The 229,708-nt window shown below is 60.5% G+C and carries 208 protein-coding genes, 2 tRNA genes and 10 pseudogenes (1 of these 220 only partly in view); 142 read left to right on the top strand and 78 right to left on the bottom strand.

The window, feature by feature from the left end:
• Positions 1-163 precede the first annotated feature (163 nt).
• The 3 genes from LU682_RS10890 (at position 164) to LU682_RS10880 (ending at position 3,757) form a co-directional block, all read left to right on the top strand.
• Complete coding sequence (locus LU682_RS10890) at positions 164-529, top strand: helix-turn-helix domain-containing protein (protein WP_139139553.1); 366 nt, start codon at positions 164-166, stop codon at positions 527-529.
• Positions 530-781: 252 nt separating this feature from the next.
• Positions 782-2,647, top strand: coding sequence for a DUF262 domain-containing protein (locus LU682_RS10885; protein ID WP_232857544.1), 1,866 nt, complete (start codon positions 782-784; stop codon positions 2,645-2,647).
• Between the two features lie 198 nt (positions 2,648-2,845).
• Positions 2,846-3,757 (top strand): AbiTii domain-containing protein, encoded by a 912-nt coding sequence (locus LU682_RS10880; protein ID WP_060489727.1) that lies wholly within the window; start codon positions 2,846-2,848, stop codon positions 3,755-3,757.
• Positions 3,758-3,820: 63 nt separating this feature from the next.
• Here the strand turns inward: LU682_RS10880 and LU682_RS10875 are convergent, their stop codons facing one another.
• The 3 genes and pseudogenes from LU682_RS10875 to LU682_RS10865 form a co-directional block, all read right to left on the bottom strand.
• Positions 3,821-4,615: a DNA adenine methylase gene (locus LU682_RS10875; RefSeq protein ID WP_060495177.1), complete on the bottom strand. Its 795-nt coding sequence runs from the start codon at positions 4,613-4,615 to the stop codon at positions 3,821-3,823.
• A 151-nt stretch (positions 4,616-4,766) separates the two neighbouring features.
• On the bottom strand, positions 4,767-5,321 hold the full coding sequence (locus LU682_RS10870; RefSeq protein WP_060489722.1) for a lysis system i-spanin subunit Rz: 555 nt from the start codon (positions 5,319-5,321) through the stop codon (positions 4,767-4,769).
• Positions 5,321-5,401, bottom strand: a pseudogene (locus LU682_RS10865) (glycoside hydrolase family 19 protein); the annotation flags it as partial. The pseudogene LU682_RS10865 and the gene LU682_RS10870, both read right to left, overlap by 1 nt.
• Positions 5,402-5,441: 40 nt before the next feature.
• On the opposite strand from LU682_RS10865, the gene LU682_RS10860 reads away from it, so the two are divergent.
• Positions 5,442-5,690, top strand: coding sequence for a site-specific integrase (locus LU682_RS10860; protein ID WP_060489720.1), 249 nt, complete (start codon positions 5,442-5,444; stop codon positions 5,688-5,690).
• A 100-nt stretch (positions 5,691-5,790) separates the two neighbouring features.
• Here LU682_RS10860 and LU682_RS10855 read toward each other — a convergent pair.
• A tRNA-Cys gene (locus LU682_RS10855) sits at positions 5,791-5,864 on the bottom strand.
• A gap of 154 nt (positions 5,865-6,018) precedes the next feature.
• A complete protein-coding gene (sohB, locus tag LU682_RS10850) occupies positions 6,019-7,038 on the bottom strand; it encodes a protease SohB (RefSeq protein WP_004577258.1) in 1,020 nt (339 codons plus the stop codon).
• A 197-nt stretch (positions 7,039-7,235) separates the two neighbouring features.
• Between sohB and LU682_RS10845 the strand changes: the two genes are divergently transcribed.
• From LU682_RS10845 to LU682_RS10830, 4 genes are all read left to right on the top strand, one after another.
• Complete coding sequence (locus LU682_RS10845; RefSeq protein ID WP_010954748.1) at positions 7,236-7,946, top strand: histidine phosphatase family protein; 711 nt, start codon at positions 7,236-7,238, stop codon at positions 7,944-7,946.
• A 56-nt stretch (positions 7,947-8,002) separates the two neighbouring features.
• Entirely contained in the window at positions 8,003-8,320 is a 318-nt protein-coding gene (locus LU682_RS10840; protein WP_003251077.1) for an SCP2 sterol-binding domain-containing protein, read from the top strand.
• A 183-nt stretch (positions 8,321-8,503) separates the two neighbouring features.
• Positions 8,504-9,571 carry a phosphotransferase family protein gene (locus tag LU682_RS10835; protein WP_010954749.1) on the top strand — a complete coding sequence of 356 codons (1,068 nt, stop codon included), beginning with the start codon at positions 8,504-8,506 and terminating at the stop codon, positions 9,569-9,571.
• Between the two features lie 36 nt (positions 9,572-9,607).
• Positions 9,608-10,375 (top strand): SDR family oxidoreductase, encoded by a 768-nt coding sequence (locus tag LU682_RS10830; RefSeq protein WP_232885749.1) that lies wholly within the window; start codon positions 9,608-9,610, stop codon positions 10,373-10,375.
• Here LU682_RS10830 and LU682_RS10825 read toward each other — a convergent pair whose 3' ends face one another.
• Both LU682_RS10825 and LU682_RS10820 read right to left on the bottom strand, forming a co-directional pair.
• Positions 10,376-11,197, bottom strand: coding sequence for a class I SAM-dependent methyltransferase (locus tag LU682_RS10825; RefSeq protein WP_003251085.1), 822 nt, complete (start codon positions 11,195-11,197; stop codon positions 10,376-10,378).
• Positions 11,198-11,366: 169 nt separating this feature from the next.
• On the bottom strand, positions 11,367-11,717 hold the full coding sequence (locus LU682_RS10820; RefSeq protein ID WP_012051882.1) for a hypothetical protein: 351 nt from the start codon (positions 11,715-11,717) through the stop codon (positions 11,367-11,369).
• A 117-nt stretch (positions 11,718-11,834) separates the two neighbouring features.
• On the opposite strand from LU682_RS10820, the gene LU682_RS10815 reads away from it, so the two are divergent.
• The 5 genes from LU682_RS10815 (at position 11,835) to LU682_RS10795 (ending at position 16,538) form a co-directional block, all read left to right on the top strand.
• Positions 11,835-12,125 carry an RcnB family protein gene (locus LU682_RS10815; protein ID WP_010954750.1) on the top strand — a complete coding sequence of 97 codons (291 nt, stop codon included), beginning with the start codon at positions 11,835-11,837 and terminating at the stop codon, positions 12,123-12,125.
• Positions 12,126-12,368: 243 nt separating this feature from the next.
• Positions 12,369-12,554, top strand: coding sequence for a hypothetical protein (locus LU682_RS10810; protein ID WP_004577263.1), 186 nt, complete (start codon positions 12,369-12,371; stop codon positions 12,552-12,554).
• A gap of 73 nt (positions 12,555-12,627) precedes the next feature.
• Positions 12,628-13,020 (top strand): glycine zipper domain-containing protein, encoded by a 393-nt coding sequence (locus LU682_RS10805; protein ID WP_010954752.1) that lies wholly within the window; start codon positions 12,628-12,630, stop codon positions 13,018-13,020.
• 126 nt (positions 13,021-13,146) lie between these two features.
• Entirely contained in the window at positions 13,147-14,976 is a 1,830-nt protein-coding gene (locus LU682_RS10800) for an SLC13 family permease (RefSeq protein WP_010954753.1), read from the top strand.
• 137 nt (positions 14,977-15,113) lie between these two features.
• On the top strand, positions 15,114-16,538 hold the full coding sequence (locus LU682_RS10795; RefSeq protein ID WP_049587745.1) for a GGDEF domain-containing protein: 1,425 nt from the start codon (positions 15,114-15,116) through the stop codon (positions 16,536-16,538).
• Between the two features lies 1 nt (position 16,539).
• Here the strand turns inward: LU682_RS10795 and LU682_RS10790 are convergent, their stop codons facing one another.
• Entirely contained in the window at positions 16,540-17,301 is a 762-nt protein-coding gene (locus tag LU682_RS10790; protein ID WP_010954755.1) for a sulfite exporter TauE/SafE family protein, read from the bottom strand.
• Between the two features lie 98 nt (positions 17,302-17,399).
• On the opposite strand from LU682_RS10790, the gene LU682_RS10785 reads away from it, so the two are divergent.
• Entirely contained in the window at positions 17,400-18,305 is a 906-nt protein-coding gene (locus LU682_RS10785) for a LysR family transcriptional regulator (RefSeq protein WP_049587744.1), read from the top strand.
• 312 nt (positions 18,306-18,617) lie between these two features.
• On the opposite strand, the gene LU682_RS10780 is transcribed toward LU682_RS10785, so the two are convergent.
• Entirely contained in the window at positions 18,618-18,893 is a 276-nt protein-coding gene (locus LU682_RS10780) for a hypothetical protein (protein WP_172835027.1), read from the bottom strand.
• Positions 18,894-19,153: 260 nt separating this feature from the next.
• Here LU682_RS10780 and LU682_RS10775 point away from each other — a divergent pair, with 260 nt between their 5' ends.
• The gene (locus LU682_RS10775) at positions 19,154-19,339 is read left to right on the top strand and encodes a hypothetical protein (protein ID WP_049587743.1); all 186 of its coding nucleotides are present in this window, start codon (positions 19,154-19,156) and stop codon (positions 19,337-19,339) included.
• A gap of 171 nt (positions 19,340-19,510) precedes the next feature.
• Here the strand turns inward: LU682_RS10775 and LU682_RS10770 are convergent, their stop codons facing one another.
• From LU682_RS10770 to nicC, 6 genes are all read right to left on the bottom strand, one after another.
• Positions 19,511-20,803, bottom strand: coding sequence for an OprD family porin (locus LU682_RS10770; protein ID WP_010954761.1), 1,293 nt, complete (start codon positions 20,801-20,803; stop codon positions 19,511-19,513).
• Between the two features lie 137 nt (positions 20,804-20,940).
• Positions 20,941-22,254, bottom strand: coding sequence for an MFS transporter (locus LU682_RS10765; protein ID WP_003251108.1), 1,314 nt, complete (start codon positions 22,252-22,254; stop codon positions 20,941-20,943).
• 208 nt (positions 22,255-22,462) lie between these two features.
• Positions 22,463-23,104: an N-carbamoylsarcosine amidohydrolase gene (locus LU682_RS10760; RefSeq protein ID WP_003251109.1), complete on the bottom strand. Its 642-nt coding sequence runs from the start codon at positions 23,102-23,104 to the stop codon at positions 22,463-22,465.
• A 15-nt stretch (positions 23,105-23,119) separates the two neighbouring features.
• Positions 23,120-23,872 (bottom strand): maleate isomerase, encoded by a 753-nt coding sequence (locus LU682_RS10755; RefSeq protein WP_003251112.1) that lies wholly within the window; start codon positions 23,870-23,872, stop codon positions 23,120-23,122.
• 13 nt (positions 23,873-23,885) lie between these two features.
• Positions 23,886-24,692 carry an N-formylmaleamate deformylase gene (nicD, locus tag LU682_RS10750; RefSeq protein WP_010954762.1) on the bottom strand — a complete coding sequence of 269 codons (807 nt, stop codon included), beginning with the start codon at positions 24,690-24,692 and terminating at the stop codon, positions 23,886-23,888.
• Positions 24,689-25,837: a 6-hydroxynicotinate 3-monooxygenase gene (gene nicC / locus LU682_RS10745; RefSeq protein WP_010954763.1), complete on the bottom strand. Its 1,149-nt coding sequence runs from the start codon at positions 25,835-25,837 to the stop codon at positions 24,689-24,691. The genes nicD and nicC overlap by 4 nt, the downstream gene beginning before the upstream one ends.
• 321 nt (positions 25,838-26,158) lie before the next feature.
• Here nicC and LU682_RS10740 point away from each other — a divergent pair, with 321 nt between their 5' ends.
• From LU682_RS10740 to LU682_RS10725, 4 genes are all read left to right on the top strand, one after another.
• Positions 26,159-27,211 carry a 2,5-dihydroxypyridine 5,6-dioxygenase gene (locus LU682_RS10740; protein WP_004577272.1) on the top strand — a complete coding sequence of 351 codons (1,053 nt, stop codon included), beginning with the start codon at positions 26,159-26,161 and terminating at the stop codon, positions 27,209-27,211.
• 70 nt (positions 27,212-27,281) lie between these two features.
• Complete coding sequence (locus LU682_RS10735) at positions 27,282-27,758, top strand: MarR family winged helix-turn-helix transcriptional regulator (protein WP_003251120.1); 477 nt, start codon at positions 27,282-27,284, stop codon at positions 27,756-27,758.
• 441 nt (positions 27,759-28,199) lie between these two features.
• Positions 28,200-28,673: a (2Fe-2S)-binding protein gene (locus LU682_RS10730; protein WP_010954764.1), complete on the top strand. Its 474-nt coding sequence runs from the start codon at positions 28,200-28,202 to the stop codon at positions 28,671-28,673.
• Entirely contained in the window at positions 28,670-32,233 is a 3,564-nt protein-coding gene (locus LU682_RS10725; RefSeq protein ID WP_010954765.1) for a molybdopterin cofactor-binding domain-containing protein, read from the top strand. Before LU682_RS10730 ends, LU682_RS10725 begins: the two co-directional genes overlap by 4 nt.
• Before the next feature lie 3 nt (positions 32,234-32,236).
• Here LU682_RS10725 and LU682_RS10720 read toward each other — a convergent pair whose 3' ends face one another.
• Both LU682_RS10720 and LU682_RS29965 read right to left on the bottom strand, forming a co-directional pair.
• On the bottom strand, positions 32,237-32,875 hold the full coding sequence (locus LU682_RS10720) for a TetR/AcrR family transcriptional regulator (RefSeq protein ID WP_010954766.1): 639 nt from the start codon (positions 32,873-32,875) through the stop codon (positions 32,237-32,239).
• Positions 32,876-33,079: 204 nt separating this feature from the next.
• Entirely contained in the window at positions 33,080-33,730 is a 651-nt protein-coding gene (locus LU682_RS29965; RefSeq protein WP_370688786.1) for a methyl-accepting chemotaxis protein, read from the bottom strand.
• Between the two features lie 1,905 nt (positions 33,731-35,635).
• On the opposite strand from LU682_RS29965, the gene LU682_RS10710 reads away from it, so the two are divergent.
• The 6 genes from LU682_RS10710 (at position 35,636) to LU682_RS10685 (ending at position 42,226) form a co-directional block, all read left to right on the top strand.
• Entirely contained in the window at positions 35,636-36,331 is a 696-nt protein-coding gene (locus LU682_RS10710) for a 3-oxoacid CoA-transferase subunit A (RefSeq protein ID WP_010954768.1), read from the top strand.
• Positions 36,332-36,339: 8 nt separating this feature from the next.
• A complete protein-coding gene (locus LU682_RS10705) occupies positions 36,340-36,981 on the top strand; it encodes a 3-oxoacid CoA-transferase subunit B (protein WP_003251131.1) in 642 nt (213 codons plus the stop codon).
• Between the two features lie 267 nt (positions 36,982-37,248).
• Complete coding sequence (locus LU682_RS10700) at positions 37,249-38,703, top strand: TrkH family potassium uptake protein (RefSeq protein WP_010954769.1); 1,455 nt, start codon at positions 37,249-37,251, stop codon at positions 38,701-38,703.
• A 104-nt stretch (positions 38,704-38,807) separates the two neighbouring features.
• Positions 38,808-39,758: a TAXI family TRAP transporter solute-binding subunit gene (locus LU682_RS10695; protein ID WP_010954770.1), complete on the top strand. Its 951-nt coding sequence runs from the start codon at positions 38,808-38,810 to the stop codon at positions 39,756-39,758.
• A gap of 27 nt (positions 39,759-39,785) precedes the next feature.
• Complete coding sequence (locus LU682_RS10690) at positions 39,786-41,813, top strand: TRAP transporter permease (RefSeq protein ID WP_010954771.1); 2,028 nt, start codon at positions 39,786-39,788, stop codon at positions 41,811-41,813.
• A complete protein-coding gene (locus tag LU682_RS10685; RefSeq protein WP_010954772.1) occupies positions 41,810-42,226 on the top strand; it encodes a DUF1850 domain-containing protein in 417 nt (138 codons plus the stop codon). Before LU682_RS10690 ends, LU682_RS10685 begins: the two co-directional genes overlap by 4 nt.
• A 27-nt stretch (positions 42,227-42,253) precedes the next feature.
• On the opposite strand, the gene LU682_RS10680 is transcribed toward LU682_RS10685, so the two are convergent.
• Positions 42,254-44,227 (bottom strand): BCCT family transporter, encoded by a 1,974-nt coding sequence (locus LU682_RS10680; RefSeq protein ID WP_010954773.1) that lies wholly within the window; start codon positions 44,225-44,227, stop codon positions 42,254-42,256.
• Between the two features lie 303 nt (positions 44,228-44,530).
• Between LU682_RS10680 and nhaA (LU682_RS10675) the strand changes: the two genes are divergently transcribed.
• Together nhaA (LU682_RS10675) and LU682_RS10670 are read left to right on the top strand one after the other, a co-directional pair.
• Positions 44,531-45,892 carry a Na+/H+ antiporter NhaA gene (nhaA, locus tag LU682_RS10675; protein ID WP_010954774.1) on the top strand — a complete coding sequence of 454 codons (1,362 nt, stop codon included), beginning with the start codon at positions 44,531-44,533 and terminating at the stop codon, positions 45,890-45,892.
• Between the two features lie 226 nt (positions 45,893-46,118).
• On the top strand, positions 46,119-47,390 hold the full coding sequence (locus LU682_RS10670) for a chloride channel protein (protein WP_110771825.1): 1,272 nt from the start codon (positions 46,119-46,121) through the stop codon (positions 47,388-47,390).
• Between the two features lie 101 nt (positions 47,391-47,491).
• Here the strand turns inward: LU682_RS10670 and LU682_RS10665 are convergent, their stop codons facing one another.
• Both LU682_RS10665 and LU682_RS10660 read right to left on the bottom strand, forming a co-directional pair.
• Complete coding sequence (locus LU682_RS10665) at positions 47,492-48,097, bottom strand: TetR/AcrR family transcriptional regulator (RefSeq protein ID WP_010954776.1); 606 nt, start codon at positions 48,095-48,097, stop codon at positions 47,492-47,494.
• Between the two features lie 156 nt (positions 48,098-48,253).
• Positions 48,254-49,462, bottom strand: a complete 1,209-nt coding sequence (locus LU682_RS10660; RefSeq protein WP_010954777.1) for an MFS transporter — start codon at positions 49,460-49,462, stop codon at positions 48,254-48,256.
• A 270-nt stretch (positions 49,463-49,732) separates the two neighbouring features.
• On the opposite strand from LU682_RS10660, the pseudogene LU682_RS10655 reads away from it, so the two are divergent.
• From LU682_RS10655 to LU682_RS10645, 3 genes and pseudogenes are all read left to right on the top strand, one after another.
• Positions 49,733-49,843: pseudogene (locus LU682_RS10655) on the top strand (transposase domain-containing protein); the annotation flags it as partial.
• A 428-nt stretch (positions 49,844-50,271) separates the two neighbouring features.
• On the top strand, positions 50,272-51,066 hold the full coding sequence (locus LU682_RS10650) for an OBAP family protein (RefSeq protein ID WP_049587738.1): 795 nt from the start codon (positions 50,272-50,274) through the stop codon (positions 51,064-51,066).
• 666 nt (positions 51,067-51,732) lie between these two features.
• Entirely contained in the window at positions 51,733-52,059 is a 327-nt protein-coding gene (locus LU682_RS10645) for a con-10 family general stress protein (RefSeq protein WP_010954779.1), read from the top strand.
• Positions 52,060-52,272: 213 nt separating this feature from the next.
• Here the strand turns inward: LU682_RS10645 and tnpC are convergent, their stop codons facing one another.
• From tnpC to tnpA, 3 genes are all read right to left on the bottom strand, one after another.
• A complete protein-coding gene (tnpC, locus tag LU682_RS10640; RefSeq protein ID WP_010954780.1) occupies positions 52,273-53,808 on the bottom strand; it encodes an IS66 family transposase in 1,536 nt (511 codons plus the stop codon).
• A 63-nt stretch (positions 53,809-53,871) separates the two neighbouring features.
• The gene (gene tnpB / locus LU682_RS10635; protein WP_004575513.1) at positions 53,872-54,207 is read right to left on the bottom strand and encodes an IS66 family insertion sequence element accessory protein TnpB; all 336 of its coding nucleotides are present in this window, start codon (positions 54,205-54,207) and stop codon (positions 53,872-53,874) included.
• The gene (gene tnpA / locus LU682_RS10630; protein ID WP_010954781.1) at positions 54,204-54,524 is read right to left on the bottom strand and encodes an IS66-like element accessory protein TnpA; all 321 of its coding nucleotides are present in this window, start codon (positions 54,522-54,524) and stop codon (positions 54,204-54,206) included. Before tnpA ends, tnpB (LU682_RS10635) begins: the two co-directional genes overlap by 4 nt.
• A 214-nt stretch (positions 54,525-54,738) precedes the next feature.
• Between tnpA and LU682_RS10625 the strand changes: the two genes are divergently transcribed.
• Positions 54,739-55,140: an NUDIX domain-containing protein gene (locus LU682_RS10625; protein ID WP_049587734.1), complete on the top strand. Its 402-nt coding sequence runs from the start codon at positions 54,739-54,741 to the stop codon at positions 55,138-55,140.
• Positions 55,141-55,145: 5 nt separating this feature from the next.
• Here the strand turns inward: LU682_RS10625 and LU682_RS10620 are convergent, their stop codons facing one another.
• Positions 55,146-56,264, bottom strand: coding sequence for a sensor histidine kinase (locus tag LU682_RS10620; protein WP_010954783.1), 1,119 nt, complete (start codon positions 56,262-56,264; stop codon positions 55,146-55,148).
• 198 nt (positions 56,265-56,462) lie between these two features.
• On the opposite strand from LU682_RS10620, the gene LU682_RS10615 reads away from it, so the two are divergent.
• The 6 genes from LU682_RS10615 to LU682_RS10590 all read left to right on the top strand — a co-directional run bounded on the left by LU682_RS10615 (position 56,463) and on the right by LU682_RS10590 (position 61,254).
• A complete protein-coding gene (locus LU682_RS10615) occupies positions 56,463-56,774 on the top strand; it encodes a response regulator (protein WP_232014126.1) in 312 nt (103 codons plus the stop codon).
• 148 nt (positions 56,775-56,922) lie between these two features.
• Positions 56,923-58,125, top strand: coding sequence for a zinc-dependent alcohol dehydrogenase (locus LU682_RS10610; protein ID WP_060489923.1), 1,203 nt, complete (start codon positions 56,923-56,925; stop codon positions 58,123-58,125).
• A 13-nt stretch (positions 58,126-58,138) separates the two neighbouring features.
• Positions 58,139-58,372: a PLD nuclease N-terminal domain-containing protein gene (locus LU682_RS10605; RefSeq protein WP_010954786.1), complete on the top strand. Its 234-nt coding sequence runs from the start codon at positions 58,139-58,141 to the stop codon at positions 58,370-58,372.
• A gap of 32 nt (positions 58,373-58,404) precedes the next feature.
• Entirely contained in the window at positions 58,405-59,730 is a 1,326-nt protein-coding gene (locus LU682_RS10600) for an SDR family oxidoreductase (RefSeq protein ID WP_010954787.1), read from the top strand.
• Positions 59,706-60,113 carry a hemerythrin domain-containing protein gene (locus LU682_RS10595; protein WP_332042918.1) on the top strand — a complete coding sequence of 136 codons (408 nt, stop codon included), beginning with the start codon at positions 59,706-59,708 and terminating at the stop codon, positions 60,111-60,113. The genes LU682_RS10600 and LU682_RS10595 overlap by 25 nt, the downstream gene beginning before the upstream one ends.
• A gap of 154 nt (positions 60,114-60,267) precedes the next feature.
• A complete protein-coding gene (locus LU682_RS10590; protein ID WP_232857091.1) occupies positions 60,268-61,254 on the top strand; it encodes a LysR family transcriptional regulator in 987 nt (328 codons plus the stop codon).
• A 19-nt stretch (positions 61,255-61,273) separates the two neighbouring features.
• On the opposite strand, the gene LU682_RS10585 is transcribed toward LU682_RS10590, so the two are convergent.
• On the bottom strand, positions 61,274-61,735 hold the full coding sequence (locus LU682_RS10585; RefSeq protein WP_010954790.1) for a RidA family protein: 462 nt from the start codon (positions 61,733-61,735) through the stop codon (positions 61,274-61,276).
• A 207-nt stretch (positions 61,736-61,942) separates the two neighbouring features.
• Between LU682_RS10585 and LU682_RS10580 the strand changes: the two genes are divergently transcribed.
• A complete protein-coding gene (locus LU682_RS10580; RefSeq protein ID WP_010954791.1) occupies positions 61,943-62,629 on the top strand; it encodes a hydrolase in 687 nt (228 codons plus the stop codon).
• Between the two features lie 590 nt (positions 62,630-63,219).
• Positions 63,220-64,467, top strand: a complete 1,248-nt coding sequence (locus LU682_RS10575) for a tyrosine-type recombinase/integrase (protein ID WP_024717430.1) — start codon at positions 63,220-63,222, stop codon at positions 64,465-64,467.
• A 372-nt stretch (positions 64,468-64,839) separates the two neighbouring features.
• Here LU682_RS10575 and LU682_RS10570 read toward each other — a convergent pair.
• Positions 64,840-65,955: pseudogene (locus LU682_RS10570) on the bottom strand (IS1182 family transposase); the annotation flags it as partial.
• 395 nt (positions 65,956-66,350) lie between these two features.
• Between LU682_RS10570 and LU682_RS10565 the strand changes: the two are divergent.
• Complete coding sequence (locus tag LU682_RS10565; protein ID WP_161775543.1) at positions 66,351-66,749, top strand: FCD domain-containing protein; 399 nt, start codon at positions 66,351-66,353, stop codon at positions 66,747-66,749.
• 144 nt (positions 66,750-66,893) lie between these two features.
• Here the strand turns inward: LU682_RS10565 and LU682_RS10560 are convergent, their stop codons facing one another.
• The 8 genes from LU682_RS10560 to LU682_RS10525 form a co-directional block, all read right to left on the bottom strand.
• A complete protein-coding gene (locus LU682_RS10560) occupies positions 66,894-68,186 on the bottom strand; it encodes an amidohydrolase (RefSeq protein WP_016488017.1) in 1,293 nt (430 codons plus the stop codon).
• Between the two features lie 500 nt (positions 68,187-68,686).
• Positions 68,687-69,919, bottom strand: coding sequence for a CynX/NimT family MFS transporter (locus tag LU682_RS10555; protein ID WP_016488018.1), 1,233 nt, complete (start codon positions 69,917-69,919; stop codon positions 68,687-68,689).
• Between the two features lie 80 nt (positions 69,920-69,999).
• On the bottom strand, positions 70,000-71,211 hold the full coding sequence (creA, locus tag LU682_RS10550) for a creatinase (protein ID WP_016488019.1): 1,212 nt from the start codon (positions 71,209-71,211) through the stop codon (positions 70,000-70,002).
• Between the two features lie 315 nt (positions 71,212-71,526).
• Positions 71,527-71,919 (bottom strand): type 1 glutamine amidotransferase family protein, encoded by a 393-nt coding sequence (locus LU682_RS10545; protein ID WP_016488020.1) that lies wholly within the window; start codon positions 71,917-71,919, stop codon positions 71,527-71,529.
• Positions 71,920-72,005: 86 nt separating this feature from the next.
• Positions 72,006-73,094: an ABC transporter ATP-binding protein gene (locus tag LU682_RS10540; protein ID WP_016488021.1), complete on the bottom strand. Its 1,089-nt coding sequence runs from the start codon at positions 73,092-73,094 to the stop codon at positions 72,006-72,008.
• A 28-nt stretch (positions 73,095-73,122) separates the two neighbouring features.
• Positions 73,123-73,932 (bottom strand): ABC transporter permease, encoded by an 810-nt coding sequence (locus LU682_RS10535; protein WP_016488022.1) that lies wholly within the window; start codon positions 73,930-73,932, stop codon positions 73,123-73,125.
• Entirely contained in the window at positions 73,929-74,846 is a 918-nt protein-coding gene (locus LU682_RS10530) for an ABC transporter permease (RefSeq protein WP_024717429.1), read from the bottom strand. The genes LU682_RS10535 and LU682_RS10530 overlap by 4 nt, the downstream gene beginning before the upstream one ends.
• A gap of 24 nt (positions 74,847-74,870) precedes the next feature.
• Positions 74,871-75,998 (bottom strand): polyamine ABC transporter substrate-binding protein, encoded by a 1,128-nt coding sequence (locus LU682_RS10525; protein WP_016488024.1) that lies wholly within the window; start codon positions 75,996-75,998, stop codon positions 74,871-74,873.
• A gap of 316 nt (positions 75,999-76,314) precedes the next feature.
• On the opposite strand from LU682_RS10525, the gene LU682_RS10520 reads away from it, so the two are divergent.
• From LU682_RS10520 to cahR, 3 genes are all read left to right on the top strand, one after another.
• Positions 76,315-77,097 (top strand): creatininase, encoded by a 783-nt coding sequence (locus tag LU682_RS10520; protein ID WP_016488025.1) that lies wholly within the window; start codon positions 76,315-76,317, stop codon positions 77,095-77,097.
• Between the two features lie 73 nt (positions 77,098-77,170).
• Positions 77,171-78,556: a GABA permease gene (gene gabP, locus LU682_RS10515; protein ID WP_232885732.1), complete on the top strand. Its 1,386-nt coding sequence runs from the start codon at positions 77,171-77,173 to the stop codon at positions 78,554-78,556.
• Positions 78,557-78,753: 197 nt separating this feature from the next.
• On the top strand, positions 78,754-79,773 hold the full coding sequence (gene cahR / locus LU682_RS10510; RefSeq protein ID WP_016488027.1) for a transcriptional regulator CahA: 1,020 nt from the start codon (positions 78,754-78,756) through the stop codon (positions 79,771-79,773).
• Positions 79,774-80,021: 248 nt separating this feature from the next.
• Here cahR and LU682_RS10505 read toward each other — a convergent pair whose 3' ends face one another.
• Positions 80,022-81,239, bottom strand: coding sequence for a PucR family transcriptional regulator (locus LU682_RS10505; RefSeq protein WP_016488028.1), 1,218 nt, complete (start codon positions 81,237-81,239; stop codon positions 80,022-80,024).
• Positions 81,240-81,828: 589 nt separating this feature from the next.
• Between LU682_RS10505 and LU682_RS10500 the strand changes: the two genes are divergently transcribed.
• Together LU682_RS10500 and LU682_RS10495 are read left to right on the top strand one after the other, a co-directional pair.
• Entirely contained in the window at positions 81,829-81,993 is a 165-nt protein-coding gene (locus LU682_RS10500; RefSeq protein WP_155500257.1) for a hypothetical protein, read from the top strand.
• A gap of 73 nt (positions 81,994-82,066) precedes the next feature.
• Positions 82,067-82,494 (top strand): annotated as a pseudogene (locus LU682_RS10495) (hypothetical protein); the annotation flags it as partial.
• A gap of 13 nt (positions 82,495-82,507) precedes the next feature.
• Here the strand turns inward: LU682_RS10495 and LU682_RS10490 are convergent.
• The gene (locus LU682_RS10490) at positions 82,508-84,187 is read right to left on the bottom strand and encodes an arylsulfatase (protein ID WP_016488032.1); all 1,680 of its coding nucleotides are present in this window, start codon (positions 84,185-84,187) and stop codon (positions 82,508-82,510) included.
• Between the two features lie 200 nt (positions 84,188-84,387).
• On the opposite strand from LU682_RS10490, the gene LU682_RS10485 reads away from it, so the two are divergent.
• Together LU682_RS10485 and LU682_RS10480 are read left to right on the top strand one after the other, a co-directional pair.
• Complete coding sequence (locus tag LU682_RS10485) at positions 84,388-86,724, top strand: tetratricopeptide repeat protein (RefSeq protein ID WP_024717426.1); 2,337 nt, start codon at positions 84,388-84,390, stop codon at positions 86,722-86,724.
• A gap of 71 nt (positions 86,725-86,795) precedes the next feature.
• Entirely contained in the window at positions 86,796-87,797 is a 1,002-nt protein-coding gene (locus LU682_RS10480; protein WP_016488034.1) for an AraC family transcriptional regulator, read from the top strand.
• A gap of 42 nt (positions 87,798-87,839) precedes the next feature.
• Here LU682_RS10480 and LU682_RS10475 read toward each other — a convergent pair whose 3' ends face one another.
• Together LU682_RS10475 and LU682_RS10470 are read right to left on the bottom strand one after the other, a co-directional pair.
• Positions 87,840-89,045 (bottom strand): OprD family porin, encoded by a 1,206-nt coding sequence (locus LU682_RS10475; protein ID WP_016488035.1) that lies wholly within the window; start codon positions 89,043-89,045, stop codon positions 87,840-87,842.
• 201 nt (positions 89,046-89,246) lie between these two features.
• On the bottom strand, positions 89,247-91,076 hold the full coding sequence (locus tag LU682_RS10470) for a sigma-54-dependent Fis family transcriptional regulator (protein ID WP_054888283.1): 1,830 nt from the start codon (positions 91,074-91,076) through the stop codon (positions 89,247-89,249).
• 330 nt (positions 91,077-91,406) lie between these two features.
• On the opposite strand from LU682_RS10470, the gene pchA reads away from it, so the two are divergent.
• From pchA to LU682_RS10445, 5 genes are read left to right on the top strand one after another with little or no spacing between them, the layout of a single operon-like run.
• A complete protein-coding gene (gene pchA, locus LU682_RS10465) occupies positions 91,407-92,885 on the top strand; it encodes a 4-hydroxybenzaldehyde dehydrogenase (RefSeq protein WP_016488037.1) in 1,479 nt (492 codons plus the stop codon).
• A 45-nt stretch (positions 92,886-92,930) separates the two neighbouring features.
• Entirely contained in the window at positions 92,931-93,281 is a 351-nt protein-coding gene (locus LU682_RS10460) for a c-type cytochrome (protein ID WP_016488038.1), read from the top strand.
• Positions 93,278-93,970 (top strand): hypothetical protein, encoded by a 693-nt coding sequence (locus LU682_RS10455; RefSeq protein ID WP_016488039.1) that lies wholly within the window; start codon positions 93,278-93,280, stop codon positions 93,968-93,970. The genes LU682_RS10460 and LU682_RS10455 overlap by 4 nt, the downstream gene beginning before the upstream one ends.
• Before the next feature lie 14 nt (positions 93,971-93,984).
• Positions 93,985-95,553: an FAD-binding oxidoreductase gene (locus LU682_RS10450; protein ID WP_054888282.1), complete on the top strand. Its 1,569-nt coding sequence runs from the start codon at positions 93,985-93,987 to the stop codon at positions 95,551-95,553.
• Between the two features lie 55 nt (positions 95,554-95,608).
• On the top strand, positions 95,609-95,980 hold the full coding sequence (locus tag LU682_RS10445) for a c-type cytochrome (RefSeq protein WP_016488041.1): 372 nt from the start codon (positions 95,609-95,611) through the stop codon (positions 95,978-95,980).
• A 52-nt stretch (positions 95,981-96,032) separates the two neighbouring features.
• Here the strand turns inward: LU682_RS10445 and betT are convergent, their stop codons facing one another.
• The 3 genes from betT to LU682_RS10430 all read right to left on the bottom strand — a co-directional run bounded on the left by betT (position 96,033) and on the right by LU682_RS10430 (position 99,971).
• Positions 96,033-98,288 (bottom strand): choline BCCT transporter BetT, encoded by a 2,256-nt coding sequence (betT, locus tag LU682_RS10440; RefSeq protein WP_016488042.1) that lies wholly within the window; start codon positions 98,286-98,288, stop codon positions 96,033-96,035.
• Between the two features lie 263 nt (positions 98,289-98,551).
• Positions 98,552-99,799 carry a lactonase family protein gene (locus LU682_RS10435; protein WP_102082247.1) on the bottom strand — a complete coding sequence of 416 codons (1,248 nt, stop codon included), beginning with the start codon at positions 99,797-99,799 and terminating at the stop codon, positions 98,552-98,554.
• A 16-nt stretch (positions 99,800-99,815) separates the two neighbouring features.
• Positions 99,816-99,971 (bottom strand): OprD family outer membrane porin, encoded by a 156-nt coding sequence (locus tag LU682_RS10430; RefSeq protein ID WP_232896274.1) that lies wholly within the window; start codon positions 99,969-99,971, stop codon positions 99,816-99,818.
• Between the two features lie 62 nt (positions 99,972-100,033).
• Here LU682_RS10430 and LU682_RS10425 point away from each other — a divergent pair.
• The 27 genes and pseudogenes from LU682_RS10425 to LU682_RS10295 form a co-directional block, all read left to right on the top strand.
• Positions 100,034-100,642 (top strand): annotated as a pseudogene (locus tag LU682_RS10425) (MFS transporter); the annotation flags it as partial.
• A complete protein-coding gene (locus LU682_RS10420) occupies positions 100,639-101,766 on the top strand; it encodes an HlyD family secretion protein (RefSeq protein ID WP_016488046.1) in 1,128 nt (375 codons plus the stop codon). The pseudogene LU682_RS10425 and the gene LU682_RS10420, both read left to right, overlap by 4 nt.
• A gap of 212 nt (positions 101,767-101,978) precedes the next feature.
• Positions 101,979-102,716 (top strand): hypothetical protein, encoded by a 738-nt coding sequence (locus tag LU682_RS10415; protein WP_016488047.1) that lies wholly within the window; start codon positions 101,979-101,981, stop codon positions 102,714-102,716.
• A 113-nt stretch (positions 102,717-102,829) separates the two neighbouring features.
• Positions 102,830-103,045 (top strand): AlpA family transcriptional regulator, encoded by a 216-nt coding sequence (locus tag LU682_RS10410; protein WP_016488048.1) that lies wholly within the window; start codon positions 102,830-102,832, stop codon positions 103,043-103,045.
• A 4-nt stretch (positions 103,046-103,049) separates the two neighbouring features.
• Complete coding sequence (locus LU682_RS10405; RefSeq protein WP_016488049.1) at positions 103,050-103,928, top strand: ParA family protein; 879 nt, start codon at positions 103,050-103,052, stop codon at positions 103,926-103,928.
• Positions 103,929-103,942: 14 nt separating this feature from the next.
• Complete coding sequence (locus tag LU682_RS10400; protein ID WP_016488050.1) at positions 103,943-105,481, top strand: ParB family protein; 1,539 nt, start codon at positions 103,943-103,945, stop codon at positions 105,479-105,481.
• A gap of 15 nt (positions 105,482-105,496) precedes the next feature.
• On the top strand, positions 105,497-106,048 hold the full coding sequence (locus LU682_RS10395) for a DUF2857 domain-containing protein (RefSeq protein ID WP_016488051.1): 552 nt from the start codon (positions 105,497-105,499) through the stop codon (positions 106,046-106,048).
• Complete coding sequence (locus tag LU682_RS10390; RefSeq protein ID WP_016488052.1) at positions 106,042-107,256, top strand: STY4528 family pathogenicity island replication protein; 1,215 nt, start codon at positions 106,042-106,044, stop codon at positions 107,254-107,256. The genes LU682_RS10395 and LU682_RS10390 overlap by 7 nt, the downstream gene beginning before the upstream one ends.
• 150 nt (positions 107,257-107,406) lie before the next feature.
• Complete coding sequence (locus LU682_RS10385; RefSeq protein WP_016488053.1) at positions 107,407-108,171, top strand: PFL_4669 family integrating conjugative element protein; 765 nt, start codon at positions 107,407-107,409, stop codon at positions 108,169-108,171.
• A complete protein-coding gene (locus LU682_RS10380) occupies positions 108,168-108,662 on the top strand; it encodes a DUF3158 family protein (protein ID WP_016488054.1) in 495 nt (164 codons plus the stop codon). Before LU682_RS10385 ends, LU682_RS10380 begins: the two co-directional genes overlap by 4 nt.
• Before the next feature lie 5 nt (positions 108,663-108,667).
• Positions 108,668-109,096: a single-stranded DNA-binding protein gene (locus tag LU682_RS10375; protein WP_016488055.1), complete on the top strand. Its 429-nt coding sequence runs from the start codon at positions 108,668-108,670 to the stop codon at positions 109,094-109,096.
• Positions 109,097-109,555: 459 nt separating this feature from the next.
• On the top strand, positions 109,556-109,900 hold the full coding sequence (locus LU682_RS10370) for a helix-turn-helix domain-containing protein (protein ID WP_024717424.1): 345 nt from the start codon (positions 109,556-109,558) through the stop codon (positions 109,898-109,900).
• 110 nt (positions 109,901-110,010) lie between these two features.
• Positions 110,011-111,978 carry a DNA topoisomerase III gene (locus LU682_RS10365; RefSeq protein WP_016488058.1) on the top strand — a complete coding sequence of 656 codons (1,968 nt, stop codon included), beginning with the start codon at positions 110,011-110,013 and terminating at the stop codon, positions 111,976-111,978.
• Positions 111,979-112,722: 744 nt separating this feature from the next.
• Positions 112,723-113,262, top strand: a complete 540-nt coding sequence (locus LU682_RS10360) for an STY4534 family ICE replication protein (RefSeq protein WP_016488059.1) — start codon at positions 112,723-112,725, stop codon at positions 113,260-113,262.
• Positions 113,263-113,329: 67 nt separating this feature from the next.
• A complete protein-coding gene (locus LU682_RS10355; protein WP_016488060.1) occupies positions 113,330-113,587 on the top strand; it encodes a hypothetical protein in 258 nt (85 codons plus the stop codon).
• A 62-nt stretch (positions 113,588-113,649) separates the two neighbouring features.
• Positions 113,650-114,143 (top strand): annotated as a pseudogene (locus tag LU682_RS10350) (JAB domain-containing protein).
• A gap of 60 nt (positions 114,144-114,203) precedes the next feature.
• Positions 114,204-114,920: a DUF5983 family protein gene (locus LU682_RS10345; protein ID WP_016488061.1), complete on the top strand. Its 717-nt coding sequence runs from the start codon at positions 114,204-114,206 to the stop codon at positions 114,918-114,920.
• Between the two features lie 259 nt (positions 114,921-115,179).
• Positions 115,180-115,569 carry a PFGI-1 class ICE element type IV pilus protein PilL2 gene (pilL2, locus tag LU682_RS10340; protein WP_102082271.1) on the top strand — a complete coding sequence of 130 codons (390 nt, stop codon included), beginning with the start codon at positions 115,180-115,182 and terminating at the stop codon, positions 115,567-115,569.
• The gene (locus tag LU682_RS10335; protein WP_016488063.1) at positions 115,566-116,234 is read left to right on the top strand and encodes a hypothetical protein; all 669 of its coding nucleotides are present in this window, start codon (positions 115,566-115,568) and stop codon (positions 116,232-116,234) included. Before pilL2 ends, LU682_RS10335 begins: the two co-directional genes overlap by 4 nt.
• Positions 116,235-116,244: 10 nt before the next feature.
• Positions 116,245-116,961 carry a TIGR03759 family integrating conjugative element protein gene (locus tag LU682_RS10330; RefSeq protein ID WP_016488064.1) on the top strand — a complete coding sequence of 239 codons (717 nt, stop codon included), beginning with the start codon at positions 116,245-116,247 and terminating at the stop codon, positions 116,959-116,961.
• Positions 116,943-117,497, top strand: a complete 555-nt coding sequence (locus tag LU682_RS10325; protein WP_016488065.1) for a lysozyme family protein — start codon at positions 116,943-116,945, stop codon at positions 117,495-117,497. The genes LU682_RS10330 and LU682_RS10325 overlap by 19 nt, the downstream gene beginning before the upstream one ends.
• The gene (locus tag LU682_RS10320; protein WP_230849746.1) at positions 117,494-117,955 is read left to right on the top strand and encodes an integrating conjugative element protein; all 462 of its coding nucleotides are present in this window, start codon (positions 117,494-117,496) and stop codon (positions 117,953-117,955) included. Before LU682_RS10325 ends, LU682_RS10320 begins: the two co-directional genes overlap by 4 nt.
• A 9-nt stretch (positions 117,956-117,964) precedes the next feature.
• Complete coding sequence (traD, locus tag LU682_RS10315) at positions 117,965-120,091, top strand: type IV conjugative transfer system coupling protein TraD (protein ID WP_016488067.1); 2,127 nt, start codon at positions 117,965-117,967, stop codon at positions 120,089-120,091.
• Between the two features lie 35 nt (positions 120,092-120,126).
• Positions 120,127-120,855 (top strand): TIGR03747 family integrating conjugative element membrane protein, encoded by a 729-nt coding sequence (locus tag LU682_RS10310; protein WP_232857099.1) that lies wholly within the window; start codon positions 120,127-120,129, stop codon positions 120,853-120,855.
• Positions 120,856-121,606: 751 nt separating this feature from the next.
• The gene (locus tag LU682_RS10305) at positions 121,607-122,110 is read left to right on the top strand and encodes a sigma-70 family RNA polymerase sigma factor (protein ID WP_232857108.1); all 504 of its coding nucleotides are present in this window, start codon (positions 121,607-121,609) and stop codon (positions 122,108-122,110) included.
• A gap of 13 nt (positions 122,111-122,123) precedes the next feature.
• The gene (locus LU682_RS10300; protein ID WP_016488070.1) at positions 122,124-123,092 is read left to right on the top strand and encodes a FecR domain-containing protein; all 969 of its coding nucleotides are present in this window, start codon (positions 122,124-122,126) and stop codon (positions 123,090-123,092) included.
• 84 nt (positions 123,093-123,176) lie between these two features.
• The gene (locus LU682_RS10295) at positions 123,177-125,630 is read left to right on the top strand and encodes a TonB-dependent siderophore receptor (protein WP_016488071.1); all 2,454 of its coding nucleotides are present in this window, start codon (positions 123,177-123,179) and stop codon (positions 125,628-125,630) included.
• Between the two features lie 247 nt (positions 125,631-125,877).
• Here LU682_RS10295 and LU682_RS10290 read toward each other — a convergent pair.
• Positions 125,878-127,155 (bottom strand): annotated as a pseudogene (locus LU682_RS10290) (DUF2254 domain-containing protein).
• Positions 127,156-127,231: 76 nt separating this feature from the next.
• Positions 127,232-128,344, bottom strand: coding sequence for a mechanosensitive ion channel family protein (locus tag LU682_RS10285; RefSeq protein ID WP_016488074.1), 1,113 nt, complete (start codon positions 128,342-128,344; stop codon positions 127,232-127,234).
• Between the two features lie 231 nt (positions 128,345-128,575).
• Between LU682_RS10285 and LU682_RS10280 the strand changes: the two genes are divergently transcribed.
• The 4 genes from LU682_RS10280 (at position 128,576) to LU682_RS10265 (ending at position 133,551) form a co-directional block, all read left to right on the top strand.
• Positions 128,576-130,030 (top strand): TrkH family potassium uptake protein, encoded by a 1,455-nt coding sequence (locus LU682_RS10280; RefSeq protein WP_016488075.1) that lies wholly within the window; start codon positions 128,576-128,578, stop codon positions 130,028-130,030.
• A gap of 100 nt (positions 130,031-130,130) precedes the next feature.
• Positions 130,131-131,081, top strand: coding sequence for a TAXI family TRAP transporter solute-binding subunit (locus LU682_RS10275; protein WP_016488076.1), 951 nt, complete (start codon positions 130,131-130,133; stop codon positions 131,079-131,081).
• A 29-nt stretch (positions 131,082-131,110) separates the two neighbouring features.
• Positions 131,111-133,138, top strand: coding sequence for a TRAP transporter permease (locus tag LU682_RS10270; RefSeq protein WP_016488077.1), 2,028 nt, complete (start codon positions 131,111-131,113; stop codon positions 133,136-133,138).
• Positions 133,135-133,551: a DUF1850 domain-containing protein gene (locus LU682_RS10265; protein ID WP_016488078.1), complete on the top strand. Its 417-nt coding sequence runs from the start codon at positions 133,135-133,137 to the stop codon at positions 133,549-133,551. The genes LU682_RS10270 and LU682_RS10265 overlap by 4 nt, the downstream gene beginning before the upstream one ends.
• 30 nt (positions 133,552-133,581) lie before the next feature.
• Here the strand turns inward: LU682_RS10265 and LU682_RS10260 are convergent, their stop codons facing one another.
• Positions 133,582-135,555 carry a BCCT family transporter gene (locus tag LU682_RS10260; RefSeq protein WP_016488079.1) on the bottom strand — a complete coding sequence of 658 codons (1,974 nt, stop codon included), beginning with the start codon at positions 135,553-135,555 and terminating at the stop codon, positions 133,582-133,584.
• A 297-nt stretch (positions 135,556-135,852) separates the two neighbouring features.
• Here LU682_RS10260 and nhaA (LU682_RS10255) point away from each other — a divergent pair, with 297 nt between their 5' ends.
• The 12 genes from nhaA (LU682_RS10255) to LU682_RS10200 all read left to right on the top strand — a co-directional run bounded on the left by nhaA (LU682_RS10255) (position 135,853) and on the right by LU682_RS10200 (position 146,958).
• Positions 135,853-137,214 carry a Na+/H+ antiporter NhaA gene (gene nhaA, locus LU682_RS10255; protein WP_024717420.1) on the top strand — a complete coding sequence of 454 codons (1,362 nt, stop codon included), beginning with the start codon at positions 135,853-135,855 and terminating at the stop codon, positions 137,212-137,214.
• A 131-nt stretch (positions 137,215-137,345) separates the two neighbouring features.
• Positions 137,346-138,704: a chloride channel protein gene (locus LU682_RS10250; protein WP_016488081.1), complete on the top strand. Its 1,359-nt coding sequence runs from the start codon at positions 137,346-137,348 to the stop codon at positions 138,702-138,704.
• A 196-nt stretch (positions 138,705-138,900) separates the two neighbouring features.
• On the top strand, positions 138,901-139,320 hold the full coding sequence (locus tag LU682_RS10245) for a helix-turn-helix domain-containing protein (RefSeq protein ID WP_016488082.1): 420 nt from the start codon (positions 138,901-138,903) through the stop codon (positions 139,318-139,320).
• 209 nt (positions 139,321-139,529) lie between these two features.
• Positions 139,530-139,865: an integrative conjugative element protein, RAQPRD family gene (locus tag LU682_RS10240; RefSeq protein ID WP_016488084.1), complete on the top strand. Its 336-nt coding sequence runs from the start codon at positions 139,530-139,532 to the stop codon at positions 139,863-139,865.
• On the top strand, positions 139,852-140,091 hold the full coding sequence (locus LU682_RS10235; protein ID WP_016488085.1) for a TIGR03758 family integrating conjugative element protein: 240 nt from the start codon (positions 139,852-139,854) through the stop codon (positions 140,089-140,091). Before LU682_RS10240 ends, LU682_RS10235 begins: the two co-directional genes overlap by 14 nt.
• 15 nt (positions 140,092-140,106) lie before the next feature.
• Positions 140,107-140,484 carry a TIGR03745 family integrating conjugative element membrane protein gene (locus LU682_RS10230; protein WP_016488086.1) on the top strand — a complete coding sequence of 126 codons (378 nt, stop codon included), beginning with the start codon at positions 140,107-140,109 and terminating at the stop codon, positions 140,482-140,484.
• A gap of 7 nt (positions 140,485-140,491) precedes the next feature.
• Entirely contained in the window at positions 140,492-140,893 is a 402-nt protein-coding gene (locus LU682_RS10225) for a TIGR03750 family conjugal transfer protein (RefSeq protein WP_016488087.1), read from the top strand.
• Positions 140,890-141,528 (top strand): PFL_4703 family integrating conjugative element protein, encoded by a 639-nt coding sequence (locus tag LU682_RS10220; RefSeq protein ID WP_016488088.1) that lies wholly within the window; start codon positions 140,890-140,892, stop codon positions 141,526-141,528. The genes LU682_RS10225 and LU682_RS10220 overlap by 4 nt, the downstream gene beginning before the upstream one ends.
• Complete coding sequence (locus LU682_RS10215; RefSeq protein ID WP_016488089.1) at positions 141,528-142,334, top strand: TIGR03749 family integrating conjugative element protein; 807 nt, start codon at positions 141,528-141,530, stop codon at positions 142,332-142,334. Before LU682_RS10220 ends, LU682_RS10215 begins: the two co-directional genes overlap by 1 nt.
• Positions 142,324-143,832 (top strand): TIGR03752 family integrating conjugative element protein, encoded by a 1,509-nt coding sequence (locus LU682_RS10210; RefSeq protein WP_016488090.1) that lies wholly within the window; start codon positions 142,324-142,326, stop codon positions 143,830-143,832. The genes LU682_RS10215 and LU682_RS10210 overlap by 11 nt, the downstream gene beginning before the upstream one ends.
• Positions 143,795-144,214 carry a TIGR03751 family conjugal transfer lipoprotein gene (locus tag LU682_RS10205; RefSeq protein ID WP_016488091.1) on the top strand — a complete coding sequence of 140 codons (420 nt, stop codon included), beginning with the start codon at positions 143,795-143,797 and terminating at the stop codon, positions 144,212-144,214. The genes LU682_RS10210 and LU682_RS10205 overlap by 38 nt, the downstream gene beginning before the upstream one ends.
• Complete coding sequence (locus LU682_RS10200) at positions 144,214-146,958, top strand: conjugative transfer ATPase (protein ID WP_016488092.1); 2,745 nt, start codon at positions 144,214-144,216, stop codon at positions 146,956-146,958. Before LU682_RS10205 ends, LU682_RS10200 begins: the two co-directional genes overlap by 1 nt.
• A 39-nt stretch (positions 146,959-146,997) precedes the next feature.
• Here the strand turns inward: LU682_RS10200 and LU682_RS10195 are convergent, their stop codons facing one another.
• Together LU682_RS10195 and LU682_RS10190 are read right to left on the bottom strand one after the other, a co-directional pair.
• Positions 146,998-147,300 carry a hypothetical protein gene (locus tag LU682_RS10195; protein WP_016488093.1) on the bottom strand — a complete coding sequence of 101 codons (303 nt, stop codon included), beginning with the start codon at positions 147,298-147,300 and terminating at the stop codon, positions 146,998-147,000.
• Between the two features lie 209 nt (positions 147,301-147,509).
• Positions 147,510-148,046, bottom strand: coding sequence for a chalcone isomerase family protein (locus LU682_RS10190; RefSeq protein WP_016488094.1), 537 nt, complete (start codon positions 148,044-148,046; stop codon positions 147,510-147,512).
• A gap of 317 nt (positions 148,047-148,363) precedes the next feature.
• Here LU682_RS10190 and LU682_RS10185 point away from each other — a divergent pair, with 317 nt between their 5' ends.
• From LU682_RS10185 to LU682_RS10170, 4 genes are read left to right on the top strand one after another with little or no spacing between them, the layout of a single operon-like run.
• Positions 148,364-149,263, top strand: a complete 900-nt coding sequence (locus tag LU682_RS10185) for a TIGR03756 family integrating conjugative element protein (protein WP_016488095.1) — start codon at positions 148,364-148,366, stop codon at positions 149,261-149,263.
• On the top strand, positions 149,263-150,618 hold the full coding sequence (locus tag LU682_RS10180; protein WP_016488096.1) for an integrating conjugative element protein: 1,356 nt from the start codon (positions 149,263-149,265) through the stop codon (positions 150,616-150,618). The genes LU682_RS10185 and LU682_RS10180 overlap by 1 nt, the downstream gene beginning before the upstream one ends.
• Positions 150,615-150,920, top strand: a complete 306-nt coding sequence (locus tag LU682_RS10175; RefSeq protein ID WP_016488097.1) for a hypothetical protein — start codon at positions 150,615-150,617, stop codon at positions 150,918-150,920. Before LU682_RS10180 ends, LU682_RS10175 begins: the two co-directional genes overlap by 4 nt.
• Positions 150,921-150,929: 9 nt before the next feature.
• Complete coding sequence (locus LU682_RS10170; protein WP_016488098.1) at positions 150,930-152,468, top strand: conjugal transfer protein TraG N-terminal domain-containing protein; 1,539 nt, start codon at positions 150,930-150,932, stop codon at positions 152,466-152,468.
• Between the two features lie 4 nt (positions 152,469-152,472).
• Here the strand turns inward: LU682_RS10170 and LU682_RS10165 are convergent, their stop codons facing one another.
• Positions 152,473-152,832 carry a hypothetical protein gene (locus tag LU682_RS10165; protein ID WP_016488099.1) on the bottom strand — a complete coding sequence of 120 codons (360 nt, stop codon included), beginning with the start codon at positions 152,830-152,832 and terminating at the stop codon, positions 152,473-152,475.
• Between the two features lie 438 nt (positions 152,833-153,270).
• On the opposite strand from LU682_RS10165, the gene LU682_RS10160 reads away from it, so the two are divergent.
• The 3 genes from LU682_RS10160 (at position 153,271) to LU682_RS10150 (ending at position 155,221) form a co-directional block, all read left to right on the top strand.
• Complete coding sequence (locus LU682_RS10160; RefSeq protein ID WP_200867647.1) at positions 153,271-153,573, top strand: DUF3085 domain-containing protein; 303 nt, start codon at positions 153,271-153,273, stop codon at positions 153,571-153,573.
• 115 nt (positions 153,574-153,688) lie between these two features.
• A complete protein-coding gene (locus LU682_RS10155) occupies positions 153,689-154,198 on the top strand; it encodes a hypothetical protein (RefSeq protein ID WP_139139547.1) in 510 nt (169 codons plus the stop codon).
• 84 nt (positions 154,199-154,282) lie between these two features.
• Complete coding sequence (locus LU682_RS10150) at positions 154,283-155,221, top strand: ArdC family protein (RefSeq protein ID WP_016488101.1); 939 nt, start codon at positions 154,283-154,285, stop codon at positions 155,219-155,221.
• Positions 155,222-155,307: 86 nt separating this feature from the next.
• On the opposite strand, the gene LU682_RS10145 is transcribed toward LU682_RS10150, so the two are convergent.
• From LU682_RS10145 to LU682_RS10135, 3 genes are all read right to left on the bottom strand, one after another.
• Positions 155,308-155,637, bottom strand: a complete 330-nt coding sequence (locus tag LU682_RS10145) for a histone-like nucleoid-structuring protein, MvaT/MvaU family (protein WP_016488102.1) — start codon at positions 155,635-155,637, stop codon at positions 155,308-155,310.
• Between the two features lie 139 nt (positions 155,638-155,776).
• Positions 155,777-156,757: an IS5 family transposase gene (locus tag LU682_RS10140; protein WP_232857675.1), complete on the bottom strand. Its 981-nt coding sequence runs from the start codon at positions 156,755-156,757 to the stop codon at positions 155,777-155,779.
• 178 nt (positions 156,758-156,935) lie between these two features.
• Positions 156,936-157,130, bottom strand: coding sequence for a DUF7740 domain-containing protein (locus tag LU682_RS10135; protein WP_016488103.1), 195 nt, complete (start codon positions 157,128-157,130; stop codon positions 156,936-156,938).
• A 222-nt stretch (positions 157,131-157,352) separates the two neighbouring features.
• Between LU682_RS10135 and mobH the strand changes: the two are divergent.
• The 4 genes and pseudogenes from mobH to LU682_RS10115 form a co-directional block, all read left to right on the top strand.
• Positions 157,353-158,345: pseudogene (gene mobH, locus LU682_RS10130) on the top strand (MobH family relaxase); the annotation flags it as partial.
• A 73-nt stretch (positions 158,346-158,418) separates the two neighbouring features.
• Positions 158,419-158,778, top strand: coding sequence for an IS66 family insertion sequence element accessory protein TnpB (gene tnpB / locus LU682_RS10125; RefSeq protein ID WP_009687920.1), 360 nt, complete (start codon positions 158,419-158,421; stop codon positions 158,776-158,778).
• Between the two features lie 18 nt (positions 158,779-158,796).
• Positions 158,797-160,329: an IS66-like element ISPpu15 family transposase gene (locus tag LU682_RS10120; protein WP_010951895.1), complete on the top strand. Its 1,533-nt coding sequence runs from the start codon at positions 158,797-158,799 to the stop codon at positions 160,327-160,329.
• 47 nt (positions 160,330-160,376) lie between these two features.
• Positions 160,377-161,120, top strand: a pseudogene (locus LU682_RS10115) (conjugal transfer nickase/helicase domain-containing protein); the annotation flags it as partial.
• A 209-nt stretch (positions 161,121-161,329) separates the two neighbouring features.
• Here LU682_RS10115 and LU682_RS10110 read toward each other — a convergent pair.
• The 5 genes from LU682_RS10110 to LU682_RS10090 form a co-directional block, all read right to left on the bottom strand.
• Positions 161,330-162,223 carry a DUF4435 domain-containing protein gene (locus tag LU682_RS10110; protein ID WP_139139546.1) on the bottom strand — a complete coding sequence of 298 codons (894 nt, stop codon included), beginning with the start codon at positions 162,221-162,223 and terminating at the stop codon, positions 161,330-161,332.
• Positions 162,220-163,482 carry an AAA family ATPase gene (locus tag LU682_RS10105; RefSeq protein WP_060477766.1) on the bottom strand — a complete coding sequence of 421 codons (1,263 nt, stop codon included), beginning with the start codon at positions 163,480-163,482 and terminating at the stop codon, positions 162,220-162,222. The genes LU682_RS10110 and LU682_RS10105 overlap by 4 nt, the downstream gene beginning before the upstream one ends.
• A gap of 621 nt (positions 163,483-164,103) precedes the next feature.
• Entirely contained in the window at positions 164,104-164,310 is a 207-nt protein-coding gene (locus LU682_RS10100; RefSeq protein WP_054892259.1) for a hypothetical protein, read from the bottom strand.
• Positions 164,311-164,323: 13 nt separating this feature from the next.
• Entirely contained in the window at positions 164,324-164,533 is a 210-nt protein-coding gene (locus tag LU682_RS10095; RefSeq protein WP_016488107.1) for a hypothetical protein, read from the bottom strand.
• 420 nt (positions 164,534-164,953) lie between these two features.
• Positions 164,954-165,041: transfer RNA gene (locus tag LU682_RS10090), tRNA-Ser, on the bottom strand.
• A gap of 133 nt (positions 165,042-165,174) precedes the next feature.
• On the opposite strand from LU682_RS10090, the gene LU682_RS10085 reads away from it, so the two are divergent.
• From LU682_RS10085 to LU682_RS10050, 8 genes are all read left to right on the top strand, one after another.
• Positions 165,175-165,846: a Bax inhibitor-1/YccA family protein gene (locus LU682_RS10085; protein WP_003251184.1), complete on the top strand. Its 672-nt coding sequence runs from the start codon at positions 165,175-165,177 to the stop codon at positions 165,844-165,846.
• Between the two features lie 163 nt (positions 165,847-166,009).
• Positions 166,010-167,389 (top strand): nucleobase:cation symporter-2 family protein, encoded by a 1,380-nt coding sequence (locus LU682_RS10080; protein WP_010954802.1) that lies wholly within the window; start codon positions 166,010-166,012, stop codon positions 167,387-167,389.
• A 97-nt stretch (positions 167,390-167,486) separates the two neighbouring features.
• On the top strand, positions 167,487-167,879 hold the full coding sequence (gene tusD / locus LU682_RS10075) for a sulfurtransferase complex subunit TusD (RefSeq protein ID WP_003251188.1): 393 nt from the start codon (positions 167,487-167,489) through the stop codon (positions 167,877-167,879).
• 1 nt (position 167,880) lies between these two features.
• Complete coding sequence (gene tusC, locus LU682_RS10070; RefSeq protein ID WP_010954803.1) at positions 167,881-168,240, top strand: sulfurtransferase complex subunit TusC; 360 nt, start codon at positions 167,881-167,883, stop codon at positions 168,238-168,240.
• Positions 168,240-168,536, top strand: a complete 297-nt coding sequence (gene tusB / locus LU682_RS10065; protein ID WP_003251193.1) for a sulfurtransferase complex subunit TusB — start codon at positions 168,240-168,242, stop codon at positions 168,534-168,536. Before tusC ends, tusB begins: the two co-directional genes overlap by 1 nt.
• Positions 168,533-168,868, top strand: a complete 336-nt coding sequence (locus tag LU682_RS10060) for a TusE/DsrC/DsvC family sulfur relay protein (protein WP_010954804.1) — start codon at positions 168,533-168,535, stop codon at positions 168,866-168,868. The genes tusB and LU682_RS10060 overlap by 4 nt, the downstream gene beginning before the upstream one ends.
• Entirely contained in the window at positions 168,865-169,866 is a 1,002-nt protein-coding gene (locus tag LU682_RS10055) for a glycosyl transferase family protein (RefSeq protein WP_010954805.1), read from the top strand. The genes LU682_RS10060 and LU682_RS10055 overlap by 4 nt, the downstream gene beginning before the upstream one ends.
• Before the next feature lie 94 nt (positions 169,867-169,960).
• Positions 169,961-170,920, top strand: a complete 960-nt coding sequence (locus LU682_RS10050; RefSeq protein WP_049587789.1) for a glutathione S-transferase family protein — start codon at positions 169,961-169,963, stop codon at positions 170,918-170,920.
• Positions 170,921-171,026: 106 nt separating this feature from the next.
• Here the strand turns inward: LU682_RS10050 and cysG are convergent, their stop codons facing one another.
• The 6 genes from cysG to LU682_RS10020 form a co-directional block, all read right to left on the bottom strand.
• Positions 171,027-172,418, bottom strand: a complete 1,392-nt coding sequence (cysG, locus tag LU682_RS10045; protein WP_010954807.1) for a siroheme synthase CysG — start codon at positions 172,416-172,418, stop codon at positions 171,027-171,029.
• Positions 172,419-173,699, bottom strand: coding sequence for a serine--tRNA ligase (gene serS, locus LU682_RS10040; protein ID WP_010954808.1), 1,281 nt, complete (start codon positions 173,697-173,699; stop codon positions 172,419-172,421).
• A gap of 30 nt (positions 173,700-173,729) precedes the next feature.
• On the bottom strand, positions 173,730-174,104 hold the full coding sequence (gene crcB, locus LU682_RS10035) for a fluoride efflux transporter CrcB (RefSeq protein ID WP_003251205.1): 375 nt from the start codon (positions 174,102-174,104) through the stop codon (positions 173,730-173,732).
• Positions 174,101-175,426 carry a replication-associated recombination protein A gene (locus tag LU682_RS10030; protein WP_010954809.1) on the bottom strand — a complete coding sequence of 442 codons (1,326 nt, stop codon included), beginning with the start codon at positions 175,424-175,426 and terminating at the stop codon, positions 174,101-174,103. The genes crcB and LU682_RS10030 overlap by 4 nt, the downstream gene beginning before the upstream one ends.
• A 12-nt stretch (positions 175,427-175,438) precedes the next feature.
• Positions 175,439-176,062, bottom strand: coding sequence for an outer membrane lipoprotein periplasmic chaperone LolA (gene lolA / locus LU682_RS10025; RefSeq protein ID WP_003251209.1), 624 nt, complete (start codon positions 176,060-176,062; stop codon positions 175,439-175,441).
• A 62-nt stretch (positions 176,063-176,124) separates the two neighbouring features.
• A complete protein-coding gene (locus tag LU682_RS10020) occupies positions 176,125-178,629 on the bottom strand; it encodes a DNA translocase FtsK (protein WP_010954811.1) in 2,505 nt (834 codons plus the stop codon).
• Between the two features lie 407 nt (positions 178,630-179,036).
• On the opposite strand from LU682_RS10020, the gene aat reads away from it, so the two are divergent.
• From aat to infA, 3 genes are all read left to right on the top strand, one after another.
• Complete coding sequence (aat, locus tag LU682_RS10015; protein ID WP_003251213.1) at positions 179,037-179,717, top strand: leucyl/phenylalanyl-tRNA--protein transferase; 681 nt, start codon at positions 179,037-179,039, stop codon at positions 179,715-179,717.
• A gap of 56 nt (positions 179,718-179,773) precedes the next feature.
• The gene (locus tag LU682_RS10010; RefSeq protein WP_003251215.1) at positions 179,774-180,481 is read left to right on the top strand and encodes an arginyltransferase; all 708 of its coding nucleotides are present in this window, start codon (positions 179,774-179,776) and stop codon (positions 180,479-180,481) included.
• A gap of 101 nt (positions 180,482-180,582) precedes the next feature.
• Positions 180,583-180,801 (top strand): translation initiation factor IF-1, encoded by a 219-nt coding sequence (gene infA / locus LU682_RS10005; RefSeq protein ID WP_002553999.1) that lies wholly within the window; start codon positions 180,583-180,585, stop codon positions 180,799-180,801.
• A gap of 85 nt (positions 180,802-180,886) precedes the next feature.
• Here infA and clpA read toward each other — a convergent pair whose 3' ends face one another.
• Complete coding sequence (clpA, locus tag LU682_RS10000) at positions 180,887-183,157, bottom strand: ATP-dependent Clp protease ATP-binding subunit ClpA (protein ID WP_010954812.1); 2,271 nt, start codon at positions 183,155-183,157, stop codon at positions 180,887-180,889.
• 30 nt (positions 183,158-183,187) lie between these two features.
• Positions 183,188-183,550 (bottom strand): ATP-dependent Clp protease adapter ClpS, encoded by a 363-nt coding sequence (clpS, locus tag LU682_RS09995; protein ID WP_003251220.1) that lies wholly within the window; start codon positions 183,548-183,550, stop codon positions 183,188-183,190.
• Between the two features lie 230 nt (positions 183,551-183,780).
• Between clpS and cspD the strand changes: the two genes are divergently transcribed.
• Positions 183,781-184,047, top strand: coding sequence for a cold shock domain-containing protein CspD (cspD, locus tag LU682_RS09990; RefSeq protein WP_010954813.1), 267 nt, complete (start codon positions 183,781-183,783; stop codon positions 184,045-184,047).
• A 71-nt stretch (positions 184,048-184,118) separates the two neighbouring features.
• Here cspD and icd read toward each other — a convergent pair whose 3' ends face one another.
• Positions 184,119-185,375: an NADP-dependent isocitrate dehydrogenase gene (gene icd / locus LU682_RS09985; protein ID WP_010954814.1), complete on the bottom strand. Its 1,257-nt coding sequence runs from the start codon at positions 185,373-185,375 to the stop codon at positions 184,119-184,121.
• 414 nt (positions 185,376-185,789) lie between these two features.
• Here icd and LU682_RS09980 point away from each other — a divergent pair, with 414 nt between their 5' ends.
• From LU682_RS09980 to LU682_RS29960, 14 genes and pseudogenes are all read left to right on the top strand, one after another.
• Positions 185,790-188,015 (top strand): NADP-dependent isocitrate dehydrogenase, encoded by a 2,226-nt coding sequence (locus LU682_RS09980; protein WP_010954815.1) that lies wholly within the window; start codon positions 185,790-185,792, stop codon positions 188,013-188,015.
• A 192-nt stretch (positions 188,016-188,207) separates the two neighbouring features.
• Positions 188,208-188,648, top strand: a complete 441-nt coding sequence (locus LU682_RS09975; protein ID WP_010954816.1) for an NUDIX hydrolase — start codon at positions 188,208-188,210, stop codon at positions 188,646-188,648.
• A 59-nt stretch (positions 188,649-188,707) separates the two neighbouring features.
• Positions 188,708-189,832, top strand: coding sequence for a tRNA 2-thiouridine(34) synthase MnmA (gene mnmA / locus LU682_RS09970; protein WP_010954817.1), 1,125 nt, complete (start codon positions 188,708-188,710; stop codon positions 189,830-189,832).
• Complete coding sequence (gene hflD, locus LU682_RS09965; RefSeq protein WP_010954818.1) at positions 189,829-190,455, top strand: high frequency lysogenization protein HflD; 627 nt, start codon at positions 189,829-189,831, stop codon at positions 190,453-190,455. Before mnmA ends, hflD begins: the two co-directional genes overlap by 4 nt.
• Before the next feature lie 137 nt (positions 190,456-190,592).
• The gene (gene purB, locus LU682_RS09960) at positions 190,593-191,963 is read left to right on the top strand and encodes an adenylosuccinate lyase (protein ID WP_010954819.1); all 1,371 of its coding nucleotides are present in this window, start codon (positions 190,593-190,595) and stop codon (positions 191,961-191,963) included.
• Positions 191,964-192,044: 81 nt separating this feature from the next.
• Positions 192,045-193,211, top strand: coding sequence for a ribosomal protein uL16 3-hydroxylase (locus LU682_RS09955; protein ID WP_014590368.1), 1,167 nt, complete (start codon positions 192,045-192,047; stop codon positions 193,209-193,211).
• Positions 193,204-193,632, top strand: a complete 429-nt coding sequence (locus LU682_RS09950) for a GNAT family N-acetyltransferase (RefSeq protein WP_003251237.1) — start codon at positions 193,204-193,206, stop codon at positions 193,630-193,632. The genes LU682_RS09955 and LU682_RS09950 overlap by 8 nt, the downstream gene beginning before the upstream one ends.
• Before the next feature lie 167 nt (positions 193,633-193,799).
• A complete protein-coding gene (locus LU682_RS09945; RefSeq protein WP_010954821.1) occupies positions 193,800-195,761 on the top strand; it encodes a DNA topoisomerase III in 1,962 nt (653 codons plus the stop codon).
• 145 nt (positions 195,762-195,906) lie between these two features.
• On the top strand, positions 195,907-197,196 hold the full coding sequence (locus tag LU682_RS09940) for an NAD(P)/FAD-dependent oxidoreductase (RefSeq protein ID WP_010954822.1): 1,290 nt from the start codon (positions 195,907-195,909) through the stop codon (positions 197,194-197,196).
• Between the two features lie 173 nt (positions 197,197-197,369).
• Complete coding sequence (locus tag LU682_RS09935; protein WP_010954823.1) at positions 197,370-198,200, top strand: alpha/beta fold hydrolase; 831 nt, start codon at positions 197,370-197,372, stop codon at positions 198,198-198,200.
• A 179-nt stretch (positions 198,201-198,379) separates the two neighbouring features.
• On the top strand, positions 198,380-199,111 hold the full coding sequence (locus LU682_RS29805; RefSeq protein WP_079732589.1) for an RHS repeat-associated core domain-containing protein: 732 nt from the start codon (positions 198,380-198,382) through the stop codon (positions 199,109-199,111).
• Between the two features lie 105 nt (positions 199,112-199,216).
• Entirely contained in the window at positions 199,217-199,996 is a 780-nt protein-coding gene (locus LU682_RS09925; protein WP_060489072.1) for a TSUP family transporter, read from the top strand.
• A gap of 110 nt (positions 199,997-200,106) precedes the next feature.
• Positions 200,107-200,880, top strand: a complete 774-nt coding sequence (locus LU682_RS09920) for an RHS repeat-associated core domain-containing protein (protein ID WP_010954825.1) — start codon at positions 200,107-200,109, stop codon at positions 200,878-200,880.
• A 3-nt stretch (positions 200,881-200,883) separates the two neighbouring features.
• Positions 200,884-201,015: pseudogene (locus LU682_RS29960) on the top strand (TSUP family transporter); the annotation flags it as partial.
• 27 nt (positions 201,016-201,042) lie between these two features.
• Here LU682_RS29960 and nudC read toward each other — a convergent pair.
• Entirely contained in the window at positions 201,043-201,873 is an 831-nt protein-coding gene (nudC, locus tag LU682_RS09915) for an NAD(+) diphosphatase (protein ID WP_232857341.1), read from the bottom strand.
• A gap of 36 nt (positions 201,874-201,909) precedes the next feature.
• On the bottom strand, positions 201,910-202,722 hold the full coding sequence (locus LU682_RS09910; RefSeq protein WP_020193699.1) for a crotonase/enoyl-CoA hydratase family protein: 813 nt from the start codon (positions 202,720-202,722) through the stop codon (positions 201,910-201,912).
• A 150-nt stretch (positions 202,723-202,872) separates the two neighbouring features.
• Between LU682_RS09910 and nhaB the strand changes: the two genes are divergently transcribed.
• The 3 genes from nhaB (at position 202,873) to LU682_RS09895 (ending at position 206,114) form a co-directional block, all read left to right on the top strand.
• Positions 202,873-204,375, top strand: coding sequence for a sodium/proton antiporter NhaB (gene nhaB / locus LU682_RS09905; RefSeq protein WP_010954829.1), 1,503 nt, complete (start codon positions 202,873-202,875; stop codon positions 204,373-204,375).
• Positions 204,376-204,521: 146 nt separating this feature from the next.
• Positions 204,522-205,067 (top strand): lipocalin family protein, encoded by a 546-nt coding sequence (locus LU682_RS09900; RefSeq protein WP_010954830.1) that lies wholly within the window; start codon positions 204,522-204,524, stop codon positions 205,065-205,067.
• An 87-nt stretch (positions 205,068-205,154) separates the two neighbouring features.
• Positions 205,155-206,114 carry a ribonuclease Z gene (locus LU682_RS09895; protein ID WP_010954831.1) on the top strand — a complete coding sequence of 320 codons (960 nt, stop codon included), beginning with the start codon at positions 205,155-205,157 and terminating at the stop codon, positions 206,112-206,114.
• On the opposite strand, the gene LU682_RS09890 is transcribed toward LU682_RS09895, so the two are convergent.
• Positions 206,111-207,394, bottom strand: coding sequence for a Zn-dependent hydrolase (locus tag LU682_RS09890; protein WP_010954832.1), 1,284 nt, complete (start codon positions 207,392-207,394; stop codon positions 206,111-206,113). The two genes, LU682_RS09895 and LU682_RS09890, sit on opposite strands and share 4 nt — an antisense overlap.
• Before the next feature lie 49 nt (positions 207,395-207,443).
• Positions 207,444-208,934 carry an NCS1 family nucleobase:cation symporter-1 gene (locus LU682_RS09885; protein WP_010954833.1) on the bottom strand — a complete coding sequence of 497 codons (1,491 nt, stop codon included), beginning with the start codon at positions 208,932-208,934 and terminating at the stop codon, positions 207,444-207,446.
• Positions 208,935-209,277: 343 nt separating this feature from the next.
• On the opposite strand from LU682_RS09885, the gene hydA reads away from it, so the two are divergent.
• From hydA to preA, 3 genes are all read left to right on the top strand, one after another.
• Positions 209,278-210,717 (top strand): dihydropyrimidinase, encoded by a 1,440-nt coding sequence (gene hydA / locus LU682_RS09880; protein ID WP_049588266.1) that lies wholly within the window; start codon positions 209,278-209,280, stop codon positions 210,715-210,717.
• Between the two features lie 135 nt (positions 210,718-210,852).
• Positions 210,853-212,220 (top strand): NAD(P)-dependent oxidoreductase, encoded by a 1,368-nt coding sequence (locus tag LU682_RS09875; protein ID WP_010954834.1) that lies wholly within the window; start codon positions 210,853-210,855, stop codon positions 212,218-212,220.
• Positions 212,221-213,495, top strand: coding sequence for an NAD-dependent dihydropyrimidine dehydrogenase subunit PreA (preA, locus tag LU682_RS09870; RefSeq protein ID WP_010954835.1), 1,275 nt, complete (start codon positions 212,221-212,223; stop codon positions 213,493-213,495). It abuts the gene before it with no gap.
• 180 nt (positions 213,496-213,675) lie between these two features.
• Here preA and LU682_RS09865 read toward each other — a convergent pair whose 3' ends face one another.
• The 5 genes from LU682_RS09865 to gnd form a co-directional block, all read right to left on the bottom strand.
• The gene (locus tag LU682_RS09865) at positions 213,676-214,296 is read right to left on the bottom strand and encodes a TetR/AcrR family transcriptional regulator (protein WP_012051805.1); all 621 of its coding nucleotides are present in this window, start codon (positions 214,294-214,296) and stop codon (positions 213,676-213,678) included.
• Positions 214,296-214,652 carry a VOC family protein gene (locus LU682_RS09860; RefSeq protein ID WP_003251273.1) on the bottom strand — a complete coding sequence of 119 codons (357 nt, stop codon included), beginning with the start codon at positions 214,650-214,652 and terminating at the stop codon, positions 214,296-214,298. Before LU682_RS09860 ends, LU682_RS09865 begins: the two co-directional genes overlap by 1 nt.
• A 66-nt stretch (positions 214,653-214,718) precedes the next feature.
• On the bottom strand, positions 214,719-216,515 hold the full coding sequence (locus LU682_RS09855; protein WP_049588264.1) for a glycoside hydrolase family 15 protein: 1,797 nt from the start codon (positions 216,513-216,515) through the stop codon (positions 214,719-214,721).
• 65 nt (positions 216,516-216,580) lie between these two features.
• Positions 216,581-218,086 (bottom strand): glucose-6-phosphate dehydrogenase, encoded by a 1,506-nt coding sequence (gene zwf / locus LU682_RS09850; protein WP_010954837.1) that lies wholly within the window; start codon positions 218,084-218,086, stop codon positions 216,581-216,583.
• A complete protein-coding gene (gene gnd, locus LU682_RS09845; protein WP_010954838.1) occupies positions 218,083-219,066 on the bottom strand; it encodes a phosphogluconate dehydrogenase (NAD(+)-dependent, decarboxylating) in 984 nt (327 codons plus the stop codon). Before gnd ends, zwf begins: the two co-directional genes overlap by 4 nt.
• 202 nt (positions 219,067-219,268) lie before the next feature.
• On the opposite strand from gnd, the gene LU682_RS09840 reads away from it, so the two are divergent.
• Entirely contained in the window at positions 219,269-219,436 is a 168-nt protein-coding gene (locus LU682_RS09840; protein WP_164721823.1) for a DUF6026 family protein, read from the top strand.
• Between the two features lie 42 nt (positions 219,437-219,478).
• Here the strand turns inward: LU682_RS09840 and LU682_RS09835 are convergent, their stop codons facing one another.
• The 5 genes from LU682_RS09835 to LU682_RS09815 are packed head-to-tail and all read right to left on the bottom strand — an operon-like array spanning position 219,479 to position 225,450.
• Complete coding sequence (locus LU682_RS09835) at positions 219,479-219,736, bottom strand: PAAR domain-containing protein (RefSeq protein WP_049588262.1); 258 nt, start codon at positions 219,734-219,736, stop codon at positions 219,479-219,481.
• 54 nt (positions 219,737-219,790) lie between these two features.
• Complete coding sequence (locus LU682_RS09830) at positions 219,791-220,753, bottom strand: PoNi-like cognate immunity protein (RefSeq protein WP_010954841.1); 963 nt, start codon at positions 220,751-220,753, stop codon at positions 219,791-219,793.
• Between the two features lie 15 nt (positions 220,754-220,768).
• Positions 220,769-221,725 carry a PoNi-like cognate immunity protein gene (locus tag LU682_RS09825; RefSeq protein ID WP_010954842.1) on the bottom strand — a complete coding sequence of 319 codons (957 nt, stop codon included), beginning with the start codon at positions 221,723-221,725 and terminating at the stop codon, positions 220,769-220,771.
• A 9-nt stretch (positions 221,726-221,734) separates the two neighbouring features.
• The gene (locus tag LU682_RS09820) at positions 221,735-223,138 is read right to left on the bottom strand and encodes a hypothetical protein (RefSeq protein WP_051122585.1); all 1,404 of its coding nucleotides are present in this window, start codon (positions 223,136-223,138) and stop codon (positions 221,735-221,737) included.
• Complete coding sequence (locus tag LU682_RS09815; RefSeq protein WP_010954844.1) at positions 223,135-225,450, bottom strand: type VI secretion system Vgr family protein; 2,316 nt, start codon at positions 225,448-225,450, stop codon at positions 223,135-223,137. The genes LU682_RS09820 and LU682_RS09815 overlap by 4 nt, the downstream gene beginning before the upstream one ends.
• 897 nt (positions 225,451-226,347) lie before the next feature.
• Here LU682_RS09815 and glgA point away from each other — a divergent pair.
• The 3 genes in view from glgA to malQ are tightly spaced (at most 14 nt apart) and all read left to right on the top strand, a layout consistent with a single transcriptional unit that may run on beyond the window.
• Positions 226,348-227,907: a glycogen synthase GlgA gene (gene glgA, locus LU682_RS09810; RefSeq protein WP_010954845.1), complete on the top strand. Its 1,560-nt coding sequence runs from the start codon at positions 226,348-226,350 to the stop codon at positions 227,905-227,907.
• Positions 227,908-227,921: 14 nt separating this feature from the next.
• Positions 227,922-229,664 carry a malto-oligosyltrehalose trehalohydrolase gene (gene treZ, locus LU682_RS09805; protein WP_010954846.1) on the top strand — a complete coding sequence of 581 codons (1,743 nt, stop codon included), beginning with the start codon at positions 227,922-227,924 and terminating at the stop codon, positions 229,662-229,664.
• A protein-coding gene (gene malQ / locus LU682_RS09800; protein ID WP_010954847.1) for a 4-alpha-glucanotransferase crosses the window boundary here: on the top strand, positions 229,661-229,708 show its 5' end (the start). 2,022 nt of this gene lie beyond the right edge of the window; only the first 48 of its 2,070 coding nucleotides appear in the window; the start codon lies at positions 229,661-229,663; its stop codon lies off the right edge, out of view. Before treZ ends, malQ begins: the two co-directional genes overlap by 4 nt.

Below are 229,708 nucleotides of genomic sequence, written 5' to 3'. Positions count from 1 at the left end.
CCGCTTTAGGCCCGAAAATACGGCCACCAACCTTGGTCATGAAGGCTCATTGCGGCCTCATCCGGCCCGGGTTCTGCCCTAAATTTGCCCTAAAACAAGCCTCCCTTTCCCAACCCATTAGCGCGCCTTATACTGTTCATTCATACAGCAAAAGGTGACTGTCATGACTTCTCACACTTCTACCCGGCAACCCCTTCGCCTCAATCTCGACGAGTACCAGATCGAAGTAGTCGAGTGGATCGTGGATCATCAGCCATTGAGTTTTGCTGCCATCCATTGCGGCCCAGCTCGCGCGCTGTTGGATTGGAGCATTGAGGATCTGAGCTCAGTGTCCGGCGTTTCTCCTCAGGCAATCCAACGGCTTGAGTCAGGGGGAAACCTCAATTCAATCAGCATGCAGGCAGTGGCATTTGCATTTGAGGTAGAGGGGCTATTGTTCTTCCCTGGCCATCCTCCACTCAGAGGCGAGAACTGTCGCGGATCGACGAAAAACCCTCGCAGTCGCTCCGACTACCACCTACTGGAATAGCTAGATATGCGCTCGCAATACAGTCTCTCTGCCGGAGAACTGGTCCCCCTACGTGATGGACTTCGCCAGCCTCGGCGGCCTGTCATTTTCCTCAATTTCAAAGGGTGATGCTTCAGCTCCCCCGAAGCTTCACCAGTATGCTTAAACTCGAGAAATCCGCGGCTCATTTGTTGTCTCAGGAGGGATGGCTGCCAGAAGACTTCACGTGCTAGCCTGATGGCTTCTAGCCACCAGCACAAGGATCGCCACCACATGGCATATGTGAATCCATCTACCCAGACGGTTAAAACCTGCTTCCAAAGCCATTATTCCCTGCCATATTTTCAACGAGAATACAAATGGGAAAGCCGTCACTTCACTGAACTTCTAAACGATATTCAGAGCACATTCCTGTTAGATTTCGACCCTACTCACGGCCGCCAAGAAGTAGGGAACTATTTACCATATTTCCTCGGTTCGATAATTACTTCAAAAGAAGCAAATGGCAAAAAGCCCCTAATTGACGGCCAGCAACGACTAACATCTACATTTCTACTTTTAGCTTATCTAGAGCGATATCGCATAGACAACGATGTTAAATCGGTGGCCGACATAGGGGTTTTACTGGGCAACGTCAATTACGGCACAAAAGACTACTCTATAGAGTTCTCTGAAAGCAGAAGACAAATATTTGACCTATATCTTGATGAAACGATAACAACAAGCGAAGCACTGGTTAAAGCAGAGGACATCCAAAAGCTTGATGACGGCGACAAAAAAATCATCGAAGCGCTCAGATCAACGGACGCCGTGCTAGATGATAAAGTCCAAGAAAATATTGCGTACTTTATCGACTATGTAAGAGAGCGCGTTCAATTAATTGATATCTCTGTCGAAAGTGAATCAGAGGCGCATCGAGTCTTCGTCACGATGAATGATCGCGGACTTCGGCTTGGCCCTATTGACTTACTGAAGGGGCTAATCCTTTCCAAAATCAGAGACACTAACGACAGTCATGCATGCCACAAAGCTTGGGTTGAGTCGATTCGAAAACTGAAAGACATTGATGCAGAAGAAGACTCTTCATTTTTCAAAAACTTCTTCCGCGCAAAGTGGGCCAACACTATTCGCGGCAAAAACAAGGGAGATGTAGCCGGAGACTTCGACATAATTGGCGATGAGTACCATCGCTGGTTTGAAGATAACACCAACCGAATAGGCTTACTCAACGCAGACGACTATACAAAATTCGCCAAAGAGTTCATCACAAAATTTATTGAGATACACGTCTTCATCCGAAAATGCGAAGATAGTTTCACACCGGAATTTGAGTGCTTATTCTATAACGCAAGCCGCCGCTTCAGCTCACAACCCATGATAATGTTGGCGGCTATCAATCCAGATGACACAACGGACGTCTGGCAAACAAAAATCAGCTTGATCTCAAAATACATAGACCTGATCTTAACCTCAAGAACAATTGAAGGAAAAACAAACAACTACGACAACCTGAAAGACATCGCCTTTACCCTAACAAAGGAAGTTAGAGACAAAAAACTTCCTGAATTATTAACTTACATTCAAGGTGAGTGGCAAAAATACCAAAACAGCATTGACAGACTTGATCAATTTACATACACCAAAAGCGATCGCTCCGATATGCTTTACATCCTTGCACGCATTGCAAGCCATTTAGAAGACGAGCTCACACTCACCAACAAAGTTGGCTTCCAAACATACTGGCAGCGCGATCGCGGTATGAAGACCTTCGATATTGAGCACCTATTAAAAGATGCTTATGACGTGACCTCACTTCCTGGAGACCATGGCTTCACTGATGCGAAGGACTACTCAGAATATCGCAATCGAATTGGTGCCCTCGCATTACTTCCGCGCTCCCGCAATCGATCCCTACAAGACAATTCTTACAAGAACAAATTGCACGCATATCATGCAGAAAATATCCTCACGCAGTCACTCTGTGAAGATTACTACAAGCACAACCCTGTACTGACTAAGTACTTGGCAGCAAAACCAAAAATCACCCTTTCAGGCATACCTGACTTCTCTAAAGACCATATCACCAAGCGAGCTGATGCGTACAAGGCAGTCGCATTCGAAATCTGGGAAAAGCCGTAACGATTTGCGTGACCCTAAATGATACTGTAATGCGGTCATGCCCAGACTGTGCGGCAACAGGGTAAGCAATAAGTCGCCCAAACCCAACAGCATCATGGCTTGGGCGGCTTTTAAATTTTGCCGGCTATATGTGCACGAACATAGGTTGGGATTGAGTCGCGAATCCAGACACCCCATAAAAATTGGAGGACGCAAAAAATGCAACTCATAGACGAAACTATAAATTTACTTTCCGACACAAACGTCCCACTCGCCGGAGCTTTTATCAAAGCCCAGATCATCGCTCACAAGTTAAAAGATCCAGAGTTTGCTAAGTGGGTGAAGAACGAGATCCAGGGATACGACAACATCGAGGAAGTCCCCAGCTACAGAACCACGCAAATAGTCCCATACGGAAATATCGAAAATTCTGCGCGACGCTACAGCAATATGAAACTCCCGACTTACGGAGTTCCAGAGCAATTTCGCGAAAAATTCCTCACTAGGAGGTTTGATCAAAGCATAGCCGTAATCGAGGGCTTTGTTAAAAACAAAACTGAACTTCAGGCAAACATTGACCAGCGGCTGTATGGCTTTCTAACCGCTGACTTCGACTCATCGTACACCATTGTCAACGCCTGGGGTATTTTTAACGCGGGCGTGTTCGATCAGATCGTAAACGAAGCAAGATCTAGACTCTTAGACTTTCTTTTAACCCTCTCAGATAACATACCCGAAAACTCCGCTCAAGACATCACCTCCCCAATACCAAAAATCGAAGGGCTTAACGCCATGTTCAAGGGTGCAGTATTTGGTGACGGCGCTCAAATAAGCCTTGCCATTGGCAAGCAAAACAGCTCCACCATCGGCAGCAACTCAATAATAAAGAATGACATAACTTCACTCCTGACTGAACTTCGAAAGCACAATGTTACAGATAGCGACTTAAATGAGCTTGAACAAGCCATCAAAACAGACGACTCCGAACATAATCGCGAGGGCTTTGGTAAAAAAGTACGCACTTGGTTAGGCAGCATGATCGCCAAAGCAGGCACACCTGCATGGGAGATCCCCTCCCAAGTAGCGGCCTCAGTGTTGACCACAGCGCTTACACAATACTACGGAGGTTGAGCAACGGTGAACGGGTGCTCGAATGGCGAACGGTTCTATATGGTCCAAACGCAAGAAGAGCTGTTAAAACAACCCTTCCAAAAATGAAGGCTCCCAGTTCATGATCACCAGCTCCCCCGTCACTTCGGCCTTGCCTTGCCGCTGGTTTGTATTGCTGTAACGGATATCCAGGCGCTCGAAGTGGAAGCCGTCGAAGGCGCGCCGGATGTCCGGGTGATCGTTAATACTGACCATCACCCTGCCCTTGCAGCACCGCATGAAGTCGGCCATGCGCTTGTACTCTTCGAACGGGAAGTCCACGCCATAGCCTGCAGTTTGCCAGTAAGGTGGGTCCATGTAGAAGAAAGTATGCGCTCGATCGTATCGCTCGGCACAGTCGAGCCAGGACAGGTTTTCGACGTAGGTACCGGCTAGACGCTGCCAGGCGGCGGACAGGTTCTCTTCAATGCGCAGCAGATTGATGGCCGGCCCCGTGGTGGCGGTACCGAACGTCTGCCCGGTGACCTTGCCGCCGAACGCATGCTGCTGCAGGTAGAAGAACCGCGCCGCACGCTGGATGTCGGTCAAGGTTTCAGGGCGCGTCATCTTCTGCCACTCAAAGATCTGCCGAGAGCTGAGCGCCCATTTGAACTGGCGCACGAACTCCTCCAGGTGGTTCTGTACAACGCGGTAGAGGGTGACCAGGTCACCGTTGAGATCGTTCAGCACCTCCACGGGGGCGGGCTGGGGACGCATGAAGAACAACGCGGCACCGCCGGCGAAGACTTCAACGTAGCACTCATGAGGGGGAAAGAGGGGGATCAAGCGGTCGGCCAGACGGCGTTTGCCACCCATCCAAGGAATAATTGGAGAGGTCATAGGTATGCAAGTCTTTACTGTATGGATGAACAGGTGTTAGGCTCGCCGCGCTTTGTGCACAAGGCAGAGGCTGCGGCTGGACTTGCAGGAAGGGTCTGCGGGTTCGGCGGGCCGGGCTGGATGTTGACGCATCTACCCGGCTCGCCTCTTTTCATTTGGTGACTTCGCGGACGTAGGCCTGGCAGGCCTGCAGTGCGATCAGTCCTCGGTCACCGTCGTCGGTGATGCCGACAATTCGTTGAGCATGCGCTGGGTCAAGTCCGGCGCGAACGGCTCCATGAACCACGCCTCCGGTGCCGGAGGCTTCTCGCACCCCACCGTCACAACCCGGGGCGGCAAAGACTCCGGCGTCGACAAGGACTGACAACCGCAAGTCAGCAGTAGCCAGCCTGTCACGCAGGCGATCTTGAATCTGTTGTGCATCGTTCATCTCCTTCCAGTGTTTTTTGCCCTGCTCCTGCAGGCGTTCCTCCAGGTCTTTTCGCTGAGTTTTCTGTTCTGCCAACTGCTCAAAGGCTGCAGCTGCAGCCTCCTCACGTTCACGACCATGAACCCGATCTCTGTCCGCCAACTGCTGGACATAACCTGCGGCCTGCTCAGCCAGCTGCTTTCCGTACTCGCTGGCCTGCCAGACCCAGGCCCCACGCCCGCCGGCATAGAGTCCGACCGCAGCTGCCAGAAGCGCGATACGCCAATTCAGCGGCATTACTGCAGCACCTCAAGCGCACGCTTATAGAGCGCCTGGCGATCTTTCAACCCATTCAGGCCACCATTGATACGGCGGGTGCGCAATTCGCGACTGATCACCAACGACTCAGGCCTACGCATGAGCTGGGAGATGCTGAGAAACCGATTCAGCGAAGCACGAGACAAGGCTGCACGCAAGCTCACCGCAGATGGAAATACCGACCTGGCTGCGAAGGTCAGGCAATTCCAGTTCCGTGACATTAGGCCGAAGGCAGCGTCGGAAATCGAGGACATCGGGCACGCCAGCAGGCTGCTGGGGCACTCCAAGGAAGAGATTACAAAGCGCGTTTACCGCCGCGTTGGCGAGGTCGTCAGCCCCACAAAATAGGGCAGGTTGCGGAACACATGCCAAAAGTTGCGGAACACTTCGTCTTTTTCTCGCACAAAGAAAAACCCCGCAGACGTTAATCTGCGGGGCTTTCGAATGGTGGAGGCCGAGGTCGGAATCGAACCGGCGTAGACGGATTTGCAATCCGGAGCATAACCACTTTGCTACTCGGCCTCAAAGGTCGGATCTAGCTGCTTGCGCTTTGCTATCTCCTTGAAACGCTGAACCTTTTTCAAAGTTTGCTGCGTTTCGATGGGCGCCATTATGTCTTCATTCTTTTAACCTTGCAACCCCCTGAACGAAAAAAAATTTCAACGGGTTCAAGGTGTTAGCGCAGGCGGCTGAGTTTACTCCACAAGCCTACCACCGCGTTCTCCACAGTACCGCTGGCGGCCATGCCAATACGCTCCTGCAGGCTCTTGCGTTCGGCATAGTGCAGGTGGAACAGGTTGGCGTTGCGCGCGCGCTCGCTCAGGTACTCGTCACTGGTCTGCAACTCGTCAACCAGCTTGCGATTCAAGGCGGCCACGCCCAGCCAGACTTCGCCAGTGGCCACTTCATCGATGTGCAACTGCGGACGATAGCGGGAGACGAAATCCTTGAACAACTGGTGAGTGATGTCCAAGTCTTCCTGGAACTTCTCCCGGCCCTTCTCGGTGTTTTCGCCAAAGACGGTCAGGGTGCGCTTGTACTCGCCAGCAGTCAGCACTTCGAAGTCGATGTCGTGCTTTTTCAGCAGGCGGTTGACGTTGGGCAACTGCGCCACCACGCCAATAGACCCCAGTACGGCGAATGGGGCACTGACGATCTTCTCGCCGATGCAGGCCATCATGTACCCACCGCTGGCAGCCACCTTGTCGATGCACACGGTCAACGGGATGCCCGCCTGGCGGATACGCGCCAGTTGCGACGCAGCCAAGCCGTAACTGTGCACCAGGCCACCGCCGCTTTCCAGGCGCAGTACCACTTCGTCACGCGCGGTAGCGAGCGTCAGCAGTGCGGTGATTTCGTTGCGCAGGCTTTCGGTGGCCGAGGCTTTGATGTCGCCATCAAAGTCCAGTACGAATACCCGGCTCTTGTCCTCGGCCTTGCCCTTCTTCTGCTGTTTTTCCGCCTTGGCCTGCTGCTTGCGCAGGGCCTTGAGCTGGGCCTTGTCGAGCAGGCCGGACTCCAGGCGCTCACGCAGGTCCTTGTAAAAATCGTTCAGTCGGGTGACCTGTAATTGCCCGCCCGATTTGCGCCGACCTTTGCCACGCAGACCAGCGATGGCCGACAGCACCACCAGGATGGCGATGACCAGGGTGGCGGTTTTGGCGAGAAAGCTTGCGTATTCGGCAAGAAACTCCACGTTGACTCCTTAAATGCCTGCGCCACTACGGCGCGTCACTGTTGCAAGCATACCGTTGCGTCTGTGGTGCTGCCAGCCGGTGTAAACGCTGGCAACATCTTTCAAACAACCTTTTCAAACGCTTGTATGTTTTTTCGTTGACAGCCCGTGAGCCGCATCCTAACCTCGCAGCAACCTCCAACAGGCCGGAACCTTTCGTGGGCAATCTCTACCTGATTCGACATGGCCAAGCCTCCTTCGGTGCCGATGACTACGACGTACTCTCGCCCGTGGGCGTGCGCCAGAGCCAGGCCCTGGGTGAACACCTGGCCCAGTTGGGCGTGCGGCTGGACCGCTGCGTGGCTGGCGACCTGCGCCGCCAGCAGGATACCGCACGGCTGGCGCTGCAGGCGCTGCACGCCAACGGCTGCCCGGTGCCGGCGGTTGAGACCGACGCCGCATTCAATGAGTTCGATGCCGACGGGGTGATCCGCGCCCTGTTGCCCGACCTGCTGCCGGAAGAGCCCGATGCCCTGCATGTGCTGCGCAATGCTGCGCAGCATCGCAGCGAGTTTCAGCGCCTGTTCGCGTTGATGGTGCAGCGCTGGCACGATGGCGAGCATGCCGATAATGGCCTGGAAACCTGGCATTCGTTTACGTCACGCGTACAAGGGGGCTTGCAACGCGTGCTGGACAGCGCCGGCAGCGGCGATCATGTTGCTATCTTCACCTCGGGTGGCACCATTGCCGCCCTGCTCCACCTGGTTACCGGTATTACCCCCAGCCAGGCGTTCGCGCTGAACTGGCAGATCATCAACACGTCGCTCAGCCAGCTGAAGTTTCGCGGCCGCGACGTGGCACTGGCCTCCTTCAACAGCCAGGCCCATGTGCAGCTGTTGAGGGCGCCGGAGCTTGTCACCTACCGATAAGCCCGGCTTGTTGTGTCCCTGCGGGGACGTGTAAATCACTCTATAAGGAATGCGCCATGACCTCCGTAGCTGATGCCGTCAAAAAGATGCAAGAGAAATTCAACCCATCCGCTGCCGCCGGCCTGGACCTGGTGTTCGGCTTCAACATCACCGACGAAGACAAGCACTACGCGCTGATCGTCAAGGACGGCACCTGCGACCTGCAGGAAGGCGAAAACCCGGATGCCAACTGCACCCTGGTGATGGACGCCGAAACCCTGAAGGGTATCGTAAGCGGCGAAACCGACGGCATGCAGGCCTTCATGGGTGGCAAGCTGCGGGTTGAAGGCGACATGATGCTGTCGATGAAACTCAGCGAGCTGTTCCCGTCCTGAGGGCTGGGAATACCGGATGATCGAAAAACCGAAGCCTGACGGCTTCGGTTTTTTTTGCCCTGCATTCGGTGCAGTGATCCACCAGCAACACCCTCACCTATTTGGCACATGGGACGATTGTTCCAACCCTGGCGGACCATTAGATTACCCAATAGTACTTGCTATCGAGAATAAGGAAGACGCATGACGCTCACCGACCAGTCCACCCAGGTACGCCCCGGCGAAGAACTCGACGCGGCCGTCATCGACCCTTACTTCAAAGCCAATATCCCCGGCCTGCACGGCCTGCCGAGCATCAGCCAGTTTCCTGGCGGCGCCTCCAACCTCACCTACCTGGTCAGCTACCCGGGCCGCGACTTCGTGCTGCGTCGACCACCCTTCGGTCAAAAGGCCAAATCGGCCCACGACATGGGTCGCGAGTACCGCATCCTCAACCAACTGAACAGCGGCTTCCCCTACTGCCCCAAGGCCTACGCACACTGCACCGACACCGGCCTGATCGGCGGCGAGTTCTATGTGATGGAACGGGTCAAGGGCATCATCCTGCGCTCGGACATCCCAGCCGAACTGAACCTGGACGCCAGCCGGACCGAAGCCCTGTGCAAAAGCTTCATCGACCGCCTGGTCGAGCTGCACCAGGTGGACTACACCGCCTGCGGCCTGGCCGACCTGGGCAAGCCGGAGGGCTACGTGCAGCGCCAGATCGAGGGCTGGACCAGCCGTTATGAAAAAGCCCTGACACCGGATGCGCCACGCTGGGAAACGGTAACCGCCTGGCTGCACGAAAAAATGCCGGCCGACCACCCGCGCCCAGGCATCGTGCACAACGACTACCGGTTCGACAACGTCATCCTGGACGCGGACAACCCCATGCGCATCATCGGTGTGCTGGACTGGGAAATGGCCACCCTGGGCGACCCACTCATGGACCTGGGCAACTGCCTAGCCTACTGGATCGAAGCCGGCGACCCGACGCCAGTGCAGTTGATGCGCCGCCAGCCGAGCAACGCGCCGGGCATGCTCAGCCGTCGCCAGTTCGTCGATTACTACGCCGAGCGCGCCGGCATCCGCCTGGACAACTTCGATTACTACTATTGCTATGGCCTGTTCCGCCTGGCAGGCATCGTTCAGCAGATCTACTACCGCTACTACCATGGCCAGACCCAGGACAAGCGTTTCGCCCAGTTCATTCACATGAACCGCTTGCTGGAACAAATGACCTTGCAGGTCATTTCCAAGTCCAGCCTCTGAGCACAGCCCACGACGACGGATAACAAGGAAAACAGCATGTCCAAGACCCACCTGTTCGACCTCGACGGCAAGATTGCCTTTGTTTCCGGCGCCAGCCGTGGCATCGGCGAGGCCATCGCCCACTTGCTCGCGCAGCAAGGGGCCCATGTGATCGTTTCCAGCCGCAAGCTTGACGGGTGCCAGCAGGTGGCCGACGCCATCATTGCCGCCGGCGGCAAGGCCACGGCTGTGGCCTGCCACATTGGTGAGCTGGAACAGATTCAGCAGGTGTTCGCCGGCATTCGCGAACAGTTCGGGCGACTGGACGTGCTGGTCAACAATGCAGCCACCAACCCGCAATTCTGCAATGTGCTGGACACCGACCCAGGGGCGTTCCAGAAGACCGTGGACGTGAACATCCGTGGTTACTTCTTCATGTCGGTGGAGGCTGGCAAGCTGATGCGCGAGAACGGCGGCGGCAGCATCATCAACGTGGCGTCGATCAACGGTGTTTCACCCGGGCTGTTCCAAGGCATCTACTCGGTGACCAAGGCGGCGGTCATCAACATGACCAAGGTGTTCGCCAAAGAGTGTGCACCCTTCGGTATTCGCTGCAACGCGCTACTGCCGGGGCTGACCGATACCAAGTTCGCTTCGGCATTGGTGAAGAACGAAGAGATCCTCAACGCCGCCTTGCAGCAGATCCCCCTCAAACGCGTGGCCGACCCCAAGGAAATGGCGGGTGCGGTGCTGTACCTGGCCAGCGATGCCTCCAGCTACACCACCGGCACCACGCTCAATGTCGACGGTGGCTTCCTGTCCTGATCAGGCTTTGACGGCGACCAAGGTGTAACTCAGGGGCAGGCGTGCAGGCTGCTCGCGCAGGCGATATTCGCCGTCTTCGCCCTTGACCATCTGCCCTGGCAGCGCCTCCCAGGGGATGCTCTGGTGCTCGACCAGCGCTGTCAGCTGCAGGCCGTGAGCCAGCAAGGCGGTGATCACTTCACCCAGGCCGTGGTTCCACTCGTGGGTTTCGGTGTGGGTCAGGCGTTGATCGGTTTCGACGTAGGTCTGGTCGGTGTGCCACACCGTCGGCGCTTCGTGCTCGAAATACGGATATTCGAGCTGCAGGCGGTCCTGATGATCTTCGTTGACAGCCATCAGCATCGGATGCCCGTCGCGCAGGAACAGTCGCCCGCCCGGTTTCAGCAGTGCCGCGACGGTGCGTGCCCATGGCTCGATGCGGGGCAGCCAGCAGAGCGCGCCAATACCGGTGTAGACCAGGTCGAACGTACCCGCCGGCAGTACCTTGTCGGCGGCATAGACGTCAGACTCGACATACTGGATGGGCAGCGCACATCGCTCGGCCAATGCCCGTGCTTCGGCCAGCGAAGCCTTGGAATAATCCAGGCCGCAAACCTTGGCGCCAAGGCGCGCCAGCGACAGGGTGTCGGTGCCGATGTGGCACTGCAAGTGGACCGTATCAAGCCCGTCGATGTCACCGAGCAATGGCAGGTCGAAGCGTACGGTTTCGGACAAGTGCCCGTGTTGCTGGACCAGGCGTTCGACCTCGTAGTCCTTCGAAGCGGCGTGCAATGGGGCACGCTCATCCCAGCTTATACGGTTGAGTTGCAGTGAACGGTCCATGGTGTCGTCCTTGCGTGGAAGCACCTTATGCTAGCCGCCACCGCGCGCGCTGCGACACAACTGCCTTGAAAAAAACTGTAAAGCCCGCGCGCCTCTGCTGTGGCAACAACTGCCTTGCTCAGTACCCTGAATGCACGGGCCCTTACAGGAGCGGCGATAGCGCCAGCCGTTACAGGCAGGTTGCAGCAGCCGCTCGGCGCTGCAGAGCCACGCCGTCGTTCTGCTTCGCGTAGTAATCCACACGCGTCCCGCCCGACTGCGGGTAAACGTCCACGAACGCTTCGGCCTCACGGGTAAACACGGTGAATCCGCCCTGCTTGCGCGGCTCCAGGTAGCCGCTGGCGTCATCACCGAAAACCTTCTCTTCCTGCCAGCTGAACTGGATGCACTGGGCAACCAGCTCTGGCGCCTTGTGCGAGTCGAGCTGCGCAGTCGGCTTGCCGCCACGCGCCGTTTCCATGGTCGCAGAAGCACAACCGGCCAGCATCAGCACCGCAGCCAACGGCAGAATCGCACGCATGTTCCATCCTCGGGGTCGCAAAAAAGAAGGCGACTCTAGCACTGGCAGGCATCCCGAGTGAATTGCCGCGCACTTGCCGCTGTCGCAGATAAAACATGCCATCACGAGGAACCCATCATGAAACTGCACTATCTGCTACTCGCCGCCCTGCCTTGCCTGCCCCTGAGCGTCAGCGCCGCCCCCTCGAGCGAAGAAAGCATCACAGCCCCCGAAACCCACAACCGTGAACTGAACGTCGGCGACAAGGCCCCGGACCAGTACAAACGCGATGACCAGGCCATCCAGGACTGGAAAGCCAAAGGCCTGCCCGAACCGGAAAAGGAAAGCCATTGGGTGCGCATGGGCAAGCATTATGTGCTGGTGCAGATCACCAATGGCGTGGTGCTGGCGATTCAACCAGCATCCTGATTCGACACGCCCCGGCCAAGGCGACCCATTGCACAGCACTTCGCCGCCGGCCAAGCATGGCCAGAACGTGTTGATACGCTTGGAACGATCAATGCCGGTCAGCGCCACAGCCCGTTCTTTCAGACGGACGCCTTGGCGCTGATCACTTGAAGCATAATTTTTTTGCCCGCCCGGGAAACCAAATCGATCGGTCCCAGTCTTAAAAGGTGCCCCGTAAACCTATGCGGATCAAGGACCTATATCGTGCTCACGCGTCTTGCAAGCCTTTCTCTGGTTGCTGTTGTCCTGCTGACCGCAGGTTGCCATAGCCATCGCTACCATGATGACGACGGCTGGCGTGACCGCGACCGTGACCATCGCCACCACCACCGCCATGACCGCGACGACGATGACGATCGGCAATACCGCGGTGACCGCTACTACCGCTGAAGCGTCCTTTCAGCCCTGACCTGCCGCCCGTTGCGCGGCGACTTATCCTGATGATTCCTTTGAGGTTCGTATCATGCGTCTGACTCTGCCTTCCCTTGCCCTCGGCCTGCTGCTATGCCAGGGCGCTTTCGCCGGTGACGGTACTGCCGCCATTGGCGGTGGCCTGGGGGGTGTCCTGGGCAACGTTGTTGGTCAACAGCTCGGCGGCAAGACCGGCGCAGCCATCGGTGCCGGCGTTGGCGGCGCAGCCGGCAGCGCTGTCGGTGCGCGCAAAGGCAACCGTACCGAAGCCGCCATCGGCGGTGGCCTGGGCTCGGCCGGCGGCTCGCTGCTGGGCGGCGCAGTAGGCGGCAAGACCGGTTCGACCGTGGGTGCCGGCCTGGGCGGCGCGGCCGGTGGTGCCCTCGGCAACCATCTGGGCGACAACAACCGCGGCAGCAAGAAGCACCACCGCCACCGTCACTGACCCCGTGACCGGAGGGCCGCATAGCGGCCCTTTTTGTTGCAGCACATCAACACCCCCTTCACTACAAGCTGGCACACTGACTGCTACTGTCTATCGTGCCCCCGTGTGAAGGAACACCCCCTCCCCATGAACCATGAGTTGCTCTGGGTCCTCGGCCTGCTGGCCATCGTGATCATCCTGTTCGTCATCAACCGCCCACGCATGGACGTGGTCGCGCTGCTGGTGATTCTCGCCCTGCCACTACTCGGCATCCTTACCGTGGAACAGGCCCTGGCCGGGTTCAGCGACCCCAACGTGGTGCTGATCGCCGCGCTGTTCGTGATTGGCGAAGGCCTGGTGCGCACCGGCATTGCCTATCGCATCGGCGAATGGATGAGCGAGCGGGCCGGCAATAGCGAAGCACGCCTGCTGGTACTGCTGATGGTGGCGGTGGCCGGGCTGGGATCGATAATGAGCTCCACCGGCGTGGTGGCCATTTTCATCCCGGTGGTGCTGAGCATCGCTGCGCGCCTGCAGCTGTCACCCAGCCGCCTGATGATGCCACTGGCTTTTGCCGGCCTCATCAGTGGCATGCTCAGCCTGGTCGCTACACCGCCCAACGTGGTGGTGCACAGCGAGCTGGTCCGCCATGGCGAAGCGGGGTTCAGCTTCTTCAGCTTTACCCCGTTCGGCCTGGTGGTGCTGGTACTGGGCATTGGCTACATGCTGCTGACCCGGCACTGGCTCAACGGTGAAGTGCGTAAGGACGGCCGGGTGGAAAGCCGCCGCACCTTGCTGGACCTGGTACTGGACTACAAGCTCAACGGCCGTGAACGACGCCTGCGCATCCGCCCTCAGTCGCCGCTGATCGGCCACAACCTTGGCGAACTGCAACTGCGCACCAGACACGGCGCCAACGTGATCGGTATCGAGCGCCAGCACAAGTTCACAACGCGCGTGATCGCGGCCGACTCGGGCACCGTGTTGCATCAGGGCGACGTGCTGCTGCTCGATCTGTTCGCCAAGCATGACGACCTGCGCAGCCTATGCCAAACCATGCACCTGGAGCCGCTGCACTTCAAGGCCGCGTACTTCATCGACCAGTCCCAGGATTTGGGAATGGCTGAGGTCTCGCTGCCGCCCGGCTCGCAGTTGATCGGCAAGAGTATTCTCGAACTGGCGTTTCGCACCCGCTATGGCCTCAACGTGGTCGGCCTGCGCCGCGATCAGGCCGCTATCGAAGAGCAACTGGTGGAAGAAAAGCTGCGCCTTGGCGACACGCTGCTGGTAGTCGGCCCGTGGAAGGCAGTACGCCAATTGCAAAGCAAGCCCAAAGATTTCCTGGTCCTGAGCTTGCCCGCCGAGATCGACCTGGTCGCACCAGCCCGCACTCGCGCGCCGCAAGCGTTGCTTAGCCTGGCGGTAATGGTCGGGCTAATGGTCAGCGGCGCCGTACCCAATGTCATTGCAGCGTTGATCGGCTGCTTGCTGATGGGCGCAGGCCGTTGCATCGACATGAACAGTGCCTACCGCGCCATCCACTGGCAAAGCCTGGTGCTGATCGTGGGCATGCTGCCCTTCGCCCAGGCGCTGCAGAAAACCGGCGGCATCGACCTGGCGGTGGGTGGGCTGGTGAACGTGCTGGGTGGTGCCGGCCCCAGCGCCATTCTTGCCTGCCTGTTCGCCGTCACCGCAGTGATCGGGCTGTTCATTTCCAACACCGCCACCGCGGTTCTGATGGCGCCGGTGGCTGTCAGCACTGCGGCGCAGCTGGGCATGTCGCCCTACCCGTTCGCCATGACCGTCGCACTGGCCGCGTCAGCGGCATTCATGACGCCGGTGTCATCACCGGTCAACACGCTGGTGCTTGGGCCCGGGCAATACCGCTTCGCTGACTTCGTCAAGATTGGCGTGCCGTTCACCGTGCTGGTGATGCTGGTTACCGTCGTGATGGTGCCGTGGTTCTTCGGGCTGTGAGGAAAGTGGCCAGAAATAGAGGCAATTTGACATTATCGCAACCAATCGCGGCAGATTGACATCAACCACCCTGAGCCAACACACTGCAGGTAATTGCCCCAGGTGCTCTATCGCGTTGTCCTGGATTTCGTTTCCGCTTGCCGGTCGAGTTCATGGTTTTTCCAGCCCAATCGCGCGTGTTGCCTTATGTCGTTGTAGTTGGCGTAACCTTCGCCCTTACCTTGGGCGGTATCCTGGCACGCCCGATCGAATCGCTGTCGCTGTTCTGGCCAGTCAATGCCGTACTGGCCGGCGTACTGCTGCGCTACCCCCGTCAAGCCACGTTTACGGGCTTTAGCCTGGTGTGGCTGGCCATGGTCGGGGCCGACCTGCTGTGTGGCAGCGCCTGGGTACCGGCTCTGTGGTTAAACCTGTGCAATCTTGGCGTGGTGGTCACCCTCTGGCAGCTGCTGTCGCGCTTGCCACGCATGCACCGGCGCATGCGCAGCCCGCACGGCGTACTCAGCGTGTTCGCCGCCTGCGCCGCCGCTGCCATGGTGGCCGCGAGCATGGCAGCGGTAATGGCCGCACCCTGGTTCGAACAGTCGTTGCGCGCCACCTGGCTAGCCTGGTTCAGCGAACAGTTCTCGACCGGCGTGCTGGTGCTGCCGGTGCTGCTTACAGCGCCCTCGGTGCGGGCCTTGGTGCGCGGCGGCGCGCAGCCCATCCGCCTGGCGCCGTTGCTGGTACTGCTGGCCTCGCTGGCATTCAGCATCGCATTCGGTGGCCCTGGGGCCATTGCCTTCCCGATTGCCGCGTTACTGTGGTGTGCCTGGACCTATTCACCGTTTCTGGTTTCATTGCTGACGCTCACGGCCGGCAGTACGCTGATCGTGGCTGTGGCGCAAAACCTCATGCACTTCAGCGTGCCGCAGAGCGAGCCTGGGGTTACCACGCTGATGTCGGCGCGCCTGGGCATCGCCATGCTGGTGCTCGGGCCGCTGGTGGTGGCCTGCGTCAGCCAGGCCAACCGTAGCCTCATGGCCCGCCTGGCGCACCAGGCCACCGTCGACCACCTCACCGGTGTGCTCACCCGCAGCGCCTTCACACGCCGCGCCAACGCGCTGCTGGAGAGCCGTCAACAGCACGCCCAGGCGCTGCCGCTGACCCTGATGATGCTGGACATCGACCACTTCAAGTCGATCAACGATGCCCACGGCCATGCCGTCGGTGACCAGGTGCTGCGCCAATTCGCCAGCACCCTCCAGGACCAGCTGCACAACGATGAGCTGATCGCACGCCTGGGTGGCGAAGAATTCGTTGTCATCCTGCCCGGACTTGCGCCAGAGCGGGCCAACTTCACCGCCGAACGCCTGCGCCGCGCCATACAGGACCTGCACGTGACACAGGCCGACCAGCGCCTGCAGATTACCGTGAGTATCGGTGTGGCAGGCTGCGACGCAGACATGCCGGCCCCCAGCCTCGACGAACTGCTGGCCAGTGCCGACCAGGCGCTGTACCGGGCCAAGGCCCGGGGCCGCAACCGCGTCGAACAGGCCGAAGCACAGCGCCTGGTGATCTGAACTAGCCGGCCAGCAGGTCCCACGACAGCTTGGCGATCAGCACACACAACAGCACCAGGAACAGCCCGCGGACAAACCCGGCACCCTTGCGTACCGCCAGCCAGGTACCGGTCAGCGCGCCGAGAATGTTGCACACTGCCATGGGCAAGGCTATGGCGTACAGCACGTTGCCCGTCGGCACGAAGAACACCAGCGCCGCCAGGTTGGTGGCAATGTTCACCACCTTGGCCGAAGCCGAGGCGTGCAGGAAGTCCAGGGCAAAGAAGCGGATGAACAGGAAGATCAGGAAGCTACCGGTGCCCGGGCCGAACAGGCCATCGTAGAAGCCGATAGCACCGCCGATCAGCACTGCCAGGCACTGCTCCTTGCGGCCGACCTGGGCAGGTGTGTGCAAGGTGCCGAAGTCCTTCTTGCAGAAGGTGTAGACAGCCATCAGCACGATCAGCACCAGCACCGCCGGACGCATCACGCTGGGGGGTACCAGTGACACCGTGGCGGCCCCCGCGAACGACATGACAAAGGCACTGAGTGCCGCCGGTACGATCAACCCCCAATCCAGCGTCACTTTACGGATGAACGAGCGGGCCGCGAAGGCCGTGCCGCACACGGACGCCAGTTTGTTGCTGCCGAGCAAGGCGGCCGGTTGCGCGGAGGGCAACACGTTGAACAAGGCCGGGATCTGGATCAGCCCGCCGCCACCCACCGCGGCGTCGATCAACCCAGCGGCGAAGGCGAACACAGAAAGCACAGCAATATCCATCATGATGCGGTTCCAGGCAGTGAAGACGCCTGCAAGGCTAATCAAAGTGGCACACTTGTGTTGAAATGCCATATTGCGATAACTGCAACGAGGAGCAGGCCATGGCACTGGACATGCTGCGGGAAATTCAGGCGTTCGTCAGCGTGGCGCACAAGCGCAGCTTCGTTGCTGCCGCCCGCGCCCTGGGGCGTTCACCCAGCGCAGTTACGCGCGCGGTACAAACCCTGGAAGACAATGCGGGAAGCAAACTGCTCAACCGCAACGCCAACGCCGTCACCCTGACCGAGGCCGGCGAGCGCTTGCTGCCGCATGCCGAACGCTTGCTGGATGTGCAACGCGATGCAGCCGACGAATTGGCCGCGCTCAGCGGCAACGCCCAAGGCTGGATTCGCTTTGCCGCGCCGCAACTGCTGGGAGAGCATGTGCTACCGCAAGTGCTTGCCGAGTTTTCCCGCCGCCACCCTCAGGTGACCCTGGACGTGCAGTACAGCGACGAAGCCCTTGACCCGCTGCAAGGTAAATTCGACTTCGTGGTGCGCGGCGCCTTCCCGCAATCGAGCGAGCTGATCGGCTACCCGCTTTGGCCCTACCGGCGCCACCTGTATGCCAGCCCGGCATATCTGGCCCTGGCTGGCACACCGCAACATCCGGAAGACCTGGATGGACACACCTTGATCCTGCATACCGCGCCACGCATCCTCAAGGCCTGGCACTTTTGCCACAATGACCAGATCACCAGCCTTCGCCCCAGGCCCAGGCTCCGCCTGGGCTCAGGAGGCGCGGTGTACCACAGCACCCTGGCCGGCGCCGGCATCGCTCGCCTTGCCGCCTGGGTCGGCGAAGCACAGGTCAAGGCCGGCCGCCTGGTGCGGGTGTGCCCGCAGTACCGCTTGACGTCCAGTAGCGGCCAGGACCCACAGATGCATGCTGTATACCCTGCCGGCGAGTTGCCGACGCGAGTGCGTGACTTGCTGGCCGCCCTGCGCCGAGCCGGCCCGCTGCACTGAAACAAGCCATGAAACGACTGTTCAAATTCTGCTCAATTTAACAGAGCCCGCCGCGGGTCTGGCTTGCAGCACTTTATCCACAGACCTACCCACGTTTTTTGTGGACAGATTTCCCAGCGTAAAGAACGACTTATCGCACAAGCAGAAAGGCGAATTGGCCAACCTGACCCACTCGATCCACGCCTGCCCTGAGAATGACTTGCACCTGATGCTGACCCAGCAGTGCGATGAAAAAGATGACCGGCTGTTGGCCAATAGATTGGGCCCGTCGCTTGGAGTGGACGGGCCGCGCAGGGGAAAACGCAGTTGAACTCAGCTTGGCGGAATGGTGCCAAGAATACCAATCAGAATGGTCAGCAGCAGAAAACCACCCAGGAACAGCGCCAGCTTGCCCATTGGAACCTCTACAGTTGTGATGCGGGAATGGGCATATTGTCGAGCTTGGGCTGATACGGTTACAGATTCAGGTTTATGGAAAAAAAGCGGATCAGATGTGATGCGCAGATGCCGCCGAGCTGGATGCAGCCGCAGTGGTTGACGCTGAGCACGTGTCGCTCGCGGGCCGGCAATTGATACATGAAGTTTCAAAACACGCCTCCAGCTTTGCGCAGTACCTGCGTTGAGTGCGCTGCCCCTCGAAAGCGCCCGAACCCAGCCAATACGGTAGATTGAGTTTGCTTGGGAGGACACGATCTGAAACACGACTTGTAGGATTATTTACCGCACTCCGTAGGAAATGACGCAGCAATGAGTATTGCCTGTATGAAACATCAGTTTCTCCGGCAAATTCGAGCTGCTACGGTCCATTTTTCCTACAACGGTACGGAAGCCTACAGCGTGAGCAAATCATGGACTCGTTCAAAACCTCTGCACTGAAGTTGCAGAAAAATCTGCTTAACCTGCGCGTTGAGCGTGAGCGCTTAAGAGGTGAAGGCAAGGACAAGGAAGCGGATCAACTCACTGGCCCGATCGCGCGGCTTGAGGAGGCCATTTGGCAGCTGCCGGATAGCCTGAAGCCCGACACCTTGCAGTGACCTGCAAGAGCCATTGTCATGCTCCACAGCTCAGGCCTACCCATCCCCTTGCACGAGCAACCTTGCGCTGCGAAGAGCGCGGTAAGGCAAACGACTGCCTTAGGCAGCTATTGCTTCTTCGCAGCATAAGGTTGCTTCGGAAGCCGAGCTGGCGCCGGGTCACCTATCCCCTCAGAACACCTTGATCGTGTAACTCAGAATCAAGCGGTTCTCATCTATATCTGTCCGGTAGTTGGAGCGCGCCATCACATTGCGCACCCGTATCCCAAGCCCGGCCAACGGCCCGCTTTGCACGACGTAGGCCAGGTCCAGGTCACGCTCGCGGTCACGCCCTTCAAAGCCCAGCCCTGTCTCCACGTCCCGCCCCTTCACATAACGCAGGGTCGACGTCAGCCCTGGAAGCCCCAAGGCGACAAAATTGTAATCATGTCGCACCTGCCACGAGCGTTCACCCGGCGCCGAGAACTCATAGGTCGGCAGCGTATTACCCATCGGGTTGGTGTTGGCGCCTACCTGGATAAAGCCGTCATCGCCGCCGATCTGCTGATAGCCCACATAAAAGGTATGCCCGCCGGTCTTGGCCGAGAACAGGCTGAACAGCGCATGGTTATCGTAGTCGCCAGCCACCTTGCTCCCGTCCTCGCGGGCATCGAAGTAGCCGGCATTGACCCCCAGCGTCCAGCTCCCCAGCGGCTCGGCATGCTTGAAGCTATAGAAGCGCTGCTGGTAGATATCCTCCAACTGCGCCTGCCAGACACCGACGCTGGTACGGTTGTCGTTGAAGGCATAGTCGGCACCCACGTAGTTGAACCGGTCGCTGGTAAAACGCGCCAGCCGCGCCGGGTTGATCGGGTCGTTGACCAGCGCGTACATCTTCTGGCTGTTGGACGAGTCGCGCAGGCTGGTGGAGCGGAACTGGCCGGCGCTCAGGGTCAACCCGGCGAACTCGCGCGACTCCAGCATCGCGCCCTGGTATGTCGGCGGCAGCAGGCGCAAATCGCTGAACAGCAGCACCGGCAGGTTGGGCATCAACTCGCCCACTTTCAGCTCGGTTTGCGACACCTTGAACTTGATCGCCGCACCCAGGCGGCTGTATTCGTCCGCCGACTTGCCGCTGTCCAGGCTGGGCAGCAACCCGGACCGGGCATGTTCCGGGCTGCTGTCGAGCTTGAAACCCAGCAGGCCGGTAACATCCACACCCACGCCAAGGGTGCCCTGGGTATAACCGGAGCTGGCATTGAGGATAAACCCCTGCGCCCATTCCTGGGTGCGCGACTGGGTGCTGGCGCCCTTGATATCGGCATAGTCGCGGCTGAAGAAGTAATTGCGCGCCTGCAGCGTGGCGCGGGCACCTTCGATGAAACCGGCCTCTTCTGCCGTGGCCTCTGCACACAAAGCGGCGGCAATACAACCGCCGGCCAGGCGTGCAGACGAAGAAAAACGCGGCGCAGTGAAACCTTGCATAGGGCTACTCCTGGATTTGGGCAACAGCAACCCGGCGCGGCGGCACTGCATGGCCACCGGCGTGCGGGTTGCATCGAGAGAGGTCGGCAGGCGGGCCCCGGCCCGCCTGCCCTGCCGTTGCGTGAAGCGCTGGGCCGCTAGCGGTTGACCAGCTTGGCCGGCAAGGCGATGACCAGGAAGCAGCTGAGGATCAGGCAGCCGGCAAACACCCACAGCGCAGCGTGCGAGGTGCCGGTGAGGTCGGTGACCACGCCCATCAGTGAGTTGCTCACCAGGCCGGCGATGTTGGCTACCGAACAGGCCAGGGCAAAGCCGGTGGCGGCTGCGGTGCCTTTGAGGAAAGTCGCCGGCAGGCTGAAGAACACCGGCACCGCGCCGATGATCGCCGCCGAGGCAATGGCGAACAGCACCACGGTCATCACCAGGTTCTGGCTGAACAAGGTGCTGCTGGCCATGGCGATTGCACCAATGATAAACGGCACGATGATGTGCCAGCGGCGCTCGCGGTGGCGGTCGGAGCTGGCCCCGATCATGAGCATGCCGGCCAGCGCGGCCAGGCTTGGAATGGCCGTGAGCAGGCCGATATGGAAGGTGTCGCTGACGCCCGCATCGCGGATGAAGGTCGGCATCCAGAAGCCCATCGCATAGGCGCTGAGCAGGATCGAAAAGTCGATACCACCGAGCATCCACACCTTAAGGTTGAAGAAGCCATCGCGGAAGCTGTGTTTGCTGTCCTTGCCCTCGGCATCGTCGGCGGCCAGGTCTGCCGCCAGTTGTGCCTTGTCGTCAGCCGACAGCCACTTGGCCTGCTGGAAATGGTTAGGCAATGCCCAGAACGTGAGGATGCCGAGCAAAACGCTGGGGATCGCCTCCAGCAGGAACAGCCACTGCCACCCATGCAAACCTTGAACCTGGTCGAAATGCCCCATGATCCAGCCAGAAATCGGCCCGCCAATCACGCTCGACAACGGCAGCCCGATCATGAACAGGGCAATGATGCGCCCGCGGCGATAGGTGGGGTACCACATGGTCAGGTAGTACAGCACGCCTGGCAGGAAGCCGGCCTCGGCCGCCCCCAGCAGGAAACGCAGGATATAGAACTGGGTGGTGCTGGTGACGAACATGGTGCAGGCCGACAGCAGGCCCCAGGTGATCATGATGCGGGCGATCCACAGCTTGGCGCCAACGCGCTGCAGGATCAGGTTGCTCGGCACTTCGAAGATGATGTAGCCGACGAAGAACAGCCCTGCACCCAGGCCATAGGCCGCTGTGCTGAACTGCAGGTCTTCGAGCATCTGCAGCTTGGCGAAGCCGACATTGATGCGGTCCAGATAAGCTGCGAGGTAGCAGAAACACAAGAAGGGGATGAGCCTCCAGGTGATCTTGCTGTACAGCGCTTTCGTGCCATGGTCGATGTCACTGTGGACCGTGGTTGCATTCGCAATTGGCATTTCCTGTCTCCTGGCGGGCGACTTTGTGGTTGTTTTAAGGCCAGCAGTTTTCGACGCGCCGGGCACGCCGCGCATTCTACGCGGCGGGCCTGGACAGCGCCTGAAGACCCCGAGTGCTCCTGCGGGGCGACCACCCGGACAGCAGGCGGTCATGGACGGGCTTCCCGCACCGGTCCTTGATTGTTATTGGGTAGGCGCTGCCCGGCGTTCAGCCGGCCAGGTGCCTGAGTTGCTGCATGGCATCCTGCCGGGTGACGACATCACCGTACTTGCTGTCGATGTCGAACAGGTTGGCTTCGTGCGGGTCGCTGTGGCGGTCACCGACACACTCGCGCACCACGATGGTTCGAAACCCGTGCTGCATGGCATCCACCGCACTGGCGCGGATGCAGCCGCTGGTCGAGCAGCCAGCCAGCACCACGGTATCCACACCTTGTGCATGCAGCAGCGGGGCCAGGCTGGTGGCGAAGAAAGCGCTGGCGTACTGTTTGCTCAGCACCACCTCCCCTGCCTGTGGCGCAACGGCCTCGCAAAAGGCTGCCAGCGGGTTGCCTTCGACCATGTCCTTCATCACCGGCGCCTTGCGCACCCACACGCCGCCGTCAGCAAAATGCGGAGGCTGGTAGCGGATGTTGGTATGCACCACCAAGGTACCGCAGTCGCGGGCCAGCGCCAGCAGGCCGGCGGCCTGCTCGACTGCCGCGACCACGCCCGGGGCGTACAGCGGTGCGCCCGGGGTGGTGTAGCCCTGCATGAAGTCGATCATCAGCAGGGCCGGCTTGCGGCCAAAGCCGATGCGCTGGCCCCACACACCCTGGTAGTTGTCACGGGCGCTTTGTGCGTCGCTCATGTCCGTCTCCCGATTTCAGTAGGCGCCCGACAGCAAGGCACCGGCGCCCGGCACGATCGGCTCCAGGTCCAGCGCCTTGAGCATGGCGTAGGTGGTAGCGATTGCAGCGGTGACCACCGGCTTGCCGGTTTGCGCCTCGACCTTGGCCACTGCCGGCAGCGATTGCATCTGCACGCACGCCGACAGCACCACCACATCGACGCCTTCAAGGTCCATGCCGGCGACGATGCCCGGCAGGTTGGCCGGGTCGTGACGGGCCACGGCGAGGTTGTCGGGGATTTCCAGCGCGCGCCAGTCCTGCACCTCGAAGCCTTCCTCGCGGATGTAGTTCACCACCAACTCGGTCAGCGGCTTCATGTACGGCGCGACGATGGCAATGCGCTTGGCCTTCATCACATGCAAGGCCTCGACCAGCGCCCCGGCGCTGGTGATCACCGGTGCCAGTGCATCATTGTCGGCGGTGGCCTGCTGCAGGCGCTTTTCAGATTGGCGGTGATAGCCCAGCCCCATGGCCATGATCGCCACAAGGCAGGCATAGCCCAGCACATCGACCTTGGCGTCGGACAGCTCGACTGCGCAGCGGTCGGACTCGGCGTCCATCGCGGCCAGTTCTTCCTTCTTCACCTGCTTCATGCGCATGCGGCTGGAATGGAAGGTGAACCGCTCGGGGCGGATCGCCTGGCGTGCGTTGAGCATCGCCGGAATTTCGGTTTCCATGGTGGTGTTCGAACTCGGCACGATCTGGCCGATGCGGTATAGCTGGGTCATGTCTCGTGCTCCGTCAGACGAGGGGGTGGTCGAGGAAGTCGCCAAAGGCGGCGAAGAAACCGTCCAGGTCATCCCAGGGGATCATGTGGCCGGCGTTGTCCACGTACGCGACCTGGATATCCGGCTTGAGCTCGCGCATTTCAGCAATGTCACGGGGCTCGATCACTCCACCCCGCCCGGCCACCATCAGCAATGCCGGCTGGCGCACCGCAGGCAGGTACTGGTGGATATCGACCTCGTGGAAATCATCGAAGGCCCGCACGATCGCCGGCTCGTAGCAGGTGTGCAGCCACTCGGCACGCAGGGCCAGCTGCTCGTCGCTCCAGGTGGCACAGAAGGCGCGCATGTCATCGCCGCTCATGCCAACCGTGGCTTGGCGGATCGAATCGACGTACCACGGCAACTTGCTCGGGTAGGCGCGGCGGCCCGGCCCGGACACCGGTGGGTCGACCAGCACCAGCCGCTGCAGTCCCGGTGCCCCTTGGGCGGCTGCGCGGATGGCAAAACGCGCCCCCATCGAGTGACCGAGCAGATGGTAGCTATCCAGGCCCAGCGCGGCGGCAAAGGCGGGAATATCCGCAGCACAAGCGTCGGTGCCGTAGTCCAGGTCGGGGCCGCTTGAAGACAAGCCACGCCCGCGCACATCCAGCACATAGGTGTCGAAATAATGCCCAAGGCGCTCGGCGACAAAGCCCCAGGTGATCGCTGGGCTGGTGATGCCCGGCACCAGGATCAGCGCATGGCCCTTGCCGCCATAGCGCAGGTAATGCTGGCGGATGCCATTGGCGCTGACGTTACCACCAGCGACGAAGGTGCTCATGCCGCCTCCCCGCTTTCAAGCTGCTGCCCATAGAGGTCGTAGCCGTAAACCCAGGCTGGATCTTCCTGGCTGTAGAGCCAGGTGTTGGCGTTGGATACCGATTGCACCTGCGATGCCCGCTCTTTGCGGTTGGCTTCATACAACGCGAACGCCGTGCGGTGGTCGGACAGCCCGGTCTCCTGCAGGCAGCGGGTCAGCATGGCCGCGTCCTCGATGGCCATGCACGCGCCCTGGGCCATGTGTGGCTTCATCGGGTGGCAGGCGTCGCCCAGCAGCACCAGGCGGCCACGGCTCCACAACGGCAACGGGTTGCGGTTGCGCAGCGGCCACTTGGTGATCGATTCGGTAGCGTCGATCAGCTTCTGCACCGTGGGGTGGTAGCCTTCGAAGGCTGCGCGCATTTCTTCCTGGCTGCTGTCGACGAACGCACCCTGGAAGTCCCAGGCTTCATGTGGCACGCCGGTGACGAAGTAATACTCGTCGCGCTTGCCGGTGGTGTAGTAGACCATCATGTGGCGGTCTTCGGACCACCATTTGACGCAGGGCTCGAACACATCGGCATGCTGTGCCAGGTTCACCCCGCGAATCAGTGCACGGTGCGCGACCCAGCCGCTGTAGATCGGCGCTTCAGCCCCCAGCAACTCTTCACGGATCTTCGAGTGGATGCCGTCGGCCCCGATGACGATGTCGGCCACGGTGTGGGTGCCGTCGGCGAAGTCCAGGCGCACTTGGTCACCTTCGTCGACGATCTTTTCCAGGCGCTTGCCGAAGTGCACGGTGCCCGGCTGGATGGCCTCGATCTGCAGGGCGTGCAGGTCGCCACGGTGGATGGTGATGTAGGCAGCGCCGTATTCGCGGCGGGCAAACTCGCCCAGCGGAATGCGCGACAGGTAATCACCGGTATTGCCGTCGCGGCTGAACCAGAAGTCCGGGTGCGAGCCCATCAGCTCCAGCTTCTGCTCCAGCCCCATGCGGCGGAAGATTTTCATCACGTTAGGGCCGATATGAATGCCTGCGCCCAGGCGGGTGAACGCCGGAGCCTGTTCGAATACCTCGACATCGAACCCGGCCTGTTGCAGCAATGTGGCGGCGGCTGCCCCACCCAGACCTGCACCGACGATTGCGATTTTCTGCCTACCCCGCATGGGTATGTCTCCTCTTGTTCTGATAGGTGGCCAGCGGCTCAACCGCCTGACGATTTAGAGCGTATACGCTACAAATGACCTTTGAAAAGAGCCAGCTGAAAATATTTTTCAAACAGCTGATCGAAACGAAATCCGGTTGATTGTTACCGTAAATACTGGTCAATGTGTGGATAGGTAACGTTTGAACAGATCACTTGCGCTCGCTGGCAGGATGCGTTTTCATCTGCACAAGTAGGGTGTACACACTATTATTTTGCACCGAGATGCAGCACCAGGCACTGCCATGGTGCGCCCCTGTCAACGCCACCCAGGAGAACCCCGATGCCGGTGAGCAATGCACAACTGACCCAGATGTTCGAGCACGTACTGAAGCTGTCTCGAGTGGACGAAACGCAGAGCGTGGCCGTGCTCAAGAGCCACTACTCCGACCCGCGCACGGTCAACGCCGCCATGGAGGCCGCCCAGCGTTTGAAGGCCAAGGTGTATGCGGTAGAGCTGCCGGCGTTCAACCACCCGACCGCCATGGGCAACGACATGACGGCCTACTGCGGCGACACCGCGCTGACCGGCAACCTGGCGGCGCAGCGGGCGCTGGAAGCCGCCGACCTGGTCGTCGACACCATGATGCTGCTGCACTCGCCCGAGCAGGAGCAGATTCTCAAGACCGGCACGCGCATCCTGCTGGCCGTGGAGCCACCCGAGGTGCTGGCGCGCATGCTGCCGACCGAAGACGACAAACGCCGGGTGCTGGCTGCCGAAACCCTGTTGAAACAGGCGCGCAGCCTGCATGTGCGGTCCAAGGCCGGTAGCGACTTCCACGCCCCGCTCGGCCAGTACCCGGCCGTGACTGAGTACGGCTATGCCGACGAACCGGGGCGCTGGGACCACTGGCCCAGCGGCTTTCTGTTCACCTGGCCGAACGAGGACAGCGCCGAGGGCACGCTGGTGCTGGACGTGGGTGACATCATCCTGCCGTTCAAGAACTATTGCCGCGAGCGCATCACCCTGGAAATCGAAAAAGGCTTCATCACCGGCATACATGGCGGCTTCGAGGCCGAGTACCTGCGTGACTACATGAAATACTTCAACGACCCCGAGGTATACGGCATCTCGCACATAGGCTGGGGCCTGCAGCCGCGCGCGCAATGGACGGCCATGGGCCTGCACGACCGCAACGACGGCATGTGCATGGATGCCCGTGCGTTCTACGGCAACTTCCTGTTCTCCACCGGCCCCAACACCGAGGTCGGCGGCAAGCGCAAGACCCCGTGCCACCTGGACATCCCGCTGCGCAACTGCGATATCTACCTGGATGACAAGGCGGTAGTGCTGGCCGGCGACGTGGTTGCACCAGAGGAGTCGCGAGCGCGATAGGGGTTATACTGGCCGGGCGCTCCGCTATTGGCGGCCGGCCAGCCTCTTTCCACCCAGCCCAAGCCATCCTATGTCGAAAAAAACCACCCCCAGCAGCGCCCCGCTCGACAACACCCCCTACGACGTTACCGAACAGGTCGGGCACTTGCTGCGCAAGGCCTACCAACGGCACACGGCGATCTTCCAGCAGCAGGCCTGCGACCCGCAGCTTACCTCGATTCAGTTCGTCACCCTGTGCGCCCTGCGCGATCACGGCCCCAGCTCCCAGGCTGAACTGATCAAGGCCACCGCGGTGGACCAGGCAACCATCCGCGGCATCGTCGAGCGCCTGAAGGCGCGCGAGCTGGTGCAGCTTTCGCCAGACCCGGGCGACCGGCGCAAGGTCATCGTCGAACTCACCGAAAGCGGCGCGGCCTTGCTCGATGCAATGATCCCCTGCGCCCGGCAGATCAGCGAACTGAGCATGGGCAGCCTGAATGCCGGGGAGCGCGTTGCCATTTTGTACCTGCTGCGCAAGATGATCGACAGCGACGAGAACGCGGGCTGAAGATTGTTGTGACTGCCGCCATTGCCGTCACAGATACGCGGCCTGAGAGATCAAGCGCATCGCGAGCAAGCTCGCTCACATTGGACACGCATCGGTGGTTGGACACAGGCCGCCGTAGGAGCGGGTTCACCCGCGAATGGGCCGGCCCTGCTGGCCAATCTCCACCTGCCGATCACCGTTGCCGCCACCACCGTATTCGCGGGTAAACCCGCTCCTACACACACAAACTCGGGGGCTCGGCACAGCGCGATGCGCCGCGCGGGCGGCGCTCGGTTTCCCGGGCGCCGACAATCTTCATCCCTGCCCCACCATCATAGTTCTCTGCAAATTCATCTCTGGCCTGCTTCTTGCTCACTCATTTCATGTAGTGAGTACTTACCGAAACGCTCGCGTCATTTGAGTCCTTTGGTAGCGCAAGCAACCTCCAGAGATGAGCCAATAATGCAAACAACCATCTCCCTGCAGGTCAACGGCCAGCCCGTCGAAGTCAGCGCCATGCCTGACACCCCGCTGCTGCTGATCCTGCGCAACGACCTGTGCCTGAACGGCCCCAAGTACGGCTGCGGCCTGGGCGAATGCGGGGCGTGTACGGTGATCATCGACGGCGTGGCCGCCCGCTCCTGCGTCATCCCCTTGGCCGGCGCCGCCGGCCGCAATATCACCACCCTCGAAGGGCTGGGCAGCAAGGCCGCACCGCACCCCGTGCAACAGGCGTTCATCGACGAGCAGGCGGCCCAGTGTGGTTACTGCATGAACGGCATGATCATGACCGCCAAGGCCCTGCTCGATCGCATTCCCGAGCCCAGCGACGAACAGATTCGCAATGAGCTGTCCGCCAACCTGTGCCGCTGCGGCACCCACGTCGAAATCCTGCGCGCCGTGCGCCGCGCTGCCGAGACCCGGAGAAAGCCATGAACCACTCACAACAGGTGCCCAGCCGCGACCAACTGCTGGCCAAGACCGGCGTGTTGCTGATCGTCGACCAGATCACCCCGCCCTCAGGCCCTGTGGCCAAGGGCGTGACACCTACAGTCAAGGAACGTGAGCTGGCGCTGTTCATCGCGGTCAGCGACGACGGCATGGTCTACGCCTTCAATGGTCATGTCGACCTGGGCACTGGCATCCGTACCTCGCTGGCGCAAATCGTCGCCGAAGAGCTGGACCTGCGCATGGACCAGGTGCACATGGTGCTGGGCGACACCGAGCGGGCACCCAACCAGGGCGCGACCATTGCCAGCGCCACCCTGCAGATTTCCGCGGTACCGCTGCGCAAGGCCGCAGCCACAGCGCGACGCTATCTGTTGCAACAGGCCGCCCTACGCCTTGGCTGCCCGCCCGAAATGCTGCGCATTGAAGACGGCACGGTTATCGCCAGTAACGGCAGCACGCTGAGCTTTGCCGAACTGGTGCAAGGCAAGAACCACCAGCTGCACATTGCCGACGACGCCCCGCTCAAGGCCATCGAGGACTACCGCCTGGTCGGGCGCAGCGCCCCTCGAGTAGACATCCCTGGCAAGGCCACCGGCGAGCTGACCTATGTGCACGACATGCGCCTGCCCAACATGCTTCACGGTCGGGTCATCCGCCCGCCCTATGCCGGCCATGACAGCGGCGACTTTGTCGGCAACAGCTTGCTGGCGGTGGATGAGTCTTCCATCGCCCATCTACCCGGCGTGGTCGCCGTGGTGGTCATCCGCGACTTCGTCGGTGTGGTGGCAGAGCGCGAAGAGCAAGCCATCCGTGCAGCCCATGAGCTGAAAGTCAGCTGGAAGCCATTCACAGGCAAGCTGCCCGACCTTAGCGATGTCGCCCAGGCCATCCGCGACAACCCGCGCGTGCAGCGCACCGTGCTGGACCAGGGCGATGTCGACGGCGGCATCGCCAATGCCAGCCAGCGCCTGAGCCGCAGCTACCTGTGGCCTTACCAGCTGCACGCATCGATCGGCCCATCATGTGCACTGGCCGACTTCACCGCAGGGCAGATCCGCGTGTGGTCAGGTACGCAGAACCCGCACCTGCTGCGCGCAGACCTGGCCTGGCTGCTGGCGTGCGATGAAGCACGCATCGAGATCATTCGCATGGAAGCAGCCGGTTGTTATGGCCGCAACTGCGCCGATGACGTGTGCGCCGACGCGGTGCTGCTGTCGCGTGCGGTGCAGCGCCCGGTGCGGGTGCAGCTGACCCGCGAACAGGAACACGTGTGGGAGCCCAAGGGCACCGCGCAACTGATGGAAATCGACGGCGGCCTGAACGCCGATGGCAGCGTGGCCGCCTATGACTTCCAGACCAGCTACCCGTCCAATGGCGCGCCCACCCTGGCCCTGCTGCTGACCGGTGCCGTGGAACCGGTGCCGGCGCTGTTCGAGATGGGCGATCGCACGTCGATCCCGCCTTACGATTACGAACACATGCGCGTCACCATCAATGACATGACGCCACTGGTGCGTGCCTCATGGATGCGGGGTGTGTCGGCCATGCCCAACAGCTTCGCCCATGAGTCGTACATCGATGAACTGGCCTTCGCCGCTGGCGTCGACCCGGTCGAATATCGCCTCAAGCACCTGTCCGACCCGCGCGCCATCGACCTGGTCAAAGCCACTGCTGAACGCGCGCAATGGCAGCCGCATACCCGGCCCATGCAGACACAGGCCGAAGGTGATGTGCTGCGCGGCCGGGGTTTTGCCTATGCGCGCTATATCCACAGTAAATTTCCCGGCTTCGGCGCGGCCTGGGCAGCCTGGGTGGCTGATGTCGCAGTGGACCGGCGCACGGGCGAAGTGGCCGTCACCCGCGTGGTGATCGGCCACGATGCCGGGATGATGGTCAACCCCGAGGGTGTGCGTCACCAGATCCACGGTAACGTCATCCAGTCCACCAGCCGGGTACTCAAGGAGCAGGTCAGTTTCGAGGAATCGACAGTGGCGAGCAAGGAATGGGGCGGCTACCCGATCCTGACCTTCCCCGAGCTGCCGGCTATCGACGTGATGATGCTGCCGCGCCAGCACGAGCCGCCAATGGGCAGTGGCGAGTCAGCCTCGGTACCCAGCGCAGCGGCCATCGCCAATGCCATTTTCGACGCCACCGGCATTCGTTTTCGCGAGCTGCCGATCACAGCCGAACGCGTGCGTGCTGCGCTCGGTGGCGAAGGCCAAGGGCCAGATGCGCCCGCGCCAGCGCAGCCGTCAACCAAGCGTTCGAAGTGGTGGTTCGGCTCGCTGGCCGGGGTGTTCGGCGCCGCATTGGGCATGCTTGCCACCGCCTTGCCCTGGCGCGCCGAAATCGCCCCGGTAACGCCACCTGGTGTCGGCAGCTGGAGCGCCGCCATGCTCGAGCGCGGGCGCCAGGTGGCGGCGGCCGGCGACTGCGCCGTGTGCCATACGGTCAGCGGCGGCAAGGCCAATGCCGGGGGGCTGGCAATGGATACGCCTTTCGGCACGTTGTACAGCACCAATATCACCCCCGACCCGGAAACCGGTATCGGCCGCTGGTCCTTCGCCGCCTTCGAGCGGGCCATGCGCGAAGGTATCAGCCGCGATGGCCGGCACCTGTACCCGGCGTTTCCCTACACCTCGTTTCGCAACATCAACGACGCCGACATGCAAGCGCTGTATGCCTACCTGATGTCGCAAACACCGGTACGCCAGGAAGCGCCCGCCAACCAGATGCGCTTCCCGTTCAACCAGCGGCCGCTGATGGCCGGCTGGAATGCGCGGTTTCTGCAACGCGGCGAATACCAGCCCGACCCGCAGCGCAGCGCGCAGTGGAACCGCGGTGCCTACCTGGTCGACGGCCTGGGCCACTGCACGGCCTGCCATTCGCCGCGCAACCTGATGGGCGCAGAAAAAGGCGGTAGCAGCTACCTTGCTGGCGGCATGGTCGATGGCTGGGAGGCCCCGGCCTTGAATGCCCTGGGCAAGTCATCGACGCCGTGGAGCGAAGACGAGTTGTTCAACTACCTCAGCACCGGCTTCTCCGAAAAACACGGCGTGGCGGCCGGCCCCATGGGCCCGGTGGTCAGTGAGCTTGCCACCCTGCCAAAAAGCGACGTGCGCGCCATCGCCCACTACCTCAGTTCCCTGGAGGGCGAGCCGCAGGCACTGGCCGCCAATGCCGCGCCCCAGGTGGACACGCACGTGTCGCTGAGCAACGGCGAGCGGGTATTCAAAGGTGCGTGCCTGGGCTGCCACAGTGATGGGCTGGGGCCGAAGTTGTTTGGCGTCAGCCCGTCGATGGCGGTCAACAGCAACGTCCACAGCGACCTGCCGGACAACCTGCTGCGCGTGGTGCTGCACGGCATTCCGACGCCGGCAACCCGCGACCTGGGCTACATGCCTGGTTTCAAGGACAGCCTGTCGGACCGCCAGGTAGCCGACCTCGCGGCCTACCTGCGCCATCGTTTTGCCGCCGACAAACCGGCCTGGCAAGGGCTGGCGTCCAAGGCTGCGCAGGTACGCGCCAACCCTGGCAGCCACTGAGGCTCAGCGGCGCAAGCCGCGCAGCGCAAGGTCACTGATGAAGGTCAGCCAATCGGCTTTGGCCTGTTTGTCGGCCAGGTCCACGGCCAGGAACGAGCTGAGCGTATGGCGGTTGGAGTTATAGAAGTAGCAGAGCGAGGCAATCATCAGGTAGGCGTGGGTAATGCAGATATCGTCACGGAACAGGCCCTTTGCCTGTCCTGCCTCGATGATCGGCCGCAGCACGCCGACCGCTTCGCCGGACAGCGCCCTGAGGTTTTGCGACTTGCGCGCGTGCAAGCCCTGGTGAAGGTTTTCGGTGGCGAGGATGGTGACGAATTCGGGGTGGCGCACATAATAGTCCCAGATAAACGCCACCAGCTCGCGCAGGGCCTGCTCAGGGTCGGCGAGGTCGAGGCGCAGCTTCGCTTCGGCCTGGTTGAAGCTGGCATAGATGTGTTCCAGCACACTGATGAACAGCTTTTCCTTGCTACCGAAGTAGTAATAGATCATCCGGTCGTTGGACTTGGCCAGCGTGGAGATCTGCTCGATGCGCCCGCCAGTGAAGCCTTCCTTGCTGAAGACCTTCACTGCGGCCTTGAGAATATTGTCCCGGGTACGGTCGGCCTGCTGGGCGCGAACACCGGTTTTGCGAGTTTGCATGTCGGTCCCTGTGGGGCTGGCCAGATACCCAACACTGCCACAGACATTGAGCCATTGCGCGGCTTTTTCGGCTGGGCAAACCCGCTCTCCGTCCGCTACCGGCCTGGAAGTCAGCAGTCATCGGGGCTGGCTTGCACCTGATCATTGGCAGGTACAGCCAGCCGGATCATGACGGGCTCCCGGGTTACCGGACAGGTGCGTTACTCAAGCAGCGACGCCTCGTTCGCCATCATCACTGACTTCGAACTGCCCCACCAGCTTCTGCAACTTGCCAGCATCCACCTTCACCTTCTGCGCACTGCTTTGCAGCACCAGGGCGGTCTGGCGCATCTCGCTGGAGGACTGGTTGACCTGCTCGATCGTCTTGCCGTATTCCACGCTGCGACGGTTGAGCTGCTGGATAATGGCGAACATGCTCTCCACCGCCTGGTGCAGCTGTACATTTTCGGAAGAAGCGTCCTCCGCCAGGCGCAGGCTGTTGTCGACGTCCTGCACGCCCTGCTCCATGAAGCTTACCGCCTGCCGGGTTTCGCCCTGCAGGCTCTCGACCATGTGGCGAATGTCGTCGGCGGCACGCGAGGTGCGTGCGGCCAGGCTGCGCACCTCGTCGGCCACCACCGCGAAGCCACGGCCATGCTCCCCGGCACGCGCCGCCTCGATGGCGGCATTGAGCGCCAGCAGGTTGGTCTGGTTGGTGATTTCGCTGATCAACCCGGTGATGTTGTCGATCTCGACCATGCGGCTGTCGAGCCGCTGCACGCTGGATGATGAGCGCGCCACCACATCGCGGATCGACTGCGTGCCCGCCTGCACCGCCTGGTACTGCGCGCGTGCGCGGCTGACCACTTCGTCCATGGCCTGCTTCATCTGCTCGGCGCTGACCGAGGCCTGCTGCAGTTCGCCGAGTTGCTCTTCCATGATGATCATCATCTGGTGCACGGCGTCGGCCACGTCGGCGGAGCTTACGCTGGCCTCCTGGCTGCGCCCGAGCATCATCTGGTTGGTGCTGCCGACCGTGCGGCTGGCCTTGACCACCTGCCCGGCCACCGCGTCCAGGCGGTCGATGAAGCTGTTGATCCAGCGTGCCATGTCGCCGCTCTCATCATTGGCCAAGGTGCTGGTATCCAGGCGCTGGCGCAGGTTGCCTTCACCCTCGGCGATGGTGCATAGCACACTGCTCATACCATTCAACCTCGCGGCCAGGCGCTTGGGCCCGAGCACGCCAAACAACAAGGTGGCGCCCAGCATGCTCAAGGCCTCGATCACGTCAGTCAGTCCTTGCGGCAGGCCTGCATAGTGCTGCACCAGGTAATTGCAGCCGAACAGCCCCGCCATGATCGCCACATAGGGTTTCATCAACCCGTAGCTCAGCGAACGCCGGCGGTAGACCTCCTCCAGGTCCGCCTCGCACATCATGCCCCAGCGGTCGGGCGAGCCCGGCAACTGGAAGGTAACGCCCTTGCCCACCACTGGCACATGACGGTAGTCCGAATAGCCGGGGTAGGTCACGAACAGGTTGGCACCCCGCCTGATCGTCTCCCTCACGCCAGGGTGCAGTTCCCGCGTGGAAGGGTCGGTGAAACGAAGCTCCAGCTCGGTATGGCGCTGGACCTGTACAGTGGCCCAGGGCGTGTGCACACCGTTCTTGAGGTTTTCGCCATGGGTGAAAGTGGCGTCCTCGAAACGCGAGCGGGACAACGCGGTACCGGGCTGTATGCCAGGGTCGAAGCGCGATTGCGCCATGAACAGGTAGTTGTCGCCCGACTCGGGGTAAATGTGCCCTGCCTCGCGCTGGATCAGGTCACCCAGCACATCGTTGGGCACCCGCCCACACAGACAACCCAGCACTTTGCCCTCGTGCATGAGGGGCTGGTAGAACATCAACGTGACTTCATCGTGGAAGCGCGAGGAAGACGGGCCGATCTGCAAGGTCAGCGAGTCGCTGTAGGGCCCGTGCAGAAACGGTGCTTTCAGCCCCTGCGCCAGAGCTGCCAAATACTCGATACGTGGCGTGCCACGCTGGGGCCAGGTCGAAGCGGTGACGCTGCCGTGCACATCGACGACAAACAGTTCGGAAAAGTCCTCCGCCTGGGCCAGCGTGTTGCGCAACATCGCGCTATCGACTTGAGCGAGCCCGGGCGCCACCTGCTCGGCCAGGTCGGCCAGGTGCTCCCACTGTTCGCGCACCCACTCATGCAGCAACTGCACTCGGGTCTGGGCGATGGCTTCGAAGGTTTGCTCGACCTGCGGGTAACTGGCCCGGTTAAGGCGGCACGCCCAGCCCATGCTGAATTTGCCGGTTTTGCCGAACCACGGCAGCCAGCCCTTTTCACTCGACGATAACTGCATCGAACCACTGGAAAGCGACATTATCTTCACCATAAGCGACATCGAATGGCAATCTGATAGCAAGTCGCACGCCAACGGCGGGAGGCGTGATTAATCGGCGATGCCGCGGAGTGGATGCACTTCATCAGTGCAAGATGCCGGCAGGCAACCCCGGAACGCACCAGCCACGGGCAAAAATGAGCGGTTTAAGCATTCAACTGAAATGAGGCAAATAGCCTCCAGAACTGCTCGCAGATCGCACAACAGTTCGATAATCGCACAAATTCAGCCAAACCCTCTCTACTGTTGCCCTATCTTGCGGCACGCTATAGCGAAAGTCAGCAAGCCATTTCAAGTGCTGACAGGCCCCATCGCTTCACGCGCTCCGGCCAGCCCGACAACCACAACTCCAGGAACAACCAGGAGCTCGCCTTGATCAATAAAACGTACGAGTCCATCGCCAGCGCGGTGGAAGGGATTACCGACGGTTCGACCATCATGGTCGGTGGCTTCGGCACGGCTGGCATGCCGTCCGAGCTGATCGATGGCCTCATTGCCACCGGTGCCCGCGACCTGACCATCATCAGCAACAACGCCGGCAACGGCGAGATCGGCCTGGCCGCCCTGCTCATGGCAGGCAGCGTGCGCAAGGTGGTCTGCTCGTTCCCGCGCCAGTCCGACTCCTACGTGTTCGACGAACTGTACCGCGCCGGCAAGATCGAGCTGGAAGTGGTCCCGCAGGGCAACCTGGCCGAGCGTATCCGCGCCGCAGGCTCCGGCATTGGTGCGTTCTTCTCGCCAACCGGCTACGGCACCCTGCTGGCCGAGGGCAAGGAAACCCGTGAGATCGATGGCCGCATGTACGTGCTGGAAATGCCGCTGCACGCCGACTTCGCACTGATCAAGGCGCACAAGGGTGACCGTTGGGGCAACCTGACCTACCGCAAGGCCGCCCGCAACTTCGGCCCGATCATGGCCATGGCTGCCAAGACCGCCATCGCCCAGGTCGACCAGGTCGTCGAACTCGGTGAACTGGACCCGGAACACATCATCACCCCGGGTATCTTCGTCCAGCGCGTGGTCGCCGTCACCGGTGCTGCCGCTTCTTCGATTGCCAAAGCTGTCTGAGGCCTGCCATGACCATCACCAAAAAGCTCTCCCGCACCGAGATGGCCCAACGCGTGGCCGCAGACATCCAGGAAGGCGCGTACGTAAACCTGGGCATCGGCGCACCGACCCTGGTGGCCAACTACCTGGGCGACAAGGAAGTGTTCCTGCACAGCGAGAACGGCCTGCTGGGCATGGGCCCAAGCCCTGCGCCGGGCGAGGAAGACGATGACCTGATCAACGCCGGCAAGCAGCACGTCACCCTGCTGACCGGTGGTGCCTTCTTCCACCATGCCGATTCGTTCTCGATGATGCGTGGCGGCCACCTGGACATCGCTGTACTGGGCGCCTTCCAGGTGTCGGTCAAGGGCGACCTGGCCAACTGGCACACGGGTGCCGAAGGCTCGATCCCGGCCGTAGGCGGTGCAATGGACCTGGCCACCGGCGCCCGCCAGGTGTTCGTGATGATGGACCACCTGACCAAGACCGGCGAAAGCAAGCTGGTGCCCGAGTGCACCTACCCGCTGACCGGTATCGCTTGCGTCAGCCGCATCTACACCGACCTGGCCGTACTGGAAGTGACACCTGAAGGGCTGAAAGTGGTCGAAATCTGCGCGGACATCGACTTTGACGAGCTGCAGAAACTCAGTGGCGTGCCGCTGATCAAGTGATCCAGGAAGACTTAGGGCTTTCCATGCCTCTGCGGCACAATCAATAGTGCCGCACAAGCGCCGCGAGCAGGGAGCACGCGGTGCTTGAGACTACCTTTACAGCCGCTTCGAAGCCGATGGAACTCTCGGAGAGGTCAACCCAATGAGCTATCGAGCGGGAGCCAGATAGCGGCGTAAAAAATTGCCGGCCACGACTTTACGCCTTTTTTACTCGACATTACCGTAAAGCAGGCAATACTGCCGGCACTGTCCCAACGAGCTCCCTCAATGCCGCTTCCTGCATTGCGTTTCATCGCCTTCATTATTGGTGTATTCCTGATCACGTTGGCCGTCAGCATGGTGATTCCAATGCTGACGCTGCTGGTGTACGACCGCAGCGACGACCTCGGTGCATTCGTCTGGTCGAGCCTGATCGTTCTGTGTGTCGGCCTGCTCATGGTGGCCCGCGGCGTACCCGACACACCGCAACTGCGGACCAGGGACATGTATCTGCTCACGACGGCAAGCTGGGTCATCGTGTGCGCATTCGCGGCGCTGCCAATGGTGTTCATTCGACACATCAGTTACACGGACGCGTTCTTCGAAACCATGTCGGGAATCACCACCACCGGCTCGACCGTGCTGACCGGCCTGGACAGTGCATCGCCGGGGCTGCTGATATGGCGTTCGCTGCTGCACTGGCTGGGAGGCATTGGTTTTATCGGCATGGCCGTGGCGATCCTGCCACTGCTGCGCGTGGGCGGCATGCGCCTGTTCCAGACCGAGTCTTCGGATTGGTCTGACAAAGTGACGCCGCGTTCGCATGTGGCAGCCAAGATAATCCTGCTGGTCTATCTGGGCCTGACTGCATTGGGGACGGGGGCATTGTGGGCTGCCGGCATGACCCCGTTCGAAGCCATCAATCATTCGATGTCGCTGGTTTCAACCGGTGGTTTCTCTACCTCGGATGCCTCGCTGGGCCATTGGGAGCAGCCAGCGGTGCACTGGGTGGCTGTGGTCATCATGATACTCGGCAGCCTGCCCTTCACATTGTATGTCGCCACGCTGCGTGGCCATCGAGGCATCCTGCTCAAGGACCATCAAGTTCGCGGTTTCATTGGTTTTCTCGTCTTCGTCTGGCTCACCGTCGGAACCTGGCTCTGCCTGCACAGCAATCTGGCCTGGTGGGATGCGTTTCGTATCGTTGCGGTGAATGTGACCTCGGTAGTAACCACAACAGGCATTGCCGTGGGTGATTACACACTCTGGGGCAGCTTCGCCATCATGCTGTTCTTTTACCTGACGTTCGTCGGCGGGTGCTCGGGCTCCACCGCCGGCGGTTTGAAAATATTCCGTTTCCAGGTGGCCGCGGCCTTGCTTGTCAGCAGCCTGAAGCAGTTGATCCATCCACGGGCAACGATCTCGAAGAAATACAATGGGCACCCCATCGATGAAGAGATCGTACGGTCACTGCTGACGTTCTCGTTCTTCTTCACCGTCACCATTGCGGTCATCGCCCTGGGCCTGTCTTTGATAGGACTCGACTGGATGACGGCGTTGAGCGGGGCGGCCACCGCCGTGTGCAACGTCGGTCCAGGCCTGGGGACGCTTATCGGTCCAGCAGGTAATTTCGCCTCCTTGCCGGACGCAGCGAAATGGTTGCTGACGGTTGGCATGCTGCTTGGACGGCTCGAGATCCTCACCGTACTGGTACTGGTCTCGCCAGTCTTCTGGCGATTCTAGAGCAGAGGCCATCCAGCCAATCAGCCATAAAATTGGGCAGGGACAGCATATTCGTTCTAGGTTTACTGGCGCAGGAATAACAACAACAAGCGGAGAACGACGCCATGAACCCAGCCCTTCGCCTGGCATTGGCCAGCACCTTGTTTGCTGTCAGCGCGGCTGCCCAGGCCGCACCGACCTTCATCAACATCCTCACAGGCGGTACCAGTGGCGTCTATTACCCGGTAGGCGTAGGCATTTCACAGATCTACAGCCACGGCATAGAGGGCAGCAAGACCACGGTGCAAGCCACCAAGGCCTCGGTAGAGAACCTCAACCTGTTGCAAGCCGGTCGAGGGGAGTTGGCATTCGCACTGGGGGATTCGGTGGCAGATGCCTGGAAGGGCGATGCAGAGGCTGGATTCAAAACGCCCTTGAAGAAACTCCGTGCCATCGCAGGTACCTACCCGAACTACATCCAGATCGTCGCCAGCAAGGAGTCTGGGATCACATCCCTGTCAGACCTCAAAGGCAAGCGTATCTCGGTTGGAGCCCCCAAGTCCGGGACAGAACTGAACGCCCGCGCCATCTTCAAAGCTGCGGGGCTTACCTACCAGGACATGGGAAAAGTTGAATACCTGCCCTATGCGGAGTCCGTCGAACTGATCAAGAACCGTCAGCTTGACGCCACGCTGCAATCCTCAGGGCTCGGTCAAGCGGCTATCCGAGACCTGGCCGCGACCTTGCCGGTAGTGTTCGTGCCTATCCCTGCCGAGGTCGTGACCCGCATTGGCAACAACGCCTACCAACCCGCCACCATTCCTGCCAACACCTATGATGGTCAGAGTGCGGACGTATCAACGGCGGCCATCAACAACATCCTCGTCACCCGCGCCGACATCGGCGATGACCTGGCCTATCAGATGACCAAGCTGATATTCGAGAACCTTCCACGCCTGGTCACGGCCCACGCTGCAGCGAAAGATATCCAGGCAGAAAATGCCGCCAAGAACCTGCCCATTCCGCTGCATCCAGGAGCAGCGAGGTACTTCAAGGAGAAAAACCTGCTCCCCTGATGACATTCCTGAGCCATGGAGCAGCGTATGAGTGATACCGCGCAAGGTCTTCACGCCAGCACCGATCGCTGGCCTGCCGCGCTTTTTGCCGTGGCATTGGTCTTTTCGGTTTTCCAGATCGCCACGGCGGCCTTCCCCCTGATTTCCACCCAAGTACTGCGTGCAATACACGTGGGGTTCCTGTTGCTGGTGGTGTACCTGAGCTATTCATTCGTTGGCCACCGTCGGCCGTGGCAACCCCTTGCCTGGCTGCTGGGCCTTGCGGGAATGGCGACGGCTGCATACCAGTGGTACTTCGAAGGGGATCTGATTCAACGCTCCGGTGAGCTGACCACCAGTGACCTGATCGTGGGGCTGTTGCTTATTGGTTTGGTCTTTGAAGCCGCGCGACGCGTCATGGGCATAGCGTTGCCCATCATTTGCGCCCTGTTTCTGGCCTATGGGTTGCTTGGCCAACACTTGCCAGGCGAACTCGCGCATCGAGGCTACGGCCTCGATCAGATCGTCAATCAGTTGGCCTTCGGCACCGAAGGGCTGTATGGCACACCGACCTATGTCTCAGCCACCTACATTTACCTGTTCATCCTGTTCGGCGCATTTCTCGAGCAGGCGGGCATGATTCGTCTGTTCACCGATTTCGCCATGGGGCTGTTCGGCCATCGCAGCGGAGGGCCGGCCAAAGTGTCGGTGTTCTCCTCGGCACTGATGGGTACCATTACCGGCTCGGGGGTGGCCAATGTCGTCACCACCGGACAGTTCACCATTCCGCTGATGAAGCGTTTTGGCTACAAACCTGCATTTGCCGGTGGCGTCGAGGCGACCTCCAGCATGGGCAGCCAGCTGATGCCGCCGGTGATGGGCGCCGTGGCGTTCATCATGGCCGAGACGATCAACGTGCCCTACGCCGAGGTGGCGAAAGCCGCGCTCATCCCAGCATTGCTGTACTTCGGCTCGGTCTACTGGATGGTCCACCTGGAGGCTCGGCGCAGCCATCTGCACGGCTTGCCTCGCGAACAGTGCCCGAGTGCCTGGGATGCGTTGCGACAACGTTGGTTCCTGCTGGTACCGCTGATGGTTCTGGTCGCCCTGTTGTTTTCCGGGCGAACACCTTTGTACTCGGGAATGGTCGGCCTGGCCCTGACCGCCATCGTCATCCTAGGCTCGGCGATCATCCTGCGCGCTCAAAAAACCTGGCTGCGCGCGGCTTTCTGGGTTGCACTCGGGATACTGTGTTCAGGTTTTTTCCGCATGGGGATCGGGGTGATCCTGATGGTCATTGCCGGCCTGGCCATTGCGTGCTGCTTTGTCCAGGGCGGCCGTGCGACCCTGCACGCATGCGTCATGGCCCTCGCGGAGGGTGCCCGTCATGCGGTGCCGGTGGGCATTGCCTGTGCGCTGGTCGGCGTCATTATCGGAGTCATCTCGCTGACCGGCCTGGCCACCACCTTTGCCGGATACATCCTTGACCTGGGACGGGACAACCTGTTCCTCTCGCTGGTGTTGACCATGCTCACTTGCCTGGTACTGGGTATGGGCATCCCGACCATCCCCAACTACATCATCACCAGCTCCATTGCCGCCCCCGCCCTGTTGGAGCTCGGGGTCCCGCTGATCGTCTCGCACATGTTCGTGTTCTATTTCGGCATCCTGGCCGACCTGACGCCGCCAGTGGCATTGGCGTGCTTTGCAGCGGCCCCGATTGCCAAGGAAAAAGGCCTGTTGATCAGCTTCTGGGCGGTGCGCATTGCCTTGGCCGGTTTCGTTGTGCCCTTCATGGCGGTCTATGACCCGGCGTTGATGATGCAAGGTGACAGCATGGGCTCCACGTTGTACATGGTGATCAAGGCGGCGTTCGCGGTAGCCCTCTGGGGATGTGCGTCGATCGGGCATTTGCGTGCCCCCATGCCCTGGTGGGAGCGCCTGTTGGCGTTCGCGGCTGGTGTGTCCTTGATACTTGCCGCGCCCATCAGCGATGAGGTCGGTTTTGCTTTGGGTGCGGCAGTGCTGGGTTGGCACTACTGGCGAACCCGACCGGCCTCTGGCCACCTCGCATGATCAGCCTTTGCGTTGGGTTGGCCGGTGTGGTCTGGGTCAGCCTGCCACTGAACGGTTTTACCCTTGCGTGGCAGCACAGTATCGAAAAGGTCCGCTGGGAAGAGGATTATCAGGTGACCCCGGTGGGCCTGGTACTGGTAGAGGCACGGGTCAAAGGCAGCGGGGCCGGCATGGAGATTCCGGACGACGCTCAACTGCGTGACGGCACTTGGCACTATCGTCGTCATCTACCACCGCTGCAGCCCTTGCACGCCGGGCGAACGCCCGAGGCTGGTGACTACCAGGTCTGCACGACAGACGGGTGCCAGCCACTGTCCTATTGGTTAGGACCGCCGAGCGAACGCATTGCTGCAGTAGACTTCTGGGCCTGTGAAAATCCGCCTTTGGACAGCAGGCGAACCGCCCTGCCCTGACGGCGACAGGGCAGGACCGAATCCACTTCAGCCCACCACGTGCAAGTAATGCAGGTGGCGTTCGTACTGATCCAGGATGTCGCCAATCACATCGTCACGGCTCCACCCCATGATGTCGTAGTCCTGGCCCCCTTCTCGCAGATGCACTTCCGCGCGGAAATACTTGCGGGAATCGGCACCGTCTTCGGTGTCCCGCATGACGAAGCTTGGCGTATTGAAGGCCCGTGGCCGCACCTCGTAGAGGAAACGTCCTTCACCGGCATGGGAGAGCTCCAGAGATACCCGCCCATCATCACGCTCATTCACGCTCACCTCGTAGCCTTGCTTGCGCAGTTCCTGGGCGACCTCTTCACAGGCCGGCCTCACCACCTCGGCGATAAAGCGCGTGACATGAACCCGGCGAGGCATCAATGCAATATTGCGCAGCCTCCGCTGCCAGCCGCCGTGTGGGTGGCGGGTATGGCGTGGGCCCGGCAAGGCTTGATTGCGCAACCCGCGGCGAGTCGCATCAAGACTCAGCGCCTTGAACAAGCCCCAAATCGCAACCAGCAGGATGACCGCGAACGGCAAAGCGCTCGCAATGGTCGCGGTCTGCAGCGCCTTGAGGCCGTTCGCCAGCAGCAACGCGATCGCGACTGCGCCTATGCAGACTGACCAGAAGATCCGTTGCCACAGGGGTGAGTGACCTTGTCCGGAGGAGGCGAGCATATCCACGACCAGCGCACCAGAGTCCGCCGAGGTCACAAAGAACACGACCACCATCAGCACCGCGACCAGCGAAATGATGCTGGAGAACGGAAAATGCTCCAGGAAAGCAAACAACGCGAGGGAACTGTCTTCACTGACCACAGCAGCCAGATCCTTCACGCCATCGTTGAGGATCATATGGATTGCCGAGTCGCCGAACACCGTCATCCACAGCAAGGTGAAACCCGCAGGCACGAACAGTACGCCGCAGACGAATTCGCGGATGGTCCGCCCTCGCGAAATACGTGCGATGAACAAACCCACGAAGGGCGACCAGGACAACCACCAGCCCCAGTACAGCAAGGTCCAGCCGCCGATCCAGTCGGTGGGCTCGTAAGCGTAGAGATTGAAGGTTTTATTGACGATGTCCGAAAGGTAGGCGCCGGTATTCTGTACATAGGTCTGCAGCAGGAACACCGTAGGCCCAAGCAGCAGCACGAACAGCATCAGGATCACCGCCAGGCTCAGGTTGAGTTCGGACAGGATGCGAATACCTTTATCCAGGCCGCTAGCCACCGAAAGCGTCGCCAATGCGCAGGTGGCGGTGATGAGGATGACTTGCACGGTGGTGTTTACCGGCAAACCGAACACATGATGAAATCCGCTGTTGATCTGCAATACCCCATAACCCAGCGAGGTGGCCACACCAAACACCGTGCCGAGGATGGCGAAGACATCCACGGCATGCCCTATAGGGCCATAGATTCGCTCACCGATCAGCGGATAGAGTGCCGAACGCAAGGTTAACGGAAGGCCATTGCGGAAGCTGAAGTAGGCCAGGATCAGCGCGACGATGGCATAGATCGCCCAGGCATGCAGGCCCCAGTGGAAAAAGGTGATTTTCATGGCTTCGCGCGCCGCGGCAACGGTGCCGGGATCGCCCACGGGCGGCGTGGAGAAATGCATGACCGGTTCGGCCACGCCGAAGAACATGAGGCCAATCCCCATTCCTGCCGAGAACAGCATGGCGAACCAACTGCTCTTTCGGTAATCCGGCTCACTGTGGTCAGGGCCTAGCTTGATGTCGCCATAGCGGCTGACGGCCAGAAACACCACGCTGATCAACACCAACGCTACAACAAGAATATAGAACCAGCTGGCATTGGTGATGATCCATCGCTGGACTTGCTCGAACAGCGTTTGGGCGTGCTCCTGAAATGCCGTGGCGTACAAGACCAGCAGAAAAACAAGTATCGCACTGGTGTAGAAGACAGGTGGATTGAGGGTGCTCCTGGGTTTGGGGGCTGCAGTCATAGCGGCAGTTCTCCTTGCAAGGCGATGAGCACAGCGTGCCTGGGCACGACGACATTTACCAAGGCTAGCAGCTGGATAAACTCTCGTTTGCCAAGCTCCGTGTGCTCGAAAACAACCACAAACCCTAACGTCTGCAGGAAAAAATCTCAAACCGACGCCTCATTGGAGTGAATGGTTTGGCGCTTTTTGTTCATCTGCGAGTGGTTATTCGGTAGACTACCGCACGGGTGCCAGCTGCACGGTGCAGTGAGGCAGGTTAAAGAACAGCGCAGGTCGGGCCGCCATGCGGGAGCACCTGTGCCTATGCATAAACAAGAATTACCTCGCGCCCAGAAACTGGCCGAGCGCGCCTTCGCCAACCTTGAACGCTTTTTGCACATTGAAGCGGTCAGCGGCATCGTTCTGTTGATTGCCGCAGTCGCTGCCCTGATCTGGGCGAATTCCCCGGCTGCCGACAGTTATGAAGCCCTTTGGCATACCCCGTTGACGTTCGGCGTGGGCTCGCATGTCTATTCGCAGTCCCTGCATTTCTGGATCAATGATGGCCTGATGACCATCTTTTTCCTGGTCGTGGGCATGGAGATCCGCCGCGAGATCCACGAAGGTGCACTGTCCAGCCTGCGTCAAGCCACGCTTCCCATGGCAGCCGCTGTCGGCGGCGTAGCGGTACCCGCACTCCTCTACCTGAGTTTTGGTCACGCGCCAGCAGACCAACAAGGTTGGGCCGTGCCAACGGCGACGGATATCGCCTTTGCGGTGGGCGTATTGGCCCTGCTCGGCAAGTCGATCCCGTCCAACGTACGTGTATTCCTCCTCGCCCTGGCAATCATCGATGACATCATCGCAGTCCTGATCATCGCGTTCTTCTACTCAGGCGGCCTTGATTACACCGGCTTCGGCGTTGCAGTGATCGGCCTGCTAATGGTGATCGGGCTTCAGAAGATCGGAGTGGGTTCAGCCTACGCCTATGTCATTCCCGGTGCGATCGTCTGGCTGGGCATCTTGTTGACCGGCGCCCACCCGACCCTCGCAGGCGTCGTGCTGGGCCTGATGACACCTGTCACCGCAATGCCGATGCGTGAGCGCCCACTGGACGCCATTACCCGCTTCACCGGCGAATTGCTGGGGCGCGCCAAAGCGCCTGAGCAAGATGCCAGCGACCTCATGGACCCGTTGAAACGACTGCGCCTGGCCCAGCGCGAACTGCTGCCGCCGGTAGTGCGCATGCAAGGCACCCTGCACCCCTGGGTAGCCTTCGGCATCATGCCGGTGTTTGCCTTGGCCAACGCCGGGGTCAGCCTTTCGGGCGTCGACCTGTCCGCAGAAGGCCCCCAGTGGGTCATGATCGCCGTCGCTGTCGCCCTGGTTGCAGGAAAGCCCTTGGGCATCGTCAGCGTCAGTTGGCTGATGGTCCGCCTGGGCTGGTGCGTGCTTCCCGCCGAGGTCAACTGGCGTAGCATCATGCTGGTCGGGCTGCTGGCCGGCATCGGTTTCACCATGTCGATCTTCATCGCCAACCTCGCGTTCGTCGACCCTGGCTCACTTGGGGCCGCGAAACTCGGTGTGCTATCCGCGTCGTTGATCGCAGCCGTGCTGGGGTTGACCTGGGGGGTGTGGAGCATGCGCAGCGCAGCGTCTGCTACCAAAGCCGGTTCGCCCACCTAGCCAATTCCGGACTGGCGATCCCTTGCAGTTGGGCAAGCGGATCGCCACTCCCGGTGCGGCTACAACCTGTGTCGGGTAGGCCTGTGCGGGAAAACACGCCATACTCACGGCTTTCCAAGTCAGCCATGTGTGGACAATGTCCGACCCTACCCGACCTGCACCTTCACTCCCCCGCCGTTCACGCTGGCGAGAATGGCGTCAGCGACTGGCGTTCTGGATCGGGGCATTGCTGGTGGGGCTCGTTGCGCTGGCTTTCGCCTGGCTAGCCGACGCGGCGTTCGCTTCGTTCAAGCGCTTGCTGGAATGGGCACCCTGGTCACCTCTTCTCATCACTCCGCTGGGTTTCGCGGCCCTGGCTTATCTGACGCAACGATGGTTTGAAAATGCCAAGGGTAGCGGCATCCCCCAAGTCATCGCCGCCCTGGAAATGCCCTCTCGCCGGCTGCGCGCCCGATTACTCTCGCTCCCTGTGGCTGCAGCACGCATGAGCCTGACGCTGGGCGCCCTGCTGGTCGGCGGTTCGGTTGGCCGGGAAGGCCCGACCGTCCACATCGGCGCCGCAGTGCTCTATTCCTTTGGCCGACGTTTAGGCCTGCACGGCCGGCGCACCATCGCTGGCCTGGTGCTAGCCGGAGGCGCTGCGGGTATTGCGGCAGCCTTCAATACACCGTTAGCGGGGGTAGTCTTTGCCATTGAGGAATTGAGCCGCACGTTCGAGCAACGTTTCAGTGGCTTGGTGCTCACTGCGGTGCTGATCGGCGGAGTCGTGACGCTGGGGCTGATGGGGCATTACGCCTACTTTGGCGAGATCAGCGGTCGGATGCCGGTGGACTGGGGCTGGAGCGTCGTTCCTGCCTGTGCAGTGCTGGGCGGGCTGCTGGGTGGTTTTTACGCCAAGCTTGTGCTGCCCACCGACAAGGGCATACTCGGCCAGGTCTGTAAGTTACGCGGACGCTATCCAGTGCGCTTTGCTGCCACCTGTGGGTTGCTGCTGGCCACCTTGGGGCTCGTCTCTGGCAATCATGTATTCGGCACCGGGTATGAAGAAACGCGTGCGTTGCTGGAGGGGCAGCCGATCACGGACACAAGCTTTCTCCTGTGGAAGTTTCTGGCCAACGTCGCGTCCTATCTTTCCGGGATTCCAGGCGGGCTCTTTTCGCCTTCGCTGAGCATCGGCGCCGCCTTTGCGCCGCTGTTGAGCTTGCTGCCCGATGTTGACCCTCAGGCAGGCGCACTACTTGGCATGGGCGCATACCTGGCCGGTGTGACACGCTCGCCACTGACCGCCTCGGTCATCGTGCTTGAACTGACACACAGCCCGGACCTGGCCATTCCCATGTTGGCCGCGACACTGATGGCGGCGGCCATCTCTGGATGGGTGTCTCCGGTCTCGCTTTACCATGCCTTGGCCAAGCAGATTACCGACAAGCTTCATGCTGCCGCGTCTTCTTCCACAGAACCCGCCGCTCGCCAACCGAGCACTACCGAAAAACCTTGAGCAGCACCAAGCCTGCCCTGCCAGACGTTAACGGGTAGTCAGGTAGCGGAACTGCCTTGAGGGGGACGGGGCTCCCAACAAGGTGGAACTGTCGCGCGCATTCACGCGTCCGTAGAGTCTGTTGGCCGCTTTAGCACCCCGAGCAACAGCAGGTCGAACGCCTTGCCAGCCTGCGCCAAGCGTGCATTGCCGTCTTCGGCCTCCGCGATCCACACAGCCGCTTCAGCCAAGCTGCCGTAGATCAACGCAGCCAGCGCTTGAGCGTGCGCGTTGACGAAAACGCCCTCTAGTACCAGGTTGTCGATCAACTGGCGCAGCGACTCTATGCAATACCGCTGGGCCTCAGGCGAGCCGCCCCCCAACACCGCTCTGGCGTCGCGCAATACGATACGCTGGATCTCGGGCTCCAGCGCCATCTCCAGGTAGGCGTGGCAGCGTTGGCGGAAGCCGTCCAAAGCGTTATCGGCGGTCTCGGTAATAGCACGCAGGCGCTCGTCCATTTCAGCGTCGAGCTGCTCAACGACGGCTGCCAGCAAGCCCTTCTTGTCGCCAAAGTGGTGGTACAACGCCCCCCGCGTCAAGCCCGCCCGGGCGGTCAGATCATCCATCGAGGCGTGCGCAAATCCCTGCTCGCTGAACATCTGGCGGGCGGTGGCCAGTAACAGGGCTCGGGTTTCTTGCATTGCGGCGCGGGTGCGGCGAACCATCCAGCTATTCCTTGTGGTCTGGCGGCATGGGGTAGGCGTATACGAGTATTCATACCGCTTGCACGCATTGTCTTGGGCGCGAGGCGCACTGACAAGCCTGTCGTATCGTCGCGCGGTGACCGAGCCCCCAAGCCTGGCGGCCAGCCCTGAATCCGATCAAAGCGAATACGACGCCTGTCGGGCTCGGTCGCGCATGCGCTGGTAGCCCCAAAGCGCGACCAACAACACTGCGGCCCCGGCGGCCAAGGCCACGTTGAATCCGGCCTGGGCACCCCACACATCGACCACCTGCCCAGATGCTGCGGCACCGCCGGCAACTCCAACGTTGAGACCGGCGAGCAACCAGGTCATCCCTTCGGTCAGCTTGCTTTCGGGCACGATGCGCTCTACCAGCGACATCGCCACGATCATGGTCGGGGCGAAGAACAGGCCCGCAACCAGCACGGCGATGGCCAGCCCGATGATGTTTCCCACCACCAGCAGCGGCAAGGTTGTCGCCGCCGTCGCCAACCCACCCAGCAGTAGCAGCTTGTGTAGCGGGGTATCGAGTTTCAGGACACCGAACACCAGCCCCGCGACACAGGAGCCGATGGCATAACAGGACAGCACCACGCTGGCCGCAGCCGGCATGTCCATCTGCTCGGCGAATGCCACGCTGACGATGTCGACCGTACCGACGATCAAGCCCATAGCGACCATCAGCAAGGTCAGCAGGCGTACGTCGGCCAGCCTGAACACCGACATGCTGTCTTGCCCGGTGGCGGCATCGGCCTCTACTGGCGGCTCGGTGCCGACCTGCACCGCCAAGGCGAACACGCCGATGGCCAGGAACACGGCAGCAGCCAATGTACCGGCCTGCGGAAGTACCGCCACGCTCAGCCCCACCGAAATCGGCGGGCCAGCAATGAAGGTGACTTCGTCAAGAACGGTTTCCAGCGAGTAGGCTGTCTTCAGTTGCGCCTTGCCGCGGTAAATCGCGGTCCAGCGCGCGCGCACCATCGCCGACATGCTGGGCATGAAGCCGGCGAGCGCGGCCCCGACGAATAGGGTCCAGTCCGCCAGCCGCCAATAGCTGCAAGCCAACAGCAGAAGGATGCCCAGCACGCTGAGCCCGGCGGCGGCCGGCAATAAGCGGCCCTGGCCATGGCGGTCGACCAGGCGCGAGATCTGCGGCGACATCAGTGCATAGGTCAGCACGAAGGTGGCCGCCACCGCACCGGCCAGGCCGTAACTGCCGGTGATCTGAGACAACATGGTGATGATCCCGATACCGGTCATCGGCAACGGCAGCCGGGCCAGCAGGCCGGCCAAGGCGAAGCCCTTGGCGCCTTTGGCCTGGAACAACTCGCGGTAGGTACTGAACACGCTCGACTCTCCTTATCGAAAGGCCCTTGGGCAGTCACGCTCAAGGCAAAATACATGCAGCTCGTATGATTAAAACCTTATTATCATACGAACTGAATGTAAATACTCGACGGGGAACGTCCTTATTCAGCCGCCCTGCCCCGTGACGCCTTGCGTGTCCCGAGCACTCGTTCGCCGTTAAGCGAGAGTTGAAAGGTGTGAGCGATGAGGCCCGCAGGCCAGTCGCCACGAACGTCACTTCAGTCAGCGCACAATTGAGAGCTTGCTTGAACCACCAAAGCCAACGGCCAAGAACCCTATGCATGGCTTCGCCACGTACTGGAGGACTTGCCGCATGCCGCGAAGGTTGAGGATTACGAATCGCTATTGCCGTGGAAGTGAAAGTCGGGGAAGCCACGGTAAACCAAGCCCTGACCTTGCGGCAGGAAGGGAACGTGGATCGGTTAAGAAACGCAAAAAGCCTTGAATAATCAGGGCTTTCCTCATGCCTCTGGCCCATTGGGCCGGCGCGCTCCGCTTACCATTTGACACCAAGATTCAATGACGTGAACCGTCGCATATGTCGCAGATCACGCGCATGGGCTGGCCCTGCGTTGGCGAACCCTGCGATGACATTGTAGGGACTTTTCTTTCACCCAATTTTCACGACACCTAGGCAACACTCATCCTATCCCTACGTGTGATAGAAGCTCCCATTAGCCCGCCTAGCAGCGGGCTTTCTTTTGCCTAGAATTCGGCCGTTTGTCTTCTGAGTTGTCCGTTCAGCAGGCCCAGGCTGTCCCTTGAGGACACTAGCTAGAGCCACTCTCATGCCACAACTCATCAGATTTATAACCCTTCCCCTGGCCTGTAGTCTTCTGTGGGCTTGCTCTGCTCCTGAGACGAAGTCGCCTGTGGAGACGCCTGGCAGGCCCGAAACCGCAAAGACTCAGTTGCTGGAAGCCGGCGCCGCGACCTTGCAGGCCAAGCCGCCCATTGAGGCCATCAACGCCTACCTGGATGGCTTCCACTTTTACAACGGACATCCTGATGTGCAGATGGAAGCGCATCACTACTGCTCCATCCTGAATGAGGATGTCATCCAGTGCGTCATCTTCGACGGTAATACCAAGGAAGCGAAGATCATGGGTGTCGAGTACATCATCGACGAAAAGCTGTTTGCTGGTCTGCCGGCCAACGAGAAGGCGATGTGGCACAGCCACGGCTATGAAGTCTCGTCCGGTCAGTTGGTTGCACCAGGCATACCCGCGACTGCTGAGCATGCGCTGATGGAGCGGCTTGCCCATACCTACGGGAAGACATGGCACACGTGGCACACCGACCAAGATAAAGCTCTTCCTGTGGGCGTTCCGCAGTTGATGATGGGGTTCACAATGGATGGCCAGGCTGACCCGGCGATGGTCGAGCAGCGCAATCGCCGTCTGGGGGTGGATGCGGCAAAAACCAAAGCTCAGCGGGCTGACATTCAAATCCCTGCGGCTGATCCCAAGGCGGATGGTTGGCAACACGGCAACGTTATTCAGATCACCGATCCAACAGGTGTTCATCTGCATCGGCCCGCCACGTCGATATCTGAGAAAGCGAACAGCCGTTCCAGCCAATAGCACCTGGGACAGTTGCATGTAGCTATGCCCCTGGCGTGCCTCTCCTGGGACGGCTGTCGTAAACCGCAGCCTGGCAAAGCCAAGCTACGGCCCTTTAAGGCTTCCATCCTCACGCTCTGGCCCATCCTTGGGCCGGCGCGCTCCGCTTGCCATCATCCAGCAGCGGGCTGGGCAAGCTAGCCTCATGTCAAAGTGAACGTTTAGCACACCGCGCCACTCCATCTACCGCACCGTGTTTCGCGAACAGCACGGCAACGGAAGGATACTCATCAACATCCATGGAGAGGAAAGCTGTGAGCGTCACACTGAGATGTCTCAAATGCGGTGGGCAAGACCTTGTGACACCAATAAAGTTGAACAAAAAGGCCATCCTCACGTGCCGAAGGTGTGGCGCAACTGCCAATTATGGCGATCTGATGCAGGCAGAAGGCAGACGGCTTATCGCCGACATCCGGCAGCGTTTGCCCCTCTTGGAAGTAAGTTAGCCGCGCTCAGATCCCCACACCTAGCTATGCCATTGCAACGGTCTTTATCACACGATACGTTGCGTATTACGATCTTTCGCGCACCCGGTCAGCTAGCACGAAAGTAAAGGGAGCATCCCGCACTCTCCCAGCATCCGAAGAAAACACAGGCTCTCTGTGTGAACACACGAGGTGCGAGATCATGGCTAACGATCAAGAGAAAGCTGGTCAGCAAGGCGGCACCGCTCAAAACAACCCTGGCAATTTTGCCAATGATCCACAACGGGCGTCTGAAGCAGGCCAGAAAGGCGGTCAAATGTCCGGAGGGAGACCTGAGGATCAGCAAACTGGGCATGGCAGCGGCAGTAACCGTCAGGAAGATGATCCTCAGCGTGCCGGTGGTGCATCCCAACGGGGTGGCCAAGGAGGCCATTCCACCGGTATTAAAACTGACCGGGAGAAAGGTATGGACGATGAGTCGCAAGCTATTCAGGACGAAGACAGCGGAATGGCGGAAGACAACCGCTGAGCAAATAGCCAGGGAGAGGGATAACCCTGGCTTCCCCAACATCTTCGAAGCCACCATTCGAGGAATGACGGAATGACCGGCTAAGGAAACAGTACAGTTTCCCAATTGATAGCCGAAAAAATCCCGCGCAGAAAGCGCAGGCCGCTTAGAGAGCAACAACCGCCCGGATTAGTGGAAGCGGCGTAAGCGTCCGGCGAACTCACCTTGCGTAAGTCAGGCCGGCACCCACTGATGCGGCAGCAACTGTCCGATCTCACTGGCCCGTTGGGTCGGCAGCCGCGTCAGCACATCTTTGAGATAGGCATACGGATCATGCCCATTCATGCGCGCCGACTGGATCAAACTCATGATTGCCGCAGCCCGCTTACCGCTGCGCAGGGATCCCGCAAATAACCAGTTCGAGCGCCCGAGTGCCCATGGCCGTATCTGGTTTTCGACCTGGTTGTTGTCGATGGGCACAGCCCCATCATCCAGGTAGCGCGTCAGCGCTACCCAGCGTTTCAGGCTGTAATCGAGGGCTTTGGCCGTGGCTGATCCATTGGGCACCAGGTCTCGCTGAGCCAACATCCAGTCATGCAGTTTTTTGAGGATCGGCACCGCCAATTCTTGTCGTATTCGCCAGCGCTCTTCATCACTCATGTCCCGCGCCTGACGTTCGACCTCGTACAAGCCGCTGATCGAGTGCAGGGCCTGTTCAGCCAGCTGACTTTTGTTCGCCACGTGCAAATCAAAGAACTTGCGCCGGGCGTGGGCCATGCAGCCGATTTCAGTGATGCCTTGTTCGAAACCGGCTTTGTAGCCAGCGAAGTCGTCGCAGACCAACTTGCCGTTCCAGTCACCCAGGAAGTTGCGCGCATGTTCGCCAGCACGGCTTGGGCTGAAGTCGTAAACCACCGCTTTGAGCCCTGAAAACGGCGTCGTGCTGTACGCCCAGACATAGGCCCGGTGGGTTTTCTTCTCGCCTGGCGCAAGCATTTGCACCGGTGTCTCATCAGCGTGGATCACGCCCTGATTCAGCACGGCTTCACGCAGTGCATCGACCAGTGGCTGAAGCCGCACGCCGGTTTGTCCGACCCACTGCGCCAGGGTCGAGCGAGCAATTGCCAGCCCGGCACGGCCAAAGATTTTCTCCTGCCGGTACAGCGGCAAGTGATCGGCAAACTTGGCCACCATCACGTGGGCCAACAAACCTGTGGTCGGGATACCTTTGTCGATAACCTGGGCTGGCACCGGGGCCTGGATCAGGGTTTCGCACTGGCGACAGGCCCATTTGCCCCGCACATGTTGCTCGACGGTAAACACGCCCGGCGTGTAATCCAGCTTCTCGCTGACGTCTTCGCCGATGCGTTGAAGTTGGCAGCCACAGACGCACTGGGTGTTTTCGGGTTCGTGACGAATCACCGTGCGTGGAAACTGCGGCGGCAAAGGCGCACGTTTCGGGGATTGTCGTGGTTCGGCCTGTGGCGCATCTGGGAGAAGCTGTTTTAGCTCGGCCTCGATAGCTTCAAGGTCTGTGTCGAGCAGGTCATCCAGCAAGTTGCTTTGCGCCGGGCTGATTTGCTCGCTGCGCTTGGCAAACTTGTGCCGTTTGAGCAGGGCGATTTCGAACTTGAACTGTTCGATGAGGATTTCATCGTTCTGAATCTTCCTGCTCATCGCCTCGACCTGGGATTGCAATTGCAACGCCTGTGCCGCCAAGGCACGAAGCTGTTCCGGGGTCATCTGGTCGAGGTTGGGCGAGAAAGTCATGCCGCCGATTGTGCCAGAGCAGGCGCGGGGCGACGACAAGTAGACCGGCCAAATGGCCGGCGTTTACAGCATGCTAATCACACCGCCTGCACCGACGCGCTGCCACGGCAGGCCCAGCACCAACGCCTGGAGTTGTTCGCTGTCGAGTTCGACCTCGCAGCCGTGGCGAATGCCGGGCCAGTGGAACTTGCCTTGGTTCAGTCGACGCGCTGCCAGCCAGACACCGACGCCATCGTGCACCAGCACTTTCATCCGGTTAGCCCGGCGATTGGCGAACAGATAAGCGCAGTGCGGCTTCGCCGCACCGAACACCGCAATCACCCGGGCTAATGCTGTCTCGGTGCCAGCGCGCATGTCCATCGGCTCGGTGGCCAGCCAGATGGCATCGATGCGGATCATTGAGCGAAAGCCCGAATAAATTGCGCACAACCCTCGGGATCCGAGGCTGGCCATTTCACCGTGATCACTTGCCCGGCCACGGGCAACTCGATGATCACTGACGCTTCGACTGGCCGTTTAGGTGCGGCTTTTAGCGGGACGAAAGCTGGTAGTGAAGCCGCTGCGGGCAGATCTCGATAGAGCGGCAGCCATTTGCGGATGACGTTGGCATTGATGCCGTGGTTGATGGCGACACTGGACACGGTTGCGCCAGGTTGCAGGCATTCCTGAACGACCTGGGCTTTGAACGGTTTCGGATAAGAGCTTCGTTGGCGCATGGAAATCCTGGCGATAAGGGTGATCGCGTCCGCTTAAAAATACGCGGACACCATCGCCCTTAATGCTGGAGTTCGGAAGGTGAGTTCGCCGGACGCTTACGAAGCGGCTGGAATCATGCTGAGAGGTTGGTGCAACGACCCGACAGGCCATTCACCGAGCGGAGTGAACTTCCAGATGCAGGTATGGCCTTCCGTTCATACCGGAGGAACCGTCATGAGCCAATCGAAAGAACTGCACTCCACGGTCATTTGCCTGCAAGCCGACAAAGTCTTGCTGGTGCGCAAGGAAGCCTCCGAGTGGTCACTGCCAGGCGGAAAAATCGATCCTGGAGAGACCCAGCTAGAAGCAGCCCGTCGAGAGCTCTGTGAAGAAACCGGCATGCAACTGACGGATGCTCAGTTCCTCGGACACAGCGTGCTCCAATCGGAAGAGCACTGGCTCTATCGCATGAACGTGCCAATGTCAGTACAGCCGCACCCCTCACACGAGATCGTGGAGTGTCGCTGGTTCTCAGCTCCCGAACTCGAGCAGGTTACCGTCAAACCTACAAACACCGAATTGCTGAGGCGAGAAGGTTTCCTAGCTGTCAACGGTAGGCGCTTCCAGTCGGACTGAAGCCATCAGGACAGAATGACCTGAAAGGTCGTCCCCCCTTCAACGCCAGACTCGACCTCTATCCTGCCACCATGGCTGGCGACTATTTCCGATGCGATGAATAGCCCCAACCCTAACCCAGCGGCTGAGCCCTTTTCTTCTGCCGCGTAGCTTGAATATCTGCCCTCTGGCTTGAACAGATAGGGCATCACATCGCTGGGAATCGGCTCTCCGGAATTGTGCACGCTGAAGCGCGGAACTCCGGCTTCGCTGAAGAAAGTGACCTGGATCGGTAGCGTCGAGTCACCATGGAGCAGGGCATTGCCAATCAAATTGGAGAAGACCTGAGCCATGCGATCAGGATCAAACTGACCGGTGATCTGTACGGATTCGTTCAAAATAATGTTCGCCCAAGGGGAACCCGCGCGCAGTTCCTCGATGACCGAGCGACAGATCGGGTTCAGCTCCACCTGCTGCAGGTGCACCGGGATACCTGTTCCCAAATTACAGCGCGCCAGATCCAGAAGGTCGTTCACCATATTGTTGGCCCGGCGAGCGCTGTTACAAACCTGAGCGGCGAGCAGTTTTACCTTCTCACCTGACTCATCCTGTCGCAGGATTAGATCACCAGCCATGAGTACCGCACCCAATGGCGAACGCAGATCATGGCCAAGCACAGCCAGTACCATTTTTCGAGTTGATTCCACTGCTGCGCCATAGGCTGCAATGGATTCAACCATGGCTTGGTCTATTGCCTCGTTGAAGCGGATCATGTCCTGAACATGCTCTGCGTCTCGGAGCGTCTCTTTTGCCAGCCAGAGCGATAGAACACTCGAGCGCAGCGCTCGGTACTCAGAGACCAATTGATCCATCGAAAAGCCCGCTATCAAACGAGTAATGGCATGGGTCTGAGCCGCCGTATCGCTGCTCATTAGAGGGCCTCTGCCTTGCGCCTTCTCAGACTGCTGATGCGCAGTCTGAGCAGTACGCATATCAGCGGCAACGGTGCGCAGAATCTTCTCAGAGTGATTCCTGAGGCCGGCTGAATCCTGAGTGGGTAAGTCCGTCTTGACCGAACGTGCGAAATCCTCCCAAGCCTGGAGAATGCTTCCCATATCACTCTCAATGAAGTCGTACAGGCGCATTACGGTTTCCCACCATCCACACGTACCAAGCGTTCAGCCTAGCCCATTGAGTCATCAGGGCAAAGAAACCACTTCGTCATCCTCTGTCAGCGCTTTGGAACGCGTTGTTATATGCCAGGTCTGTAGAGGTAGGGCGGGAGGCTAACTATGCGACACCAGGTGTTGGTAGTAGAGGACGATGAGGTTCTTCGGTGGTTGATGACCGAGGCCGTCACGCACCTCGGTCACACCGTCACTGATTGCGCCAGTGCGGACGATGCCTTGGCCATCTTGGAGAAAATTCCAGACCTTTCCCTAGTCATTACTGACATACAGATGCCCGGGCACATCGATGGTCTCGAATTAGCCAAAGCCATCTGGTGGGAGCATCCTGAGTTGCCAGTGATCATCGTCTCAGGTCATGTCGTCTTTTCGCCCAGCTCCCTACCTGCCAATGCGCGCTTCATTAAAAAGCCCTGCACCTTGGACTCGCTCAGCCGCGCCATGCAAGAGCTGCTACCCACCCGGTGAGGATCGGGACATGTCGCCATCTGGCGCCAACTCGTAACCTAGCGCCAATCAAAACTGCTTCCCCCACCACTGAAGCGTTTGGTCTGAACTTTGCCACCCCAAAAGACTTCCCCTGCATACCCCACGGTTTTTTTGCAGGAGCAAGACTATGAGAGCAGTCTCCTACCACGGTGCTAACGATGTGCGGGTCGATTCTGTCCCAGACCCCATCCTCCAAGACGCAGACGACATCATCTTAAGGGTGACGGCCACCGCCATCTGCGGATCCGACCTCCACCTCTATCGAGGCAAGATCCCGGAAACAGAGCAAGGCGACATCTTCGGCCACGAGTTCATGGGCATCGTGGAAGAGGTTGGCAGGGACGTGACGACCCTGCAGGTTGGCGACCGAGTGGTGATTCCTTTTGTCATCGCTTGTGGAAGTTGCTTTTTCTGCCAGCATGATCTCTTCGCTGCCTGTGAAACCACCAATACCGGGCGCGGATCGATCATCAACAAAAAGGGCATACCACCAGGCGCAGCGCTGTTCGGATACAGCCATCTGTATGGAGGGATCCCTGGAGGCCAAGCTGATTACGTTAGGGTGCCCAAAGGCAATGTCGGGCCATTCAAAGTCCCGACGACCCTCGCGGATGACAAAGTGCTGTTCCTATCCGACATCCTTCCCACCGCTTGGCAAGCGGTCATCAATGCCGAGATTGGCGAAGGCTCATCGGTAGCGATCTATGGCGCGGGGCCAGTGGGGCTGTTGAGTGCCGCCTGCGCACGGATGCTGGGCGCGCACACCGTCTTCATGGTGGATGACAACGACTACCGGCTGGCCTATGCCCAGGAAGCCTATGGCGTCATCCCGATCAACTTCGAAAAGGATGATGATCCTGCCGACAGCATCATTCGCCAGACACCGGGTATGCGTGGCGTGGACGCGGTCATCGATGCGGTCGGGTTTGAAGCCAAAGGCAGCACCACGGAAACCGTGATGACGGCCTTGAAACTGGAGGGTAGCAGCGGCAAGGCCCTGCGCCAGAGCATCGCGGCTGTGCGACGTGGCGGCGTAGTCAGCGTGCCCGGCGTCTATGCAGGGTTCATTCACGGCTTCATGTTCGGTGATGCCTTCGACAAAGGCCTGACCTTCAAGATGGGTCAGACCCATGTTCAAAAATACCTTCCCGAACTGCTGGAGCACATCGAAGCAGGGCGCCTGCAACCGGAACTGATCGTTACTCACCGCTTAGCCCTAGAAGAGGCGGCCATGGGCTACAAAATGTTCGATCAAAAGCAGGATAACTGCCGCAAGGTCATCCTCGTGCCAGGTGCTGCACCCGGCACCTTGGGCCCTGACCACCTCTAGAGGAGGAATGATCATGAACGGTCTCGCCAGTTACTTCTGGATTGCCGTAGCGGCAATTCTTCTGCTCATCGACCTGTGGGCCATCGTCAGCGTGTTCCGGAGCGACAAGACCGATGCCGTGAAAGCGGCCTGGGCTCTCCTGATCGTGGCCCTACCGCTTGTTGGCCTGGGGATATGGGGCGTTGCTGGCCCGCGAGGCATCAAGCGAGGCACTGGGCCCACTTCCGACGAGCACAGCAAAGGCTGATATTCCAGGCCCCACCTATAGAGGTTTGCATAATGGTCGATCAAGCGACAGGTATGAAATCAGGTGAGCGCTACAGGGTTGAGAACGTGGAGCGAGCGCATCAGTTTCCAGGCTTCTTTCAAGACGGGAAATATTATCTAGGCCCCGAGCTTCTCACCGCCGTGGGATGGCTCGAAGGTACACGCTTCATCTACGACAGCCTGGATGCTGAAGGTGAACCCGTGTTTCCAAACAAAGAGGCAGGTACGGTCGAAGGGCTGACGTTGACCCTGGTCGATGGCACCGCCCTTGAGCTCTCTCTGGTCGAGGCCGACGAAATCATCGCACCCTTCGAACACCGTAGCAGCGGCACAGAGCAAGAAGCTCCCCGTAGGGGATATCCCGTCAGGGGGCCGCTGCGTGGCAAAGTTGTGGTAATCACAGGGGCATCCAGCGGCATAGGCCGCGCCGCCGCGCACGCCTTTGCCTGCAAAGGCGCACGCTTGGTGCTCGCAGCCCGCGATGAAGAAGCATTATTTGACGTTCTGGATGAATGCACCGATTGTGGTACGGATGCCATAGCGGTCACCACCGACGTCACCCACAGCGACCAGGTTCAAGCGCTGGCCGCCCAGGCCTCAGCGTTTGGCCATGGACGGATCGATATCTGGGTCAACAACGCCGGAGTTGGTGCGGTTGGGAACTTTGAGGATACCCCGCTGGAAGCTCACGAACAGGTTATCCAGACCGATCTGATTGGATACCTGCGAGGCGCCTACGTCGCCCTTCCCTTCTTCAAAGCGCAAGGTAGCGGCATTTTGATCAACACACTGTCGCTGGGCAGCTGGGTGGCCCAGCCCTATGCAGCGGCTTATTCGGCGAGCAAGTTCGGTTTGCGTGGACTGACCGAGGCCCTGCGAGGGGAGCTGACCAAGTTTCCAAACATCCATGTTTGCGACATCTATCCAGCTGTCATGGACACACCCGGCTTCCGAGACGGCGGCAACTACACCGGGCATGCGCTGACACCGCCAAGCCCCATCTACGATCCCGAACGGGTAGCCAAGACAATGGTAGCCTGTGCAATTTCACCTCGAGCTCACACAACGGTCGGGACTGCTGCTCGCCTCGCACACTTGGCCAGCTACCTAGTACCAGGAATAGCTTTGTTGTCTGGATGGGTAACGCGGTGGGGGATAAATCGCAGTCCCATAGCCGAAACCTCATCGGGCAACCTGTTTGAGCCTCCAAGTGACAGAAGGAGTATCGACGGAGGGTGGAGGAAACCTAAAGCTAAAACGCCCCTGCTAATAGGCGCAGCGGCGCTTGGAATCATCGCAGGGTTAACAATCGCCTGTTCCCGACGCAGGAAACACTAGAAAGGCAACATCTATCGGGGTATGGACGGAGCTTCTCGCAAGACTACGTCCATGCCTACTACGCTGCGGCGAGGGTCAGATGTCCGGCTATTAAAGAAGCCGGCGGCAAGGAAGAGGCGAAAAAGTACTACGAGGCCAAGGAAGAGCATCGCGCTGTCGACGCCCTCGTCATCCCTGACCTCCTGCACACTGAAACCGGCTCCGTTGAGTTTGCCGGTCGGGTCAAAGTCATGAAAGAGCTGCTGGAGCACCACATCGAGGAAGAAGAAGGCGAACTCTTCCCGACGGCCAAAAAGCTTCTTGGCAAGGACGTGCTGGAACAGCTTGGGCAAACCATGGAAGCCCAGAAAAAGATGCTCAAGGGCGAGCAGCGGGCCGCCTGACAAGGCCATTCCCTGCCAGTGCCACGGCTGGCAGGGATCCGCTTCAGATGTCGAACAAGCAACAGCCTTCTTCTGCTCATGAACCAGGCACGCCTTCCAACCTCACCTTGGTTGCCCAGGCTCCTTCTCGTATTATCAGCCCTCCCCACCTGGAATGATTGTCGTGAAGCCGTCACCTGGAAGTGCCCAGTCGATCCCTGCAAATGCCAACGGCCCGAAATGGGATGTCGGCGAAGCTGTCAGCCAACTATCCTGGGACGACTTGCGGATCATCAAAACGCTGAGTGATTGCAGCAACCGCGCCGCTACGGCCAAGAAGCTCGGCATCAATGTGTCCACCGTATCGCGCCGGGTCGCGCAAGTTGAGAAGACGCTTGGGGTCGCGCTTTTCGATCATCGCAAGGCGGGGTATCTGCTGACTGCCGAAGGCGTCGAGCTGCGTGCGCTGGCCGAGCGCGTTGAGCTGGACATCGTCAGTGTCACCCGCAGGGTGTCCCGCGCCGGCCAGGGCCCCTTGGGAAAGCTGCGAATCACTACCAGCGACTCGCTGCTGTTGTGCTTTCTCACGCCGATCATCGCGGACTTCAAAGCCCTCAATGAGGGGATTACCATCGAGGTGTTGGTCGGCAACCAGACGTTGAGTTTGGCAAGGGACGAGTCGGATATTGCGGTACGCGCGACCAAAAAACCAACGGACACCCTCGTGGGCCGCAAGCTCGCCAACATCGCGTGGGCGGCATATGGCAGCGTCAAGCAGGCGGCGATTACCGATCCCTTCGCTGAGGGTCAGGCATGGGTATCCTACTCGGGAGGCTTGTGCGGTTTGAAGGCAACAAGCTACGTCGAATGTCGGGTGCCCTCGGAGCTTATTTCTTACCGCACTGATTCCGTGGCGGCAGCAAGTGCCGCTATTGCGGCGGGCCTGGGTTTTGGTTTCCTCCCCTGCATGCTGGGCGACATTACCCCCGGATTGGTTCGAGCCGGCCCAGTGGTGCAGGAGCTTCAGGATGAGTTGTGGCTGCTCACCCACCAGGACATCAGAAAGTCCTGGCGGGTAAAAGCATTCATGACGTTCTGCGCGGCTGCCGTGGCCGACCTCAAACCTTTGGTCGAAGGTCAGCAGGCCATCCCTGCTTCCTAGTTGAAATCGGAGGCGCCGTTCATTTGGCTTGGGTGCCGATCACAGCACGACACACGATCTCGATCAGCTGGGGACGCTGTGCGAGCCGCGATACACCGATGATATTACTGGCCGCCTGCGGGCGCTCGGTGCCATAGGCCGCTTTGCGCACCTTACCGACTACGGCGAAGGCTGCGTCCATGTCCAACACATACAGCGTCTCCTCAACGACATCCTGCATCGTGGCGCCATACAAGGCCAACAACTTGGCAATGTTGTCGTAGGAAACCCGCATCTGTTCGCCCATTGACGAGAAATCGCTCGGACGACCGTCAGCATTCAGTGGCGCCGGCGCTACCAGGTTGCCCTCTTCGTCATGGTTGAACTGCCCCGAGATGAAGATCTCGTTGCCAACTCGCCGCGCTTGCGGATAGCCGTAGCCCTCTTCCCATGAAACGCCCCAGTAAGCAGTGTCGTCGTTGAAAGGTCGTGAAGCGGCCATTGGATTCTCCTTGGCGAAAAATGGATCGACGTGATCCGACTGGCCGAAATCCTAGCACCGGATTGGACGCTACCAATGGCGCATTAAAGCGCCTCCAAGAGCGCAAAATTGCGCCACCGATTCGCTGAGTGTTTCGCTATCTTGGGCTGGCACTCGGCGACGACCCGCCGAAAAACTCTCGCCACCGTTCAGCAAAAGGGAAGAACAATGAGCAATCCACACACTGAAGTCCTGACCCCGCTCAACAGCCAACTGATCTTCATCGATCAGCAACCGCAAATGGCTTTTGGCGTGCAGAGCATTGACCGGCAGACGCTGAAGAACAACACGGTAGGTTTGGCCAAAGCAGCCAGGATCTTCAATGTGCCGACCGTCTTCACCACGGTCGAAACCGAGAGTTTCTCCGGGCATACCTACCCCGAGCTGCTCGCGGTCTTCCCTGATGCGCCATTGCTTGAGCGCACCTCCATGAACTCCTGGGACGACCAGAAGGTTCGAGACGCGCTGAAGAAGAATGGTCGGAACAAGATCATCGTTTCGGGCTTGTGGACAGAGGTCTGCAACACCACCTTCGCGCTGTCCGCCATGCACGATGCAGGCTATGAGATCTATATGGTTGCCGACGCTTCCGGGGGCACGACCAAGGAGGCTCACGACTACGCCATGCAGCGCATGATCCAGGCGGGCGTGGTGCCAGTTACCTGGCAGCAGGTGCTACTGGAGTGGCAGCGCGACTGGAAAAACCGCGACACCTACGATGCTGTCATGGCGCTGGTCAAAGAGCATTCGGGCGCCTACGGCATGGGCGTCGACTACGCCTATACCATGGTGCACAAAGCGCCAGAGCGCGTTCAGCACGGCCCCACCTTGGCACCCGTGCCCGCATCGATCTGATGCCTGATCAGCCGCAAAGTTGGTTCCTGATCAACAAGCGGGGCTGGATCGAGCTGATCCGGGGTAGAGAATCGAGACGGAGTGTTCTGAGGCCTCGGGAGAGGCTTCAGCGACCCGTGCTGCCCGGATCTACCCTCTTCAGATTTTTCAGGATGAATTGGCCCCATGAACAGTGCTAACGGCATCGTTATAGCCACCGTTGCGATTCAGTCGACTGGGCGGCTCAAACCCTGGCAGGTCGCAACGGCCAAGCAGATGATGTTGGAGGCATATCGGTCACAGCATGCGGAAATGAACAGAGAAATGCGGGCGTGATCCGTATGACAAGGGTAGAAAATCGGAGCCCCAAAAACGCAAAAAGCCCTGAATAATCAGGGCTTTGAATATGGCGGAAGCGTAGTCATTCGAAGTGTGTTTCCACTCCCGACCACCGGCATCCAAAACCCGACGCCCGGCCGCTCTAGAACGGTATATTGCGGGTAACCTAAATGTTGCCACAGTCTTCTAGCTTCCGCCCAGTTCCGTCTGTTTCCAGGCTGTGAGTGGGGGACCAACTGGGGGACCAGATTCAGAGATCGGAGGTCACCACCATGCCCAAGCTCACCGCGAAATTGATAGAAAACCTCAAGGACTATGGCAAGTACGATGATGGCGATGGCCTGCGCCTTGTCATTCGAAAGTCTGGAAAAGCGTGGGTGCTGCGCTACCAGCTTGCAGGCAAGCGCAAGGAAATCGGCTTGGGCCCCTACCCTCACTATGGGTTGAAGGAGGCGCGCTCCCGCGCCGACACTCACAGAGCATTGATTCGGGAGGGTATCGACCCTTTGACACATAAGGCTGATGCACTCCAGCAAGCTGAAGCTGCTCGGATTGCTCGGGATCTGAACCTTGAAAACACCTTCCGCGCTTGTGCCGTGGACTACATCGAAGCCCATAGAGCTGGCTGGAAAAACGCAAAACACGCGCAACAATGGGTCAACACTCTTACCACGTATGCATTTCCCTTTATCGGAGAAAAGCCAGTCGACGAAGTTGAAACAGACGATATCCTGAAGATTCTGAATCCGATATGGACCGCTAAGCCTGAGACAGCGGCCAGGGTCAGAAACCGGCTAGAACTTGTTCTCGATGCTGCCAAAGCACGCCGGCTGCGCACGGGTGAAAACTCCGCTCGCTGGCGAGGTCACTTGGACAAGCTTCTGCCTAGAAGAAGGCTGGCAGACCGTGGTAATCATCCCGCTCTACCTTGGGAGCAATTACCAGCCTTCATGGCAGAACTAGAGCAATCCTGGGACCTTAGTTCAACTGCGGTGAAGTTAACCGTGCTGTGCGCTTTGCGCACAAGCGAAGTGATAGGTGGGTATTGGGAAGAGGTTGATCTGGACGAAGAAATTTGGACTATTCCGGCTTCCCGGATGAAAGCCGGGCGCCAGCATCGAGTACCGTTATCTAAAGCCGCCCTGCATACGCTCAGGTGCCTGAAGGCGGAAAGCAAAAGTGGGTTGCTTTTCCCGGGGCGGAGCATTGGTCGACCGCTCTCGAACATGGCAATGCTACAAAAAATACGCGGTATGGATGAGAAGTCCTTAGCCAACGACGGACCAGGCTGGCGCAACGAAGCGGGTGAAGTCATCACCATGCATGGTTTCCGATCAAGCTTCAGAGACTGGGCTGCCGAGACAACTAACTTCGCCAATATCGTCCCTGAAATGGCCTTGGCGCATAAAATCAGTAATGCGACTGAAGCAGCGTATCGACGAGGCGATCTGCTCGAAAAACGAAAACAGCTTATGGAGGAATGGGCTCGCTATGCACTGTCAGGTTGCAAAGCAACCTGACCAAGGCAAGGTGCTGGCTGAACTGAATTAAAGGATGAAATACAGTCTCGAACTCAGGCAGACATCATTGGCATCTTTGTGCGCCACCAAGCTTCCCTACGCAACTGCCCCACCCCCAACGCAATCTGGAGTACCTTTCGGCGCTCCCGCGCTAGAATCTGGAGATTGCAGGTAACTCATGAACGTCCGCTATCGACCCAGGCTGTGTGAAAACGCAGTAAACACGTCGAAAACTGAGAGTCGCGCGGATTGCCTGTGGAATTAGCAGGCGAGAGCGTGAATAGCCCTACCCAGCGAAGTAGACATTTGTAGTGCTATATGGGCCGCGTCAGCGGCCCATATAGCTGTTTGCGGGCCAGCAAGCGGCGGGGTTTACGCCCTGATTGCCTCAAGTAGCCCTGCGATGCCGAAGATGCTCATCATCCGTTTGAGGTTGTAGGCGAGCACGTGAAGGCTCATCTCAGTGCTTACCCTCGGCAGGGTTCTGGTCAGGAAGTGGGTACTTCCCATCCAGAATTTGAGCGTGCCAAAGGGATGCTCCACCGTCTGCCGGCGAACCTTCATCTTCCCTGGATCTTGCTCCAATCGGATTTGCACTCTCTCGACTACTTCTTCATGCTCCCAGCGCTTGAGTCGCCGCTCTTTACCGGTCGTACACTGCTTCTGCATGGAGCAGCTCTGGCATCCTGAAAACCAATAGCAGTGCAGTAACATGCCGTCCTCCATCGAGGAATGCCGGCGCGTCAGCAACTGGCCCGCAGGGCATCGATATTCGTCCGATGCAGCCATGTAGGTGAAGTCCTGCTTGCCGAATCGGCCTTCCGCTTTGCTGCTCGATGTCAGGGGTTTCGGTACAAAGGTGGTGATACCCGCCTGCTCGCAAGCAAGGACTTCCGGGCCTTTGTAATAGCTTCGATCAGCGACCACTGTCAGCGCCTCAGCACCGATTTCTTCACGTGCCTGGTTAGCCATATTGCTCAGTTGCCCGCGATCATTACCAACGTTGGTCACCTCATGGGCAATGATCAGATGGTGCTTGTCGTCGACTGCTGTTTGTACGTTGTACCCAACTGTGCCGGAGCCTCGGCCGCTTGTGGCCATTGAGCGGGCATCTGGATCGGTAAGAGAGATTTGCTGATCGGGACTGGCGTGAAGCTGCGCCTCAATGTCCTTCAGTTTTTGCATCTGCTGTTTCAGCTTTTCGACTTTGTCTTTCAATCGCTCAGTCTTGGCCTCGGCCACTTCCGGCGCTGCCCGATCGGCTGAATCCATTGCCGCTAGATAGCGGTCGATGCTCTGCTCGATCTGCTGCATGCGCGCCTTCACCTTGCCTTGAGTGAAATTGCGGTCGCGGTTATTCACGGCTTTGAATTTGCTGCCGTCGATGGCGATGAACGATTGGGAGAAGAGATTGAGGTTGCGGCAAAGCACGACGAACTGTCGGCCGACGCTGCGAATGGCTTTACCGTTATCTCTGCGAAAGTCGGCAGGCTTCGCAGCCAGAAGCCCTCGCCTCGCGCCATAATGCGTGGTGGCACCATGGCCGGCAGGAACGGCCGCGAGTAGGCATCGGCAAGGGCGGCGATGACCTTCGGCCAGGTGGCCAGACGGGAGACATCGGCGTCGGTCAGGAATACGGTGGACACGTTTGCCACCAGGTTGTCGAGATTTTGTACTGCGTCCATAGGGTCCTCCAGAACCGTTGTGCCAAGTCTATGAAGGGCGGCACTGACGAGCTATGCGAGAGGACCCAATACAGTTATCTATAAATTGCTGATCGCTTGAGTATTGAAAAATAGATAACTGCTTTGTAATTGCTCCGGACGCAGGTGGGCATGGGCTCAGTTATCCTCCGCGTGTACGCAAACAACACGTGGACTATCATGTTCGAAATTGATGAATTGGCCGCCTTCGAATATCGACTGGTGATCGAGATGGCTGCGGCTGCACTCGCCGCACAACGCCGCAGCGTACGGGACTTAGAACGTATGGCGCGCAAGCTCGACGACCTCTTGGGGGCGCAGATTTCAACTGAGTTCGAACGTTCCGACCTGAATTTTCGTGAAGCAATGGGAGTAGCGAGTGGCAACAGGTACTTGCTCGATGCTATATCCAGCTTCAACACTCAACATGCTTCGACGACGATCGAGACGCAACAGCATATTATCGAATATCAAGCAATTTATCAGGCCATTAGCAGTAGTGACATTGAGTTCGCCAGAGCTGCAGTACATCAGCAGCTAATAAAATGGCATAACCGCTCAAAAGACCTTTCTCAGTAGGAGAGCACTGCCCTTCCAGATCTTCGGGATGACGGGATACTAAACGCAGGGTATCTTTTGTCACTGCAAAAACACTGCATATCAGTTGATATCGCACTGCTTTGCATATTGGCAAGCGCCGCATGACCGGCGCTACATCCTGAATTACTGCTGAGTTGCATGCTCAGACAAAAAATCAACGGCGGCCGCCGACATCGCCCGCGCGCCAACGATCAGCGCTTTTTCATCGACGAAGAATTTCGGGTTGTGATTCGGTGCTGCCTTGGCCGGGTCCTGCCCGTCGGGTGTCACGCCCAGGTAGAAGTAGAGGCCGGGTACCTTGCCTGCGAAGAAGGAGAAATCTTCCGAAGCACCGACCAGAGGGGTGGTGGCGACCTTGCCATAGGCCGCACGCTTGAGCACTGGCGCCATCTGCTCGGTCAATTGCTCATTGTTCATCGTCATGTCATAGGCCGGCACGATTGATACCTTGGCCGTAGCACCGGCGCTTTCGGCTATCTTCTCGGACGTGAGCTTCACATCGTGTGCCACTTGCGCACGTACCGCCGGATCGTAGGTACGAATGGTGCCTGCCATGTCGACGCTTTCCGGCACGATGTTCGGTGCACTACCACCTTTGATCATGCCCACAGTGACCACCGCTGGCGACTGGGTGAGCTTGGTGCGGCGGCTTACCACCGTCTGCAGGCCGTTGATGACCTGTGCAGAGGCCACTACCTGGTCGACAGTGTTCCAAGGCATGCCGCCATGGCCCTGCTGGCCTATAACCTTGATGTTCAAGTCGTCACTGCTGGCGGTCGTGGCACCCGAACGCCAACTCAATTGCCCTGAAGGCCCAGGCATGACATGCACAGCGAACACCGCATCAGGCTTGAGCTTGTCGAACAGCCCTTCCTGCAGCATCAACTGCGCCCCCCAACGCCGCCCCTCTCCGCCTTTGACCAGGCTCGAGCCCTCTTCAGCCGGCTGGAAAATGAACATGACCTTGCCCGGCAGGTTGTCACGCATGCCTGCAAGGATTTGCGCAGTTGCCATCAGCATGGCGGTATGGGTGTCGTGGCCGCAGGCGTGCATCACATCCACCTGCTGGCCATGATAGGTACCCCGCGCGGTCGAGGCGAATGGCAGGCCCGCAGGCTCCTTGACCGGCAAGGCATCCATATCCGCGCGCAGGGCGACGGTAGGGCCCGATTTGCCACCTTCGAGAATTCCGACCACTCCCGTGCGCCCGATACCCGTATGGACTTCGAGGCCAAGCTTTTCAAGGTGCTCGGCGACCAGCTTGGCAGTGCGTGTTTCCTGCTCGCCGAGCTCTGGGTGCTGGTGGATGTCCCGTCGCCACTCGATCATCTGCTGCTCGACCTGGGCAGCGCCGATAAAGGCCTGCTCCTCGAGAGGGTTCGCTTGGGGGGATGCGTGGCAGGCAAACGACATCATTGCCAGGCACAATGCACTGATCGAGGTAGAGGGTCGGAACAATTTGCTAGCTGATATAGTGGAAGCCTTGATGGTTTTTCGCGTAGATAGATCAATAGGCTGAACAGAAAAAGGACGACCTCACCCTAACAATTACCTAGCTAACTATCAATATGAACGTATTCCTGAATGCTTGGTTGGATCTCGATGGCCTGTAGACACAAAGCCGTGCATGCTGGCGCAGTCCTTTGCAGAGTTCCTCGAAGGACTCGCACAGCAAGGCCTCCTTGCTTTCTATTTGATTGTAGATAGAACTGCATTTCATACCTAAAGACTGGCGGTACAAGAAACAGATGGATTCTGGAAAGCAGAAATGAAATCCACAACAGCTATTGCGACCTCAACGACTACCAATCAGCCAAGTGCAAGGTTAACTTCGCGCCACAGCACCACAAGCGCAGGGTAGTCTTTTCTTCATGTTCCTAGCGCTCCGGTGACTAGGTGTCAGCTGAAGGATAGCGCTAATAGCGGGCTGCCACGAGTCGGCGTCGGCCTGAGGTATATCCGAAATACAGCATCGCTACGCCTACCCCGCTAAGAAATATCTCAACGTGCGCATAGCCAATGACCGGCGTATAAAGCACCCCGACCAGCAACGGCCCGAGTGCGCCCAGGCCGTAGCCGACGCCTTGCACCATACTCGAAAGTTCTGCCGCAACCTGTGCGTTTGCCGAGCGCAGCACAATCATGGTGATGGCAATGGAAGTCAAGGCACCTTGCCCGATGCCTTGTACCCCGCCCCACAGCCATACCGTGTCGAGCGGCGCGGACAGGCAGCCGAGAAAACCGACCGTGGTGAGCACCACAACAACCACATTGAACCAGGATTGACTCGGCAAGCGTGTGGCTATCAGCGGCCCGAGCAGACAAGCGACCATTTGTAGCAGGATTGAACTGGAGACGATGACGCTGGACTCCAGCGGCGTCATCCCCCGTCCATTCAGAAACGGGGCGAGCCAGCCGAACACGGTAAACGAATACATCGATTGCAGCACCATGAACAGCGTGAGTTGCCAGGCTAGCGCGCAGCGCCACACCCCTCGTACGCGCGGCGCAGCCTTGGGTGCCAGCGCACTGCCCTTGGGCAGTTGGAAAAGCCAGCAGGCACAGGCTGCCGCTGCCGGCACTGACCACAGCGCCAACGCCGTCGTCCAGCCACCGCCCAAGGTGCTTTGCAGCGCCAGGGTGAACCCTGCGGCAGTCGCCGCACCGCTCAACAGCGCCATGGAGTAGAGGCCGGCCATCAGCCCGGTGATCTTGGCGAAGTCGCGTTTGATAAGCCCAGGGAGCAATACGTTGATGATGGCGATGGCGCTGCCAATGACGATCGAACCGACCACCAGGCCGCTGACGTTCCCGGCGCCACGTATCAATAGCCCTGTGGACAACGCCGCCATCAATACCAAGATCGTGCGCTCTGTGCCTATTTTGCGGGCAAGCCAGGGCGCCACGGGCGCGAACAACCCCAGGCAAAATACAGGCAGGGTGGAAATTGCACTGGTGGCGGCAGGCGTCAGGCCTAGGTCGCTGGATATATCGGCAAGCACAGCGCCGAGGCTTGGGTACGCAGTGCGGAGGTTGAAGGCTACGAAAATGATGCTGCAGGCGAAATAAAAAAGCCGCGAACCCTTGGCAATTGTGCCAGGTTGCGGCAGCCCCCGTTCATTGCGAGCGTGCGCTGTCGCGTACTCCACACATGTCCTCCTTGAACCTTGGCATGGAAAAAGTCATACGGATAAAAAAAGCCGCACAGTTTCCTGTGCGGCTTGCTCGGTTACTTCTTGATGATGTTGTGTTCTGGGCCGTATGGGAACTTGGTGATGTTTTCAGCGCCGTTTTCGTTGACGATCAGAATGTCATGCTCGCGGTAACCACCCGCACCCGGCAGCCCTTCGGGCAGCATGATCATCGGCTCGATGGACACGACCATGCCAGGTTCCAGCACGGTGTCGATGTCTTCGCGCAGCTCAAGGCCAGCTTCACGGCCGTAGTAATGGCTCAGGGTGCCGAACGAATGGCCATAACCGAAGGTGCGGTATTGCAGCAGGTCGTGCTCGAGGAAAATCTCGTTCAACTGGTGGGCAATATCGCTGCAACGCATGCCTGGCTTGATCAGCTTCAGGCCGGCCTCGTGGACCTTGACGTTGACCTCCCACAGGCGCAGGTGCTCATCGGAGCAATGGTCGAGGAACAACGTGCGCTCCAGCGCGGTGTAGTAACCGGCGATCATCGGGAAGCAGTTGAGGCTCAGAATGTCGCCCTTGTTGACCTTGCGAGAGGTTACCGGGTTATGCGCGCCATCGGTGTTGATACCAGACTGGAACCAGGTCCAGGTGTCCATCAGTTCGGAATCGGGGAAAGTGCGGGCAATTTCACGGACCATGGCCTGGGTGGCATGCAGCGCCACTTCGTACTCAGGCACCTGGTCACGCAGGGCCTCAACCACCGCAGCACCACCGATATCGGCAACGCGGGCACCGTGACGAATGATGGCGTGCTCTTCAGCCGACTTGATCATGCGCATGCGCATGCATGGCGCGGCGACGTCCACCAGCTCGGCCTGGGGATAACGGCTGGCCAATTTGTCGCGGTTGACCAGGTTCAAGTGGTCGAACTCGATCCCGATACGTCCGGCCTTGGGCAAGGCTTGTTGAATCGCGACAAAGTAGTTATCGCGCTGCCAGTCGGTGTAGATGATGTTTTCGGTGCCCACGGTACGCCGCCATGGCTGGCCACCGTCGATGTTGGCGCTGATCGACACCACGGCATCCTGAGTCACCACCAGGGCATAAGGACGGCCGAACGAGCAATACAGGAAATCGCTGTAGTAGTTGATGTTGTGATAAGACGTGAAGACAGCGGCGTCGATATTGTTCTGGGCCAGGTAGCTGCGCAACTTGGATTGACGGTTGGCGTATTCCTGGTGCGAGAACGTCGGCTTAACTTTTTCGCCGTTTTGAATCTGTATTGTTTTCGGCATTTGCATGTCTTCACTCCTTGGTAGGTGATCAGTAGAGAGGCCCTGTTTTGGGTGCCACTGGAGATCATTCGAACAGATAAAAGGCGGCCTTTTTTGCGCGAATCCGACCCCTAGATGATCAGATCCGCCTTGCTGTAAACGCCGCTATGGAAAGGACAATATTGCCCGCCACTGCCGTACAGGCCTCGCTGCGGCAAGAACAGGCAGAGGTATAGATGAGGGGGAATGAAGGAGAGGAAACGCGCGATGTCGCGCCCATTGCAGGCGCGGATCAAGATAATTATCGAGGCAGGTTCAGCTCTGGTAGCGGGTGAACACGCGCTACGGGGACAACCGGGCAACGCCGATGAATTCGGCCAATTCGCCGACATCGAGCGTGCGGCAGGTCGGTTTGGTCAGCAGCGCCAGCGATTCGCGGACACTGTCGTCGGTACACAACTGCAATTCACTGCCAAGGCACAGAATCAGCACATCGAGGGGCTTGGCCTGGCTCAGTTGCACGGTGGCCGCCACGATGCCATTGTTGGCCTTCAGCGGCTGGCCCTCAAGGCTCAGTATCTGCCATTCGCAGACCACGCAGCGGGCCACGTCGTTGGCTTGGCGCAAGGGTTCCAGCGCAGCGGCCAAGGCATAGAAATCGAACCCTTCGGCCAGCAGGAAGCCAATACGCACGGCGCTGGCCAGGTTTTCGCTGGTTTCAGTCAATTGCTGCATGTACTGCCTCCTTCGGGTCAACTGGGCGTGGGTACGTCTACAATTGTCCACGCTGCCGCCCCTGCGCAGATGTCAGATATCGACCTCTAATTGCCACGTAAAATCAGCGCCCGCGCATCGTCCCACCCGACATGCACCCTCTGCCCGCTCTTGAGCCCAAGTAGGTCGTAATCCGCGTACGGCTTCTGCACTTGCAGTTCCAGCCCGTTGGCGGCTTCCAGGTATATGTTGACCATTGACCCAATGAATTCCTCCCCCATCACGGTACACGCCAGGCGGCTGGCTGTGGTCGGTTGCGCGGCGAGGTTGATATGTTCGGCACTGATGCACAGGGTGACCTCTTCCCCTACCGCAACAGATCGGTCTTCGGGCAAGCGTGCCAGAAAGCGACCATACGCCGAGTCCAGTTGCACCAGCCCGGTGTCGTCGAAGCCAAGCACAACGCCGCCAAGCATGTTCTTGCCGCCGACGAATTCAGCGACAAAACGGTTGTGCGGTTCGAAGAAAATATCCTTGGGCGTGCCAATCTGCTCAACCCGGCCACGGCTCATGATCACCACGCGGTCAGCCATGGCGAAGGCTTCGGATTGGCTGTGGGTGACATAGACGAAGGTGATGCCAAGGTCCTTCTGCAACCCAGTCAACACCGCCTGCATGCGCACGCTCAAGTGCGCATCGAGGGCACTGAGCGGTTCGTCCAGTAGCAGTATCGGGGGCTCGGTGACCAGTGAACGCGCCAGCGCCACCCGCTGCCGTTGCCCGCCAGAAAGCATGCTTATATCACGGTTGGCAAACTCGCCCAGGTCCAGGCGCTCTAGCCAGTGCAGGGCTTTTTTGCGCCGTTCAGCTTTGCCCATGCCGCGCATGCGCAAACCGAACTCAACGTTTTCAAGCACGCTCAGAAAGGGGAACAGCGCCAGGTTCTGCCACACCAGCGGGGTGTCCCTTTGCCAGGAATACAGGTCGTTGATGCGCTCGCCGTTCAAGCGAATTTCACCGCTGCTGGGCTTGTCGAGCCCGGCAAGCATGCGCAGCGTGGTGGTTTTACCACAGCCACTGGAGCCCATGATCGCGACGAACTCGCCCTTGTAGATTTCCAGGTTCATCGGTTCGACAGCGACGTAACTGCCGAATTGTTTGGTCACGTTATCGAATACCACTAACGGTTGAGTCATGGGGAGCTCCTGCGTCGGCATGGGATGTTCAGCTTTTTTTGCCGTCAGCCGGTTTCTTCTGCCGGCGCATGAGCAAAACCTGGGCAACGATCGTCAGCGTGATCGTGGTGATGAAAACGATCGTGCCTATCGCATTGATGGTCGGGCTGACCTGCCCTTGCAAAGTATTGAGGATGCGTACCGGGACTGTCTCGTTAAGGCCCGAAACGAACCAGGCCACCGCGAACTCGTCGAACGACACGGCCATGGTCACGAACAGTGCGGCGAAAATGCTCGGGGCGGTGAACGGCAGGATCACGTAGCGCATGGCCTGCCATTGGCTGGCGCTCAGGTTCCAGGCGGCGGCCTCCAGTTGCGGGGCCATCTGCGCCAGGCGCATGCGAATCACCGCCATGGCGAATGGTGAGCACATGACGATGTGGCAGATCATGACGGCATACAGCTCGCCGGACAGGCCGATTCGCGACAAGAACGCGAGCATCGCCAGGCCCAGAATCACCACCGGAATGGTAGGAGGCAGCAGTGCCAATGCCATGTACACCGACTTGCCAAAAAAGTGATAACGAAAGTCGGTATAGGCGGCAGTGAAGCCCAGCAGCGTGGAAACCAGCGATACCACCACACCGACGACCAGGCTGTTGTTGAAGGCTTGCCAGACTTGCGGGTCGGCGGCAATCGCTTCGTACCAGCGCAAACTGAAGCCACCCAGGGGCAAGGATGGGAAGCGGTCGACGTTGAAGGAAAACACGAAGCTGCCAATGATAGGCGTGAGGATGAACAAGAACACCAGGACGACGAAGCTGCGCAGCATGAAGTTGATGACACGATGTTCGTTCATGCGCGCCTCCTGTAGGCGTGGCGAACCATCAGGAACGCCGTGGCCAGCAAGGTCACGATCATCGTCGTGGCAATAACCGCCGCGCGTGGCCATTGCTGCCCCGATTTGGTCGTGTCGGTAATCAGGGTGCTCAAGGTTGGTGGTTGGCCGCCCCCTAGATAGAGCGGGCTGACAAAGTCACCGAAGGTCATGATGAAACAGAACAGTGCGGCGATGACGATGCCGACCCGCGCCGATGGAATCACTACCCCAAATACCGTGCGCAGACGGCCCGCGCGCAAGTTGTGGGCAGCTTCGATCAGCGTGCGGTCGATGTACATGAGGCTGAACAACTGCAGCAACACTACCAGCGGCAGGCACAGGGTGAAGTAACCCACATAGCTACCAAAACTGGTATTGAGCAAGGGCAACGGCCCAATCCCCAGCAACGCCAGGGCGCTATTGAGCAGCCCCTGGTCACTGAGAAAGACTTGCCAGGAATAGGTGCGCACCAGGTAACTGGTAAAAAATGGCGTGATCAACAACAGCACCAACCATTGCCGGGTCGATTCGCGGAACTTGAAGGCAATTGTATAGGCGCACGGAAAGGCTACGGCACTGATCAGCACACTGGCCCCCGCCGCCATCGCCCAGGTGTGCAAGTAGGCATCCCAGAAGTACTCGCGGCTGAACAGGTACTTCCAGTTCAGCCACTCGAACGCAGGGACCATGCGAAAGTTGCGCACCAGCCAAAAACTGATGGTCAGCAGAAACAGCAAGGGCGCTACAAAAAACAGTAGCTGCCAGACCAGTATCGGCAGCGACAGGATCAGCCCATACCCCGGTAAGCGCCAGGTGCGCTTGCCGAACTGCCCACGCGTGCGTGCAGGCTCCTCACTGGCGGGCAGTGGGGGCGATAGCTTGTTCGAAATCATTACGCCGCTCCTGTGTAGGCGCCATCAAGCGCCCTTGTACTGCGACCAGAAGTCGTTCCAGTCCTCCAGGCTCTGCTGCACGGGGAGCGCGCGATACTGAATACGCCCCTCGCGGATGTCGTCCATGACATTGCGCTGGCCCAGTACCATGCCTTGGCGTCTGGCTTCGGCAAGGTCGGTCTTGTTCAGCAACTCCCAGCCGCGCTTATTGGGAATCAGCGCCGGGTAAGCCTCCATCTTCGCCGACTTCACCTGGCCTTCAGGGGAGGTGATGTATTGAATGAACTTCTTCGCAAGTTCCGGGCTGTGGGCTTTCTTGGCGATGCAATAAGACTCGGTCCATTGCAGGCCGCCCTCCTCGGGTATCACTGTTTTTACCGGTGCCCCGGCACGCTGCAAGACCCCGGTAATCCAGTCGCCAATGCCACACATCGCGTGGATCTGGCCGTTTTTCAGGGAGGAGAAGGTACCGCCATAATCGAAGAACCCGGCCACTTGTCCGCGTAGGCTCATGGTTTTGTCCTGGAGCCTCTTCCAGTGCGCCGCGTCGATGTCGTAGGGCAGCCTGTTGCCATTGAGCAAACTGATCTGGCCCAGGTTTGGCAGGTGCCAGTCGAAGTGGCCGACCTTGCCCTTGAGGCTATCGTCCCAGAACACCTGGTAGCTTTTCGCCTTGGACTCCGGCAGCAACTGGGTATTGAAGGCGATACCGAGAAAGCCGAAGCGGACCATGACCGAATACAGTTCATCGCCCTGCCAGTGCCCTGGAAAGTGCTGAAACTCTGGGTAGAAGTCATCGAAGGGATAATCGGCAAGGTCCAGTCGCTCGATATAGTCGGCGGCGTTGAGTTGTTGCACATACTCGGCATCCGACAGGATCAGGTCGAAGGTGCCCGGTGGTGACTGCGAAATGAGCCCCAGCATGTTATCGCCGCCGGTGTAGTACTTGGCCCGCACCTTGACCCCATGCTCGCGCTCGAAATCCGCGACGATGTCGGGCGCGGCGTGGCCTGCCCACGCCAGTATCACCAGTTCTTTTTCGGCTGCGCCAAAGGTTCTGTTCGGAAGTACCCCGGAGAGCGCCGCCACACCGGCCAAAATGCTGCTGTTCTTGATGAATGTACGGCGTGAAAAATCGGCGCGACGCGTCATGGAGATACCCTCGGTAATCAAAAGTGCCTTGGCCCAGCCGCGCTTTCGCCCCGCTTCCCCAAGGTTTTCACCGCCTGTGTGATTACCGATTGCAGCAGATTGCCATCAGGGCAAGTTGTGTTTTTCCGACCTGTAATTTGTCAAATTCGCCCCCTGCCCCACCCGACCCACCTGGATCGCAGGTCCGTCAGCATTTGTCAAATTCAGGTCGGGAACTGACAAGTGAATGTCGTTGTGATCTGATCAAATCGTTGCATGTACTGGCTCGCTGCAAACGGACTACTTCAACGAATACAAGAATAAAGAGAGATAACCGATGAACGAAAGCGTAGTGGTTGGCGAACTCACCTGGCCTGAGTACGCACAGAAGGTAGCTTCCGGCAGCACGATTTTCTTGCCGGTGGGCGCCTTGGAGCAGCACGGTCATCACATGTGCATGGAGGTGGATGTGCTATTGCCTACCGCCCTGTGCAAGGCAGTAGCGCGAGAAGTCGACGGCTTGGTGTTACCCGCCTTGGCCTATGGCTACAAGTCACAGCAGAAGTCGGGAGGTGGCAACCACTTTCCCGGCACCACCAGCCTGGATGGCGCAACACTGACCCATACCATCCAGGACATCATCCGCGAACTCGCCCGGCATGGGGCGCGCAAGCTGGTCTTGATGAATGGCCATTATGAAAACTCGATGTTCATCGTCGAAGGCATCGACCTGGCGCTGCGCGAACTGCGTTATGGCGGTATCACCGATTTCAAGGTGGTCGTTCTGTCCTACTGGGATTTCGTCAACGCGCCGGCGGTCATCGAAGAGCTCTACCCCGAAGGTTTCCTCGGCTGGGACATCGAACACGGTGGCGTTTTCGAAACGTCACTGATGCTGGCCCTGCACCCTGAAAAGGTCGACCTGAGCCGCGCCGTCGACCACCCTCCGGCAAAATTCCCACCTTACGATGTCTTCCCCATCATCCCTGAACGCACCCCCGCCTGCGGAACGCTTTCCTCGCCTAAGGGCGCCAACCGAGAAAAAGGCGAGTTGATTCTGCGAGTTTGCGTAGAGGGCATTAGCAGCGCTGTGCGGGAGGCCTTCGACCTGCAGAAATAACACCGATCTCCAGCCCAGAGCAGCACCGCCGTTCGCAGTTCACCCTCCTTCAAGAATAAAAAGGGTAATTAGCATGTCCAGCAACTCAACTCTGGCCCCCGGCCTCAAGCAGCGCCACGTCACCATGTTGTCAATCGCCGGCGCTATTGGCGCCGGCCTCTTCATCGGCTCGGGGCATGCCATTGCTGCAGCCGGTCCTGCGGCAATTCTCGCGTACATCATGTCTGGCACACTGGTCGTTCTGGTCATGCGCATGCTCGGAGAAATGGCGGTGGCCTCGCCAGATACCGGGTCATTCTCCACCTACGCCGAGCGCGCAATGGGACGTACAGCAGGCTTTACCATTGGCTGGCTGTACTGGTGGTTCTGGGTGCTGGTCATTCCAATCGAAGCCATTGCAGCAGCGGCCATTCTGCATGCCTGGTTCCCTGCGATAGAAACCTGGGAATTCGCACTGGTGGTTACCGGTTTGCTGACCGTAACTAACCTGTTCAGTGTGGCGCGCTACGGTGAATTCGAGTTTTGGTTTGCGATGCTCAAGGTTATCGCGGTGCTAGGGTTCATTGCTCTGGGTGCATTGGCACTGACAGGCGCGCTGCCCGATATTTCAGTTAGCGGCGTGGTCAACCTGAGTCATGAGTTTGGTGGTTTCATGCCCAACGGCATGACCGCTGTCATCGGTGCCATGCTCACCACCGTGTTCAGTTTCATGGGTACTGAAATTGTCACCATTGCCGCCGCCGAGTCGAAAAACCCCTCCAAGCAAATCACCCGTGCCACCAATTCCGTGGTGTGGCGAATGGGGATCTTCTACATCGTCTCGGTGTTCCTGATCATCTCCATCGTGCCCTGGAACGACCCCATGCTAGTACAGGTCGGCTCCTATCAACGGGCCCTTGAGCTGATGAACATCCCGCACGCCAAGATGATCGTCGATATCGTCGTGCTGATTGCCGTTGCCAGTTGCCTCAATTCGGCCATCTACACCGCATCGCGCATGGTCTATTCGCTGAGCAAGCGCGGCGACGGTCCTCGCGTTCTGCAGCGCACCTCAGCGACGGGCGTGCCAGTGATTGCAGTGCTAGCCAGCACCGCAGTGGGCTTCTTGACCACAGCACTCAATTACTTCGCTCCCGACGAGGTGTTTTCCTTCCTGCTGGCAAGTTCGGGGGCGGTAGCGCTTCTAGTCTATCTGGCAATCGCTGTTTCGCAATTGGTTCTGCGTAATCGGATGGATAGCCAAGGTACTGCGCTGGACTTCAAGATGTGGCTGTTCCCCTGGCTCAGCTACCTGGTCATCTTCTCCATCATCAGTATCTTGACGATGATGCTGGTGATGCCAGGGCATCGCATGGAAGTGGTGGCAACTGGTGCGCTGGCGCTGTCCATCGTCTGCGTGAGCGCCATTTTCTCGTCTAAAAAGAGCACTTCGGCCACCGTGGCGAGCAAGCCTGACTGACCAGGCCGAGTCGTTACCCACCCTGTGAAGGTGTTGCTTTCGCAGGGTTTTTGCTTTTCACCGGGGCGCCTCCCAATGCTTAGGCACTGCGTGTACTATCACTCTGACAAATGCATCAACCTAAACACAATGAATTGCCGATTTACGGCAACCAGACGCAGAGCACGTCATTTTTTTGCATTCAAGGAGTCGTATTGATGGGTACGTTAAAATCCTCGCCGTTGGCACCGGCATACCCTGTCAATGATGCCCCGCCGCTGAAAGTCGTCGGTTTCCTGATCATTCCCAATTTCACCACCATTGGCTTCGCCTCGGCGGTGGAAACCTTGCGCATGGCCAACCTGGCAGCACGCAAAACCATGTTCCAGACCCTGATCATTGCAGCCGACATGGAGCCAGTGAGTGCCAGTAACGGCATGCGCATCCTGCCCGATTTCAGTATCAAGGATGCCCCAAAGCTGGACATGCTGTTCGTGGTGGGGCCAAACCCGATAGTCTCCGACCACAATACCCGCCCCATCCTCAACTGGCTTCGCAAGTTGGCACATGACCAGGTGCCATTGGGCGGTATTTGCACAGGCAGCCATTTGCTAGCACGCGCCAATCTGCTCACTGGTTATCGGTGTACCATCCACTGGGAAGATATCGAGGCGCTAAAAGAGCGATTTCCCGGCATTATCATTTCCAACCAACTGTTTGAGCTTGACCGTGACCGTTTCACGAGCTCCGGCGGCGTGGCGTCCATGGACATGATCCTACAACTGATTGCCCGAGAACCTGGCGGGCGGGACATTGCCAGTCATGCGGCTGAACTGCTGTTATGTGATCGAGTACGTGGATCGCAAGAGCGCCAGCGCGTGCCTTTGCGGCAAAAGCTCGGCACCTCTCAGCCCAAACTCAGTCAGATTGTTACAATCATGGAAGCCAACCTTGAAGACCCGATGACCTTGGAAGAGCTTGCAGAACTGAATGAGATCTCGGTTCGGCAAATGGAGCGTTTGTTCCACAAGCATCTTCAAAACACACCGAGTCAGTATTACTTGGAACTACGCCTGACACGGGCTAGGCAACTATTGCTACACAGTGAATCCCAAGTGCGTGATATCGCCCTCGCCTGTGGTTTCATTTCGCCAGCACACTTCTCAAAGTGCTACAGTCGTTTCTTTGGTGTCTCACCAATCGGCGAGCGGAAAAAGGTAGTCTCTTCACTTCACTGAACAACCCTGTCGTTAGTTTTCGTGGCGCGGTCCAGGATTTCCTCGCCATGCTCCCCTCAGCTGGCCCGCAATGTGAGGGCATCCAAGTGAATGTGCGCTCCACGAGGGCGCCACCACAATTCTGCAGGGGAATCTCGGTCATTCCGCACAGTTTTGGACCATCACTTGGATCTGGCTAGATGTCATGCCATTCAGGACGAAGCGGACTACGCTTGCTACGCAGGCGCGCATTGATGATGTTCATGTCATTATTCCTTACCTCGGGCGATAGACATGTGCCATACCATAATAGCGATCGAAGCATTCATACGAAAAAGTGGATCGTCCAAGGATTTTCCACTCAGTTGTTCGATGCGCTGGATACGTTGATTGATGGTGTTACGGTGAAGTCCCAGGCGCTGGGCAGCCTTGAGCCCGTTGCCATTTTCCTTGAGCAAAGCGTCGAGGGTATGCACGAGTACTTTAGGGTGTTTACGGCCGGGCACGAACAACGGGCCGAGTGTCTTTTCGACGAAGTCGTCGATGAGCGTGCGGTCGACTACCCCCTGCAGCAAACCCAACACGCCCAACTCGTTGAAATCGCAGTATCCGCTCTCCGGGCGCAGTTTCTGCGCCACATTCAGCGCCTGGCGCGCTTCGTTGAGCAGTCGGCGGTAATGACCACAATCTTCAGCAACGCTCGACAGGCCCATGTACATATCCAACTCCCCTGCCACTCCGATCAGTTGCCGACGCAACGTGGTCAAGGCTGCCGGCAGGTCATCGGCATCCGCCAGCAGTAGCACGAAGAGGTCGCCCGGCATCTCTACCATCACCGTTCCCGGGCGGCTGCGACCCCAGGCTTCAAGTTGGTCTTCCATGGACTGGCGAGTGGCTTGCCACAGCTGCTCGCCTTGGGCCAAGCCTTGGCGCTCAAACAGCGTCTCGATACCTGACAAGCGCAGCACGACCAGTCGCCGTGGAATATCAAGCATCAGTTGCAGATGCGCAGCCCGCTGTCGGGCAATGGCCAGACTCGGGTAATCTCCGGTCAGCAACTGGCCGAGAATGTGGTTACGTGAGCGCCGCACTTGAGTCATATGCATCAGGGCCGTATCGATCAGGTGGGTCACAAACACCAACTTCAGCGGAGAGGGCTGCTCGATCAGCGACAATCCCAACTGTTCAGCACGAGCGATCACTGCAGACGGGATGCACTGGGGAAACGGGCCTCCAGTAAGAACCACCATCCCGGCAATACCCAACACAGCACCAGTCTCGACCAAAGTGAGTAACTTGCGTTCGTCACATAGGTAATTGATTTCCGAAATAAATACTAGTTCGCCGCCCATTTTACACGCGGTGATACCCTCATTTCCCGCCACGTAGGACCAGCATACTCGCCGTTGCAAGTAAAGCTCGCCTGCGCGGACCCTCATGTCTTCCAAGCCGGGCAGGTTCAGGACCTCACTCAGAGTCAAGCTCATGGCTCGACACCCGCCAGGCTCTGCATCTGACGCCCTCTAACTGGCTCGCACATGAGAATGTCGGGCTGTACCATGGCGTCACTGCTCGCCGAAGATATCAACTTTAGAAATTGAAGGAACATGCCAGTACTGCTCCTACGCCATGACCGAAAAGCGCATGCGGTTAAGTCTCAGCAAGCTCATCGACGACCATGCCGGGGACTTGTAATAGAGATGCTACCTGAAATCGTTCATGATCACTCCCTCGAACGGCGAGATGACTGCGATCAACAGCCCCAGGTATCGAGATGCCCTCCCGTACATTCCATCTACTCTCACGACTTTGGAGATAATCCCATCAAGCTTCATGCACTCGACGACCACGCGGACGTATGACCAAATTTCCGGTGGAGTGATGCTCACCCCCTATCCAAACGTTGCAGCTTAGTGCTCGCTTTCTCTACAATCTTTTAGCAACATTTACGTGACCAACCGAGCGGCCTCGCCCTGCTGGTGCTCAACACTGCCCGGTATCAAACGGCATCACTGACCGTGCCCGTCGCCGCACGCCGCTACACCTTGCAAGCGACCAACGCTGACCGACAAAACGGTGACGTTCAATGGCAGACTCCTCAAGCTCGGCACCAACGATGAAATGCCGACAATGGACTTTGTGCCGACCAAAACCGGCAAACTGGCCATTGAGCCGGCAAACGATAATTTCCTGAGCCTGCCATCTGCTGGAAATGAGACCTGCAATGGGCCTGCCCCGTGACAACGGACGCATTAGCATGTATTCGAGCATTGAATAGTTGGTGATTAGCAGTTCGGGGCAGCGCACCTGCATTTCTTCCCGCGTCTACGGAGCCGACGAGGACTTTCGTGAACAGCGCGAATGTGAGCGCCCGCTGAACGTCTATGGCTATTCGAAGTTCCTGTTCGATGCAACAGGTGCGCCGGCAGTTCTGTTGGCAGTAGCCGCGCCCAACCATTCAATGATGTGGCCCTGGCTGTGATCAATCGGTTGCGCGGGCAGCAAGGCCAACCCTCGTTGTCACTTGATATGGCCTTGCTGGAAGGCATTCTGGAGTACAGCGAATTTCCTGAACATTTGCGTGGCAAGTACCAGTGTTACACCTGCGCCGACCTGGAGCGCTTGCGCGCTGCCGGTTACACGGCACCTACAATGGTAGTCGAGCAAGGCGTGGCCCGCTACTGCGACTGGTTGCAAGGTCTTCAAAGACCGCCGCCTGCTCCAGTCAAGCAGGCAGCGTGATCGTGCTCAACGGCTACTTGAAACAGTATTCGTAGAGGCAAGTCTGGAACCCGTACTTGAGGTCGAACTTGCCATCGAGCACGTTGTTTTCCTTCGCGTACTGGTCCCACGCCACGAGCATTTCCTTCAGCTTGCCCGGCTCGGCCTGGGCCAGGTCGCGGCTTTCGGTCGGGTCGCTCTTGAGGTCGTACAGCTGCCACTGGGCGGTGCCGTAAGGTGGATTGACCAAGGTGATTTTCCAATGGCCCTTGCGCAGCGCCTTGCGGCCGAACAGTTCCCAGCCGATCTGACGCTGGGCCATGGCCCGACCTTCAAGCAATGGGCGCATGCTCTTGCCGCTGATGGCTTGCACCGGGCGACCTTGGAATGTCTTGCCCAGCGCCGGCACCCCCGCCAGGTCCAGCAAGGTTGGCATCAGGTCCATCACATGGACCATGTCGTTGTTGAGCGTGCCTTGCAGGTGGGCCTTCTTCAGCATTTTCGCGCTGATGATGGCTGGCGCGCGAATGCCGCCCTCGTTGGTGAACCCCTTGAACAGCGGATACGGCGTGGAGCTGACCTGGGCCCATTGTGCGCCATAGTCGGCATACGAGCCTTTGTGCCCGATGTTTTTCAGGCTGTTGTCGAAGTCCTTGGCCAGCCACTCCTTGTTGCCAGGCAGGTCGATCGGGCTATTGCCATCGGCACCGTTGTCAGAGATGAACACGATGAAGGTGTTGTCCAGCTTGCCGTTTTTCTCCAGGTACGTGAGCAGTCGGCCAATGTGGTAGTCCATGTTGGACACCATCGCCGCATAGATCTCCATGTTGCGCGCCTCACGCTGGCGCTGTTCATCGCTCAACTGGCCCCAGCTCGGCAGGCCCTTGGCCATGGGTGTGTTGGGCGTTGTGTTGGCCGCGACAATACCCAGCTGCTTCTGGCGCTCCAGGCGGGCCTGGCGGATCGAGTCGTAGCCGGCGTCATAACGGTGCTTGTACTTGTCCAGCCAAGCGTCTGGCGCATGCAGCGGCCAATGTGGCGCGGTGTAGGACAGTACGGCCATGAACGGCTTGTTGCTAGCTTTGTCGGCTTCGATGTAGTCGATTAGCCGATCGGTGTAGAACTCGCTGGAATAGAAGCCCTTGGGCACTTCCACCTGCTTGCCGTCTTCGCGGTAGATCGCCTTGGGGTCTTGGGCAATGATGGCGTGCTGGTCGTCGAAGTGGCTGGCACCGCCTTGCACCAGAATGAACGAGCGGTCGAAGCCGCGCGCCTTGGGGCTGGTCTCTTCGGTGCGACCCAGGTGCCATTTGCCGGTGGTGTAGGTGTTGTAACCTGCATCCTGAAGCACCTGGCCTACCGTAACCATGCGCTCGTTCAAATACCCTTCGTAGCCAGGCTGGCCTTTCTGGAACGGTTGCAGCAGCTCGCCCATGTTGCCCAGGCCCGCCACATGGCTGTCGGCGCCAGAGAACATCATTGCGCGGGTCGGCGAGCACGTGGGCGCCGTGTGGAAGTTGCTCAGGCGCACACCATCGCGCGCAAGTGAGTCAATGTTCGGGGTGCTGATTTCGCCACCAAAACTGCCCAGGTCGCTGTAGCCCAGGTCATCGGCGACGATGATCAGAAAGTTCGGGCGTTCATCTGCGGCCATGGCCGTGTGGCTGCATATGGCAACCATCAGAGCAAGCAGGCGTGTCTTAAACGAGCTCATGAAGCGTGTCCTCGGTTGTTATTATTGGTGTGCTTGCAAGTATGCGGATGGCCCGCCGCTCGCCGATAACGCTTCAGCGCAAGCGCTTATGCATCCGCGTGATTATTTGCCCCGAGGGCTAGGGCAGTGCCCGCTCGACGTTCATCATCCCCTTTATTTTCCGGGGGCGCGCACCCACTGGCAGGCAAGAGGTGGGGCACATGAAGCAAGCTCGTTGGCACGCAGCGAATGTCACCCGGGGGATGGCCCTGCTATGGCTGTGCGCATGGGCCGGCGGGCTGCTTGCCGCCCCGTCTCAACCGCCACAGCGCAAGCTGGACGACGGCTACGTCGACCCAGGCCAATGCCAGGCCTGCCATGCTTCACAGGCGCAACAGTGGTCCCAGTCACATCACAGCTGGTCGATGCGCAAGCCGACCGCGGACAATGTGCGGGGCGACTTCGCCGATCAGGCCTTTACGGACGCCGCCGGCGTAGAGGTGAGTTTCAGCACGCGCAATGGCACGTTTTACGTCAATGCCGAAAACGAACAGGGCCGACGCCAGGACTTCGCCGTGGCCTACACCTTCGGCGTTTATCCCCTGCAGCAATACCTGATCGAACGCCCTGGTGGTCGCTTGCAATCGTTGACCGTTGCCTGGGACAACCGCGCCAAGGCCGACGGTGGGCAGCGCTGGTTTTCGCTCTACCCCGGCCAGCGCTTCACCCCGGACGACGCCCTGCACTGGACCGGCCGCTCGCAGAATTGGAACGGCATGTGTGCCCAGTGCCACTCGGGCAACCTGAAAAAAGGCTACGACGCCAGCCAGGACAGCTTCGCCAGTACCTGGAGCGAGCTGTCGGTGGGTTGTCAGAGTTGCCATGGGCCGGGCGCTCAGCATCTGGCATGGGCCAAGTTGCCGACGGCGCAGCGCCAGCTCGCCAACAATGCCGGCGCACGCGGTTTGCAGGTGGACTTCGGGGCGCGAGCCAAGGGTTACGAAGTCGACCAGTGCGCCCGCTGTCACGCACAACAGGAAACCCTTGGTGTTGGCAGCCAGCCGGGTAAATCTCTGGTGGATAGTGCCTACCCTACCTTGTTGACCCCTGGCGCCTATCATGCCGATGGCCAGCAACAGGCTGAGGTGTTCGAGTATGGCTCCTTCGTGCAGAGCAAGATGTACGCCGCCGGCGTGACCTGCAGCGACTGCCACAACCCGCACACCGGCGAGTTGCCCGCCCAGGGCAATCAGTTGTGCGCCAGCTGCCACAACCCGCAGGGCAACCCGCGGTTCCCCACGCTGAAGAAGAAGGACTACGACAGCCACAGCCATCACTTTCATGAGCCTGGTAGCCCCGGCGCGCAATGCACCAACTGCCATGCGCCCGAACAGAACTACATGGTGATCGACGCACGCCGCGACCATAGCTTCCGCCTGCCAAGGCCCGACCTGACGCCGATCACCGGCGCGCCCAACGCCTGCACGCAATGCCACAAAGAGCGCTCGGCACAATGGGCCGCAAACGAGATCAGCCAGCGCTTCGGCCCGCTGCGTAGCGAGCATTATGGCCCGGTGATGCAAGGCGCCCGAGCGCACGATCCGCAAGCAATTGCCCTGGCCGCAAAGTTGGTCACCGACGCGACACGCCCGGCGATCGTCCGGGCTTCTGCCGCCGACGTCCTGAGCGGCGTCGAGGGGCCTGCGCTGGATTCGCTTGCCCTCGGGCTTGCCGATCAAGATCCACTGGTGCGCAGCAGCGTGGTGCGCGCCATGGCCAATGCCGACGATGCGCAACGCCTGCAACACTTGCCTGCCCTGCTTGATGACCCGGCACTGGCGGTACGCGATCAGGCGGCTCGCGCCTTGGCCGACCTGCAGGCGCAACTGCCGACCGCCCAACGTGACCGGCTCGGTCACCTGCTCCAGGACCACTTTGCGCGGCTCAGCGCCAACGCCGACTTGCCGGGCACGCGATTCAACCTGGCCAGCCTGCTGGCACGTCAAGGCAATGAGGCACAGGCACTGGATCAATATCACCAAGTCCTGCGCCAAGATCCGGACTTCACGCCCGCGCGCGCGGCACTTGCCAGGTTGCTGCTGACTCGCGGGCAATCCGACCAGGCCCTTGAAACACTACAGGCCGGCTTGCAACGCGGCGAGCAGCGCGCCGGCTTCAGCGAGCTGGCCTATGCCATGGGGCTGCTCCAGGCCGAGCGCCAGCAGCCCGAGCAGGCCATCGAGTGGCTGGAGAAAGCCCTGCCCGGCCAGCCGCTGAACCTGCGCCTGTATTACAACCTCGGCTTGCTGCGCAGCCAGCTCGGCCAACCTGAACAGGCGCGACGCGTGGTAGTGGCCGGGCTTGCTCACGCAGCGCAAGATAGGGATCTTTTGTATGCAGGCGCCTATCTGGATGCGCGGGCAGGCAACTGGGCCTCTGCATTCGCGTTCTTGCAGCGACTGTTGATGCTACAACCGCAGCACCCCGAGGCGCGTCGCCTGCTGGCTTATGTACAGCAGCAACAGCAGCGTACGCGCACCATGGGCGCGAATCGATGACCAGCGAAGCCGCGGCCAAGACTGAATACCACTGGATCAAACCAGACAGACAACAAATAAAGGTTACGGTGATGAATACGCCCCTTTACAGCGGCCTGCCCACTGCTGGCGACGCCCGCTCGGCCATTCCCTTTGCAGCCGAGCCCTTGCTGCGCTCGCGCAATGTCGAAGACGCCGAAGCCCTGCTCAACAACCACCTGGAGGAACGGCGGATTCGCCTCGGCGGGCGAGGCACGCTGGATATCGACTTCACCTTGCAGACCTTGCCGCAAATGAAGCTGTTCGGCGCGTGGTGGGGGCGCGAGGTTCGCGTGAGCTCAAGCCCGTTGAGCTGTTGGCATGGCATCCTGCCTTTGCACGGCGCGATCAGCAACCACCTCCAGGGCTTGCAGGCGAACGCGGGTGAGCTATTGGTGTTCAGCCCCGGGCAGGAAGTGGACGTCACCTGGCACGAAGGGACCAAGGCCATCGTCATTGCCTTGGATGCGGCCTTGCTGCTCAACCACCTGGAACGTCACCATCAGGTTCACCATGCCCAGAGCCCGACGCAGGCGTTGTTGTTCCAGGGTAATAACCCGGCCATGCGCAGCCTGGGCAACCTGCTGCGCATGGTCGACAGCGAAAGCGGCAACACCGCTGGCTTGCTAGCAACGCCCTTTGGCCAGTCCCACGTGCAGCACCTGTTTTGCGAAAACCTGCTGCACCTGCTGCCCAGCCTGTACAGCGAACCACCACGGCGCCTGTTGCCGGGCACCGTGAAACGGGTGGTCGATTTCATCCACGCCAATCTCGAACAGCCGCTTTGCATCACCCAACTGGTGACTGTCAGCGGCACCAGCCGACGCAGCCTGGAACAGGCGTTTCGCAACGGTTTGGGGACCAGCCCGCAACGCTACATCCAGCATTGCCGGCTACTGGCGATGCGCAAAGTGTTACTGGAGCACCAACCGGGTGAAGTACAGTTGTCGGCGCTGGCCTTCAAGTGGGGGTTTGCGCAACCCAGCCACTTTACCGCCGCCTACAAGCAAGCGTTTGGCGAGCTGCCCTCGCAAACGCTGGCCAGGTCAGATTGATGGGAAGGCCGCTGCAGGCGCAGCGGCCAGCTCGGCCAAGGCCTACCAGAATTTCCAGGTGTAGGTCGTGATCAAACGGTTCTCATCGTAGTCATTGCCATGCTTGAACTGCGCGTGGATGTTGCGCCACTCCACGGCCACGCCCTTGAGCGGGCCGCTCTGCACCACATAACTCAGAAACAGATCGCGCTCGTTTTCGGCGGTTTGGCTCAGGTCCCCACCGCGATCGATGCCCGTGCCGCGCAGGTAACGGGTGGTCAGGTTGAGGCCGGGTATGCCCATGGCCACGAAGTCATAGTCGTAACGCGCCTGCCATGAGCTTTCGTTGGGCCTGATGAAGGCCACGGCCGACCAATTGACCAGATACGGTTGCGGCACGAAGCCGTTCAACGTCGGGAACGCACTCTCGCCGAGCATGCGTTGATAGCCCACACCAAAGGCGTGGCCGGCTTTTCTCAAGGTGGTCATGGCGCCATAGGAGCGGTTATCGATCTTGCCGTACAGCGCGTCACCGTCTTCGTTGTGGTTGAAGTAACGCAGGTCGGTCTTCAGGCCGTAGCCTGCGCCCAGCTCGGTGTTCAGCGTCAGGCCCAGATAATGCTGCTGGTAGATACCCTCCAGCTGTCCATAAAAGTAGCTGGCAGCAAGGTTGGGGCTGAAGGCGTAGGTGGCGCCGGCGAAGTTCAGGCCATCGCTGGTATGACGGGGGCCGTTGGGGCGGGTGAACAGGTACAGCTTTTCACGGTTGGAGGATTCACGGGTGCTGATCCCGGTGAATCGCCCACCGGTCAGGGTGAGGTTGTCGATCTCGTTGGACTTGACCGTGAAACCATTGAAGGTCGTCACCAGTTGCCGGGAATCGTCCTGGAAGGCCACCGGCAAGGTCGGCCGATGCTCGCCGACCCTCAGCTCGGTCTTGGAATAGCGCACCTTGCCGGTCAGTGCCGCCCGGCCATATTCCCGGGCTTGCTCCCGTGAGCTCTGGCTGTAGGGCAAGACACTGTCAGGGCCACGACCTGAGCCGCCGTCCAGGCGATAGGCGTATTGCGCGGCGGCATCGACACCGAACGAGAGCGGGCCCTGGGTATAACCGGATGTGAAACGCAGATCCAGGCCCTGGCTCCAGCTGCCATCGCGAGAGGTTCTCGGGTTTTCGCCCTTGAAATCACGGTCTACGTAGAAGTTGCGCAGACCCAGGTTCAACTGGCTGTCTTCGACAAAGTCGGCTTGCGCGGCCAGGGGCATCATCACCCCGATCAGACCCACCGCCCTTAGATGTTTTCCAGCAGCGTACGCTGCGCGCGGCACAGTTGCGTGTTGACCGTTCATGGATGCCTCTAAACATTTTTATTGTTGTAGAGGTCCAGTATCCGCAGTCCGCTTACAAGCCGTTATCGCCTGCGCGTAACGACTAACTGCGCAGCGCAGAAAATCCGCCTTAATCCGCCGCTAGCTGCCCTTGAGCCGATAACTGACTTGCGCGCGGCTCATGCCCAGCATCTGTGCCGCCAGGGTGATGTTGCCGCCCGAGCGCTCCATGGCCAGATGCACCAGTTGCAGCTCGATATCTGCCAACGGTGTACTGAGCACCTTCTGGCTCCCGGCGACGAACGCCAGCAGCCCCTCCAATACCGGCTCTCGAATGTGCGCTGTGGGCTCGATTACCTGCCTGGCCGGCTCGTCACGGCGCTGCCCCCCGGACAAGCGCCCCTCAGGTGTCAGGCCAATCGCCGTGGCCATCAAGGGCGCGCCGATCTCGGCCAAGTGCACCAGGTCGATGACTTCGCCCTCACCGGCACTGATCACGCCCCGCTCGATCAGGTTCTGAAGTTCACGGATGTTCCCTGGGAACCGATACGTGAGCAGCGCGTTGACCAGCCGGGTGCTAAAGCCCGCAAGCCGACGCCCATGGCGCTGGCTGAAATGACGCAGGAAATAGCTCATCAGCAGCGGGATATCTTCACGGCGCTCCCGTAACGGTGGCAGGTGGATGGGAAACACGTTCAAGCGATAGAACAAATCCTCACGAAAACGCCCGGCCTCGACTTCGCGGCGCAGGTCCAGGTTGGTGGCGGCAATGACCCGCACATCGACCCGGATCGGCGCCGTGCCGCCTACCCGCTCGATTTCACCTTCCTGCAGGGCGCGCAGAATCTTGCTCTGGGCACTCAGGCTCAAGGTCGCGATTTCATCGAGAAACAACGTGCCACCATTGGCCCGCTCGAAACGCCCGGCACGCGAGCGGTCGGCACCAGTGTAGGCACCCCGTTCGACACCGAACAGCTCTGCTTCCACCAGGTTCTCCGGCAAGGTCGCGCAGTTGAGCGCCACCAACGGCCGCTGCTGGCGTGTGCTGGCTTGGTACAACGAGCGGGCGAACAGCTCCTTGCCAACGCCCGATTCCCCGGTCAGCAGCACGGTTGCCTGGGTCGAGGCCACGCGCTGCAGCATCTGCGTGGCGAGCACGAAAGCCGCCGAGATGCCCACCATTGGCTTGCCGTCGATAGGCGCCTCCAGCTCGGCTACCTCCGTGGCGCTACCTGAAGCATAAGTACTGCGGCTAAGGAAGTCGTCCGGCATCAGGTAGGCCAGATCGACGTCGATGTCGTCCCACTGATCGGCCGGCTTGCCTACAATCCGGCACGCCGGGTGCCCCATCGAGCGGCACTCCTGCTCACGGAACACGACCAGGCGACCGAGCAGTGACGAGGCATAGCCACTGGCATAGCCGATCTCCATCCAGCAGGCCGGTTCACCACCCAAGCCATAGGCCGCAATGTGCTCATCGTCTTCGAGCGAGTTGTGCCAAAGGAACTCGGAGTAGAAGTGGCCGACACCTGAATCGATTTCAAAGCGCACCACTTCGACATTGACCATCCCTTCAAGCATGTGCAGGCGCGGCCCTGCACTGTAGAGGCTGGCGTCATCACCCTCTGGCCATTGCGCGCTGACCTGGGCCGCGTCCCGCGCACCGGCCTGCCAGCCGATGCGCGTCAACAGGCCTCGCGCCTTATCGAACCCGAGCGCCTCGATCAGTTCGCGGCGCATGGCGCCGAACGCGGCGCCTTGCAGCAGCATCATGCGCTGGCCGCACATCCAGACGCTGCCTTCCTGCGGGGAAAATGCCACCGTCTCCGCCAACTGTTCTGCCGATGGCAGGCCACTGGCGCCAAACTGGCTGGCGCGGTCGACGATCAGGCGCTTCTGCTTGCCAAGCATCTGCTTGAAGAATTCTTCGTCGGCAGGACGACCGGGCTGGGTGGGTTTGGTAGGCGTCATGAGCAATCAGCAACGAACAAGTGAGTAGCTTGTGAGTATGCCGAGCCCTCGCGCCGGGTCAATGCGCGAGCGGTCGGCGTAAGCGCGTAGGCACTCGATCTGTCCGATAGCCGCACACCTTCTGTCTTTCTACAGGCTGACTTCGTCGATTTTTCTGCATGAATTTATGCAGGCTTCGTCGAAAATCATACAGTAACGACCGCTTGTCAGCGCCAGCTTTATCCCTCATCCCATTGAATTCATTGATGAATATATCTTTTCGAAGCATTGGCACGGTTGTTGTTATGCAGCGCAGGTGCACTTGATAAAAAAAATAGAGGTGACCTCCCTATGACGCTTTCCCACTCCCCTGCCTATCAAAACCTGCACTTGCAGCCCCTTGCCGGTGAATGGCGAGCCGGCAGCGCCGATCAATCGCTGGAGGTGTTCGACCCCTTCACGCAGAAGCGATTGCTGCAAATCACCCTGGCCAACCGCGAAGACCTCGATGCCGCCTACCGCAGGGCCCGCGAATGCCAGCTCGAGTGGGCGGCCAAAGGCCCCGCCGAGCGCAGCCAGGTCTTGCTCAATGCCGTGAAGATCTTTGACGACCGCCGTGAAGAAATTATCGACTGGATCATCAGCGAGTCAGGCAGCACGCGGATCAAGGCGCAAATCGAATGGGGCGCCGCACGCGCCATCACCCTCGAGTCGGCCAGCCTGCCAAGCCGCGTGCACGGGCGCATCATGGCGTCCAATGTGCCCGGCAAGGAAAGCCGCGTCTACCGGGTTCCCCTGGGCGTGATTGGCGTGATCAGCCCCTGGAACTTCCCCCTGCACCTGACCGCACGCTCCCTGGCACCTGCCCTGGCGTTAGGCAACGCCGTGGTGGTCAAGCCGGCCAGCGATACCCCGGTCACCGGCGGCCTGCTGCTTGCGCGAATCTTCGAGGAAGCCGGATTGCCGCCGGGTGTGCTCAGCGTGGTGGTGGGGGCCGGCGCGCAGATCGGAGACGCTTTCGTCGAGCATCCGGTGCCCGCGTTCATTTCCTTCACCGGCTCGACCCAAGTCGGGCGCAACATCGGCCGCATCGCCAGCGGCGGCGAGCACCTCAAGCACGTGGCGCTGGAGCTGGGCGGCAACAGCCCGTTCGTGGTCCTGGCTGATGCCGACGTCGAGCAGGCCGTCAATGCTGCCGTGGTGGGCAAGTTCCTGCACCAGGGGCAAATCTGCATGGCGATCAACCGCATCATCGTCGAGCAACCGTTGCTGGAGGCCTTCACCCAGCGCTTTGTCGAGCGGGTCAAGGCCCTGCCTTACGGCGACCCGAGCAACGCCAGCACGGTCATCGGGCCGGTGATCAACAGCAAGCAACTGGCGGGCCTGCAACAGAAGATCGTCACTGCCCACGCCGAAGGCGCCACCTTGCTGGTGGGTGGCGAGGCTCAAGGCAATGTGCTGCCGCCTCACGTCTTCGGCAACGTTACCGCCGACATGGACATCGCCCGTGAAGAAATCTTTGGCCCCCTGGTCGGCATTCAGGCTGCACGTGATGCCGAGCATGCCCTAACGCTTGCGAACAACAGCGAATACGGGCTCTCCAGCGCCGTCTTCACCTCCAGCCTGGAGCGCGGTGTGCAGTTCGCCCAACGCATCCACGCCGGCATGACCCACGTCAACGACATCCCGGTCAATGACGAACCCAACGCGCCATTCGGCGGCGAGAAGAACTCAGGTTTGGGGCGTTTCAATGGCGACTGGGCCATCGACGAATTCACCACCGACCACTGGATCACCCTGCAACACGTGCCCAGAGCGTACCCGTTCTGACCCGGCCCTTTGCCCATCCCACCTACAACAAGAATGGAGTACGAAATGTCTTCACTTCGCGACGGCTCCGTGATGAAACGGACATTGGCCGCCTGCTTCGCCCTGCCCTTGCTCGTGCTTGCCAATAACGCCGCTGCCGATGGCGATGGTGTTTGGAAAGGCGGCGAAAATGTCTACGCCAAGGTGTGTGGCCACTGCCACGAACACCAGGTCGGGCCGCAAATCACCGGCCGCCAGCTGCCGCCGGGGTACATCACTGCGATCGTGCGCAATGGTTTTCGCGCCATGCCCGCCTTCCCTGCCTCGTTCATCGACGACAACGCGCTGCAACAGGTTGCCGAGTACATCTCCACAGCATCCGCGCCTGCGCCCAACCCAGCCGGAGGCAAGCCATGAACGTCGAACGCCGATTCGTGCTCAAAGGCATGGCATTGTCCAGCCTTGCCGGTATTGCCATGAGCAGCGCAGGCATCAGCGCGGCCAACAGTGCCCTGGGCACACAACCACAACCGGCGCGTCCAACCCTGGTACTGGTCAGCAGCGCCGCCGCGCAGGCGGCTTTCCTCCAGGGCGTCAACGCAAGCCCCGCCGGCGAGCAGGTCAAGGTCCGGCGTACCGACCTCAGCCTGGACTTCATCCTTGGCTTTGAAAAACGCCTGCGTATCGCCACACCGCAACGCATCATCGGCCTGGTCGACGATGCCAGTGCCGCACTGATCGTCGACCTCGCGCGCAGCGCCGGTGCGCACGTGCAGTGGCTTGGCCAGCACCACGCCGCAGCCCACGCTTCACACCACCGCCTGCTCAGCGGCGAAACGGCCAGTGGCTGCGCCCCGCAACTCGGCCTGAGCCTGAACGCCTGCGGCGCAGGTTTCAGCCTTACCGAGCATCGCCTGCGCGGCCAGCAGCCCCCCCTGCGCGCGTCGGCTGCCGGCCGTGACAAAGGCGCCTCGGACCAATGGGCGGCCACACTCGGCTACGCCCTCGCCACCCTGGGCACCACGCACATCGGGCAAGCGCCTGTGGTCGACAACCGGTCGGCGGCGCTGACCGGTCATTTCGTTTCGTTTTCGATCGAGGCTTGAAGGAGCTGTAAGACATGACTGAGCAAAACACAACCACCCTGCTCCCGCGCGGCGTCGACCTCGCCAACTTCGATCAGGCCATTGCCAAGTTCCGGGCCCTGCTGGGCGATGAAAACGTCCTGATCAAGGACGATCAGCTGATCCCTTACACCAAGATCATGATGGCCGTGGACACCGCTGAGCACACCCCGTCCGCCGCCGTCACCGCCACCACCGTCGAGCAGGTGCAAGGCGTGGTAAAGATCTGCAACGAACACAAGATCCCGGTGTGGACCATCTCCACCGGGCGCAACTTCGGTTATGGCTCGGCGGCCCCAAGCCAGCGCGGCCAGGTCATTCTCGACCTGAAGAAGATGAACAAGATCCTCCATGTTGACCCGGAACTGTGCACGGCCCTGGTCGAGCCGGGCGTGACCTACCAGCAGTTGTACGACTATCTGCAGGAACACAAACTGCCGCTGATGCTGTCGTTCTCCGCACCGTCGGCCATCGCCGGGCCGCTGGGCAACACCATGGATCGCGGCGTGGGCTACACGCCCTACGGCGAGCACTTCCTGATGCAGTGCGGCATGGAAGTCGTGCTGGCCAATGGCGACGTGTACCGCACCGGCATGGGCGGAGTGAAAGGCGACAATGCCTGGCAGGTGTTCAAGTGGGGTTACGGCCCGACCCTAGACGGCATGTTCACCCAGGCCAACTATGGCATCTGTACCAAGATGGGCTTTTGGCTGATGCCCAAGCCTCCCGTGTTCCAGCCGTTCGAGATCAAGTTCGACAACGCCTCGGATATCGCCGAGATCGTCGAATTCATCCGCCCGCTGCGGATCGCCCAGGTCATTCCCAACTCGGTTGTCATCGCCGGTGTGCTTTGGGAGGCCGCCACCTGCAATACCCGGCGCGCCGACTACACCAACGAGCCGGGGGCGACGTCCGACGCTATCCTCAAACAGATCCAGAAAGACAAGAACCTCGGCGCCTGGAACGTCTATGCCGCGCTGTACGGTACCCAGGAACAGGTCGACGTCAACTGGAAGATCGTTACCGACGCCCTGAAGAAACTGGGCAAAGGCCGCATCTTCACCCAGCAGGAGGCCGGTGACACCCAGCCGTTCAAGTACCGTGCGCAGTTGATGTCCGGGGTGCCCAACCTGCAGGAATTCGGCCTGTACAACTGGCGTGGCGGCGGTGGCTCGATGTGGTTCGCGCCGGTGAGCCAGGCCCGAGGCAGCGAGTGCGACAAGCAGCAGGCACTGGCCAAGAAAACCCTCAACAAGCATGGGCTGGACTATGTCGGCGAGTTCATCGTCGGCTGGCGCGACATGCACCACGTCATCGATGTGCTGTACGACCGCAGCAACCCGGAAGAAACCCAGCGCGCCAATGCCTGCTTCGCCGAACTGCTAAATGTGTTCGAGCAGGAAGGCTACGCCGTCTACCGCGTCAACACGGCCTTCCAGGATCGCGTCGCGAACAGCTACGGCCCGGTCAAGCGCAAGCTCGAGCACACCCTCAAGCGTGCGTTGGACCCCAACAACATCCTCTCGCCAGGCAAGTCGGGCATCGACCTCGCCAACCCATTCTGAATGTTCTTGAAGCCCCGCCATACCTGACGTGGCGGTTAAATCCGAAGGAAATGAAATGAACCCTGCACAACTGCTGGTTGCCAGCGCCCTGCTCCTGGTCGCCCCCTTGACGCTGGCCGAGGGCGATGCCGCTCAAGGCAAGGCCCTTTTCGCCACGCAATGCGGTTTCTGCCACAGCACTGAACAGGGCAAGAACCTGATGGGCCCCAGCCTGCTAGGCGTGTTCGATCGCAGTAGCGGCCAGGCGCCCGCCTTCAACTACTCTGCCGCACTGCAAGCGGCCAAGCTGAAGTGGGATGACGCCAACCTGGATAAATGGCTGACCAAACCAGCGGAGCTGGTACCGGGCAACATGATGATGTACCCCGGGCAAGCTGACGCTCAGAGCCGTCAAAACCTCGTTGCCTACCTCAAGACACTGAAGTAAAACCAACCGCCAGCAGGGGCCTGGGCACCTGCTGGCGAACCGCATCGACGTATCAGCGCGGGCCCTGCCCGGATTCATCGGGCGCCTCAGGGGGCTGGTACTGCCTGGGTGTCAGAACAGAGGCAGTAGCGTTTTCACTTGAAAAGACCAGGAACGCCAGGTGGGTCTCATATCGATCGAGTACATCGTCGATGACCTGCTGTTTGGTCAGCCCCATCAGGTCATAGCCACCAGACCCGGTCTGTGTATACACCTCCAACCGATAATAGACATCGATCTCTCGCGTCATGCGGCCGCTGAACATGGGCACCGGCGCCTCGACGATGGCCACGTGGTAATGGAAATCGCGGAACGTATCCATCGAGACCCGCAGCAACGGCTCCTCGAAACCATGGCTGTTGACCACATTTTCCCGCATGACGTCATAGCCCTGATTGCGAAACTCAGCCGCGACCTCATCCAGTGCTGGCGCAACCATACGGTTGAGGAACTGAGTGGCCTGGCGCAGCGATGGGAATGCCCGCAAGTGCTCGAGCCGCTGCTTCCAGGAGCGCTCCGGGACATGCCCCCCGATAGCCGCCATGGAGGGGCGACGCAGCACTCTCCCCTCGCGCTCAGCGCGTTCCATGCGCAACACCTTGTAGAACGATGCCATCACCAGGTAAGCAATGATCGTCACCGGTAGCGCAAAGATCAGCGTGGCGTACTCCATCGTCTTGACCCCGCCCGCAACCAGCATCGCCACGGTGAGCATGGCCGTGAGCAATGCCCAGAAGATGCGCAGCCAGCTTGGCCCGTCGTGGGATGGGTCGGGAATCGAGGCAGAAAAATTCGACATCACCATTGCCCCGGAATTGGCGCTGGTGAGGTAGAACAAAAGACCTGATAGCGTCGCCAGGCCAATCAGGAACATTGGGGCCGGGAACATCTCCAGCAGTGCATACCAACCCCGTTCAGGGCTGTCCATCGCCAGTTGGGCAAACGCAGTGTTGCCCTGAAGTACCTGAAACAGTGCTGAATTGCCAAACAGCGAAACAATGATGAAATCGCACAGCACCGGCGCGGTCACTGCCGCCAGGACGAATTCGCGCAACGTGCGCCCCCGCGAAATCCGCGCCAGGAACACACCAACGAATGGCCCCCAGGCCAGCCAGAAGGCCCAGAAGAACAACGTCCAGCCCGCCATCCACCCGGCCCCATCGGGCGAGTAGCCGAAGGTTTGAAAGGTACGCGCGGGGAACGTGACGAGAAATTGCCCGATGTTCGACACCAGTGCGTTCAGCAGGAAGGCCGTCTGCCCGGTCAGCAGAATGTAGAGCATCATGGCCACGGCGCTCCACAGGTTCAGCTCGGCGATCCAGCGGATGCCACGGTCGACCCCGGAGGTGGTAGCCGCGATGGTCAGTGCCACCGCCCCCACTACTAGCAGGATCTGCAAGGTAAGGCCCTGCTCCAGACCAAAAATCAGCGCGAAACCCACGCTCAGCAGTACCACGCCGATGCCCATCGATGTGGCGACGCCAAACACGGTACCGACTAACGCGATGATGCTGATACCATCGCCCAACGGGCCGCGCACGCGTTTGCCAAACAGCGGATAGAGCGCGGCACGAATCGACAGCGGCATGTCCCATCGATAGGCAAAGTAACCCATGGCCATGCCCAGCAAGGCATACATCGCCCAACCCGCGATGCCGTAGTGAAACATGGTCCAGATCACTGCGTCCTGCATGGCCTCGGCAGTCCCGCCGGTGCCGCTGGGCGGGTGCAGATACTGCACGACCGGGCCGGTGACCGAATAGAACAGCATGTCTATCCCGACCCCTGCGGCAAACAGCATGGCGACCCACGTTACCAGCTTGTACTGCGGCCGCGAGTGGTCGGGGCCGATGCGCACGTCCCCCTCCTTGGAAAAGGCGACCCACAGCACGAACCCGATCACCAGGGTCATCGTCAGTACGTAGTACCAGCCGAGGTTCGTCGCGATCCAGTCGGTAGTCTGCTTCATTGCCACACGTGCAGCATCGGGCATGAGGATCGTGGTGATGGAAAACGCCAGTATCACTGCTGACGAAATCAACAGGACGCTCCAGTTGATATGCGCCTCACGATGCTCGATGAGTTCGTCATGGCCTTTGCTCAGGTCGCTGCGCGATACGGGGGTATCGTCATCGTCGCTCGGGCGCCTGGACAGGCGATCGGTACCGCCAAATTTGCTGCGCTCAAGCGCAGGGATCGATTTTACGCCTCCTGACGTGACCGGATCGACACCGTCGCGGTGCTGGTCTGAAGGGGGTTCGAAGGGCATGAGCTTTCTCCTGTTGCGTACTTCACTTCAACGCCTCCTGAGAGGGATAGGATGATCGGAGGCGCGGATTCTCTCTATTCTGATGGCACATGTGACTTCACTCAGGGTAGTCGCCCTGAAGGTAGATTCGGCAGGACTCATCGCGAAAAAGACTGCCGCGATGGCAGAGCGTCCTGCAGCAGCGAGTGCCAATTGAAAGCACTCCTCAAGATTTGGCCTGAGCCACCTTGCGTGGCTTAGGCGGGAATCGAACAGCCCCGCAGTTACAATTGCAACGCTTCAACCCACATCAGCGACCTGCCAGGTTCGGGCATGTCGTACTTACGGTGAAACGCCAAGGTACCATCGGGCTTGATGCGGAATACGGCGATATTGGCTTTCTCCGCTTCGGTTGCCGTACCGCGCTGGACTTGCCCGCCTTTCTGGTTGCCCACGATGAACCATTGATTACCGGGCGCCACACTGATCGTGCGGGCCTCTACCCCTTGCGTGGGGATATGTTGCAAGAGCTTCGGCTCGCCCGTTTTTGCATCCAGTACATACACCGCTATATCGTTTTCACCATGCTTGAACATCGCGGGTTTTTCCGTCGTTTGAAGCTCATCGGAGCGGTTGGTGACGTAGAGATACTTACCGTCTGGCCGCACCAGAATCACCCCGCCTTTCTTGATGCCCTCATCGGCCTCGGCATGCCAGTGTGGGTCGAGGGTACTGGTTTTAAATACGGGCCTGTTGGCCAGTCGTCCTTCCTTGGTCAACGGGTAGGTGTAGAGACTGCTGCCCCGCTCCATTGCCAGGTATGCCAAGGGTGCCCGAGGGTGGTAGGCGATATGGCGTGGGCCAACGGAGGGAGCAAAGGTTTCGACCCCGGCTGGGGTCAGCTTGCCGCCCGAGTAGGCAAACGCTGAAAGGGTGCCCAAATCTTCGGGCCGGCTTGCACTCGGATCATTGCCACGACCAGGCGCAATCACGAATTTATCGTTGGGTACTACCGTGACCTGGTGGGTGAATACGCCCGACTTGATTGGTTGCGCCTGTTTGACCTGGGCACCGAGACTGCCATCTGGCTGCAGTACATGAACCGTCACGGTTGGCGCCAGGTTGTAGGCCAGCAATGCATGTGTGCCATCGCGATCGAGGGTCAGGTAGATCGGCCGTTGCTCCAGCTTCACAGGTTCGCCCAACGGCATGAGTTGCCCCGTAGCATGGTCGATAGTAAAAGCACTGAGCATGTGAACATCGCCAGGGTTAGCTCCATTGATGTTGCTGGACGCCACATACAGGTGCCGATTGCCCTTGTCGGCAACGGCGAACTGCAACGGAGCTGGCAACTGAACCACCCCATTTTGCGTGAGCGAGCCATCGGGCGCGAGGGCATAACCCAGCAGTTTGTCTCCGAACCCTGCATAGATTTCGGTCATTGCCTGGGTATTTGCCGCCAGTGCCGCATGGGAGGAAGAGGCCAGAACCCCTGCCAGCAGAAAACTACAGGGCTGTAATTTGAATCTCATTACCTGCTGCCCTTCCTTAAAGTAACGTCAGTGGGTAAACCACGATCAGCCGATGCTCGTCGAAATCCTGCCCACCCTGATAATCACGCCTCACCGTGGCGCTGCGCCACTTGAGCACCAGGTTTTTGAACGTACTGGTCCGTACTGAATAGGCCACTTCCGATTCGCGTATCCACTCATTGCCATTGCGGTCGGCTGGCGAGACATCGATGTCGCGCCCCTGGATAGTGCGCTGACCCCAAGCACCTGATCATCCCACTGTTCGTTTCGCTGCTGGCGAAGGCCGCCGGGGCGTTCATGGACAGCAGTTCGAGCAACCTCACGCGCCCGGCGCAGATGTACTTCCGCCAGTTCCTGCTGGCCTTTGGCAGCACGTTCTTCCTCGGCCCGTCGATGGCCCTGGGCATCAGCCATGTGCGCACCAACCCGCGCAACCTGGTGAGCTTTTCGGTGCTGTTCGGCATCTGCAACAACCTCGGTGGCCTGATCGGCGCGGCGCTGCTGGGTACCTTCCAGACCTGGCGCGAGAAATTCCATTCCAGCCACCTGATAGACCGCCTCAGCTACCTCGAACCACTGGTCAACGCCCGTGTGCAAAGCGGCGGCGCCGGTTATGCCGGGATCCTCGCCGACCCGGCACTGCGCAGCGAGGCCGGCATGCGCGTGCTGGCCAGCGCCGCCACCCGCGAGGCCAACATAATGGCCTACAACGACGTGTTCGTGCTGATCGGCAGCATCGCCGTGCTGACCATGATCTGGATTACCCTTCGCGGTTCTTGGCTGCGGTATGTCGCCCGCCAGGCCGCTTCATCCGACTCCACCAGCGGTACTGCCAGCCGATGACCGAAGAAACCCGCACCACGACCACCGCCGCCCTCGCCGAAACCCCGGAAGGCAGCACGCCGCCCAGCGAACCGACCAGCCCGGTGCGCACGCGGCGGGTGCGCATCCTGTCTACGATCAGCTTCGCCAGCGTGGCCCTGGTCGGCATCCTGGTAGTGCTCTACGCCTGGAACCTGCCGCCGTTCAGCAGCACCATCGAAAGCACCGAAAACGCCCTGGTGCGCGGCCAGGTGACAATCATCGGCCCGCAGCTGAGCGGCTATATCGTCGACGTGCCGGTGCATGACTTCCAGTTCGTCAAGGCTGGCGATCTGCTGGTGCAGCTCGACGACCGTATCTACAGGCAGCGCCTGGCCCTGGCCATCGCCCAGCTACAGCAGCAAGCCGCGCTGGCCAACAACCTGCAGCAGCGCAACAGCGCCGAAGCCACCATCGCCCAACGCCAGGCCGCCATCGGCGACGCTTCGGCCCAGGCGACTAAGGCCAAGGCCGACCTCAGTCGCAACCAGGCGCTGGTCAGCGATGGCTCGGTGTCGCGCCGCGACCTGGACCTGGCCCGCGCCAGTGAGGCCGCCGCCGTCGCCAGCCTGGCCCATGCCAAGGCCGCGCTGGAGATCGCCCGCCAGGACCGCGAGACCGTGATCGTCAACCGCGCCTCGCTGGAGGCTTCGGTGGAGAACGCCAAGGCGGCCGTCGAACTGGCCCGTATCGATCTCGACAACACCCGCGTCACCGCCCCGCGCGACGGCCAGCTGGGGCAGATCGGCACGCGCCTGGGCGCCTACGTCAACTCTGGCGCACAACTGATGGCACTGGTGCCCGACACCCTGTGGGTGATCGCCAACATGAAGAAAACCCAGATGGCCGACGTGCGCATCGGCCAGCCGGTGACCTTCACCGTGGACGCCCTGAACCACCTCAAGCTCTACGGGCATGTGCAGCAGATCTCGCCGGCCACCGGCTCGGAGTTCGCCTTGCTGCAGGCCGACAATGCCACCGGCAACTTCGTCAAGATCGCCCAGCGCATCCCGGTGCGCATTACCGTCGACCCCGAGCAGCCTGACGTCGCACGTCTGCGTCCCGGCATGTCGGTGGTGGTCAGCATTGATACACGAGCAGAATAATGACGCGGCCTGCCTCGGTCCTTTGCAGGCCCCCGAGCGGCGTCAAAACTTGACGCGTTCGCATAATGCGTGAAGAACCAACCTATCGCTTCGATGTCACCATCAATGGATCCCAAAAGTGATCCTTTGAAATCAGGCTCGCTAGACAGAGGCACAGATCACGCTGCCCCCGCCAGCGATTCCAGGACGAACGCAGCTGGAGGCTGTGTGCCATGATCTCGATCAGAAGCTCTTACCATCTCATCGATGCCGCCATTCTCTGGTGTGACCTTGCCGACCACGAAGACGAGATTTTACGGGTCGACCTCTCCTACCCCGGCAGTCTGCTCAAGCATTTTCCACAATGGCCGATCCTGCACCTTTATGCGGAGTGCATCTACGACGCCATTGTCAGCGGTGAGCTACCCGCGACCTGCCTGGGCCGACCGATCACTGCTGACAACCAGGTAAGCCGAGAGTACTGGTCCATTCAGCGTGCTGATCTGCTGGTCTGGTTCGCACGTAATTACCCCAACGAGAAGCCCGCCTTCTTGTTCTCGCAGAGCCTCGACCATTTGAACTGCGTCAGTCTCAATGCTCATTTGGTACAGGAAGCAGAGCTCGCTGCTGCTCAGCGCACGATCGACAAGCTGCGCGACGAGCTTACAGCAAGAGTTGACGAGGTGACAACGCTCACCGCGTGTAACCACGAACTGACAGCGCGACTTGAGGCCCAAGGCATTCCTTCCGAGGCCTCCGAAGGCACGAACAACATGCTCGTGGGCACCATGCTGGAAGTGACATTGGGTAAATCCAAAGACGGCCGTGTGCAATCGGCCTACAAGTCCCAGAGCGCTCTGGTCGACGAGATTCTACGCCGTTTTCCTGGTCTGCCTGGCCTGAGCAAAAGTACCCTTGATCGGCGATTTGCCGACGCTCGCCGTCATCTAGCCCAGGTAAAACGGGGCTGACACCGCATTGTCAGGCGATGCTCGGCATCGCCTGACAATGTTTTTCCTCCAGCATCGACCTTCACTGACTGTCACATCCCACTGCGCACCACATGGTGCTACGGAGTGACATCATGCAACAGATCAGCCCTGCCCCGCTGCCTGCCGACCGCCACATCATGCGCCGCGATGAGGTGGAACTGAAAACCGGCTTCAAACGTTCGCACATCTACAACCTGATGAAAGCCGGTCTATTCCCCCAATGCCGGCGCATTGGTACCCGCGCCGTCGGCTGGGACTCGCTGGAGATCGAGCAGTGGGTCCATGATCGACTGTCGGTCAGGGAGTAGCGTCATGGACGTCCTCTCGCTGATCTCGACCAAGGGCGGCGCGGGTAAAACCACCGTCGCCGCCAACCTGGGTGGTGTGCTCGCCGATGCGGGCCTTCGCGTCCTGCTGCTGGATCTGGACAGCCAACCGACGCTGTCCAGCTACTACGCCTTGCGCGAATCCCGTGAGGCTGGCAGCTACGAACTCATCGCGCAACGGCTCACGGCCCCCGAACAGGTGATTTCCGCCACCGTCATCCCGCACCTGGACCTGATAGTGTCCAACGATCGCGCCGGGCACATCAGCACTCTGCTGTTGCACGCGGCCGATGGTCGTCTGCGCCTTCATAATCTTCTGCCAGCGTTCGAGGAGCTCTACGATGTGCTGATCATCGATACCCAAGGCGCGCGCAGTGTAGTCGTGGAGATGGTGATCCTCGCGTCCGACTATGCCCTGTGCCCGGTCCCCCCAGAAATGCTCGCCGCACGTGAGCTGCGACGCGGCACGCTGGCGCTGTTTGAAGAGTTGGAGCCCTACCGCTACCTGGGCGTTGCCTTGCCGTCGGTGAAGCTGTTGCTCAACCAGGTCAAAGCCAATCGCCGTGACACCCGCTTGATCATGCACAGCCTGCAGGCGTCCTTCCAAGGCGACCCGCATGTCAGCGTCTGCACAACGGTGATTCCTGACCGTGTGGCCTACCCCAATGCCGCCTCGCTCGGCCTGCCGGTGCACCGCGTCGAGCCTACTCCACCCTCTGGCAGCCGAGGCCCTTGCGGCGCGGCGGTCATGCTTGAGCTGGCCATCGAGCTGTTCCCGCAGTGGGCTGAGCGACTTGTCGGCTCGGACGCGCCTCTGCCCGGCCAAGCGTCAGTGATCGACCGCCGACTCAACCGTCGCGGCTGATGGGAGGTTTTGCGATGAAGCCGCCCTCTTCCGAAGACATCACGCGACAGTTGCAGCAGGCGCATTTTCCACAGAAACATGGCCTCGACAGCTCGCCCGTGCCGGTCGGGGATACACCGTTGGTGGTCAGCCTGGAGCAATTGCGCCCCTACGAGCTCAACCCGCGGGTGGTTCGCAACCCGCTGTATGACGAGATCAAAGCCTCGATCCGCGAACGCGGCCTGGATCAGCCCCCTGCGATCACCCGCCGTCCGGATGAGCCGCATTTCATAATCCGCAATGGCGGCAACACCCGTTTGAGCATCCTCGGCGAACTCTGGCAGGAAACCCGCGAGGAGCGATTCTTTCAGATCCACTGCCTGTTCCGCCCTTGGCAGTCCGAGTCGCATGCCTTGATCGGGCACCTGGCCGAAAGTGACCTGCATGGCCAGCTCACGTTCATTGAGCGATCGCTCGCGGTGGCAAAACTCAGGGACATGTTACAAGAGCCCGATGCCCCTCTCAGTCAGCGTGAACTGTCCACACGCTTGAGCAAGGGCGGCTACCCGATTTCACAATCGCATATCAGCCGCATGTTCGACACGCTCGAACACCTGCTACCGGTCATCCCGCAGGTGTTGTATGCCGGGCTTGGCAAACCCACCATCGCCCGGATCATTAACCTGCGGCGCCGGGCGGAGTCGATCTGGAATCAGTATTTGGGGGACGTTCAACACTTCGCACTGCTCTGGTTCGAAGTGCTGTCGGCATTCGACAGTGATAAGCCCGATCTGAACTGGGGTGAGCTGCAGGATGAGCTGATTGCCAGGATGGCGGTGCAGTTGAAGCAGACGCCCCGCCTGCTCGCCTTGGAAATGCATCAGGAACCGCTTCGCTCAACGCCGCCTGCGGAAACGCCTCAGCCGCTGCCGCAAGCCCCACAAGGTGAGTGCTCCCCCCAGCTGCCTGTCGAAGATGAAGCACAATCGGCGCCTCAATCGCCCGCACCGGAGCCGATGAGCAGTGCGGACAACACTGCGGCAGCCGAGACTCCACGCCTCCCAAACATCCGCGAGGCGCTGAGTGATGACGATCCGCTTGCTGCGAGGGTGCCAAACGCCCTTGATGCCGGTGAGCCCTCCCTGGGTTCCGCCTCACCTCTCGCACCGCTACAGGGTGACATCACTGCATTGCGTGAGCGTTGTGCCGCCCTGGCGACAGACCTGGCGGCATATGCCGATGCCAGTGCCATGGTCACGCCGCACGCAGAGGGCTTGGGTTTTACCCTTACGCTGGAGCATGGCGAGCAACTGAGCCCTAGACATACCGGCATTCAGCTACTGCTCTCAGCCCTGCTGCGCTTGCAGGACGACGTGACTTCGCAACAACGTCAGCAGCTGCCGGCTGCGCTATTTGGCCAATTGCTGATTGGCACCTACGACCTGCCCTTCCCCGAGCGCCCTGCCCTAACCGTGGGCCTCGAACGACTACCCGATACCCAGCTGGAGCAGCTGTTCAGCCTGATCCGCCACGCCCGGCAGTTGATCGACCTGACGCTGTCGTCCACGCGTTAAGTGAGGAGCCGCCTCATGAGCACGACCTTCAATCTGTTGAACCATGCGATGTTGAACCAGGTGCTGCATGAGCTGCGCCATGGCCGTCTGCAGCGCTGCAAAGCGCTGGGCCTGGCCGACGAAGACATCGAGGTCCTGCAATCGCTGCCTCCGACCACCCTGTCCCACTTGGCGCATTCATCAATCGCCTGGGTTGAGGTCAAGGTTGATATCACCGTCCTGCGCCGCCTGATCGTCCAGGCCGAGCGCGACGAGCAGAACGAACGCCTGATCAACCGGGCACTGAAGCTCGGCGCGAGCTCGACTATCATGTACCGCTGTTTCGGCCTGGACCATTCGGAAACGGCGTTGCGCCGCCGAATACTGAAAATCGAAACCCACCGCGGCCGGCCGGTCCAGCTCAGTGAAGCCCAGGAGCATGCGGTGTGGAACCGCTGGAGCCAGTTACGGGCGGAGGAGCCAGACAACGATCCACTGGACACGATGATGATGCTGGCCGAGGAACAGCACATCAGCCTGACCCAGGTCTGGCAACAGGTCGAACTGTACGGAGGTACGCCATGCTGAGCTTCTACGAAGTGGACTGGCAGGACGTGGTGCGCCAGTGCTACGACGCCCTTCGACGCCGCAATGAGTTTCAGGCCGCCCAGGCCCAACAAGCGGCTGCTGCGGAGCCCGCGCTGCGCACGATCTACTACGGCGACAACAATCCCTTGCCGCAGGCCTTGCTACTCGATCGTCGACTGACCCCGCTGGAGCGCAACACCTGGCAGGTGCTGCGCTGGCTGATCACCGAACGCCAGGTTAAAATGCCCCGCTACCAGGACCTGCAACCCTACCTGGCAGCCAGCCCCTGTGGCACCCAGGCGTCGCGCGAGACCATCGCCCGCGCACTGAACGTCCTGCGTACCACCCGCTGGCTCAGCCTGGTCGACCGCTCGCGCGATGCCCAAGGCTGCCTGCGCGGTTGCATCTACGTGCTGCACGGCGATCCGTTGACGGCGGCCGAGCAGCTTGAGCTGGACAGCGGCTACGCGGATCTCCTGCAACAGAACCTCAGCCACGCCACCAAGGGGGTGCGTGATGTGACGCAGCATGTGCTGGCCGAAATTCAAGCCGACCCGCAAGTCGTCCAAGGCGACAAGGACAGGCTGGGCGCACTGCCGCCGACACAGCAACACTCGCTGCTGCTGATCAACGAAGCCGCGCAGGCGCAACATTCCGAACCTGGCCTGCTCCACCCCGTTCGGAATCCTCACGCCTCGGCCACCGATTCCGAACTGTGCGGCAATGCACCGGATTCGGCTGTGGTTCGGAATGCCGACGCCGGCCGTACAGTACAGAAAGACCAAAGCAAAAAAAGTACAGTACTGGCACAGGTCGAGTTTGGTCGTGCACGCTGGCCTGAAGATTTACCGCTGAATTCGACCGAGCGGCGCATGGCCTCCCAGGCGATGCGCCAGCTCGAACCGGAACAGCAACAAGCGGTGATCAATGAAGCGGCGGTGCGCTGCGCCCGCGGCGAGATCCGAAAACCGGTCGCCTACCTGATGGGCTTGATCAAACGCGCCTGCCAAGGCGAGTTCACCCTGTGGGCCGCGCGTACCGAGGAGGTCAAGACCTCAAGACCGACTTCAAATCCAGCGAGGCCTGTGCCAGCAGAGCCTCCCAGCGAACGACCGAAGCGCGGTGGTCAGCGCACCGCCTCGCCCCTCGCCCTCTCCTGCCTGGAGGAACTGAAACAACGCTGTCGTGGTTCGCTTGCGCCGACCTAGGGGTGGATCTCGGTGGACTTGATGCCCATGCCATTGAATCCACCGAGATCCACCGCCTGAAATTACGAGCGGACCACCTTCATGTTGATTCGCGTCGAACCGCACTAATCGGCCCATCGTCGGCGTCATTCCGACGGCGAGGTACTGGCGATGACCGATCACTACCAGCTCAACCTGGGCTCCCTGCGCAGCAGCATCACCCTCACCTTGCATACCCATCATGCGGCGCGGCTGTGGCAAGGCCGCATGGGCCGCGAAGGGGTACACGCGATCATGGGCATGCCCGGTTACATCGGCGTCACCAACCTGCTCAAGCACGCCAGCAGCCAGGATGACCCCTTCGCCGACTGGTTCATGCTGCAACTGGAGGACAAGCTGCTGCAGGCCAAGGCCGAACTGCGTGCGCTGACCAAGCAGGTCAGTCGGGTGGAGCGCGCCCTGCCCACCCAAGTCGACATCGGCGACAACCTCAATATCCATCCCGTCACCCTCCCCCTGTTCATCGGCAGCCAGCTTGGCTTTCTCGCGGTCTACCTGCTGACCGACTACGACGCCCTGGTGCGCCGCGTTCTGCTCGCCCACCACACCGCCTTAATCGGCCGCCCCGACATGGAAACCTGGATCGATCGCGGCGCCCACGAGCTGCGCAGCCTGTTCGGTCTGGCCCAGCGCTACCGGCTGGCAGGGGTCAGTCGGGATGACATGGCCGCCAACAACGCCCGCGCCCGTGAAGCGATCGACAAGTTCGGCACGCCACCAAGCAAGATCCTCGAGGGCAGCCACCGCTCCCAATTCGCCCCGCCCATCACGCGGGGTACCTCAGAACCGCTACCCGCTGGGTCGGATCAACACGACCAACCTGAGGTCGAAGCTCTCCCTGAGCCAGAAGAACCGGCCGAAGGAGGTGAGGCATGACCTTGGCCGACGCGATTGCCCGGCGTTTGTCAGCAGATGTCTATCGTGAGTTCGCACAAGGTGCCTCCCTAAAAGGCCTTTTAAAGCCTTTTAAGGGTAAGGGGGAGCTGCAGCAGTTCGCCGAGACGATCCTGCGCCTGCGCACCCAGGTCGCCGAGTTGATGGCAGTGATGCTGGCGATCATGGCGCAGCCCCCGTTCTCGTTGCTGGAACTGCGACTGGTCGTGCAGCACAGCGCGACCGGCACCGACTTCCTGCGCTGGCGCAGCCCGGACTTTCAGCGCATGGGCGTGCAGGTGTGGCAGGAGGCGGTGGTTCATCCGCATCTGCACCCTGAACTGCGGCAGGCGTTGTATCAGCTGGAGACCAACCGGGTGGTGCTGAACCTGCAGATGAGCAGCCTGCAGTCACTGTATCGCCAGGCTGTCGCCGGTGCCGGCAAGCTCGAGGCCGCCGAACTCGCCCTGACCCGTTCCCCCACCGAGGAGTGACCCGCATGAGTACGTTGTTTGTAGGTGAAGGCAACATCGGCAGTGTGCCGGAGTTTCAGGAGTTCAACTCCAACCCGGATGAACCACGACGCCTGCTGCGGCTGAACGTCTATTTCGACAACCCGGTACCGCGCGAGGGTGGCTACGAGGATCGCGGCGGCTACTGGGCGCCCGTCGAGCTTTGGCACCGCGATGCCGAGCATTGGAGCACGCTGTACCAGAAAGGCATGCGCGTCCTGGTCGAAGGCCGCACGGTCAAGGAGGAGTGGGAAGACAGCGAGGACAACGCGCGGGTGACCTTCAAGGTCGAGGCCCGGCGCATTGGTATCCTGCCGCATCGCCTGGCCTCGGTCTCGATGCGTGAGAAAGCTCAAGACACTCCCAGCGCCACGCGTAAAGGCGGTGGCAAGAAAGCCCCGCGCAAGGCCGGGTGATCCGTGGAACTCAGTGGAATCACTGCGCCCTGCGCGATACCGCAGGGGCTGCGCCGCCCAACCGGCGAGCAGTACTGGCCCCTCTAGCGCGTTCTATTGGGTCGGGGTTTACCCCGCCGTTCACTCTCCAGCAACTGCTTCACCTCCGTCAGGCACTGATCCAGGGCAAGGAATGCCCGCCAGTGCGCCGGACTCTCCTGAACCCAGGCAATCAAGTGCGCGCGCGCCTCCCCATTCTCCGGTTCCAGTTGCGTGGCCATGAACAGCTCGTAGGCCTTGATCGCTAACTTGTCTGCCTCACTCTGGTGGGATCCGTGCAAGTTGAAGCCTCCGTGTGGACGGGCGGGTCCTGCAGTTATTTTTCGTGATACGCCTCATAGGGTTGCCAGTCAACTCTCTGAGCCGCTCATATCCTTGGGTGGGTAGTCAACCATATGGATCGAATTGGAGAGCGCCCCGTTGCCCGTCAAAGAGCCTAGCCCACATCACATTGGCCGCCAGTTGGCGAAGTACCGTCGCGACCGTGGTTTGACCCAGGAGCAGGTCGGCGAACACCTGCGCATTACCGGCGAGGCCGTCTCGCGTCTGGAGCGTGGCCTGGTGGAGCTGTCCGTGACGAAGTTGCTGCAGTTGGCTGACCTGTATGGCTGCCCCGTCGATGAGCTGCTGCTGGCCATCAGTCCTCGCCCCCAGGACCAGGGCCAGCAGATCACCGCGATCATCAAGGAGCTGGGCGATGCCGATAAACAGTTCGCCCTGGAGTTTCTGCAAACGCTGGCCACTCATCTTGCGCAACGCAAGTAAGGTTTTAGCCCTGCGCTGAAACGTCGAACCGATCCCTCCGTTTTCGGCTTTACCCTGGCGCTTCACGGCCACACCCCCACCCTGTCGGAAACCACCGAGAGGGCCCGCATATGCGCCTGTTCATCTGCGAGAAACCGTCCCAAGCCCGTGACATCGCCCGAGTACTGCAGGCCAGCTGGCGCGGCGATGGCTACCTGCAGGGCCAGAACGTCACCGTCACCTGGTGCATCGGCCATCTGCTAGAAACCGCGCCCCCTGAGTCCTATGGTGATTACAAACGCTGGTCGTTGGACGACCTGCCGATCATCCCCGATCACTGGCAGTTGGTGGTCAAGCCCAAGGTCGCCAGCCAACTGAAGGTGATCGACCAACTGCTGCAAAGGTGCGCTGAGGTGGTCATCGCCACCGATGCTGACCGCGAGGGCGAGATGATCGCCCGGGAGATCCTCGAGCGCTGTCAGTATCAGGGGCCGGTCCTGCGTCTGTGGCTGTCCGCCCTGGATGAAGCCTCGATCCGCCGGGCCTTGGCCGCCTTGCGTCCGGGCGAACAGACCCTGCCGCTGTACCACTGTGCACTGGCCCGCTCCCGTGCCGACTGGCTGGTGGGCATCAACCTAAGCCGGCTGTTCACCCTGCTCGGCCGCCGCGCCGGCTTTGATGGTGTGCTGCCGGTTGGCCGCGTCCAGACCCCGACGTTGCGCCTGGTAGTCGAACGCGACCGGGCCATCGCGAGCTTTGTGCCGCACCCCTTCTGGAACGTCGACGCCCAGTTGGTGGCAGACGGTGTTAGTTTCAAAGCCAGCTGGCAACCTCCGGCTTCGGTCTGCGACGATGAGGGCCGCTGCCTTGATGAAGCGGCCGCCAGGCAAGCTGCACTGCGCCTGAGCCAACACGGAACGGCCCGTATTGGCACCATCGAGGTGGAACACGTCCGCGAAGGGCCGCCACTGCCGTTTGATCTCGGCACCCTGCAAGAAGTCTGCTCGGCCAAGCTCGGGCTCGGCGCCCAGGAAACGCTGGGGATCGCCCAAGCCCTCTACGAAACCCACAAGGCCACGACCTACCCGCGCACCGATTGCGGCTACCTGCCCGAGAGCATGCTGGATGAGGTGCCCCGCATACTGCATGCCCTGGTGGCTCCCAGCCCTGCGCTCGGTCAGGTCATCAAAGCGCTGGATCCGTGTCGCCGCTCGCGCGCCTGGAACAGCAGCAAGATCACCGCGCACCACGGGATCATTCCGACCGCCATCAAGCTCGACCTCACTCAGCTGTCTGAGCGCGAGCAGGCAGTTTACGCGCTGATCCGCGCCCGCTACCTCGCTCAGTTCCTTCCTGAGCATGAGTACCTGAAAACCCAGGTGTTGCTGCACAGCCAGGCCGACCAGCTACTGGCCCGGGGCAAGCAGATCCTGGTGCGCGGTTGGAAAGCGGTGATCAACGAAACCCACGGCAATGAGCCCGGCGAGCAGACTCAACGGCTACCCACACTTCGAGAATCCGTTTCGGTGGCGCTGACTGACGCCGCCGCCATTATCCAACGCACACACCCCCCCAAGGCCTACACCGAGGGCACGCTGGTCAAGGCGATGAAAACCATCGCCAACCAGGTGGCCGATCTGCGGCTCAAGCAGACGCTCAGGGAGAGCTGCGGCCTCGGCACCGAAGCCACCCGCGCGGCCATCATTCAGGGGCTGATCGACCACGGTTATCTGACCAAGAAGAAACGCAGCCTGGCCGCCTCAGCCGCGGCGCACACCCTGATCGAAGCAGTGCCAGCGGAAGTGGCCGATCCGGTGCTGACGGCGCTATGGGAGCAGGCTTTGGGCCGAATTGAGTCGGGCCAGTTGAGCGTCGAGACCTTTCTAGCCAAGCAGTCGCAGTGGCTGACCCGCTTGGTGCGCAGCAACGCCTCGCTCACCCTGCAGCCGCCCCCATCGAAGGGACCGCTCTGCCCGGTGTGTTGCAGCGGCATGCGCCAGCGCAAAGGCCGTACTGGCAGCTTCTGGTCCTGCATCCGCTACCCGGACTGCAAGGGCACCAAGCCGGTAACTAAAGCCAAGCGCCCGAAGAAGACATGACTTGACGCCGCACCGCCGCGCTGGTGTAGTGAAGTTGCCCCACGCCACTTGGCGACCCCAGACCGATTCGCTCCGGGCAGCTCGGTCAGACTCGTAGAGTTCGGAGCCATCCTTCACCGCCTTTGCGGATAACTTCTCAGCGTTCCAAGTCTCCTAGGTGGATGACCCATGCGGCTTGTGCCAGGCCTCAAGGGTCATCCGCTTCGGCGGCGATGCTCAGCTCCGGTGCCCGCCGGCGAAACACTGGGCACCTTTTGTGCGCGGATGCGTGCCAGTTGATTCCGACCTAGGCCACGACAAGGGTCGGTTGATCCCGGTGGATCGACAGCGGAGAGTTTGCGACGAACTCCGGTGTCACATCGCCGGATCAAAGGTGGTCCACTTCTTCCTAGCCTGATGACCGTCGGGCTATTTTTTCGCCGCCGAGAATCCACCGGAAGCCACTGATTGCCACCCGCCCAAACCGCCGCAAATCCCCGGTTGACGGGGGTTCTGCGGCGTTTTATAGATGAGCTGCACACCGCTGTCGTTGACAGCTCCCAGGCCGCCAGAACCTTGAAGGCTGCGCCCGCTTCGGGTGGTTCTCCCCAAGTGCGACTCGCGCTCGGCAGCTCGCACGGTCACCGACCTGTCGGTGATGAGCGCCCTCTCTACCGATCATGTGTTTGCACCCTCACCCTTGCGGAACTCACCAGCCGCCAGGGCCGGTGGTTGTCCGCGTTTCTGCTGAACAGGAGATCCACCATGGCCACCGCAAGCAATAACGCCCCCACCACCTACTTCAACCTGCACACCCAAGGCATCGGTTACCTGAACCGTGTCCGCGAAGTCCCGGTTCGCCGCGGCCAAGCGTTCATGGCCTGTGACATCGCTGCCTTGCACGGTGCCTCGGACGACGTCGAGTACACCCGCTTCGACTGCAAAGTCGCTGGCGGCGAAGCCGAACGGCTGATCCGTGAGCACCTCGAAGACGTCCGCGCTGAACGCAAGGTCCTCATCGCGTTTCGCATCGGCGACCTCTGGGTGGATCCCTTCCTGTACGAGAAAGGCGAACGCAAGGGTCAACCCGGCGCCAGCCTCAAGGGCCGCCTGATCTTCATCGAGTGGATCAAGGTCGATGGCCAGTTCAGCTACCGTGCGCCCGCCCGCACCGACGCTGCCTCTGACGCGATGGAACCTGCTGAGGCGGATGGGGACAAGGCAAACACTGACGGTGACTCCGATCAGCGCCAGCCAACTCCAACCGCCCCCCGTAACTCCACCGCAGCAGCTCAATCTGCCTGAGGCAGTTTGACCGCCAACAACAGGCGCTCTTGGGAGCGCCTGTTGTTCATTCACGTCGGAGGTTGTCATGGAAAGCTTCTGGCTCTGCGAAGACTGCCTGCAGGCGGTGGCTTACGACGACTTCAGCACCTTGTCGCTGTACTACAGCGAGGCCGAAGTTGACGAGCGAATCGCGCAGATACGTGAGGCAGTGCAAGCGTTGCTGCCGTTCAGCGCCGATTTCGATCCGGACACCGGCATCGGCATCGACTCGTTCTCCACCCGCCCCTGCGAAAGCTGCCACTCACCGTTGCACGGCACTCGCCATCGGTTCACCCGCCTGTGACCGCCTGATCTCACCCACTTGGGGCCTCCTCCCGGAGCGCTCCTGCATATGAGGCTTTGCTCATGAACACGCCATTGACCCTGGTCGAGCCCCTCGACCCCGTCCTGACCCAGCGCGCCCACGAAGATGCACTGATCAACGAAGCCCTGCAGCTGTTGGACCAACGCTACTTCCAACGCGGCGAAGTCCTCATCACGCCGGCCGACGCCGCCTCTTACCTGAAGCTGCGCTTGGCGCCTTATCACCACGAGGTGTTTGCCCTGCTGTACCTCGATTCCCAGCACCGCGTGCTGGACTTCGAGGTGTTGTTTTTCGGCAGCATCGATGGGGCTTCGGTGTATCCCGTGAAGTGGTGGTCAAGGCACTGGCACACAACGCCGCCGCAGTTATCCTCAGCCACAACCACCCTTCCGGCTCCCCCGAGCCCAGCGGCGCCGACCGCGTGCTGACGGCGCGCCTGATCGAAATCCTGGCGCTGGTCGAGGTCCGCGTTCTGGACCACATCATCGTCGGAGAAGGTCAGCCCCTCTCCCTGGCCGAATACGGCTGGATTTAACCCTCCCCCACCCGCCACCGCCTGCATGGGGTGGCGTTCTCTTTTAATTGGAGCGCCATCATGCTCACCTCAACCCCCAACCCGTTTGCCCGCGGTTTTCATGCATTTGCCTGCAAGCGCGTGGTTCAGATCCACTACGACGACCAGTGCCCGCCCTGCTATCGCCCCTTGCACACCGCCCAGCTGGAGTTGAACGACGATCACATCAACTCTCAGGCCTGCGTGTTCGATGACGATTGCGCCGTCATCACGGAAGGCCAGGATGTCTCGGGTTTCCTTCGCATGCAGTTGCCCGCGGACAGCGTGGTCAGCACCGTGCTGTACCAGGTCACCGCCAAGCAGTTGAGTGGCTCGGTGCACCTCTGCGACCTTCCCACCCGGAAAGCTGCCGAACACCTGATGCAGCAGCTGTCCTTTGCCACCGGCCAGTACAGCCGCAGCTGGGAGATCAGCACATCTCACCTACCGGCCGACGAGTACGCCTACCTTCAGCAGCTTGCCCGCTCCGAACGACCGGCGGGCTTCTTTGAATGTTTCTCATTGGTCAGCAACCGCTCCGTCGGCTGCAAGCTGTACTCCACACCCTGGCACCGCAGCGCCCACGTGGAAGGTCCCGGTTGCTCAGCGGCGGACGTCTGCATCCGCCTGTTGGATGAACAGGTACCGCCGGTGTTGATGACCCTGTTGTTGCTGGCCGGCCAGGCCGACACGCGCTTCCTGGTGTTTGACCCTGATGCAGCCCCGCTGGCAGGACTGCCAGTGTTTGCTGACGATTGACCTAAGGCGCCCTGCTGGGCGCCTTTTTTATGGACTAAGCCTGATAACCCGGACGGGGAACTTCGGTTTTTCAGTGGGTGCACCTCGCGCGTGTTGCCAAGGTGTCGGCAACATCTGTCGAGACCTGCTCATGCACACGCCCGCACTTCCTTACCTTGTCCTGATGCTCGCGCTGGCGGGTTGCAACACGTCGCCTGCCATCACCCCATCGAAAGCGCCAGCCAAAGCCGTACCAGCTCCGGCCACCCCGTCCAAGCCGTTGTCAGAATCACCGGCGTGGGTCCGCCAGGACCGCTACACCCTGGTCAGCACGCGACCGACGCTGGAACAACGCCAGCCCTTATTCCAGCTCATCACCGTGCAGATTTCACCGGCGCTGCATGCGACGGTCGGTGATGCGTTGCGCCACGTGTTGCAGCGCTCGGGCTACTCGCTCTGCACCAACCGCGCCGAGGTCACGACCTTGTTCAGCCGCCCCCTGCCGGCCGTGCAGCACCAACTCGGGCCGATGGCGCTGCTGGACGCCTTGACCATCCTCGGCGGCCCGGCCTGGCGACTCATGATCGACCCGGTCGAACGCAGCGTGTGTTACGCCCTTCGCGCACCGGTGCCCGCCCCACCTCGCCCGCCCCTGGAGATCGCGCCATGAAGGTCCATCACTTTCAGGCCCTGGTGCTCGGGGCCCTGTGCCTCGGCGCCGCAGTACTCGCCGCCACGACCTACAACCACCAGCAGCAACTGGCCAGGCTCCTAGTCGCTGCGGAAAATGCGCCAGCCGATCCAGTACCGGCGCTGTGGCGGGACCTCGATGCACTCAGCGCCGACCTTGCGGCACTCCCAGCGCAAGTGAACGCGCTGGGCGAGCACCAGCGCCAGCAGGACGCGACCTTCGCGGCGTTGAGCAAACAGCTGGATGAGGTGAACGCTTCGCTCAAGTCCATTGAAGCGGTGCCGCTGGGTCCGACCAAGGCCGACCTGGCCGCGCTGGAACAGCGCATGGGCAACGCCGAAACCGCCGTCCACGCCCTCGAGGCTCGCCCGGTTGCGCCATCCACACAACCCCAGCCTGCAGCCCCCGCCAAACCGGCCGCCAAAACCCAAACCCCGACGCCGCCATTCACCTTGCTGGGTGTCGAGACCCGAGGCGACCTTCGGTTTGTCTCGGCTCAACCGGCCGGCGCGCATGCCCTGTCGACCGTCCACCTGCTGCAGCCCGGTGACAGCTTGAACGACTGGCAGCTTAAGGCCATTCGCCGGAACCAGGCCGTGTTCCAGGTGCCTGGCCTCGGCGAACGTTCGCTGCCCCTGCCATGACGAGGTGCATATGGTCCGTTTCATCAGTCTCTCGTTGCTCCTATTCCCCATCTGCCTGGTGTCGGGATCGGGATGGAGTGCCCCAGCCACGGTCGAAACGCAGCAGCAGTCCAGCGAGCAGGCCGCGCTGCAGCAAGCGCGATCTGCAGCACAGGCCAAGGCCTGGGGCCTGACCGACGACGAATGGTCCAAGTTCGAGCGCCTGCAGAGCGGTCCCCGTCAGTACTGGTCACCGCACCTCGATCCGCTGACCACCCTGGGCGTGGAAGCCGACTCGGACCAGGAGCGCCAGCGTTACGCCGAGCTGCAGGTGCGACTCGAAGCCAAACGTGCCGAGCGCGAACTGGCCTATCAAAAAGCCTACTCTGCTGCCTGGGGGCGGTTGTTCCCAGGGCTGCGGCCGGTACAGGGATTGAGCGATGCAATCCCTCCGTCGAGCAACCCGCGCTATGCGGTGTTTGTGGAAGATCCGTGTTCGACCTGTGAGGCCAGCCTCCGCCAATGGCTGAGCACGGGCGCCCACTTGGACATCTATCTGGTGGGCAGCCAGGGCGATGATGCGCGCATTCGCCAATGGGCGCGCAAGGTGGGCATTACCCCTGCCCAGGTTGGCAGCGGCCAGGTCACCCTCAATCATGACCGTGGCCGCTGGTTCGCCCTCGGCGCCAGCCGCACCTTGCCCGCGCGCTTTCAACAGGTGGAAGGGAAATGGCAGCGCGTCGATTGACCCTCGCCCTGACCCTGATGGGAGTGACGGCGGCCCAAGCAGGCGGCCTGCCTCCGCCGGCCTACCAGTTGGCCGCAGCCCAGGCCGGCATCCCGGCCTCGGTGTTGTTCGCCATTGCCCAGCAAGAGAGCGGCACACCGTTGCGTGGGCGGCTTCTGCCCTGGCCGTGGACCTTGAATGTGGCCGGTACGCCACAGCGCTTCGCCACCCGTGACCAGGCTTGCAGCGCACTCAAAGCGGCGCTCACCCGCCATGATCCCAAGCGCATCGATGTCGGCCTGGGCCAGATCAACCTGGGTTATCACCCGGAGCGCTATCCCACCGCCTGCGATGCCCTCGATCCGCGCGCCAACCTCGCCGTCACCGCCGATCTGTTGCGCGCGCACTACGCCGACGTCGGTGACTGGGTCATTGCCGCAGGCCACTATCACCGGCCTGCGGGAGGGCCCCCGGCGGCGCGCTACCGCACGCAGTTCAGCCTGCACTGGCAGCGCCTTGAAGCCGCCACGTCCAGCCGTGGAGGACCACGCTCATGATTGTCGTTCGCCGGGGCGCACTGATTTGCGGGTTGATGGGGTCGTTGGCTGCCGGGGCATGGCTTGGGCCAACGCCCCCTGTCATTGCCGCTGAGTCGGCTACGGCGGTCGAACGGCCCGATCCACGAACCCTGAACTGGGTCTTGCCGGTGCACAGCGCGCGCCTCACGCCGGGTGAGGTGCCCCGCAGAGCGCTGGATCTGCCCGGCATGGTCCCGCTGTTCCTGGTTGGGGCGGACGCCGCCTCGTTGGCGTGGCTGACGCAGCACGCGCCAGCGCTGAAGCGACTGGGCGCCAACGGCCTGGCTGTTGAAGTCGTTGATGCCGCAGCGCTGCAGCGTATCCAGGCGGTAGCGCCTGGTTTGGCCATCTGGCCGGTGAGTGGCGACGACATCGCCGAGCGGCTGGAACTGGAGCACTACCCGGTACTGATCACTCCGACCGGCATGGTACAGTGAGGTAGTGCCATGGGCGATCATGCGATGGAATCCCTGCTGCGCCCGGCAGTGGAGCTGTACACCGTAGGCATCTGTGCCGGTGCCGGCGCGCTGTGCCTGCATTCACCCTGGGCGGTGGCGCTGTCGCCGGAAGTTGGCGCCGGCATGGCCCTGGCCTATACCGCCTTCGGCCTCAAGCGCCTCAATGAGGCCCGCATTGTTTTGCGTTATCGACGCAACATCCGCCGCCTACCCCGCTACTCGCTGACCAGCCGACAGATCCCTATCAGCAGCAAGCGCCTGTTCATGGGCCGTGGTTTTCGCTGGAGCCGCCTGCACACCCAGCGTTTGCTCGAAGCGCAGGATCCCGCGCTGGCCCGCTACGTCAACCAGTCGGCCGCCTACCAGTGGGCCCGCCGCCTGGAGCATCTCCTGGAAAAAGCACCGCCAGGGCTCTCCATCTTGCCTTGGATAACCGCCTGGGACAGCCCACTCAACCCGGTACGACCACTGCCGCCCGTGGGTGGCTCCCCGCTGCTGCACGGCGTCGAGCCCAACGAACAGGAAGCCTCCTTGCCTTTGGGCGAGCGCGTGGGCCATACCCTGGTCCTGGGCACTACCCGGGTCGGCAAGACGCGCCTGGCCGAGGTCTACATCACCCAGGACATCCACCGGCCGAGCCAGGAAGTGGTGATCGTCTTCGACCCCAAAGGCGATGCCGACCTGCTCAAGCGCATGTACGTGGAAGCGCGACGCGCCGGCCGTGAGCACGAGTTCTACGTCTTCCATTTGGGCTGGCCGGAGATTTCCGCACGCTACAACGCCATCGGCCGTTTCGGTCGCATCTCGGAAGTCGCCACTCGGATTGCCGGCCAACTCAGCGGCGAAGGCAACTCGGCGGCGTTTCGCGAGTTCGCCTGGCGCTTCGTGAATATCATCGCCCGGGCGCTGATCGAGCTCGGCCGGCGCCCCGACTACCTGCAGATCCAGCGCCATGTGGTGAACATCGACGCGCTGTTCATTGAATATGCCCAGCACTTCTTCGCCCGCCATGACCCGCAGGCGTGGGAGACCATTGTGGATCTCGAAGCTCGGCTCAACGAGAAGAACGTGCCGCGGCACATGATTGGCCGCGAGAAACGCGTGGTCGCCATCGAGCAGTACCTGACTGCCAAGCGCCTTTTCGATCCAGTGATGGATGGCCTGCGCTCGGCGGTGCGCTACGACCGCACCTACTTCGACAAGATCGTCGCTTCGCTGCTGCCGCTGCTGGAAAAGCTCACCAGCGGCAAGACGGCGCAGTTGCTGGCCCCCAACTATGCCGACCTCGACGATCCACGGCCAATCTTCGACTGGCTGCAGGTCATCCGTAAACGCGGCATCGTCTACGTCGGCCTGGATGCACTGTCCGATGCCGAGGTCGCTGCCGCGGTCGGCAACTCGATGTTTGCCGACCTGGTCTCCGTGGCCGGGCATATCTACAAACACGGCATCGACCATGGCCTGCCGAGCTCCTCCAGAGCGGCCGAAAAGGTGCCCATCAACCTGCACGCCGACGAGTTCAACGAGCTGATGGGCGACGAGTTCATTCCGCTGATCAACAAGGGCGGTGGTGCCGGTATCCAGGTTACCGCGTACACCCAGACCTTGAGCGACATCGAGGCACGCATCGGCAGCCGGGCCAAAGCTGGCCAGGTGATCGGTAACTTCAACACCCTGCAGATACTCCGCGTGCGGGAAACCGCGACTGCCGAACTCCTGACCAATCAACTGCCCAGGGTCAATGTGCAGACGCGTACGCTGGTCTCCGGCGCTACCGACACGGCCGATCCCGATGCCCGTACCGACTTCACGTCGTCCTCGCAGGACCGGGTCACCACCACGGCCGTGCCGCTGATCGAACCCGCGCACATCATCGCCCTACCCAAGGGCCAGATGTTCTCGTTCCAAGAAGGCGGGCAGCTGTGGAAGGTTCGGATACCGCTGCCCAAACCCGCCAGCGACGACGCGATGCCAGCAGATCTGCAAGCGCTGGCTGCGCGCATGCGCGAGTCCTACAACGCCAATGCAGGGAGTTGGTGGAGCAGTGCCGGTGGCGCACCGACGGTCGATTTTGATCCAGAGATGCCACCACCCGGGCGTAAATACTCCTCGTGATCACCTGGCAGCCCACGACCACCTGGGAGCCTTCCATGCCTACTGCCCCAACCAACCCGACTCAAACACAACGACGACCGAGTCTGATCCTCGGCACGCTTGAGCTGTGCCTGCGATTGCTCGGCCTGCTGCTTGCTTCCCTGCTGTTCTCCATCCTGCTGGAGTTCGTAGGCATGCTATGGTTTTGGCCCGACAAAGGCTGGCATCACAGCCATGCCATGTGGCTCAGTGAACTTGGCTGGCTCAGCAGCCACTTTAGGAGCTCGCTCCTGGTGCAAGAGCCAGCACAAGCGGCCACGAAAATCCTCGAACGCCTAAACGATTGGGTTGTAGTCCGCTCAGGCTGGGCACAATCCGACATCCAGCTGAAATTGCTCAGTCGCGAGTCGTCGCTGCAAGGACAACTTGCTCAGGCGTATGTCGCTGGCCAGGATTACCTGCTGGCGGCTCTATTCACAGTTTTCACGTTCGTGGTGCGCTTGACTGTGCTCACTCTCGCAACGCCCCTTTTCTTACTCGCGGTAGTCACCGGACTGGTTGACGGGTTGATGCGTCGCGACCTCCGCAAGTTCGGGGCGGACAGGGAAAGCAGCTTCGTCTATCACCGAGCCAAGCGAACATTGCTGCCGTTGATGGTCAGCCCTTGGGTAATCTATCTATCGCTCCCTTGGTCGCTGAGCCCCAATTGGGTATTACTTCCATGTTCTGCGTTGCTGGGTTTTATGGTGGCCCTCACCGTTAGCACGTTCAAAAAATATCTTTGAATGCGAGCAATCGAAATCGCGCAGACACCCATACCACCGTTCTTATCATAACCCCTACGGCCAAAGAGCTCGCGGTACCATTGATAGCCGGGACTGGATATTAAACGACCTCACTACAACATCGAAGATCCTGTACGCAAAGTGGGGATCGTTCTTCAGGACTAAAGCTCTCTCTGCTCAGCTTTGCGCGTGCAGCCTCTGCAAGAGCTTTGGTCGGATAGGTTGGAACCAGTCTTATTTTTCTTAATTGTCATAAATATCGAAGCCGACCGAAATAGTTGCAGTATAACGCCAAACTGCTGAAAGAGCTTGCCCACTCTTTATTGGCATTGCGACAAACAATAACAAATTTGTTTGCATGCTCTGCACCTCTTCAGGCAGATAACTAAGTATTAGCCTGAGGATGGACAAGCGTCCATTCCTCGACTCAAGTCACTGACACGAAGACTCTCTACTGCAGATTATCTTCCTACTGAAATATCACTGCCGTTACAGGGTGGTTAATTATCCACACAATCTATTTAGAAATAGTTCTCACATCTCAGCTCTCATTAATTTGATCTGTAAGCCGACATCCCTCTACAAATTAAAGACTTACCCCCAAGCCTATGAGCTTGACTTTACATGTCATAACTGATGCTGCCATCAGGCTTCTGGCATCGCCGCCGTGGAAGGGAGAAGCCAGCCAATCGGTAGAAATTATCAGTTGCCTATGATAATAATTATATTTTCAAGCTAGTGCTCATTCATCATGTCAACGACTGACGGTGCTACCTCAACGGAATTTCACACCCTATATGTCAATCACCATGGTTGGTTGCAAGGGTGGCTGAGACGCAAGCTGGGCTGCTGCGCCAGCGCCGCAGACCTTACGCAGGACACGTTCGTACGCCTGCTGGCCAAGCATGAACCGATACAGATTCTCGATTCGCGCGCCGTTTTGGTGACCGTTGCGCGCAGCGTCTTAAGCAACCACTTCCGCCGGCAGAAGCTGGAGCGCGCCTACCTTGAAGTGCTTGCCAGCGTCCCTGAGCAATTGATGCCTTCGCTGGAAGAGCAGGCGATCCTGTTGCAGACCTTGCAGGAACTCGACCGTCTGATGGACGGGCTGGAAGTCCCGGTGCGTCAGGCCTTCCTCTGGTCCCAGCTTGACGGCATGGCGCATGCCGAGATTGCCGAGCGGCTCGGCGTATCGGTAACCACCGTCAAGCGCTACATCATCAAGGCCGGTGTGCAATGTTGCTTCGCCGAATGAGCAGGTGCCAGCCATGACCGCCAGAATCGCCCCGGCCATCGCTGAGCAGGCCGTGGAGTGGATGATCGAACTGCAGGCACCGTCGGTCTCGGCCGGTACGGTCGAGCAGTGGCAGCGTTGGTTGCATCAGCACCCTGAACACGCCCGTGCCTGGCAGCGCGTCGAGTCGTTTGCCGAGCGGCTGTCGGGTCTGGCCAATCATGCCCCCATCGCGCATGCCGCGCTGACCGCCACGCCCACGAGCAACCTGGACCGGCGCAGCGCACTCAAGGTACTGGTGCTCGCGGTGGCCAGCGGAACGCTGGCGTGGAATGGTCGTAATACTGCGCTGTGGCAGAACCTGAACGCTGACTATCACAGCGGTGTAGGCGAGCAGCGCAATGTCGTGTTGGCCGATGGCAGCCAGTTGCTGCTCAACACCGATAGCGCGGTCGACGTCAGATTTGACCAGGCCGGGCGCGATTTGCGGCTGCTGCGTGGTGAAATTCAAGTGAACGTGGTCGCGGCTCCTGCGCTGCGACCGTTCCGGGCGCAGACCGGGCAGGGCTGGGTTGAAGCTGCACAGGGGCGTTTTCTGCTGCGTCAGGAGTCGGGCTACAGCCGACTCGCGGTACGCGATGGCGTCGTCAGGTTGTACCCCGAACGCCTGGCCGGCATCAGCGTGCAGGCCGGGCAACAGCTAATGTTCACGCGCGACCAGGTCGGTCCGTTGCGCACGCTGAGCGAGGCTGACAGGGCCTGGACCGACGGCATGCTGATGGCCAGTGACATGCCGTTGGAGCAGTTCCTCCAGGAGCTTGGGCGTTATCGTCGTGGCCATCTGGGCTGCGCCCGCAGTCTTGCCGGCGTGCGCGTCGCGGGCACTTACCCGCTGGCCGACACGGACCGGATTCTGCAGACACTTGGGGTTTCGCTGGGTGCCGAGGTTCGCCGTTTCACCCCTTACTGGGTGACGCTGGAGCCGAAAAACATCCAGGTTTGAAAATAAATCGCGAAAAGGGTGGTCTGTTTGCCGCACTCGCGAGACTCCACCAGAAAGACCTCGATCATTCTTGTGGAGCACGGCATGAATCACCCCCTTCGCCTTCGGGCGCTGACCTTCGCCATGGCCAGCAGCCTGGTCCCCTCGCTTGCTGGTGTCGGCTTGCTGTCGGGTGCCGGTATCGTCAGTGCGGCGTCTACCAACCGCAGCTACGACATACCCGCTGGCACCTTGCGCGATGTGCTCAATCGCTTTGGTCACGAAAGCAAACTGCTGCTGTCGTACCCTGCCGATCAGGTGGCGGGCCTGCACAGCCAAGGCCTTCGCGGTGACTACAGTGTCGAGGCCGGTCTGGCCGTGCTGCTTTCGGGTACTGGCTTGACGGCGATAGCGCTGCCCAATGGCAGCTACACCCTGCAGCACCAAGCAGGCGTGGAGGGCGGTATGACGCTTCCGGTCTCGACCATCAGCGGCCGCGCCGAGCAGAGTATTACCGGCCCCATCGACGGTATCGTCGCCAACCGCTCCTCGGTCGGCACCAAGACCAATGCCGCCATCAGTGAAGTGCCGCAGTCGATCTCGGTGATCACCCGCGACGAGATGAACAAGCGCGGCGTGCAGGACTTCAACAGCGCCGTCGCCTACACCCCGGGCATTCGCGCGATCGATTACGTGGGCGGACAGGGCGCGCCGGATATCTACATGCGCGGTTTCCGTTCGTTCAACCTGTTCGGGGTGTACAGGGACGGCCTGCGCAGCGGCTTCAACCAGTACGACACCGACTTCGAAACCTACGGCCTGGAACGCATCGATGTGATCAAGGGCCCGGCGTCGGTGCTGTACGGCCAAATGGCGCCTGGCGGCATGGTCAACCTGACCAGCAAGCGGCCCACCGACGAAGCCATTCACGAAATCCAGGTTCAGGGCGGCAGCTTCGATCGCCAGCAGACGGCGCTGGATCTCGGTGGTCGACTGGATGACGAGGGCAAATTCAGCTATCGCCTGGTGGCGCTCAAGCGTGACAGCGGTACCCAGGTCGATCATTCGCCGGACGACCGTACCTATATCGCTCCGTCGCTGACCTGGAAGCCTGACGAGGACACCAGCGTCACGCTCCTGGCCAGCTACCTGAAGACCCGCAAGGGTGGCGCCGAACAGAGCTTCCCGGTGAACGGTACGCTGACCAACACGCCCTTCGGCCACATCCCGTCGAGTACTTACCTGGGCGATCCGCACGTGAGCAAGAACGAGGTGGGGAACACCTCGCTCGGCTACCTCTTCGAGCGCCAGCTGAACGACGACTGGAAATTCACCCAGAACGCCCGCTACATGAAGGTCGACGTCGACTACATCAGCAACGGTGCTCGCAACAGCGGCCAACTGGGTGCCGACGGCCGGACTTACACCTTCGGCTACCAGAAACGCCCGAAGAAAACCGATACGTTCCTGCTCGACAATAACCTGGGCGGCCACTTCGACACCGGCGCCATTGGCCACGATGTGCTGGTGGGCTTCGACTACGGCCATTATTCGGGCCGTGAATCGCGCCGGGGCGTTGCCGCCAACCAGACCGTCGATATCTTCGACCCGGTCTACAATGCCAGCCCGACCTGGAACAGCACGTTGCAGACTGACGGCAAGAGCGTCGTGTCGCAAAAAGGCCTGTACGCCCAGGACATGCTCAGCCTGAACCAGTGGCGCCTGACCTTGGGCGGGCGCAAGGACTGGGTCGAGGGGCGCGAGTACAGCTACCTGAACGACACCCGCAGCGTACAGAAGGACCACAAGTTCACCGGTCGCGTGGGCCTGGCCTATCTGTTCGACAACGGCATCACCCCCTACGCCAGCTACAGCACCTCCTTCCAGCCGACCTCGGGTACGGCTCAGGATGGCAGCTACTTCAAGCCCACCGAGGGGGAGCAGTACGAAGTCGGTATCAAGTACGAGCCGCCTGGCTACAACAGCTTCATCACCCTCTCGGCTTATGACTTGACCCAGAAGAATGTCACCACCACCGACCCGACCAACCCCAGCTTTCAGGTGCAGACCGGCGAGCAGCGCTCGCGTGGCATCGAACTCGAAGGCAAGGCCGAGCTGAGCCGCGGCCTGGACCTGATCGCTTCGTACGCCTACGTCGACGCCGAGGTGACCAAGGCCAATCCCGTGGGCACTGGCGCCGCCGCCTACAGCCTTGAGGGCAACGTGCCGATCTCGGTGCCCCGCAACACCGCCTCGCTGTGGCTTGACTACACCGTGCAGGCCGGCCCGCTGGAGGGGCTGGGCATGGGTGTCGGGCAGCGTTATGTCGGGTCCTCGTACAACGCCAAGAACACTGTCAAAGTCCCTCATTACACCCTCACCGACGCCAGCGTGCGCTATGACCTGGCGCACCTGAGAGAGGACCTTCAAGGGGTTTCGGTGGACCTGAGCGCAAGCAACCTGTTCGACAAGCGCTATTTCACCCCGGGGTTCTATGAGCAAACCGTATTCTACGGGAACCGCCGTACAGTGATTGGCAGCCTGACTTTCCGGTGGTGACCTGAAATGCAACAGGGTTAAAAGTTGCCCCGAGATGGAAACGGATATGGAGAGCTAGCTTGCCAGTACCGGGCGCAGCCAACGTTGACTGCGCCATGTAAGATACACCGTGCGTTAAACACCAATATGGATGCACGGGAAGGCCGCCGAGGCTAATACTCGACACAAGCCGTGTTGCAGATGCGGGACGAGCTTCTCATCAGGAAGAAAGCTGTAACCCGTCCAGTCGAGCCTACACATTTCAAGGCTAACACTTGGCATGAAACGGCTCAGCCAGTTTGACCAACTGCGCATTTTCCGCCTCAAGCACGAGCGCGGCATGGGCAAGAAAGAGCAGCCGCTCTGCATGCCTGCTCGCACTGCCTTCAAACAGCCGTGGATTGATTTGAGCCAGGCTCAACAACGCCTTGAGCAGTCGTATATTCACCTCCTGCAGCGCCGCCCCGTCTCGAGCGATCGGCCCGAAGAAATCATCGAACAAATCCTCGACCACAATACCGTGCAGATAAACTTGGGCACAGTCTCCATGAGACGGAGCCAGCGCCTGAGGCCGCCCCCAGTGCGACAAGCACCTGACACCTCGACCGATGACATCGATCGCAGTGCCGGGGTCATTGACTGCAGGCGACAACGCTCTGGAAGCGATCTCGGACAGCACTGACAGGCCGAAGCGCGGGTCATGCTCGAACGTCCGACGGGTGCCCACCGTAATGGCTGCATGTACGTCAAGCTCGAAGGCCGCCACCCCTCGTACGTCCTGGCCGGGTTGCGCCACGACGGTCGCAAGCGGTGCTCCTGGGTAGACGAATGTGCCAGGCAACACATCCATATAGATCATAACGTTGTGCCGCTGGGTGATGGCTGCCAAAGCCTCCACATCAATGTGCTGAACGTAACCGGTTCGATGACTGACCAAACGCTGGGCAGCAGGAGGGAAAACCATGCCTGGCGGGTATGCAGAGCCCCCCAGGTAAGGCCATTTGGCCCGATGCTAGATAGCCTCTATCGCAGCCCTCTCGACGCGGTCGATAGTCTCACCTACACGCCCGAGCCTGGAGAGGTGATCGATCCAGCGCAGCAAGGTATAAACGATCAGGATGACAACTGCGATGGTTACCGCGAACAGCAAGACACGCCCTTGATCACCATAGACGCCCGTACTTAAAGCAATCAGCCCGACCAGGCTGAACAGGAACGAGCCGATAAACGTGGCAAGCGCATTGTGCGTGGTCGTATCCTCCATCACCAGCGTCGTGGCACGAGGCGTTACCCCCGTGCTGGCCGCACCATATGCCGCCACCATGGTACTCAAGGAAAAGATGGTGACCGCCAACATGCTGGAGGCAATGATGCCGAGGATCTTGTCAACAGCGTCCGCGCCTATCCGAGCGGGCAAGGACGCAGGAATGAAGTCTTTTAACACCACCGCAATCAAGGCTGTCGCCACGCCGAGCAGCGAAAACAAAGTCGCCCGGAACCATAGTCGCTTAGTGACTCGAACAGCGATCCAACGCCAGCGCGCCATCATCCGTAGGCCCGCCTGGCAGCCCACGCCGTCAGCGCGCTCAGTTTCCCGCCCCCACCGTCATTGAATCTGCCCATCAACCTCGCCCATAACCGTGGCTACCACGCTGCTGCACCGGCGTATCGGCCTGCTCTGGTAAAGCCGTGACCTTGATGGAGCGCACCGGCAACGCGAACCTGGCGCCAATTCGGGAAAAACACTCAAGCAGCCGGAAATTGATAGCCTGCTGAATATCCATATACAGGTTGTAGCCAGGATCCTGAACGATGTAAACGCATTCGAACTCCAACGCCTCCTTTCCAAAGCCACGCAGGTGGGCACGATCGAAGCGTACCTGGTCCTGAGACTTGATGATCTCTTCCACGATGACGGGCGCTTTTTTCACAGCCTCAGTGGGGGTGTCGTAGGACAGGCCGAATTCGAAGACGATGCGCCGCTCCTGAAGACGCTTGTAGTTCTGTATGGTGCTGCTGATCATGCTCGCATTGGCCATGACGATCTGCTCACCCCCCAGGCTGCGAATACGGGTCGTTTTCAGCCCCACGTGCTCAACTGTCCCCGCCAATGGCCCAATCACGATGAAGTCTCCCACCTCGAACGGCTTATCGACGGCGATTGACAGCGAAGCGAAAAGATCGCCGAGAATATTCTGTACTGCCAGTGCTACAGCGATGCCGCCCACCCCCAAGCTGGCAACGAAGGCGGTAATGTTCACGCCCAGGTTGGACAACATCGCCAGCACGACTACCGACCACAACAGTACGCGTGCCCCCCAAGCCGACAAGGTCGCTAGTGCACTGCCTTGATAGAGCCCCTGCCCGCCATGGCGCGAGAAATAATGGACCAGCCCCAGGGCAATGGCGCGATTGAGCCACAAGCCAATCTGCAGTGCGGCGACCACAAACCACAAACTGCTGACCCTGGTCAGCCATCGTTCTGGCAAATCGAGCATCCCCAGCCCCACCAGCAACGAAGCCAGCAGCAACAGGAGGTTGCTGGTACCTGCCAGAACCTTTACCAATACCTGACCGACGCTCCCAACAGCGCTGACCCGGCGTTGCATGAAGCCGATTGCAGCCCGTGACACCGTGAATGTGATTGCAGCAACACCTAGCGCCAGCAACAGGTTGAGCACCGATATGCCGAAAACCGTATTGCCTGTGATCAAATCAATGATGCGCTCGTACATGAGTGAAAGCCTCCTGATTTCGTCGAATGAGCGGGATCTGTTCTGTCTCTGACGGCAAGCTAGCCTCAGAGGTCGATCGGATCTTCCCGCTAGCGCGCTGGCCTGTCTCTTTCTCCCGCGCCGCGCTAGCCAAGGGATTACCATTGAGCTCTGGGCCTTTACGGTTTTTTTACTCGACATCGCCGTTACGCCGTCGATACTGCCCGGCATCACACCTATGAGTTTTTTTCGATGCCACTCCCTGCACTGCGTTTCATCGGCTTCATCATCGGCGTGTTCCTGATCACCTTGTCCATCAGCATGGTCATACCTATGACGACTTTGCTGGTGTATGGGCGCAACGACGATCTTGGAGCGTTCGCCTGGTCGAGCCTGATTGCCCTGTGCGCGGGGCTCTCGTTGATCGCCAGGGGGCTTCCTGATGCGCCGCAGATACGGTCCAGGGACATGTATCTGCTCACAACCGCGAGCTGGGTCGTGGTATGTGCCTTCGCAGCCTTGCCCATGGTGTTCATTCGGCACATCAGCTATACGGATGCGTTCTTCGAGACCATGTCGGGCATCACGACAACCGGCTCCACGGTATTGACCGGCCTTGACAGTGCGTCACCCGGGTTGCTGATCTGGCGCTCTCTGCTCCATTGGCTTGGGGGAATCGGCTTCATCGGTATGGCTGTGGCTGTGCTGCCACTGTTGCGTGTAGGTGGCATGCGTCTTTTCCAGACCGAGTCCTCTGACTGGTCGGACAAGGTCACGCCACGCTCGCATGTTGCGGCGAAGATGATCCTTGTGATTTACCTGGGACTTACCGCCTTCGCCACCCTGGCCCTATGGCTCGCCGGTATGACCCCATTCGAAGCCATCAATCATTCGATGTCATTGATTTCGACGGGCGGCTTCTCGACCTCGGATGCGTCACTCGGGCATTGGACGCAGCCTGCGGTGCATTGGGTAGCCGTCGTGATCATGATTCTCGGCAGTCTGCCCTTCACACTGTATGTGGCGACATTGCGGGGCCATCGTCGCGCCCTGATCAAGGACCATCAGGTACAGGGATTTCTGGGTTTTCTCGTGGTTGCGTGGATCTTGGTGGGTAGTTGGTTGTGTTGGCACAGCGGTCTGTCATGGTGGGATGCCTTACGAATCGTTGCGGTCAATGTCACGTCAGTGGTTACCACAACGGGTATCGCGGTTGGTGACTACACGCTGTGGGGCAGCTTTTCCGTACTGTTGTTTTTCTACCTGACGTTCATCGGAGGGTGCTCAGGATCTACGGCCGGCGGCTTGAAAATTTTCCGTTTCCAAGTGGCTGCATCGTTGCTGATCAGCAGCCTGAAGCAGTTGATTCACCCTCGGGCGACAATCTCGAAGAAATACAATGGCCACCCCATTGACGAGGAGATCGTGCGTTCGCTACTGACCTTTTCGTTCTTCTTCTCCATCACGATTGCAGTAATTGCCCTGCTACTGTCCCTGATCGGGCTCGACTGGACCACTGCCTTGAGTGCTGCGGCCACGGCCGTGTGCAACGTCGGTCCAGGCCTGGGCACGGTGATTGGACCAGCCGGCAACTTTGCCTCGCTGCCCGACTCGGCGAAATGGTTGTTGACCCTCGGCATGCTCCTGGGTCGCCTTGAAATCCTCACCGTATTGGTGCTCGTGGCACCTGCATTTTGGCGGTTCTAGGCATTTACAGCGACCGGTTCAGGGCCAAAAGATGGGCAAGCACGGCAGATTCGATCTAGGTTTATGCGCAGGATAAAAACAACAACTGGAGAACGACACCATGAACCGAGCCCTTCGCCTGGCATTGGCCGGCACTGTTTTAGCCGCTTGCGCCACAGCCCAGGCTGCACCCACCTTCATCAATATCCTTACAGGGGGAACCAGCGGCGTCTACTATCCCGTCGGCGTCGGTATCTCGCAGATCTACAGCCATGAGATCGAAGGCAGCAAGACTACAGTTCAGGCCACCAAGGCATCGGTAGAAAATCTCAACTTGCTGCAAGCTGGCCGCGGTGAACTGGCATTCGCCTTGGGCGACTCGGTGGCAGATGCCTGGAAAGGTGACGCCGAGGCCGGTTTCAAGGCCCCGCTGAAGAAACTCCGGGCCATTGCCGGAACGTACCCCAATTACATCCAGATCGTCGCCAGCCAGGAATCGGGGATCAAATCGCTTGAGGACCTCAAGGGTAAGCGCATTTCGGTCGGAGCACCTAAATCAGGCACGGAGCTCAACGCACGGGCCATCTTCAGGGCAGCGGGGCTCACTTACCAGGATATGGGCAAGGTCGAATACCTGCCTTACGCAGAGTCCGTCGAACTGATCAAGAATCGTCAGTTGGATGCCACTCTGCAGTCTTCGGGCCTCGGCCAGGCAGCTATCCGTGACCTGGCGGCGACACTGCCGGTGGTGTTCGTGCCCATCCCGGCCGACGTCGTGAAGAAAATCGGCAATTCCGCTTACCAAGCGGCCACCATTCCGGCCAATTCCTATGACGGCCAAGGGATGGAAGTGCCAACGGTAGCCATCACCAACATTCTGGTCACCCGGGCGGACCTGAGCGACGACCTGGCCTACCAGATGACCAAATCGATCTTCGAGAATCTGCCACGCTTGGTCACATCTCATGCGGCAGCGAAAGATATCCAAGCTGAGAATGCAGCCAAGAATTTGCCGATCCCGCTCCACCCTGGCGCTGAACGCTATTTCAAAGAGAAAAACCTGCTCCCCTGATCCTTTGTCGCGCAAAGTGGGAGCACTCCATGAGCGAATCGTCGCACGGCCTTCACGCCAGTACCGACCGCTGGCCCGCAACTCTATTCGCGGTGGCGTTGGCGTTTTCAATCTTTCAGGTCGCCACCGCGGCCTACCCACTCATCTCCACCCAGGTATTGCGATCGGTGCACGTGGGCTTCCTGCTGTTGGTCGTATTCCTAAGCTACCCGGTAGTCGGTCACCACCGGCCTTGGCAACCGCTTGCCTGGCTATTGGGGATTGCAGGAATGACGACGGCCGCCTATCAGTGGTACTTCGAAGGCGACCTTATTCAACGCTCAGGCGAGTTGATCAGCAGCGATCTGATCGTCGGCCTATTACTGATCGGCCTGGTTTTCGAAGCCGCACGAAGAGTCATGGGCGTTGCGCTTCCGTTTATCTGCGCCCTGTTTCTGGCCTACGGGCTCCTAGGCCAGTACCTGCCCGGTGACCTTGCGCACCGAGGCTACGGCGTTGACCAGATTGTCAACCAACTGTCCTTCGGTACCGAGGGGCTGTATGGCACCCCTACCTATGTTTCAGCCACGTACATCTACCTGTTCATCCTCTTTGGGGCGTTTCTGGAGCAGGCGGGCATGATCCGCCTGTTCACCGACTTTGCCATGGGCCTGTTTGGTCACCGTAGCGGTGGCCCGGCGAAAGTCGCGGTATTTTCCTCGGCGCTGATGGGAACTATCACCGGCTCCGGAGTGGCCAACGTGGTGACTACCGGGCAGTTCACCATTCCGCTGATGAAGCGTTTTGGCTACAAGCCGGCGTTTGCCGGGGGCGTCGAAGCGACCTCCAGCATGGGCAGCCAACTGATGCCACCGGTCATGGGTGCGGTCGCTTTCATCATGGCGGAAACCATCAACGTGCCCTACGCCGAAGTGGCCAAAGCTGCGCTCATCCCTGCCTTGCTGTATTTCGGCTCGATTTACTGGATGGTTCACCTGGAGGCTAAACGCAGCCACCTGCATGGCCTGCCCCGCGAAGAATGCCCCAGTGCCTGGGACGCGTTGCGCCAACGCTGGTTCTTGCTCGTGCCACTGGTGATATTGGTCGCGCTGCTGTTCTCGGGGCGTACGCCCCTTTATTCAGGCATGGTTGGCCTGGCCCTGACAGCTATCGTCATCCTGGGCTCGGCCATCATCCTGCGCGCTCAGGGCACCTGGCTACGCGCGGCCTTTTGGGTCGCATTGGGACTACTGTGCTCGGGCTTCTTCCGCATGGGCATCGGCGTCATCCTGCTGGTGATCGCGGCGCTTGCCCTCGCCTGCGTCTTCGTGCAAGGCGCAAGGGCCACCCTTAGCGGCTTTGTAATGGCGCTGGCGGAGGGGGCGCGGCATGCCGTACCGGTGGGCATTGCCTGCGCGCTGGTGGGGGTCATTATCGGCGTCATTTCCCTGACCGGACTTGCCACGACCTTTGCGGGGTACATCCTTGATCTCGGCCGCGACAACCTGTTCCTGTCACTGCTCTTGACCATGCTGACGTGCCTGGTGCTAGGCATGGGCATTCCCACCATCCCCAACTACATCATTACCAGTTCCATCGCCGCCCCCGCCCTGCTGGAGCTCGGTGTGCCACTGATCGTTTCGCACATGTTCGTGTTCTATTTCGGCATTCTGGCTGACCTCACCCCGCCGGTCGCGCTGGCGTGCTTCGCGGCCGCCCCCATTGCCAAGGAAAAAGGGTTACTGATCAGCTTCTGGGCGGTCCGCATTGCCCTGGCTGGTTTCGTCGTGCCATTCATGGCGGTCTACGACCCTGCGTTGATGCTGCAGGGCGACAGTCTCAGCGCCACCTCGTACATGGTGATCAAGGCCGTGTTTGCTGTTGCGCTATGGGGCTGCGCATCGATTGGCCACTTCCGTATGTCCATGACCTGGTGGGAGCGTCTACTGGCCTTCGTCGCAGGTGTATGCCTGATCCTGGCCTTGCCCGTCAGTGATGAAGTCGGGTTCGCCCTGGGTATTGCGGTATTGGGCTGGCACGTTTGGCGGAGTCGCACGACAGCCGAGCAAAGGGTATGAATGGTCTCTGCCTTGGGCTCGCCGGCGTGGTTTGGGCCAGCCTGCCCATTGAGCACTTCACCCTGGCTTGGCAGCACAGCATCGAGAAAATCCGCTGGGAAGAGGATTACCAGGTCGGCGCCAGCGGGCTGGTACTCATGGAGGCCCGCGTACGCGGCAGCGGCGCTGGCATGGAAATACCCGATGACGCCACGTTGCGAGATGGCACATGGCACTACCACCGCCAACTGCCGCCTCTGAACCCCTTGCATGCCGGGCGCACACCCGAAGCCGGAGACTATGAGCTGTGCTTTCAGGGCCATTGCCAGCCACTTGCAAACTGGCTAGGTCCACCTTCCAGGGACGTTGCCGCCGTTGACTTCTGGCCCTGCCGGCTTTCAATGCCCGCTAACGAGCGCTCTGCACTGCCCTGACGCCTTGTGCAGCGCAATACACCCCCAGTCTCAACTCACCACATGAAGGTAATGCAGGTGACGCTCGTATTGATCGAGGATATCGCCGATCACATCGTCACGACTCCAACCCATGATGTCATAGTCCTGGCCTCCTTCACGCAAATGCACCTCAGCCCGGAAATACTTGCGACCATCGGTTCCGTCTTCCGTATCACGCATGACGAAGCTAGGTGTGTTGAAAGCACGCGGACGGACTTCGTAGAGAAAGCGCCCTTCCCCAGCGTGTGAAAGCTCGAGGGTGACGCGGCCATCATCCCGCTCATTCACCGCGACGTCGTAGCCTTGCTTGCGCAACTCAAGTGCAACCTCTTCACAGGCCGGCTTGACCACCTCGGCAATAAAGCGCGTGACATGGGCGCGGCGCGGCATCATGGCAATATTGCGCAGCCGGCGCTGCCAGCCGCCTTGGTGCTGCCGGGTATGCCGAGTACCTGGAAGGGCCTGATTACGCAAGCCGCGACGGGTAGCATCCAGGCTCAAGGCCTTGAACAATCCCCAGATGGCAATCAACAGAATGGCGGCGAACGGCAACGCGCTGGCGATGGTGGCGGTCTGCAAGGCTTTGAGGCCGTTAGCCAAGAGCAACGCAATGGCAACAGCACCGATGCTGAGCGACCAGAAAATCCGTTGCCACAATGGGGAATGGCCTTGGCCGGAGGACGCGAGCATATCGACTACCAAGGCCCCCGAGTCTGCCGAGGTTACGAAGAACACCACCACCATCAGTACCGCGATCAGCGAGATCACCGTGGAAAACGGGAAGTGTTCAAGGAACGCGAATAACGCCAATGAGCTGTCTTGGCCAACGACAGTGGCCAAGTCCTTCACCCCATCGTTGAGGATCATGTGGATAGCCGAATCACCAAATACCGTCATCCACAGCAACGTAAAACCGGCCGGAACGAACAACACGCCACACACGAACTCACGGATGGTACGTCCACGCGAAATGCGAGCGATGAACAGCCCTACAAAAGGCGACCAAGACAACCACCAGCCCCAATACAGCAACGTCCACCCACCAATCCAGTCAGTCGGTTCATAGGCGTAGAGGTTGAAGGTCTTGTTGACGATGTCCGAAAGGTAAGCGCCGGTATTCTGTACATAAGCCTGCAGCAGGAACACGGTAGGCCCCAAGATCAGGACGAACAACATCAATATCACTGCCAGACTCAAATTGAGCTCGGACAGGATGCGAATGCCTTTATCCAGCCCACTGGCCACCGAAAGCGTTGCCAACCCACACGTGGCTGCAATGAGAATGACCTGAACCGTCGGGCTGACCGGCAGACCGAACACATGGTGAAAGCCGCTGTTGATCTGCAGTACCCCATACCCCAGCGAGGTCGCGACGCCGAACACCGTGCCGAGGATGGCGAAGATATCGACCGCATGACCAATCGGGCCGTAGATGCGTTCACCGATCAATGGGTAAAGTGCCGAGCGCAGGGTCAGCGGCAGCCCATTGCGGAAGCTGAAGTAAGCCAGAATCAATGCAACAATGGCGTAGATCGCCCAAGCATGCAGCCCCCAGTGGAAAAACGTGATCTTCATGGCTTCGCGTGCCGCCGCGACCGTGCCAGGGTCACCCACTGGAGGGGTGGTGAAATGCATCACCGGCTCCGCCACACCGAAGAACATCAAGCCGATGCCCATGCCGGCGGAAAACAACATGGCGAACCAGCTGCTCTTCCGGTAATCCGGCTCACTGTGATCGGGCCCTAACTTAATATCACCGTAACGACTGACGGCCAGGAACACCACACTGATCAAGACCAGCGCCACGGTAAGGATGTAAAACCAACTGGCATTGGTAATGATCCAGGTCTGGACGTGTTCGAACAGCGCCTGCGCATGCGCTTGGAATGCTGTGGCGTACAGCACGAGAAGAAAGATCAAAACCGCGCTGGTATAGAAAACGGGGGGATTGAGGGTGCTCCTGGGTTTCGGGGCTGCAGTCATTGCGGCAGTTCTCCTTGTAAGGCGATGAGCACAGGGGGCGAGCACGGCGACTTGGTCCAAGACTAGCAGCCCATGCAGTGCCTGATGGCGGCCCCTCCCCGCTCGAAGTTGACTTTAGACCCTACCCCCGCCGCAAAAAAATCTCAAATACCCACCATTTGAACCACTGACCGCTAATTGAGCATTCATCTGACCGCGATGATTGGGTAGACTGCCATCGGGTGCTAGCTGCACGGCGCAGTGAGGCAGGTTAAACAACAACGCTGGTCGGGCCGCCATGCGGGAGCCATTGCGCCTATGCCCCAGAAAGAATTACCTCGAGCCCAGGAATTGGCCGAACGGGCCTTTGCCAACTTTGAACGCTTTCTTCATATCGAAGCCGTCAGCGGCATTGTCCTTCTCGTGGCCGCACTCGCCGCGCTGGTCTGGGCGAATTCCCCGGCGGCGGAAAGTTATGAGCATCTTTGGCACACCCCGCTGACACTCGGCATCGGTTCGGTGATCTACGCCAAATCCCTGCATTTCTGGATCAACGATGGCTTGATGACCATCTTCTTCCTGGTCGTAGGCATGGAGATCCGTCGTGAGATTCATGAAGGCGCACTCGCCAGCCTGCGCCAAGCTGCTTTACCGATGGCGGCGGCAATCGGCGGTGTGGCCGTCCCTGCGCTCATTTATCTTGGTTTTGGCCATGCCCCCCAGGAACAACAAGGCTGGGCCGTGCCAACAGCCACCGACATCGCTTTTGCCGTGGGTGTACTGGCACTGCTGGGCAAATCGATTCCTTCCAATGTCCGCGTCTTCTTGCTCGCCCTGGCGATAATCGATGACATTATCGCAGTGCTGATCATCGCCCTATTCTACTCTGGCGGCCTCGATTACAGCGGCTTCGCGGTGGCTGCGGTTGGGCTGCTGCTGGTCATGGGATTGCAGAAAATCGGCGTGGGTAGTGCATGGGCCTACATCCTCCCGGGCGCCATTACCTGGCTGGGTATGCTGATGACCGGTGCTCACCCGACGCTTGCCGGTGTTGTGCTAGGTCTGATGACTCCAGTAACGGCGATGCCCATGCGCGAGCGTCCGCTGGATGCTGTCAGCCGTTTTACCAGCGAGCTGCTGGGCAATGCCAAGGCACCCGAGAAGGATGCCAGCGATCTGATGGACCCGTTGAAACGTCTGCGCTCAGCGCAACGCGAACTGGTACCTCCGGTAGTACGCATACAAGGCCTGCTGCACCCTTGGGTGGCATTTGGCATCATGCCGTTGTTCGCCTTGGCCAACGCTGGGGTGAGCCTGTCGGGCGCTGACCTTTCCGCCGAAACATCACGCTGGGTAATGATGGCAGTGGCCGCCGCCCTGATCGCAGGCAAACCGTTGGGAATCGTCAGCGTCAGCTGGTTGATGGTCCGATTGGGCTGGTGTGCACTCCCGGCCGAAGTCAACTGGCGGGGCATCATGTTGATCGGTCTTTTGGCAGGCATAGGCTTTACCATGTCGATCTTCATTGCCAACCTTGCATTCGTCGATCCTGCAGCGCTCGGCGCCGCCAAATTGGGGGTGCTGTCCGCTTCTGTCATCGCCGCAGCGCTGGGTTTGACGTGGGGTGTAATCGCCATGCGCAACCGTTCTTCAACTGGCGAGGTCCGGTCGACGTCATAACAAAACGGCGGATGTCTGGCAGATGCGAGATGACTCGCCTGCCAGACTGTGCGTGAGTACCACCTCGGTCGGGTATGCCCGCTCGACAAATCACGCCATACTCTCTGTCTGTTCCCATCACATGACAAACAATGGCCGATTTGAAAACCGCCACCCCTTCTTCCAGCACTTCATACTGGCGAGAATGGCGACAACGCCTGGCATTCTGGATCGGCGCACTTCTGGTCGGGCTGACGGCGTTGGCATTCGCGTGGCTGGCCGACGCCGCGTTCGCGTCGTTCAGGTGCTTGCTTGAATGGGCGCCTTGGTCCCCGTTGCTGATCACGCCCTTCGGTTTCGCGCTGCTGGCGTGGCTGACACAGCGCTGGTTTGAAAATGCCAAAGGCAGCGGCATTCCCCAAGTCATCGCCGCCCTTGAAATGCCCTCCCGCCGTTTACGAGCCAGATTGCTTTCACTGCCAGTCGCCGCTGCACGCATGAGCCTGACCCTCGGTGCACTCCTAGTTGGGGGCTCGGTAGGACGGGAAGGCCCAACCGTTCATATCGGGGCCGCCGTTTTGTATGCCTTCGGCCGCCGGCTGGGCCTACATGGGCGACGCACGATCGCTGGACTGATCCTCGCCGGCGGCGCCGCAGGCATTGCCGCAGCCTTCAACACGCCATTGGCCGGGGTGGTCTTTGCCATTGAGGAATTGAGCCGCACGTTTGAGCAACGTTTCAGCGGACTGGTGCTAACGGCAGTGCTGATTGGCGGCGTCGTGACACTGGGCCTGATGGGACACTACGCCTACTTTGGCGAAATCGGTGGACGGATGCCAACTGGATGGGGTTGGAGCGTGGTCCCTGCATGCGCAGCACTGGGCGGGTTGCTGGGAGGTTTTTACGCGAAGCTGGTGCTGCCCACCGATCACGGCATCCTCGGCCGTGTCTGCGGGCTGCGCAGTCGATATCCAGTCCGTTTCGCGGCCCTCTGCGGCTTTACTCTAGCAATACTGGGGTTGGTTTCCGGCAATCACGTGTTCGGTACCGGATATGAAGAAACGCGCGCCCTGCTTGGGGCACAACCCGTCACCGATCCAAGTTTTTTGCTGTGGAAATTTCTGGCCAACGTCGTGTCCTACCTCTCCGGTATTCCTGGCGGGCTGTTTTCACCTTCGCTGAGCATAGGCGCGGCGTTCGCGCCACTGCTGTCGTTGATACCCGATGTTGACCCGCAAGCATGTGCATTGCTGGGTATGGGGGCCTATCTGGCCGGCGTGACACGCTCACCGCTCACTGCCTCCGTCATAGTCCTCGAACTGACCCACAGCCCCGACCTTGCCATACCCATGCTCGCGACCACACTGATGGCTACCGCCATCTCGGGCTGGATTTCACCTGTCTCGCTCTACCATGCACTCGCGCGACAAATTATCGACAAACTGCACGCGTCCGGACGAGAATCGAACGACGGCACCGTTACGCAAATTCAGCTTAACGAAAAACCGTGAATCGCGTAGACATGACGCTGTAACCGGGGGGCGACTTCAATTGCTCACCCAAGTAGTTCAATGACGCAGGTTGTTGAGGGCCGATCTGCCACAAGCCAAGAATGCTCGTTGCAACGGTCGCGTCCAGTCATTTGCGCCAATCAACGTCGATGAGACGACAAGGTCGCTATACCTGCCTTATGTCTTAGGTAACTCAATGACACTAAAGTCATCGTTCGCTAACGTGCTTCGAGTACTACGCAGTCACCGCAACATCACCCAACGCGGATTTGCCGACACGACCAGCCGCACCTACTTGTCCAAGCTCGAATCCGGTAGATCGAGCCTCACGCTGGACAAACTTGAGAAGCTTAGCGAGCGATTGGAAGTGAGTCCCTTGACGCTGGTGGCTTTGACGCTGAGCGAGGATACAGGGCAGACGGCAAATGAGCTGATCGTCAGGACTAGGAGCGAGATTCGAGCACTTGAGTCAGAGGGTCGAATTCCTGGACTACAGGCCACACTGGGGGATGATCTAGCTGAGACTGCTTTGCCGGCCAACTCACGCAATCCCCGAACGAAAATGCCTTCGCGCGCACCGTGCGCACTTCAGGCGGAGCTGTCATTCTCCGAGTAATGCCTGGCTAGCCGTTCAGGTGCTCGCTGCAGCACTCGTAAGACCTCAGCACCAGCAGGTTCTCATCCTCCCTCAATGCCTTAACTTCAGGCTCACCCCGCTCCCTGCCCAACCTCGCCAGAAAACGAAACGCCGAGAATCCTTTTAACTCGTGCGTCAACTCCCCCGCGCAGTAATGGTGACGACCAGAGACCGCTCTGGAGCCCGCCATGAGGACATATGCCTTCCCGTCGCTTTTGATTTGTCTGGCAGCACTTCCGGCTGTCGCACAGGAAAGTCGCGAGCGCTCAGATCTGGGACTCGTGCAACGACAGTTCACTGCCATCGAACAGTTGGCCGATCGTGCCGAAAGCGGCTCAGACGACGCCGCAGGAACGCGCTATCGCTTCGACTATCCGAGGTTTACGGCGGACCTCGAACGAATACGTGAAGGCATCCATAAATACTTGTCGCCCTCCCGCGCTCAGCCAGCTGACCAGGTCGAAATGACCGGTCAGTATCGAGTTGATGCGCCTCACTCGAGCCCCTCCGATGAGCATGACTGACGCTCAACTCAGCGCGTTCTCGGCCGTGGCCGGCTTTGCCCCGCAACTCAGTTCGGTGCTGTGGCGCTCCTCGGTGCTGGTGTTGGCGTTGCTCTGGTGCACCTGGGCACTGTGGACCGGCTACCGCGGTTGGGCGGCCGGCAATCTCAATTTCGGTGCGCTCGGCGGCAGCACGCTGCGTCTGGCCCTAGCCCTGATCGTGCTGATGTTTTTCATGCTGTCGTAGTCTGGAGACCCTGCCATGAAACTCTCCCGTCACTGCCTCCTTCCGCTGCTCCGGCTGCGAGCTATCTATACAAAAGCCCTGTTCGGCGGCTCGGTGTTGCTGAGCTCGACGCTGGCCAGGGCTGATCTGCCGACCATGGAAGCCCCCTCCCGCGGCGAGGGCTCAGGCCTGATCGACACCATCAAGAACTACGCCTATGACGGCGGCATCCTGCTCGGTCTGTTGATCGCCACCCTCGCCTTCCTGGGCGTGGCTTGGCATTCGCTCACCGTCTACGCCGACGTGCAAAACCAGCGCAAGACCTGGAAGGACCTCGGCGCCGTGGTCGGCGTCGGCGCGCTGCTGGTGGTGGTGATCCTGTGGTTCCTCACCAAAGCTGCGACGATCCTGTGAGGTTGCCATGTCCGACGTCCCTGCCACTCTCCCAGACGGCACGCTGACCTTCCTGCCGGAACGCCTCAACCGCGACCCAGCCGTCCTGCGCGGCCTCACCAACGACGAGATGTGGGTCGCGCTGATCGTCGGTGCCGTACTAGGCCTGATTCTCGGCGCACCGCTGGCGGTGGCCACCGCCTCCATCGCCACCCTCCCCACCTGCATGTTCCTGTGCATGGCGCTGGTGCTGCTCGGTGGCGGCAAGTTGCTGCGCCGGGCCAAGCGTGCTCGTCCAGAAACTTGGCTGTACCGACGCCTGCAGTGGCAGCTGGCTGTGCACTGGGGCATCAGCAGTCACTACCTGATCCTACACTCCGGCCCGTGGACGGTCCGCCGTACGCGCCGACCTGCGAGGCCCACCCCATGAGCCGCTTCCGCAACAAGGTGGATGCGCAGCAGGCGCACATTCTCAGCCTGCGCCTGGCCGTGGCCGTGCTGGCGCTGCTGTGCACCGGACTCTGGTATGGCTGGCAGTCCGCACCATCCGAACTGACCATTCACGTACCACCGGACTTGCGCTCCGGCAGCACGCGCAAATGGTGGGATGTGCCGCCGGAAAACATCTACGCCTTTGCCCTGTACATCTTCGGCCAGCTTAACCGTTGGCCCACCGACGGCGAGGTCGACTACCACCGCGCGATCTTCGCCCTGCAGCCCTACCTGACACCCGCTTGCAAGACGTTTTTCGATGGCGACTTCGAGTACCGCAAGGCAGCCGGCGAACTACGTGGCCGCGTGCGCGGCGTGTACGAGGTGCTGGGTCGTGGCTACAGCGATGACCCCGACCTGCGGGTAAAGCAGCTGGATAAGCACAGCTGGCTGGTCAAGCTCGACCTCAATGCCGACGAGTACTACGCCGCCGAACCGGTGAAGCGCGTCGTCGTGCGCTATCCGCTACGCGTAGTGCGCTTCGACGTCGACCCCGAGCACAACAAATGGGGCCTGGCCCTGGACTGCTACGAAGGCACACCGCAGAAGCTGACGCTGCCTGGAGGTGCATGATGATGCGTTTCTTGATCTTGATGCTGGTGTCGGTGGCCGGGTGGTGTTCAGCCGCAGCCGCCGTCGAGGTCAAATACTGGGACCGCCTGCCGCTGGCCGTGCCGCTGACGGTGGGTCAGGAACGTATCCTGATGCTGGATGAGGATGTTCGCGTCGGGCTACCCAGCGCGATCACCAGCAAGCTGCGTGTGCAGTCAGTCGGCGGCACGGTGTACCTGCGTGCGTCGGAAGCCCTCCCTCCTACCCGCCTCCAATTGCAGTCGGTGAAGTCGGGGGACATCATCCTGATCGACATCGAAGCGCTCGAAGGTAATGAGTCGCTGGAGGCGGTCAAGATCGTTGCCCAGACTCAGGCCCCGGACGAGGAAACCGCGAAGGATGCAGCCCCCGCAGCGACGCCGGTACCGGTGGTGCTGACTCGCTACGCGGCGCAGAACCTCTATGCGCCGCTGCGCACCGTGGCGCCCTTGCCCGGTGTGCGTCGAGTCCCGCTGGACGAGTCCTCAGGGTTCAGCACACTGCTGCCGACCGAGCACGTATCCATAAAGGGGCTCGCCGCCTGGCGGCTGGGCGACTATTGGGTGACGGCGGTGAAGATCGTCAACCGTGGGTCGGCCAAGGTCAAGCTGGACCCGCGGCACCTGCAGGCCACGCTGTATGCCGCCACCTTCCAGCACGAATACCTGGGGCACGCTGGCACACCTGAAGACACCACCGTGGCGTACCTCGTCACCCGCGGCGGCGACCTGAGGCACGCGCTGTTGTTGCCACCGCCAGCGCCGGAGGCTGCCGATCATGAAAGCTAACGGTTTGCTGAAATGGCTGGTACCGGCGGTCCTGCTGGGAATTGTGCTGATCATCGGCAAATCCTGGGTGGCGGCGCCGGATGGTCAACCTGCCCATGATCCCGAAAACACCGCACTCAGCCCGGACCAGGCCAAGGCCCTCGGCATTGCTGGCGACACGCCGCGCGACACCGTGGCCACGCTGATTGGCCAGGTCAAGGCGATGCGCAGCGAGATGCTGTCACTGAAGAAAGGTAACGAGACGCTGCAGACCGAGAACAACCGCCTGCGCACGCGCGAAGGCAACATCGACAGCCGCATTCAGAGCACGCTGAGCAGTGTCACCCAGCAGGTCACCGAGCAGCGCCAACAGGCCAACGATGCCCGGCAGAAGGCCGAGCAACAGCACCGCGAGACCCAGGGTTTGCTGTCCCGGCTCAAGGACCAACTCACCAACAAGCCGCCCGCGAAGTCCGAAATACCTGTGGGCTTCGGTCTCGAGCCGGGTGACGAGCAACAATTCTCCGGGGCACAACTGCCGGCGGATGCGGTGCAGTGGATCGAGCCATCGAATGCCCGTGCCGGCCAGGAGGGCACCAGCAAAGCTGAGGGACCGTTGTCGTCGCTGACGTCGAAATTCAAAGACCTGCATGGCCTAGACAACAACGCGATTGACCGCGGCCAAGACCATCTCCGTGCCGTGGCCAAAGGCGAGCACGACCTGGAAGGCACTCAGGACCGGGCCGAGGGTGCCAAGCCCCTCTACACCATCCCGGAGAACTCGACCCTGATGGGCTCGATCGCTATGACCGCGCTGATTGGCCGCGTGCCGGTGGACGGCACGGTGAATGATCCCTACCCGTTCAAGGTACTGGTGGGACCGGACAACCTCACCGCCAACGGCATCGATCTACCGGACGTGGTCGGCGCGGTCATGAGCGGTACCGCGGCCGGCGACTGGACCTTGTCCTGCGTGCGCGGCCAGGTCGAGTCGCTCACCTTTGTCTTCAGCGACGGCACCGTCCGCACGGTGCCGCAGCCGCAGAAGGTGATCAGCCGCAACCGCGCCAGCACCCAGACCTCGGACACCGAAAAGATCCGCGGCGGCCTCGGCTACATCTCCGACCCTTACGGCATTCCCTGCATCGCCGGCGAGCGTCGCTCCAACGCCCAGCAGTACCTCGGCAGCCAGAGCCTGATCACCGCTGCCGGCGCTGGATTTGCAGCAGCGCTGGGCAGCGAACAGACCAACACCTCCTTCATCAACTCGGCCAGCGGCAGCTTGGGGCTGAGTCAGAACAGTGGCAACAGCGCACTGAACTCGGTCATCAGCGGTGGCATCGGCGACATTCGTGACTGGGTCAACAAGCTCTACGGCGAAGCGTTTGCCGCCATCTACGTCCCGCCGGGTGCCAAGGTGGCCTTGCACCTGGATCACGAAATCAGCATCGATTACGAACCCAAAGGCCGGAGAGTGAATCATGAAAGCCCACCCGTTTCGGTACTGGACCTGGATTAGCCTGCTGCTTTGCCTGCACCTGGCGGGCTGCACCACCAGCAAGGACGAAATGCTGCCCCACGGCGACCACACCATGCTGGATATTTGGAACAGCGGCGGCGCCGTCGGTACGCAGCAGCAGTTGCAGGAGGCCCGCGATGAGCTGCGCCGGCCAGTGCTTGATCCCGAGCGCCTGATCAAGGACCAGAGCGCCTACACCCGCACAGCCGCCAACGAGATCCGCGCCCAGTTCCCACGCCTGCCCAACCCTGATCTGGTGATGTACATCTACCCGCACCTGGCCGGTACCCAACAGACGCCCGTGCCCGGCTATTCGACCGTCTTCCCGTTGTACGAGAAGGTCCAGTATGCGCTGCCCGGCGAACGCTTGGACGATCTGTGATGGATGATGATGTAGATCGCACCCCGCCGCGCTGGAAGCCCTGGCGCGCGGCGCAGCGTCGGCGCGCAACACGTGCGGATGAGGCTGCACAGTATGCGCACAACCCCAGTTTCACCGACCACTTGCCCTGGGTCGAATACCTTGAGGAGGAGCAGTGCTTTCTGCTCGACGACAACCGCTCGGTCGGCGCCGTGTTCGAGTTGCAGCCGATCGGCACCGAGGGCCGTGAGCCGGAATGGCTGACGGCAGCGCGCGATGCGTTGGAAGATGCGCTGCAGGACAGCTTCGACGAGTTCGACCAGGCGCCATGGGTGGTGCAGTTCTTCTGCCAGGACGACAGTGACTTTTCCCCGTACCTGGAACGCTTGGAGCAATACGTTGCACCCCGAGCGACAGGCACACCCTTCACCGCTGCCTTCCTTGCTTTGATGCAGCACCACCTCGAAACCATTGCCAAACCGGTTGGGCTGTTTGACGACCCTGTCGTGTCGCACCTGCCCTGGCGCGGCAGCAATCGGCGGATTCGACTGGTGGTCTATCGCTGGCTCGGTGACCAGGCCGACGACGACGGGCAAAAACCCACTCAGCTGTTGGAAAGAACCTGTGACCGCCTGGTAGCGTCGTTGCAGGCCTGCGGCGTCAATCCTCGCCGGCTGACGGGGCGGGATTTCTATGCGTGGTTGCTGCCCTGGTTTAACCCGGCACCGACCCTCACCGGTGAAGCACCAGCAGCGTTCTATCGACGGGTGCCCTACCCGGAGACCGATGACGGCGAGGGCCTATCGCTGCCGTTCGACCATGCCTTTGCCGAGCGGCTGTTCTTCCAGGAGCCACACTCGGACAGCGAGCAGGGGCTGTGGTATTTCGATCAGCAGCCGCACGCGGTGATGGTAGTCGACAAGCTGCGCAGGCCGCCCCTTATCGGCCAGCTGACCGGCGAGACCCGCAAGGGTGAGGCGCTCAACGCCTTGTTCGACCAGTTGCCGGAGCAGGCCATCCTGAGCCTGACCTTGGTGATCACGCCCCAGGATGTGCTCGAGGAGCAGCTCAACCGCCTGGCGCGCAAAGCAATCGGCGAAAACCTGGCCTCGACCCAGACTCGCCAGGATGTGGAAGAGGCCCGCGCGCTGATCGGTCGCCAGCACAAGCTGTACCGCGGTACTTTGGCCTTGTACCTGCGCGGCGCCGATGAACAGCAATTGCGCCAGCGCTCGATCCAGGCAGCCAATGTACTGCTCGGCGCCGGCCTGCAACCGGTGCGCGAGGGCGATGAGGTGGCCGCGTGCAACAGCTACCTGCGCTGGCTGCCGATGGTCTACAACCCCGCACGGGATAAACGCAATTGGTACACCCGGCTCTTGTTTGCCCAGCATGTGGCCAACCTGCTGCCGCTGTGGGGACGCAGCATCGGTACCGGCAACCCGGGCATCACCTTTTTCAATCGGGGTGGCGCGCCACTATCGTTCGACCCGCTGTCACGCTTCGACCGTTCCATGAATGGTCACCTGCTGTTGTTCGGCCCGACTGGCGCCGGCAAGTCGGCCACCCTGGTCTCGATTCTGATGCAGATCATGGCGGTGTACCGGCCGCGGCTGTTCATCGTCGAAGCCGGCAACTCCTTTGGCCTGCAGGGCGACTACTTCGCCACCCTAGGTTTGACCGTCAATAAGGTCCAACTCAAACCGGGCAGCGGCTTGAGCCTGGCCCCTTTCGCCGATGCCCGCCGACTGATCGAACGCCCCGACCAGGTCGCCAGCCTGTCGACCGAGGTCCTGGATGAAGACGCTTCGGGCAGCGACGAGCAACGCGATGTGCTGGGCGAGCTGGAGATCACCGCCCGCCTGATGATCACCGGCGGCGAAGCCAAGGAAGAGGCGCGCCTCACCCGGGCAGACCGCAGCCTGATTCGCGAGTGCATTCTCGACGCCGCCAGGCACTGTGCGGCCAGCGATCAGCAGGTCATGACGCGCCATGTCCGTGATGCCCTTCGCACGGTAGCCAGCGACGCCCACCTGCCCGACAAACGTCGCGAGCGGGCCCAGGAAATGGCCGAGTCCATCGACCTGTTCTGCCAAGGTTTCGAGGGTGCGCTGTTTGACCGACCAGGCACCCCTTGGCCGGAAAGCGATGTCACCATCGTCGACCTCGCCACCTATGCCCGCGAGGGCTATGAAGCGCAGATGTCGATCAGCTACATCAGCTTGATGAACACCGTGAACAACCTTGCCGAACGCGACCAGTACCTCGGTCGTCCGATCATCATGGTCACGGACGAAGGCCACATCATCACCAAAAACCCGCTGCTGGCGCCCTTCGTGGTCAAGGGCACCAAGATGTGGCGCAAGCTGGGTGCCTGGTTCTGGCTGGCGACGCAGAACCTGGCCGACTTCCCCGATGCGGCGCAGACCATGCTCAACATGATCGAGTGGTGGATCTGCCTGAACATGCCGCCGGCAGAGATCGAAGAGATCGCGCGGTTCAAGAAGCTCACGCCGGCACAGAAGACTCTGCTGCTGTCGGCGAGCAAGGCCTCGGGCAAGTACACCGAGGGCGTGGTCTTGTCCAAGCAGCTGGAGACGCTGTTTCGCGCGGTACCACCAAGCCTGTACCTCGCCCTGGCCATGACCGAGCCCGAAGAAAAGGCTCAACGCTGGCGACTGATGGAAGAACAGCGCATCACTGAATTGGAAGCCGCCCTGAGCATCGCGGCGGAAATTGATCGGCGACGGGGTATAAAGCCGTAATCCAACAGCACGTGTCCTCAGCGGGGCGAACAAAGGCATTCAGCCTTGTTTTGATAGAGGGCTGTCTCCGGTGGAAGCATGTTCGAGGGATATCCGTCTGGCACGCCCAACGCCCCATGCCAACGCCCGCGTCATCGATTCGCCGGGTCGCGAGTCAAAAGCCTCCTCATGTACCGCCATGCCCTGTGGCGCGTATACGCCAATGAACATTTGCGTACTGCCGGTACGCGACAATCGCACCTGGACGTCGATAAAGGTTCCGTCGTCAAGGGTCTCGTCATGAGTGCGATGATGGAGCGTTTGATCCGCCCAATCCCAAAACACATCACCGCGAATTCTCATGTCGCCTCCTATAACTTTAGTTTTATACGGAGCGTGTAATGCCACGATAGCGAACGCCCCCCATTTCGCAACCGCCTATACCGGCCCTGAAAGGTACCGTCTGACAAGAGGTCAACGCCAGCTGCCATTTTCGAAATAAATCGCTAATCAACTGGTCATAATGCAACCCTTTGATTGTCCCCCATCGCGCCTTCGCATGTTCGGATTCGTTAATCGCCCAGCAACGCGCGCCGCAACTTTGGAAAGCGTGTTCTGCCATCTAGCCAGATGGAGAAGAACGCTCGGGCGAAGTCAGGGTCAAGCACCTCTCGGCTCAGTTGATCATTCACATAGAAACGACAACCGCGCCCAGGCAGGTACACCCCTATCAGCCGCTGTCCCGCCCGAACATCGCCAAACGCCCTGCGCATCTCAAAGCTCCATTTCGCCAATTGCTCTTCCTCAAGCTTGTCGCCGCCCAATCGGCGGAATTCGTCCTGAAGCATCTCGACAAGCGTGGCTCTGCTGACATCACGCAGGAACGTGACCTCCAGGGCCAAAGCGGTGTCTAGCGTCGGCTTAGGATGGCGGCTCCACAGACGAGCCTCATAGATAGTAAGGCCAAACCAGCGAAACTCGCCTGCCCCAATGGAGCGTGCTCCTGGGATATCATCAAATAGATCGGCGTCAGCCCCTGGCGCAGCAAGCAACAGCACGAGTGTCACCACCCGCAGGTTTCTAGACCAGTGTTCCAGGTGCGTGCCCATAGCAACCACGTCTTCTCCCCTTTCAGTAGTAAAGCTTATCCCTAAAACAGCTTGCCTTCGTTGCCCATGCCCCGAGGTTCGGACGTTACGCTGGCTTGAGAACCTGCAAAAACGATGCTTCGGCTCTCATTTAGTTGGTCCACCGCGTGAGTCAGACCTCAGACACTCAACCACGCCGTCGTCGTTACATCGATTAGGTGCTGGGTATAGCTATGAAAGACTCATTAGACAGATCGGTCTCTCTAGGTCGGCACTCCGGAGCACATCGCAGCAGCAGGCGCGGAAATGCCAAGCGGATATTTGCCGCATCTCTCACGATGTTCCTCACCGAACAATGCTTGGCACTGACCACCCCCGCCATCATTGCCTCGGTCGCGTCGCTGCAGTGTCTGGAGTACAGAATCGTCGGGATCTGCTATTGGCTACTGTGTACGCCGTTCGGCTGCACAGTGCGAACCTCACCCAAGGTCCGGCACTTCATTCCCGAGTTGGTGGTGTCGAGCTATTCCAACACCGGCAGTAACCCCTGGGGCGAGATGTCTGCCCTTTCGGTACCGACGCCCCTGTCGCAAGGCGGGGGCAACCTGATCACGCCCTCGTCGCAACGCGACAACCTGCCCCGTTTCAAGAATGTCGACGGCATCGGGCATCCCGGCGGCGCTGCCCTGACGGCCCTGGCCCAGAGTTTCGGCTTCGGCTATGCGTGTCCGAGCGGGGCGGTGCCGCTTGCGCCCTACTACCTGAGCACGCTCGATCCGCTGGCCTGGCGCCACGCCATCCCCGAGTCCGTTTACCCGCAGGCGCTGACTCCGGGCATGCGCGAGATCGGTAGCCAGGCCTTCGGCAACATGTGGGGTAGCGTCTACCCGCGGCAGGGATTCCTGGTACAACCCGATGACTTCAAGGCCGCCGCGGTGATGGCGCAGCGCGCCAGCGACTTCATCACCCGCGTTGGCCAGCCGCACGTCTACCTACCGTTGCAGCCGATGCCAGCGCCCGGATATTGGCCGCCGCAGCCGGTGATGGAGAACAACATCAACAACCACCGCTGGCAGTTGCTCACTCCGATGGTGCAGAGCACCTGCGCCATCTTCCCGAGCGCCACCCTCCAGAGTGCCGAGGGCGCCTACGCCTGGTCGCTGTGGCGCCCGTACAGGTGCTGCCAACGCATGGGACAGACCTTTCTGTTCAGCATCGACTTTGATGGAGGGCAGTGATGAACACCCTCTCGTTCGGGTTGGTATGTCTTTTCGTGTGCGCCGCTGGCCACGCCGCCGAGAGTGGCTACCACCTGGGCGACCAGGCACAGGTATTGGACGATCGGGTGATGTACACCATCGGTGGCGGATCGGCGGTGGGCGCGCCCTCCTCGCTCTACCGCCCCAGCGGACTCGGCGTAGGCCTGTCCTGGCGCGCGAACATGATGTGCGGAAACATGAACCTCTCCAACACCCTGCAGAACCAGCTCAATGGTGCCACGCAGGGTTTCCAACAAATCATGGGCAACGTCATCCAGAACGCCACCCAGGCGGTGATGTCGCTGCCGGCAATGATCATCCAGCGCGCCAATCCCGGGCTGTATGAGCTGCTGAGCAACGGCGTGCTCCAGGGGCGCATCGACTTCGACCGCTCCAAGCTCACCTGCCAGGCGATGGCGGCGAAGATGGCTGACAAGGTGGATCAGGCCGGTTGGGGAGCACTGGCACAGAACCAGGAAATGCAGCACAACCTGGAGCAGTCCGACGGTGATGCCGTGACCGCGGTGAAGGACACCGAATCCAACAACGGCAACAACGGTGTCAGCTGGGTCGGCGGGCAAAAGGCCGGCGGCTATGGCCAGGCGCCGATCCGAGTGACCTCGGACGTGGTCAAGGCGGGTTACAACCTACTGCACAACCGTTCGGTCGAGGACACCTCGGCCGTCGGCTCAAATTGTCAGAACGGCGCAATCTGCCAGGCCTGGGGGAGCCCCGACGAGGCCGCTGAGTGGGCCACACGTGTGCTCGGTGAGACCGAAGTGGAGACCTGTGATGACTGCGAGACGCTGCGCGTCAGCGCGGGTGCAGGTCTCACGCCATTGATCCAGGAAACCTACACCCAGCACCTTGAAGGCTTGCAGCGCATGTTGTCGGGCGCAGAGGAGCCCACGCCGGAGAACCTGGGCAAAGTCTCCAGCCCGTTGCTGCAGGTCTCCCGTGGGGTCATCGAGGGCCTGCGCGATGATCCCGACCAGAACCTGTTGGCCCGACGCCTGGCCAGCGAGACCGCGCTGTCGAGCGTGATCTACAAGGCGATGCTGCTGCAACGCACGCTGCTCGCCGGCAGCCACGAACCCAATGTGGCGTCGGCACAACCCGCTACCACTGCCCTCAACAGCAATGTCGAAACACTGGAGCGCGAGATCCGCTTGCTGCAAACCGAGTTGCAGGTGCGCCAAGCCCTGGCCACCAACACCGCCAGCCTGGTCCTTGATCGCCACGCCGGCGGCGCCGATGCCTCGCGCAGCATCGACCAGCGCGATCCGCAGCCAGACCGCCTACATCATGCGGAGCAAGGAAGGAGCACGCCATGATGCCGCGTTCTGTGAGGAGCACGGTTGCCCGAGTGCTGCTGATCTTCGGCTCAATGATCGTTACGTTGCTGGTTGCCTGGATGGCGCTGCAACTGAACGGCCCCCAAGTCGATTGGTTCGAGGATGCGCGGGGGAATACGCCCTACTTCGCCTACTGGCGAGCTCTGCTATACAGCCTGATCTTCGCCGGCTGGACCACAGCATTGCGCTCGCGGCCGTTACCTAAAGACCAGCAACGGCTCATGCGCTTGGGGCTGGTCGGCTTTGGCTCGATCGTCCTGGTCGAACTGTCACGAGTGTGAGGTGCAGTCATGAACATGAGCACCAACAGCTACCTCGAGTACTACCTGTCGCTGCTGGCGTGGATCATCAACAACGGGATCTGGAACACGCTGGCGGACACCGGACTCTTTGCCGCGCCGTTTGGCGCGATCATCTTGCAGGAATGGTTGTCGGCCCGCCAACAGGGCGCCGACGAGGGCAACAAGGGCTTGCTGTCGATCCCCCGCGTCGAGAACCGCCTGTGGATGAGCTACGTCGTCATCCTGTTTGGCTGCATGCCGTTTTTCCCGTTGAACCTCTCCTCCGTGACCTTCGACGATGCGGCGAGCCAGCGCTGTGGGGTGTCGATGGCCAAGCCCACAGACACGGCCTGGGGCATGACCTTCAACACCATTGGCGAAAAATCCGCCAACGTGCCGGTGTGGTGGTACCTGGTGCATGCCATGAGCAAAGGCATCACCGCTGCAGCGACTGCGTCCATCCCCTGCGCACCCGACATCCGCGCGATGCGCATGGAGATCGACAGCTCACGGATCAACGATCAAGTGCTGCTACAGGAAGTCGCCGATTTCACCCGCGACTGCTATGGCTATTCGCGCTCGCGGCTGTTTACTAACCGCCCCGAGCTGGACGAATCGCAGAGCTACGATGCGTCCTGGATTGGCTCGACTTACCTACTCGACACGCCGGGCTATTACGACACGGATCGCTCGCGCACGCCCCGGGTTGATTGGCCATATGACGAGACGCGAGACACCTCCCTGCCCCGGTTGGACAACGGTGCGGGCTACCCAACCTGCAAGCAGTGGTGGAGCGATGCCACGGTCGGCTTGCGCGACCGCCTGGTCGCCGAGGTCGATCCAAACCTGCTCACGCAATTGCGCGGTTGGCTGACCGGACACAGCTCCACCGAAATCGAAAACGCTACCCTGCGTGAACTGGTGAGCCCGCGCCAGCAGTCATTGAGCATGGCGCCTGGCCAGGTGTTCCAGGACTATGGCAGCAGTGCCCGAGGTGGATCGTTGACACAGGGGCTCAACAACCTGGCCACCAACACCGGCCTGGCCTTGGGCTCGTTCAGCAATTTCCCGGCGATGAATGCGCTGCGTGCGGCACTGCCAATGGTGCAGGCCTTCCTGATCATGGGCACGATCATCAGCCTGCCGCTGGTGCTGCTGATCAGCACCTATCAGCTCAAAGCGCTGATGACGATTACCTTCGCGCTGTTCACCCTACACATGCTGACGTTTTGGTGGGAGCTGGCCCGCTGGATCGACTCGAGCATGCTCGACACGCTGTATCACCAGGTCTCTGTCACGGACCAGGCGCTTTTAACATTACCAACGGCAGGGTTCATGGATGGGACGGTCACCGCACAGGTGATCGAGTACGTGATGGGGGCGATGTTTTTGGTGCTCCCGATGTTCTTTCTGGGAACCATGAGTTGGGCGGGGTACAACGTTGGCAGCAACGTCCAGAGCCTTCTTACTCAAGGTGCAGAGAGTGCCAAACTCCAAGCTGGGAAGGGAACATCACAAGTTGTTGGAAGCGTACAAAAGCTCAAGTAATCAGTTAACGAAGTGATCCGTGTTCGTCGTACATTTCTGGATACTTGAAACGATGCTGAGGATGGCTAACCTCGAATACATCGGGCTCATCATCACTCGCTTCAATAGGCTGCGCGGCAAACGCCCATAGGGCTACCATTCCGACCGCCAGGAAGAATGCAACTGATGCAACAGCAAGCAAAAGAATCACCTTAACAATCTGCATACCGAGCCGGCGATACCCAAACGGCACGCTCGCCAACATCGGTGAATGCAGCACGCTGGCTTCTAGCTGATTCACCAATCGACCCGCGCGAGTTGCGGCACGAATCAAATACTTGCCGAAAGAAGTCCGGTTGGAGTTTGAAGACGCTGGAGTCGCCATTTTCCTATCTCCATTTACTTCACCGCACGTGCGGTCAAACCGCTTTAAACAATTTGGATCCAAGCCTTAGCTTACTCCTCTCACGCAGTTTTCCATGACCGTTGATCACTTGGTTTACGCTGCTGATCACCAGTGGCACCGCATGGATTGACGCAGTACGCCCCCCTGAAAATCTTCATTGACGCAATGCCGGCCCGCTTGATACACCGGACATGCAAGCGCTGGAATTCCAGCACCCCAGGTGGCCTCAACCTTCAAGGCCACGTCACTCCCGTGACGGTTGTCCCAAGGGCGATTAGCGTTCGGTGGCTCGCCCGGTTACCGCTCCCGCGGTGATGAGCGCTCTTTTACATCGGCCTCACTGAGCCCTGCTCCGTTGAAGCTCCTTTTCCATTTCCGTGCTGGGAATTCTTCCCGCATGGGTGGCATTCCTCCGCACTGCCTGGAGGGGTCAAAGACCACGGTGTCTACCTCATGTCCGAGTTCGGCGAAAGCAAATCCGACGGAAGTAGCCGCAAACACATTGCCTACGCCATGGGTTGCAACCCTGACGTCGACGACTTTGACGCCTGGTGGAATCGCGCTCGCAGTGAATTCGGTGGCGACGATTTTGCCGAGTACTTCGACCTTGATGATCCCGTTCTGGAAAGCCTACGCGGCACCGACGGGGCATTGGTGATTGAGGCCACATCCACGCACCTGTACATCGCTGCTGAGATTGCCCTGCCCGGGAAATCCTGACTGCTCTGGAGACACATGCGATGTTCCAGGGAAGCACGAATTTGTGCCTCTCTGGGACATCGCTCCTTTCAATCTCCACGCCAACAACAGCGAGCGATTCATCTGAAGTTTTGGGATGGAAAAACTTCGCTGGAAGCGGCTGGAAACTCGACCTGCAAGGCAGGCTGGATTAGGCGTTGACCCCACGAGCAAGCGCGTTTTAATGCCTGGACACGCCAAGTTTTCAGTGAGCGCGGTGGCGATGGAACTTACCCGGGATGCTCCTGGAGGCCATCGCTGGATCAGCTCCCGGGAGGCACCAGTGTCCAGGAATAACCGCTCCTTACCTGCCATTGTCCTGAGCCCAGGGGTATGGCAATTCATCGCCGAGGTTGGTACGGCTACTGACACAGTTGAGCAATCAGGACAGCGCTTGCAGACCGTATTGGGCATCGCTCTGGCTTCGGTAGATCACCACTTGCGCCAATCGCTCGACTTGCTACTCGATCAAGCTTCCCAGAGTGAATCACGCTCCTCGGCGTCAGTCACTCAGTTTCAGGTAACTCACATCACGCCAGAAACCGGCCCTGTTTTTCTTCATATCAGGTTGCCACATGAGATCGGTGTGGACATCTCATCGGCCTGAACGCCCACCCTACCACTGTCCACTTACCCCACCGGGAACCCTTCCCGGCCGGGCAGCGTTCCCCTTCCTTGACTGGAGAACGCCATGTCCGATATCTACCTGGACGTCACCAACAAGATCGTCAACGCTCTGAATCAGGGGGTGATCCCGTGGATCAAACCCTGGACCACTTCAGGCTCAAGTGTTGACGCACCTTTCCCCATTAACGCGATTACCCGGCGCCCCTATGCCGGTATCAACATTCCACTGCTATGGGCCGAAGCGCGTCTGCGCGGGTACCGCCAGGATCGCTGGCTCACCTACAACCAGGCACGGAAAGCCGGTGGGCATGTGCGCAAGGGCGAACAATCGACCCTCGCAGTGCTGTACAAACCCATGAGCAAGGAAGCACACGACGAAGACGGCCAGGTCGTCCGTGATGAGCAAGGTAACGTCAAGATGGTGCAGTTCGCACTGCTACGAACGCATTGCCTGTTCAACATCGAGCAGACCGAGGGACTACCCAACGACGAGCAGTACCACGACGAGGGTAAAGATCCGATGGCATTCATCGATCATGCACCTGCCGAGCGTCTGTTGGCCGCCAGCGGCGCACGCATCGAACACCGCTACGGGGATGACGCGTTTTATCTACCGATCCGGGATCTCATTCAATTGCCCACCAAGGCCCAGTTCGTGGACGTCGGCAGCTACTACGCGACCGCGCTGCATGAGCTGACGCACTGGTCGGGTCACCACGCCCGCCTCAACCGGGAAGGCATCACAGGCGGACACGCATTCGGCTCTGCGGCGTACGCCTTCGAGGAGTTGGTCGCGGAGATGGGCGCAGCGTTTCTCTGCGCCCTCACCGGCACCCAGGGCGAGTTACGCCATGAGGAGTACCTGGCGTCCTGGTTGAAGATCCTCAAGGAGGATAAGCGAGCCATCTTCCGCGCCAGTGGGCTGGCCCGTGAGGCTTCCGAGTACCTGTTGGCGCTGCAGTTGGATCAGGCCAGCGAGACGACCGAACGGCTCACGGCGTGACTTTTCACTTCAAATAGAAAGGCCCCAACCGGGGCCTTTGTTTTGCCTGCAACGCCGACCATCGGCCGCTGCAATTGAGCAAGCGATTACTGCAGCCAGCTCTCGACGACATCCGAGCCGTGCTCCTGCTTCCACTGCTTGAGGATCTTGTGATTGCCGCCCTTGGTTTCGACGATCTCGCCGCTGTGCGGGTGCTTGTAGCGTTTGACCTCACGCGGCTTGCGCTGAGCGGCGGTGGAGCTGGAAGTACTCACGCTTGCGCCCTTGGACGGGTCGAGAATGGTGATGACCTGGCGCAGGTTCATGCCGTACTCGATTTCCTGCTTCAGGCCGGAATCGTTTTTCATCGCGTCCAGCTGTTGAAGTTGAGCAGCCAGTTGAGCTTCCAGTGCTTTGAATTCGGCAAGTTTGGACATGTGAAATCTTTCCTAGGGATGCTCCGATCAACTTGGCGAGCGGCGGTGGAAAACCGTAATTTGTCAGCACACGGCGCTATTTCCTGAAAACGGCGTGATGCAGCGTGAGTTGAGAGCGTTTTTCGCCACGTTTCCCGTATTAAGCGCGCAACTCACCCATACCCATCAGTTGTTTTCGAGCCATCCACAGGTTCGACAGGGCAAACAGCGTGGTCAACTGAGCCGTGTTTTTCATCAGCCCACGAAAGCGTACTTTCACGTAACCAAACTGGCGTTTGATGACCCGAAACGGATGCTCAACCTTGGCGCGTGTCTGCGCTTTGCAGTACTCGATCTTGCGCTTGGTTTTGTACAGCAGGCTGCGTTTGTTCAGCTTGGAATACGTGCTGCGCCGAGCCGCGATTTGCCAGATCACGTTACGTTTTTCATGCTCATCACGCTTCTCGACACCGGTGTAGCCAGCGTCCGCATAAACCGCGTTTTCTTCCCCGTGGAGCAGTTCGGCGACTTGCGTGACATCGGCAATGTTGGCGGCGGTGCCATGGACGTGATGAACCAGTCCAGACTCAGAGTCAGCGCCGATATGCGCCTTCATACCGAAGAAATACTGGTTCCCTTTCTTTGTCTGATGCATTTCGGGATCGCGCTTGCCGTCTTTGTTCTTGGTCGAGCTGGGGGCATGAATAATGGTAGCGTCGACGATGGTGCCTTGGCGCAGCGACAGGCCTTTGTCCTGCAAATAACCGTTGATGATCGCGAGAATTGCAGGCGCCAGTTGATGCTTCTCCAGCAGGTGCCGGAAGTTCATGATCGTGGTGTCCTCCGGGATCGGTGCACTCAACGTCAGGCGTGCAAACTGGCGCATGGGGGTAATTTCGTAGAGCGCTTCTTCCATTGCCGGATCGCTCAGGGAGAACCAGTTCTGCAACAGATGAATCCGCAGCATGGTTTCCAGCGGGTAGGGTTTTCTACCACCACCGGCCTTGGGGTAGAACGGCTCGATTAGGCCCAACAGATCTGTCCAGGGTACGACCTGATCCATCTCAGCGAGGAAGCGTTCGCGGCGTGTCTGCTTGCGCTTGCCGGCATATTCGAAATCGGAAAAGCTCATCTGGCTCATGGGCGGCTCGGATCAGGTGGTCAGGCGTATTTCAGCACATTTGAAGACTTGTTCGGAGATTCCCTAGGGTTGGGGCATGTGCGGCGATATTACCTGAGGCACAACTACTAGCCGAGCGTTAACTGACTCTCCAGCTAACTTTTCATCCCTCAAAATGTGCACATATCCATGTGACTAATCAGTCCGGCAAGAACTGGCAAAGGTGCCCCACTAGTTCACGAGGTGCGGCACTGTTGCCGATCTTGAACAACATATCGCGCTGACTGCGTGGCAGCTGTTTCGCACAGCGCGTGGCGGCCGATCGAATGGCAGCATCGGTACCATGAATCCGGTCAGCCAGTAGCACGATCAAAATGGCATCGCTCAACGTCATCAGGCCACCTTCCTCGAAATAATGCCGGACAGTCTACCTCACAGGAAAAGGACAGGTCATTCCGGTACCACAGGTAACCCGATGCGCCAGGCTTCGAATTTTCGCGTTCGCGAAAAGGCTCAAGGCGTTAAAGGGTAACGGCGGCAATGGTAAGGGGGCACAAGGGTAAGAGGCCTATCCGAAAAGGCAAAAGGACCTTCTGAATACAAAGCAGGTAACCCGATGAAGCGCTGGTGGTTCAAGCATGAAAAAGGCAATGCTGCGGAGCCCATACTCGCTCCAGCGCCCGAGGGATTTCTCCTCCCACTACTCGCCGAATCCCTGCTCTGTGCCGACCACCGGAAAAAGTTGCTGCAGCGCATCTGGCAATACACGGCGCTCTCCGAGCCGCAGTTCAATCAGCTCTACCTTGACCCGATCCACCGCTACGCCAGCTATGTACAGCAACTCCCCGCCAGCGAAAGCCACCACCATGCCTATCCGGGCGGCATGCTGGACCATGGACTGGAACTGGTGGCCTGCAGTTTGAAGCTGCGCCAGTCGTACCTGCTACCCAGCGGCGCCGCACCGGAAGACCAGGCCGCCCAGGCCGACGCCTGGAGCGCGGCGATTGCCTACGGCGCCCTGCTTCACGACATTGGTAAGATTGCCGTCGACCTGCAGGTCGAGTATGAAAATGGTGAGGTGTGGCACCCCTGGCACGGTCCTCTGACCCTGCCCTACCGCTTTCGCTACGTAGCCGGCCGCGATTACAAGCTTCACGGCGCCGCCACCGGGCTGCTGTACACACAAGTTTTGACATCCCGTCAGCTTGACTGGCTCAGCAACTATCCAATCCTGTGGGGACACCTACTGTTCCTGCTGGCCAATCACTACGAGCACGCCGGCACCCTCGGGGAACTGGTGCTACAAGCTGACCGGGTCTCCACCGCGCAGAACATCGGCGCCAATCCCACCAAAGCCCTGCAGGCACCCAAACATTCGTTGCAGCATCACCTACTCACAGGCCTGCGTCACCTGGCCAAAAAAGAGTTCAAATTCAACCAGCCCGGCGCGGCTGGCTGGCTTACCCAAGACCATCTGTGGCTGGTCAGCAAGACCGCCACCGACAAACTGCGCGCTTACCTGCTCGCCCAGGCAGTGGATGGCATCCCCTCCTCCAACATTGCCTTGTTCGATGAGCTGCAGTCGCATGGACTGGTGGTAAGGGATCCATCATCCCCACATTCCAACCGTCCACCTGATTCCCGATGCTGTGCTCCCGATTTCTTTCTGGAGCCAGCCCGCCATGATGCGCCCCGACAGCAAAGTCGAAAAAGTCTACCTCTACCCCAAGCCCGTGGACTTTCGAAAGTCCATCGACGGCCTCACTGCCCTGGTCGAACTGGACATCAAGGTCGCCGTGTTCGACCCGGTACTTTTCGTCTTCCTCAATAAAGCCCGTAACCGCATCAAGGTGTTGTATTGGGAGCGCAACGGCTTCTGCCTTTGGCTCAAGCGCCTCGAAGCCGAGCGTTTCAAAACTTCACCCGACGCGACCGACGAAGCTATCGTACTGACCGTCCAGGAACTGAATTGGCTACTCGACGGTTTCGATCTCTGGCGCAACCGTCCGCATCAGGTTTTGACTCCTCGTTTCGTCGCCTGACCGGGTATAATCCGGGCCATGATTTCAGTGCCCGATAACCTTCCTGACGACCCTGCCGCGCTCAAACTACTGCTTGCGCAGTTGTTGGCCGAGCGCACGGTCGACAAAGGTCAGATCGTCGACCTTAAAGAACAGGTCAAGCTGCTGCGTGACCGATTATTCAATCGCAAGTCCGAGCAAACCGTCGAGTCCAACACGCCCCAACTGGCGTTGTTCAATGAACCCGAAAGTCAGTGGGTACCTACCGCTGATGATGCCGACGAAGAAGTTGTTGCGCCAAGCAAGCAGCGCGGCAAACGCAAGCCACTGTCGGCTGACCTGCCACGCATTGAAGTCATTCATGACTTGCCCGAGCACGAACTGACTTGCGCCTGTGGTTGCCGCAAACACGTGGTTGGCGAGCAAACCAGCGAACAACTCGACATCGTGCCGATGCAGATCCGTGTGCTTAAACACGTACGCAAAATCTATGGCTGCCGTGGCTGCGAAACCGCGCCGGTCACCGCTGACAAGCCGGCCCAATTGATTGAAAAGAGCATGGCCAGTCCCAGCGTGCTGGCGATGTTGCTAACCACCAAGTACGTCGATGGCCTGCCGCTGCACCGCTTCGAAACGGTGCTGAACCGACATGGTATCGAGATCCCCCGGCAAACCCTGGCCCGCTGGGTCATCCAGTGCAGCGAACACTTTCAGCCACTGCTGAACCTGATGCGTGACCGCCTGCTGGAAAGCCCGGTGATCCATTGCGATGAAACTCGCGTGCAGGTGCTCAAAGAGCCGGATCGTGATCCGACCAGTCAATCCTGGATGTGGGTGCAGGCCAGTGGCCCGCCTGATCGACAAGTCGTGCTGTTCGATTACACCACCAGCCGCGCGCAGGAGGTGCCGCTGCGCCTGCTGGAGGGCTATCGCGGTTACGTGATGACCGATGATTACGCCGGTTACAACGCGTTGGCGCTACAGCCGGGCGTTGAACGACTGGCGTGCATGGCGCATGTCCGGCGTAAATTCGTCGAAGCGCAGAAGGTGCAGCCTAAGGGCAAGAGCGGTCGCGCCGATGTTGCGCTGACGATGATCAACAAACTGTATGGCATCGAACGCGACCTCAAGGATGCCAGCGATGAACAGCGATTCATCGGTCGTCAGGAACGAAGCCTGCCGATCCTTGAGCAGTTGAAAAGTTGGCTCGACAAGACGCACTCACAGGTGACACCGCAAAGCGTACTGGGCAAGGCGGTGCTTTACCTGGCAAACAACTGGAACCGCCTGGAGCGGTATGTCGAGGCGGGCCACCTGCCGATCGACAACAACCTGGCAGAGCGGGCCATAAAGCCGTTTGTGATCGGGCGCAAAGCTTGGCTGTTCAGTGACACGCCCAAGGGAGCCACGGCTAGCGCGCAGATCTACAGCTTGGTCGAAACCGCCAAGGTCAACGGCCAAGAGCCCTATACGTGGCTGCGCCACGTCCTGGAGCGACTGCCGCACGCCTCATCGGTAGCAGACTACGAAGCGCTGCTGCCATGGAACTGTTCGCCAGAGATGCCACGGTAACTTTGGCTTCCACCTTGTGGTAGGTGGGGTTCATGGATCGGTTACGACTGGTGGATGTGACACCAGAGGGCAAAGCGGTGTGGAGCGCCACCGTTTCAGAGGATGACTGGCAACATCGCTTTACCTTTCTTCGCCTGCAGCCGAGCCTGATCTGGGCCAATGAGCCGAGGCCAGATTACTTTAGCGGCACGGTAGAGCCGATGATGGATGGCCCACTACCGACCAGCGAAACCAACGAGTCGGCCCCGGATCAGCCGCCTGCAACACCAGAAGCAAAACAAGCCGGCGCCGTGCTGCAGAATCAGGAATTCGACTACCTCGACGACCTTATGGACATGTTGCAAGTGCAGGGCGAACGCGAGAGTGGATCAGCTGTTGAGATGGCTCAATCTGCCACTCCTCCACCACAGTATTCCGTGGGGCAGGCCTTTATCGAGTGGCTGCGCGAGGGAGTTAACAGTCATCGCTTAGTGATCAACGACAGTAAGGCCAAGGTCCATACGGTGGACGGTACTTTCTTCCTGGTCACACCGGGCATTTTCCAGCGCTATGCTGCCGAGCAACCGGAGCAGTCTGATGGAAGCAACCAGATCGAGCATTGGCGGCGCGTTCAGCGTCAATTTGAGAAACTGGGCATTCATCGGAAAAGGTCTAATGGGCAAAACATTTGGGCTTGCACTGTGAGAGGTCCTCGCAAAACGAACATTCTGAATGGATACTTACTGAACAGCTCAACAGATATTTTCGCTGCCCTGCCTGCGGATAATTCACATCTCGTACTGGTCAAGTAACTCCAACCTGCATCTAGCCACTTAAACAGATCCAAAATTATGGATTCTCGATGGAATCGTCATTGCAACTAATGACTCCCGCAAAACTATCGAGATCCAACAAGGGGACTTTAGCATTGCCTTATCTCCAGGCCATGAGAATGACAAAAACGCATTCAAAATTATCAAAAAATAAAGACATCACCACAGACAACCCCACAGATCAACCTCTATATTCGAGTAGCATCAGCGACTCGTGCACGCAAAGCCGAGGCCATACCCTGATAATAATTTTTCAAATCCGGATCCTTGTCTAGATCCGTATACTGAAAATGCTCAGCGACCAATACATCCGCCATTTCTCTATTCAGATTTTTTTGACCTGTAACATCACGAAAACACTCACAAAAAATCCCATACAAAAATTTTGCCCACAACTTACCGTAACAGTCGCGGGCTGCCACAACCCTATCGCAACCACTAAACTGAAATTTTTCCACTCTACCCGACTTAATGGTGCCAATTAACTTCCTAAAAGATTCTTTCTTGACTCTATATCTATTAGAATCACGAACATCAACATACGCCCAGAATTTTTCACGATGAATTCCCTGCACCCTTTTTAGCGAGCAGAGCACATCTACAAAAATCAACCTATTGAAATCCACCAAAAAATTACGACACTTAACTCTAATCACTTCTGCAGCTTCAGCACTAACGCCTTTCACAGAAATTCTCTCAAGCTTAGAGATAATAGCTTCAGCTTGCCAAGCATCGTTCTCCCAGCTGTAACCATATGTATAGAGAACAAACGGATGATCAATCAAACAATGGCGATGATGATCATGATCTCTATCCATAGCCACTATGGTATTGGATATTTTTGATGCGGCAACATCTTGAGCATAAGGCAATAAATTATCCTTTGAGCCAAGAGGTCTAATTTCATAACTCAGACCTGGTAAAAATCGTGAAAAAAATCCTTTCCAAAAAACCGCATCAATTGAACAGTCGCTTTGTTTTTTCTCTTTATTGAACTCGCCACCCTCTGTATAGACCACCATACTGACGCCCAAAAACGCAGGCAAATTCGATCGACCTGACACAGTTCTTGTAAATGTCATTTCACGCAGCGATCCATGTGAATCAAACGATCTTGGTTGGCCCCGACCACATCAGGGGAATGGGTAGCGAAGACAATCTGAGCGGCAGGATTAAGGCTTTTTATATTTTTTGCCAAACTTTCTTGCCAAGCTACGTGAAGCGAAATCTCAGGCTCATCTGCCATATATATAAAGCTTTGACCTTCCTGCAGCAAAGCCTCACCAAGAATAACGATGATCTGCTTTTCCCCAGAAGAAAGCTGGGAGGGCTTCAAAATTTTTCCAGATTCAGTCTTAATCACTAACTCATTACGCTCATTGAGCGAAATGGTTTTCTTCAAAAGCAATTTATTCAGTATAGCTAAGAAAAGATCCCGAGAAGAAACAATCCGATTTTTCTCTTTGGTGATACCCTCCCAGACATCCACGGTACTTTCGATTCTGTGCAGGGAGAAAATCGCCATAAAGTCGGCCGGTTTGAGATCTGTACTTTTACCCCATCGCCCTCGGAGATCCTCCAGCATACCAAAATGTCCATCTAGCTTCTTTTGGTAACTTCTTTTGTCCAACTTAAATTCAGAAAATATTTGTAGGAGTGCCTGCTTTTCACTGTCGACCTTCTCACGCCCAGGAAGGGCTGCCACCTTGTCATTCTCCTTGACCAGCAAAGATAAGAATACATGTTCTTGAAAACGCTCATGCAGAGCATTCACCTGCTTACTCAAAGAGGAAAGGTATCTAACCAATCGATTCGAGAAATCATCCAACCTCAAATCAACCGGATCATTTCCACCTGGCCCCTTCAGCGAAGCGGCTCGCTGAACAGATAGCCAAGTCAAAGACACCATTTCAGAGAGATGCTTTGCTAGAGTACGGCTCGCGGCAGTACTCCCAGCTAACTGAGCTCTTATAAAAAACGAGCCCTTGCTAACCGTATCATAACCATCCACATCACTCAAAACATACGCATAGGGTTTTTCAGTAGAAGACTCTACAATCTTATAATCACAATGAAAGAATGGCACCCCAAGATTTTTAACTACTTCAATATATGGTTTTCGCTTGGAGCGTGGATCCTTCAAATTTATACGAACCGACTCAAAGTCAAGCTCAGAGAGGTAATCTTTGTCAGCGCGAAGAACGCCAGAGATTATTTTGAGCGTAGTGGATTTACCTGAACCATTTGGACCGATGAGGAAATTCAAATCCTCGCTTGCTTTGAAGGATACTTCGTGATTCCCCCAAAAACCTTTAATCATCACACTATCAATGAGATTCATAGCTTCCTACTATTTACAGGTCCGGTGGGCACAATGATGGCACAGCTTAGGCTTTGATGCATTACCTCCAAGACTGCTTAGGCCCCTATAGAGGCGTCTCGACCGGGTACCTAGATCCCCATACCTCTACCTCGCCGACGCGTTGATCGGTTGTGACGGACGGACCTTAGCCAAAAGCGAGGTAAATCGGCGCAGTTCGCCGAAGCTTAACGAAAGCCTAAAGCAACAGCGAGGAGTTCGCCCGCGACCATTTCCAGGCTTACGTTTCAAATACTGATGCTGAAGCCCTGAGGCTGGACTGAAAGCTAAAGCTGAAACCCACGAAAAGTGAGACCGAGTCAGGACTTCGGATGTGGATAGCCCGGGTGCTCGTTAAGGCAACGATGGTCAGCCCGGTCCAGAGGCGTTAACCGACCCAAAGCAGATGTTGATCAGAGACTTCATGTTGTCAGCGTAGGCGCCATAACCGATTTTAGCCGCCCAGCTTCCAGATCCGCGAAACACCTGTGGGAGTCGCGCTTGCAGGCGATGGGCCGAGCAGCGGCGCTAACATCCGGAAGTCCGCAATGGGGTCAAAAACAGACACTCAGCAGGACGCTTCATCTTCCGCGCAACTGCCAATCAGTGAACAGTTCCGCCGCCGTGGCCAAAGGCTTTCATTTGATAGTCGGTTACAGCTTGGAACAGAGACTCAGCTATCAGGCGTAATCTTTCCACCTCTATCGCAGGCGCGCCGGTATCCTGAGCTTCGTGGTAACGGCGCATTGCCTCAATTGCCTCGGTGTAGGCTGGGTGGTCGGGCGGCAAAAACTTCGACTGTTTGGGCATCAGTGCCTCGATATCAGTGAATTGATTCAGACAGACTGCCGGCTTCAAGCACCTGGAAATCCACTACCGCGTGATAAACGGAGTCAGCCAACACTCTAAGCCGCTCGATTGTCTCTGGAGATGCCCCGTTATCTTGCGCGGCCTGATGCGCCCTTATCGCATCAAGGGCTTCGCGCAGTAGCGGCTCGCCGGCTTTGGCCATGCCTTCCAAGGTTCGCTTCATGCTCTGCCCATTCTGCTACGTTGATCCATCATAGGACGATAGCGACGGTCTGATGGCCGGCATCGATCCAAGGCCTTGTGTTTAGCAGTTCAGGCCTCATCGCGGCAAACCGGTTCCCATAGGAATATCACCAGCTTCCAGACCTGCGCCAGCCTCTGTGAGAGCCGCGCGTATCGGCGATGTGTCGCGAAGCGACCCCAATATTCAGGCGCCGGGTCGATAGCTGCCGGCAAGAGCCAAGCATACCTAGGCTGCCTTGGAAAAATCGCTCCCTTCCAAACGTGAGTTGCTAGGCCATATGTCCATCACAATCCGCAGCAAACCAGCATAAGCCACACTAAAAATGGGGGACCAGATGGGGGACCAAAAACACACAGGCACAAAAAAGCCCCGAAAAATCAGGGCTTTAATGAGAATTAGTGGCGGAAGCGTAGAGATTCGAACTCTAGGATAGTTGCCCATCGACGGTTTTCAAGACCGTTGCCTTAAACCACTCGGCCACGCTTCCAGCTCGTTTTGCGGCCGCCATAATACCTTAATGAAACACGCTGTCAAACTCTCTGTGTCGCGGGTTGCAGGAGCTCTGATAGACTCCTAGCATCTGAACGTCCGAAACCACAGGTTTACCAAGGAGTGTCGCCATGCGCGAACAGGATTACGCCGTCCACCACGGCCAGCAGGTCGAGCAGCAGGAGATCAGCAAGGTCCTGCGCAACACGTACAGCCTGCTGGCGCTTACCCTCGCCTTCAGCGGTGTCATGGCTTTCGTTGCCCAGCAGATGCGCGTCGGCTACCCGAACGTGTTCGTGGTGCTAATCGGCTTCTACGGGCTGTTCTTCCTTACCAACAAACTGCGTGATTCGGCCTGGGGCCTGGTGTCCACCTTCGCGCTCACCGGTTTCATGGGCTTCATCCTCGGCCCGATCCTCAACCGTTACCTGGGCATGGCCGGTGGCGCCGAGGTAGTGAGCTCCGCGTTTGCCATGACTGCGCTGGTGTTTGGTGGTCTGTCGGCCTACGTGCTGATCACCCGCAAGGACATGAGCTTCCTGAGTGGCTTCATCACTGCGGGCTTCTTCGTTCTGCTGGGTGCTGTCGTTGCCAGCTTCTTCTTCCAGATCAGCGGCCTGCAACTGGCTATCAGCGCTGGCTTCGTGCTGTTCTCGTCGGTCTGCATCCTGTTCCAGACCAGCGCGATCATTCATGGTGGCGAACGTAACTACATCATGGCAACCATCAGCCTGTATGTGTCGATCTACAACCTGTTTGTCAGCCTGCTGCAATTGTTTGGCATCATGGGTCGTGACGACTGATTGATTGCTGTACCGCAAGAAGCCCGCTTCGGCGGGCTTTTTTGTGGGCGCTGGAAATGGGTTGAGCTGCAGGATGCTCGTGCCGTCATCCCGTTTTCTCTACCGCTATCCGCCATCACCCCGTAGAATGCGCTCCTTTTTTCTTCCGGGGCGGCTTTCAGCAATGAGCTCACACGAACACAGCCCAGGCGCAGGGGCGCCTGCCAATGAACTGGTGCTTGGTCTGGAGGACAAGCCACGGCTGTTGATCGGCCTGCTGGCAGCCCTGCAGCACCTGCTGGCGATCATCGTGCCGATCGTCACCCCTGGCCTGCTGATCTGCCAGGCGTTGGGTGTATCTGCACGTGATACCAATTTGATCGTTTCGATGTCGCTGGTGATCTCGGGTATCGCCACCTTCGTCCAGTGCAAACGCTTCGGCCCATTTGGCGCGGGGCTGCTGATCGTTCAGGGCACCAGCTTCAACTTCGTCGGCCCGCTGATTGCCGGCGGTGCGCTGATGGTCAAGCAAGGCACGCCGGTTGAAGGCGTAATGGCAGCCATTTTTGGCGTAGTAATCGCGGGCTCGTTCGTCGAGATGGGCGTGTCGCGCATCCTGCCCTTCGTCAAACGCCTGATCACCCCGCTGGTGACTGGCATCGTGGTGTTGATGATCGGCCTGACGCTGATCAAGGTCGGCCTGATCAGCATGGGCGGTGGCTTTGGTGCCATGGCCAATGGCACCTTTGCCAATGGCGAAAACCTGCTGATGTCGGGCGTGGTACTGGCGATCATCGTCGTTCTCAACCGTATCCCGGTGGTGTGGATGCGCAGCTGCGCCATCGTCATCGCCCTGGCGGTCGGCTATGCGCTGGCCGGATACCTGGGCCGCCTGGACTTTACCGGCATGCACGAGGCCGCGCTGTTCCAGGTGCCGACACCGCTGCACTTTGGCCTGGGCTTCTCGTGGGCGCTGTTCATTCCGATGCTGGTGATCTACCTGGTCACTTCGCTGGAAGCCATCGGTGACGTTACCGCCACCAGCAAGGTGTCGCGCCAGCCGGTCGAAGGGCCGATGTGGATGCAGCGGATCAAGGGGGGCGTGCTGGTCAACGGCGCCAACTCGCTGCTGGCCGGTCTGTTCAACACCTTCCCTAGCTCGATTTTTGCCCAGAACAACGGGGTGATTCAGCTGACCGGTATTGCCAGCCGTCATATCGGTATGTGGATTGCCGTGATGCTGGTGTTGCTGGGTCTGTTCCCGAGTGTTGCCGGGGTGATTCAGGCCGTGCCGGAGCCGGTGCTGGGCGGCGCGGCGATGGTCATGTTTGGTGCGGTTGCGGCGTCGGGGATCAATATTCTGGCCAGCACCCGGCTGGACCGTCGGGCGCTGCTGATTATTGCCGTGTCGTTGGCACTGGGCCTGGGTGTGGCGCAGGTGCCAGAGTTCCTGGCGCACATGCCGGCGGCGATTCGCAATGTGCTGGAGTCGGGTGTGGCTACCGGGGGGATTTGTGCGCTGGTGCTGAACTGGTTCTTGCCGGAGGGCAAGGAGCAGGCTTGAACCTTGAGACTGAATGAGAGTAGCCCGCGCCCGCTTGCACAAGCGGGCGCGGGCTTTTTTGCTTTATCATGGCACCATTCCTTTGCATGAGTTAGCCATGAAATTCGCTATCGCGGTGTTCTCCCCGGCCCATGCGCCCTCTTCGCGACGCGCCCTGCGCTTCGCCGAGGCGGTGCTGGCCGGCGGGCATGAGATTGCCCGACTGTTCTTCTATCAGGACGGGGTGCACAGTGCCTCGGCCAACGTCGTCGCCCCTCAGGACGAACTGGACGTGGCTGGCCAGTGGCGCACCTTCATACAGACCCATCAGCTGGACGCCGTGGTGTGTATCGCCGCCGCCCTGCGCCGTGGCGTACTCGACGAAGCCGAGGCCAACCGCTACCAGCGACCGGCCGTGAACCTGCCCAAGCCCTGGGAACTGTCGGGGCTGGGCCAACTGCACGAGGCCGCGCAAGTGGCTGACCGCCTTGTCTGCTTCGGAGGCGACTGATATGGCCAAGTCCTTGTTGATCATCAGCCGTCAGGCACCGTGGAATGGCCCCTCTGCCCGCGAGGCGCTGGACATCGCCCTGGCCGGCGGCGCGTTCGACCTGCCGTTGGGCATGCTGTTCCTCGACGATGGTGTGTTCCAGCTCGCGCCGGACCAGCAACCCGCCGCCGTGCAACAGAAGAACCTGGCCGCCAACCTGCAGGCGTTGCCGATGTTCGGTGTCGAAGAACTGTTCGCCTGCAACCACAGCCTGGCCCGCCGTGGCCTGGCAGCCGAAACCCTGGCGCTGCCGGTGCAAGTGCTCGATGACGCAGCGCTGACCGCCCTGATAGCCCGTTTCGACCAGGTGATAACGCTCTGATGAAGACCCTGCATGTAATTGCCCATTCCCCGTTTGGCGACGAGCGCCTGGCCAGTTGCCTGCGCCTGCTCGGTGCCGAAGATGCCCTGCTGCTGTGCGGCGATGCCGTGTATGCCCTGCGCAGCGGCAGCGAGCCGCATGGCCATCTGCAAGCCGCCGGCCTGGCCCAGCGCCTGTTCGCCCTGGACGAGGATGTACAGGCCCGCGCGGTCGGCAACGACCTGGCAAAGGCCGTGGACTACGCCGGGTTCGTCGAACTGTCGCTGCAATACGACAAGGTCAACAGCTGGCTATGAATACGCTCACCGTTGGCGATCAGGTGATCGCCCTGGACAAGGATGGCTTCCTGGTCGATCTGCAAGATTGGTCTCACGACGCCGCCGAGGCTTTGGCCAAGCGCGAGGGTATCCCGTTGACGGCGGACCACTGGGAAATCCTCGAACTGCTCCGTCAGTTCTACCAGGAATACCAGCTGTCTCCGGCCACCCGCCCGCTGATCAAGTACACGGCCCTCAAGCTGGGCCCTGAAAAGGGCAACAGCCCGCACCTTAACCGCCTGTTCAACGGCACCCCCGCCAAACTTGCCGCCAAGCTGGCGGGCCTGCCCAAGCCGACCAACTGCATATGACCGAACCTCGTCCGCTCACTCTGGAAACCCCCGCCGAACACCCGTTCGCCGAATTCGTGCGCATTCTCGGCAAAGGCAAGCGCGGCGCGCGTGGCCTGACCCGCGAGGAGGCCCGTGCAGCCATGACCTTGCTGCTGGAAGGCAAGGTCGAAGACACCCAGCTCGGTGCCTTCCTCATGCTGCTGCGGCACAAGGAAGAAAGCGCCGAAGAGCTGGCCGGCTTCACCGAGGCCTTGCGCGCCCACCTGCAGGCGCCACGCATCGCCGTTGACCTGGACTGGCCCACGTACGCCGGCAAGAAGCGTCACCTGCCCTGGTACCTGCTGGCCGCCAAGTGCCTGGCCAACAATGGCGTGCGCATTCTGATGCACGGCGGCGGCGCACACACTGCCGGGCGTATGTATACAGAGCAACTCCTCGACCTGCTGCAGATTCCGCTGTGCCGCGACTGGGCCGCCGTCGGCAACGCGCTGGACCAGCACCAGCTGGCATTCTTCCCGCTGCACGACTGGGCGCCGCAGCTGCAACGCATGATCGACCTGCGCAATACCCTGGGCCTGCGCTCGCCCATCCACTCGCTGGCTCGGGTGCTCAACCCGCTGGGCGCTCGCTGTGGATTGCAGAGCATCTTTCACCCCGGTTACCAGGCAGTGCACCGCGAGGCCAGCCGATTGCTGGGCGACCATGCCGTGGTGATCAAGGGTGATGGTGGCGAAATCGAGGTCAATCCCGATGTCATCAGCCATCTCTACGGCACCACGGCGGGTGAGGCGTGGGATGAAGAGTGGCCAGCGCTGAGCGAACGACGCCATGTCAAGCCGCCCAGCCTGCAGGCAGAGCACTTGCTGGCGTTCTGGCGTGGCGAAGTGGAAGACAGTTATGGCGAGAAGGCCCTGATTGCGACCATGGCGCTGGCCCTGCGTGGTTTGGGACAGCACCGCGAGCAGGCGTTCGTCACAGCGCAAGGCTACTGGGACACTCGAAATAGATCGATTTAGCCGATAATAGAACCCCGATCTTTGCGCTATTTCTTCGAACGATTTGGCCTAGACTGGGCTCCAACGACAAACAACTTTGTTTCAGGAGCTCACAATGGGCCTATTGATCGACGGCCGCTGGCACGACCAGTGGTATGAAAACGGCAAGGACGGCACGTTCAAGCGGGAGAATGCCCAGCGCCGTAATCAGCTGCCCGCCCCCGAGGCCGGCCGCTACCACCTGTATGTGTCGCTGGCCTGCCCATGGGCCCACCGCACCCTGATCTTTCGCGCGCTGAAAGGCCTGGAGCCGTTGATCGACGTGTCAGTGGTCAGCTGGCTGATGCAGGACCATGGCTGGACCTTCGATCAGCAGCAAGGCTCCAGTGGGGACCACCTCGACGCCCTGCAGTACCTGCACCAGCGCTACACTCAGGATGACCCGCATTACACAGGGCGCGTGACGGTGCCTGTACTGTGGGACAAGAAAGAGAAGCGCATCGTCAACAATGAGTCGGCAGAAATCATCCGCATATTCAACAGCGCGTTCAACGAGCTGACCGGCAATACCCTGGACCTTTACCCCGCATCGCTGCGCCCGACCATCGAAGCACTGAACGAGCGCATCTACCCGGCGGTGAACAACGGTGTGTACCGCGCAGGCTTTGCTACCACGCAAGACGCTTACGAGGCTGCCTTTGAGGATGTGTTCAACGAGCTGGATTACCTGGAGGCCTTGCTAGGCCGCAATCGCTACCTGGCGGGCGAGTACCTGACCGAGGCTGATGTACGCCTGTTCACTACACTGGTGCGCTTCGATGCCGTGTACCACGGGCACTTCAAGTGCAACCTGCGCCGCCTGAGCGACTACCACAACCTGTCGAACTGGCTGCGTGAGCTGTACCAGTGGCCTGGGGTGGCGGGTACGGTGAACATGGAGCATATCCAGAAGCACTATTACATGAGCCACAAGACCATCAACCCGAACGGGATCGTGCCTAAAGGGCCTTTGCAGGACTTTGGCTTGCCGCATGATCGAGAGCGGTTGGCGGGCAAAGGGATTTGGCAGGCTTGAGAAAGCCGGGGCTGCTTTGCAGCCCATCGCAACACAAGGCCGCTCTTACAAGGACCTTGCAATGCCTGGGGCATATGCGATGGGCCGCAAAGCGGCCCCAACGATTTCAGCTGTTCTGCGAACCTTCGAACCAGGCCAGCTTGTCACGCAACTGCACCACTTCCCCCACAATCACCAGGGTCGGCGCATGCACCTCATGCTGGGCCACCAGGTCTGGCAAGTCCGCCAAGGTGCCGGTGAACACGCGCTGATTACGCGTGGTCCCCTGCTGCACCAACGCCGCCGGGGTACTCGCGGCGCGCCCGTGGCGAATCAGCTCGGCACAGATGGTCGGCAAGCCCACCAAGCCCATGTAGAACACCAAGGTCTGCGCCGGCGCCACCAGGTCATTCCAAGGCAGGTTGCTGGTGCCGTCCTTGAGGTGCCCGGTGACGAAGCGCACCGACTGGGCATAGTCGCGGTGAGTCAGCGGAATGCCGCCATACGCGGAGCAGCCGCTGGCCGCCGTAATGCCTGGCACCACCTGGAACGGAATGCCATGCTCGGCCAGCTCTTCGATCTCTTCGCCGCCCCGGCCGAAGATGAACGGGTCGCCACCCTTCAGGCGCAGCACCCGCTTGCCCTGCCGAGCCAGATCGACCAACAGGCGGTTGATCTGGTCCTGCGGCACTGAATGATCAGCGCGGCGCTTGCCTACATAGATGCGCTCGGCATCACGACGACACATATCGATGATGGCGGGTGCGACCAGGCGGTCGTACAGCACCACGTCGGCCTGCTGCATCAGGCGCAAGGCACGGAAGGTCAGCAAGTCCGGATCACCCGGGCCTGCACCAACCAAGTACACCTCACCACCCTGCTGCACCGGTGCGCCGTCCACCATCGCCTGCAACAGACGTTCGGCTTCAGCCCCCTGCCCGGCCAGCTGACGCTCGGCGATCGGCCCCTGGAACACGGTTTCCCAAAAGCCGCGACGCTGGTTGACGTCCGGGTACAGGGATTTGACCTTGTGCCGGAAGCGTGCAGCCAGCCCGGCCAGCTCACCATAGGCCGAAGGGATCCACGCCTCGAGCTTGGCTCGAATCAGGCGTGCCAGTACCGGGGCGTCACCGCCGCTGGAAACAGCGATTACCAGCGGCGAACGGTCCACGATCGCCGGGAAGATCACCGTACACAGGGCCGGCGCATCCACCACATTGACCGGCAGGCTAAGGGCCTGCGCATCGGCCGACACCTGGGCATTCAGCCCAGGGTCGTCAGTCGCCGCGATCACCAGCCGGCAACCGACCAGGTCGGCTGCCTGATAGCCACGCACCAGCACCTCACCGCCACCTTCCCGGGCCAACGCGGCCAACTGGCCGTCGACGTCCGGCGCCACCACGCGCAGCACGCCGCCGGCATCGGCCAGCAGGCGCGCCTTGCGCAAGGCGATCTCACCGCCACCGACGACCAGCACGCGGCCGCCCTGCAGCTTGTGGAACAGCGGCAGGTAATCCATTTAGCGGATGACCTCGACGCCGCCCATGTAAGGCTTCAGCACTTCCGGCACTAGGATCGAACCGTCGGCCTGCTGGTAGTTTTCCAGCACAGCAACCAGGGTACGGCCTACGGCCAGACCGGAGCCGTTGAGCGTGTGCACCAGCTCTGGCTTGCCGGTTTCCGGGTTGCGCCAGCGAGCCTGCATGCGGCGCGCCTGGAAGTCACCACAGTTGGAGCACGAGCTGATTTCGCGGTACTTGTCCTGGCTCGGCACCCACACTTCCAGATCGTAGGTTTTCACCGCACCAAAGCCCATGTCGCCAGTGCACAGGGCCAGCACGCGGTATGGCAGCTCCAGCAGCTGCAGCACGCGCTCGGCATTGGCAGTCAGGCCTTCCAGGGCTTCCATCGACTTGGACGGCTCTACCACCTGCACCATCTCGACTTTGTCGAATTGGTGCTGGCGGATCATGCCGCGGGTGTCACGGCCAGAAGCGCCGGCTTCGCTGCGGAAGCAAGGGGTGTGGGCAACCAGTTTGAGCGGCAGCTGCTTGGCGTCGAGGATTTCACCCGCCACCAGGTTGGTCAGCGACACTTCGGCGGTCGGGATCAGGTAGAAGTCAGCCTCGCCTTCGCGGGTGATCTTGAACAGGTCTTCCTCGAACTTCGGCAACTGGCCAGTGCCCTGCAGCGCGGGCGCCTGCACCATGTACGGGGTGTAGTGTTCCTCGTAGCCATGTTCGCCGGTGTGCAGGTTGATCATGAACTGCGCCAGGGCGCGGTGCAGACGGGCAACCGGACCACGCAGCACAGCAAAACGGGCACCGGACAGCTTGGCAGCCGCTTCGAAGTCCAGGCCACCGCTGATTTCACCGAGGGCCACATGGTCCTTGATTTCGAAGTCGAACGCCTTCGGCGTGCCCCAACGGCGCACTTCGACGTTGTCGTCTTCACTGGCGCCGACCGGCACGCTGGCGTCCGGCAGGTTGGGAATGGTCAGCAGGATGCCATCCAGCTCGGCCTGAATGGCGTCCAGCTCAGCCTTGCCGGCAGCCAGTTCGTTGGCCATGCGCTCGACGTCAGCCATCAGCGGGGCGATGTCTTCGCCCTTGGCCTTGGCCTGGCCGATGGACTTGGAACGGGCGTTACGCTCAGCCTGCAGTTGTTCGGTGCGGGTCTGCACCGCCTTGCGGCGCTCTTCCAGTGATTCGATGCGCGCGACATCCAGGCTGAAGCCACGGGAGGCCAGGCGGTCCGCCACTTCCTGAAGTTGGCCGCGTAACAGTTTGGAATCGAGCATATCGTTCTCTCGTTATATGTAGGTGTTGGTTCAGAATCGGGTCAGGGACAGGCCAGCCCAGGTTGCGAGCAGCCCGCCCACCACGCTGATACTGGTATAGCCCAAGGCAAGGGGCACTTGCCCGCTTTCCATCAGGCGCACGGTATCGAGCGAGAAGGAGGAAAAGGTCGTCAGGCCACCGAGAAAGCCGACAATCAGGCCGGCGCGCAATTCGACCGGCGCCAGCGGCTTGTGCAAGAACAAGCCATAGAGCAAGCCGATCAGCAGGCAGCCAACCAGGTTGACCGCCAGCGTACCGGCATAGAAGTGCCGTGGCCAGTGAGCCGCCACCCAGTTGGTGGTAGCAAAGCGCAACAAGGTACCAGCAATACCACCGGCGCTGACCGCGGCGATGAGTGCAATCATGGTTTTCTCCGCTGGCGGGGGCTGTTGCGGTCGAGGTCAGCCAGGTGGCGCAGCTTCTCGCCAATTTTCAGTTCCAGGCCACGGGGCACCGGCTGATAGTACTGGCGCGGCTCCAGTTCGTCGGGGAAGTAATCCTCACCGGCGGCGTAGGCGTCGGGTTCATCATGGGCATAACGGTACTCGTCGCCATAGCCCAACTGCTTCATCAGCTTGGTCGGGGCATTGCGCAGGTGCAACGGCACCTCCAGCGAACCGTGCTCGGCCGCTTCACGCAGGGCGGTCTTGAAACCCACGTACACCGCGTTGCTCTTGGGTGCGCAGGCCAGGTAGGTGATGGCCTGGGCCACCGCCAACTCGCCCTCGGGGCTGCCAAGGCGCTCCTGCACATCCCAGGCAGCCAGGCACAGGCTAAGCGCACGCGGGTCGGCATTGCCGATGTCCTCGCTGGCCATGCGCACCACGCGGCGGGCGATGTACAGCGGGTCACAGCCGCCGTCGAGCATCCGTGCAAACCAGTACAGGGCGCCATCGGGATTGGAGCCACGCACCGACTTGTGCAGCGCGGATATCTGGTCGTAGAACGCCTCGCCGCCTTTGTCGAAGCGGCGGCGACTGTCACCCAGCAGGCTCTGTAGCATCTCGACGTCGATCTCGCTGCCGTCTTCAGCCAGGTCCGAGGCGTTCTCGAGGAAGTTGAGCATGCGCCGGCCATCGCCGTCGGCTGCGGCCATCAGCATCTTGAAGGCGTCGTCGCCCACCCGCAGGTTGCGCTTGCCCAGGCCACGCTCTTCCGTCAGCGCACGGTTGACCAGCTTGCGCAGGGCGGCTTCGTCCAGGCTCTTGAGCACATACACCCGCGCCCGTGACAGCAGCGCGTTGTTCAGCTCGAACGACGGGTTTTCGGTGGTGGCACCGATGAACAGCAGGGTGCCGTCCTCGACATAGGGCAAAAAGGCGTCCTGCTGCGACTTGTTGAAGCGGTGCACCTCGTCAACGAACAGGATGGTGCGACGGCCATATTGGCCAGCCTGCTGTTTGGCCACCTCCACGGCCTGGCGGATCTCTTTCACCCCGGCCAGCACCGCCGACACCGTTTCGAAGTGCGCATCGCAGAACTGCGCCAGCAACCGCGCCAGCGTGGTCTTGCCGACCCCGGGCGGCCCCCAGAAGATCATCGAGTGCAGCGCACCTTGTTCCAGCGCTTCGCGCAGCGGTTTACCGCGCGCCAGCAGGTGCTCCTGGCCGACGTACTCATCCAGGCTGGACGGGCGCAGACGGGCGGCCAGGGGCTGGGCGACGGGTTCGCTTCGAAACAGGTCCATGGCGAGCTCTGGTTACTCCTTGATCACGTCCGCGCCCTTGGGGATGTCGAACTTGAACTTGCTGTCCGGCACCGCCTGGTTGGCCTTGACGCCATTGAACAGGATGTTGGTGCGCTGGCCGACGCTGTCGATCAGCTGCATGTCATTGATCAGGCCTTTGCGGAACGACACGCGCAGCGAGTCGAACAGGGTGTCCTTGGTCTTTGGCTTGAGGGTGAAGTCCATTACTTCGCCCTGCTCCTTGGACGCAATATCAAAGCTCTGGCTGATCTTCGACACGTCACCGGACAGCAACAAGGCCGGGGTCTGGTTCAGGCGCACGTCGAGCTTCTTGATGGTGGCCTGTTCCAGGTCCGGGTCCCACAGGGTGACGTTCTTGCCGTCCGACACCACCACCTGCTCCTGCGGTGCATCGGTGTGCCAGTAGAACAGGCCCGGGCGCTTGACCGTCATCTTGCCCGAGGTTTCCTGCAGGCTGGTGCCATCGGCGCCCAGGGTCAGCTGGGAGAAGTTGGCCTCGATGGTCTGCGACTTTTCCAGCAACTGGGTCAGGCGTTGTACGTCTTGCTCACCGGCATAAGCAGTAACCGAGCCCAGGGTCAGGGCAGAAACCAACAGCATGCGAATCGCGCGCATGGGAATCCTCATTGAGCGTTGAAAAGGCCTGGCGCCACCGTTGGCGCCAGGCAGGGTGTTCATCAGTCGCGCGGGCCGCCCGGGGCTATCACTTCCCGCGAGCCGTTGCTGTTCATCGGGGTGACAACGCCGGCCATCTCCATCGACTCGATCATGCGCGCGGCACGGTTGTAGCCGATCTTCAGCTTGCGTTGCACGGCAGAAATGGAGGCGCGACGGCTCTCGAGCACGAATTGCACCGCCTCATCATACAGGGCGTCGGTTTCGGCATCGTCACCCTCGCCACCGCCGCCGCCGCCGTCAAAGCCGCTACCGGCCTCTTCGACGCCGTTGAGGATGTCGTCGTTGTAGTCCGGGGCGCCACGCAGCTTCCACGCCTCGACCGTGCGGTGCACTTCGTCGTCGGACACGAATGCGCCGTGCACCCGGATCGGCAGACTGGTGCCCGGCGGCATGTACAGCATGTCGCCATGGCCCAGCAGCTGTTCGGCACCGCCCTGGTCGATGATGGTACGCGAGTCGATCTTGCTCGACACCTGGAACGCCATACGAGTCGGGATGTTGGCCTTGATCAGGCCGGTGATCACGTCCACCGACGGGCGCTGGGTGGCGAGGATCAGGTGAATACCGGCCGCCCGTGCCTTCTGCGCGATACGGGCGATCAGCTCTTCGACCTTCTTGCCGACGATCATCATCATGTCGGCGAATTCGTCCACCACCACCACGATGGTCGGCAGGGTTTTCAGCGCAGGCGGCTCATCGTCCATGCTCTCACGGCGATACAGCGGGTCATGGATAACTTCGCCGGCTTCCTGGGCGTCCTTGATCTTGCGGTTGAAACCAGCCAGGTTACGCACGCCCATGGCCGCCATCAGTTTGTAGCGCCGCTCCATTTCGGCCACGCTCCAGCGCAGGGCATTGGCGGCGTCCTTCATGTCGGTGACCACCGGGCACAGCAGGTGCGGGATGCCTTCGTAGATCGACAGTTCAAGCATTTTCGGGTCGATCATGATCAGCCGCGCGTCTTCCGGGCTGGACTTGAACAGGATCGACAAAATCATCGCGTTCACACCCACCGACTTACCGGAGCCGGTAGTACCGGCCACCAACAGGTGCGGCATCTTGGCCAGGTCGGTGATCACCGGCTTGCCGCCAATGTCGTGGCCCAGCGCCAGCGTGACGGGCGATTTCTGCTCGTCGTACTGCGGCGTGGCCAGCACTTCGGAGAAGCGCACCATCTGGCGGTTTTCGTTGGGTATCTCGATACCTACCGTGGTCTTGCCAGGGATGACCTCGACCACTCGCACACTGGTCACGGCCAGCGAACGCGCCAGGTCCTTGGCCAGGTTGGCGATGCGGCTGACCTTCACGCCAGCGGCCGGCTGGATTTCGTAACGGGTAATCACCGGGCCGGGGTGGATCGAATCCACCGCCACTTCCACACCGAACTCCTTGAGCTTGATTTCCAGCAGCTGGCCGACGCCGGCCAAGGATTCTGGCGAATACTCGATCTTCTTCTGTTCGGCCGGGTCGAGGATGGAAATCGAGGGCAAGGTGCCTTCCACGGCGCTGTCGACGAACAGCGGCGCCTGCTTTTCCTTCATCGCCCGCTTGCTCGGCTCCGGCGCTCTGCTGGCGGCGGACGGCGGCACAATGGTGGGCGCTGCGTGCTGCTGGCGGGGCACCACGGTTTCACGCGGCGCCAATGCCTCAGGCGCCGTTTCACGTGGCGGCACAATCGGTTCGCGCGCAAGGGTTGGCTCACGTGGCTCGACCGGCTGAGCGGGTGGCTCTTCACGCTTGAGGATGCGCTCGCGCAGTGACGGCTTGGCCGGCTCGCGCTTCTCGGCAGCCATCGGCGCGGCCTTGAACACCGGTTCGTCCTCGCGCAGCTGTGCCTCAAGGCGCTTGCGCTCGTTGCGCGCTTCCCACCAGCGGGTGGCAGCCCCTTGCACCAGTTCGAACAGGTCGAGGGTGATCTTGCCGGTCAGGTCCATCACCTTGAACCACGACAGGTCGGTGAAGACGGTCAGGCCGAACAGGAACAGGGCAATGAACATCAGCGTGCTGCCCTGCACGTTCAGCAGGTTGCGCGCCAGGTCGCCCAGGCTTTCGCCCAGTGCTCCACCGGCGGAGAACGGCAGGCTGGCGGGCGGGTGGAAGTGGATATGCGCCAGTGCCGCCCCCGACAGCACCAGGAACACCAGGCCAATCAGCCGCCAGGAGAACAGCCAGCCGCTCCAGTCCCACGGCTGGTGGCGTTCGCGGAAAATCTGCCAGGTTTTGACCGCCAGCAGCAGCGGGAAAATATAGGCGAAGTAACCCAGCACCATGAACAGGATGTCGGCGAAATAGGCACCGGCACGCCCGGCCGCATTCTGCACCTGGTCGACGTTGCTGGTGTGGCTGAAGCCCGGGTCCGACGTATCGTAGGTCAGCAGCGCCATCCACAGGTACAGGCACAGAGCGCCGACAGCGATCAACGCACCTTCCTTGAGGCGATAATGCAGCTGCTGCCGCCACAGTGGCACAGGCAATGGAGCTGGAGTTGCGGTGGATTTCTTCAAAACGCGTCTATTCCTGCGCGTGGTGCGCGTCCAATAGTGATCGGCCGCTGCGCGACCAACGAACCACTACTTTTAACATTACTGCCCGCCAGCCGCCATGGCGGCACGCCGTATGGGGGTTTGGCCGGGGGCGAATTCATATAGCTGCAATTTGAGCATGCATTTTCTTTCGTGACAAAGGCTTATGCTGTGTTTTTGCACAGGTGTGACAGCAAATGTAGCGGATGGTGCCTGCGGTTTGATGAATGTGTAGGAAATTGCCCTGAATTGCCGCAAAACTGCCTCACTTCCCTGTAGGGGTAGCCTTGTGCAGGTTACCGCGCTGGCTTTGAAACCCCCAAAGAGATTGACCCCGCTTTTCACCCAAGCCATGCTGCCCTCTCCCCTCCCCCACCGCACGATAGACCATGCTCACCTGGCTGACCCGCGACTCGCTGACCTTCCCGCCCCTGGAAAAGGCGCTGCACGACCCCAACGGCCTACTGGCCGCCGGCGGCGACCTGAGCCCCGAGCGCCTGGTGCAGGCGTATCGCCATGGCTGCTTTCCGTGGTACCAGGACGGCCAACCGATCCTGTGGTGGTCACCCGACCCGCGCACGGTGTTGTTGCCTGACCAGTTGCATGTGTCACGCTCGCTGGCCAAGCTGATGCGCCAAGGCCGCTACCAGGTCAGCTTCGACACCGACTTCCCGGCCGTGATCGCCGCCTGCGCCGCGCCTCGCGACTACGCTGACGGCACCTGGATCACCGACACCATGCGCAACGCCTACTGCGAACTGCACCGCCGTGGCATCGCCCATTCGGTCGAAGTTCGCCAGGACGGCGAACTGGTCGGGGGCCTGTACGGTCTGGCCATGGGCCAGCTGTTCTTTGGCGAATCGATGTTCAGCCGCGCCGACAACGCCTCCAAGGTCGGTTTCGTGACCTTGGTCAACCACCTGCGAGACGCCGGCTTCGTGCTTATCGACTGCCAGATGCCGACCAACCACCTGCACAGCCTGGGCGCCCACGCCATCAGCCGTGCCGAGTTCGCCAGCTACCTGGCACGCCACCTTGACCAGCCCAACAGCGCTTCATGGGTTGCCTAGGCGAGTTCCCGTAGCTGGCTTACACTTAAAAAAAAGTCTCACCGAAGGGGTTGATCATGACAGAGTTGGCGCGGTTGAAGTTCTATGCCACTCAGCCCCACTCCTGCAGCTACCTGCCGGAGGAGCAGGCGACCACGCTGTTCCTCGACCCCAGCCAGCCGATGGACGTGCACGTGTACGCCGATTTGTCGGAAATGGGCTTTCGCCGCAGTGGCGACCACCTGTACCGCCCACACTGCCAGAACTGCAACGCCTGCGTGCCGGCGCGCATCCCGGCGGCGCGCTTCATCCCCAACCGCCAGCAGCGTCGCATACTCAAACGTAACGCCGACCTGACCGTAACCGCAGCGCGCCCGGCGTTCAAGGAAGAGTACTTCGAGCTGTACCGGCGCTATATCGAAACGCGCCACGCCGATGGCGACATGTACCCGCCCAGCCGCGATCAGTTTTCCACCTTCCTGGTACGCGACCTGCCGTTCTGCTGGTTCTACGAGTTTCGCCTGGAAGGCCGGTTGATGGCGGTGGCAGTGTGCGACCTGCTGCCCAATGGCCTGTCGGCGGTGTACACCTTCTACGAACCGGACGAGGAGCGCCGCAGCCTTGGCCGTTTCGCCATTCTCTGGCAGATCACCGAAGCGCTGCGCCAGAACCTGGAGGCGGTTTACCTGGGCTACTGGATCAAGAACTGCAAGAAGATGAACTACAAGACGCAGTACCGACCTATCGAGCTGCTGATAAACCAGCGCTGGGTCACCCTCAACTGAAAGCATTGGCTTGACACGCAGTTTTCCGGCATAATCCACGCCACTTTTTTGCCCGGTGCGGATATGCGTCGGGCTAACATTGGATCCGAGGGCTCAACTGCATGTCGAAAGAAGACAGCTTCGAAATGGAAGGTACTGTCGTCGACACCCTGCCCAACACCATGTTCCGCGTGGAGTTGGAAAACGGGCACGTCGTAACCGCGCACATCTCCGGAAAGATGCGCAAGAACTACATCCGCATTCTCACTGGCGACAAGGTCCGCGTCGAACTGACGCCGTACGACCTGAGCAAGGGCCGCATCACCTACCGTGCGCGCTAAGCTCAAGCCATGAAAAAGCCCGGCCAGGTGCCGGGCTTTTTTGTGCCTCAAGAAATTGCAGGGGCTGCAAGGCAGCCCCTGCACATCACGCGACCTCAGCCGTGGTTTCGAAGTCGAACACCAGTTCGCCATCGCGCAGGTCGACATGCACCACGCCACCATGCTCGGCCAGCTCGCCAAACAGGATCTCCTCGGCCAGCGGCCGCTTGATCTTGTCCTGGATCAGCCGCGCCATTGGCCGCGCGCCCATCTGCACGTCATAGCCCGAAACCGCCAGCCAACCGCGTGCTTCATCGCTGACTTCCAGCAGCACACGCTTGTCTTCCAGCTGCGCCTGCAATTCGATAAGGAACTTGTCGACGATGCTTTTGATGGTCTCCGTGCTCAGGCGGCCAAACTGGATGATGGTATCCAGACGGTTGCGGAACTCTGGCGTGAAGCTCTTGCGGATCACTTCCATGGCATCGGACGCGTGGTCCTGATGAGTAAAGCCGATCGACGCCCGCGCCGCAGTTTCTGCACCGGCGTTGGTGGTCATGATCAGGATCACGTTACGGAAGTCGGCCTTGCGCCCGTTGTTGTCGGTCAGGGTACCGTGGTCCATCACCTGCAGCAGCAGATTGAAGACTTCCGGGTGGGCCTTCTCGATTTCGTCGAGCAACAATACGCAGTGCGGCTGTTTGGTGATTGCCTCGGTCAACAAGCCACCCTGGTCGAAACCGACATAACCCGGCGGCGCACCAATCAAACGCGACACGGTGTGGCGCTCCATGTACTCAGACATGTCGAAACGCACCAACTCCACACCCAGCGCCTTGGCCAATTGCCGCGCCGCTTCGGTCTTGCCGACGCCGGTAGGGCCGGCGAACAGGAACGAACCCACCGGCTTGTCTGGCGACTTGAGGCCGGCACGGGACAACTTGATCGCGGTGGCCAGCGAGTCGATTGCCTGGTCCTGGCCAAACACGGTCAGTTTCAGGTCGCGCTCAAGGTTGCGCAGCAGCTCCTTGTCGGAACTGGTGACGTGCTTCGGCGGAATTCGCGCAATCTTGGCGACGATGTCCTCTACTTGCGGCACATCAATGCGCTTGACGCGACTGGCCTCTGGCTGCAGGCGCTGGTAGGCGCCAGCCTCGTCGATCACATCGATGGCCTTGTCAGGCATGTGTCGGTCATTGATGTAGCGCGAAGCCAGTTCGGCAGCGGCGCGCAGGGCTTCGTCGCTGTACTCGATGTTGTGGTGGCTTTCGAAACGCCCTTTCAGGCCGCGCAGAATGCCCACGGTGTCTTCGACCGATGGCTCGCTGACATCCACCTTCTGGAAGCGACGCGCCAGGGCACGATCCTTCTCGAAGATGCCGCGAAACTCCTGGAACGTAGTCGAACCGATGCAGCGGATTTCACCCGACGACAGCAGCGGCTTGAGCAGGTTGGAGGCATCCATCACCCCGCCCGACGCCGCACCGGCGCCGATGATGGTGTGAATTTCGTCGATGAACAGGATGGCCTGCGGACGCTTGCGCAGCTCACCGAGCAGCGCCTTGAAGCGCTTCTCGAAGTCACCACGGTATTTGGTACCGGCCAGCAAGGCGCCCAGATCAAGGGAGTACACCACGCTCTGCGCCAGCAGGTCAGGCACCTGACCATCGACGATGCGTTTGGCCAGGCCTTCGGCGATGGCCGTCTTGCCCACGCCTGCCTCACCCACCAACAGCGGGTTGTTCTTGCGCCGACGAGCGAGGATTTGCGCCACACGCTCCACTTCCTGCTCGCGACCTACCAGCGGATCGATACGGCCGGCACGGGCCAGCTCGTTCAGGTTGCTGGCGTAGGCGTCCAGTGGGTTGCTCGAAGAGGAGGTTTCGCCCCCCTCATCGTCCTGCATGTCCTGCTCGCTTTCAGACTGTGCACCATGCCCTGGCACCTTGGAGATGCCATGGGCGATGTAGTTGACCACGTCGATACGGGCCACGCTCTGCTGCTTGAGCAGGAACACGGCCTGGCTTTCCTGTTCGCTGAAGATCGCCACCAGCACGTTGGCGCCGGTCACTTCGCGCTTGCCAGAGCTTTGCACGTGGAACACGGCACGCTGCAGCACGCGCTGGAAGCCCAGGGTCGGCTGGGTTTCACGGTCTTCGTCGTTGACAGGGATCAACGGCGTGGTGGAGTCGATGAACTCTTGCAGGTCATGCTTGAGCTTGTCGAGATTGGCGCCACAGGCGCGCAGAACGGTCGCGGCAGCCTCATTGTCAAGGAGTGCCAGCAGCAGATGCTCGACGGTCATGAACTCATGACGCTTCGAACGGGCCTCCTTGAAGGCAAGATTGAGGGTGACTTCGAGCTCGCGGTTTAACATAGCTTCACCTCATACCCAAGTGGTCGGCGATTAACCGTCCTTCTCGATTTCACAGAGTAGCGGATGCTGGCTTTCCCTGGCGTATTGGTTGACCTGCATGGCCTTTGTTTCGGCGATGTCACGGGTAAACAATCCGCACACTGCCCGCCCCTCGGTATGGACGGTCAGCATGATCTTGGTCGCCAGCTCGCGGTTCAGACTGAAGAACGTCTCGAGCACTTCGACGACGAAATCCATTGGTGTGTAGTCATCGTTGAACAAAACCACCTTGTACATCGGTGGCGCCTGCAGGATCGGCTTGGCTTCCTGAACTGCAAGACCTGAGCCGTCGTCCTCATTCGATTGCGGGCGATCCTGATTGAATGTTAGTCGAATCTCACTAGGTGCATGCATGGAAAGAATTTCATCATGAGCGTCAGGTTAAGGTTGCGGGTTGACTGCACAGGCCACCGCCAGCGCAAGCGCCGCGTGACCTTGACTATCGGCAAAACGGTGTTACAACCAATAAGAACCCACCGTGGTCGATAAAGATCCGCGCAGTCAACCAGATTTTTCGCAAGGTTCGTATGCGGATGAAGTGGATGATACTCCAGTGATGGAGTCCTTTGCAGAGGGACATAGGGATGGCAAGCGGTAAAGTCAAGTGGTTCAACAATGCCAAGGGCTATGGATTCATCAATGAGGAAGGTAAATCCGATGACCTGTTCGCCCATTATTCCGCCATCCAAATGGACGGATACAAGACCCTGAAGGCTGGCCAGGCCGTGGTATTCAACATCGTCCAGGGCCCCAAGGGCTTGCACGCCGTTGAAATCAAAGATGCCGCGGCCGCTGCGGCAGAGGCTGCCAGAGCCTTGGGCGAGCCGCAAAGCGAAACTGCAAAAGCCTGACTGCCTGCGCTGTGCCGATAGACAAAAAAATCGGCCGCTTCTTTAAAAGAAGCGACCGGTTTTCTGTTGCCTTACATGTGTTTGATCATTTCATCGCCAAAGCCTGAGCTGCTTACCAGCTTGGCGCCCTCCATCAATCGCTCGAAATCGTAGGTCACGGTCTTGGCCGCAATGGCGCCATTGGTGCCCTTGATGATCAGGTCGGCGGCCTCGGTCCACCCCATGTGGCGCAGCATCATCTCTGCCGAGAGGATCACCGAGCCCGGGTTGACCTTGTCCTGCCCGGCATACTTGGGCGCAGTGCCGTGAGTGGCCTCGAACATGGCCACGGTGTCGGACAGGTTGGCGCCCGGGGCAATGCCGATACCGCCCACTTCTGCGGCCAGGGCATCGGACAGGTAGTCACCGTTGAGGTTGAGGGTGGCGATCACGTCGTACTCGGCCGGGCGTAGCAGGATCTGCTGCAGCATGGCGTCGGCGATGGCGTCCTTGACGATGACCTCGCGACCGGTCTTGGGGTTCTTGAACTTCATCCAAGGGCCGCCATCAAGCAGTTCAGCGCCGAACTCGTCACGCGCCACCTCGTACCCCCAGTCCTTGAAGGCACCCTCGGTGAACTTCATGATGTTGCCCTTGTGCACCAGGGTCAGTGATTCGCGGTCGTTATCCACCACGTATTGCAGGGCCTTGCGCACCAGACGCTTGGTACCCTCCTTCGACACCGGCTTGACGCCGATACCGCAGTCCTGGTCGAAGCGGATCTTGGTGACCCCCATTTCCTCCTTGAGAAACTTGATCACCTTGTTCGCCTCGGGCGACCCGGCCTTCCACTCGATGCCGGCATAGATGTCTTCGGAGTTCTCGCGGAAGATCACCATGTCGACGTCGCCCGGCTTTTTCACCGGGCTTGGCACACCCTGGAACCACAGCACCGGCCGCAGGCATACATACAGGTCCAGTTGCTGGCGCAGGGCCACGTTGAGGGAGCGGATGCCGCCACCGACGGGCGTGGTCAGCGGGCCCTTGATCGATACCACATAATCACGCACGGCATCGAGGGTTTCCTGCGGTAGCCAGGTATCCTGGTCATACACCTGGGTGGCTTTCTCGCCAGCGTACACCTCCATCCAGGCAATCTTGCGCTTGCCGCCGTAGGCCTTCTGCACGGCGGCATCGACCACCTTGATCATTACCGGCGAAACATCGACGCCGATCCCGTCGCCTTCGATGTAAGGAATGATCGGATGGTCAGGCACGTTAAGCGAATGGTCTGCATTGACGGTAATTTTGGTGCCGTCGGTCGGAACCTTGATTTTCTGGTATCCCATGCTTGCACTACTCCGCTGTCGGGTGTGGTTTGGACATCGTGCGATCCACTGAGCCTAAACCACATCTGCCGACCTGCAAGGCATGCGACAACCCGCCGCATTGCTGCTTAGTCTTTGGTCTTATAAATGGGCCGATATCACTTGGCCTTGCTGATTAGCCCAAATGGTTTGGTATACTCCGCCGCGACCGAAGGGTCATCGGGGCGAATCCCAGGAAAATGCGGACCGCCCTAGGCCATGAATGGCCATAAAGCCTGGGTTGTTACCGCAGCTCAGCACTTGACGCTCGACTGATGCATCCACCATCACCGCTCGCAGCCTCTCGACTTTCCGCTCATGGCGCTGCCAGGGCGATGCGCCTACCCTGCGCACCACGAGACTCGAGCACGCTCAGCACACAGAGAGTTAACCCGCATGCCCACCCGTTCCAAGATCATCTATACCTTCACCGACGAAGCCCCCGCCCTCGCCACTTACTCGCTGCTGCCGATCATCGAAGCGTTCACCGCTTCGGCTGACATCGCTGTCGAAACTCGCGACATTTCCCTGGCTGGCCGTATCCTTGCCGCCTTCCCGGAGCAACTGGGCGCAGAGAAGCAAGTAGGCGATCACCTGGCGGAACTGGGCCAGCTGGCTACCACCCCTGAAGCCAACATCATCAAGCTGCCGAACATCAGCGCCTCGGTACCGCAGCTCAAAGCCGCGATCAAGGAACTGCAAGGCAAGGGCTTCAACATCCCTGACTACGCCGACGAGCCGGCCACCGCGGAAGAAAAAGAATCCCGCGCCCGCTACGACCGCATCAAGGGCTCCGCCGTGAACCCGGTGCTGCGCGAAGGCAACTCCGACCGCCGCGCGCCGCTGTCGGTCAAGAACTACGCCCGCAAGCACCCACACAAGATGGGCGCCTGGGCCGCTGACTCCAAGTCGCACGTTGCCCACATGACCCAGGGCGACTTCTACGGCAGCGAAAAAGCCGCACTGATCGAAGCTGACGACAGCCTGCGCATCGAGCTGGTCGGCAAAGACGGCAGCACCACCGTGCTGAAAGAAAAGACCGCCGTCAAAGCCGCCGAAGTCATCGACTGCGCCACCATGAGCCGCAAGGCCCTGAAAGCCTTCATCGCCGAGCAGATCGCCGATGCCAAGGCCGCTGGCGTGCTGCTGTCGGTGCACCTGAAAGCCACCATGATGAAGGTCTCCGACCCGATCATGTTCGGCGTCATCGTCGAAGAATTCTACAACGACGTGCTGACCAAGCACGCCGCTGCCCTGGCCGAAGTAGGCTTCAACGCCAACAACGGTATCGGCGACCTGTACGCCCGCATCAAGGACCTGCCAGCCGACAAGCAGGCCGAGATCGAAGCCGACATCCAGGCCCTGTACGCAGAGCGCCCAGCCCTGGCCATGGTCAACTCCGACAAAGGCATCACCAACCTGCACGTGCCGAGCGACGTGATCGTCGACGCCTCGATGCCGGCCATGATCCGTGACTCGGGCAAGATGTGGAACGCCGCAGGCGAACTGCAAGACGCCAAGGCCGTGATCCCGGACCGCTGCTACGCCGGCATCTACCAGGCCACCATCGAAGACTGCAAGGTCAACGGTGCCTTCGACCCGACCACCATGGGCAGCGTGCCGAACGTTGGCCTGATGGCGCAGAAAGCCGAAGAGTATGGCTCCCACGACAAGACCTTCCAGATCAAGGCTGACGGCGTGGTTCGCGTAGTCGATGGCAAGGGCAACGTCGTGCTGGAGCAGAACGTCGAAGCCGGTGACATCTTCCGCATGTGCCAGACCAAGGACGCGCCGATCCAGGATTGGGTCAAGCTGGCCGTCAACCGTGCCCGCCTGAGCAACACCCCGGCGGTGTTCTGGCTGGACCCGGCTCGTGCCCACGACGGCGTCATGATCGAGAAGGTGCAGAAGTACCTGAAAGATCACGACACCACCGGCCTGGACATCCGTATCCTGGCACCGGTCGACGCCATCAAGTTCTCCCTGGCCCGCATCCGCGAAGGCAAGGACACCATCTCGGTGACCGGCAACGTGCTGCGCGACTACCTGACCGACCTGTTCCCGATCATGGAACTGGGCACAAGCGCCAAGATGCTGTCGATCGTGCCGCTGATGAACGGCGGTGGCCTGTTCGAAACCGGCGCCGGCGGTTCGGCTCCGAAGCACGTGCAACAGCTGGTTGAAGAGAACTTCCTGCGTTGGGACTCGCTGGGTGAATTCCTGGCCCTGGCCGCTTCCCTGGAGCACCTGGGCAACACCTACGACAACCCGCGCGCCAAGGTTCTGGCCAACACCCTGGACCAGGCTACCGGCAAGTTCCTCGACACCAACAAGTCGCCATCGCGCAAAGTCGGCGGTATCGACAACCGCGGTAGCCACTTCTACCTGACCCTGTACTGGGCCGAGGCCCTGGCCGCTCAGACGGACGACGCTGCCCTGCAGGCACGCTTCGCACCACTGGCAAAAACCCTGGCCGAGAACGAAGCGACCATCGTCGCCGAGCTCAACGCCGTTCAGGGCAAGCCAGCCGACATCGGCGGCTACTACGCCCCGGATGCCGAGCTGACCGCCAAGGTGATGCGCCCAAGCCAGACCCTGAACAGCGCCATCGCTGCCCTGTAAGGTTCGCTTGAAGTAACAGCACAAACCCCGGCCACGCACCGGGGTTTGTGCTTTCTGGATAAATGATATCTGGCGGCCTGCATCGGCCTTTGTAGGAGCGGGTTTACCCGCGAATGCGTCATTTGCCTCACCATCGCATTCGCGGGTGAACCCGCTCCTACAGGGGTCATGCACGCCTTCAAGGAGCTGTTCATGACCTGGCAACCCCACATCACCGTCGCCACCATCGTCGAGCACGAAGGCAAGTTCCTCTTCGTCGAGGAATTCAAAGCCAACCAGCACGTCTTCAACCAGCCTGCCGGCCACCTCGAACCCAACGAGACCCTGCCCCAGGCCGCCCTGCGCGAAACCCTGGAAGAAACCGCCTGGGAAGTCGAGCTGACCGGCGTGGTCGGCATCTACCTGTACACCGCCCCCAGCAACGGCGTGACCTACCAGCGCGTCTGCTTCGCCGCCCGCCCCGTGCGCCATCACGCCGACCTGGCACTGGACAGCGATATCGTCCGCGCCGTGTGGCTGACCCGCGACGAACTGCTGGCCGACCCCACTCGCTGGCGCAGCGAGCTGGTGCCGCGCTGCCTGGATGACTACCTCAAAGGCCCGCTGCACAGCCTCGACCTGCTACGCGACTGACGCGGCGCCGCGGGTTTGATAGAATCGGCGTTTTTCCCCCTTGATACACACCGGTACCCATGACCAGCCCAGCACTTAAAGACCCCGCCAAGACCCGCGTCATCGTCGGCATGTCCGGCGGCGTGGACTCTTCCGTCTCAGCCCTTCTGCTCATCGAGCAGGGCTACCAGGTGGAAGGGCTGTTCATGAAGAACTGGGAAGAGGACGACGGCACCGAATACTGCACCGCCCGTGAAGACCTGGCCGACGCCCAGGCCGTGTGCGACCGTATCGGCATCAAGCTGCACACCGCCAACTTCGCCGCCGAATACTGGGACAACGTGTTCGAGCACTTCCTTGAGGAGTACAAGGCCGGCCGCACACCCAACCCCGACATCCTCTGCAACCGCGAAATCAAGTTCAAGGCGTTCCTCGACTACGCCCTGTCGCTGGGTGCCGACCTGATCGCCACCGGCCACTATGTGCGCCGCCGCGATACTGGCGCGCTCACCGAACTGCTCAAGGGCCTGGACCCGAACAAGGACCAGAGCTACTTCCTGCACGCCGTCGGCGGCCAGGAAATCGCCCGCACACTGTTCCCGGTCGGCGAACTGGAAAAGCCCGAAGTACGCGCCATCGCCGAAAAACACGGCCTGGCCACCGCCAAGAAGAAAGATTCCACCGGCATCTGCTTCATTGGCGAGCGCCGCTTCAGCGACTTCCTCAAGCAGTACCTGCCGGCCCAGCCGGGCGACATCGAAACCACCGAAGGTGAAGTGATCGGCCGCCACCATGGCCTGATGTACCACACCATCGGCCAGCGCCAGGGCCTGGGCATTGGCGGCCTGAAGGATGCCAGTGACGAGCCGTGGTACGTGCTGCACAAGGACCTGGCCCGCAACGTGCTGGTGGTCGGCCAGGGCAACGAGCACCCATGGCTGTTCTCCCGCGCCCTGCTGGCCTCGGAAATTTTCTGGGTCAACCCGGTCGACCTCGGCAGCCCACGGCAGTTGACTGCCAAGGTGCGCTACCGCCAGAGCGACCAGCGATGCACCCTGGAACGCACCGCCAGCGGCTACCGCGCCGTGTTCGACGAGCCTCAGCGCGCCGTGACGCCGGGCCAGTCGGTGGTGTTCTACGACGGCGAAGTGTGCCTGGGCGGCGGCGTGATCGAGGCTGCCGAGCCGTGGAGCCCGCGCGCATGAGCAACCTGCAGGAGCAGCTGATCGCGTTGGGTGGTGTGTTCCAGGCCGCCGTGCTTGTCGACCGCATCGCCCGCACCGGCCAGGCCAGTGAAGCCAATATCGGCTGCATGCTGGGCAGCCTGCTGGTGCGCGACCCCAAGGACACCCTGGAGGTGTTCGGCGGTGATGACCTGAACCTGCGCGACGGCTACCGAGCGCTGATCGGCGCCCTCGAGCGCGACCCCAACAGCCTGCAACGCGAGCCGCTGCGCTACGCCCTGTCGATGCTGGGCCTGGAGCGCCAGCTGAACAAACGTGGCGACCTGCTGGACACCATCGGCAACCGCCTGCCGCAAATCCAGTCGCAGGCCGAGCATTTCGGCCTGGTTCACGAAAACGTCATCGCTTCCAGTGGAGCCTTGTATCAGGACACCCTGAGCACCTTGCGCCAGCGCATCCAGGTGCATGGCGACATGCGCTTCCTGCAGCAGCCCAACAATGCCTCGAAGATCCGCGCCCTGCTGCTGGCCGGCATCCGCGCCGCGCGACTGTGGCGGCAGCTGGGCGGGCACCGTTGGCAGCTGGTGTTCAGCCGGCGCAAGTTGCTGAACGAACTGTACGACATGATGCGCAGCCCCAACTGACGGGCTGGGCAGCCCGCTTCCACAGGGTCTGCCACCAGATCCAAATTGGGCCGACCTTTGGTCAGCCACCCGACCCAGGCGCATTTTTCATGTATGATATGCGCCCTTCCAAAAGCCTGACTGTCCGAGAACACCCCATGCAGCTTTCTTCGCTCACTGCGGTTTCCCCTGTAGACGGCCGTTATGCCGGCAAAACCCAGGCCTTGCGCCCCATTTTCAGCGAATTCGGCCTGATCCGTTTCCGCGCCCTGGTCGAAGTGCGCTGGCTGCAGCGCCTGGCCGCCCACCCGCAAATCGGCGAAGTGCCGGCGTTCTCCGCCGAAGCCAACGCCCTGCTGGACAGCCTGGCCACCGATTTCAAGCTGGAGCACGCCGAGCGCGTCAAGGAAATCGAGCGCACCACCAACCACGACGTCAAGGCCATTGAATACCTCCTCAAGGAGCAGGCCGCCAAGCTGCCTGAGCTGGCCAAGGTCAGCGAGTTCATCCACTTCGCCTGCACCAGCGAGGACATCAACAACCTGTCCCACGCCCTGATGCTGCGCGCCGGCCGTGACGAAGTGCTGCTGCCGCTGATGCGCCAGGTCGCCGACGCCATCCGCGCCCTGGCCCACGCCCACGCCGAAGTGCCAATGCTGTCGCGCACCCACGGCCAGCCGGCTTCGCCGACCACCCTGGGTAAAGAGCTGGCCAACGTCGTGTACCGCCTGGAGCGCCAGATCGCCCAGGTTGCCGCCGTGCCGCTGCTGGGCAAGATCAACGGCGCCGTGGGCAACTACAACGCCCACCTGTCGGCCTACTCGCAGATCGACTGGGAAGAGAACGCCCGCGCCTTCATCGAAGACGAGCTGGGCCTGCAGTTCAACCCGTACACCACCCAGATCGAGCCGCACGACTACATCGCCGAGCTGTTCGACGCCATCGCCCGCTTCAACACCATCCTGATCGACTTCGACCGTGATGTGTGGGGCTACATTTCGCTGGGTTACTTCAAGCAGAAGACCGTCGCCGGCGAAATCGGTTCGTCGACCATGCCGCACAAGGTCAACCCGATCGACTTCGAAAACTCCGAAGGCAACCTGGGTATCGCCAACGCGCTGTTCCAGCACCTGGCCAGCAAGCTGCCGATCTCGCGCTGGCAGCGTGACCTGACCGACTCCACCGTGCTGCGCAACCTGGGCGTGGGCTTTGCCCACAGCGTCATCGCCTTCGAGGCCAGCCTGAAAGGCATCGGCAAGCTGGAAGTCAACGAAGCTCGCATCGCCGCCGACCTGGACGCCTGCTGGGAAGTGCTGGCCGAGCCGATCCAGACCGTGATGCGCCGCTTCAACATCGAAAACCCCTACGAGAAGCTCAAAGAGCTGACCCGTGGCAAGGGCATCACCCCAGAAGCGCTGCTGACCTTCATCGACGGCCTGGACATGCCAGCCGAAGCCAAGGCCGAGCTCAAGCAGCTGACCCCCGCTACCTACATCGGTAACGCGGCAGCCCAGGCCAAACGCATCTAAGCTGAGCGTCGCGTACAACGCCCGGCCTGGCCGGGCGTTTTTATTCCCGTACGAAAATTACGTTTTTTCAATAGGTTGAACATGAATCCTGATACTCCACTGCAGCTGCTCGGCGGCATCTCGGCCCGCGAATTCATGCGCGACTACTGGCAGAAGAAGCCGCTGCTGGTACGCCAGGCCTTCCCGGACTTCATCAGCCCGATCGACCCCGACGAGCTCGCCGGGCTGGCCCTGGAAGACGAAGTCGAGTCGCGTATCGTGCTGGAGCACGGCGCACACCCGTGGGAGCTGCGCCGCGGCCCGTTCAACGAAGACACCTTCGCCGAGCTGCCGGAAAAAGACTGGACCCTGCTGGTGCAGGCCGTTGACCAGTTCGTTCCGGAAGTGGCCGAACTGCTGGAAAACTTCCGCTTCCTGCCCAGCTGGCGTATCGATGACGTGATGATCAGCTTCGCCGCCCCGGGTGGCAGCGTCGGCCCGCACTTCGACAACTACGATGTGTTCCTGCTGCAAGGCCACGGCCAGCGCAACTGGAAGATCGGCCAGATGTGCAGCAGTGACAGTCCGCTGCTGGAGCACGCCGACCTGCGTATCCTGGCCGAGTTCGAGCAGAGCGGCGAGTGGACCCTGGAGCCCGGCGACATGCTCTACCTGCCACCGCGCCTGGCCCACTACGGCGTGGCCGTGGATGACTGCCTGACCTACTCGGTCGGCTTCCGCGCACCGAGCGCTGCCGAGGTGCTGACCCACTTCACCGACTTCCTCGGCCAGTTCCTGCCCGACGAAGAGCGCTACAGCGACGCCGACGCCCAGCCGGTCAGCGACCCGCACCAGATCCAGCACGATGCCCTCGACCGCCTCAAGGCGCTGCTCGACAAACACATGGGCGACAAGGACCTGCTGCTGACCTGGTTCGGCCAGTTCATGACCGAGCCGCGCTACCCCGAGCAGATCGTTGGCGAAGAGCTGAGCGAGGAAGAGCTGATCAATGCCCTTGAGCAAGGCGCCATCCTGATCCGCAACCCCAGCGCACGCCTGGCCTGGTCCGAGTTCGAAGACGACCTGCTGCTGTTCGCCAGCGGCCGTAGTTGCCCACTGCCTGGCAAACTGCGAGAGCTGCTGAAGCTGGTATGTGCGGCCGACGCCCTGCACATCGATAACCTGGCCGAGTGGCTGCAGGATGAGGATGGCCTGATGCTGGTACAGCAGCTGGTCAAGCAAGGGAGCCTGGGATTCGCCAATGAATAAGATCAGCGTTCGCCTCGCCGATTGGCACAAAGACAACGCCGACATCCGCCGTATCCGTGAAGCCGTGTTCGTCGCCGAGCAGCACATTCCGCCAGAGCTGGAGTTCGATTCGGAAGACCAGGACGCCCTGCACTTCCTGGCCCTGGAAGGCGACTATCCGATCGGTACTGCGCGCCTGCTGGCCGACGGCACCATCGGGCGCATCTCGGTGCTCAAGGACTGGCGTGGCCTGAAGGTGGGCGATGCGTTGGTCAATGCGGTCATCGTCGAAGCGCAGAACCGCGACCTGAAACAGCAGATGCTCAGCGCCCAGGTGCACGCCACGCCGTTCTATGAGCGGCTGGGCTTTCGCGTAGTCAGCGAGGAATTCCTCGAAGCTGGCATCCCGCATGTCGACATGGTGCGCGACTCGCGCGCCTGATCCATCACCTGCACTGGCCTCTTCGCGGGTTTACCCGCGAAGAGGCCGGCTCAGGCGATATACATCCCCGCTGACAAAAAACCTGTACATCCATCCAGATAAAACTTGCCTCTGCGCCCCCGCTTGCGCATCCTATGGCCCACCACCCCGATGAAGCGTCCCCGGCCATGCGCCTGTTTCTCTGCGAAAAACCCTCCCAGGCAAAAGACATCGCCAAAGTGCTCGGCGCCAACCGCAAAGGCGACGGCTGCTGGCAAGGCACCGACATCTGCGTAACCTGGTGCATCGGCCACCTGCTGGAAACCGCCCCGCCCGACAGCTACGACGAACGTTACAAGCGCTGGAACCTGGCCGACCTGCCGATCATTCCAGACAAGTGGAAGATGCTGGTAAAGCCCAAGACTGCCAGCCAGTTCAAGGCGGTCAAGCGCCTGCTCGGTGAAGCGCGGGAGCTGGTGATTGCCACCGACGCCGACCGCGAAGGCGAAATGATTGCCCGCGAGCTGGTCGAGCATTGCCGCTACCGGGGCCCGGTGCAGCGCCTGTGGCTGTCGGCACTGGACGACGCCTCCATCCGCAAGGCCCTGGCACGCCTGCTGCCAGGCCACGAGACGTTCAACCTGTACCACTCGGCACTGGGCCGATCGCGCGCCGACTGGCTGATCGGCATGAACATGAGCCGGCTGTTCACCCTGCTGGGCCGCCAATCCGGCTACCAGGGTGTGCTGCCGGTAGGCCGCGTACAAACGCCTACCTTGCGCCTGGTGGTCGACCGCGACCGCAGCATCGCCAACTTCGTGCCGGTGCCGTTCTGGGCCATCGACGTACAGCTGGAACACGCCGGCCAACGCTTCAATGCCCAATGGCGCGCCCCCGAAGACGCCTGCGACGACCAAGGCCGCTGCCTGAAGCAAAGCCTGGCTCAGCAGGCCGCGGCCGACATCGGCCATGCCGGCACTGCCCGAGCGGTAAAGGTGGCGACCGAGCGTGTGCGCGAAGCAGCACCGCTACCCTTCGACCTTGGCACCCTGCAGGAGCTGTGCTCGAAAAAGTTCGGCCTCGGCGCCCAGGAAACCCTCGACATTGCCCAGGCACTGTACGAAACACACAAGCTAATCACCTACCCGCGCAGCGATTGCGGCTATTTGCCACAAAGCCAGCACGCCGAGGCACCCGCCATCCTTGCCGCCCTGCAACGGGCCGATGCCAGCCTTGCGCCGCTGCAGCCCTACCTGGAGCCGCAACGCCGCTCGCGGGCGTGGAACGACGCCAAGGTCAGCGCTCACCATGGCATCATCCCCACCGCCGCCGCCAGCGACCCCTCGCGCCTGCCGGCCAAGCACAAGGCCGTGTACACCCTGATCCGCGCCCGCTATCTGGCGCAGTTCCTGCCCAACCATGAGTACGACCGCACCCAGGCGGACTTCGACTGCGCCGGTCATGCGCTGCGTGCTGTGGGCAAACAGATCGTCGAGCCGGGCTGGCGCCGCGCCTTGCCCGAAGCGCTGACCCCGGCCAAAGGCCGCGAGGCACCACCGGCCCAGGTGTTGCCAGCGCTGCGCGAAGGCCAGGACTGCAACGTACACGGCCTGCAACTGAAAGACCTGTGGACCCAGCCGCCCAAGCCGTTTACCGAAGGCGACCTGATCAAGGCGATGAAAAACGTGGCCAAGCTGGTGGATGACCCTCGGCTGAAGCAGAAGCTCAAGGAAACCACCGGCATTGGCACCGAAGCCACCCGCGCCAGCATCATCCAGGGCCTGCTCGACCGCGGTTACCTGGTGAAGAACGGCAAGGCGTTGTCGGCCACACCTGCGGCCTTCAGCCTGATCGACGCCGTTCCCCGCGCGATTGCCGACCCCGGTACCACGGCGATCTGGGAGCAGGCGCTGGACATGGTGCAAAGCGGCGAGATGCCCCTGGAAGAGTTCGTCGCCCGGCAGTCAGCGTGGATGGGCAAGCTGGTCGAGCGTTGCAGCGGCATGCGCATGACCATCAGCGGGCCAGCGGCCGGGGCGGCCCCGCCCTGGAAAAAGAAACGTCGCGGTGGCGGGAAGAGCAAAGCGACTGGAAGCAAGGCGACCCCAAGCAAGCCACGGCAGGCGCGAAAAAAGCGAGCCCCCCTGTAGGAGCGGGTTCACCCGCGAAGAGGCCAGCCCAGGCAGCACATTAACAATAGGCAAACCACAAACCCCGACCAACACATTGGCAACGTGAAATTTAACTGCTAACTTTTCATGAAAATAAACATAATAATTTTCACGGAAATCCCGCATGTTCAAACAATCCGCCCAGCACGTCGCCAGTTACTACGCCCAGACCTACCCCACCAACATCCCATTACGCCCTACCCTGCAAGGCACCCAGGACGCCGATGTGCTGATCATCGGCGCCGGTTTCAGCGGCCTGCACACTGCCCTGCGGCTGACCCAGGCCGGCAAGCGCGTAACGCTGCTGGAAGCCAGCCGGGTTGCCTGGGCGGCTTCCGGACGCAACGGTGGCCAGGCGCTGTTGGGCTGGTCGTGCGACATGCCGCCGCTGGAGCAGGCCCTTGGCATCGAACGCACCCAACGGCTATGGGCCAGCATGTGCTGGGCCGCCGAAGAGATGCGCGAACTGCCCCAACGCCACGGCTTCGACATCGACTACCGGCAGGGCAGCCTGTGGACTGCGGTATTGCCGCGCCGGGTGAAAATGCTCGAAGAGGCCCTGCATGATGCCGAGCATAAATGGGGTTACGACGCCCTGCGCCTGATCGGCCGTGACGAGTTGCCGCAATGGATCGACAGCCCGCGCTACCAGGCCGCGCTGTACGACGCCAAAGGTGCCCACCTCAACCCGCTGAAACTGGCACAGGGCCTGGCCAGTACCATCGAGGCTGCCGGCGGGCAAATCTACGAACAGAGCCAGGTGCTCAGCTACCAGCAGGCTCGCGACGGCTATGTCGCCCGTACCGACCGTGGCGAAGTTCGCTGCCAGGTATTGGTGCTGGCCTGCAACGCCTACATCGATCGCCTTGACCGCGGCCTGTCGCGCCGCCTGTTGCCCGTCGGTTCCTACCAGGTCGCCACTGCGCCTCTGGATGCCGACTTCGCCCATTCGTTACTACCTCGCAACAGTTGCGTGATCGACAACCAGTTCGTACCCGACTACTTCCGCCTGACCCCAGACCACCGCCTGCTGTTCGGCGGTGGCTGCACTTACCTGGGCGGCATCCCCAAGGACGTCGCCAGCGCCACCCGCCCGTACCTGGAGCGGGTGTTCCCTCAACTGGCCGGGGTGGCCATCGACTATGCCTGGGGCGGCCACATCGATTGCAGCATCAAGCGCACCCCGGACGTCGGCCGCGAGGGCCAGCGCTACTGGCTGCAGGGTTTCTCCGGCCATGGCGTTCTGCCGACCCTGGCGGCGGCGCGTGCGGTCAGCGATGCCATTCTCGGCGATGAAGACCTGTTGGCGCTGTACCAAGGCATCGACAACGGCCGCTTCCCCGGCGGCGACCTGCTGGCTGCGCCTTTGGAAGCTGCGGCAAAGGCCTGGTACCGCATGCGCGACCGTGTCTGAAGGGCATCAGTGTTGCCTGTGCGGGCCTCTTCGCGGGTGAAAGGGACCTCACAGTGTAGGAGCGGGTTCACCTGCGAAGAGGCCCACACAGGCAACACAACTTCCTGATACCCGCCAAAATCCCTCCTATTCTCAATAGCTCCCTTCGCTTCCTGCACCCAGGAGACACGACCATGAGCTATGTAACCACGAAGGACGGCGTACAGATCTTCTACAAGGACTGGGGCCCGCGCGATGCACCGGTGATCCACTTCCACCACGGCTGGCCGCTCAGTGCCGATGACTGGGACGCGCAGATGCTGTTCTTCCTCGCTGAAGGCTACCGCGTGGTCGCCCACGACCGGCGGGGCCATGGCCGCTCCAGCCAGGTATGGAACGGCCACGACATGGACCACTATGCCGACGACGTAGCCGCCGTGGTCGCCCACCTGGGCACCCAGGGTGCCGTGCATGTCGGCCACTCGACCGGCGGCGGCGAGGTGGTGCGCTACATGGCCCGGTACCCTGAAGACAAGGTGGCCAAGGCCGTGTTGATCGCGGCCGTCCCCCCCTTGATGGTACAAACCCCCGGCAACCCCGGTGGCCTGCCCAAGTCGGTATTCGACGGTTTCCAGGCCCAGGTTGCCAGCAACCGGGCGCAGTTCTACCGGGATGTGCCAACAGGGCCGTTCTACGGCTACAACCGCCCTGGGGTCGATGCCAGCGAAGGCATCATCGGCAACTGGTGGCGCCAAGGCATGATCGGCAGTGCAAAGGCCCATTACGATGGCATCGTGGCGTTTTCCCAGACCGATTTCACGGAGGACCTGAAGGGCATCCAGCAGCCGGTGCTGGTGATGCACGGCGACGATGACCAGATCGTGCCCTATGAAAACTCCGGGGTACTGTCAGCCAAGCTGCTGCCCAATGGCACGCTGAAAACCTACGAAGGCTACCCGCATGGCATGCCCACCACCCATGCCGATGTGATCAATGCGGATTTGCTCGCCTTCATCCAAAGCTGATGTGAACGCCTGCACGGGTCTTTTTGCAGTCACTAAGTCCTGTTGAGAGACCCGCTCCCCCATGAGCCACTTGGTGGCTTGCACTGCACTTAGGGGTTTGAAACTAGCATTTCTACCAGTTGCTCATCCGGGCAAAATACGATGAGATCACTCAACTCATCCTGAACGTGTTGACAGCCATGCTCACATTCAAACAAACACCTGACTCAGCCGCCTCCCTGACTAATGCCCTTCGTCACTTCGCTTACTCATGCTACGGCTATAAACCACAGGCCCAGTTTTTGCTCGCTACGGGTTTCAACGGCCAGTACATTGACCTTTTTTCAGGCCACTACCAGCTTGGAAGTTACCGTACCTACAACACCGGCCTCATGAGATTCCACTCGCCTGACAGCGATAGCCCTTTCGACGGGGGTGGGCTCAACGCTTATGCATATTGCTCAGGAGACCCCATTAACTACCATGACCCTTCAGGTCATGGTCCAGTTTTGTCCAAAAAATCTTTTTTACCAAAAAAGAAAACGATCATGCAGCGACGCGAGGCGGCGCTTAAAGCAATCAATGAGAACCCTGTGCTCGAAGCGTTCCAAGGCATTGCCGAGAACAGTGTTATTAAAAAAGAACTGAAAACCCTTTCTGACACAGGTAAAGCCCTGAACCAATTCACCGACTTAATGGAGAACAAACTTATCAGCATAGACAAACAGGGACAACTGAAGTACAAGCTAATGGACGACTTTGAGAGCTTACGATTTCAAATCCTGGAGGACGAAGTGATGAAAAATGACAAGACATTGAACAGTCTTTTGTCAGCATACCCTCGAGCCAACGAACCTGAACCAAGTCTATCATCAGCTTCATTATCACCCGCTACAAAAAACAAATTAACCAGAACGCAAAAGGGAAACTGAAGCACGCAATCGGGCATATCGGACACTGACAGTGGCTGCTTGATGGCATTACCATAGCCGCTAACTGTAGCGTTTGTGCTGCCGACCAACTGCCTGAAGCCTCCCATGCCCTTCGAACTCACCGTAGAACCCCTTACCCTCCTCATCCTGGCGCTGGTCGCCTTCGTCGCTGGATTCATCGACGCCATCGCCGGTGGCGGCGGCCTGCTCACCACTCCGGCCCTGCTCACTGCCGGCATGCCGCCGCACCTGGTACTGGGCACCAACAAGCTCAGTTCCACCTTCGGCTCGGCCACTGCAGGTTTCACCTACTACAAACGCAAACTGTTCCATCCGGCGCAGTGGCGCCCGGCATTGTTCGCCACCCTGACCGGGGCGTCGCTCGGCGCCGTCATCGCCCACTACATGCCAGCCGAATGGCTGAACAAGATGCTGCCAGTGATCGTCTTCGCCTGTGGCATCTACCTGTTGTTCGGCGGCACGCCCAAGGCGCCGCTGGATGCCGATGCACCGATCAAGAAAAAGTGGCAAGTCCCGCAAGGCTTCACCCTGGGCTTCTACGACGGCGTAGCCGGCCCGGGTACCGGGGCGTTCTGGACGGTCAGTACCCTGCTGCTGTACCCCATCGACCTGGTACGCGCCAGCGGCGTGGCGCGCAGCATGAACTTCGTCAGCAACATCGCGGCGCTGACGGTTTTCATCATTTCCGGGCAGGTGGACTATATCGTTGGCCTGTGCATGGGCCTGTCGGTGATGGTCGGCGCCTTTTTCGGCGCACGCACGGCGATCAGTGGCGGCAGCAAGTTCATCCGCCCGGTGTTCATCACCGTGGTGCTGGCGTTGACCGTGCGCTTAGCGTGGCAACACTGGTTCGGGCAGGCCTGACCCTTTGTACCCGATCATGAGGCCCATCAGCCGTACTATCATTTATGCCAGTTGAGGGGTGCGCAAGGAACTGTAAACATATAACACCTCTTATCAACGGAAATATCTAAATGCAAAGCAACGTTATTTCCTTACAATATACCTGTTATGGCGCCTCAGCTATGCCAGGGAATATTTACGCACTGGGTTTCACGGGCGCACCTCGCGACATATGGACAGGCTGCTACCTACTGGGAAACGGCAAGCGTACTTATAACCCGAATTTGATGAGATTCCTCTCGCCCGATAGCCTAAGCCCTTTCAGCAAAGGAGGCATAAACGCCTACTCCTATTGCTCTGCCGACCCAATAAACAGGCTAGATCATTCAGGCCAGAGTTGGATCAAGAAACTGTTCAGTCGCCCCGAACCTGCTTATAAGATGACAGAGATAATAGCCGCTCACGACCATCCAGAACTGCAAAAGTACTCGGGGTGGCGTTTCAGCAGCAAGGCAACTGGCTGGGATGTTAAAATGGCAAAAAAGCTACCAAAACGACTGGCAGAAAAGGCTCAGCTTGAGCGTGACATACCAGAAGCAGCACAACTTCTGTCGCATAACATCCTCCCAAAGCTGGTAAAGCGATTACAGTATCTCACCGCTAAGATCGAAGCCACTGTCAGCAGGCTTACAGAACTACAGTCTGGATTGACACTCCACGAATTAGCCGCTGTTCTGGCACAAAATCCAGGCCTTCCACCACCGCCGTATTCCGAAACTAGCCCAGAGAGCTTAGGTCTCCCCAACCCTTTTTTTCGGGCAATGAATACCATACGCAGGGCAGGGAGCTCCCCCCAAGCGACACCAGATCGAGCATATACCAGTAATCAGAATAACGATTCCTGAATACCCATCGACCCGGTTCGCGCCAGCGACGTGGCGCGCAGCATGAACTTCGTCAGCAACATCGCGGTGCTGACGGTGTTCATCATTTCCGGGCAGGTGGACTACATCGCCGGCCTGTGCATGGGCCTGTCGGTGAGGGGCGATGAACACTTCTCACTGCAGCTAGGACGGGAAAGCCGGGATATCACAGCCCAGCCGCCGCGCAACATACAGATCGATCAGATAACGGGCAATGGACCGCCCGGCCGGCAGCGGCGGCAAGTCGTGGACGCTGAACCACTTGGCGTCCTCGATCTCGTCCGGTTGCATGACAATCTCGCCACCGGCGTACTCGGCATGGAAACCGAGCATCATCGAATGCGGAAACGGCCAGCACTGGCTGCCGACGTACTGAATGTTCTTCACCTCCACCGCCACTTCTTCGCGCACTTCGCGCACCAGGCAGTCTTCGGCCGATTCACCCGGTTCGGCAAAACCTGCCAAGGTGCTGTACACCCCGGTGACGAAGCGCGGCGAACGCGCCAGCAGGATTTCATCGCCGCGGGTCACCAGCACGATCATGCTGGGTGAAATTCGCGGATAGCTGCGCAGGTCGCAGGGTTGGCAATACATCGCCCGCTCCCAGCGAATTTGCGTCATCGGCTGGCCGCAACTGCCGCAGAAGCGATGCTCGCGGGCCCAGATGCCGATCTGTGCGGCATAGCCCAGCACCTTGTAGGTGTCGAAGTCGCCTTCGAGCATGAACGCACGCAGGCCGCGCCAGCTGCAGCCTGGCACATCAGTGGCGCTGCGCAGTTCCAGCAGGAACACCGGCTGGCCGTCAAAGTGGCCGATGCCATGCTCGCACAGCACGTCGAGGTCCTGGCGCTTTAGCCAGTCGCGGGGGAACAGCGCGCCGTTGGCGTCCACCAGAAACCCTTCAGGGCTGCGGGCCACGGCTAGCCCCCCGGTCATCTGTGGGTCGAGTACTGCAGTAGTCCAGCGTGCTGACATGTCGGGGGTTCCTTTACTGCGCGTCCCCCGGCCCGATCAGTCGGCGAACGTCGGTTTCTGTTTGCTCATGTGCGCCGCCACAGCCACACGCAGGTCTTCGGACTGCAGCATTGCGGCGTTCCAGGTGGCAATGTAGTCCAGGCCATCGTCGATGCGATGGTCACGCATGTAGCTGAGCATTTCCTTGGTGCCGGCCACGGCGATCGGCGATTTTGCGGCAATCTCGCGGGCGATGGCAAAGACGCCGTCCATCAGTGCAGCCTGATCATCATAGACTCGGTTGACCAGGCCGATACGCAGCGCCTCGTCGGCCTCGACATTGCGCCCGGTAAACGCCAGCTCACGCATGATGCCGTCGCCAATGATGCGTGGCAAACGTTGCAATGTGCCGACATCGGCAGCCATGCCCATGTCGATTTCCTTGATCGAGAACTGCGCGTCTCTGCTGCAGTAGCGCATGTCGCACGCCGAGATGAGGTCGATGGCGCCGCCGATGCAGTAGCCCTGCACGGCCGCCAGTACGGGTTTGCGGCACGCGTCTACAGCGGTGAACGAAGCCTGCAGCCGCTGGATGGTCTTGCGCAGGAAGCGTGCATTGCGGCCCACGTCCTTGCCCATCTGCCCAGCCAGCGAGGCCAGCATCATCAGGTCGATACCGGCGGAAAAATGCTTGCCAGCGCCACTGATCACCACCACGCGCACGGCATCGGTGTCATCGATCCACTGGAAGATGTCGACGATTTCCTCCCAGAAGGCCGCATTCATCGCGTTGACCTTCTCTGGGCGATTGATCTGAACATGGGCGACGCTGTCGGTCAGTTCGACCTTGAATGCACTGTACTCGGTCACGGGCAGCACTCCTGAGGTTGAAAGGTTCATGACACCGATGGTAACCCAGCCCAATGGCCGTACATGTGCCAAAAACGGGACTGTGCGCCTTGCCTAAGACGCGTATATCCGGCACCGTGCGCCATCGCTGAATTATAAGGATACATATTTATGTCACGCCCCCTGACCGGCGCCCTCGCCCACGGTTTTCTGGGCAAGTCGCCGATTTGGTACAAGGTGGTCATCTGCCTGTTTTTGGTGCTCAACCCGCTGTTGTTGGTAACCATTGGCCCGGTTGCGACCGGCTGGGCACTGGTGCTCGAATTCATCTTCACCCTGGCCATGGCCCTGAAATGCTACCCGTTGATGCCCGGTGGCTTGTTGCTGATCGAAGCCCTGCTGTTGCAGATGACCACGCCACAGGCGCTGTACGAGGAACTGCAGCACAACTTCCCGGTAATCCTGCTACTGATGTTCATGGTCGCCGGCATCCACTTCATGAAGGAACTGTTGCTGTTCCTGTTCTCACGCATTTTGCTCGGGGTGCGTTCCAAGGCCATTCTGGCGCTGCTGTTTTGCGTACTGTCGGCGTTTCTATCCGCGTTTCTCGATGCCCTGACCGTCACGGCGGTGATCATCAGCGCTGCGGTCGGCTTCTACGCGGTGTACCACCGCGTCGCGTCCGGGGCCAATCCGCGCGAGGACAGCGCACTGGAGAGCGACCAGCAAGTCGCTCACCTGCACCGGGAAGACCTCGACCAGTTCCGCGCCTTCCTGCGTAGCCTGCTGATGCATGGCGCTGTGGGTACCGCCCTGGGCGGCGTTTGCACGTTGGTGGGCGAGCCGCAGAACCTGCTGATCGGCCACGAGATGGGGTGGCACTTCGTCGACTTCTTCTTGAAGGTGGCGCCCGTATCGCTGCCAGTGCTGGGTGCTGGCCTGGTGACCTGCGTGCTGCTGGAAAAAGTGCGCCTGTTCGGCTACGGCACGCTGATGCCCGAACCTGTGCGCAGGGTGCTGACCGCCTATGCGGCCGAAGACGATGCGGCGCGCACCCAGGCCCAGCGCATCGCGCTGTGGGTACAAGGGCTCGCTGCGCTGATCCTGATCATCTGCCTGGGGCTGCATGTGGCCGAGGTCGGCCTGATCGGCCTGATGGTGATCGTACTGATCACGGCCTTCACCGGCATCACCGACGAGCACCGCCTCGGCCGTGCCTTCCAGGACGCCATGCCGTTCACTTCGCTGTTGGTGGTGTTCTTCGCCGTGGTCGCGGTGATTCATCAGCAGCAGCTGTTCAGCCCATTGATCAACTGGGTGCTGGCGCTGCCGGCCGAACAGCAACCGGGCATGCTGTACCTGGCCAACGGCTTGCTGTCGGCGATCAGCGACAATGTGTTCGTTGCCACCATCTACATCACTGAAGTGAAGCAGGCATTTCTCGATGGCAGCATGAGCCGCGAGCATTTCGAAACCCTGGCGGTGGCGATCAACACCGGCACCAACCTGCCAAGCGTGGCGACGCCGAACGGGCAGGCGGCGTTCCTGTTCCTGCTGACCTCGGCCATTGCGCCGCTGATCCGGCTGTCGTATGGGCGGATGGTGTGGATGGCGCTGCCCTATACCGTGGTGATGGGCGGGTTGGGGTGGTGGGCGGTGACGTACTGGCTGTGAGGCAGGCCTGTGCGAACCTGTGCGGGGCCTTTCGCGGGTAAACCCGCTCCTGCATGGGTTTCGCCGCAGGCAAGATCGTCTACAACTTTTTCCCCGCACAGGCGTCGAAACACAGGTACGCCCCATCCGCTCCAAGGAGGTCACCCATGGCGCTGCGCACAACACTGTTGCTTTCCTGCATGACCCTGGCCCTGCTCGGCTGCGCGGGCAACGATCACCCGGCACCGCCGCGTACCCAGCAGGTGGACCTGCAACGCTATCAGGGTACCTGGTACGAACTGGCACGCCTGCCGATGTTCTTCCAGCGTAACTGCGTGAAGTCCGAGGCGCGCTACGGCTTGCGCGAGGACGGCCGTATCGATGTAACCAACCGCTGCCAGGAAAAGGACGGCCAGTGGAATGAAGCCAAGGGCATCGCCGAGGCTCAGCAACCGGGCAGCACCGACAAGCTGTGGGTGCGCTTCGACAACTGGTTCAGCCGCCTGGCACCGGGCCTGACCAAGGGCGAGTACTGGGTGCTGTACCACGACAAGGACTACCGCGTGGCACTGGTCGGCCACCCTAACCGCGAGTACCTGTGGCTGCTTTCGCGCACGCCAGCGGTCACCGACCAGCAGCGCGAGCAACTGCTGACAATCGCCCGAGACCAAGGGTATGACACCAGCAAGCTCATCTGGCGACAGGATAACTAGCGGGCGGTCGACGGCGGGTGGCAATCCGGCTAAGGTGTGCGCCCCGTATCACCTTGGCCGCTTCTGGCCTGAAACAGGAGCCTGAGCATGGACCTGCTGTTCCTTGGCACCTCCGCCGGGGTGCCCACCAAGGCACGCAATGTCAGCGCCACAGCCGTGATCGAAGCCAGCGGCAGCCACTGGTATCTGGTCGATTGCGGCGAAGGCACCCAGCACCGCCTGCTGCACACCCCGCTTTCGATCCGCGACCTGCGCGCGATCTTCATCACCCACGTGCATGGTGACCATTGCTTCGGCCTGCCCGGCCTGCTGGCCAGCGCGGGCATGAGCGGGCGCACCCAGCCGCTGGAAGTGATCCTGCCCGCCGTACTGCACGACTGGGTACGCCAGGGCCTGGTTGCCAGCGACACCTTCCTGCCGTTCGAGCTGCGCCTGTTGCCCGTGGAAGAGCTGATCGCATGGCGCAGCGAGACCCTGCAGGTGACCACCGTGCAACTGTCGCACCGGGTGCCCAGCGTGGGTTTCGTATTCACCGAAATCAACCCTGAGCCACGCCTGGACATCCAGCGCCTGGACGCCGAGGGCATAACGCGTGGTCCGCTGTGGGGCGAGCTGGCCAAGGGGTTGACCGTGACGTACGACGGGCAACTGCTGAACGGCAACGACTACCTGCGCCCTTCGCGTCCGCCCCGGCGGGTGATCGTGTGCGGGGACAACGACAAGCCAGAACTGCTGGCAGCCGTCGCCAGGGGTGCGGATGTACTGGTGCACGAAGCCACCTTCACCCAGGCGGTGGTCGAACGCACCGGGGGCACGTTCGGCCACAGCACCGCCGCTGAGGTGGCACGCTTTGCCGAGGCCGCTGGCGTGCGCAACCTGGTACTGACGCATTTCAGCGCCCGCTACCAGAACGACCCACGGCGCAGCCCGCACATCGACAACGTGCGCGACGAGGCCCTCGCCCATTACAGCGGGCAGTTGACCCTGGCGCAGGACCTGCAGCGCTATCACCTTGGCCGTAACGGCCTTCTTGAGGCCAGTGCCTAGGCCGCCAGGCGCCCATTGGCAATTGCCTCCGACGCCGCCAGCATCGCCCGCAACAACACCGCGCAGCCCGCCGCCAAGTCATCGGGCGTGGCGTTCTCGATCTCGTTATGGCTGATGCCGTTTTCGCACGGCACGAAAATCATCCCCGCCGGCCCCAGCTCGGCCAGGAAGATCGCGTCATGCCCCGCGCCACTGACGATGTCCATGTGCGGCAGGCCCAGCGCCTTGGCCGACTCGCGCACGGCGTCGACACAGCCTTTGTCGAAGTAAAGCGCCGGGAAGTCGGCCGTGGGCACCAACTCATGGCTCAGGCCATGCTTGGCACAGGTCGCCTCGATCACCCCGCGCACCTCGGCAATCATCGCATTCAACTGCTCGCCCTCCAGGTGGCGGAAGTCGAGGGTCATGCGCACTTCGCCCGGGATCACGTTACGCGAGCCCGGGTACGCCTGAAGGCAACCCACCGTGCCACAGGCGTGGGGCTGGTGGGCAAGCGCCGTGCGGTTGACCGCCTCTACCACAGCGGCTGCCCCCACCAGGGCGTCCTTGCGCAGGTGCATCGGCGTAGGGCCGGCATGGGCTTCAACACCGCGCAGGGTCAGGTCGAACCACTTCTGGCCCAGGGCGCCGAGGACCACGCCGATGGTCTTGGCCTGGTCCTCAAGGATCGGCCCCTGCTCGATATGCGCTTCGAAATACGCCCCCACCGGGTGCCCCGACACAGCACGCGGACCGGCGTAGCCAATGGAGTTCAACGCTTCGCCAACGCTGACACCCTGGGCATCGCGCTTGGCCAGGGTGTCTTCCAGGGTGAACTTGCCGGCGAATACCCCAGACCCCATCATGCATGGCGCAAAACGCGAACCTTCTTCGTTGGTCCACACCACCACTTCGAGCGACGCTTCGGTTTCCACGCCCAGGTCGTTGAGGGTGCGGATCACCTCCAGCCCGGCCATCACCCCGAAGCAGCCATCGAACTTGCCGCCGGTGGGCTGGGTGTCGATATGGCTACCGGTCATCACCGGCGGCAGCTTGGGGTTACGGCCCGGGCGGCGGGCGAATATGTTGCCGACGGCGTCGATGCTGACCGAGCAACCGGCCGCCTCGCACCACTGCACGAACAGATCGCGGGCCTGGCGGTCGAGGTCGGTCAAGGCCAGGCGGCAGACACCGCCCTTGGCAGTGGCGCCGAGCCGGGCCAGGTCCATCAGCGACTGCCACAGGCGGGTGCTGTCGACGTGACGGGCGTTGGTCTTCAGGATCTCTTTGACGGGGGTCACGGGCTTCTCCTTCAGGCTTCTTATTGTTTGTACGGGCCTCTTCGAGGCCTCAAGGCAAGGGTTTGGCCAACCGCACCGGGTTGCGTGCCGCCAAACCGCCAAGCGCGGCGTACAGTGCACCGCCCAGCAACGAGCCGGTGAACCAGCCATAGTCGTAGAACCAGCTGAAACTGCTGTTGCCAATCGCCATTACCGTCAGCCCTACTGGCAAGGCGAAGGCGGCAAAACCGGCCCAGTTCCACGCGGGATACACGTCGTCGCGGTATAGCCCGGCCAGGTCCAGCTTCTGCCGACGGATCAGGAAGTAGTCCACCACCATGATGCCGGCAATGGGCCCCAACAAGCTGGAATAGCCCAGCAGCCAGTTGGAATACACGCTCTCCAGGCTAAGGTCGGAGACAATCAGGCCCAGTTTCTTCAGCAGTTCATGCCCCATCAGCGCCAGGCCGATAAAGCCGGTCAGCCATACCGCGCGGCTTCGGCCGATCAGGCGTGGGGCAATGTTCTGGAAGTCATTGGTAGGCGACACGATGTTCGCCGCGGTGTTGGTCGACAGCGTGGCGATCACGATCAGCGCCATGGCCAGGGCCACCCAGAACGGGCTTTGAATCTTGCCGATCAGGCTGACCGGGTCGGACACCGTCTCGCCCACCAGCGACGCCGAAGCGGCGGTCAGCACCACACCCAGCGCAGCGAACAGGAACATGGTCAGCGGCAGGCCGAAGATCTGCCCGAGAATCTGATCCTTCTGGCTGCGGGCGTAGCGGCTGAAGTCGGGAATGTTCAGCGACAGTGTGGCCCAGAAGCCCACCATGGCCGTAAGCCCGGCGCAGAAGTAACTGACCACGCTCGCCCCTTCCGGACGCTTGGGCGGCTGCGCCAACAGTTCGGTCATCGACATGTGCGGCAAGGCCCAGAACAGCAGACCGACGCCCACTGCCACCAGCAGCGGTGCCGACAGCGTTTCCAGCCACTTGATCGACTCGGCGCCGCGCAGCACCACCCACAGGTTCAGGCACCAGAAGATCATGAAGCCAATCACCTCGCCTGTCCCGCCCAGCGCCTTCCAGCCGTCGAACACCGAACCCAGGAACAGGTGAATGGCCAGCCCGCCAAACATGGTCTGGATACCGAACCAACCACAGGCCACCACCGCGCGGATCAGGCACGGTACGTTGGAGCCGAGGATGCCGAACGACGAACGCAGCAGCACCGGAAACGGGATGCCGTACTTGGTGCCGGGAAAGGCATTGAGGGTAAGCGGTATCAGCACGATTACGTTGGCCAGCAAAATCGCCAGCAGCGCTTCGCCAACGCTGAGGCCGAAGTAGGCGGTGAGCACGCCGCCGAGGGTGTAGGTGGGTACGCAGATGGACATGCCCACCCACAGGGCGGTGATGTGCCATTTGTTCCAGGTGCGCTGGTGCACCTTGGTCGGTGCTATGTCGGGGTTGTAGCGCGGGCTGTCGAGGACATCGCTGCCCTCGGACAGCTCGAACAGGCCATCTTGCTCGACCACTTCCGATCTGCTCTGTTGCATAGGCCCTTCTCCAGTTTTTCTTCTATTTTTTCGCTCATCAGGCTGATTCGATGACCGGAGTTCGCACGCGGAATTGTGCTTAGAAATCTCGACCAGATTTTCATCTTGTCAAGTTAGTCAAATACCAGGAAAACCCCGGCGCCCATTCGCGCGTTAATTTTTTCCTATTGATATCAACAACTTAAAAACCACAAATTTAATGGGAAAATTTTCTTGCTGAATCCAGAATCAGCATCTAGCCTCGAATCTTGTCAGGACTGACAGGATTGACCGCCCTGCCCGCCCTGCATCCATGACAATGCAAAGAACCGGCCAAGACCGGTCAGCCTGCGAGGAAAACGGCATGTCCCTGTTGATCCGTGGCGCCACCGTGGTTACCCACGAAGAGAGTTACCCCGCCGATGTCCTGTGTGCCGATGGCCTGATCCGTGCCATCGGGCAAAACCTCGAACCGCCCACCGACTGCGAGATCCTCGACGGCAGCGGCCAGTACCTGATGCCTGGGGGCATCGATCCGCACACCCACATGCAGTTGCCGTTCATGGGCACGGTGGCCAGCGAGGACTTCTTCAGCGGCACCGCTGCGGGCCTGGCTGGCGGCACCACCTCGATCATCGACTTCGTCATTCCCAACCCGCAGCAGTCGTTGCTGGAGGCCTTCCACACCTGGCGTGGCTGGGCGCAGAAAAGCGCCAGCGACTATGGCTTCCACGTCGCCATTACCTGGTGGAGCGAGCAGGTGGCCGAAGAGATGGGCGAGCTGGTGGCCAAGCACGGGGTGAACAGCTTCAAGCATTTCATGGCCTACAAGAATGCGATCATGGCCGCGGACGATACCCTGGTGGCCAGCTTCGAGCGTTGCCTGCAACTGGGCGCGGTGCCCACCGTGCATGCCGAAAACGGCGAGCTGGTGTACCACCTGCAGAAAAAGCTGCTCGCCCAGGGCATGACCGGGCCGGAAGCCCACCCGCTGTCGCGCCCCTCGCAGGTTGAAGGCGAAGCGGCCAGCCGCGCCATCCGCATTGCTGAAACCCTCGGCACGCCGTTGTACCTGGTGCACATTTCCAGCCGCGAGGCACTGGATGAAATCGCCTATGCCCGAGGCAAGGGCCAGCCGGTGTATGGCGAGGTGCTGCCCGGACATCTGCTGCTGGACGACAGTGTCTACCGTGACCCGGACTGGACCACCGCCGCCGGTTATGTGATGAGCCCGCCGTTCCGCCCACGCGAACACCAGGAGGCGCTGTGGCGCGGCTTGCAGTCGGGCAACCTGCACACCACCGCCACCGACCACTGCTGCTTCTGCGCCGAGCAGAAAGCCATGGGCCGCGACGACTTCAGCCGCATCCCCAACGGCACCGCCGGCATCGAAGACCGCATGGCAGTACTGTGGGATGCCGGGGTCAACAGCGGGCGTTTGTCGATGCACGAATTCGTCGCGCTGACCTCTACCAACACGGCGAAAATCTTCAACCTGTTCCCGCGCAAGGGCGCTATCCGCGTGGGTGCCGATGCCGACCTGGTGCTGTGGGACCCGCAGGGCACCCGCACCATCTCCGCCAAAACCCACCACCAGCAGGTGGACTTCAACATTTTCGAAGGCCGCACCGTGCGCGGCATCCCAAGCCACACCATCAGCCAGGGCAAGGTGCTCTGGGCCGATGGCGACCTGCGCGCCGAGCCGGGCGCGGGGCGCTATGTGGAACGGCCGGCGTACCCGGCGGTGTATGAGGTGCTGGGGCGCCGGGCCGAGCATCAGCGGCCGATGCCTGTTCCGCGCTGAAGTCATTGGGGCTGCTGTGCAGCCCATCGCGACGCAAGGCCGCTCCCACAAGGACCGCGATCGCCTGTGGGAGCGGCCCCAGAATCGACCGCAATACCTGTCGCCTGCACCAAAAAAAATAGAGAGGCTACAACCGTGACCAACGCCCTGAACCATTTGCCGCGCCCCCGGGCCGGCGCCGACCAGTTGGCCGAGCGCTTCAGCGACCTGGCCCCACCCCTCACCGCGCGTCAGGCCGCCCTGGAAAGTGCACGCTGCCTGTACTGCTACGACGCCCCCTGCGTCAACGCTTGCCCCAGCGAAATAGACATTCCCTCGTTCATACACCGCATCAGTGACGAAAACCTGCAAGGCGCCGCCGAGCGCATTCTTTCGGCCAACATTCTGGGCGGTAGTTGCGCCCGCGTGTGCCCCACCGAAATCCTCTGCCAGCAAGCCTGCGTGCGCAACAACGCCCAGGAATGCGCGCCGGTGCTGATCGGCCAACTGCAGCGTTACGCCCTGGACAACGCCCAGTTCAGCGCACACCCGTTCAAGCGCTCGGCAGCCACCGGCAAGCGTATCGCCGTGGTGGGCGCCGGCCCGGCAGGGCTGTCCTGCGCCCACCGCCTGGCCATGCACGGGCATGACGTGGTGGTGTTCGAGGCCTGCGACAAAGCCGGTGGCCTCAACGAGTACGGCATCGCCCGCTACAAGCTGGTAGACGACTATGCCCAGCGTGAAGTGGATTTCTTGTTGGGCATTGGCGGTATCGAAGTCCGCCATGGCCAGCGCCTGGGTGGCAACCTCAGCCTGGGCGAACTGCGCGATCAGTACGACGCGGTGTTCCTGGGCCTCGGCCTGAATGCCGTGCGCCAGCTAGGGCTGCCCGACGAGGAAGCCCCCGGTGTGGTCGCCGCCACCGAATACATCCGCGAGCTACGCCAGGCCGATGACCTGAGCCAGCTCCCGTTGGCCGACCGCTGCCTGGTGATCGGTGCTGGCAACACGGCCATCGACATGGCTGTGCAGATGAGCCGTCTGGGTGCCCGCGACGTCAACCTGGTGTACCGCCGTGGCCACGCCGACATGGGCGCTACCGGCCACGAGCAGGACATTGCCAAGGCCAACCAGGTACGCCTGCACACCTGGGCCCGCCCTGATGCCGTGCTGCTGGATGACGCCGGCAAGGTCCGCGGCATGCGCTTTGCCCGCACCGAGCTGGCGGAAGGTCGTCTGCGCGATACCGGCGAAACCTTCGAGCTGGCTGCGGACGCCATTTTCAAGGCCATTGGCCAACGCTTTGACGATGCCAGCCTCGGCGACCCGGTGGCTGCGCAACTGGCCCGCGAGGGTGAGCGCATCCGCGTTGACGAAAACCTGCAGACCAGCCTGCCGGGCGTGTACGCAGGCGGCGACTGCACCGCGCTGGGGCAGGACCTTACCGTGCAGGCCGTGCAACACGGCAAGCTGGCCGCCGAAGCCATCCATGCCCAACTCATGCTCAACGTGGAGGCAGCGTAAATGGCCGACTTGTCTATCGTATTTGCCGGCATCAAGGCACCCAACCCCTTCTGGCTGGCCTCCGCACCGCCAACCGACAAGGCCTACAACGTGGTCCGCGCCTTCGAGGCCGGCTGGGGCGGCGTGGTCTGGAAGACCCTGGGCGAAGACCCTGCGGCGGTCAACGTGTCGTCGCGCTACTCGGCGCACTATGGCCCCAACCGTCAGGTACAGGGGATCAACAATATCGAGTTGATCACCGACCGCTCTCTGGAAATCAACCTGCGTGAAATCACCCAGGTGAAGAAGGACTGGCCCGACCGCGCACTGATCGTGTCGCTGATGGTGCCGTGCATAGAGGAATCGTGGAAGTTCATCCTGCCGCTGGTGGAAGCCACGGGGGCCGATGGCATCGAGCTGAACTTCGGTTGCCCGCACGGTATGCCGGAGCGCGGCATGGGGGCGGCCGTCGGCCAGGTGCCGGAATATGTGGAAATGGTCACCCGCTGGTGCAAGACGTACTGCGCGCTGCCGGTGATCGTGAAGCTTACGCCGAACATCACCGATATCCGCCAGTCGGCCCGCGCCGCGCATCGAGGCGGGGCCGATGCCGTGTCGTTGATCAACACCATCAACTCCATCACCAGCGTCGACCTGGACCGCATGGTGGCCCACCCGATCGTCGGAGACCAGAGCACCCATGGCGGTTACTGCGGTTCGGCAGTGAAGCCGATTGCCTTGAACATGGTGGCGGAAATCGCCCGCGACCCGGAAACGCGGGGCTTGCCGATTTGTGGCATTGGCGGCATCGGCAACTGGCGTGACGCCGCCGAGTTCATGGCCTTGGGCAGTGGCGCCGTGCAGGTGTGCACGGCGGCGATGCTGCATGGCTTCCGTATCGTCGAGGACATGCAGGACGGCCTGGCACGCTGGATGGACCAGCATGGGCATGCCACTGTCGAAGCGTTCCGCGGGCAGGCGGTGGGGCATACCACCGACTGGAAATACCTGGACATCAACTACAAGTCGGTCGCGCACATTGACCAGGAGGCGTGCATTGGCTGCGGGCGCTGCCACATTGCGTGCGAGGACACCTCGCACCAGGCGATTGCCAGCACGCTGAAGGCTGACGGCACGCATGCCTACAGTGTGATCGAAGAGGAATGCGTAGGCTGTAACCTGTGCCAGATCACCTGCCCGGTGGAAAACTGCATCGAAATGGAGGCACAGGATACCGGCAAGCCGTACCTGAACTGGACGCAGGATCCGCGTAACCCCTACCGTGAGGCCAGTTGAAGCGGGTCACCGCCTGAACAGCTGACGCGGCCCCTGTGGGAGCGGCCTTGTGTCGCGATCGGGCCGCACAGCGGCCCCAGCAGTCTTTGCCGCGATACAGACATCGAGGGGCCGCTTCGCGGCCCGATCGCGACACAAGGCCGCTCCCACAAAAAGACCACGTCCACCTGGAATGCCGGATCACGGCTCCAGCCCGATCCCCCGCAAGATCACGCTGGTCACCGTCTGCACCGCATTCTCGAAGGCCATGTCAGACAGCACCTCGCCGCCGTTGAGCAACTGAACCTGGTAACCAAAGTCAGCATAGTGCTGGGTAGACGCCCAGATCATATACAGCAACGCCGAAGGCTCTACCGGCAGAATACGCCCCTCTTCCACCCAGCAGCGGATCTTGGCTTCTTTCATCTTCGCCCAGGGCACCAGGCTTTCGTCGAGGTTAACCCCCAGCACCGGCGCCCCGTGCAGCATCTCTTCGGCCCAGATCTTCGAGCCCAGCGGCCGCGAGCGCGAATGGCCCATCTTCGCCCGGATGTAGCTGGTCAGCACCACACGCGGGTCGTCGAAGTTCTCGAAGCACAGGGCGTCCTGCTTCCACACATCCAGCAGGTCCTGCAGCACCGCGCGGAACAGCTCGTCCTTGGTGCTGAAGTAATAATGCAGGTTGGAGCGTGGCAGCTCAGCCTGCTCGGCGATATCGCCCATGGAGGTGGCGCCGTAGCCCTTCTCGGCAAACACCTTTTCCGCCGCTTGCAGGATTTTTTCGATATTGCGTCGGCGGATTTCGATCTTGTGATTGGCCATCAGGCTTGGGCCGTCCACACCGCCAGCTCATAACCGTCAGGGTCGATGAAATGAAAGCGCCGCCCGCCGGGGAAGGCAAAGGTCGCCCGGCTGATTTTCGCCCCGGCAGCTTCGATCCGCTGCTGCGTGGCCTCCAGGTCGTCAGCGTACAGGATGACCAGCGGCCCGCCCGGGCGCACCGGCTCACCCGTGGTGAAGCCACCCGTCAACCGGCCATCGCTGAACTCGGTGTAGGTCGGCCCGTAGTCGGTGAACGCCCAGCCGAATACACTGCCATAGAAGGCCTTGCTCCGTGAGATGTCGCTGACATTGAACTCGATGTTGTCGATCTGCCGGTCAGTACCGCGAATGCCCATGTATGCTCCGTGCCGAAAGGGTTTGGCCTAGTCTACTCCGGTCAAGGCAGTCGCCCTACTCATTCGCTACCCACAACGCGCCCGGTCGCGCGCCGGGCACTGTGCGCGGTGCAGATTCAGCGCGGTGTTGATGATGCCTATCTGGCTGAAGGCCTGGGGGAAGTTGCCGAGCATGCGCTGGCCGGCCGGGTCGTACTGTTCGGCCAGCAGGCCGAGGTCGTTGCACAGGCCGGTCAGGTGTTGGTACAGCGCTTCGGCTTTGGCCTGGCGCCCCAGTAACACATAAACGTCAGCCAGCCAGAACGAACACACCAGGAAGGTGCCCTCTCCCGGCGTCAGGCCGTCGCTGCAGCTGTCACTGTCATAGCGCAGCAGCAGGCCGTTCTTCATCAGACGCTGTTCGATCTGTTCGAGGGTGCGCATGAAGCGTGGGTCATCCGCCGGCAGGAAGCCGGTCAGGGCGATCTGCAACAGGCTGGCGTCCATTTCGGTAGAACCATAGGCATGGACGAAGAACCGGCCGCTGGGGTCGAGGCCGTGCTCGCACACGTCGCGGTGAATCTCGTCAGCCACCTGGCGATAATGCTGCCCACGCTCGCGGCCTTCTTCCGTGGTGTCGGCCAGCCCTGCGGCGCGGTCGAAGGCGACCCAGGCCATCACCTTGGAGTGCACGAACTGCTGCCGGCCGCCACGCACTTCCCAGATGCCTTCGTCCGGCTCGCGCCAGATACGTTCGACATAAGGCAATATCAAGCGCGAAATGGCGGCGCTGCGCGGGTGGCGGGGCAACCCGCCCTTGATCGCCTGGGTCATCGCATCGGCCAGTTCGCCATAGATGTCCAGTTGCCTCTGCGCCGAGGCGGCGTTACCCACCCGCACAGGCTGAGAATGCTCATAACCGGCCAGCCACGGCAAGGTGTACTCCTGCAGGTCACGCTCGCCAGCCAGGCCATACATGATCTGCATCTGCTCAGGGTTACCGGCCACCGAGCGCAGCAGCCACTCGCGCCAGGCCTGGGCCTCGTCGAAGTAGCCAAGGTTCATGAAGGCCAGCAGGGTCATGGTCGCGTCGCGCAGCCAGCAGAAGCGGTAGTCCCAGTTGCGCTCGCCGCCCACACGCTCGGGCAGCGACGTGGTGACGGCAGCGACAATACCGCCGGTGGGAGCGTAGGTCATGGCCTTGAGGGTGAGCAGCGAGCGGCGCACCAGGGCGGTATACGGTCCTACCTGCGGGCAGCGGTCGGCGAAGGCCTGCCATTGCTCGCAAGTGTTTGCCAGGGCTTGGTCGATGTTGCAGTCAGGCTGCACCGGCAAGTGCGAGGGCTGGTGACGCAGGCTGAAGACCTGGCGCTGGCCCGTGCTGACGCGAAAGCGGCAGCCGGTATGGTGGTCGCGGGCTTGCGGGGGCACGGTGCTGCACAGGATCAACCGGTCAGGGCCGGCGACGGCACTGAGGGTCAGTGGGTCGAGCCGTTCCACCCAGGGCACGCTGCGGCCGTAGTCGAAGCGCATGACCAGGTCCATTTCGAAATGGGTTTCGCCAGACAAGCCTTCGACGATGCGCACCACCGAATTGACTTCGCCCAGGGGCATGAAGTCGAGCACCCGGGCACGACCGCTGGCGGTGACCCAAGTGGTTTCCAGCACCAGGGTGTCGCCCAGGTATTGGCGGCTGCTGTGCGTTACCGGGTCGCAAGGGGCCAGGCGCCAGCGGCCATTTTCTTCGTTGCCCAGCAGGGCCGCGAACACCGCGGGGGCGTCGAAGCGTGGCAGGCACAGCCAGTCCAGCGCGCCATCGCGGCTGACCAGCGCCGCACTGCGGCAATTGCCCAGCAGGGCGTAGTCTTCGATTTGGGCAGGCATCGAGTCTCCTTTGTGTGGTTGCCTGTGCTTGCCCGCGAAAGGGCCGGCACAGGCTTGCAAACCTCTCACCCCAACCGGTGCCACTCCCGCTTGTCGCGGGTCAGCAATTCATTGCCGGCCTCAGGCCCATCTTCGCCAGCCGAGTACTCATGCACTTCGCCGCCCTGGGCCCAGGCATCGAGAAACGGCTGCACCGCTCGCCAACCGTTTTCGATGTTGTCAGCCCGCTGGAACAGGGTCTGGTCACCGGTCAGGCAGTCATAGATCAGCGTCTCGTAGCCAGTGGCCGGGGTCATCTTGAAGAAGTCCTTGTAGGCAAAACCCAACTCGACATTCTCCATCACCAGCTCTGGCCCGGGCCGTTTGGCTTGCAGGTCGAACCACATGCCTTCATTGGGCTGGATCTGGATTTTCAGGTAGTTGGGTTTGGGCCGTTCCAGCTCCGACTCGCGAAACTGCGCATACGGTGCGGGCTTGAAGCAGATGGCAATCTCGGTGTCACGCACGCTCATGCGCTTGCCGGTGCGCAGGTAGAACGGCACGCCGGCCCAGCGCCAGTTGTCGATCATCACCTTCAGCGCCACGTAGGTCTCGGTCTGGCTATCCGGCGCGACGTTGGGCTCCTGCCGGTAGCCTGGCAACGGCTTGCGCCCCTGCTTGCCGGCTCTGTACTGGCCTCGTACGGAATTCTTCTGGGCCATTTTTGCCGACCATGGGCGAATAGCGCCGACCACCTTGGCCTTTTCACCGCGCACCGCATCGGCGCCGAACGCGGCCGGCGGCTCCATGGCCACCATCGCCAGCAACTGGAACAGGTGGTTGGGCACCATGTCGCGCAGGGCGCCGGTGCTGTCATAGAACGCACCACGGGTCTCGACACCGACGGTTTCCGCTGCGGTGATCTGCACGTGGTCGATGTAGTGATTGTTCCAGAACGATTCGAACAAGCCGTTGGAAAAGCGGCTGACCAGAATATTCTGAACCGTCTCTTTGCCCAGGTAATGGTCGATGCGGTAGATCTGCCGCTCGCCCATCACCTTCAGCAGGCAGGCGTTGAGCGCCTCGGCGCTGGCCAGGTCGGTGCCGAACGGTTTTTCAACCACCACCCGGCGAAAGCCGCCGGCAGACTCGTCCAGCAAGCCGGCCTGCCCCAGGCGCTGCGCCACCTCGGGGAAGAAGCGCGGCGACGTGGCCAGATAGAAAATGGCATTGCCGTGGCGGGTCTTGTCGATGCGCCTGGCCAGGGCCTGGTAGGTGGCCGGATCGAGAAAGTCGCCCGTCTGGTAATCGAGGCGCTTGGCCAGGCGGGCCCATAGCTTCTCGTCCAGGCACTTGGCGCTGCCCTCGCCGCCTTTGTCACGCTCGACCATGAACGCGTGCAGGCGCGCGGCGAAATCCTCGGCGCTGGCCGGGTTATGGTCAACGCCGACGATGCGCAGGTTACGGTCCAGCAAACCGTCACGGCTGAGGTTGTACAGCGCGGGCATCAGCAGGCGCTTGACCAGGTCGCCATTGGCGCCGAACAGGAACAGGGTACAAGGGGGGGCGGCCGCAAGGGTCTGTTTAGTCATTCGCCTTTCTTCTCGACGTGGCCACCGAAGCCCAGGCGCATGGCCGAGAGGATCTTGTCACCGTAGGTGCCCTGTTGCTGGCGCGAACGGAAGCGCGCGAACAGTGCGCTGGACAACACCGGCACCGGCACCGCCTGCTCGACGGCGGCGTCGATGGTCCAGCGGCCTTCGCCACTGTCGGACACCGAGCCACTGAATTGCGACAGCTGAGGGTCGGCCACCAGCGCATCGGCGGTAAGGTCGAGCAGCCACGAGGTCACCACGCTGCCGCGTCGCCACACTTCGGCAATTTCGGCTACGTTCAGGTCGAAGCGCTGGTCTTCGGGCAACTCGTTGCCGCCTTTGCTGCGCAGCAGGTCGAAGCCTTCGGCATAGGCCTGCATCAGGCCGTACTCGATGCCGTTATGCACCATTTTCACGTAGTGCCCGGCGCCCGGTGGACCGGCATGGATGTAGCCGTGCTCGGCACGCTGGTGCTCGCCGCTGCGGCCATGGGTACGCGGGATGTCGCCCACGCCCGGCGCCAGCGCCTTGAACAGCGGTTCCAGGCGCTCGAACACGTCCTTTTCGCCGCCGATCATCATGCAGTAGCCGCGGTCCAGGCCCCACACGCCGCCGGAAGTCCCGACGTCCAGATAATGCAGGCCGCGCTTGGCCAGTTCTGCAGCGCGGCGCATGTCGTCCTTGTAGAAGGTGTTGCCGCCGTCGATGATCGCATCGCCCGGCTCCAGCATTTCGGCCAGCTGGGCGATGGTCTGCTCGGTGGCGTCACCAGCCGGCAGCATCACCCATACCGCGCGCGGCGCTTTCAGCTTTTGTACCAGTGCACCGAGGTCATGCGCACCCTGGGCGCCTTCGCCCTCCAGGCCGGTGATGGCATCACGGTTGCGGTCGTGCACCACGGTGCGGTGACCGGCGCGCATCAGGCGCCTTGCGATATTGCCGCCCATACGGCCCAGCCCGATGATTCCCAGTTGCATGAGCCAATGCTCCCTTTTCGAAATGGATGACGACAGTCCAGCTTTTCAGATTAGTCCAGCATGCCGCCCGAGGGTTCAGCGACGAACGGCAAGACCACAATAAACAAAAAAGTTCCCAAGCCCGGTGAAAGAATTCAGAATGCGCCCCGCGTGAAGCGTCTACGCTTTGACTTGTCACCAGCCAAAACCGCGAGGTGTGCTCATGGGTACATTGATGCCAGCAACCCCACCCCAGACCCTCTATGTCTCCGTGCGCCGTGATGAGCTGCGTAAACTTAAAGACGAACGTGACCAGCTGCGTCAGCAGGTCGCCCAGTTGAACCTGCTGTTGGCGCAAGCGCGCACCGATGGCAAGACCGTCAGCCTCTGATCTTGCCCATTCCCTGTGGGGGCTGAACCGCTCCCACTTCGCTTAATCGAGCAACCAACTGTTATCGCCATTTTCCAGGACGCCGCCATGACTGGTAGCATCGCCTACCCTAGCAAGCGGCTGTCCTTCATCCATCATCAGCGCCGAGCCGCTGGTGATCGCCGCCCCACAGCCGAGCCTGTCGCCAACCCTGGCGGCCGCCCTGCCGTTGACGAAGAACAGGCTGGAGCCGCTGCTGACGCTGGTGGGGCCGCACAATGGGCAATGGTGAGGGTGACCAAGCAGAACGATGGCAGGCATTGTCGCCACTCCTGAATCATGTAAAGCGCCACGCACTCATGCCGGCAGCGCCAATCAGAATGTCCTCGACAGCCGCCAGTGAACCACCTGGCCATCGATCTTGGGGAAGGGTGTCTGGTGCATGAACACCTGTTCACCCACACTGCGCTCGACGCAGGTGTAATGACCGGGCCATGGGCAAGGGGTGCCAGAAGGCCAGCCAGGAGCGTCCTCGCGCCTGGCGGTTTCCGGGTCGCGGAACTGTTTGCCCAGTCGTCGGTAATGCGCCCTTGCGATGAGTGCCTTTGGAAAAAAATGTGGGGCGCTCTCCAGAGCATCCCCTGGCACAGACCATAAAAACGCTACCAGCGCCGCTTCGAGTGCCCAGTAGCCCAAGTGGTCACCCCGTGCCCGGGCATGGCGATCGTGCCAATAGCAGCCATGCGCCTTGGCATACCACTGTTCGAGATAGCGCAAGAGCGCTTCATGCTGCGCTTGGCCACGCAGGTCGAGGCTCTCCAGCAAGGCGGCGTAGGTCTCGGGGTGAAGCAGCGAGGTCCCCGGGTATGCCTTGCCCAGCCGCAGGAACAGGCGATGCAGCAGCAGGTCGGGGCTGCGCTCGTCGTCCTGGTTCAGCCAGCCCAGCACCTGGTCGACACGATCGGGGTAACCGCACAGCACGGCCAACGACAGCAGCCACAAAGCAACCCGGTATTCGTCCGCCACCCAGGGGCGCAGTTGCTCGCAGGTTGTCGGGTACGCTGAAAAATGCCGGGTGAACTGGGCGAACGCGTAATCAACATAGGCCTCCACCAGTTCCAACGGCTCGCCACCCGAGTAGCGCTGGATGGCCAGCTCCAGTGCCATGTGCGCCCAGTCGAGACTAAGGCCACGGTAATGATGCTTGCGCTCGGCGGACTCGGCCAGCAATGCCTGTGTATCAGGGTCGGCAAACTCCTGCTCTTTTTCACGGGTCGAGGCGTGGTAATGCTGCTCGACCATCCACGGGTCGCGCTTGATGCTGTCGAACGGGTCCATAGGCCCTCCCGCACGCTATAAGCCTTTCACCAAGCGCCAAACCACGGAGCGCCCATTTTCGCTCGGCATCTCTACGCCTTGCATGAATGTCTGAGGCCCTACAGCCCATTCATCACATACCCACACACCCGTGCGCGGGCAAATTTCACCCGACTTGGCAAGTGCATCCGAATATGGCGCGCTTTGCAGGTGTTCAGGGAAGCTTTTGATCACTTGACGCTTGCGAGCATCGTCTACCAAATCCTTCGGGTAAAAAGGAAGGTCTCTGTAGGGTGCATCGTCGACGCCCCACAGCACAGTGACCAATCCTGCCTCAAATGCCCAGTAGCCAAAGAAACCCGCATCGCTTCGTGCTTTGTGCCGATCATGCCAATAACAGTTGCGCATGCCTCGATACCACTGCTTCAGGTAACTACGCACTGCCTGTTGCTGCTCATCCTTCTCAGTATTTAAAGCATTGAGCAATTCATGATAAGGGCGCTCATGAATCAACGTGCTCCCGGGGACAGTCACCCCAACACGAGAAAACAGTTGTCGCATCAGGATATCTTCACCGTCATCAGGGGCTTCACTCAAATAGCCTGCGACTTGCGTGATGCGCCCGGGTTTGTTGAACATGACTGCAAACGATAGAAGCCAGAGTGTGAATTGATACGCATCAGGCTCCCACAGCTTCAAGCTAAAACCCGGATAGGCTTGCTTGTGACGTTGAAATTGGGAAAACAGGTGATCTACATAAAACTCAAGTGAGTCAACGGGCTTACCTCCCGAATAAAGAGCAATGAGTAACTCCATGGACTGAAAGCACCATCTCCAGCTCAACATCTCAACATTTACATATTCGGGACGCTCAACTTCAAGAATAGACTCGGCTCGGCGCTCAACATAGTTTTCCTTCCAAAAAGCAACACTATCAAGATAGGCTGCCTCCTGCAAAAAAGGCTCACGTTTGACCTGTTCAAATTCTGTCATTACACACCCCTAATGAATTACATTACCGACAAATTTTGCATGTTCGTCGAGCTTGACTATTTTCGTTACCACACCACTTTCATCCACGATCATTAACCAACGCTCATACCCGGAGAATGCAATTTCTTCCGCCTGTTTTTTCCCAAGATCTAAGTCAAGCCTAGGTTCAATCCACGCATCACTCATCTGCCTGGCACTCGGAAACCCCTTACTCCCCTTCGTAACCGGCAAACTACCCGGCGAAAACGTGCCCCCCGTTCGATACTTGGTCTCGGTAATAATAAACGGCGGTGGCGGATGGGCATTACGATAGACGCCATCCAGCCCACGCCCGGTGGGTTTCATTTCCAGGCTGCGAGGCCCACGCGCAGCGGACAACAGGTTTTCATGGCCTTTGCCGAGCATGTACTGATCACTGACCACCTCCCCATAAATACCCTTCTGCGCCCGGGTCGCCGTCGCGTGATCGAACACGTGCACATTGGCGCCATGCGCAGCGATTGTCGGCGACGTGGGCACGGGCGGGCCGAGCGCACCCTCGGACCGCTCAAGGTAACGTGGGCGCATGCCGATGCCAGAGGTCACCCGCCCAGCACTCATGGCCATGGGCTCCGGCTTTTGCGCATGCACCCCGGCCTGCGCAACCTGCGCGGGCAGGTCGCTGGCCTGCTCCAGCACCTTGGCCAGCCTGGCATCGAGCTGCATCAGCGCATGCGGGATTTCCCGCAAGGCATGCACCTGCACGGCGTAGAACTGCGCTTCCATGGCCTGCAACCGCACCAACAGGTGCGAGGCCGCCTGGTTGAACGGCCAGTTGCCCAGGTAGCTGCGAAGCTTTGCCGTTGCCGCGAGAACCTTGGTCAAAAACAGGTTCAGGTAGGCCAGCAAGTCCTTTTCATAGCTCGCGAACCTGACCTGGTGCAGCCAGAACTCCACGCTGCCGCGGGTGAACTTGCCGAGAAACGCAACCACTGTCTGCAGGATGACCTGACTTTCACGTATCAACAGCAAGCACAAACCACGCAAGAACGCTGCTGCTTCCTGCCCAACCAGTGCGCCTGCCATCGAGCCCACGGGAGTGCCCACCGCCCCCACCACAGCGCCGATGATCGGCGCGATCAGGGTCATCAGGCAGGCCACCAGCAACACCCACTCTTGCCATTCCGGCGGCTGCGGCGTTGCCTGGCTGCCGTCCGCCGCGTAGCGCTTGCCCAGGCGCAGGCACACCGCAGCCAGGTCACGGGCACTGAGCACAATCACCACCCCCGGCACCAACGACAGCAGCATGTCGGCGATGACCACGCTCAGTGGCCGCTCCTCGGCAAACTCGCCAAGCACCAGGTCACGCAGCCAGCCAAAGCCGTCGGCCACTTTTTCCACCGCTTGGTCCAGCCAGTCAGCTGTCGAACTCATGGCTGGCCACCTGCTGAGGTGCAGCCGGCAAGCAATGCCTGCAAGGCAGCATCCAGCTCGGTTGCAGTCGTCAGCTGCAGCGGGCCCGGGCCAACTTCGTAGCGCACTTGGGCGCTGCAACCGGGAGTGACGCCAGCCAGGCGGGCATAGCCGTTCTGGTCGACCACGCCCTGGCGCTGGGTGCCATCGGACAACGTTGCCACGTAGGCCGTGCCCGCAATCGGCGTACCGTCGGCATGCACCAGGCGAAACTCGATTTCGTCCTGCTCAGGTGCAGGCGGTACTCCGTAACGTGCAGGCGCCTTGACCTGGGCGATGGCGTGTAACAGCAGTGGTTCGGGGCAACCGATTTCGATGCGGCCATCGCTCAGCTTGATAAAGGCCCCGCCGCAGCTCAGGGTCAGCGACGTTCGGCTGTCGATATGCACATGGCCGTGATGACTGGTGATCGACACATCCTCATCGGCGTCGACCCGCAGTTGCCCGCCGACCTGCACGCGCTTGTCCAGCGCGACCTGCTCGGTGGCCTCAAGGCCGACCATGACACTTAGCGCACCGCCAACGGCCAGCGACTTGCCCAGGCCAATGCTTTCAACTTTGCCAAGGGCGACCGTTTCGCGCTTGCTGGCGCCAACCTTGACGCTGCGGTTGCCGCCGATGTCCACCACTTCGTCATGCTCGACGCGTTCGCTACGGTCATTGCCAATGAGCGTGGTTTCGTTGTGTTTCACAACATTGTTCTGGTCGCGCTCGGCATGTATGAACACTTCCTGCCGCCCCAGCTCGTCTTCGAAGCGCAACTCGTTGAAGCCATCGCCTTTATGGGTCTGGCTCTTGATGGTCATGCGGGTCTTGTGATCCGGAAGGTCGTACGGCGGCAGCTGGTCACCGCAGTAGGTGCGCCCGGTGATCATTGGCTGGTCGGGGTCGCCATTGACGTACTGGACAATCACATCCTGGCCGATACGCGGGATGGCCATCGAACCCCAGCTGCCACCGGCCCAGCCTTGCGACACCCATACCCAGCAGGAGCTGAACTCGTTGTTCTTGCTCTCCCGGTCCCACGGGAAGCTGACCTTGACCCGCCCCCATTCGTCGCAATAGATCTCCTCCCCAGGCGGGCCGACCACGGTGGCCATGTGTGGGCCATCAATGCGCGGCTTGGCCATGGGGGCCGGGCGCCACTCGGCCATGCCCTGCACCAGCAACGCATCGTTCACGTAGCGGGTGCCTTGTTCAGCGCCAGCCGCTTCTTCCTGCAGGCTGGTGAGCTGGGTACCTTCGTGACACAGGCTGATCACGCGCCAGTGAACATTGAGGTCTTCCCGCGGGTGGCCGACGAGGGTGAAGCTCAGGCCTGTCTGCAGGCGCACATCGTCGCCCTGCACTTCAGCCAGGCATGCGTCGTGGCGCAGCGCCGTCAGCCGTGTTTCAGTGAAGGGCTTGCCCACCGCATCGCGCTTGTAGCGCCCCGGGTAATCAAAGCGCTCGTAGTCCAGTGACTGGTGCGTGACGCCACTGGTCTGGGCCTTGTGCTCCTGCCGGTAGGCCGGGTTGGTGAAGGTGTAGTCGCGCTGCACTTGCCGCGCAGTACGTACCTGCTCGCAATAGCGCAAGCGCCGCAGGCATGCGCGGGCCTGGTCGCCACCACTGCTGGCGTGGTACAGCACCTTGTCGGGGCCGACATCATCCTCATCCAGCCAAAGCGCCTCGTCGTCCTCTGCCTTAAGCGCGCCCCGGCTGAGCAGCCCAAACGACAGCAAGCGGTCGGTAACGATCAGCGTGTGCTGCCGGGCGCAGTGTTCGAAGCGGTAGACGAACCCCTCTTCAGCGGCAAGGCGATGGATGAAGTCGAGGTCGGTTTCACCCGCCTGAACACAAAACTCCCGCACTTGGTGCTGCGCGCTGCTTTTCAGCTCAAAGCGGGTGATGCCCTGACGCTTGAACATGAGTTCAAGAATCTGCGGCACGGTTTTCTGCTGAAAGATCCGCCAGTTCGAACGCAACCGCGCGCGGGCCAGCTGCGGCTCGACCACGGCGTGGTAGCGCGTGCGACAAAAGCCGGTTTCGCCCTGGCTGAAGGCACTGACTAGGCCATGCACATGACGCAGTGGCCGGTCTGCGCTGTAAAGGGTGAATAGCGCAGGCTTGTCGAGGACGTGGCCGAAATCGATATCACTTTCGTAGCTCACAAGTTCCAGGTTCAGCACAAATGGCTGGTTGAGGGTTTCATCCAGCTTGAATGAAACCACTTCAAATTCCGTGCGCCCGGCGAGCGCCTGAAAACTGAAGCGAAAGTCGGACTGTTTCATGAGTTGCTCTACCCGCCATCATGTTTGCCGGCGAAAAACAACCACACCCTGGCTTTCTTCAAGATGAGAATATCGAACTAAATTGGCCCGCCACCAAGGTTCAAGCCCGCTAGATGCTTGGCATTGCGGGCTTCACCCCATGACGGCGATCAGGATGAGGCAGTGGATTGAAGAGCAACTTAAACCGTATCACCATGACAAGACAGGAACGATGGGTTTAATATAAATGGAGATTCCGCAGGCAATTTCCTACAGCATGAACTTACAACTTTTTATCATACGATCCGTTTGCCTGACTGCCGACCCTGTAACTCAGATAATTATTCGAGCCAAACTTTTTGAACCGCTTGGATACTCGCCCCTGTGCAGGGTGTCGCACCGATATAGGATTGGGCACATCCGGACATGCACCAGCCAGCCCCATTTGGCGGTACGAATACGCACCAAAACAGTGCGCAACTGTCATGCATGGGGCAATGCCGTTCGCCCCTCACCCTCTCGCGCGCCCTACGTTCACCTCCGCTTCAATACGCCAACGTTTGCGTCTATTCCGCGGCATCACAATGGTGACCAGTGGGTCACCTTTTTATCTTTTTCTCTCCTACACTCAGGTTTCGGCCCGCCATTTGCTCAATGGAAGAGTGACGAAAAAAAGTCGAACTTTACGGAAAGCGGGCAGGTCAGGAACTAAGTAGGCCAAACGCAAAGGGACTTCCCAGCCACGGCCACCAACCCAACAGCCCAATCGCTTTCGGCCGGAACGCCGATCGCGCCGTGCGTGCGCGCACGACACAGGGGCATGGAACGCACTACGCAGCATTCAGCAAGCAGAGAGAACCAGCACGAAACATCGCCACGGGTGCCAGCACCCGACCAAGCATAGGGACGGAGAGAAGTATGATCAGTGCCGCTGTCGAGCCTCACGTAGACGCTTTCAAACCGGATAACCGCGAGCCGCTCACCCCGGATTTCGCCACGACAGGCAAGGCACCCGGCGCCCAGCGCCAGCACAACCCGAACAAGCGCAAGATTCTGTTCGTGACCTCGGAAATCGCCGACCTGGTGAAAACCGGTGGCCTGGGTGACGTGTCCGCTGCCCTGCCCCGTGCCCTGGCGCACCTGCACGATGTGCGGGTCCTCATCCCCGGCTACCGCCAGGTGATGGAAAGCGACAACCCTATACATATCGTGGGTGAACTGGGCGGCCATGCGGCCCTGCCGCCCTGCAAGATCGGGCGCATGGACATGGCCGACGGCCTGGTCATCTATGTGTTGATCTGCCCAGAACTGTACCAGCGCGACGGCACACCCTATGGTGCCAACAATGGCCGCGACTGGCCCGACAACCACATCCGCTTCGCCCGCCTGGGCCTGGCTGCCGCCGAAATCGCGGCCGGCGAAGGCAAGATCCACTGGACGCCGGAAGTGGTGCACGCGCATGACTGGCCGGCCGGCCTGGCCCCGGCCTACATGCACTGGCGTGGCCTGAATACGCCCACGCTGTTCACCATCCACAACCTGGCGTACCAAGGTGTGTACAGCCGCGGCTGCAGCCCGGAGCTGGCAATACCCGAACATGCCATGCAGCAAGAAGGCATGGAATTCTACGGCAAGCTGTCGTTCCTCAAGGCCGGCCTGGCCTACTCCAGCCACATCACCACAGTCAGCGCCACCTATGCCCGGGAAATCACCACCCCTGAATTTGGCTGCGGCCTGGACGGTTTCCTCGCCAGCAAGGCCCAGCAAGGCCTGCTCGGTGGCATCCCCAACGGCATCGACGAAAGCTGGGACTCGGCTACCGACAAGCACCTGCAACACAACTTCAGCATCAATGACTGGGAGGGCAAAGCGCGTAACACCCAGGAGGTGCGCGAGCTGTTCGGCCTGGACGATTCCGAAGGCCCGCTGTTCGCCGTGGTGTCACGGCTGGTCTATCAAAAGGGCCTGGACCTGACCCTGGGCGTGGCCGACTACATCGTCGAGCAAGGCGGGCAGATCGCGATCATCGGCCGCGGCGAGCCGGAAGAGGAACAGGCCATGCGCGAGCTGGCGCTGCGCCACCCAGGCCGCATCGGTGTGCGTATCGGCTTCAATGAAACCGATGCCCGGCGCATGTTCGCCGGCAGCGATTTCCTGCTGATGCCGTCGCGCTACGAGCCGTGCGGCCTCAGCCAGATGTACGCGCAACGCTTCGGCTCGCTGCCGGTAGCACGTAATACCGGTGGCCTGGCCGACACCATCGAGTGCGGCGTGACGGGCTTCCTGTTCAACGAGTCCACCGTCGAGAGCTACCGCGAGGCACTCAGCCGCGCCTTCTATGTTTACGGCAAGAAGGACCTGCTGAACGCCATGCGCTGCCTGTCGATGACCCAGCCGTTCAACTGGTGCCAGGCGGTTGAACCCTATGCCCGCCTGTACGAGGACCTGGTCAAGCAGACACAACTGAGCCATTACTGAGCGGGGGTCGGAAGATGCACAGACATGGCGCACACTTGCTGGACGCCACGTCGGCGCGCTTCGCCCTCTGGGCGCCGGATGCGCGCAGCGTGAGCGTGGAAGTGGAGCAGCAGCCGGCCATCGAACTGCTGCCGGATGATGAGGGTTGGTACAGCGGCGTGGCGCCATGCCAGGCCGGTGACCGTTACCACTACCGCATCGACGGGGAGCTGCAGGTGGCCGACCCGGCCTCGCGCTACCAGCCCGACGGCGTACACGGGCCAAGCCAGGTAGTGGATGTGGCCGGTTACGCCTGGCAACACCCGTGGCAAGGCCGGCCTTGGCATGAGGCCGTGATCCAGGAGGTGCATGTCGGCCTGCTCGGGGGTTACGCCGGGGTTGCCCGGCAACTGCCGCGCCTGGCCGAACTGGGTATCAGCGCGATCGAGCTGATGCCGCTGGGGCAGTTCCCCGGCGAACGCAATTGGGGCTACGACGGCGTACTCCCTTACGCCCCACAGAACACCTACGGCAGCCCCGAGCAGCTGTGCGCACTGGTGGACCAGGCCCACGGCCACGGGCTGATGGTGCTGGTCGATGTGGTGTACAACCACTTCGGACCTGACGGCAATTACCTGCACCAGTACGCCAGCCCTTTCTTCCGCGAGGACCGGCAGACACCTTGGGGCGCGGCCATCGATTTTCGCCGCCCGCAGGTGCGCGAGTACTTTATCCAGAATGCCCTGATGTGGCTGTGCGACTACCGCTGCGACGGCCTGCGCCTGGATGCGGTGCATGCCATCGACCAGCCCGACTTCCTGATCGAGTTGGCCCAACGGGTACGCGCCGCCGTAGAACCGGGCCGGCACGTGTGGCTGGTGCTGGAGAACGAGCACAACCAGGCGGGCCTGCTGGAACAGGGTTACGACGCCCAGTGGAACGATGACGGCCACAATGCCCTGCACGTGCTGCTGACCGGTGAAACCGAAGGTTACTATGCCGACTACCAGCATCGCCCCATCGACCAACTGGCACGGTGCCTTGGCGAAGGTTTCGTGTTCCAGGGCCAGGCCAACCGGCACGGCAAACCACGCGGCGAACCCAGCGGGCATTTGCCGCCCAGCGCCTTCGTGTTGTTCCTGCAGAACCACGACCAGATCGGCAACCGCGCGCTGGGTGAGCGCCTGACCCGCCTATGCCCCGCGCCAGCCCTGCGTGCAGCCACCGGCCTGTTGCTGCTGGCCCCCATGGTTCCGCTGCTTTTCATGGGCGACGAAGCCGGCAGTTGCCAGCCGTTCCTGTTTTTTACCGACTTCCATGACGCGCTGGCCGACGCGGTACGCGAAGGCCGTCGTGGCGAGTTCGCCCACTTCGCCGCGTTCGCCGACCCCAAGCAGCGTGAGCACATTCCCGACCCCAACGCCGAACAGACATTCGCCTCTTCACGCCCGCAGAACAAGGCGGTGATCGCCGGCTGGCACGGCCTTTACCAGCAACTGCTCGACCTGCGCCGCCGCCACATCATCCCGCACTTGCCCGGCAGCCGTGCGCTGGGCGCCGAGGTGCACGCTGACAAAGCGCTGACCGCGCGCTGGCAGCTGGGCAACGGCAACACTCTGCGCATCGACCTGAACCTGGCCGACACCCCGCAGGCGGTCGAACTGCCCGCGCCATCCACACGGCTGTTCGACAGCAGCGACACCCGCCACCCGGATACCCACCTGGCTGCCTACAGCTGTGTGGTCAGCCTGCTTCCCCCTGCCCAGGAGCACCCATGAGCGAAACCGCCCTGCACCGTCTGGCATCCAGCGTCGGGCTGAGC

Source organism: Pseudomonas alloputida (assembly GCF_021283545.2).
Lineage (GTDB): Bacteria > Pseudomonadota > Gammaproteobacteria > Pseudomonadales > Pseudomonadaceae > Aquipseudomonas > Aquipseudomonas alloputida.
Note: the sequence above shows the minus strand (reverse complement) of the source record. Positions and strands in the feature narration are given on the sequence as shown.

Bases quoted from the DNA above. Each gene is read 5' to 3' on its own strand.
- LU682_RS10890 (WP_139139553.1), top strand. From the start codon at position 164: ATGACTTCTCACACTTCTACCCGGCAACCCCTTCGCCTCAATCTCGAC.
- LU682_RS10885 (WP_232857544.1), top strand. From the start codon at position 782: ATGGCATATGTGAATCCATCTACCCAGACGGTTAAAACCTGCTTCCAA.
- LU682_RS10880 (WP_060489727.1), top strand. From the start codon at position 2,846: ATGCAACTCATAGACGAAACTATAAATTTACTTTCCGACACAAACGTC.
- LU682_RS10875 (WP_060495177.1), bottom strand. From the start codon at position 4,615: ATGACCTCTCCAATTATTCCTTGGATGGGTGGCAAACGCCGTCTGGCC.
- LU682_RS10870 (WP_060489722.1), bottom strand. From the start codon at position 5,321: ATGCCGCTGAATTGGCGTATCGCGCTTCTGGCAGCTGCGGTCGGACTC.
- LU682_RS10860 (WP_060489720.1), top strand. From the start codon at position 5,442: ATGAGCTGGGAGATGCTGAGAAACCGATTCAGCGAAGCACGAGACAAG.
- LU682_RS10840 (WP_003251077.1), top strand. From the start codon at position 8,003: ATGACCTCCGTAGCTGATGCCGTCAAAAAGATGCAAGAGAAATTCAAC.
- LU682_RS10835 (WP_010954749.1), top strand. From the start codon at position 8,504: ATGACGCTCACCGACCAGTCCACCCAGGTACGCCCCGGCGAAGAACTC.
- LU682_RS10830 (WP_232885749.1), top strand. From the start codon at position 9,608: ATGTCCAAGACCCACCTGTTCGACCTCGACGGCAAGATTGCCTTTGTT.
- LU682_RS10825 (WP_003251085.1), bottom strand. From the start codon at position 11,197: ATGGACCGTTCACTGCAACTCAACCGTATAAGCTGGGATGAGCGTGCC.
- LU682_RS10820 (WP_012051882.1), bottom strand. From the start codon at position 11,717: ATGCGTGCGATTCTGCCGTTGGCTGCGGTGCTGATGCTGGCCGGTTGT.
- LU682_RS10815 (WP_010954750.1), top strand. From the start codon at position 11,835: ATGAAACTGCACTATCTGCTACTCGCCGCCCTGCCTTGCCTGCCCCTG.
- LU682_RS10805 (WP_010954752.1), top strand. From the start codon at position 12,628: ATGCGTCTGACTCTGCCTTCCCTTGCCCTCGGCCTGCTGCTATGCCAG.
- LU682_RS10800 (WP_010954753.1), top strand. From the start codon at position 13,147: ATGAACCATGAGTTGCTCTGGGTCCTCGGCCTGCTGGCCATCGTGATC.
- LU682_RS10790 (WP_010954755.1), bottom strand. From the start codon at position 17,301: ATGATGGATATTGCTGTGCTTTCTGTGTTCGCCTTCGCCGCTGGGTTG.
- LU682_RS10785 (WP_049587744.1), top strand. From the start codon at position 17,400: ATGGCACTGGACATGCTGCGGGAAATTCAGGCGTTCGTCAGCGTGGCG.
- LU682_RS10775 (WP_049587743.1), top strand. From the start codon at position 19,154: ATGGACTCGTTCAAAACCTCTGCACTGAAGTTGCAGAAAAATCTGCTT.
- LU682_RS10770 (WP_010954761.1), bottom strand. From the start codon at position 20,803: ATGCAAGGTTTCACTGCGCCGCGTTTTTCTTCGTCTGCACGCCTGGCC.
- LU682_RS10765 (WP_003251108.1), bottom strand. From the start codon at position 22,254: ATGCCAATTGCGAATGCAACCACGGTCCACAGTGACATCGACCATGGC.
- LU682_RS10760 (WP_003251109.1), bottom strand. From the start codon at position 23,104: ATGAGCGACGCACAAAGCGCCCGTGACAACTACCAGGGTGTGTGGGGC.
- LU682_RS10755 (WP_003251112.1), bottom strand. From the start codon at position 23,872: ATGACCCAGCTATACCGCATCGGCCAGATCGTGCCGAGTTCGAACACC.
- nicD (WP_010954762.1), bottom strand. From the start codon at position 24,692: ATGAGCACCTTCGTCGCTGGTGGTAACGTCAGCGCCAATGGCATCCGC.
- nicC (WP_010954763.1), bottom strand. From the start codon at position 25,837: ATGCGGGGTAGGCAGAAAATCGCAATCGTCGGTGCAGGTCTGGGTGGG.
- LU682_RS10740 (WP_004577272.1), top strand. From the start codon at position 26,159: ATGCCGGTGAGCAATGCACAACTGACCCAGATGTTCGAGCACGTACTG.
- LU682_RS10735 (WP_003251120.1), top strand. From the start codon at position 27,282: ATGTCGAAAAAAACCACCCCCAGCAGCGCCCCGCTCGACAACACCCCC.
- LU682_RS10730 (WP_010954764.1), top strand. From the start codon at position 28,200: ATGCAAACAACCATCTCCCTGCAGGTCAACGGCCAGCCCGTCGAAGTC.
- LU682_RS10725 (WP_010954765.1), top strand. From the start codon at position 28,670: ATGAACCACTCACAACAGGTGCCCAGCCGCGACCAACTGCTGGCCAAG.
- LU682_RS10720 (WP_010954766.1), bottom strand. From the start codon at position 32,875: ATGCAAACTCGCAAAACCGGTGTTCGCGCCCAGCAGGCCGACCGTACC.
- LU682_RS29965 (WP_370688786.1), bottom strand. From the start codon at position 33,730: ATGGACGAAGTGGTCAGCCGCGCACGCGCGCAGTACCAGGCGGTGCAG.
- LU682_RS10705 (WP_003251131.1), top strand. From the start codon at position 36,340: ATGACCATCACCAAAAAGCTCTCCCGCACCGAGATGGCCCAACGCGTG.
- LU682_RS10700 (WP_010954769.1), top strand. From the start codon at position 37,249: ATGCCGCTTCCTGCATTGCGTTTCATCGCCTTCATTATTGGTGTATTC.
- LU682_RS10695 (WP_010954770.1), top strand. From the start codon at position 38,808: ATGAACCCAGCCCTTCGCCTGGCATTGGCCAGCACCTTGTTTGCTGTC.
- LU682_RS10690 (WP_010954771.1), top strand. From the start codon at position 39,786: ATGAGTGATACCGCGCAAGGTCTTCACGCCAGCACCGATCGCTGGCCT.
- LU682_RS10685 (WP_010954772.1), top strand. From the start codon at position 41,810: ATGATCAGCCTTTGCGTTGGGTTGGCCGGTGTGGTCTGGGTCAGCCTG.
- LU682_RS10680 (WP_010954773.1), bottom strand. From the start codon at position 44,227: ATGACTGCAGCCCCCAAACCCAGGAGCACCCTCAATCCACCTGTCTTC.
- nhaA (WP_010954774.1), top strand. From the start codon at position 44,531: ATGCATAAACAAGAATTACCTCGCGCCCAGAAACTGGCCGAGCGCGCC.
- LU682_RS10665 (WP_010954776.1), bottom strand. From the start codon at position 48,097: ATGGTTCGCCGCACCCGCGCCGCAATGCAAGAAACCCGAGCCCTGTTA.
- LU682_RS10650 (WP_049587738.1), top strand. From the start codon at position 50,272: ATGCCACAACTCATCAGATTTATAACCCTTCCCCTGGCCTGTAGTCTT.
- LU682_RS10645 (WP_010954779.1), top strand. From the start codon at position 51,733: ATGGCTAACGATCAAGAGAAAGCTGGTCAGCAAGGCGGCACCGCTCAA.
- tnpC (WP_010954780.1), bottom strand. From the start codon at position 53,808: ATGACTTTCTCGCCCAACCTCGACCAGATGACCCCGGAACAGCTTCGT.
- tnpB (WP_004575513.1), bottom strand. From the start codon at position 54,207: ATGATCCGCATCGATGCCATCTGGCTGGCCACCGAGCCGATGGACATG.
- tnpA (WP_010954781.1), bottom strand. From the start codon at position 54,524: ATGCGCCAACGAAGCTCTTATCCGAAACCGTTCAAAGCCCAGGTCGTT.
- LU682_RS10625 (WP_049587734.1), top strand. From the start codon at position 54,739: ATGAGCCAATCGAAAGAACTGCACTCCACGGTCATTTGCCTGCAAGCC.
- LU682_RS10620 (WP_010954783.1), bottom strand. From the start codon at position 56,264: ATGCGCCTGTACGACTTCATTGAGAGTGATATGGGAAGCATTCTCCAG.
- LU682_RS10615 (WP_232014126.1), top strand. From the start codon at position 56,463: ATGACCGAGGCCGTCACGCACCTCGGTCACACCGTCACTGATTGCGCC.
- LU682_RS10610 (WP_060489923.1), top strand. From the start codon at position 56,923: ATGAGAGCAGTCTCCTACCACGGTGCTAACGATGTGCGGGTCGATTCT.
- LU682_RS10605 (WP_010954786.1), top strand. From the start codon at position 58,139: ATGAACGGTCTCGCCAGTTACTTCTGGATTGCCGTAGCGGCAATTCTT.
- LU682_RS10600 (WP_010954787.1), top strand. From the start codon at position 58,405: ATGGTCGATCAAGCGACAGGTATGAAATCAGGTGAGCGCTACAGGGTT.
- LU682_RS10590 (WP_232857091.1), top strand. From the start codon at position 60,268: ATGATTGTCGTGAAGCCGTCACCTGGAAGTGCCCAGTCGATCCCTGCA.
- LU682_RS10585 (WP_010954790.1), bottom strand. From the start codon at position 61,735: ATGGCCGCTTCACGACCTTTCAACGACGACACTGCTTACTGGGGCGTT.
- LU682_RS10580 (WP_010954791.1), top strand. From the start codon at position 61,943: ATGAGCAATCCACACACTGAAGTCCTGACCCCGCTCAACAGCCAACTG.
- LU682_RS10575 (WP_024717430.1), top strand. From the start codon at position 63,220: ATGCCCAAGCTCACCGCGAAATTGATAGAAAACCTCAAGGACTATGGC.
- LU682_RS10565 (WP_161775543.1), top strand. From the start codon at position 66,351: ATGTTCGAAATTGATGAATTGGCCGCCTTCGAATATCGACTGGTGATC.
- LU682_RS10560 (WP_016488017.1), bottom strand. From the start codon at position 68,186: ATGATGTCGTTTGCCTGCCACGCATCCCCCCAAGCGAACCCTCTCGAG.
- creA (WP_016488019.1), bottom strand. From the start codon at position 71,211: ATGCAAATGCCGAAAACAATACAGATTCAAAACGGCGAAAAAGTTAAG.
- LU682_RS10545 (WP_016488020.1), bottom strand. From the start codon at position 71,919: ATGCAGCAATTGACTGAAACCAGCGAAAACCTGGCCAGCGCCGTGCGT.
- LU682_RS10540 (WP_016488021.1), bottom strand. From the start codon at position 73,094: ATGACTCAACCGTTAGTGGTATTCGATAACGTGACCAAACAATTCGGC.
- LU682_RS10535 (WP_016488022.1), bottom strand. From the start codon at position 73,932: ATGAACGAACATCGTGTCATCAACTTCATGCTGCGCAGCTTCGTCGTC.
- LU682_RS10530 (WP_024717429.1), bottom strand. From the start codon at position 74,846: ATGATTTCGAACAAGCTATCGCCCCCACTGCCCGCCAGTGAGGAGCCT.
- LU682_RS10525 (WP_016488024.1), bottom strand. From the start codon at position 75,998: ATGACGCGTCGCGCCGATTTTTCACGCCGTACATTCATCAAGAACAGC.
- LU682_RS10520 (WP_016488025.1), top strand. From the start codon at position 76,315: ATGAACGAAAGCGTAGTGGTTGGCGAACTCACCTGGCCTGAGTACGCA.
- gabP (WP_232885732.1), top strand. From the start codon at position 77,171: ATGTCCAGCAACTCAACTCTGGCCCCCGGCCTCAAGCAGCGCCACGTC.
- cahR (WP_016488027.1), top strand. From the start codon at position 78,754: ATGGGTACGTTAAAATCCTCGCCGTTGGCACCGGCATACCCTGTCAAT.
- LU682_RS10505 (WP_016488028.1), bottom strand. From the start codon at position 81,239: ATGAGCTTGACTCTGAGTGAGGTCCTGAACCTGCCCGGCTTGGAAGAC.
- LU682_RS10490 (WP_016488032.1), bottom strand. From the start codon at position 84,187: ATGAGCTCGTTTAAGACACGCCTGCTTGCTCTGATGGTTGCCATATGC.
- LU682_RS10485 (WP_024717426.1), top strand. From the start codon at position 84,388: ATGAAGCAAGCTCGTTGGCACGCAGCGAATGTCACCCGGGGGATGGCC.
- LU682_RS10480 (WP_016488034.1), top strand. From the start codon at position 86,796: ATGAATACGCCCCTTTACAGCGGCCTGCCCACTGCTGGCGACGCCCGC.
- LU682_RS10475 (WP_016488035.1), bottom strand. From the start codon at position 89,045: ATGATGCCCCTGGCCGCGCAAGCCGACTTTGTCGAAGACAGCCAGTTG.
- LU682_RS10470 (WP_054888283.1), bottom strand. From the start codon at position 91,076: ATGACGCCTACCAAACCCACCCAGCCCGGTCGTCCTGCCGACGAAGAA.
- pchA (WP_016488037.1), top strand. From the start codon at position 91,407: ATGACGCTTTCCCACTCCCCTGCCTATCAAAACCTGCACTTGCAGCCC.
- LU682_RS10460 (WP_016488038.1), top strand. From the start codon at position 92,931: ATGTCTTCACTTCGCGACGGCTCCGTGATGAAACGGACATTGGCCGCC.
- LU682_RS10455 (WP_016488039.1), top strand. From the start codon at position 93,278: ATGAACGTCGAACGCCGATTCGTGCTCAAAGGCATGGCATTGTCCAGC.
- LU682_RS10450 (WP_054888282.1), top strand. From the start codon at position 93,985: ATGACTGAGCAAAACACAACCACCCTGCTCCCGCGCGGCGTCGACCTC.
- LU682_RS10445 (WP_016488041.1), top strand. From the start codon at position 95,609: ATGAACCCTGCACAACTGCTGGTTGCCAGCGCCCTGCTCCTGGTCGCC.
- betT (WP_016488042.1), bottom strand. From the start codon at position 98,288: ATGCCCTTCGAACCCCCTTCAGACCAGCACCGCGACGGTGTCGATCCG.
- LU682_RS10435 (WP_102082247.1), bottom strand. From the start codon at position 99,799: ATGAGATTCAAATTACAGCCCTGTAGTTTTCTGCTGGCAGGGGTTCTG.
- LU682_RS10420 (WP_016488046.1), top strand. From the start codon at position 100,639: ATGACCGAAGAAACCCGCACCACGACCACCGCCGCCCTCGCCGAAACC.
- LU682_RS10415 (WP_016488047.1), top strand. From the start codon at position 101,979: ATGATCTCGATCAGAAGCTCTTACCATCTCATCGATGCCGCCATTCTC.
- LU682_RS10410 (WP_016488048.1), top strand. From the start codon at position 102,830: ATGCAACAGATCAGCCCTGCCCCGCTGCCTGCCGACCGCCACATCATG.
- LU682_RS10405 (WP_016488049.1), top strand. From the start codon at position 103,050: ATGGACGTCCTCTCGCTGATCTCGACCAAGGGCGGCGCGGGTAAAACC.
- LU682_RS10400 (WP_016488050.1), top strand. From the start codon at position 103,943: ATGAAGCCGCCCTCTTCCGAAGACATCACGCGACAGTTGCAGCAGGCG.
- LU682_RS10395 (WP_016488051.1), top strand. From the start codon at position 105,497: ATGAGCACGACCTTCAATCTGTTGAACCATGCGATGTTGAACCAGGTG.
- LU682_RS10390 (WP_016488052.1), top strand. From the start codon at position 106,042: ATGCTGAGCTTCTACGAAGTGGACTGGCAGGACGTGGTGCGCCAGTGC.
- LU682_RS10385 (WP_016488053.1), top strand. From the start codon at position 107,407: ATGACCGATCACTACCAGCTCAACCTGGGCTCCCTGCGCAGCAGCATC.
- LU682_RS10380 (WP_016488054.1), top strand. From the start codon at position 108,168: ATGACCTTGGCCGACGCGATTGCCCGGCGTTTGTCAGCAGATGTCTAT.
- LU682_RS10375 (WP_016488055.1), top strand. From the start codon at position 108,668: ATGAGTACGTTGTTTGTAGGTGAAGGCAACATCGGCAGTGTGCCGGAG.
- LU682_RS10365 (WP_016488058.1), top strand. From the start codon at position 110,011: ATGCGCCTGTTCATCTGCGAGAAACCGTCCCAAGCCCGTGACATCGCC.
- LU682_RS10360 (WP_016488059.1), top strand. From the start codon at position 112,723: ATGGCCACCGCAAGCAATAACGCCCCCACCACCTACTTCAACCTGCAC.
- LU682_RS10355 (WP_016488060.1), top strand. From the start codon at position 113,330: ATGGAAAGCTTCTGGCTCTGCGAAGACTGCCTGCAGGCGGTGGCTTAC.
- LU682_RS10345 (WP_016488061.1), top strand. From the start codon at position 114,204: ATGCTCACCTCAACCCCCAACCCGTTTGCCCGCGGTTTTCATGCATTT.
- LU682_RS10335 (WP_016488063.1), top strand. From the start codon at position 115,566: ATGAAGGTCCATCACTTTCAGGCCCTGGTGCTCGGGGCCCTGTGCCTC.
- LU682_RS10330 (WP_016488064.1), top strand. From the start codon at position 116,245: ATGGTCCGTTTCATCAGTCTCTCGTTGCTCCTATTCCCCATCTGCCTG.
- LU682_RS10325 (WP_016488065.1), top strand. From the start codon at position 116,943: ATGGCAGCGCGTCGATTGACCCTCGCCCTGACCCTGATGGGAGTGACG.
- LU682_RS10320 (WP_230849746.1), top strand. From the start codon at position 117,494: ATGATTGTCGTTCGCCGGGGCGCACTGATTTGCGGGTTGATGGGGTCG.
- traD (WP_016488067.1), top strand. From the start codon at position 117,965: ATGGGCGATCATGCGATGGAATCCCTGCTGCGCCCGGCAGTGGAGCTG.
- LU682_RS10310 (WP_232857099.1), top strand. From the start codon at position 120,127: ATGCCTACTGCCCCAACCAACCCGACTCAAACACAACGACGACCGAGT.
- LU682_RS10305 (WP_232857108.1), top strand. From the start codon at position 121,607: ATGTCAACGACTGACGGTGCTACCTCAACGGAATTTCACACCCTATAT.
- LU682_RS10300 (WP_016488070.1), top strand. From the start codon at position 122,124: ATGACCGCCAGAATCGCCCCGGCCATCGCTGAGCAGGCCGTGGAGTGG.
- LU682_RS10295 (WP_016488071.1), top strand. From the start codon at position 123,177: ATGAATCACCCCCTTCGCCTTCGGGCGCTGACCTTCGCCATGGCCAGC.
- LU682_RS10285 (WP_016488074.1), bottom strand. From the start codon at position 128,344: ATGTACGAGCGCATCATTGATTTGATCACAGGCAATACGGTTTTCGGC.
- LU682_RS10280 (WP_016488075.1), top strand. From the start codon at position 128,576: ATGCCACTCCCTGCACTGCGTTTCATCGGCTTCATCATCGGCGTGTTC.
- LU682_RS10275 (WP_016488076.1), top strand. From the start codon at position 130,131: ATGAACCGAGCCCTTCGCCTGGCATTGGCCGGCACTGTTTTAGCCGCT.
- LU682_RS10270 (WP_016488077.1), top strand. From the start codon at position 131,111: ATGAGCGAATCGTCGCACGGCCTTCACGCCAGTACCGACCGCTGGCCC.
- LU682_RS10265 (WP_016488078.1), top strand. From the start codon at position 133,135: ATGAATGGTCTCTGCCTTGGGCTCGCCGGCGTGGTTTGGGCCAGCCTG.
- LU682_RS10260 (WP_016488079.1), bottom strand. From the start codon at position 135,555: ATGACTGCAGCCCCGAAACCCAGGAGCACCCTCAATCCCCCCGTTTTC.
- nhaA (WP_024717420.1), top strand. From the start codon at position 135,853: ATGCCCCAGAAAGAATTACCTCGAGCCCAGGAATTGGCCGAACGGGCC.
- LU682_RS10250 (WP_016488081.1), top strand. From the start codon at position 137,346: ATGGCCGATTTGAAAACCGCCACCCCTTCTTCCAGCACTTCATACTGG.
- LU682_RS10245 (WP_016488082.1), top strand. From the start codon at position 138,901: ATGACACTAAAGTCATCGTTCGCTAACGTGCTTCGAGTACTACGCAGT.
- LU682_RS10240 (WP_016488084.1), top strand. From the start codon at position 139,530: ATGAGGACATATGCCTTCCCGTCGCTTTTGATTTGTCTGGCAGCACTT.
- LU682_RS10235 (WP_016488085.1), top strand. From the start codon at position 139,852: ATGAGCATGACTGACGCTCAACTCAGCGCGTTCTCGGCCGTGGCCGGC.
- LU682_RS10230 (WP_016488086.1), top strand. From the start codon at position 140,107: ATGAAACTCTCCCGTCACTGCCTCCTTCCGCTGCTCCGGCTGCGAGCT.
- LU682_RS10225 (WP_016488087.1), top strand. From the start codon at position 140,492: ATGTCCGACGTCCCTGCCACTCTCCCAGACGGCACGCTGACCTTCCTG.
- LU682_RS10220 (WP_016488088.1), top strand. From the start codon at position 140,890: ATGAGCCGCTTCCGCAACAAGGTGGATGCGCAGCAGGCGCACATTCTC.
- LU682_RS10215 (WP_016488089.1), top strand. From the start codon at position 141,528: ATGATGCGTTTCTTGATCTTGATGCTGGTGTCGGTGGCCGGGTGGTGT.
- LU682_RS10210 (WP_016488090.1), top strand. From the start codon at position 142,324: ATGAAAGCTAACGGTTTGCTGAAATGGCTGGTACCGGCGGTCCTGCTG.
- LU682_RS10205 (WP_016488091.1), top strand. From the start codon at position 143,795: ATGAAAGCCCACCCGTTTCGGTACTGGACCTGGATTAGCCTGCTGCTT.
- LU682_RS10200 (WP_016488092.1), top strand. From the start codon at position 144,214: ATGGATGATGATGTAGATCGCACCCCGCCGCGCTGGAAGCCCTGGCGC.
- LU682_RS10195 (WP_016488093.1), bottom strand. From the start codon at position 147,300: ATGAGAATTCGCGGTGATGTGTTTTGGGATTGGGCGGATCAAACGCTC.
- LU682_RS10190 (WP_016488094.1), bottom strand. From the start codon at position 148,046: ATGGGCACGCACCTGGAACACTGGTCTAGAAACCTGCGGGTGGTGACA.
- LU682_RS10185 (WP_016488095.1), top strand. From the start codon at position 148,364: ATGTTCCTCACCGAACAATGCTTGGCACTGACCACCCCCGCCATCATT.
- LU682_RS10180 (WP_016488096.1), top strand. From the start codon at position 149,263: ATGAACACCCTCTCGTTCGGGTTGGTATGTCTTTTCGTGTGCGCCGCT.
- LU682_RS10175 (WP_016488097.1), top strand. From the start codon at position 150,615: ATGATGCCGCGTTCTGTGAGGAGCACGGTTGCCCGAGTGCTGCTGATC.
- LU682_RS10170 (WP_016488098.1), top strand. From the start codon at position 150,930: ATGAACATGAGCACCAACAGCTACCTCGAGTACTACCTGTCGCTGCTG.
- LU682_RS10165 (WP_016488099.1), bottom strand. From the start codon at position 152,832: ATGGCGACTCCAGCGTCTTCAAACTCCAACCGGACTTCTTTCGGCAAG.
- LU682_RS10155 (WP_139139547.1), top strand. From the start codon at position 153,689: ATGGAAAAACTTCGCTGGAAGCGGCTGGAAACTCGACCTGCAAGGCAG.
- LU682_RS10150 (WP_016488101.1), top strand. From the start codon at position 154,283: ATGTCCGATATCTACCTGGACGTCACCAACAAGATCGTCAACGCTCTG.
- LU682_RS10145 (WP_016488102.1), bottom strand. From the start codon at position 155,637: ATGTCCAAACTTGCCGAATTCAAAGCACTGGAAGCTCAACTGGCTGCT.
- LU682_RS10140 (WP_232857675.1), bottom strand. From the start codon at position 156,757: ATGAGCCAGATGAGCTTTTCCGATTTCGAATATGCCGGCAAGCGCAAG.
- LU682_RS10135 (WP_016488103.1), bottom strand. From the start codon at position 157,130: ATGACGTTGAGCGATGCCATTTTGATCGTGCTACTGGCTGACCGGATT.
- tnpB (WP_009687920.1), top strand. From the start codon at position 158,419: ATGATGCGCCCCGACAGCAAAGTCGAAAAAGTCTACCTCTACCCCAAG.
- LU682_RS10120 (WP_010951895.1), top strand. From the start codon at position 158,797: ATGATTTCAGTGCCCGATAACCTTCCTGACGACCCTGCCGCGCTCAAA.
- LU682_RS10110 (WP_139139546.1), bottom strand. From the start codon at position 162,223: ATGACATTTACAAGAACTGTGTCAGGTCGATCGAATTTGCCTGCGTTT.
- LU682_RS10105 (WP_060477766.1), bottom strand. From the start codon at position 163,482: ATGAATCTCATTGATAGTGTGATGATTAAAGGTTTTTGGGGGAATCAC.
- LU682_RS10100 (WP_054892259.1), bottom strand. From the start codon at position 164,310: ATGCCCAAACAGTCGAAGTTTTTGCCGCCCGACCACCCAGCCTACACC.
- LU682_RS10095 (WP_016488107.1), bottom strand. From the start codon at position 164,533: ATGAAGCGAACCTTGGAAGGCATGGCCAAAGCCGGCGAGCCGCTACTG.
- LU682_RS10085 (WP_003251184.1), top strand. From the start codon at position 165,175: ATGCGCGAACAGGATTACGCCGTCCACCACGGCCAGCAGGTCGAGCAG.
- LU682_RS10080 (WP_010954802.1), top strand. From the start codon at position 166,010: ATGAGCTCACACGAACACAGCCCAGGCGCAGGGGCGCCTGCCAATGAA.
- tusD (WP_003251188.1), top strand. From the start codon at position 167,487: ATGAAATTCGCTATCGCGGTGTTCTCCCCGGCCCATGCGCCCTCTTCG.
- tusC (WP_010954803.1), top strand. From the start codon at position 167,881: ATGGCCAAGTCCTTGTTGATCATCAGCCGTCAGGCACCGTGGAATGGC.
- tusB (WP_003251193.1), top strand. From the start codon at position 168,240: ATGAAGACCCTGCATGTAATTGCCCATTCCCCGTTTGGCGACGAGCGC.
- LU682_RS10060 (WP_010954804.1), top strand. From the start codon at position 168,533: ATGAATACGCTCACCGTTGGCGATCAGGTGATCGCCCTGGACAAGGAT.
- LU682_RS10055 (WP_010954805.1), top strand. From the start codon at position 168,865: ATGACCGAACCTCGTCCGCTCACTCTGGAAACCCCCGCCGAACACCCG.
- LU682_RS10050 (WP_049587789.1), top strand. From the start codon at position 169,961: ATGGGCCTATTGATCGACGGCCGCTGGCACGACCAGTGGTATGAAAAC.
- cysG (WP_010954807.1), bottom strand. From the start codon at position 172,418: ATGGATTACCTGCCGCTGTTCCACAAGCTGCAGGGCGGCCGCGTGCTG.
- serS (WP_010954808.1), bottom strand. From the start codon at position 173,699: ATGCTCGATTCCAAACTGTTACGCGGCCAACTTCAGGAAGTGGCGGAC.
- crcB (WP_003251205.1), bottom strand. From the start codon at position 174,104: ATGATTGCACTCATCGCCGCGGTCAGCGCCGGTGGTATTGCTGGTACC.
- LU682_RS10030 (WP_010954809.1), bottom strand. From the start codon at position 175,426: ATGGACCTGTTTCGAAGCGAACCCGTCGCCCAGCCCCTGGCCGCCCGT.
- lolA (WP_003251209.1), bottom strand. From the start codon at position 176,062: ATGCGCGCGATTCGCATGCTGTTGGTTTCTGCCCTGACCCTGGGCTCG.
- aat (WP_003251213.1), top strand. From the start codon at position 179,037: ATGCTCACCTGGCTGACCCGCGACTCGCTGACCTTCCCGCCCCTGGAA.
- LU682_RS10010 (WP_003251215.1), top strand. From the start codon at position 179,774: ATGACAGAGTTGGCGCGGTTGAAGTTCTATGCCACTCAGCCCCACTCC.
- infA (WP_002553999.1), top strand. From the start codon at position 180,583: ATGTCGAAAGAAGACAGCTTCGAAATGGAAGGTACTGTCGTCGACACC.
- clpA (WP_010954812.1), bottom strand. From the start codon at position 183,157: ATGTTAAACCGCGAGCTCGAAGTCACCCTCAATCTTGCCTTCAAGGAG.
- clpS (WP_003251220.1), bottom strand. From the start codon at position 183,550: ATGCATGCACCTAGTGAGATTCGACTAACATTCAATCAGGATCGCCCG.
- cspD (WP_010954813.1), top strand. From the start codon at position 183,781: ATGGCAAGCGGTAAAGTCAAGTGGTTCAACAATGCCAAGGGCTATGGA.
- icd (WP_010954814.1), bottom strand. From the start codon at position 185,375: ATGGGATACCAGAAAATCAAGGTTCCGACCGACGGCACCAAAATTACC.
- LU682_RS09980 (WP_010954815.1), top strand. From the start codon at position 185,790: ATGCCCACCCGTTCCAAGATCATCTATACCTTCACCGACGAAGCCCCC.
- LU682_RS09975 (WP_010954816.1), top strand. From the start codon at position 188,208: ATGACCTGGCAACCCCACATCACCGTCGCCACCATCGTCGAGCACGAA.
- mnmA (WP_010954817.1), top strand. From the start codon at position 188,708: ATGACCAGCCCAGCACTTAAAGACCCCGCCAAGACCCGCGTCATCGTC.
- hflD (WP_010954818.1), top strand. From the start codon at position 189,829: ATGAGCAACCTGCAGGAGCAGCTGATCGCGTTGGGTGGTGTGTTCCAG.
- purB (WP_010954819.1), top strand. From the start codon at position 190,593: ATGCAGCTTTCTTCGCTCACTGCGGTTTCCCCTGTAGACGGCCGTTAT.
- LU682_RS09955 (WP_014590368.1), top strand. From the start codon at position 192,045: ATGAATCCTGATACTCCACTGCAGCTGCTCGGCGGCATCTCGGCCCGC.
- LU682_RS09950 (WP_003251237.1), top strand. From the start codon at position 193,204: ATGAATAAGATCAGCGTTCGCCTCGCCGATTGGCACAAAGACAACGCC.
- LU682_RS09945 (WP_010954821.1), top strand. From the start codon at position 193,800: ATGCGCCTGTTTCTCTGCGAAAAACCCTCCCAGGCAAAAGACATCGCC.
- LU682_RS09940 (WP_010954822.1), top strand. From the start codon at position 195,907: ATGTTCAAACAATCCGCCCAGCACGTCGCCAGTTACTACGCCCAGACC.
- LU682_RS09935 (WP_010954823.1), top strand. From the start codon at position 197,370: ATGAGCTATGTAACCACGAAGGACGGCGTACAGATCTTCTACAAGGAC.
- LU682_RS29805 (WP_079732589.1), top strand. From the start codon at position 198,380: ATGCTCACATTCAAACAAACACCTGACTCAGCCGCCTCCCTGACTAAT.
- LU682_RS09925 (WP_060489072.1), top strand. From the start codon at position 199,217: ATGCCCTTCGAACTCACCGTAGAACCCCTTACCCTCCTCATCCTGGCG.
- LU682_RS09920 (WP_010954825.1), top strand. From the start codon at position 200,107: ATGCAAAGCAACGTTATTTCCTTACAATATACCTGTTATGGCGCCTCA.
- nudC (WP_232857341.1), bottom strand. From the start codon at position 201,873: ATGTCAGCACGCTGGACTACTGCAGTACTCGACCCACAGATGACCGGG.
- nhaB (WP_010954829.1), top strand. From the start codon at position 202,873: ATGTCACGCCCCCTGACCGGCGCCCTCGCCCACGGTTTTCTGGGCAAG.
- LU682_RS09900 (WP_010954830.1), top strand. From the start codon at position 204,522: ATGGCGCTGCGCACAACACTGTTGCTTTCCTGCATGACCCTGGCCCTG.
- LU682_RS09895 (WP_010954831.1), top strand. From the start codon at position 205,155: ATGGACCTGCTGTTCCTTGGCACCTCCGCCGGGGTGCCCACCAAGGCA.
- LU682_RS09885 (WP_010954833.1), bottom strand. From the start codon at position 208,934: ATGCAACAGAGCAGATCGGAAGTGGTCGAGCAAGATGGCCTGTTCGAG.
- hydA (WP_049588266.1), top strand. From the start codon at position 209,278: ATGTCCCTGTTGATCCGTGGCGCCACCGTGGTTACCCACGAAGAGAGT.
- preA (WP_010954835.1), top strand. From the start codon at position 212,221: ATGGCCGACTTGTCTATCGTATTTGCCGGCATCAAGGCACCCAACCCC.
- LU682_RS09865 (WP_012051805.1), bottom strand. From the start codon at position 214,296: ATGGCCAATCACAAGATCGAAATCCGCCGACGCAATATCGAAAAAATC.
- LU682_RS09860 (WP_003251273.1), bottom strand. From the start codon at position 214,652: ATGGGCATTCGCGGTACTGACCGGCAGATCGACAACATCGAGTTCAAT.
- LU682_RS09855 (WP_049588264.1), bottom strand. From the start codon at position 216,515: ATGCCTGCCCAAATCGAAGACTACGCCCTGCTGGGCAATTGCCGCAGT.
- zwf (WP_010954837.1), bottom strand. From the start codon at position 218,086: ATGACTAAACAGACCCTTGCGGCCGCCCCCCCTTGTACCCTGTTCCTG.
- gnd (WP_010954838.1), bottom strand. From the start codon at position 219,066: ATGCAACTGGGAATCATCGGGCTGGGCCGTATGGGCGGCAATATCGCA.
- LU682_RS09840 (WP_164721823.1), top strand. From the start codon at position 219,269: ATGGGTACATTGATGCCAGCAACCCCACCCCAGACCCTCTATGTCTCC.
- LU682_RS09835 (WP_049588262.1), bottom strand. From the start codon at position 219,736: ATGCCTGCCATCGTTCTGCTTGGTCACCCTCACCATTGCCCATTGTGC.
- LU682_RS09830 (WP_010954841.1), bottom strand. From the start codon at position 220,753: ATGGACCCGTTCGACAGCATCAAGCGCGACCCGTGGATGGTCGAGCAG.
- LU682_RS09825 (WP_010954842.1), bottom strand. From the start codon at position 221,725: ATGACAGAATTTGAACAGGTCAAACGTGAGCCTTTTTTGCAGGAGGCA.
- LU682_RS09820 (WP_051122585.1), bottom strand. From the start codon at position 223,138: ATGAGTTCGACAGCTGACTGGCTGGACCAAGCGGTGGAAAAAGTGGCC.
- LU682_RS09815 (WP_010954844.1), bottom strand. From the start codon at position 225,450: ATGAAACAGTCCGACTTTCGCTTCAGTTTTCAGGCGCTCGCCGGGCGC.
- glgA (WP_010954845.1), top strand. From the start codon at position 226,348: ATGATCAGTGCCGCTGTCGAGCCTCACGTAGACGCTTTCAAACCGGAT.
- treZ (WP_010954846.1), top strand. From the start codon at position 227,922: ATGCACAGACATGGCGCACACTTGCTGGACGCCACGTCGGCGCGCTTC.